The sequence below is a fragment of the Devosia riboflavina genome (assembly GCF_000743575.1).
GTDB classification, from domain to species: domain Bacteria; phylum Pseudomonadota; class Alphaproteobacteria; order Rhizobiales; family Devosiaceae; genus Devosia; species Devosia riboflavina.
In genome coordinates this window covers 106,813-335,640 of record NZ_JQGC01000006.1, presented here as the reverse complement: position 1 = coordinate 335,640, position 228,828 = coordinate 106,813, and the positions used below count along the sequence as shown (strand labels likewise).

Here is a 228,828-nt window from a genome sequence, read left to right as displayed (position 1 = left end):
GCACATTGTGGCTCTCAGCACCCCCACCCTCATTCCCTCCCCACAAGGGGGAGGGAGGCGCTTGCCTCGGCTTTCCGGCTCCTTCGTCTCCCTCCCCCTTGTGGGGAGGGATTAAGGGTGGGGGTGGCTAGAAGCACAAAGTGAGCAGTCCCGATGCAGATCGCTTGCGAGGTACGCTGGCCGGAAAATCGGGATTCCCGCTTTCGCGGGAATGACACCGCGGGAGATGGGGAGGACGGGGGTGTTGGTACCGGACCTGCCCCAACCTCACGCCGGACGGCGGTATTGGTAGATGCCGACGTCGATAGAGCCTTCGGTGAAACCGGCTTCGCAATAGCTCAGATAATAGACCCATTTGCGCTTGAAGGTTTCGTCGTAGCCGAGTGGGGCGATCATGGGCCAGCGTTCGAGGAAACGCTCGCGCCAGAGTTTTAGGGTCTTGGCGTAGGAGAGGCGGAAGGTTTCGACGTTCTCGAGGACGAGGCCGTATTTCTCGCCGAATTCGCGCATCACGGTCTTGGTCAGCAGCATGCCGCCGGGGAAGATGTAGCGCTGGATGAAATCGGGACCGCTGCGATAGCCGTCGAAATCGGCTTCGTTGATGGTGATGGCCTGGATGGCGGCGGTGCCGCCCGGCTTCAGGCGATCATGCACGGTCTGGAAATAGCTCGGCCAATTGTCCTCGCCCACGGCCTCGATCATCTCGATGGAGCCGATATGGTCGAACTGCCCTTCGGTGTGGCGATAGTCTTCGAAGACGAGGGTGGCGAACTTGTCGAGGCCCTGGCGCGCCAAGCGCTCCTGGCCGTATTTGAGCTGTTCGGCGGAGAGGGTGATGCCGCGCAGATTAGCCTCATAATCGCGGGCGACGGTTTCGGCAAAGCCGCCCCAGCCGCAGCCGATTTCCAGCACGGAGGAGCCCGGCGTGACGCCGGCCATGTCGGCGACGCGGCGATATTTTGTGCGCTGGGCTTCTTCGAGGCTTTGATCGCCCGAGGTGAAGACCGCTGAGGAATAGGTCATCGAGGGGTCGAGCCACTGGCCATAGAAGTCGTTGCCGAGGTCGTAATGCTCGGCAATGTTCTTCTTGGAGCCTTCGAGCGTGTTGCGGCGCGACAAGTGATAATGCAGGTCCGTGGCAGCGCGGCGGAAGAAGCCCTTGCCAGCGCTTTCGAACATGTCGCGGTTTTGCAGGAAAAAGCGGAACAGCGCCGTGAGGTCGTCGACCTCGATGTCGCCATTCATATAGGCGGCAGCAAAGCCGACCGTGCCGCGGCGCATGGCCTCGGTGATGACCTTGAAATTATTGAGTCGCAGGACGGCGTGTTCGCCCGTCTTGGTATTGCCCATGGTCCGCGTGCGGCCATTGGGCAGAATGACGGTCACGGCCCCGAACTTGGGGTGACCGATCAGGGCAAAGCCGATCTTGTCGACCAGGAAAGAGGCGAAACGCGTCCATGGCGTTGCGCCGGTATTGGTGTGTTCTACCGCTGTCTTACTCATTGCGCCGCTACATCCAACCATCGCGATGCGGGCCGGTGCGCGCCAGGCAAAGTGCACAGCTTCGGCCGCGGGAACATCCCCTTGAGCCGAAGCAGTAGTGCTTCCCAGTGGATGCCCATCAATAGTTTAACGGGCATTAACGGATATGCAAGCAGCAGTTTGATGCCCGCTGCGAGGCCGGCGGAACACGGGCCAAAGGGAGCGAGATGCTCGCGAGGATCGTTGAAAAAATGATTCCGGGAACCGAGCCAAGCCGATGAAAGGCCTGGGCTCCCGATTTTGGCGAAAGCACTGAATGAAGCACGCACGTCGCTGTTTCCCCCGTAGTCTCATACCGACTACGGGGTGAGTAACGCGTTGGATCAGATAGAGTTTCCTTCTTACCGCGGAATGCGCGCGACATCGGTAAGGCGGAACTGGATCTGTTCGCGGCCCTGATAATGATCGAGCGAGAGGCTGCCGGCGAAATGCAGGGGCTGTTCGCCATCGCGCAGCAGGATGTCGCCGAGGGGCGTGCCGGCGGCGCGGAAGGCGATGGCTTTCAGCTTCGCACCATCGTCGGAGGCGAGGGTGAAGCTGACATGGCCACCCTTGCCGACCACTTGGGCGAAACGCGCCCGGTGAGACGGGAAGGCGAAGACCGGGCCGGGATTGCCGGAACCGAAGGGACCGGCTTTTTCGATGGTATGAAGCAGGTCGACAGTGGCGCCGCGGGCTGTGAGGGCGGCGTCGACCTTTAGGGCCGAGGCGGCGCGGGCGGTGGTGACGCTGTTGCTTAACTGGTCGGAAATGAAGGAGCGGAAGGGGCCGAGATCGCCAGGGCGGAGGGTGACGCCGGCGGCCATGGCGTGGCCACCACCCTTGGGCACGAGGCCGGCTTCGACGGCGGCGATGACGGCGCTGCCGAGATCGACACCGGGCACGGAACGGCCGGAGCCTGTCCCCGTGCCATCGGGGTGGAGGGCGATGGCGAAGGCCGGGCGATCGAAACGCTCCTTGAGGCGCGCGGCGACGAGGCCGACGATGCCGGGATGCCAATTGGCCGAGGCGAGCACGAGAACCGGAGGCCCCTCGCCTGCCCCGATTTCGGCAGCGGCGACAGATGTTGCTTCCTCGACGGCTTCGACTTCGATGCGCTGGCGTTCGGTATTCAGCTCATCGAGCTTTGCGGCGATGACGAGGGCCTGGTGCTCGTCATCGAGCGCGAGGAGCTGGGTGCCGAGGGCGGCGTTGCCGATACGGCCGCCGGCATTGATGCGGGGGCCGATGAGGTAGCCGAGGTGATAGGGATTGAGCGGGCCGCTGACGCGCGAGGCGAGGGCTAGCGCGGCCATGCCCTGATTATCGCCGCGGCGGGCGACTTCGAGGCCGCGCAGCACGAAGGCGCGGTTGAGGCCGACGAGGGGCACGACGTCGCAGACGGTGCCGAGGGCGACGATGTCGAGCAGTTTCAGGAGATCGGGCAGGCCGGTATCGCCGCGCTGGCGCAGGGTGCGGTTTACGGCGACCAGAACCATGAAGGTGACGCCGGCGGCGCAGAGATAGCCGAGGCCGGAAATGTCGTCGGGGCGATTGGGATTGACCAGGGCCGTGGCGGGCGGGAGGTCGCGGTCGGAAAGGTGGTGGTCGATGACCAGGACATCGACGCCGCGGGATCGGGCATGGGCGATGGGACCATCGCTGGTGGTGCCGCAGTCGAGCGTGATGATGAGCGAGGCGCCGGCATCGATCAGCTTGTCCATCGCAGCGATATTGGGGCCATAGCCTTCGAAGATGCGATCGGGGATATGCACCTGCGGGGTGAGGCCGAAATGGGCGAGATACCGGACCATCAGGGCGCAGGAGCTGGCGCCATCGACGTCATAATCGCCGAAAAGGGCGATGGACTCGTTGTCGGCGATGGCGCGGGCGAGGCGGTCGGAGAGGTCATCCATGGCCGTCAGCGTCGAGGGATCGGGCATCAGGTTGCGGATGGTGGGCTCGAGATAGGCTTGCGCGCTATCGATGTCGACGCCCCTGCCCGCGAGGATTCGCGACAGGATATCTGAAACGCCGGCACGCTGGGCGATGGCCGTGGCCATACGCGCGCCCGATGCGTCCAGACGATCGACCCAGGCGCGGCCGAGGACCGACTGGGTGACATCAAGGAAGTTGCGGCGCGTTTCCAGCATGGGCTGGTGTTAGGCGATTTAGCGCAGAGGGGAAAGGGGTTGCCGCGGGTTGTGCGCGCATGCTTGTTGCGCCGGGCAATTGAGGGGCGACCGATGGCGGGCAAAACGAGCATCATTTTCCTGCACGGTGCGTCGAGCAGCGGCAAATCCACACTGGCGCGCATGGTACAGGATCGGATCGAACGGCCGTTCTGGCATATTTCCATCGATCATCTACGCGACTCGGGCGTGTTGCCGCTGGCGCGGGTGAAAGCGGGCGATTTCAAATGGCGCGAGATGCGGGCGCCGTTCTTTGCCGGATACCATGCGTCGCTGGCCGCCTATGCGGCGGCGGGGAACAATCTCATCGTCGAGCATATATTGGATACGCCGGGCTGGCAGGGCGATCTGGCGGAACTGTTTCGGCCATTCGATGTGCTGTTCGTGGCGCTGCATTGTCCGGTGGAGGAACTCAATCGGCGGGAATTGGCGCGGGGGGATCGGCCGGTCGGCAGCGCGGAACAGGATGCGCTGACGATCCATGAGGGTCGCGCGTATGATCTGGAATTACAGACGGGCGACGGGGTCGAGGAGAATGCGGAGAGGGTGATGGCGGCGTGGCGGGGAGCGCGGGTGGGGTCGCGGTTTTTTGAGGTGAGCGAGGGGAAGTAGCGACGGGGACCATCTCGGTCTTCGTGGCTCTCCTCCCCCACCCTCGTTCCCTCCCCACAAGGGGGAGGGAGGCGCAGGCTGAAATGTCTCGGTTCCATCGTCTCCCTCCCCCTTGTGGGGAGGGATTAAGGGTGGGGGCGCCCAAGAGGCCGCCAAACTACCGCGCGTGCCTTGCCTTGATCCAGCGGGTAGTCTGGCTCCAGGAGCGCATGACAACGGTGGAGGTTTCGACCCATTGGCGGCGGAGTTTTACGCCTTCGATAAGGGAGCCATCGGTGATGCCGGTGGCGGAGAAAAGGACGTCGCCGGAGGCGAGGTCGCCGACATTGTAGACGCGGTTGGCATCGGTGATGCCCATTTCGCGGGCGCGGCTGCGCTTGTCGGGTGTGTCGAGGATGAGTTTGCCCTGCATCTGGCCGCCGATGCAGCGGAGGGCCGCGGCGGCGAGGACGCCTTCGGGGGCGCCGCCGGAGCCGAGATAGATATCGACGCCGGTATCTTCGGTGTTGACCGCATGGATGACGCCGGCGATGTCGCCGTCGCTCAGAAGTTTTACCGAGACACCGGCCATGCGGAGTTCTTCGAGGAGGCCGGCATGGCGCGGACGATCGAGGACGATGGCGGTGATTTCGGAGACGGGGACGCCCTTGGTCTTAGCCAGGGCTTTCACGTTCTCCGTGGCGGACCACTCGATGCTTACAGTATCGGCGGGATATTCGGCGCCGATGGCGATCTTGTGCATGTAGACGTTGCGGGCAACGTTCAAGAGGCCGCCGCGCTCGGCCATGGCGAGGACGACGAGCGAGTCTGGCTGGTTCTTGGCGCAGAGGGTGACGCCTTCGAGGGGATCGACGGCGATGTCGACTTCGGGGCCTTCGCCGGTACCGGCGGGTTGGCCGACATAGAGATCATCGCACTCGAATTCCTCGCCCTCGCCGATGACGATGCGGCCGGCGATGGAGACGCGGTCGAGTTCGGCCCGCATGGCTTTTACGGACGCCTCGTCGGCGGCTTTTTCGTCGCCCTTGCCGCGCCATTCAGCGGCCGCGATGGCAGCGCGCTCGGTGACGCGCACCATTTCGAGGGTCAGCGAGCGATGGAGGTGTGCCGGCGATCTGCCGTCATCGGCCTTGCTGAGCTTCATTTTCTCTCCCGGTGCCTGGCACCGGGAGGGTGTCAGAGCTTCTCAATGCGAATGAGTTGCGGTTCGCCGACTATGAAGCCGTCCGCAGCGATTTGCGCAAGCGCTTCGCGCACGGATGATTCCAAAGTCTGTTGGGTAATCATCACAACGGTGCGTGAAGGCGAGCCATCGGGGGCGATGGCCTTGGCAGCGAGGTCGGAGCGCTGAATGACCGAATCGATTGAAATCGACTTCTCGCCCATGCGGGTGGTGATGGCGGCGAGCGCGCCGGGCACATCCTTGGCGGCGAGACGGATATAGAAGCCGCCTTCATGGGCGCGAGCCGGCGCCTCGCGATAGGGCAGAAGCTCGTCGCTCGGAACGCCAAGCGGGGGCACGCGGGTGCCGCGGGCGATGTCGAGGATGTCGGAGAGAACCGAGGAGGCCGTGGGCGGACCACCGGCACCGGGGCCTGCGAGCAGCAGTTCGTGGACGTGGTCGGTTTCGAGCGCCACCGCGTTCATGACGCCATCGACGCCGGCAATGGCCGAGCCCTTGGGCACGAAGGTGGGATGGACGCGCTGCTCGATGCCGTTTTCGGTGCGTTCGGCAATGCCGAGGAGTTTTATCTTGTAGCCGAGATCGGCGGCGACCTGGATGTCGTGCTGGCTGATGCGCGAAATGCCTTCGATGCGCATCTTGTCGGGCGCGATCTCGTAGCCGAAGCAGAGGGTGGCGAGGATCGAGAGCTTGTGGGCGGTATCGAAACCTTCAACGTCGAAGGTCGGGTCGGCTTCGGCATAGCCCAATGCCTGCGCGTCCTTAAGGCAATCGGCGAAGGTGATGCCTTCATTGCCCATGCGCGTCAGGATGTAATTGCAGGTGCCGTTCATGATGCCAAAAACCTTGGCGATGCGGGCGGAGCCGAGGCCTTCACGAAGGGTCTTGATGACGGGAATACCGCCAGCCACGGCCGCTTCGAAGCCTAGCTGGGCACCGGATTCTTCAGCGAGTTTTGCCAGCAGGACGCCGTGCTTGGCGAGGAGCGCCTTGTTGGCGGTGACGACGGGGCGGCCGATTTCGAGGGCGGATTTGACCGCGGCGAAGGCCGGGCCATCTTCGCCGCCGATGAGTTCGACGAAGAGATCGATGCTGTCGGACTTGGCCAAGGCGACCGGATCGTCGAACCACTCGAGCCCAGAAATATCAATGCCGCGGTCGCGGGAACGCGAGCGCGCGGCAACGGCGGTCACCTGCAATTGGCGGCCGAGCTTTTTATTGAGCTCGGCGCCGTCTTTCTGGAGGATGCGCACGAGCGTGGCGCCGACATTGCCCAGGCCTGCAACGCCGATGCGGAGCGGCGTCTGGGTTTCCGTTTCGCCGAATTCGGTCATGGCCTTGAGGATGCGCGCGCGCGTTTCGCTGCGCGGCTCGCGGCCATCGCGCAGGTCGAAGACGAAGAGCGGATCGCCGGCGACAATGCGGCCGAAACGGGTGGGCGTCCAACCGCGGGCGGAGATGAAAGATTCGACGGATTGGCGGAAAGACTGGATATCGCTCATGGTGCGCGACATGTGCATAGGAACTTGCCTAGCCGTCAATAGGCATTTTGACGACCAGGCAGTTGTTAGGCGTGCTTTCGCGAGGGATTACTGCGATTTGGCGGCAGTGGCGGCACGGCCGACTTCGGCTGCGACCTGGGGGAAGCCCCAGCGGAGGGAAACCGGGGTGACGGCGCCGCTGACGGCCATGGTGATCTCGTCGCCGACAAGCTTGGTATAGGCTGCCTTGGCGACAAGCGGAGAGAGCTTGATCAGGTCCATGCCGAAGAACTCGTCGGCCGACTTCTGGTCATTGAAGAAGCTCAGCAGCATGTCGGCGGGGATTTTGTCAAAGTTCTCGTAGCTGACGAAATAGGAAATGCCGGTATCGTTGGGGATGGCTTCGCTCGGCTCGTGGGCGGAGACGAGGCCGATATCGACGAAGAGTTGGACGCGCGGATCGCCTTCGAGGCGCACGGAAACCTGGCCGTCATTGCGGTTGACGACATTGGCGAAGACCGTGCCCTGGGCATCGGGGTATTTGGCGATTTCGGCTTCGAGGAAGGCCTGGGTGTCGGCGACGAGCTTATCGGCCTCGGCGGAAAGGCCGAGCGCCTTGCCGGTGAGCGTGACGACATCCTGCCAGCCGGCAAACCATGGCTTGTCGGGATAGGCGACGACGGGGGCGATATTGCTCAGGAGCGCGTATTCGTCCGGCGTCAGGCCCGAATAGGGCGCGATGATCACGTCGGGCGCGAGAGCCGCGATAGCTTCGATCGGCGGCTCGGTGACGTTTGGCAGGATGGTGGGCGTCGGAAAGCCATGCTCGGCGAGGGCAGCTTCGGTCCACGGAAGGAGGCCATCTTCGCCGCCGGCATAGGCAAAGAAGGGAATGCCGACCGGGGCGACGCCGAGATCGATCACTACGTCCTGGGCCGACCAGCCCCAGGTGACGACGCGTTCGGGCTTGGTTTCGATGGTCGTCGAGCCGAGGGCGTGTTCGATGGTAACCGGGAAAGTGTCGGCGGCGAAGGCCGGTGCGGAAACTGCCATGGTGGCGGCGAGGGTCAGAGCCCAGGTGAGGGAACGCATATAATTTCTCCTTGGCTGCGGCTGTCTCGCCGCCGTTGTCTGATGAGGTCGGCTACTGGCCGGTGACCTTCTCGGCGGCCGAGGCCAGAACATCGAGATAGGTCGGGAAACCCCAATGCAGGGACAGGACGCTCGGCGGGGAAACGGCGGCGACATTCTCGGTGCCGACCAGGGCGGCGAGGCCGCCATTGACGATGGGGGGATAATTGGCCGCATAGGATTTTGCGAGCCATTCGTCGAGCGCGGACTGCTCTTCATAATAGGTGACGAAGATATCGCCCTTCAGATTGTCGAAGAGTTCGTAGCTGAGGGAATAGTAGAAGGCGCCGTCGTCGGGCGCGTTCTCGGCGACGCTGGGATCGAGGGTCATGCCGAGATCGGTGAGGAATTTCATGCGCGCATCGAGCGGCGCGTAGACGGCGATCGAGCCGTCGTAGTCATTGGCGCTGGCGAAGGTGATTTCCTTGAGCGCGGGGTGTTTTGCGACTTCGCTTTCGAGCCAGGTAGTGGTTTCGGCAACGAGAGCCTCGGCTTCGTCGGCCTTGCCCAGTGCCTTGCCGATTGTCGTCGTGACCTCCTGCCACGGCGTGGACCACGCATCGCCGCTATAGGCGATGGTTGGGGCGATGGCGGAGAACAGCGCGTATTGCTCTTCGGTGATGCCGGAGAAGACGGCGAGGATCAGGTCGGGCTCGAGCGCGGCGATCTGTTCGAAGGGGGGCTCGGAGCCGTTTTCGAGCACGGTCGGCTTGTCGCCCTCGACCTTGGCGAGCGCTTCTTCGATCCAGGGCTTGATGCCGTCTTCGCCGCCGCCATAGGCGTGGAAGGGAATGCCGACGGGCGTGACGCCGAGGGCGAGGACGGCGTCTTCATTGCCCCAGCCCCAGGTGACGATCCGCTTGGGCTCGGCGTCGATGGTCGTTTCGCCCCAGGCATGCTCGAGCGTGACGGGGAAGCTTTGGGCCAGCGCCATTGTGGGCGATGTGGCCACAAGAGCGGCGAAAACCAGCGAACGGAGGATCATAGATCACCTTCTGTGTGGAAGTGCTTCTCCATACAAAAGGTGATTTCTGATGTCATGTAATATTTGGTGGTTTGCCTCAGCCTGAAGTCGGGCGACGGGTCAGCAGAACCATGACTTCGTAGTGGTCGGTCTGGGGGAACATGTCGAACAGGCGGACCGACCGTGGCTCATAGGCGGGCATGGCCGCGATGTCGCGGGCAAGGGTGACCGCGTTGCAGCTTGAGTAGATGATGGTCTCCGCGCCCGAGGTTTCGAGCGTCTGGCAAAGCCGGTCGCCGAGGCCGCGGCGCGGCGGGTTGACGATGATGGTGTCGGGCGCTTCGCCGGCGACGAGGGCGGTCGCGTCGCCTGCTGCAAAGGTTACGTCATCGAGGCCGGCTTCGGCGGCGCTGAGGCGGGCGGATTCTACTGCGGGCTCGCTAAGCTCAATGCCGTGGACGCGCCGGCCGGGCGCGGCGACATGGAGGGCGAAGCCCCCTACCCCGCAATAAAGGTCCCAGATCGAGCGGGCGCCGACTTCGTCCGCCCACTCCTGTGCCTGGAGGTAAAGGCCCCGGGCGATTTCGGTGTTGGTCTGGAAAAAGCTGGCGGGACGCAGGTGCAGGACGCGATCGCCGAGACGCATGGGCAAGGTTTCGCTGCCGCTGAGCATGATTTCTTCGTCGCCTTCGAGGACGGCCTTATGCTCAGGCAGGATATTGGCGGTGGCGACGGTGATTTGTGGGAGATCGGCCAGCAGGTCTGGCAGATGCTTTTGCGTGCGGGTGAGGGCTTCGGTGGAGCGCAGTACGAAGCGCAGCATCAGTTCGCCATCGGCGGATTCGGTCAGAAGGACATATTTGAGTTCTCCGCGACGGGCGGGAACGTCATAGGGCGTGATGCGGGCGCGGGAGATGAAGGTCTTGATGGGCTCGAAGGCCGCGCGTAGCCCTGAGGTAAGGATGCCGCAGCCGCTGAGATCGACGCCGTGCTGGGTTGCATCGAGGATGCCGAGGGTGGGTGCTTCGGGCGTCCCGCCGACCACCATCTTGGCCTTGTTGCGGAAGGCTTCGGGGCGGTTGGCCATGGGCGGGAGCCAGACGGCATCCGGCCAAGCGGCGAGCAGGCTTTGGGCGTGCTCCTGCTTGGAGCGAAGCTGGGCGTCATAGGGCGTGCCCATGAAGGTGCACGAGTGGCAGACGCCTCTATCGTAGTAGCCGCATTGCATTGCGGCGCTCAGATTTGCGTCCACGCTTTTATCCCGGAGTTTCGAGGAGGCGGAAGCCGCCCCCTCGAAGCGCAAATTACTTCGTGGCCGAGGCCAGTGGCACGATATTGCTCTGGTCGCCCTTGCCGCCGAGCAGCTTCTTGATGTTGCGGGCGGCCTGACGGATGCGCTGTTCGTTTTCGACGAAGGCGAGGCGGATGTACTGGTCGCCATATTCGCCGAAGCCGACGCCCGGAGCGACGCCGACGCCGGTTTCCTGGATGAGGAGTTTTGCGAATTCGAGCGAGCCGAGATGGGCGAACTGGGCCGGGATCGGAGCCCAGGCGAACATGGTTGCCTGCGGCACGGGAATGTCCCAGCCGGAACGGCCGAAGCTTTCGACCATGACGTCGCGGCGGTGCTTATAGACCTTGCGCACTTCGTCGATGACGTCGTCCGAGCCATTGAGGGCGGCGACGGCTGCGACCTGGATCGGCGTGAAGGCGCCGTAGTCGAGGTAGGATTTTACGCGGGCCAGGGCTGCGATCAGGCGCTCGTTGCCGACGGCGAAGCCGACGCGCCAGCCGGGCATCGAATAGGTTTTGGACATCGAAGTGAATTCCACCGTGATGTCGATGGCGCCCGGAACCTGCAGCACGGAGGGCGGCGGGTTGTTCTCGTCGAAATAGATCTCGGAATAGGCGAGATCGGAAAGAATGAAGATATCATGCTGCTTACAGTATTTGACGACCTCGGTGTAGAAATCGAGATCGGCGGTGTAAGCGGTTGGATTGGCTGGGTAATTCAGTACCAGGGCAATGGGTTTCGGGATCGAATGGCGCACGCCGCGATCGAGCGCGCGCATGAAATCCTCGCCCGGATCGGCCGGCATGGAGCGGACGACGCCGCCCGACATGATGAAGCCGAAGGAATGGATCGGATAAGTCGGATTGGGCACGAGCACCACATCACCTGGGGCGGTGATGGCCGAGGCCATATTGGCAAAGCCTTCCTTCGAACCCAGGGTCGCGACGACCTGGGTATCGGGATTCAGCTTCACGCCAAAGCGGCGGCCATAATAGCTTGCCTGGGCTTTTCGCAGGCCCGGAATGCCGCGGGAGGTCGAATAGCGGTGGGTGCGCGGGTCCTTCACCGTTTCCTGGAGCTTCGCCACGATATGCTCGGGCGTCGGCATATCGGGGTTGCCCATGCCGAGGTCGATAATGTCGACCCCTTCGGCGCGTGCCTTGGCCTTGATCGGATCGATATGGGCAAACACGTAGGGCGGCAGGCGGCGGATGCGATGAAAAACTTCGCTCATTTGATTCCTCGGAAGGTCTCTTTTGAGACCCTGAACTGTCGCGACGCGCGGTGGGCGCTGCGCCATGATGCGGCGCCGATTATCGCGGAATTATGGTTTTGAAGGGGTTAAAAGGACCCTTTTGGGGCCGTAACGATCTATTCGGCTCTTCCCGGCCACGCCGTGGCCACGCGGGAAGAGCTATCGGGCGCTTGCCGCCGCGAAGGCGTCGGCGGCGGCAATAGCAATCACCATGCCGGCGAGCCGTGCTCGAACCAATGCAACAGTGAATGGAGACACCATGTCTCTTGCCCTTCGAAGGTCGTTTTTGTAAGAAATGCAACAATCGACAGGCCGTTCATAATTCCTCCGCAAGGTCTTGTAAATGGCTCGAAGCGGAACAACCTTCGGGCAAGAGCGGCGTATGATGAGGTTCCACACTTGAAGCGCATTGCCCTGGTGACGATCGGCACGCAAGGCGACGTCCAACCCTATATCGGGCTTGCGCTGGCTCTGCAGGAGCGCGGCTATGCCGTGGCCCTGGGCGCCACCGAAGAGTTCGAGGACCTCGTCGGCCTTTATGGGCTTGAGTTTCATTCGCTGGGACCCTCGATCCAGTCCTTCCTCAAGGAATCGCGCTTCGAAAATGCGATGAGCACGTCCATGCTCATCAATGGCCCTTCCCTGCTCCGGCAAGGCCAGCAGATCGTCGATACGGCGGCGCGGGCGGCATGGCGCATGTGCCAGGGTGCCGAGGCCATCGTGGTCAATATGAACACGAGCTTTGGCATCGACATTGCCGAGGCCTTGAAGGTGCCGGCGATCATGACGGCGCTGCAGCCGCTCAACTCGACGACCGAATTTCCGCTTTCAATGTATTACGTGGCCGACGATCTCGGGCCGACGCTGAACAAGCTCTCCTATACCGCCGCGACCATGCAGCAGGCCTATTGGAACCTGCCGCGCAACCGGCTGCGCCGCGAGCTGATGGGGCTCGAAGCGCGGAATATGGGTGGCGTTTTCACCAATACCGACGGTTCGCCGCTGACGACGCTTTATGCCTATTCGACGGCCGTGAGCCCGCGTCCGCGCGATTGGCCGCGCACGGCGCTGGTGACCGGCTATTGGAACCTGCGGGATCGCAGCCACTGGGAGCCGACGCCCGAGTTCGAAGCGTTTCTTTCGGCGGGCGAGGCACCGGTTTATATCGGGTTTGGCTCGATGCCGTTCGGGGCGGAGCGCAATACACGTATCCTCAAGGAAGCCGTGGAGCTTTGGGGCGGACGTGCCGTCGTGGCGCGCGGTTGGGGCGGCATCGACCCGCGCGACCTGCCCGATACGATTTTCCCGATCGAAAAGGCGCCGCATGACCGGCTCTTCCGCTATGTGAGCGCCGTGGTGCACCATGGCGGGGCCGGCACGACCTCGGCGGGTCTGCATCTGGGGCGCCCGAGCTTTGTGGTGCCGCAGGCCATGGACCAGCCCTATTGGGGGCGGCGTGTCTATGAATTGGGGTGTGGGCCCAAGCCCATCCGGCTGCGAAAGCTGACGGCGGAGCTGCTGGCCGAGGCGCTGGCGGACCTCAACAGCAACGAATCCTACCGACGCAATGCCACGCTCGTAGCCGAAAAGCTGCGTAGCGAGGATGGCACGGACAAGGCGATCAAGGTGATCGAGCGGGTCATGACCAATTTCGTGCCCAAGGCCGCCAAGGTCGCACGGAAATCGAAGGCCAAGAAGCTTTCGCTCAAGAAGGCCGTCTAGCGCGCTTTCAGCCGCGAACGCGGAGGCGCGCTATTTCGGCTTCGAGTTGTTCGATACGCTCCACGACACCCGAATTGCGTGCCGACAGGCGATTTTCGAGGGCGCTCAGGCGTCGCTCCAGTTCCGGCACGCCATCCTGCGGGGCATAGGGACGGCTTTCCGCAATCGCGAGAATGACCGAACCCTTGGCGACGAAGACGCCGCCAATGCCGGCAAGGATCAGCGCCCATTGCGTCAGGTCGGAATGATTCATGGTGGTGAGCCAGGCGGCAATCGCCGCACCGGCTGCGGCGAGCGCCCCGATGACATTGGAAACCATGCCCAGGGCAACCACTGTACGCCGACTGTCCCAGGCGTTGCGCGATCGAGTCATTTCGTTCCTACCCAATGGTTTGCTTGCCGACCTAGCGGGCAAAGACGGCGTCAAAGCGGCCGTGTTTCACTCTCGCGCTGGGCGAAGCGGTAGCTGTAGATAATGCCGGCAAGGCTCGGAGCGGCGGTGCATAGCACGATGAGCGCGAGGAGCCAAAGCGGTTCGGCGACGAGCAAGGCCGCGATGGCGAGGACCACGCCGCCGAGCATCATGAGCGTGCCGGTAAAGCGGTTGGTGGCGACCCAAGTGGCCGGGCTTTCGAGTGTCCAGCGCAGGCGGAAGCCGGCATAGCTATTGGGTTGGGACTTTGGCATGACATTGCCGAGGCCGATGAACAACAGGCCCACGCAGAAGGCTATGACGCGGATCATATCGACGGGATAGCCGAGGGCTATGGCGATGGTGGCTAGCTGGATGACCGCCATGAGCATGCCAATGCCGGCGAAGGCGGCGCGAAGCCCCTGGCGGGCGCGGTCAACCTCCCCTCCCCGCTTCAGCACCAAGGCAAAGATCAGCCAGAGCGCTGCCAGGATGACGGGTGGCATGAGGAGGGCCAGATTGCGCGGCAAAAAGCCGTCGGCCGTGCCATCCGGTCCCCAGTGGACCGGCATCAGAGTTTCGGGCGGGACCATGACATAGCCGGCGATGGTCGCGGCAGCGAGGATGGCGGCGGAGACGAGAGCGAAGGGACCGACGAGACGCAACTGGTTCATTTTTCTTCCCGCAGCGAAAGGACATCGGCGAGCGCCTGCTCGAGGACCGATGTGTTGAGGTGATAAATGAGGCTCGTGCCCTGACGCTCGACGGCGACCAGATCGGCCTCTTTCAACTTGGCGAAGTGAACGGACAGCGTGGGGCGGCTGAGCTCAAAATGATCGGCCAGCTCGCCGGCGCTTTTGGGCCCCGATTTCAGCAGCGCCAAAACCTTGCGCCGCACCGGATGCGACAAAGCTTCAAAGACGGCATTGATGCCCACGGCGTCCTCCTTCGATGTTTTTCTAATTAGTGTTTTTGCTAATTAGAGTCAAGACGAAGGATTGGGCACTGCAAAACAAAAGGGGGAGGCAACGCCTCCCCCTTTCGACATTCATGTTGCGACGCTTATTGCGCCGGGACGGCCTGGGCGTCGTCGAGGGCTTCGATGCTCTCGCCACGGTCGTAGGTGGCCTGATCGAGGATACCTTCGCGCTTGGCGACGATGGTGGGGATCAGGGCCTGGCCGGCGACGTTGACGGCGGTGCGGCCCATGTCGAGGATCGGATCGACGGCAAGCAGCAGACCAACACCTTCGAGCGGCAGGCCGAGCGTGGACAGGGTCAGGGTCAGCATGACCGTGGCGCCGGTGAGACCAGCCGTAGCGGCCGAGCCGATGACGGCCACGAAGGCGATGAGCAGGTAGTGCTCGATGCCGAGGGAGATGCCGAAGAACTGCGCGACGAAGATGGCCGAGATTGCCGGATAGATCGAGGCGCAGCCGTCCATCTTGGTGGTGGCGCCGAGCGGCACGGCGAAGGCGGCATATTCACGCGGCACGCCGAGGTTCTGCTCGGTGATGCGTTCGGTGACCGGCAGGGTGCCGATGGAGGAACGCGACACGAAGGCGAGCTGGATAGCCGGCCAAGCGCTCTGGAAATAGCGGATCGGGTTGAGGCCATTGACCTGGAGCAGGACCGGGTAAACCACGAAGAGCACGATGGCGAGGCCGATATAGATGGCGGCAGAGTACCAGCCGAGCTGAGCCAGCGCATCCCAGCCATAGACGGCCACGGCATTGCCGAGGAGGCCAATGGTGCCGATGGGCGTCAGGCGGATCACCCACCACAGGACCTTGTGGATGACCTTCAGGAACGAGCGGGTGAAGGCGATGAATGGGTCGGCGGCGGGGCCGACGCGCAGGGCGGCGATGCCGACGACAATCGAGATCACGAGGATCTGCAGCACGTTGAAGCTGAGGCTGGTCGAGGCGCCGCTATCGCTGACGCGGGTCGAAGCCTGGAGGCCGAGAATGTTGGAGGGGATCAGGCCCTTGAGGAAATCGAGCCAGGAACCAGTCGAAGACGGCGCCTTGGCAGCTTCCGCGGCGACTTCGGTATTGAGGCCGGGCTGAATGATCAGGCCGAGGGCGATGCCGATGACGACGGCAATCAGCGCGGTGATGGCGAACCAGAGAAGGGTCTGCCAGACGAGCTTGGCCGCATTGTTGAGTTCGCGCAGGTTGGCGATAGAGGCAACGATGGCGGTGAAGACCAGTACCGGCACCAGTGCGCGCAGCAGCGACACGAAGGACGAGCCGACCGTGGCGAGGGTCTGGGTCAGCCAATTGGCTTGGCCGGCTGCATCGGGGCCCATATTGCGGGCGATGAAGCCCAGAACGAGGCCGATGACCATGGCCGCGAGGACCTGGAAGCCGAAATTGGCATAAAACGGCTTGGGCGCCTTGGGAGCGCGCGCCGCGGCTACGGAAGTGGGAGACATTAGGTGACCTTTCGGCTGGCGGGTTCGTTGCCCATCGCTTGAGCATTGTGCCTGCAGATTGACCAGACCATACGCCCGCCACAGTTTTGCCGCAGCGCATGTCGTTCCATTTCTCGCCGCATTAGAAGAATTTTCTCATTCTGATTGCGGAAAGAGAGAATAGAAGTTGTCAGGCGCGGTTTAAGGCCAGAGTCACGAGGCCGGCAAAGAGCGGCAAGCCGAGGAGACTCAGGGCAAAAGCCAGTGCCAGAATGCCGGGGCCGGCATCGAGCCAGGAGAGTGCTGCAACAGCCGCGCCGGCAAGCAGCGCGGCAATCCCACTGATGCGATGAACCAGGAGCCAGGATTGATCGGAAGCGATCGGCCAAGGCATGCGCAGGCCGCCATAGCTGTGGCGCTCGGCGTGGAAGAAGACGAGGCCGAGAAGGATGAGGGCTGCGGCGAAGAGGAAGCCGAGACCGCGAATGAGGTCGAGGTCGGAGCCTATGCCCATGAAGAGGAGGCCGAACTGATAGGCGGCGGGCACGGCTAGGGAGAGGCTAAGGGCGGGATCGAGAATGTGCCGGACTTTTGCCATGTGATTGCGCGTCAGGGCGTGGCCGAGGACGAAGAAGGTGAGCAGCAGGACGGCCTGAATGGACGGCGCGATGGCCAGAGCCGTGTCGCGTGGCCAGAGCCAGTCGGCATTGGAGCCGTGCCAGTGGGCGGGGAACATGAAATCGGCTGGTATGCGCAGGATCGCGACGGCCGTGATCGACAGCGTCACGGAAAAGATCAGCAGATGAAAGCGGGTGATGAGGCTGGGCATGATGCTTTGCTGCACGTGTTGTTCAGACATCTTCCCAACCAATGGATGTCACCCCGGCGCAGGCCGGGGCCCAACTTGAGATCTCAGGATGGGCCCCGGCCTGCGCCGGGGTGACAATCGAGAGAGTGAAAGCCTCAATGGCACACCCAGGCCATGTAGGTCGAACCGGGCAAAAGAAAAGGGCCGGTTGCCCGGCCCTTTCCAAGAATTGTGGTGTGAAGCTTAGCGCTTCGAGAACTGGAAGGAGCGGCGGGCCTTGGCCTTGCCGTACTTCTTACGTTCGACGACGCGGCTGTCGCGGGTCAGGAAGCCACCCTTCTTGAGGATCGGGCGCAGGCCCGGCTCGAAGTAGTTCAGCGCCTTGGAGATGCCGTGACGAACGGCACCGGCCTGACCCGAGAGACCACCACCGGCAACGGTGACGTTGACGTCGTACTGGTCGAGACGGTCGGTGGCGACGATCGGCTGCTTGACGATGAGCTGGAGAACCGGGCGAGCGAAATAGGTCGCGAATTCGCGGCCGTTCACGGTCACCTTGCCCTTGCCCGGCTTGATCCAGACGCGAGCGACGGCGTTCTTGCGCTTGCCGGTGGCATAGGCGCGGCCGAGGGAGTCGAGCTTCTGCACATGAACCGGAGCCGAGGAGGCAGCGGGAGCAGCAGCGGAAGTGCCCAGGGCTTCGAGAGAGTTGATGGTTTCAGCCATATTACTTCACCCGGACGTTCTTGGTGTTCATGGCAGCGACGTCGAGCTTGCTCGGGTTCTGCGCTTCGTGGGGGTGCTCGGAACCGGCGTAAACGCGGAGGTTCTTGAGCTGGGCGCGGGTCAGCGGGCCGCCCGGCATCATGCGACGCACGGCGTTTTCGAGGACGCGGCTCGGGAAACGGCCTTCCAGCAGTTCGCGAGCGGTGCGGTCCTTGATGCCGCCGGCAAAGCCGGTGTGCCAGTAGAAGCGGTGCTGGTCGAGCTTGCGGCCGGTCAGCTTCACCTTCTCGGCATTGATGACGACGATGTTGTCACCCATGTCCATATGAGGCGTGAAGGTGGCCTTGTGCTTGCCGCGCAGGCGCGAAGCAATGATCGAAGCGAGACGACCCACGACAAGCCCTTCGGCGTCGATGAGGATCCACTTCTTTTCGATCTCGCTCGGTTTTGCCGAGTAAGTGGTCATTGTTGAAATCCCTAGAAAACTCTGGTTTGTGACCCCATCCAAAGGACGGATCACAGGTTTCGGAGGGGTCTCTAAGGGGGATTCTGGAAGCCGTCAAGCACCTTTAAAAAGCACTGTAATTTCAATGACTTGTGAATGCGGTATTATATTACCGCACTCGACGCATGTCGGCGATATAGGCGGCGGTGGCGCCGGCGAGCATGAAGGCCAAGGACTGGTGGCCGACGGCCAGGGAAATCGGCACGCTGGCGAGGAGGGTAGCGATGCCGAGGCCGACTTGGATTAGCACCAGGGTGCCAAGGCGCGGGAGCCAGCCGTGGACGCCGCCGAAACCGCCATCCTTGGAGCGGCGCCAGATCAGGTAGGCGACGTAAGCCACTATAACATAGGCGATGCCACGGTGGATAAACTGCACCGTCAGGGCGTTTTCGAAGAGGTTGCGCCATGCGGGGTCCATAACGAAGAGGCCCTTGGGGATGATGGCGCCGTCCATGAGCGGCCAGGTGTTGTAGCCCATGCCGGCATCGAGACCGGCGACGAAGGCCCCTGCCCCGATCTGGAAAATCAATAATACGCCCAGGATGATAGCGGTGTTCATCTGCCAGGGATTGACGCGACCGAGGACGCGGCCGGGCTCGATGCTGCGCGCCACATAGATGAGCGCGACGAAGAGCAGCGAGGCAGCGCAGAGGTGAGCCGCAAGTCTATATTGGGAGACGGAGGTCAGTTCGGAAAGACCTGATGAGACCATCCACCAGCCGAGGAAGCCCTGGAAGCCCCCGAGAATGAAAAGGGTGAACAGAGGCAGGGCCAGATTGCGCGAGAGGCGCTTCTGGAAAAGGAAAATGACGAAGGGGACGATGAAGATCAGGCCCAGCGTGCGCGCCAGGAGGCGGTGAAACCACTCCCAGAAGAAGATGTATTTGAAATCGTTGATGTCCATCCAGGAATGGACGATCGAATATTGCGGAATTTGCTTATAGGCTTCGAACTCGGCCTGCCACTGGGCGTCGTTGAGCGGGGGGATAGTGCCGGAAATCGGCTTCCAACTGGTGATGGAAAGACCCGATTCCGTTAGCCGCGTGATACCGCCGACCACGACGATCAGCAGGACAAAGCTAGCAAGGGCATAGAGCCAGATGCGGACCGGACGAAGAAGGTCGCTCGCGTAGCTGATCTGTCCGGGTGCGGCATTGTGCTGGGTGGTCACGACGATATTCCGGTATCGATGGGGCTGGCGGAGTGGTAATGCCACCCTCGTCCAGTCGCAACAGTCCAGATGCCGCACATGACCCAACGCAACCGCAAATTGATCGGCGCGCTTTTGTGCGTGGCCTCCATATTCATCTGGGCGAGCCTGGCGACCTCAATCTATCTGACCTTTCCGCCGGATCTGCCCTGGTATGTGCTGATTGCCTATTTTGTGGTGGCCGGGATGGGTTGGGTGTTTCCGGCGGGGGTGATTATCCGGTGGATGGCGAAGCCGGATGTGAGGGCTTAGGGTCTTTGACCCAGCACTACGGTTTCCGTCACCACCGGGCTTGTCCCGGTGGTCCATGCGGAGGCGAGATGGATTGCCCGGGACGAGCCCGGCAATGACGACGCATTCAAAAATCCAGAGCGTCGAACCTCACCCCGTCAGCTTGCCCAAAACTGTAAAAATGCCGCCGCTGGCGAAGACGTCGACGTAACGTTCGGCCTGGAAGTGGCCGTTGAGCGAGACGCGGGGGAGCGCGGTCAGGCTTTCGAGGTGGTGCGGGTAGAGGCCACCGGGGCGGGTGGTGACGGCGGTTTTGAAGCCCAGGTCTTTTGCCAAAGCGAATTCTCGGGGACCGCAGGAGAGCGGGCCGCCGAGGGGATAGGAAAAATGCTCGGGGCGGATGCCGAACTGGGCCTGGATGACTTCCACCGATTGCAGCATTTCCTGGCGGGCTTCGTCTTCCGGAAGCTTTGCCAATTCATAGTGGTGCACGGTGTGGGCGCCGACGGTGCAAAGCTGCTCGCCGGCGAAGAGGCGTAGTTCCTGCCAGCTCATGATCAGGTCGCGGCACTGCTTTTCGAGGTCGTAGCCGTAGTTGTGGCAGAACTCGGCGAGGAAGGCGCGGCGCTCGGGTTCGGGCAGTTTGCGTAGATGCCAATAGAGCCGGTTGAAGGCGTCCTTTTTCTGGGCGGTGGTTGATGTGTCGACATACTCGACTTCGCCATTGTCGGTGAAGGCAACGGCCTCCTGGCGGGCGATGATGTCTTCGATGGCCTGCCACCAGATTTCGCCCACGCCGTCGACGAGGGCGGTCGGCACATAGAGCGTGAAGGGGGCTTCGTGGCGGAGGAGGATCGGCAGGGCGTATTCGAGATTGTCGCGATAGGCGTCGTCGAAGGTGAGGACGACGAAGGGTCTTGGTTTTTTAGGGGATGCGAGGCGGTCGATGGCTTCATCAAGGGTGACGATGTCTATGCCGAGATCGCGGACGCGCTCGATCGTGTAGTCGAGGAAATCGGGGCGGATTTGCAGGATGGCATTGGGGGAGAAGGCCGGCGGGTCTGCGGGCAGGACGCGGTGGAGGGTGAAGATCACGCCGCGGGAGCGGGAGAGAGCGCGGGACAGGGCCGGCAGGCGGGAAAGCCAGAGCAGTTCGAAGGCAGCGCGGATGGCGGTGTATTTCATTGGGCAATCTCGCGCTTTTTCAAAATTTAGTAGGGTACGGCTAGGGCCCGTTGCCTCCCCAGTCTCCGTGCTGCCCTCGGGCTCGACCCGAGGGCCACTATTTTAGATCCATTGATGTGGTGGCTCCCAAGCTGGCCCTCGGGTCGAGCCCGAGGGCAGCACGGTGGTTTTTGCTAGAACACGCCAAAGGCACGCTTTCTACGCCGCAACCGCGTCTTCCAGGGCGGAAATTTCGACGCGCGGGAGGCCGGCTTGGAGGAGCTGTTTGCGTAGAGTTTCGGCGGTGTCGGCGTCTTCGTCTTCGCTGGTGACGAGAACCACGCGGCCATCGAGATCGGCGAAAACAGGCAGGGTCGAGCGGGCGCCGACGCGGCCGGTGAGGACGATCACGACTTCATAGATGTCGCCGAGGGCTTCGATGAGAATGGAGGGTTTGGCGGAGGTGCGGTCGACCGTATCGCCCTGCCCCCAGGCCACTTCAGCAAAGCTCTGGTCGGCGGACTTTTGCACGACATCGCCAAAGCCGGCCTGGCCCGTGCTGAGATCGGAGAGCCCAGGCGCATCGCCGGGGCGGCCGCTGCCAGCGTCGACGAGCACGACGCTGAGGCCCTTGGCGAGACCATCGGCCGCGAGGGCATCGGCCATGCGGCGGGCGGGTTCGCGATTGCCGTGATCGGCGAGGAGCAGCAGGTGGGTTTTGCCGAGGACAAGGTCGGCGGCGAGGTCGGCATAGCGGACCATGCCGGTGATCTGGCGCGGAGGCTGAGGACGAATGGGTGTGACGGTGACTGGGGTGGCTTCCGGCGCCGATGCCATGGCGACGCGGGCGGCGTCGCGCTGGTTGCGGCGGTCGGCCAGTTCCTGCAGCAGGCGACGGGCGCTGTCCGAGGCGGCCTGTGCCGGATCGGGTTCGACATGGACGAAGGCGGCGGGTCGGGCCGGCTCTTCATAGACGGGATCGGCTTCGACCGCGTCTTCGATCTCAGCAACGGCTTCTTCGTGGACCGCCTCATCTTCGTAGGGCGGCTCGACAGGTTCGGGCTGGGCGGCGACGGCGAGTTCTTCTCGGCGGGGGCGTTCCCAGGCATAGGGCTCGATGGGGCGCAGGGCGCGGCCGGACATCAGCTCGCCGAAGACCACGGCGCCGAACTGCACGGCAAAGGTGACGATGCCGACGCCGGCGAGGATCAGCGCGGTTTTCGGGAAGGCAGGGGTGACCGAGGGCGCGGCTTCGGTGACGACGCGGACGTCGGGCAGCGCAGAGCCTGCATCGGCGCGTGAGGACGCCTCGTTGTAGCGCAAGAGGTAGGATTCGAGTAGGTCGCGCTGGGCCTTGGCCTCGCGCTGGAGGCTATCGAGGGCGACGGTGTCCTGTGTGGCGGTGGAGGCGGTTTGCTTGAAGCGGCCGAGGTCGGCCTGGAGCGAGGCTTCAAGATCGGCTTCGACCTGGGCTTCGGCTTCGAGGGCGGCGGCGACGCGATAGCCCTCTTGGTTGATGCGGTTATCGAGCTCGCCGATCTGGGCGTTGAGGGCGCGGATATTGGGATGGTTCGACAGGAGCGTGGCGGAAAGCTGGGCGAGCTGGCCTTGCAGGCGGGCCTTTTCCTGGCTGAGCTGCTGCACGACGGCGGAATTGCGGGCGTCAGCAACGCTTTCGATGGGCTGCCCGCGTTCGAGGAGACCGCGAATAACGGCGGCGCGCGACTGCGCCGTGTTCTTGCGCTCCTGGGCCGAGGTGATCTGGGTGGTGATGGTGGAAAGCTGCTGATCGAGCAGGCTGGTATTGTTGGCACCGACATAGAGGTCGTTATCGACGCGATATTTGGCGACGGCAGCCTCGGCATCGCTGACGGAGGTACGGAGGCGCTCGATCTCCTGACGGAGCCAATCGGAGGCTTCGGCCGTGTCGGAGAGCGAGAGCTGCGCGCGGCGGGCGACGTGAGCTTCGGCCACGGCGTTGGCGATATCGGCGGCAAGCTGCGGATCGGTCGAACGCACCAGAATGGAGATGATGCGCGAGTCGCGCTGCTGGATGACCGTCATACGGTCATAGAGCGTATTGATGACGCGCTCGTCGATACTGACGGGAGTCGAGCCGCGGCCGAGGAGCTGCATGATGACGCCGAGCGGGGAGAAGCTGGCCTCGCTGCCGTTGAATTCGGGCTTTGAGCGCAGGTCGAGCTTGTCGATGACGCCGAGGAGCGTGTCGCGCGACTTTATGAGTTCGATCTGGCTGGAGACAACGCTGGCATCGCCCGAGGTGCTGGCGGGGGCTTGCTCGTTGGCGGCGCGGACATAAACGTTGGAGCGCGGCTCGACCAGGATCGAGGCCGAGGATTCATAGAGCCGCGGCAGCATGGTGAGGATGAGGAAGGCGGCGGCGAGCACCAGCAGAGTGACGATGATGATCCGTGGCAGGCGCCTGCCGACCGCGGCAAGCACCGCAGTCACGTCAATTCGCGCATCGCGCATTGTCGGGGCATATTCGCTCACGGCAGCTCCTCATCATGCAGCGGCACTATCGGGCTTCGTGGTCAAAATTCAGTTAATCGTGAGGGCATTTTCGGAGCAAGCTTGCCCGGCATAAGGGAAATCTTAACCATGACAGGGAATGCTGAGGGCCACTCAAAACGCGCGGATCGACCATGCGCTGGCTTCCCATTCTCGCCTTCACATTGCTGATACCGCTTGCGGGTTGCGCCACGACGCGGCCGGGAAGCTATTTCGTCGAGCCCAACGGGCCCTATACGCTCGATACGGGCGATGTGGTGCGTGTATCGGTTTATGGCGACACGGAGCTGAGCAATACCTATCGGGTCAGCGATAGCGGGGCGATTGCCTTCCCGCTCGTGGGCCAGGTGCAGGTGCGCGGACAGACGACCAGCGTTGCCGCCTCGCGGCTGGCAGGGGCTCTCGCCAATGGGTATCTCCGCAATCCCAATGTGGCAGTGGAAGTGTCGGAATATCGACCCTTCTTCATTCAGGGCGCGGTGCGGACTTCGGGGCAGTTCTCCTATGTGCCGAACATGACGGTGCGCGCGGCCATCAGCACGGCCGGTGGCTATACGGAGACGGCGGACCGCAACCAGGTGACGGTCTATCGTCGCCAGGGCAATGAAATGGTGCGCGGCCCGGCGGACCTCGACTTCCCCATCTATCCCGGTGACACGATCGTCATTTCCGAACGCTGGTTCTAGGCGGGATGGCACGGCCCCTGCGCATCTTGCAGGTTATGCGCGCGCCCGTGGGCGGGCTGTTCCGGCATGTCGCGGATTTGACGCGTGGGCTCAGGGCGCGTGGGCACAGTGTCGGGCTAATCGTTGATTCCCTTGCGAGCGATGCGCAGACCGAGCGGCGGCTCGATGCCCTCAGGGAATTTGCCGATCTCGGCGTGCATGCCATGCCCATGCCGCGCGTTTTGGGGCGTGGCGATCTCTCGACGCCCTTTGCAGTGCGAAAGCTGGCGCGGGATCTCTCCATAGACATTCTGCATGGTCATGGGGCCAAGGGGGGCTTTTATGCCCGGCTGGCTCATATCGGGCGCAAGCGGCCGGTGGCGCTTTATACGCCGCATGGCGGGGTGCTGCACTTTTCGGCGCGCTCACGGAGCGGCAAGGCGTTTCACTGGCTGGAGCGCCGGCTGCTCGGGCAGACCGGGGCGATCATTTTCGAGAGCGATTTTGCGCGGGAAACCTATGGGCGGCTGATCACGCCGCCGACCTGCCGGACCGAGATCATCTATAACGGGCTCGACGCCGGTGAGTTCGAGCCGGTTGTTATTGCCGAGGACGCAGCAGACTTTGTGTTCGTCGGCGAATTGCGCGAGCTCAAGGGGGTTTTCCCGCTGGTCGAGGCCATGGTTGGGCTGAGGCGGAAGGACGGAACCGCGGCAACGCTGGTCATGGCGGGGGATGGGCCGCAGCGGGCGGAGCTGGAAGAGCGGATTGCGGCGCTGTCGCTTGGGGAGCGCGTGAAGCTGGTTGGGTCGCAACCGGCCCAGACGGTGTTCGCGCAAGGGCGCGTTGCGGTGCTACCCTCCCTAGCGGAATCCCTGCCCTATGTGGTGCTGGAAGCGACCGCGGCGCAATTGCCGGTGGTGACGACCAGCGTTGGCGGTATTCCCGAGATTTTTGCCGGCACGACCGAGACGCTGGTGACGCCGGGCGATGCCGAGGCACTGGCCCGGGCGATGCAGGCGGTGCTCGACCGGCCGGAGGCGGCGCGGGCGGAAATGCAGGTGCGGCTGAGGCGTGTTGCCAGCGAATTTTCGCTCGAGACCATGGTGGGGCGAATCGAGGCGCTCTACCGGGATGTGCAGGAAAAAGGCTAAGGACCCGCTTCACCTGATATAAACGCATTGCGCGCATCATGCCGGCCGGGTGTGAGTGAGTTTTCCGGTAGCGCGTGATGTTTCGTGTCGATCCCAAGCAGGCCATCGAAGACCATGCCGCGCGTCAGCCCGGCGGGGATGGCACTGGATCGACGCTCTCCGCTGCTGCTGCCGAAATCGCCAACCGGCCGGTAGAGCGCACCTATTCAGGCACCATCATTGTCGGCGTGGCGCAGGTGGTGGAAGCCGTGCTGCTGGCCATTCTCGGCTATGGCATTCATGCCGCCTATGTCGAGCGCGGCCAGGAAGGCTTTTACCTGCTCGTGACGCTGGGCGTTTGCCTTGCGACCAATATTGGCCTCAACCTGTTGCGGGCGCACCGCATTACCACCTATCGGCGCGTCGTCGGGCAGTTTGGCCGTGTGCTGGCAGTGTGGCTGACCGTGATGGCGGTCGTGACGGCCGCGATTTTCTTTTTCAAGGCGGGCGACATGGTTTCGCGCGTCTGGCTCTTCAGTTGGTTCCTGTCGGGCGCGGCGCTGCTCATCCTCTATCGGCTGGCGCTGCGCTTTCTGGTGCAGCGCTGGACCGATCTCGGGCGGCTCAAACGCCGTACTGTCATAGTCGGCGGCGGGCGCGATGCGGAAGTTCTCATTGAGCAGATCAAGAACGGTGCGGACAAGGATATCGAGCTGCTGGGCCTGTTCGATGATCGCTATGACGAGCGTTCGCCGGACTCGGTGGCGGGGCTCGCCAAGCTCGGCAAGGTTTCGAGCCTGATCGAATTTGCGCGCGTGACACCGGTCGATCTCGTCATCGTTTCGATGCCGCTTTCGGCGGAAAAGCGCGTGCTCGATATGCTGACGCAGCTCTGGGTGCTGCCGGTGGATATCCGGCTCTCCGCCCATATGAGCAAACTGAAATTCACTGACCGGGCCTATTCCTATGTCGGCGGCGTGCCTGTGCTCGATATGGCCGACAGGCCGATTTCGGACTGGAACCTCGTCTTCAAATGGGTGTTCGACAAGCTGGTGGCGATCACGGCGCTGATCCTGCTTTCGCCGATCATGATTGCCACGGCCATTGCCATCAAGCTCACGAGCAAGGGGCCGGTTTTCTTCGTGCAGAAGCGGCACGGCTTTAACAACCAGCTCATCAGCATCTACAAGTTCCGCTCGATGCGGACCGAGGCGCTCGATGCGGGTGCGGCCAAGCTCGTGACCAAGGGCGATCCGCGCGTGACGCGCGTCGGCAAGTTCATCCGCAAGACGTCCATCGACGAGCTGCCGCAGCTTTTCAATGTGCTGAAGGGTGAGCTTTCGGTGGTGGGGCCCCGTCCCCACGCCTTGCAGGCCAAGGCCGATAACAAGCTCTACTACGAAGCCGTGGAAGGCTATTTTGCGCGGCACCGCGTAAAGCCGGGCATGACCGGTTGGGCACAGATCCATGGCTGGCGCGGCGAGACGGACACGATCGACAAGATCATGCAGCGCGTGAACCACGATCTCTACTACATCGAGAACTGGAGCCTCCTGCTCGATCTCTACATCGTGCTGATGACGCCGGTTTCTCTCGTTGCCAAGAGCGAGAACGCCTATTGACGGTCTCGGGCACATTCGATGCCGCGCTGGGATCGAGATGGGCCGGCGCTGACTTCGTACGCCAGCGGGCGCTAAAACTGCTCGATGGCGTGGTGGCGCTGTGGATCTTTGCCGGCGGCATCGTGCTCATCGAGCCGTCGCCCTATGAGGTGATGTTTCTGGCGGTGCTGCCCGTGGCCATCATGGCGGGGATCGGGCTCTATCGCTCGACCTTCGGGCTCCTCGCGATCATGCTGTGCTTCATCCCCTTTGCGCTGATTGCGGCGATACAGGTGCGCTTCACGCCGGTCAGCGAGGCGCTGATCTTTACGGCGGTGACGATCTTCCTGATGCTGACGAGCTATTTCGTCGCCAATTACCTCGCCGAATCTACCGAGAAGCGCATGCGGGTCATCATGCGCGCCTATACGGTGATTGCGGTGATCCTCGCCATCATCGGAACGCTGGCCTATCTGCGACTGATGCCGGGAGCAGACCTGTTCCTGCGCTATGATCGAGCCAAGGCGACGTTCAAGGACCCGAACGTCTATGCGCCCTTCCTGGTGCTGCCGGCGATGTTTGCGCTGCAACGGGTGCTGCTGGGGCGCGGCTGGCAGTCATTTATCGCGGCGGGCGTCTATTTCGTGCTGTTCGTCGGCGTCTTCGTCAGTTTTTCGCGCGGCGGCTGGGGGCATTTTGCGGCCTCGTCGCTGATTACGCTGGTGCTGGTTTTCCTGCTCGAGGCCGGGGCGCGGGACAAGGTACGCATCCTGCTCATGACGCTCATTGGGGCCGGCATGCTGATCGTGGCGCTGGGCGGATTGCTATCGGTGCCTGCGGTCGCCAATTTCTTTGAATTGCGTGCGTCATCGCAGAACTATGACACGGGCGAGACGGGGCGCTTCGGACGGCAGGGCTATGCGCTGGAACTGGCGCTGGACAATCCCTGGGGCATTGGGCCCGGCGAGTTCCGTAATCTGCGCATCATCGAAGAGCCGCACAACGTCTACATCACCGTGATCCACGTCTATGGCTGGGGCGGCGGGCTGCTCTATTATCTGATGATCATCGCGACGCTCTGGAAAGGCACGGTCATGCTGCTGCGCCCTTCCCCGTATCGACTCATGGCTATTCCGGTGATGGCGACCTTCACGATGGTCGTTGCCGAATCGGCGATCATCGACTCGGACCACTGGCGGCACTTCTTCCTGCTGATCGGGATGATCTGGGGACTGTCTACGGCGATTGCCAACGAGCGGCGAGTTTCGGCGCGTCGTGAGCAGATGTTGATCTAGACCCATCTAGCTGTAAAGGCTGCCCACTGTATTGATCGCAAAGGCCAGGATGCCGAGGTTGAACAGGAAGGCCGCAACACCGTGCGCTAGTGCGATCCGGCGCATATGAGACCCATCGATGGTGACATCCGAGGTCTGGAAGGTCATTCCCAGGGTGAAGCTGAAATAGAGAAAGTCCCAGTAGTCAGGCGTGGCCCCGTCAGGGAAGCGCAGCCCTGCCCAGTCCTTTCCGTCCCGCTGCTGATAGTAGAGATGGGCGTAGTGGAAGGCGAAAATGGTATTGGCGAACACCCAAGCCAAGCCCAGTGACACCAAGATCAGCGGCACCTCGATCCAATTTGCGTCCGGATGCGCAATCAGTGCCCCTACGGCAATGAGCACGATGAGCAGAACCAGCAGCGTGATCGCCAACAAGCCAGCGCGATTGGCATCATTTGCCGCTGAAGTTGAACGCATGGTCACAACGTCGTCGTTCAATAGCGGAAGGGCCGAGACCAAAAAAACAAGCGTAGCGACGTCAAAGCTGGCCAAAACGCCAATCTGCAATTCGATCCCGGCGAAGACAGCCAGAACCAGCAATACCAGCATGGTTGCGGCAAACAGGACGAAGCGCGGCGGCGCCACATGATGTCCGAGTGCTTTCACGAGTCGGGTAGACAAAGCTGACTTCTCTTTCTCGCAGGCACGTGCTTTGAGCCGAAGCTTTGTGATTGGGGGGCGTCACCAAGCTGTGAGCTTCCACATGCAAATTGCCCTTTGTTTCCATTCTCAGAAAAATGAGGGTTGCGCCAAAACACCTGTTTGTCTATGTCTCCGCGCAGTCGGGGCGTAGCGCAGCCTGGTAGCGCATTTGTCTGGGGGACAAAGGGTCGTCGGTTCAAATCCGGCCGCTCCGACCATTTCACCACATGAGTTGGAATTTGTGCCGGCTGCGATCACATCGCGGCCTTTTTGCTTTGCGCGGGCATTTCGGAAAAGAAGGTGGCACGACTTTTCGGCGAGGTTCCACGACGCTAGCGGCGTGGCAGCCGGCGACCGGATGTTTTTAGTAGACGCCCTGCGGTTGCTTTTCCGCATCCACCGACACAGCCCGTGCATCGTGGCCGTGCGGCTTGCCGTAAAGGCCGATATTCGTTTCGCCCCAGGCATGCAGGGCCAAGAGGATCGGCTGCATGGTCTTGCCCAGCGGGGAAAGCGAATATTCGACCTTGGGCGGGACCTGGGCATAGACCTTGCGAATGATGAGGCCATCTTCCTCAAGCTCGCGCAACTGGTTGGTGAGCATGCGCGGGGTCACCTTGAGCAGATGCCGCTGGATGGCGTTGAAGCGCAGGGTACCGTCCTTCATCAGGTGAAAGAGGATCACCGACTTCCATTTGCCGTCGATAAGGCCGATGGCAGCCTCGACCGCGCATCCGGGGCTGCAGTCAAAACGCGAGTGCCGGGCCTTGGCCATTACAGTATCCCTTTTGATAGTATGTGCTGTTTTTGGTCGTATTGCACACATGAGAAGGTAGGCGCATCTCCAGCTCACAGCAAGCATAGAGGAGCTGAATGATGAAAGCCGTTGGCTACAGAACCGCCGGACCGGTGGATCGAGACGATGCACTTGTCGACATCGAGATCGAGCGCCCCCGTGCAGGGGGGCACGATATTCTGGTCGAGGTTGCCGCCGTGTCGGTCAACCCGGTCGACGCCAAGGTGCGCCAGGGCTCAAATCCCCAGGATGGCCAGTGGAAGGTTCTGGGCTGGGACGCGGTCGGACGGGTCGTCGAAATCGGAGACGCGGTTTCCGGCTTCAAGCCGGGTGCCGAGGTCTACTATGCCGGCTCGATTGCAAGGGCCGGCGCCAATAGCCAGTTCCATCTGGTGGATGAGCGCATTGTTGGGCGGAAGCCGCAAAGCCTCTCCAATGCCGAAGCGGCGGCGCTGCCGCTGACGGCGATAACGGCATGGGAAATGCTGTTTGACCGGCTCGACGTGCGCAAGGCGGTGGCCGGGGCGGCCAATGCGATTCTGATCGTCGGTGGTGCTGGTGGCGTTGGCTCGATCGCCATACAGTTGGTACGCGCCCTGACGGACCTGACCGTCATCGCCACTGCCTCGCGTCCGGAAACCAGCCAGTGGGTGCGCGATCTTGGTGCGCATCATGTCATCGACCACAGCAAGCCTTTGGCCGAGCAGGTGGAAGCCCTTGGTATCGGCGAGCCAGCCTTCGTGTTCTCGACGACGGAAACCCAGCGGCACCTTGGCGAAATCGTCAAATTGATCGCTCCTCAGGGCCGGTTCGGGCTCATCGACGATCCGGAAATGCTCGATGTCCTGCCGTTCAAGCGCAAGGCGGTGTCTACACACTGGGAGCTGATGTTCACGCGCCCGCTGTTTGGCACGAGCGACATGGGCGAGCAGGGCAAATTGCTCGACGCGGTGGCAGCCCTGATCGATGAGGGCAGGATTCGCACCACGGTCAGCGAGGTGCTGAGGCCGATCAATGCGGATAATCTCAAGAAGGCTCATGGCCTGATCGAGACCGGCAGGGCCAAGGGCAAGATCGTGCTTGAGGGTTTTTAAGGGGTCGGTCCGACCCGCGAGACTATCGCGGGTCGGGCTCCTTTAGCTGCGCTTGATCTTTTCCATCGCCTTGCCCTTGGCGAGTTCGTCGATGATCTTGTCGAGGTAGCGCAGTTCGCGCATCAGTGGGTCTTCTATGTCTTCCACGCGAATGCCGCAGACGACGCCCTTGATCAGCGATCTGGCGGGGTTCAGTTGCGGGGCCTGGTCGAAGAAGTCGCGGAAGGTGGTTTTCTTTTCCAGTTCCTCGTGAAGGGTCTGCTGGCTGTGTCCGGTCAGCCAGCAGATGAGGTCGTCGACTTCGGCCTTGGTCCGCCCCTTCTTCTCCGCCTTGGTGATGTAGTGCGGATAGACGCTCGCTACGCTGATGGAGAAGACGCGGTGGTTGGCCGAGGTTTTCATGGCTTTCCCTTTCAGTCGAAGAGCGGCGCCAGGGTCATTTCGGGCACCTTTACCAGGCCCTTGTCGGTGATGCGGATTTCCGGGATCACCGAGAGCGGGATGAGGTTGAAGCCCATATAGGGGATGGTGCAACCGACCTGTTGCCAGGCCTTTTTGAGGGCCTGGTTTTCGGCGGCGACCTCGTGAACGCGCTTGTCGGACATGAGGCCAGCGACCGGCAGGGCGACGAAGGCGAGCACCTTGCCATCCTCCACCACGACGATGCCGCCATTGGCGGCTTCGATGGTCTTGAGGGCGAGTTGCATGTCGGATTCGTTAGTTCCAGCGAGGATGATGTTGTGGCTATCGTGGCCGACAGAGGAGCCGACGGCGCCGTTCTTGATGCCGAAATCATGCAAGAGGCCGTAGGCGATGCCGCCATTGGACTTGCCATGGCGCTCGATGACGGTGACGAAGCTGAGATTGTCGCGCTCGAGGATGGTTTCCCAGTCATTGGCGGGGGCGATGTCGATCTTGCGGTGCGGCAGGATGATACCGGGCATTTCGATGCCGATGGCATTAGCGGTGACGGGGCCGCTCGGCAGGTCGGGGACGAGTTTTAGCGACTTGGGCAGGTGGACGGTGTTGTAGGCGGCATCGGGGTAGCGGTAGCGCTGGTTTAGGGCGTCTTCCAGAAGGGGCGTGACCTTGCGGTCTTCGACCATCAGGGCGCCGCCATACCAGGTGTTGATCGGCTTCAGATCGTCATCGAGGAGGACGAGATCGGCACGGCGGCCGCCGCCGAGACCGCCGATTTCATCGCCCATGCCGAAACGGGTGGCGCCGTGGAGCGAGCCCATGGACCATGCCTGTTCGGGCTTTACGCCGCAGCGGATGGCTTCGCGCACGACCCAATCGAGGCCGAAGGTAAGAAGATCGTCGGCGTCGCGGTCGTCGGTGCAGACGCAGTAGCGCTTGTGGCTGGCGCCGAGTTCGGTGATCGGCTTGATGGCTTCGACGATGGAATTCCAGGGCGTTGCCGGATTGCCGCCGCGGAGGAAGACCCAGATGCCGGCATCGACGAAATCGTCGGAAATGTCGCGGTCGATGGCTTCGTGCGTGTCGGTGACGCCGGCTGCGGCGTAGGGCGCGACGAATTCGCGGCCATAGATGTGGCCGGAAACGGGGCGGCCGCGCTTGAGGGCTTCGGCGATGATGGCGTGGCTCCGCGGATCGCCCATGGCGACGGGGACGAAGTCCATTTTTTCGCCGAGGGCCACCGCTTCGGGCCACTTGTCGAAGAGGGCGCCGATCTTTTCGGGGGTTAGGTCGCCGCCGGCGGTTTCGAGTTCGGGCGAGGTGGCGGGGACGGTTGAGGGGACGGTGAGGAAGATCGAGAGCGGGGCGAGGCGTGCGTCTTCGAGCATGGCTTCGACGCCGGCTACGTCCATGACATTGCCGATCTCGTGGCTGTCGCAGAAGATCGTCGTCGTACCGTTCAGCAGGGCCGCCTCGGCATAGGCGCAGGCGGTGACCATCGAGCTTTCGATGTGGATATGGGGATCGACGAGGCCGGGCGCGATGATGCCGCCTCTGGCGTCGTAGACGGTCTTTGGGGTCGGGCCGAGCTTGTAGGAGCCGGCAGGTTTGACTGCGGCGATGCGACCGCCGGAGAGCCAGATTTCCTTATCGCTAGCGATGCGCTCGGAATAAGTCGACAGCATGCGCGCGCCGGTGATGACGAGATCGGCTGGCGCCCTGCCCCCGGCGACGGCGGCGAGCGTGGTGATCTGGCTGTGGAGTGGGCTCACGGAAAAGCGGGTAATCGCCATGGTTCAGGCCTCGGAGAAAGCGTGGAGGATGCGCACCCAGGAGCGAATGCCCTTGTGGAAGCTCGAGAGGTCGTATTTTTCGTTGGGGCTATGGATGCGGTTGTCGAAGCGGGCAAAGCCGATCAGCAGGCTGTCCATGCCGAGGCGCTCCTTGAACTCGCCGAGGATCGGAATGGAGCCGCCAGTGCCCGCGAGTGCGGTTTCGCGTTGCCATTCCTCGGTCAGGGCCTCTTTCGCCTTATTGAGCAGAACGCCATCGAGCGGCATCGATTGGGCGGCGGCGGTGCCATAGGCCTTGAAGGTCACGGAGCAATCGGCCGGGATGCGGGCGCGGACGAAATCGCGGAAAATTTCGCGGATGCGGTTGGGGTCCTGACCGTCGACGAGGCGAAAGGAAATCTTGGCGCCGGCCTTGGCCGGGATGACGGTCTTGAAGCCATCGCCGGAATAGCCGCCCCAGACGCCGTGCACTTCGGCCGTCGGGCGGGCCCAGACCTGTTCGAGGACGGAACGGCCCTGTTCGCCAGCGGGGATGGAGAGGCCGATATCGCCGAGGAATTTCTCGGCGTCGAAGGGGAGACGTTCCCATTCGGCCTTGTTGGCGGCGGGGAGTTCGGCGACGCCATCATAAAAGCCTGGGATGGCGACGCTGCCGTCTTCGCTGCGGAGCTGGCCGAGAATAGTGGAGATGAGCTGGACGGCGTTGCGGGCGGCGGAGCCGAACATGCCGGAATGCAGGTCGCGGTCGGCGGTCGTTACCTCGAATTCTTCGGAGACGAAGCCGCGCCACATGGTGGTGATGGCGGGGGTTTCGCGGTCCCACATGTCGGTGTCACAGACGAGGATGGTATCGGCGCGGAGGTCATCGGCATTGGCGGCAAGGAATGGCCCGAGCGAGGGGGAGCCGGCTTCCTCTTCGCCCTCGAAGAGCATGGAAATGCGGATAGGGAGGCTGCCGGTGACCGCCTTCCAGGCGCGGCAGGCTTCGATGAAGGTGAGCAACTGGCCCTTGTCGTCTGAGGCGCCGCGGCCGGTGATGAAAGTTTCGCCATCGGGCTGGGGCACGAGGGTGGGTTCGAAGGGTGGCGTATTCCAGAGGGCGAGCGGATCGACGGGCTGCACGTCGTAGTGGCCGTAGAAGAGGACGTGGGGGCCGGGTGTCGTGGGACCGTGGCCGACGACCATAGGGTGGCCGGCCGTGTCGCGCACCGTGGTATCGAAGCCGAGGCCGGAGAGTTCGTTCCGCAGCCATTCGGCGGCGCGGCGGCAATCGGCGGCATATTGAGGCTCGGTCGAAACGGAGGGAATGCGGATCAGCTCGAAAAGCCGCTCGAGGCTGGCATCGAGTTGCTGATCGGCTTGGGCAAGAACGGCTTCGATTGTGGTCATCTGAAAGGGTGGTTCAATATTGTTGGGTCTTGGTCGACTGGACGGCAGGCGACATGCCGGGGCAGCTTGGTAGAATGACCAGGCCTTTGCAACGGCAAACGTCCCGTGCGGAAAAGCGCAGGCCTTCAGCCCAGGCGCAGCATGTGATTGTCGAAGAGGAAATCGAACTGCTGCTGGGAGCGTTCGGCCCCGGCAATGCCGATCATTTCGCCCTTGCCGCTGGTGGCGACGAAGCCGGATTGATCGGCGGCGAGGCCGCAGCCATTGCGCAGGGTTTCGACAAGGACCGGGCGCTTGTTTTCGGCATCGATGGCGATGAGGAGATCGCCTTCGGGGGACGAGACGGCGATGGTGTTGCCATCGGCCGAGGCGGCGACGGAGCCGACATAGTTGCGCAGGTCGCGAAGAGTGTCGAGGGGCAGTTCGATGAGGCGGATTTCGCCATCCATGGTGGCGTAGCCGATGAGCTGGGGACTGTCGCTGGGGGCGCCTTTGTATTGGCAGCCGAACCAGACGCGATTTTGCGCATCCACCGCCATGTGGCGGATGGAGAGTTGGTGGAGGCCGGTATCGAGGCGGAGCTGGCCTATAAGCGTTCCATCGCGGCGGTCGATGAAGACCACGGAAGGGTCCATGGTGTCGAGATTGAGTTCGGCGCGGCCGTAATCGGGATGGGTTTCGATGCCGCCATTGGCGACGACGAAGGTCGTGCCATCGGGCATGAGCAGCATTTCGTGTGGGCCGGTGCCATAGGTGGGGAATTCGCCGATGCGGCGGTAGTCGTCGGTGGCGTCGTAGATGCCGATAACGCCCTGGGCGGCTTCGAAATCGCTTTCGGTGGCGTAGAGGAGACGGCCATCGGGAGAGAAGACGCCGTGGCCGAAGAAATGGCGGCCTTCGATGCTGGTGAGGGTCTGCGGCGCTTCGTTGCCGAAGGGGTCGAAGACCAGAGCAAAGGTGCCGGGCTGGCGGGCGAAGACGACGCCCCTCTGCGCTTCGCGGCTGATGGTGATGTCGTGGCCGCGATCGGGGAGATCGATCATGGAAATGACGCCGCCGCGTTCGCCCATGAGGACAGCGCCGTATTTGCCGGCGAAGGTCTGGATGGAGCTGGCGAAGACGAGGTCATTGGCTTCGAGGGCTAGGAGCTGACGCGGGGCGAGGCTCGCGAGGAACCCGGCGCCGGCAGATTTCAAGAAAGCGCGGCGCTGCCACATGGTCAATCTCCGTCCAGCGAGGAGAAGCCGACGCTGAGGCCAAGCGTGGCGGAGAGGTCTTCGCCGATGAGGCGCTGCAGGTCTTGGGTTGATGCGACGAGGTCGTTGAGCGCGGTGGCCTGGGTGGGGTCGGCCACGGCGATTTCGACAGGTGACGTCACGAGCGCGATGGCGGCATCGGCGCGAGCGAAGGCGGCCGTGACTTCTTGGGCAAGGGCGGGGTCAGTGACGACGCTTGACAGCTCGATGAGGCGGCGGAGGCCGTCGAAATTGGCCTTTAGCATGGGCAGGGTCTGGTTGGAGCGCCAGAACAGCGCTTGCTTCGGGTTGGCCTTGCCGTCGGCCTTGGCGATGAAGGGATTTATGCGCGTGTCCCTGACGCCCTCGATACCGTGGGAGACGAGGCCGACAATGGCTTCGAGGGATTCGGTGGTGGTGCGATAGTCGGCGTAGCTGGGGTCGGGCTGGGTCAGGCGCTTCGCAATGCCTTCGGGATCGGCCCAACCGGCGGCGATTTCAGCCGCCATTTCTTCGAGGTTTTTGGCGATTGCCGCGCCGTAGGCGCAGCGGAAAGCGCCTTCGGGTGTGGTGAGGGTTTCAAAGCCGGTGCCGAAAAGGACAAATTCGAGGGCACCAAAGCCTTGGACGGCAACGCTCTTTTGCTGGAGGCCGGGCACGGTGGCAGCGGTGAGGTCGGCTTCGGCGAGGAGTTGCTGGACCTGGCGGAGGCCGATGCCCTTGCGGTCGGGGAAGAAAAGGATGCGGTCGGAGCGGTTATCTTCCATGAGCGGGCCAACGCGGAGGAATTCAATGCGGCCATAGGCTGCGGCGGCTTCGGCGAAGGCATCCTGGGCCCCCGTCAGGTCGCCGTTTTCGCAGAGGGCATGCATGGCCTTGGAGAGATCGGCCGTGCGTGTCGCGAAGGCTTTGGTCTGGGGTCGAATGAAGTTGGTGACGCTGGAGCGGAGCATTTCAGAGGGGGAAATGATCTGCGCTGAGGCCGGCGCGACCAGCAGCAGGGCGGCGAAAATGGCGGCGAAAATGCGCATCAGAGGGACCCCAGGAATTCCAAGAGATCGGCACGTTGTTTTGCGGTCATGGCGGCGAAGGCGTCGCGAGAAGCCTGCGCTTCGCCGCCGTGCCAGAGGATGGCTTCGGTGAGGTTTCGCGCGCGGCCATCATGGAGGAAGAAGGTGTGGCAGGAAACCGTTTGGGTGAGACCGATGCCCCAGAGCGGCGGGGTGCGCCATTCGTAGCCGTCGGCCTGGCCTTCGGGACGGTGATCGGCGAGGCCTTCGCCCATGTCGTGCAGCAGGAAATCGGAATAGGGCCAGATGAGCTGGAAGCGATGGGCCGGATTTTCCGCCGTCTTGCTGGTGACGAATTTGGGCACGTGGCAGGAGGCGCAGCCGGCGGTGTAGAAGGCTTCCTTGCCGGCGAGGATATTGTCGCTCTTGACGTCGCGGCGCTCGGGGACGCCGAGGGTTTGGGCGTAGAAGGTGACGAGATCGAGGACGGGATCGGGGGCTTCGCTGACGCCGAGGCGGGCCTGTTCGCCGGTGGGCATGGCGAGGCACGCGGGCTGGTTTTCGGTGCAATCGCCGTGGGGAAGGTTCACCAGCGGGGTTGAAATGCCGATGTCGCCGGCGAAGGCGGCGGCGGATTGGCTGCGGATGGTGGCCATGCCGGCCTTCCAGCCGAAACGGCCGAGCATGACAGTGTTGGTTTCCGGGGCGACGGTCCAATTGGGACGGCCGGAAATGCCGTCGCCGTTCGCGTCGTCGGGATCGGCATTGGCGAAGATGTCTTCGGCGGGGATGTTTTCCACCAGGCCTAGGCCGATCATGGGATTGGCGAGGCGCGGCGAGAGCATGACGTCGTCGGCAAGCGGGCCATAGGCGAGATCAGCGACGGAATATTTTGGGGCGCGCAGGGTGACGATTGTGCCGTCGCCGAGGGTTACAGGGAGATCGGTGTAATCGATGACCATGCGGCCTTCGGCGGCTAGGCCCGGTACGGCGAAATCCTGGAGTTGGGTGCCGTAGGTGGGGTCGCCCACTTCGCCCGCAACGACCCCATCCATGGCGAGACGCGTGTCGGGCTCGCTTGGTGGAACCGAGAGACGGAGGAACATCGAGACGTTTTCGGCCTGGCCCTCGAAGGGCGGGTGGCCGCGACCGTCCTTGATGTGGCAACTCTGGCAGCCGCGGGCGTTGAACAGGGGGCCAAGGCCGTCCGAGGCCTGGGTGGAGCTGGGGGAACTGACCCAGATTTTGCGGAAGAGGGCGTTGCCGAGTTTGAACTGCTCTTCCTGCTCGAAGGTCAGGTTGTCCTGGAAGTGGCTGAAGGAGTCCTGATTGACGGAAAAGCGCGTGGTGGCCTTGCCCGCGGGGTTTGTCTCGAAACTTTCGGGCTTTGAGAAGTCGGTCGTCGGGGCAGTGACGGCGCGGACGCGGGCCAAGTCGTCGCCGGTCACATCGGTGCGCACGCCATAATCCTGAGCGAAGACCATGCCGCCGGCGAGAAGGGCGATCAGCGCGAGGGTGAGACGGACTTGCATGGAGACCAGATCATATCACGTTTCGCTGACGCAAAAGTAGGCCTCATGGTGAGGTGCGAAGCGTAGCGCAGCCTCGAACCACGAGGACGTGCCATGGATCACTCAGTGCCACGCCCTCGTGGTTCGAGGCTTTGCTCTGCAAAGCACCTCACCATGAGGGCTACTCAGACGGCGCAATTCAGCCCAAAGTTGCCGACCGGGCCAAAGCGGCCCGGATCGGCTCATAGCAGATCGTCTTACTCGAACACAGCGTCCGGGTTGGACAGCGAATCGCTGTCTTCGATGGTCACGTCGGCGAGTTGCAGCAGGGCCACGGCGCGTTCGATGCCGCGGGTCTGGGCGATGAGGCCATCGATGGCGGCTTGGACCACCGCATTGCCCTCGTCATTGCCTTCGCCGATCTGCTGGTCATAGGCTTCGCCGGCTTCGGCGCGGTCGGCCATGATGTGCATCTTGGTCAGGGTATCGGCGAGGAGGCCCTTGATTTCGGTGTCGAGCGCGGCGTCCTTGGCGGCGATGACGTCGGAGAGCGATGGGCCTTCGACGACAGAACCGTCAACGCGGGTATATTTGCCGAGATAGACGTTTTCGATGCCTTGGGCGTCCTGCAGGTGCGAGACGTGGGTATTGTCGGAGAAGCAGTCGTGCTCTTCTTCCGGATCGTGGAGGAGCAGGCCGAGCTTCATGCGTTCGCCGGCCAGTTCGCCGAAGCTCAGCGAGCCCATGCCGGTGAGAATGGCGGAAAGGCCGAGTTCGGGGAGCGCGGCGCGGGCGGCGCCGGTTTCGGTCCAGTTGGCAACCATTTCTTCGAGATCAGAGACCAGCAGGGACGACGCGGCCTTGAGATAGGCGGCGCGACGATCGGCGTGGTCGGCGGTCGAATAATCGGTGAAGGGGCGGTTGCCAGCGCCCGGGCCGGTGCCGTTGAGGTCCTGGCCCCAGAGCAGGAATTCGATGGCGTGATAGCCGGTCGCGACATTGGACTCTACGCCGGCGGCTTCCTGCAGTTCGTTCTGGAGGAGTTCGGGGGTGATGTCGGTAGCGTCGACTTCGGTGCCGTCGATGGTGATCTTGGGATTGGCGATGACATTGGCGACATAGAGGGCGTTGCTGTCGCTTTCGGTGCCGTAGCCGGCATCGACATAGTCGATCAGGCCTTCATCGAGCGGCCAGGCGTTTACGCGGCCTTCCCATTCGTCGACGATCGGGTTGCCGAAGCGGAAAGCTTCGGTCTGCTGATAGGGGAGGCGCGCGGCCTTCCAGGCGGCGCGGGCGGCGTTGAGGGTTTCTTCGCTCGGGGTGGCGATCAGCGCGTCGATGGCGGCATCGAGCGCCCTAGCGGTGGTCAGCGAGTCTTCGTAGCCAGCCAGGGCGATATTGGCGTAGTTCGCCAACACATCGGCGTCACTGGGCGCCTGCGCATAGGCGGCGACGGGCGCAACCGAGAGAGCAAGAGTGAGGGCGAGACCGCGCAAAGTGCGCTTGCCAAACGAATACATCAACCATTCCTCCGGTGAAGGTTCAAAGGTGAGTACGCCCCTCACCTTAGTAAATCAACTGCCAATGGACATCGCGCGGGGTTCAAAATAGACAGGGCGTATCAAGTTTGGAAAAGCGGCCCGGTGCCGCGGTGTGCGATATGACCACAAGATTGCCCGTCGTCCTCGGAGCGCTCTTTGCTCTGGGTCTAGGCCTGCCCGCTCTGGCACAGGAAGGGCCGATCGTGGTCTATAATGCGCAGCACGAAACGCTGGCGCAGGAATGGGCTACGGCCTTTACCGAAGAGACCGGCATTCCGGTGATCATCCGGCAAGGGGCGGATCTTGAGGTTGCCAACCAGATTCTGCAGGAAGGCGCCAATTCGCCGGCAGACGTGTTTCTGACGGAGAATTCGCCGGGGATGGTGCTGGTGGATGGTGCGGGGCTGTTCGAGCCCCTGCCCCAGGATATTCTGGATCAGGTGCCGTCGCAGTTCCGGCCGGAGAACGGCAATTGGACGGGGATTGCGGCGCGTTCGACGGTGTTTGCGTACAACAAGGACGCACTCAGCGAGGGTGATTTGCCCACGACCATGGCGGCGCTGGCGGAGCCCGAATGGCAGGGGCGCTGGGCGGCTTCGCCGAGCGGGGCGGATTTCCAGGCGATCGTGGCGGCTTATCTCGTGCTTGAGGGCGAGGAGGCGACCCTGGATTGGCTGAAAGGCATGCAGACCAATGCGGTGATCGTGCGCGGCAATCGCGCGGCGCTGGCGGCGGCCAATAATGGCGAAGTCGATGGGGCGCTGATCTATCATTATTACTGGTTCGGCGATCAGGCCGGGACCAAGGAGAGCAGCGGCAACACCGCCTTGCACTATTTTGGCAATCAGGACCCCGGCGCTTTCGTGTCGATTTCGGGTGGTGGTGTGCTCAAGTCGAGCCAGCACAAAGATGAGGCTTTGGCCTTCCTGCGCTTCATCACCAGCGCCAAGGGGCAGGATGTGCTGCGTGATGGCCAGTCGTTTGAGTACGCCGTGGGCGTCGATCACGAGTCCAATCCGGCGCTGCCACCGCTTGCCGGGCTTGGTGCGCCGGAGATCGATCCGACGCAGCTCGATACCGTGAAGGCTGCGGAGTTGATGACGGAAGCCGGGCTGCTCTAGTCCCATGGCGGTGTCGGTCGATCTTGGGGCGACGAAGGCGGCGAAGAACGCACGCTCGCTGGGGAGCAGCGGCCATCCCTTGATTTTGGGTGCGGCAGCTCTGACGGGGCTGCTGAGCCTTCTTCCGCTGGGGTTTGTCGTTTACATCGCCGCGACCAGCGGATGGGGCACGATTGCCGATCTGGTGTTTCGGCCTAAGGTTGGCGGGCTACTCGTCAACACGCTGATGCTGCTGGTCCTGGTACTGCCGCTATCGGTGCTGCTGGCGGTGGCGCTGGCCTGGTTGATCGAGCGGACGGATATTCCCTTCGCAAAATTCTGGTCATGGATGGTGATTGCGCCGCTGGCGCTGCCTGCCTTTGTGCATAGCTATGCCTGGAATGCGTTCATGCCGCGGTTTCATGGGCTGGGCGCGGCGGTGCTGGTGTCGATCCTCGCCTATCTGCCGTTTCTCTATCTGCCGGTAGCGGCGCAGTTGCGGCGGCTTGATCCGGCGCAGGAGGAGACGGCGCAATCTATGGGGAAGCGGCCGATTGAGGTTTTCTTCCTCGTGGTGCTGCCGCAATTGCGGCTGGCCATCCTGGGTGGAGCGCTTCTTATTGGGCTGCACCTCTTGGCTGAATATGGGCTCTTCGTGCTGACGCGCTTCGATACGTTCGCGACGGCGATCGTCGATCAGTTTCAGTCGGTCTATAGCGGTCCTTCGGCGAACCTGCTGGGCGGTGTGCTGGTGCTGCTTTGCCTTGGGTTGCTGGGGCTGGAGAACCTGGTGCGCGGGTCGGAGAGGTATGCGCGTGTTGGCGCCGGGGCGGCGCGGAGACGGGGACGCGTGGCGTTGGGTAGGTGGCGCTGCCCTGCCCTGCTCTTGCCGCTGATCTTTGCGGCGCTGTCGCTGGCAGTGCCGGTGCTGACGTTGGGACGCTGGCTCTGGAGTGGCGGGGCCGAAATCTGGCGGTTCGATTTCATTCTGCCGGCGCTTGGGCAGACGGCGGTGTTGGCTTTGGCTGGTGCGGTGCTGACGACGCTGGCCGCCGTGCCGATGGCCTGGCTAGCGGTGCGAGCACCGGGGCGGGTGCAGAGGACGCTTGAGGCTTGCCATTCCTATGTCGGCGCCCTGCCCGGCGTGATCATTGCGCTGGCGCTGGTGACGATCACGGTGCAAGTGGCGCTGCCGCTCTACCAGACGCTGGCAACGCTAATCTTTGCCTATGTGCTGATGTTTTTGCCGCGGGCGCTGGTTGGGCTGAGAACCAGTATCGCGCAGGCTCCGGTTGAGTTGGAGCGGGCGGCGGCTAGTCTGGGGCGGCCGCCGGTTTCGGCTATCTGGCATACGACAATCCGTCTTGCGGCGCCCGGGGCAATGGCGAGTGCGGCATTGGTCGCGCTGGGGATCACGACAGAGCTGACGGGGACGCTGATGCTGGCGCCCAATGGTACGCGGACCCTCGCCATGCGGTTCTGGTCCTATACGAGCGAACTCGACTTCGCTTCGGCGGCGCCCTATGCGCTGCTTATGATCGTTTTATCCATCCCCCTTGTCATCATGCTGCACATGCAGTCCGACCGTGTGGAGCAAGCCTGACCATGCTCGAACTGCGAGGGATCAGCAAAAGCTATGGCGACCACAAGGGGGCGAGCGATGTCAGCCTTGTAGCGCCTTCGGGAAGCCGGACAGTTATCGTCGGTCCTTCGGGGTCGGGTAAGACCACGCTGCTGCGGTTGATCGCGGGATTTGAGGCGCCGGATGCAGGGACGATCAGCTTGGATGGTCGGCAGCTTCATGGCGCGGGTGGCTCGGTGCCGCCGCATAAGCGTAACATTGCCTATGTGGCGCAGGAGGGCGCGCTGTTTCCGCATATGAGCGTGGGGGACAATGTCGGCTTTGCCATGCCACGGCAGGCGGTGGACAGGGCGCGGCGGGTGGACGAACTGCTTGAGCAAGTCGGGCTGCCGGCTGGATTTCGCGCTCGGCGGCCGCATCAGCTTTCGGGCGGGCAGCAGCAGCGGGTGGCGCTGGCCCGGGCGCTGGCGCAGAAGCCGGACTTGATGTTGCTCGATGAGCCGTTTTCGGCGCTGGACACGGGGCTGCGCGAGGCGATGCGCACTATGGTCGGCGATGTGTTGCGAGAGGCAGGGATTGCCAGCGTGCTCGTGACGCATGATCAGGCCGAGGCGCTGGCTTTTGCCGATCACCTCGTGGTCATGCGCGATGGGCTTGTGGCCGATGCCGGGCCGCCGCAGCGGCTCTATGAGCGGCCGGCGGATGTTGAGACGGCGCGGTTTTTGGGCGAGGCGATCGTGCTGCCTTCAGCAATTGTTGGCGGGGTCGCGAGAACTGCGCTGGGCGATGTGCCGGTGCGGCACGAAGATGTCGCGCGGGCAGATGTGCTGGTGCGGCCCGAGCAGGTAGTGGTTGCGGCGCAGTCCGAAAGCAGTATGGGTGCACTTGGGCGCATCCTGCATCGGTCCTATCGGGGCGCGCAATGGCGGCTGGAGATCGACTGCCGGGATGGCGGTGTGGCTGAGCCATTCTGCGTGGATGTGCCGGCAGGGCTTGACCTCAAGCCGGGCGATCTTGTCCGGCTGAGCGTCGCCAACGAAGCGCATGTCTTTCCGGATAGCCCAACCTGACAGTGCCACGACCTCGCCCTTCGACGAGCTCGGGATGAGGTCTACTGGAGATCACAGCGCAATTTGCGCTAGAGCCGATTGGCGCCCTTGGTCATGCCATCCATGAGGGCCTGTTCGAGGTCCATCTGTTCGAGCACTTCGCGCAGCACGTTGTCGTCGAGCTCTCGGGCATCGCGGGCGGCGATCAGGCGCTTGCGGCGGGCGTCGAGCAGGAGTTGGCCGAGCTGGAAGGCTTCCTTGGGATCAAAGCCCCAGCCTCGTTCCTGCGCTTCTTCTTCCTCTTCTTCGGCAGAAGTCCGGTCGGCGCGTTTGGCCATGGCATCGGCGAGGCGCTGGGCGTGGGGCGAGGTGTGGGTGCGGCGGAATTCTGCCAGGGCATCGGCATTGGCCTCGTGCGCCAAGCGGCGCGCGAGCTGGTGCTGCTCCTCGGCATAGGCCTTGTCATCGTCGTCTTCGAGGTCGAGGCGCTCGATGAGCCAGGGCAAGGAGATGCCCTGCACCAGCAGGGTGGCGATGGTGACGAGGAAGGCCAGGGCGATGATGGCCTCGCGATAGGGGAAGGAATCGCCCGATACCGTCATGAAGGGAATACCGGCGGCGGCGGCAAGCGTGACGACGCCGCGCATGCCGGTCCAGGAGAGGACGGCATTTTCCTTCCAGGTGAGCGGTGTTTCCGGTGTCGGAGGGGGGCGGCGCTCGGGGCGCCTGCGCGGTTCGGCCAGCCTTTGCATGACGGCACGGTGGCGACGGCGTGCGAGCACGGCGGTGGCAAAAACCCAGGCAAAGCGCACCGCGACCGTGGTGACGAAAATGGCGACGCCGGCGAGGAGCAGATCGCTGATATCGAGGCCGGCATCGAAAGCGTCGTCGATGACGAAGCGCAATTGCAGGCCGATATAGGCGAAGACGAACGTTTCGAGCAGCGTATCGATGGTGCGCCAGAACTGACGCTCCTGCATGCGCTCTTCGTAGCCGGACTGCGTGCCGTGGTGTCCGAGGGCAAAGCCGGCGGCGACGACGGATAGGACGCCGGAGGCGTGCAGTTCTTCGGCGACGAGATAGGCCGCAAAAGGCACGATGACCGAGAGCACGGTAGCAAGGGATGGATTGGCAAGGCGGCGGCGGGCGAATTGTGCGCCATGGCCGATTATCAGCCCTAGCACCACGCCGACTACCGCAGCGTAGATGAAATAGAACGCCGTGTTGTCGATGAAGGCATGGGTGCCGGCCGTGGTTGCCACGGCGACGGCGAGCAGGGTCAGCGCGGCAGCGTCATTGATGAGGCTTTCGCCTTTCAGCACGGTCATGAGGCCCGAAGGCAAGCCGGCCTTGCTGCCGATGGCGATAGCGGTGACCGCATCGGGCGGCGCTACGATGGCGCCGAGCACGAGGGCGGCCGCGATAGGCATGCCGGGCACTGTCCAGGTCGCGACCACCGCCACGGCCACGGCCGAGGCAAAGACCAGGAAGACGCCGAGATTGACAATGGAGCCGAGGCGCTTGGCAAAGCTCGTGAAGGAAAAATCGGACGCGGCGGAAAAAAGCAGCGGCGGCAACACGATGCCGAGGATGATTTCGGGCTCGAGTTCGAGGCGGTGCAGGCCGGGGATGAACGATGCGCCGAGACCAACTATGGCGACCAGCAGAGCCGGCTGAAAATTGCTGCGCTCGGCAAAGGCGGAGATGCCAATGGCGACGATGATGACGATGAGGATTTCGGCGAACATGATGGCTCCCGGAGGCGACCCCGTCTCTCGCTGCAGCGGGGGTGGTAAGGCCCACTAAAGCAAATAGGCGACGGTTGCATCCAGTCGACAAGAAAATCCTGCAAATTTGGCGGTGCCGGGGCCAGGGCCGGGAATGGGCTGACGCGAGGCGTGGTCTCCAACTAAGGTCGTAGTTTCGCATTCTGTCGGCAGAACTAAGGATGTTGACGCCCAATCTGCAATGTGATGAGGTTTATGGGCAAAATCTGTCGACAGTTTTGAGCGCAACCGGAGGAGACGGCATGAGGCCGCAAAACGGACGCTCGGGAGGATCAGAATGAATTTTACCAAGACGCTTGCGGCTTTGGCCATGACGGCTGCGCTGGGCACTGGCGCTGCCAGCGCCCAGGTCAATGTCATGCTGCCCGCCGCACCGGGCGGTGGCTGGGACGGCACGGGCCGTCAGGCATTCCAGGCGCTCAATGATGCCGGCATCTATACGGGCGGCGTCAATTTCACCAATACCGGCGGCGCCGGTGGTACCGTGGGTCTAGCCGAATTCCTCGGCACCTCCACTGGTCAGCCCGATGCTCTGGCTGTGTTCGGTGCCATCACCGTGGGTGCTATCGCGCTCAACAATTCGCCGATCAACCTTGCGGAATTCCGCCCGGTTGCCCGCCTGACTGCAGAATATCTCGTGGTCGCCGTGGCGGCAGATTCGCCCTACAATACGCTGGCCGACCTCGTGGCCGCCGTGAAGGCCGATCCGGGTGCGCATCCCATCGGTGGCGGTTCGGCTGGCGGCGTGGACCATATTGCGGTCGCCCTGCTCGCTCAGGCCGGTGAAATCCCGGTCGCCGACCTCAACTACATTCCGCAGACTTCGGGCGCCGAAACGGTCACCGCCATTGTCAATGGCACGCTGACCGCCGGTGTTTCGGGTACGTCGGAATTCGCCCAGTTCGCCGAACAGGGCCGCATCAAGCTGCTCGCGGTGACCTCGGCCGAGCGTCGCCCCAACCTGCCTGATGTGCCGACCTTCCACGAGGCCGGCTATGACGTCGAGATCGCCAACTGGCGCGGTATCCTGGCCGCTCCGGGCGCTCCGGACGACAATTATGCAACCTGGGTCGACAACTTCACCAAGCTCTCGCAGAGCGATGCGTGGAAGGCTGTTCTCGCCGCTCAGGGTTGGGAAGACTACTTCCTCGCCGGCGAAGAATTCGGCGCCTTCATTGCCGAAGAAACCGCAACCCAAGGCCAGATCCTGAAGGACGCCGGCCTTGTCAACTGACGAGCGCAACACGACGGAAGGGGGCAGCCAGGCGGCTGCCCCCGCTTCGCCAAAACCCTATTGGATCGGCATCGGCCTGATGGCGATGGGCGCGGTGTGGCTCTACAACGCCTTCGGGCTGCCGCAGGGCGCGCGCTATGCGGCCGTGGGTCCGGGTCTTTTCGTGACCATTGCCGGGGCGGGCCTGCTTATTTTGGGCGCCATTCTGGTGCTGCAAATCTGGCGCGGCGAAAGTTTTGAGGCGCAGGACGCCGAAGACGCCGACGGCTCGAACAAGATGGACAAACGGGCCTTTCTGACCGCCCTCGTTGCCGTCGCCTTGCCGATTGCCACCATGGGACCGCTGGGCATGCCGTTTACCGCGACGCTGTCATTCGTGCTGGTCGCCAATGCTTTTGGCTCGCGCCGCTGGTGGCTCGATCTCATTTGTGGCGCCATCCTGGCTTGCGCCGCCTGGTTCCTCTTCAACCAGCTTGGGCTGCAACTGGGCCGGTTTTTCCCGCCTCTGGGAGTGTAGGACGTGGAAACTTTCGAGCTTCTGCTGCATGGCTTCAGCGTTGCGCTGCAGCCGACAAATCTCATGTGGGCGCTGGTCGGATCGGTGCTTGGCACCGCCATCGGCATTCTGCCCGGTATCGGGCCGGCGTTGACCATTGCGCTGCTGCTGCCGGTAACCACGGCGCTCGCCCCGACCTCCGCCTTCATCATGTTCGCCGGTATTCTCTATGGCGCGATGTATGGCGGGTCGACGACATCCATCCTGCTCAATACGCCGGGTGAGGCGGGGTCGATGATGACCGCGCTGGAGGGCAACAAGATGGCCCGCGCCGGGCGTGGCGCGGCGGCGCTGGCGACGGCGGCGATTGGGTCGTTTGTCGCGGGCACAATCGCGACGCTGGCGCTGACTTTTGCGGCGCCCGCTGTGGCCGAGCTGGCCTTCTATTTCAAGCCGACGGATTATTTTGCGATTACGGCGCTGGCCTTCTGCTCGGTGGCCGTGGTGATGGGCACGTCGCGTACGCGCGGGTTCGTGTCGCTGTTCCTCGGCATTGCCATTGGTGTGATCGGCATCGATACGATGACGGGGCAGCCGCGCCTCACCTTCGGCAATATGCAGCTTTTGCGGGGCATTGCGCTGACGGTGGTGCTGGTCTCGCTCTTTGCGGTCGGTGAAATCCTCTATGTCGCAAGCCGCTATCGAACGACGCCGGGGGTGATGGCGCCGATCAAGGGCCAGCTCTGGATGACCAAGCAGGATTTTGCGCGGTCGTGGAAGCCATGGCTGCGCGGCACGGCGATCGGGTTCCCGATGGGCGCCCTGCCCGGCAGCGGTTCGGAAATTCCTACCATGCTCAGCTATACGCTGGAGCGGAAGCTGACCAAATATCCCGAAGAGTTCGGCAAGGGTGCTATCGAAGGCGTGGCCGGGCCGGAAGCGGCGAACAATGCGGCGGCGGCGGGTATTCTCGTGCCATTGCTGACGCTGGGCCTGCCGACTTCGGCGACTGCGGCGGTGCTGCTGGCGGCGTTCCAGAATTATGGGCTGCAGCCGGGGCCGTTCCTGTTCACGTCCAACCCGGCGCTGATCTGGGGGCTGATTGCCTCGCTCTATGTGGGCAATGTCATGCTGCTGGTGCTCAACCTGCCGCTGGTGGGTATCTGGGTGCAGCTACTGCGCATTCCGCGGCCGCAGCTTTATGCCGGCATTCTGGTCTTTGCGATGATCGGGGTCTGGGGGCTGGCGGGGTCGTGGGTCGATCTGACCATCATGCTGGTCGTCGGTCTCGCGGGCTATGTGATGCGGGTTTATGACTTCCCCATCGCGCCGGTACTGATCGGGCTCATCCTTGGACCGATGGCGGAAACGCAGTTGCGCACGGCGCTGGCCGCCGGACAGGGCAATCCGCTGGTGCTGGTTTCGACGCCGCTCTCGGCCATTTTCATCACTCTGGCCGTGCTGCTGCTGGCACTGCCCATTCTCCTCAAGCGCCTGCGCGCCAACGCCTAAAGCCTGAATAGGGAAATCTTCCGAACATGAAGACCTACGACGTAAAAGTTCATCCATCCGCCGCCAACCTGCCGCGCGAGCAGCAGTTGGCCTGGCACATTGCCGAGTTTGCCGCCAATTGCGGGCCGCTCGATGCCGACGTGATCGAGATGATCGCCTGCCGTATCGTCGACAATGCCAGCGTTGGTCTGGCGGCTATCAACCGGGCGCCGGTTGCCGCGGCGCGGGCCATGGCGCTGGCGCACCCACGAAAAGGTGGCGCGACGGTCTATGGTCTGGGCAGCGGTGTGCGGGTCGATGCGGAATGGGCGGCCTGGGCCAATGCGACAGCCGTGCGCGAGCTGGATTTCCACGACACTTTCCTTGCGGCCGACTATTCGCATCCGGGCGATGCGATCTCGCCACTGATCGCCGTGGCGCAGCAGATGGGCATCGATGGCAGCGCCTTGGCGCGCGGCATTGCGGTCACCTATGAAGTGCATGTAGCGCTGGTGAAGGCCATTTCTCTGCACAAGTACAAGAAGGACCATGTGGCGCATCTGGCGCCGGCGACTACCGCGGCAATCGGCGCCATGCTGGGGCTGCCTACGGAAGTGATCTTCCAGGCCGTCAACCAGGCCGTGCATCTGAGCTTTTCGACGCGCCAGTCTCGCAAGGGTGAGATCAGTTCGTGGAAGGCCTATGTGCCGGGGTTCTCGGGCAAGCTTGCCATTGAATGTATCGACCGCGCCATGCGCGGCGAGGCCGCGCCGTCGCCGATCTATGAAGGCGAAGAATCGGTGCTTGCCTGGATGCTCGGTGGCAAGAACGAGGCCTACAAGGTGTCCTTACCCGCCCCCGGCGAAAGCCCGCGCGGCATCATGGAAACCTATACCAAGGCGCATTCGGCTGAATATCAGGCGCAGGCGCTGATCGATCTTGCCATCGACCTTTCGGGTCAGATCGGCGATCTTTCCAAGGTGAAGGACATACTCCTCGAGACCAGCCATCACACGCACAACGTGATCGGCACCGGCGCAAACGATCCGCAGAAGATGGACCCGGAAGCATCTCGCGAAACGCTCGATCACTCGATCATGTATATCCTCGCGGTCGCGCTCGAAGACCGCAAATGGCACCATGTCGACTCCTATACGCGCGAGCGGGCTCGCACGCCCTCGACGGTGGCGCTGTGGCACAAGATCCGCACGGTGGAAGAGCCGTCCTGGACGGTACGTTATCTCGATCCCGATCCGGACAAGCGCGCTTTTGGCGGCAAGATCATCGTTACGCTGGAAGACGGTCGTGTGATCACCGGCGAGCGTGGCGTGGCCGATGCGCATCCCAATGGCAACCATCCCTGGACCTGGCCGGACTATGCCGGCAAGTTCGAGACGCTGACCAAGGGCGAACTGGCCGATGCCGACCGCAAGGCCTTTCTTGAGGCGGCCAAGGGTTTTGCCGGGCTCGCTGCCGGCAAGCTCGATGTGCTCATTCCTGCCCTGCCGCAGGGCAGCGTGAACCCTTCAAAGCCGACCGGTCAGGGTATTTTCGACCACGGCCTCTAAGGGCTGAACAGCCGGATCGCGCCGCTTTGCGTGGCGCGATCCATGGGCTATGGAAGCCGGCCTTTGGACCGCAACCACGCTGGAGCATGATGGATCAGGACGCCGAGACGATCGAGATATCAGACGATCTGCTGCTGACTGATCAATTGTTCGAGCAGTTGAGTGAGGCCATCGTCATCGGCACACTGGCGCCGGGTACCAAGCTCAGCGAACCGCGCTTGGCCGCGCAATATGGCGTCAGCCGCGGACCCTTGCGCGAGGCTATTCGGCGGCTTGAGGAGCGTAAGCTTGTCACCCGCGCGCCCCGGCAGGGTGCGCGTGTTGTCGTGCCGACGCCGGGCGATGCGCTGGAGCTTTTCACCATCCGGGAAGTGCTGGAGGGGCTGGCGGCGCGGCATGCGGCGGAGAATGCGACCGAGGCGGAAATCGAACAGTTGCGGGCAATGCTCGCGCACCACCGCGATGCGCTCTCGAAGCCCGATGCCATGGTCTATTGGCAGGCCACCGCCAATTCAGACTTTCACTTCATGATCGCGCGGATCGGGCGGAACCAGCACCTATTCGACCTGCTCTGCGGCGAATATTATACGCTGTTCCGGCTCTATCGCATGCAGCACAGAATCGTGCCGGGCCGGGCGCAGCGGGCACTTGCCGAGCATGAACGCATCGTCGAGGCGATTGCCGACCGGGATGCGGAACTATCGGAAATTTTGATGCGCCGTCACATCGCCTCGGCTCGCATCGGCCTCATTGCGCAGGCGAACGCCTGAGGGCATATCCGGCTCGTCAGGCGGAAAGTCGGCAAGGCGGGTGGGCAGAGCTGCGTAGAACTGGACCAGTTCCGGTTCGATCTTTTCGGCCAGAGCTTCGCAGCGTTTTAGCAGGTTTGTGTCGAGCACACCGCGCGTAAGGGCGGAGACCAGTTCGGCGTGGAGCGTTGCCAGCTCTTCGAAGGCTGGGCTCGATTTGAGCGTTTCGTCGCCCACGAGCAGCTTTACCGGTTCGCGGCCGGACATGCCCTTGAGTTCCACCTGCCCCGCATCGAGGAGCGCCAGGCCTGGGGTTTCGGCAGCCATGCCTGATGTCGCCAAAATGCTGTAGCCGACCGATTTGCAGGCGCCTTCGATGCGGCTAGCGACGTTGACTGTGTCGCCGACGCAGGAATAGTCGAACCGTTTTTCAAAACCCATATTGCCCACGAGCGCGGGGCCTGTGGCGATGCCGATGCCGATATGGATGGGATCGTCGCTGCCGCGATTGAGATCGCGCAGGGCAGCGCGCATGGCGAGGGCGGCGCGGCCGGCGAGAAGGGCATGCTCCCTCTCCTCGGCCGGGGCGTTCCAAAAGGCCATTACCGAGTCGCCCATGAATTTGTCGATGGTGCCGCGATGGCGGATGATCGCGCCGCCCAGGGCGGCAAAGAGGCCATTGAGAATGTTGACCAATTGCTCCGGCGTGGTGCGTTCGGCAAGGGCCGAAAAGTTACGGACGTCGGAGAACATCACGGTCAATTCGCGTACATTGCCGCCGAGGCGCAGGAGGCTCTGGTCGGCTTCGATCTGGGTGAGCACCGAGGGTTCGACATAGTAGCCGAAGGCGCGGCGGATGCGGCGGCGGTCGAAATCAGTGACCGTGAAGCGCAGAAAAGCCATGGTGGCGTAGCTGACAAGAGCGGCGAAGAGCGGGTAGCTGGGGTCGATGAGAAGACCCGGACTGGAAAAGCTCCACCAACTGAAGGCGACCGAAGCGGCGGCTACGGCGAGTGATACGCCAAGACCGACCAGGGGACCCGAGACGAGAACGTCCGTGGCCGGGATGTAGGTTTCGGGCGGAAGCTCACGATAGTAGAGCCGCAGATCGCCCGTGGGGCCGGTGGGGATTGAGAAATCCCCGACCCGGACGGCTTCAACGGTTCGTCCGTCCACATTGTCGCCCATGACGACCAACGTGGGCACGCCCATGGCGACGCGCAGGGCTTCGACGGAGAGCGTTGGAATCACGCCGGAATCTATGCGCCAGAGGAGCGGCAAGCGGCGGGCAACCCCTGCCCCCTGACGATCAAGGCTGGCGACGCCGAGACCGCTGGCGGCGGCAGCGAGGATGGGAAGGGGTTGCGCGGCACCGCCAAGGTCGGGCACGGCGGCTAGCGGATCGCTGCCGGTGGTGGCGAGGCCGGCCTTGGCCGGTGTGGTGACAGGGAGAGCGCTGCCGTTTTGGGCGAGGCCCAGAATGGTGGGGCCCGATTTCAGGGAGGTGGCGAAGACCTCGTCCGGGTTCGGGCCGCCCGAGGAGCGCTCAGCTTCGCTGAAGAGAATATCGAAGGCGATGGCGGCGGCGCCGAGTTCGGTGAGGCGTTCGGAAAGGCGCGCGAGAGTTTCGCGCGGCCAGGGCCATTGGCCAATTTCGGCCATGGATATTTCATCGATATCGATGATGCGAACCGGCAGGTCCGGCGGCGCGGTGCGGGGTTTTAGCTGCTGGAAGACATCGAAGCTGGTCTCGCGCGCCACCTGGACCGGGTATGGATCGACCAGTCGGAGCGCAACGAGGCCGAGAATGACGAGAAGGCCCAGAGTCAGCGCCGCAAGCCGCCTGCCCATGGCCCCTGCCCTCAATTATAGGGCGTGCAGGCCGCCACGCGCTGCGGCAGGACCGAACTGGGGCGCGAGCGCAGATCGCGGCGGAAATCGCTGGGCGACATGCCGGCGATCTTGCGGAAGAGCTTGTTGAAGGCGCTGAGCGAACCAAAGCCGCTATCCATGGCAACCTGCAGCACATTAGCATCGTCGCGCATGAGGAGTGCCTGGGCGTAGGAGAGGCGCATGAGGCTGACATAGTCGTTGAGCGTCATGCCGGTGCATTTCTTGAAGACCGTCATGGCGTATTTCGGATGCACATCGGCGGCCACGGCGATGTCGACGGAGTCGATGTCTTCGCGGAAATTGTCGGCGATGTAGTCGCAAATGCGGACGACGATGGGCGAAATGTGCTGGTCGGTCGAGTGGTTGTTCGATCTGGCGTGGTGGCCGGAGAGCAGCTCATAGGGCGCGAAGCGAATGCGCTCGATGCGGAGAAGCAGTTCGTCCACGGCCATGCTGACTTTTAGCGGGTCGTCGGAACGGACATAGTCGTTCCAGCGGGCGAAATTGACGGGGTCGGACGCGTCCGTGGCCTTGGTGACGAGGGCAGCGCCCTGCATAAGGCCGGCCTGCACATCCTGCGGCAAGCGCAGGCGGAAGAAGTGTACGAGCGGCAGATGGCCGCCGGCATAGACGAGGTCTTCGGAGGCGTCGTCGAGTCGATGTGGCTGGCCGCCCCAGAAGAGAGCGAGATCGCCGGCGCCGAAACGGACTTCGTAGCCACTCATGGCATAGTGGGCCCAGCCGCGGATGATGAAATTGACTTCCACTTGAGCATGCCAATGGGCCGCGCGCATGAGCAGCGGCGAGGCATGGAACATGTTGAGTTCGGTGGGAAGGTTCTCCACGCCGTCGAGGGCCGGCTCGTAATAGCCGCGCTCCACCATCTTACTATCCGCCAATTTGAAATACCCGATAAGAGCGACGGCTCATGAGGAGTGGATAGCTTAGGTATCGCTCGGCACAAGAGCAAGGGAGGAGAATGCGCGGGGTTTTGAAACCTGCCGCGCCGCCTGTCTTGGCCGAAGGAAATATTCGAGGAGCATACCATGACCGACAAGAAAATTCGCTGGGGCATTATCGGGCCCGGCAGCATTGCCAAGGCATTCCGCGGCGGGGTCAACGGCTCCAAGCACGGCGTGCTGGCAGCCATTGCCACGCGCGACCCCAGCAAGCCGAACCTGGCTGTGGATTTTCCCGGCGTGCGGGTGGTCAATGGCTATGACGCGCTGCTGGCCGACAAAGACATCGACGCCGTCTATATCGCCGTGCCGCATACCGGCCACGCCGAATGGGCCATCAAGGCCGCGGAAGCCGGCAAGCATGTTCTTATCGAAAAGCCGCTGGCGCTTTCGGCCCACGAAATCGATGCCGTGTTCCATGCACACCAGAAGGCCGGCACCTTTGCCGGTGAAGCCTTCATGTATCGCCTGCATCCGCAGGTGAAGCAGTTGATCGACCTGATCAAATCCGGCGCCATCGGCGAAGTGCGGATGATCCAGTCGAGCTTTGGTTTCTCGATGGGCAAGTTCCAGCCGCAGCACCGGTTGTTTGCTTCGGCGCTGGCCGGCGGCGGCATTCTGGACGTTGGTGGGTATCCGGTTTCGATGGCTCGACTGATTGCCGGCGCGGCGCTCGGCAAGCCGTTTGCCGATCCGGTGAAGGTTCAGGGTACGGCCAAGCTCAACGAGGAAGGCACGGACGACTGGGCGGCAGCCATCCTGACCTTCGAGAATGGCATCGTGGCGCAGGTTTCCTGCGCGGTGATGGCGAACCTCGACAATGTGCTGCGCATCCATGGTTCGGAAGGCCGGATCGAAGTGCCGGAATTCTGGTTTGCCAATGGCAATCGTGACCAGGGTCTTGGCCGCATCGACATCATCAAGGGTGGCAAGACCGAGACGGTCAGCGTCAACGAGACGGCGCATGTCTATTCGTTCGAGGCGGATGCGGCTTCGCTCGCCATTCTCGAGGGGCGCCAGGAATTTACGTCGCCGGGCATGAGCTGGGGCGATAGCCTTGGCAATGCGCGGGTGCTGGATCAGTGGCGCCATGATGCCGGGATCGAGTACTCGGTCGAAAAATATACCAACCGCCTCAACACCTTGGACAATCGCAAGCTTGGGCCGAATACCGGCGTCATTCCGAAGCGCTCCATTCCGGGGCTCAAGAAGCAGGCTTCGGCGGTTGCGCTGGGCTTTGAAGACTTCAAGACCTTCTCGTCCGGTGCGATCCTGCTTGACGCGTTCTGGGAACGCGGCGGCAATATTTTCGATACCGCCTTCATCTATGGCGGCGGCTATACCGAAAAGCTCTTTGGCGAATGGCAGAAGAGCCGCGGCGTGCGTGAAGACGCCGTGGTGATCGGCAAGGGCGCCCACTCGCCGCTGGTCTATCCCGATGTGATCGGCAAGCAGCTCACCCAGTCGCTGGAGCGCCTGCAGACGGACTATGTCGACGTCTATTTCATGCACCGCGACAATGTCGATGTGCCGGTCGGTGAATTTGTCGACGCGATGGATGCGGAAGTGAAGGCCGGCCGTATCCGTGGGCCGTTTGGTGGGTCGAACTGGACCAAGGAGCGCATGGACGAGGCAATTGCCTATGCCGAGCGCACTGGCAAGACCAAGCCGCAGGCGCTGAGCAACAACTTCGCGCTGGCCGAAATGCTTGATCCGATCTGGGGCGGCTGCGTCACCTCGTCGACGCCGGACTTCAAGCAGTGGCTGATCGACCGTCAGGTCACCAACTTCTCCTGGTCGAGCCAGGCGCGCGGGTTCTTCACCGACCTCGCCGGCCGGGACAAGACCGACAATGAGGAACTGGTAAGGGTCTGGTACAACGAGCAGAATTTTGGTCGCCGCGACCGGGCCATCGAGCTCGCCAAGCAAATCGGGCACAATCCGATCCATGTGGCGCTGGCTTATGTGCTGGCCCAGCCCTTCCCCAGCGTGCCGCTGATCGGGCCGCGTCGTCTGGTCGAACTCGAAGACAGCCTCAAGGCTTTCGAGATCAAGCTGACGCCGGAACAGGTGAAGTGGCTGGAAGGCTAAGCTGCCAACTTCAAGTAGATCAGGGGGTCCGGCGACGGGCCCCTTTTTCGTTGGCGCAGAGCAGCGGGCACATACGTTTCGACTGTTCACCTTGGGAAGACAGTTTGTACCCTTTGGTGCAATTGCCAGGGCAACGTCCCTGCCCTATCTTATCCATCGTGAGATTACGATCTCATGCAATTCTCAGGGCGGGGTGAAACTCCCCACCGGCGGTAAGGCGGCAACGCCAAGCCCGCGAGCGCCTTTGGTCTTTTGGCCGGAGGGTCAGCAGATCCGGTGTGATTCCGGAGCCGACGGTCATAGTCCGGATGAAAGAGAATGGGTTGGCCTCAAGCGCCTGACTATGCTTGCGTTTTACGCGGGCAGAGTTCTGCGTCGCCTTCCCGTAACCCTGGGGAAACTGGTTACGGAAAGGACGACATATGAACCAGATTTCCTCTTCTACCCATGCCAGCGCCGCTTCGGGCGCTGCTTTCATGCTGGCTGCAAGCCTGGCTTTTGCCGGCTCCAACACGCTGCAGGCGGTTCTGCCGACTCCGACCGAGTATGGCGGGTTCGGCATGAGTTCGACCGGCATGGCCTTTTGGCAGTATGTGATCGCTTCCATTCTGGCGCTGCCGCTTATTTTCCGCATTGGCATCAATAACTTGCGCACCAGCCATCCGCTGGCGCACGAGGTTCGCGCCTTCACCTCGGCGCTCGGCGTGCATGTTTTTGTCTATGGTTTTGCCTCGGGCGTGCCGATCTGGCAGATGGTGACGCTGCTCGCCACCGGGCCGCTGTTCATCATTCTCGGCTCCACCGTGCTTCTGGGCGAAAGAGCCTCCACGGCCCGCATCGCGGCGGCCCTGCTCGGCTTTGCCGGCGCGATCATCGTCTCGGGTATTGGCGCTGAAGGCTTTACTTGGCAAACCTTTGTGCCAATCGTGGCGGCGGCGCTATGGGCAACGACCGACATTCTCACCAAGTACCTGACGCGTAAGGGTGAAAGCCCGGAAACCCTAACCATCTCGCTGCTGGTACTGATTACCCCGAACCACCTGGCAATCCTGCTTTTGGCCACCGCTTTCTCGTGGATCCTGCCGGCTGGTGCTGCTCCCGGATTTCCGTTTGCCCTGCCTACGGGGACGGGCCTGTTGCTGCTCCTGTTGCTGGGCGCATTGACGGGGGCGGCGCAGTATCTGCTGAGCTTTGCTTATCGCGCGGCCGACGCCACCTTCCTGCAGCCATTTGGCGACCTGAAGGTGCCGCTTGGGGCAATCGTGGGTTGGATCGTGCTTGGCCAGGTACCCTCCATCTGGTTCTGGCCCGGTGCAGCGCTCATTATCCTCGCTTCGCTGTTCCTCTATCTGGTGGAGGGCCGCGAACGCCCCACCAAGCTCGCGACGGCATAGCGTTCTAAACGTAGAATAATTCTTCCAAATACGGCGCCGGCAATGTCATATTGCCGGCGCTGCTATTTTAGGGGACTCGCATGGACCGGGGAGAGATTCAGGGCGCGCCGAAGAATTTCGAAGCGCTGCGGACACTTATCCTGGAACGGCGGCGGGAGCTGCCCAAGCGGCTGGCGCAGGTGGCGGCGTTTGCGCTGGATAATCCCGACGAGATAGCCTTTGGCACTGCGGCGAGCATTGCCATGGATGCAGAAGTGCAGCCTTCGACGCTGGTGCGATTCTCGCAAACCTTTGGATTTGATGGGTTTTCGGCGCTGCAGGCGGTATTTCGGGCGCGGTTGCGGGAGCGCAATTCGAGCTATGAGGATCGGCTGGTGGAGCTCGAGGGTGGGGATGCGGTGGCTGCCGGATCGGCGGCAATCCTCAATTCCTTCATCGGCGCGGCGCATCGCAGCCTTGATAATTTGAGCGCCGCAATCGACCCGCAAAAGTTCGAATCCGCTAGCAGACTGTTAGCATCGGCAGGCACCATTCACCTGATTGCGCGACGGAGAAGCTATCCGATTGCGACCTACATGGCCTATGCCCTCTCCCAGCTCAAAATCCGCTGCCAGATCGCCGGGACGGCGTCGGGGATCGATGACGATCTCCTTGCTTTGGCCGATGAGGGTGACGCGGCTTTTGCGGTGAGCTTTTCGGGCTATGCGCCGGAGACGAGTGCGCAGGCCTCGGCTTTGGCGGCGCGGGGAATACCGGTGGTGTCGCTGACCGACTCGGCGTTTTCGCCGCTGGCGGAATGTTCGACCATCTGGTTCGAACTGGTCGAGGCCGACCATGCCGGGTTCCGCTCGCTCTCCGCCAGCATGGCTTTTGCCATGGCGCTGGCTGTTGCTATCGCAGAAGAGCGTCGGCGGGGCTGATTTTTGTGATGGAACAGAAATTCTATATTTGAACTGATTTGGAAGATGTGTTTCAATTCCTCCCATACAAGCCGCCGCGGGAGGAATTTGGGTGAGCACGAATAAGACGCTCGATGTGATCACCATTGGCCGAGCCTCGGTGGACCTTTATGGCCAGCAGATCGGCACGCGGCTCGAGGATATCGGCAGCTTTGCGAAATCGGTTGGCGGGTGTCCGACGAACATTTCGGTTGGCACGGCGCGGCTGGGATTGAAGTCGGCACTGATTACGCGCGTCGGCAATGAGCAGATGGGCCGCTTCATTCGCGAGCAATTGCAGCGCGAGGGCGTCGAGACCAAGGGGATTGTCACTGACCCCGAGAGGCTGACGGCGCTGGTGCTGCTCTCGGTCGAGAATGACAAGTCGTTTCCGCTGATCTTTTATCGCGACAACTGCGCCGATGCGGCGCTGAATGAAGGCGATATCAACGAGGACTTCGTGCGGTCGGCCAAGGCGGTGCTGGTGACCGGAACGCACTTTGCCAAGCCAAATAGCGATGCGGCGCAGCGCAAGGCGATGCGGATTGCCAAGGCGAATGGCTCAAGGATCGTTTTCGATATCGACTATCGCCCGAACCTTTGGGGCCTCGCGGGGCATGATGCCGGCGACAGCCGCTATATCGCTTCGGATGAGGTGTCGAAGCACCTGCAGACGGTGCTGGCGGATTGCGACCTGATCGTTGGCACTGAGGAGGAGGTGCTCATCGCTTCGGGCGAGAGCGAGCTCACGGCGGCGCTGAAGACCATTCGGAGTTTTTCGAACGGAACCATTGTGCTCAAGCGTGGGCCGATGGGGTGCATCGTTTATGACGGGGCCATTCCGGATGATCTCGAAGACGGGATCGTCGGCAAGGGGTTTCCGATCGAGGTTTATAATGTGCTCGGGGCCGGCGACGCTTTCATGAGCGGGTTCCTGCGTGGCTGGCTGCGCGGGGAACCGCATGCGACGAGCGCGACCTGGGCCAATGCCTGCGGGGCTTTTGCCGTGAGCCGGCTGCTCTGTGCGCCGGAGATTCCGACGTGGACGGAGCTTTCCTATTTCCTTGAGCATGGCAGCAAGGAACGGGCGCTGCGCAAGGATGAGGCGATCAACCACGTGCATTGGGCGACGACGCGGCGGCGCGAGATCCCCAGCATGAAAGCCCTAGCGATCGACCATCGCTCGCAGCTTGAGGATATGGCGGGGGGCGATGCGCAGAAGTTGGCGCGGATACCGGAGCTAAAAGTGCTGGCGGTGAAGGCGGCCGCGCAGGTGGCTGATGGTCGCGATGGCTTTGGCATGCTGCTCGACGACAAATATGGGCGTGATGCGCTTTATGCGGCGAGTGCGATTCCCAATTTCTGGGTGGCGAAGCCGATTGAATTGCCGGGCTCGCGGCCGCTGCAGTTTGAATTTTCGCAGGATCTGGGATCTCGGCTGGTGGATTGGCCGGTGGATCACTGCATCAAGGTGCTGTGCTTCTATCACCCGGACGATGCGGCGGAGCTGCGCGAGGTGCAGATCACCAAGCTGCGGGCGGCTTATGATGCGGCGCGAAAAGTTGGGCGCGAATTGCTGGTGGAGATCATTTCCAGCAAGCATGGCGCGCTGAAGGACGATACGGCGGCGCGGGCATTGAAGGATGTCTATGCGGCCGGGATCAAGCCGGACTGGTGGAAGCTCGAGACGCAGCCAGGGGTTGAGGCCTGGCGGCAGATTGATGCCGTGATTGAGGCTAATGATCCGTTCTGTCGAGGTGTTGTGCTCCTGGGGCTCGATGCGCCACAGTCGGAACTGGTGGCGGGATTTGCAGCAGCGAAGACGTCGAAATCGGTGAAGGGCTTTGCCGTGGGGCGGACGATCTTTGGCGATGCGGCGCGGGCATGGCTTGATGGGCGGATTGGCGATGACGAAGCCGTGGCGATGATGGCGCAGCGGTTCGCGGGATTGGTGGCGGCCTGGGATGGGGCTTAGGGTCGGCTGGCGCCGATACCCCCACCCTTGATCCCTCCCCACAAGGGGGAGGGAGACGAAAGAGCCGAGAGAGTTGGGCATGCGCCTCCCTCCCCCTTGTGGGGAGGGAATGAGGGTGGGGGTAACCCACCAAGAAATGAGGAGTGGCCATGAGCCAGAAAACTGTTCGATTGACCATGGCGCAGGCGGTTGCGCGTTTTCTTACGGCGCAGAAGACTGTGATTGCCGGGGAGACGGTGCCGATCTTTGGTGGCGTCTTTGCCATTTTCGGGCATGGCAATGTGGCCGGGGTGGGCGAGGCGCTTTATGGCGTGAAGGATACGTTGCCGACCTATCGCGGGCAGAACGAACAGGGCATGGCGCATGCGGCCATTGCCTATGCGAAAGCCAGCTTCCGGCGGCGGTTCATGGCGGTGACTTCTTCCATCGGGCCGGGAGCGCTGAACATGGTGACGGCGGCGGCGTTGGCGCATGTGAACCGGTTGCCGGTGCTGCTGTTGCCGGGCGATGTGTTTGCCAATCGGCTGCCTGATCCTGTCTTGCAGCAGGTGGAAGACTGGGGCGATGGCACGGTTTCGGCCAATGACTGCTTTCGGCCGGTCAGCCGCTATTTCGATCGGATCACGCGGCCGGAGCAGATCATTCCGGCGCTGCGGCGGGCTATGCAGGTGCTTACCGATCCGGCCGAATGCGGGCCGGTGACGCTGAGCCTCTGCCAGGATGTGCAGGCGGAAGCCTATGATTATCCCGAGAGCTTCTTTGCCGAGAAGGTTTGGGTGCCGCGGCGGATCATGCCCGACGCCGACGAGTTTGCGACGGCGGCGGCGGCGATCAAGCTGAGCAAGAAGCCTGTCATCATCGCCGGGGGCGGCGTGCTCTATTCGGAGGCGAGCGAGAGTCTGGCCGCCTTCGCCGAGGAGCATGGCATTCCGGTGATGGAGACACAGGCGGGCAAGAGCGCCCTGCCCCATGGGCATGAGCTCAATATGGGTAGCGTTGGGGTTACCGGTTCTTCAGCATCGAATGTGCTGGCGGAAGAGGCCGATGTGGTGATCGCGGTCGGGACGCGGTTGCAGGATTTCACCACGGGGTCGTGGGCGCTGTTCAAGAACGAGGCGGTGAAAATCGTCGGGCTCAATGTCCAGCCGTTTGACGCCGGCAAGCATGAGGCGCTGCCGCTCGTAAGCGATGCTCGCGTAGGACTTGAAGCGCTGGATGCGGCGCTGATGGGTTGGCAGGTTGATTCCGATTGGACCCATAAGGCCATGCGGGAAAAGGACAAATGGCTGCTGGACGCTGATGCCGCGACTGGCCCGACCAATGCGGAGCTGCCTTCGGATGCGCAGGTGATCGGGGCGGTGCAGCGGGCGCGGCAGAAGGCGACGCTGGTCTGCGCCGCGGGCGGTTTGCCGGGCGAATTGCACAAGCTCTGGAAGGCGGATGCGCCGGGCAGCTATCATCTCGAATATGGTTTTTCGACCATGGGGTACGAGATTGCCGGTGGGCTCGGCGTGAAGCTGGCGCGGCCGGAAGACGACGTGGTCGTGATGGTCGGCGATGGCAGCTATATGATGCTGAACTCGGAGATCGTTTCGTCGATCATGCTGGGGGCGAAGCTGACGATCGTGCTGCTGGATAATGCCGGCTATGGCTGCATCAACCGGCTGCAGATGGCGACCGGCGGGGCGAATTTTAACAACCTACTGAAGGATACCCAGCATGTGGCGCTGCCGAATATCGACTTTGCTGCGCATGCGGCGGCGATGGGGGCGGTGAGCCGTAAGGTTGGGTCGATTGCCGAGCTTGAGGCGGCGCTGGCCGAGACGGCGGATGCGGATCGGACGACGGTGATTGTGATTGATACTGATCCGCTTGTTACTACGGATGCCGGTGGGCATTGGTGGGATGTGGCGGTGCCGGAAGTCAGCGAGCGGTCGCAGGTCAATGCGGCGCGCGAGGGGTATTTGAAGGCGCTTCAGGCGCAGCGGATTGGATAGTTACTGACCTAAAGGGGTCGTCACCACCGGGCTTGTTCCGGTGGTCCCCAGCGGAGGCGAGATGGATTGCCCGGACAAGCCGGGCAATGACGACACAATTGAGAATTGAGCGTGGGGATAGAACCCCTCACCCTGACTTTTCGCTGAACGCGAAAAGTCTGTCCCTCTCCCGCAAGGGGCGAGGGGAAGAGCGGTGGACGAGGAGAGACGAAAAGAATGAAAGCCAAACTTGGGATGTCGCCCATTGCGTGGTGGAACGACGATCTGGTGGAGCTGAGCGATGATGTGTCGCTCGAAGAATGCCTCAGGCAATCGCGGTCGGCCGGGTTTACCGGGATGGAGAAGGGACGGCGGTTTCCTGACGATCCCGATGTGATGCTGCCGATCCTCAAGGCGGCGGATGTGACGCTTTGCGGCGGGTGGTTTTCCGGGACGCTGGTCGAGGAAGAGCTGGCGGCCAACAAGGACCGCATTCTGCCGATGATCGAGCTGTTCAAGGCCGTCAACGCGCCCTGCATCGTTTATGGCGAAGTGGGCCGGTCGATCCAGGGGAAGCGCGAGATTCCGCTGGCGCGGAAGCCGAAGCTTTCGAACGACGAGATGAAGGCTTACGGGCGGAAGGTGACCCAGTTTGGCGAATGGTGCGCCGAACAGGGGATGCCGCTGAGCTATCATCATCATATGGCGGCTGTGGTTGAGACCGAGCCGGAGCTGGATGCCTTTATGGCCGCTTCGGGGGAAGGCATTCCACTGCTGCTCGATGCGGGACATCTGGCTTTTGCCGGGGGCGATCCGCTGCGGGCGATTGATAAGCACCATGGGCGGATCAACCATGTGCATGTGAAGGATATTCGCCGCTCGGTGGTCGACGGGCTGGATCGGACGAAGCAGAGTTTTCTCGATGCAGTGGCGCTGGGTGCCTTTACGGTGCCGGGGGATGGGTCGCTCGACTTTGGAGCCATCGTGCAGCGGCTGGCGGATCATGGCTATGAGGGCTGGTTCGTCGTTGAAGCCGAGCAGGACCCGAAGAAGAACCCGCCGCTGAAAATGGCGCAGGTGGGCCACAAGGAACTGATGCGCGTGATGACGGCGGCTGGGTACACAGTCGAGACGCAAGGTTTTCCGAACGGCTAGGGTTTGCTAGAGCTTGCAGCAACTCGGAAGGATTGGTGCATGGCTCTGAAAGAAAACGATCTCAACTGGTTCCGGCCGCTGTGGCGGCGCGTGGCCGTAGTGGTGTTTCTCGCTATCTGGCTCGCCTGGGAGGCGATCTGGACCAAGGAGACGCTCTGGATCGTGCTGGTCGGCGCGGCGTTGGCTTATGCGCTCTATAATTTCTTCTACGCCTTCCCCAAGGAGGAGCCAAAGAATGACGAAGTCCCCCCTGCTGGTGCGACCGACAGCGAAGACCGGTCGGATTCATGATGTAACGCCTGCCTCGGCGGGCTGGACGCATGTCGGCTTTGGACTGCATCGGCTGAAGGCCGGCGAAGCCTATGGCGAGGCCACGGAGGAGCGTGAGGTTTGCCTTGTCATCGTCGGCGGCAAGGGGCGCTTTGCCGTGGACGGGGAGGATTTTGGCGAGCTTGGGGAGCGCATGAGCCCGTTCAAAGGGGCGCCATGGGCGCTCTATGTGCCGGCGGGGCGCAACTGGGCTGTGGATGCCACGACGGACCTGGAACTGGCCGTGTGCTCTGCGCCGGGCGGCGGGGATTTTCATGCGAAAATCATTCCGCCGGGGACGCATCCGCGGATCACGCGCGGCAAGGGAGCCAATGTCCGGCATGTCTACAATATCATGCCCGAGGATGATGGCTCGGCCAATGCGCTGCTGGTGGTGGAGGTGATCACGCCGCAGGGCAATACCTCGTCCTATCCGCCGCACAAGCATGACCAGGACAATCTTCCGCACGAGAGTTTTCTGGAAGAGACGTATTATCACCGCTTCAACCCGCCGCAGGGTTTTGCGTTTCAGCGGGTGTTTACGGACGACCGGAGCCTTGATGAGGCGATGGCGGTTGAGGATGGCGACGTGACGCTGGTGCCGCGGGGATACCATCCGGTGGCGACGACGGCGGGGTACGATCTCTACTATCTCAACGTCATGGCCGGGCCGAAGCGCGTGTGGAAATTCCACAATGCGCCGGAGCATGAGTGGATGCTGAAATAGCCTCCACTCGCTCGACCTCGTGGTTCGAGGCTACGCTCGCGCTTCGCACCTCACCATGAGGTCTTCTGGGGTCAGTCGAGCATGTTTTCCGGGGCGGTGCCGTCGGTGAGCAAGGCGAACTTGTAGGTTTTGCCGGTGTCATCGGTGGTATCGCAGGTGTATTGGGCGGGTCCGGATGTGGGGTCGCCAGCGAGTGTGCATTTGCCTGAGGCGTTTACGTCGACATTGTTGTTGCCACTGCCGTCCTTGCCTTCGGTGATCTGGTCGATGGCGAGGGCAAGGTTGCCGTCCTCGGCGGTGGCTGTGCCGCTGAGGACGAAGAAGCGGCCCGAGGGGTCGTCGGTCCAGATGGACAGGTCCATGCGGCCATCGGTGTAGACGACCTGCATGACTTCGCCGGCGCAGATGCTCGTGAGATCATCAGCGCCGGCAACGAAGGTCTGGCACTCGCCGCGGAGGGTGAAGACCGAGTGCGGGTCGACGCTTTGGGCCGCTGCGGGAGACGCGAGCAGGAGAGCGGGCAGCATGGGGAGGAATTTCATTGGCTCATCGGGGTTTGGACAAACCCAGCCTAAACGAAAAAAGGGCGCCGACGTGGCGCCCTTTGCTTTTTGGGGTTTTATGCGATCAGCGGCCCTGGAAGACCGACTTGTCGGCCATCACGCCGGTGATTTCGCTGACTTTTACCGTGCGGCCTTCCTTGGCCGATTTCAGGGCGGCGTCGGCGAGCGCGAGGGCAATGAGGCCGTCGGTGCCGCTCGGCGAGGCCGGGGATTTTGATTCAACGAAATCGATGAAGCTGCTGATTTCTCTCGCGTAAGCCTCGGTGTAGCGGGTCATGAAGAAGTCGTGCAGCGGTGGGCGGGTGTAGCCGGTGGCGTTGGCGATCTCGATGGAGACCGGGCGCTGGTTTTCGGCGGCGACGGCGCCCTTACTGCCGTGGACTTCGATGCGCTGGTCGTAGCCATAGGTGGCGCGGCGGGAATTGGAGATGGTGGCGTGCTTGCCGGAGGCCGTGGAGAGCATAACCGAGACGCTGTCGAAGTCGCCGGCGGTGCCGATGGCGGGATCGACGAGGACGGAGGCCTGGGCGGTGACGGCGTCGATCTCTTCGCCCAGCAGGAAGCGGGCCATGTCGAAGTCATGGATGGTCATGTCGCGGAAAATGCCGCCGGAGCGCTTGATGTAGTCGACCGGGGGAGCGCCGGGGTCGCGCGAGATGATTGTCACCATCTCGACGTCGCCGATCTGGCCGGTGGCGATCGCTTCCTTGACGGCCTGGAAGTGGGGATCGAAGCGGCGGTTGAAGCCGACCATGAGGGTGGCGGCGGTTTCGTCGACGACGCGGATGCAGGCTTTCACGCGCTCGATGTCGAGGTCGACCGGCTTCTCGCAGAAGATGGCCTTGCCGGCGCGGGCAAAGCGCTCGATGAGGTCGGCATGCGTGTCGGTGGGGGTACAGATGACGACGGCGTCGATATCGGCGGAGGCGAGAATGGTGTCGATGGTGCGGACCTCGGCGCCATATTGGGTGGCGATGGCGTTCACTGCATCGGCCATGGGATCGGCGACGGCGACGAGTTTCGCCTTGGCATTGGAGCCGATGGCCTTAGCGTGAACTTTGCCAATGCGGCCGGCGCCGAGCAGGCCAAAACGAACGGTCATAGTGGGGTTCCTCCACCCGAAGATTGGTGTGGAATGAATAGGCGATTTTTACAGCTGATGGAATAAGAGTTCTGCGTCGAACTCAATCTATCCCCTATAGCGACGACGTGACGATCCGGTCGAGCGTATCGTGGTGCCGTACCAGCCACGCTGCACTGCGGGCGCGCCAGGTGACCGCTTCGAGCAGATCAGAAGCATCGGTACCGTCATCAGTCTCTATGATCTCATTTGCGGCATTGAGCACGGCAAAATCCCGGATACGACTGACGAAACCAGTGCGCATAGCGGAGGGCAATTGATATCCATCGAGCAGCAGCCTGACCTGCCTTCCGCGCGCCTCTACCGGAGCCAAGCCAAGCTTTTCGGCTAGATCGTCATCGAAGAGGAGGGCATTTAGCCAAGCGGCCTGGGCCAGCTCGACTAAGGGATCAATCGGGCCGGCCGCTTCCCAATCGATCAGGGCAATGGGGAGGCGGTTACGCGCAATGATATTCCAGGCGCCGGTGTCGCAATGACCGATGACGTTGGGGTGCCCAAAATCTCGTCCGAACCACGGGCGCCAGACGGCGTCGGTCGGCGGCACGAAGGACGTAGAGGCAAGATGTAGTCGCCTCAGCATATCACCGATGAGCGGCAGGGCATCGTTATCCCAAGGATAGGGATGCGGACTCTCGCCTTCAACAAAGGTGAGCGTCTCCCTCCCCTGCTCGTCAAAGCCGGTGCCCGCGACGCGCGGGGCATTTTCGAACCCCTCGCTCTCCAGATGGCGCAAAAGGGCAATCGTGGTTTCGGACCATGGCGCGGCATGACGGAACACGGTGCCGCCCCGTCGAGTGACCGTGGACCTGCCGCCGACCAGCGACACTTCATTCGCCAGATCGTCCGATCCTGTCATAGTCACCTTTCGGAGTGCCCCGAGACCAGCTGATCAGTGCTCGCGGGCGCGTTCGAGGATGCGTTTGCACTCCAGAAGTTCGCGGAGAACCTCGGAGAGTTTTTCGCGCGATTCTTCGTCGAGGCTCGGGTCGGCCAGCATCACGGCTTCTTCGATTTCAGCCTCGTCGGCTGCGGCCTGTGCTTCTTCGATCAGGGGGATGATTTCATCCAGGCCCTTGCCTTCGCCGACGGCGATAACATAGCGCGGACCCTGGTCCTTGAGGATCTTCTGGACGCCCTTGATCGTAAAGCCTTGATCGTAGAGCAGGTGACGGATGCCCCGGAGCAGCAGGACGTCTTCGGGGCGGTAGTAGCGGCGACCGCCGCCGCGCTTCAGGGGTTTTATGGTGGCGAAGCGGGTTTCCCAGAATCGGAGGACGTGCTGAGGAAGATCGAGCTCTTCCGCGGCCTCTGAGATTGTCCGGAATGCGTCTGGAGACTTGTCCAAACCGCCTGCCCCTCCAGTAAGAAAGCCTTACTTTTCAGAGGCGACCATAGACTTGTTGATTTTGGACTTCAACACGTTGCTGGGTTTGAACACAAGAACCTGGCGGGGAAGGATGGGCACCTCTTCGCCGGTCTTGGGATTGCGGCCGATCCGTTCGTTCTTGGAACGCACCTGGAAGGAGCCGAAAGAGGAGAGCTTCACATTGGCGCCGGTGATCAGCGCGTCGGTGATGAGTTCGAGAACACGTTCGACCAGTTCGGCCGACTCGGTTCGCGACAGGCCGACAGAACCATAAACAGCTTCCGCCAGGTCCGCCCGCGTTACCGTCTTCTGCGTCATTCGCACCCCCAAGGTTCGGGCTGGCTTCCCGGGCCAGCGTGATATTTTTTCTTCCGCTGTCGCCAGTCCGCTTCTGCAGATTGACAGGAAAACCTTCCCTCGATCGACGCGGCCAGTCGGTTTTCGTTTGGCCTTAACGTCAGGTTCCTCCACCCGGCAGGACACTAACGCCTTGAAACGCTTGAGGTCAATCGGCTCAATGCCCGACTACCAGCGAATGAGCGAGGCCCCCCAGGTGAATCCACCGCCCATGGCTTCGAGCATGACGAGGTCGCCTTGCTTGATGCGACCATCGGCCACGGCAACGCTCAGCGCCAGGGGCACGGAGGCAGCGGAGGTATTGGCGTGAACGTCGACGGTCGTGACGACCTTTTCGGGCGGCAGGCCGAGCTTGGCCCCTGCCCCATCGATGATGCGCTTGTTGGCCTGGTGCGGCACGAACCAGTCGAGATCGTCGACCGTGTAGCCCCCCTGCTCCAGTGCCTTGTAGACGACGTCGGTGATCTTGCCGACAGCATGGCGGAAGACTTCCGCCCCTGCCATGTGGACATGGCCGGTGGTGCCGGTGGAGGACGGGCCGCCATCCACGTAGAGCTTTTGCCAGTGGTGACCGTCTGAGCGAAGAGCCGAAGCCAGGACGCCGCGTTCGGGTTCGCCATCGGCGAGTTCGACGCGTTCGAGAATCATGGCGCCGGCGCCATCGCCGAAGAGCACGCAGGTGGTGCGGTCCGTCCAGTCGAGGAGGCGGGTAAAGGTTTCGGCGCCGATGACGAGGACGCGATTGGCGAGGCCGTTCTTGATGTAGCTGTCGGCCGTGGTGACGCCATAGACGAAGCCCGAGCAGACCGCCTGAATGTCGAAGGCGAAGCCGTGATGGATGCCGAGCTTCATCTGCACGAGGGTCGCGGCGGCCGGGAAAGTGTAGTCCGGGGTCGTGGTGGCGACGATGATGAGGTCGATGTCATCCGGCGTCATGCCGGCATTGTCGAGCGCAGCGCGGGCAGCGGCGACGGCGAGGTCGGAGGTGAATTCGCCTTCGGCGGCGACGTGGCGCTCCTTGATGCCGACGCGCTGCTGGATCCACTCATCGGACGTATCGACGGTCTTGGCCAATTCAGCATTGGTCAGGATTTTTTGGGGCAGGTAGCTACCGACCCCGCGGACAATGGAACGAACTCTGGTCACGCCGACTTGGCCTCGGAATCAGAAGGCAGCTCGGAAGCTGCAACATGGACGGGGAAGCGCTTCACGCTGTCGCTGATCTTTTCGATCAGGTTGCTGCGCGCCATTTCATAGGCAAGGCCCAGGGCGCTCTTGTAACCGATCTCGTCGGTACCGCCATGGGATTTGATGACAACGCCATTGAGGCCCATGAACACGCCGCCATTGACGGCGCGCGGGTCCATCTTGCGGCGCAGGGCCGTGAGTGCAGACGAGGCGAAGAAGGCGCCGAGCATACTGACCCAATTGGATTTGAGCGCGGTGCGCAGATAGGTCGCGACCTGGCGGGCGGTGCCTTCGGCGGTTTTCAGGGCGACATTACCGACAAAGCCTTCGGTGACGACGACATCGACCGTGCCCTTGCCGATATCGTCGCCTTCGACGAAGCCATGATAGGTGAAGCCCGCGCCATTAGCCTGGCTCAGGATCTTGCTGGCTTCCTTGATGTAGTCGAGGCCTTTTACTTCCTCGGTGCCGATATTGAGGAGGCCGACGGTGGGCTTTTCGGAATCAAAGAGCGAGCGGGCGAGCGCGGAGCCAAGAATGGCGTAATCGACGAGCTGGCGCGCATCGGCACCGATGGTCGCGCCCATATCGAGCACGATGATATCGGAGCGAACGGTGGGCCAGATGGCGGCGATGCCGGGGCGGGAAATGCCTTCCATGGGGCGGAGGCAGAAGGTGGCCATGGCCATCAGCGCGCCGGTATTGCCGCCTGAGATGGCGACATCGGCCTCGCCGTCCTTGACTGCCTGGATCGCCATCCACATGGAGGAGACGTTGCGGCCTTTTCGCAAGGCCTGGCTCGGCTTTTCGTCCATGGCGATCACTTCTTCGCAGTGACGCACCTGGCACGCGGCCTTGAGTTTGGGGAATTCTTCAAGGAGCGGATCGATCTGCTCCTTGCGGCCATGGAAGATAAAACGGGTGTTCTTGCGCTCGCGCAGGGCGAGGTCGGCGCCGTGAATGACCGCGCGCGGGGCGTGGTCGCCCCCCATGGCATCCACGGAAATCGTTATATTTTCGGTCATTTCAGCCCGTTTTTCGGCCCGCTTGGGCAGGCATTCCAACATATCCCATAGGCAAGTGGGTGCAAGCCCCGCCCCGGCGTGTTCAGCTCTGGTCCTTATCCTTAAGCCCGCGCAGGGCCGCAAAGGGGCCGCTATCGTCTTCGATGGCTTCGACCCCGATCGTTGCGAGATCTTCGCCGTCGCGGCGCGGATAGGGATCGATGGCCAGGGCCAGGGTTTCGATGAGGAGAGCGCTCAGGTCGACCTCCGGGCCGTCGATATGATCGGGAAAATCGTCATCTTCAAGGTCGATGAAAATTTCCGTGCCGGGGGCCGGAGCCTTGGCGGTCTGGCCGACCGGCAGGAAGACGCGATCGACGTCTTCGTCGATATTCTGCGGCACGGGCTCGAAGCTGACGATCGAGGCCTGGACGATGCGCGCCTTGAGCCGGCCCTGTGCTCTCAAACCGCCGCGAAACGGGGCAACGGTGAGATCGGCCACGAAACTCTCGACGGCGAGGAGCTTCATGTCCTCGGCAATGCGGGCGCGGGTCGCTTCATCGGCATTGACGCTGACGGACCGCCCGGCTGTGGGCAATTTGTCGATGCGAACGATCGCGTCGAAGAGGGGCTGGTTCTGGTCTTTCATGCGGCATTTCCGAAAGTCACTGTGCCGCCGGTGATGGTTTCAACCGGCAGGCCTGCCAGGGCCTGGTCCTGCGCCATAAAGTAGTCTGCAAGGGTGCGGGCATGTTCGATGCCGGCGCCATCGTAGATATTGCGCGAGAACACTGATGCCAAGGCTTCCTTGTCGCCGCGATCCATAGCTTCATTGATGGCAGCAAGAAGGCCGAAAAACAGATTGCCCATCTTCTGGATTTTCTTGGGGACAGCGAGGTCCCCTGCCCCCATTTCGCGCAGGGACCGGTCCATATCCTTGAAGAAGAGATCGAAAACCGCCTGGCTGAAGTCCTTGGTGGGCTCGGCACCGCGAAGGCGCCGGAAGAGCAGCGCCATGTGGAGGCTGATCATATCGAAGCGGCCGGTGACCGTGTCGGGCACGCCCCATTGAGCATAGAAGACGGGTTGCCGGGATTGCGCCACAATGGCCCGATAGACGCCATAAACAGCGTCGGTGGCCGTGTTTTTGCGGAACAGAGACAGGATCATGGGATTGCGCTCAGCCTCGGGATGGGTCAAACACATGCAAAGTCAGCCGACCCAATGTCAGCTTGCCAAAAAGCCAGGTTGACAGCTACACATTCCGGCGACCAAAGGGCACGCGCCTTGTTGTCACGCCTATAGTCGAGAGCCATCGGGAAAGTCAAATTCATGCCCATGCGTATTGCTTCCGCTCCCTTCGCACCGATCGCCGCTGCAGCCCTGCTGGCTGTTGCGCTGGCCGCCTGCACGAGCAGCACGTCGCTCGTCACCAAGAGGACGCAGGGCTATGAAATCTCCGAAAGCGCCATGCAGCAGATCCGCGTGGGGCAGAGCCAGGAGCTGGTGACGCTGGTATTGGGCTCGCCGCAGTCGACTAATACCTTTGGCGACCAGACCGCCTGGTATTTCGTGCAGACCAAGGTGGCGCAGACCTCGTTCGGCATGAACACCGCGCTTGAGCGCACCGTGCTCGCGATCTATTTCGACAAGAACAAGAAGGTCGTGGACAAGGCTGTCTACACTGCTGCCGACGGCAAGGTCGTGGCGGTGGAAAGCCGCCGTACGCCGTCTTATGGCGAGGATCGTACGTTTATCGATCAGATTTTGCAGTCGTTCTGAGGAACGGCGCTAAGAAATGCGAAAGCCCCGGTTTTGCCGGGGCTTTTTTGTTTGGGGCTTTGGCGGTCGCCGAGACCCCCACCCTCATTCCCTCCCCACAAGGGGGAGGGAGGCGCCAGCCTCAATGTCCCGGTTCCATCGTCTCCCTCCCCCTTGTGGGGAGGGATTAAGGGTGGGGGCATGGGAGCCATGTATTGAGGGTGTGAACACCCCTCCCCCGCCCTCCCCGTCAAGGGGAGGGTGCCGCACCGAGTGCGCCAAAACTTTGTGAGAAGGCCTGAGGCCAGACCTGTGGTCAGCTCTTCTTTTCCAAATCCACGCCGGCGGTCCGGGCGATGGAATCAAGCGCAGCGTTGACCATGCCGGAGGCGTCTTCTTCGAAGAAGGCGCGGGCGACGTCGACATATTCGGTGATGACCACGCGGGCCGGAATATCTCGACGACGCAGGAGTTCGAAGGCGGCGGCGCGGAGGATGGCACGGAGCGTGGAATCGATGCGATCGATCGGCCAGTCTTCGGCCAGCGCCTTGTCGATTGCCGGGTCGATCTCGAGCTGGTTCTTGGTGACGCCGCGGACGATCTGGCCGAAGAAATCGGCGTCGGCGGGCAGATATTGTTCGCCCTCGACCTCACGGCCGAGATGGAAGGCGCTGAACTGGGCCAGCGTGTCTTCCAGCGTCTGGCGCCCCACATCCATCTGGTAGAGCGCCTGGACAGCCGCGAGGCGGGCGGCGCCGCGCTGGTTGGCTGGACGCGAATTGTTCGGGATGGGGGGCGTATCAGTCATTTATGCGTTCAACTTTGCCTTGAGAGCGGCGAGAGCAAGGGCGGCGCGGGCGGCATCGCCACCACGATCGCCATCGGCGACGCGGGCGCGGGTCCAGGCCTGGCCTTCGTTCTCGACCGTAAGAATGCCGATGCCGAGCGGCAGGGCATCGACCACTGCCAGTTCGGCAAGGGCGCGGATGCTTTCGCTGGCGACGGAAACATAGTGATTGGACTGGCCGCGGATAACGCAGCCGAGGGCGACGAAGCCGTCGTAATTGTCGGTTTCGAGGGCCATGGCAACGCCGACGGGCACTTCCATGGCGCCTGGGACGGCGATGACGTCAAAGGTGGCGCCGGCGGCCTTGAGGGCGGCGCTGGCACCGGCCTTCATCTCGTCGGCAATGCCGGGATAGGCCCTGCCCTCGACGATGAGGAAATGCAGACCCGCAGCCGAATTGGGCTCGATCGAAAAGCGTTCGCCGTAAGAATCCATAGCAGACATCCTTGCCTTTGCTATCCAACCCCATAGTCCGCCCCGCAACGGCGAGCAAGGCGAGACTAGATCAATCGTCTTCGGGAAGGGGCGTATTCGCGTCGGAATCAAGCTCGGCGAGGAAATCGCGGAAATCGTCGGGATCGGCGAAATTCTTGTAGACCGAGGCAAAGCGCACAAAGGCGACGTGGTCGAGGCCCTTGAGGCCCACCATCACATATTCGCCGATCTGGTCGGAGGTGATTTCAACGTCGCCAAGGCTTTCGAGCTGGCGGACGATGCCCGAAATCATGCGCTCGACGCGCTCGGGATCGACTGAGCGCTTGCGCAGCGCCGTGTTGACCGAGCGGGTGAGCTTTTCGCGGTCGAAGGGGACTTTTCGGCCCGTCTTCTTGACCACGGTGAGATCGCGCAATTGCACGCGCTCGAAGGTGGTGAAGCGGCCGCCGCAGGCATTGCACACGCGGCGGCGGCGGATAGCGCCCGAATCTTCGGTCGGGCGGCTATCCTTCACCTGGGTATCGTCATTGCCACAATAGGGGCAGCGCATCCTTATGTGGCCCTTTCAGATCAGCCGTAGATGGGGAAGCGGTCGGTCAGCGTCTTTACCTTGGCGCGGACTTCGGCTTCGACGGCGCCGTTATTGTCATCGCCATTGGTCTTGAGGCCATCGAGCACTTCGATGATGTATTCGCCCACAAGCTTGAACTCTTCGGTGCCGAAGCCGCGCGAGGTGCCGGCCGGGGTGCCGAGACGCACGCCCGAAGTAATCGCGGGCTTTTCCGGATCGAAGGGCACGGCATTCTTGTTGCAGGTGATGTGGGCGCGGCCGAGGGCGGTTTCGGTCGCCTTGCCGGTGAGGCCCTTGGGGCGGAGGTCGACCAGCATCAGGTGGTTGTCCGTGCCGCCCGAGACGATGTCGACGCCACCCTTGACGAGGGTTTCGGCGAGGATCTGGGCATTGGCCACGACCTGCTGGGCGTAGAGCTTGAACTCGGGCTGCAGCGCTTCCTTGAAGGCCACGGCCTTGGCCGCGATGACGTGCATCAGCGGGCCGCCCTGGATGCCCGGGAAAATGGCCGAATTGATCTTCTTGGCGATGTCCTCATCGTTGGTGAGGATCAGGCCGCCGCGCGGGCCGCGCAGGGTTTTGTGCGTCGTCGTCGTGGCGACGTGGGCGTGGGGGAAGGGGCTCGGGTACACACCGCCGGCGACGAGACCGGCAACGTGGGCCATATCGACGAAAAGGATCGCGCCGACTTCATCGGCAATGGCGCGGAACTCGGCCCAGTCCATGATGCGCGAATAGGCCGAGAAACCGGCGACGATCATCTTGGGGCTATGCTCGCGGGCGAGCTGACGGACCTGGTCCATGTCGACGCGGCCGTCCTGCTTGCGCAGGCCGTACTGGATGGCGTTGAACCATTTTCCAGACTGGTTGGGCTTGGCGCCGTGGGTCAGGTGACCACCGGCATCGAGCGACATGCCGAGAATGGTGTCGCCGGGCTGGATCAGGGCTTGATAGACGCCCTGATTGGCCTGGGAACCGGAATTGGGCTGGACGTTGGCAAAGGCCACGCCGAAGAGCTGCTTGGCGCGCTCGATGGCGAGGGATTCAGCAACGTCGACATACTGGCAGCCGCCGTAGTAGCGCTTGCCCGGGTAGCCTTCGGCATACTTGTTGGTCAGCACCGAACCCTGGGCTTCGAGCACGGCCTGGGAAACGATGTTTTCCGAGGCGATCAGCTCGATTTCGCTCTGCTGGCGACCGAGTTCGTCCTGAATTGCCCGTGCGATTTCCGGGTCGGTTTCAGCAACCGCAGCGGAAAAGAAATGGGGAAAGAGCGGGGTAGAAGTGGCAGCGCTCATGCGACGATTTCCTCACAAAGGACCAGGGTGACCGGCATGGCGGTGCCTTTATCACGGCGAGTAGCGCAAATCCAAGTCCGATACATATGTACTGGATCCATGGGGCTCCCCCTGATCGTGGATGGGTTGCCCAGGCGAGCGGCTCTCTGAGGTTCGCGTTTCCCGATGGTTGCCCATCTCTTTCTCGCCAGTCGCGCGAACGGGGTGAATATGGCTCAAAGCGGCAGCCGTGTGAAGGCCCTGCAAGCGGCAAGACAACTTACTATCAACACTCAAAATATTGCATTTTAGCGAGTTCCGGCGCGGTACTTTCACCACGCTGGCGAACCCTTTCTAGAGAAGCTGCATCCATTCTGATGGCCACGGAGTGCGATCATCCAGGAGGGATCAATGAAACCGCTCGTGACCAAATTGACCGCTATTGCCATGACCGGCCTATTGTCAATTTCCACCTTTGTGCCGGCACAGGCCCAGGACAATTCGCTGAGCTTCGACCAGCGCAAGCAGGTTGTCCAAAGCTATTGCCAGCGCTTTCCGCAGGATCCCGACTGCAATGGCTGGTGGTTCTGGAACGCGCGGGACTACGACACCTTCTATTATCGCAACCGCAGCGACCTCGATCCGCTGGTTGCCGGTATTCTGGGTCTGGCGATCGGCGCGATCATCGGCGGCGCCATTGCCAACAGCAACAAGAGCCAGAATACGAGCCCGCCGCCGACCTATACGCGACGCGACAGCGGCCACGTGGCGCGGTGCTATCAGCGCTACAAATCCTATGACGAGCGGACCGATACGTTCATGGGCTATGACGATATCCGCCACCCTTGCACGCTTTGAAATCGCATTTGGCGGGCTAGGGCTTTCGTGGCTCCAGCTCGCCAGGTTGCGCTTGGGCTAAGCGGCGGCGATCGCGACCGAGCGCGAAGACGCGCAACAGGCCGAGCCGTTGCAGCACGGCATAGGCGAGCAGCGGAGGCCCTACGCCCGCCAAAGTCCCCACAATGACATGCAGCCAGACGGCGTCGACGCCGAGCTTGACGAGACCAATGCGCGTCGCGGCCTCGGGGATGACGTGCATGACGTAGATCGCCATGGAAGTGGCGCCGAGATAGGTGGCTATACCCATGATGCCTGCGGGTATCCTCGGGGAGAAGCCATAGACCATGGCGCAGAAGCCGAGCGTGGCGACGAGGCTGAATAGAGTGCCGAGCGGCGCCGGTTGGAGTCCGAAGAGGACGGCGGCAGTTGCGCTAAGCCCGAACACCGCTGAACCCAAAATTCCCGTCCGCGCGTCCTGCTTCAGCCCGAAGATATCTCGACGCGTGATGAGTACGCCAAACAGGAAGAATGGCAGGTTGGCGGCAGCGCCGCCCAGTAGGTCGGCGCCGGCAAGCATGGGCTGGATGGCCGCGGCGGCGAAGGACAGGATCAGGACAGCGACGAAGATCGCTGTCGAAGCCCGGGCCAGCAACATGCAAACGACCTGAATGACAAACAGCGCCCAGAGGAACCAGAAGATGTCCTTGGGTGGGAAAGGAAAGAGCAGCGCGTCCATTGGCGAGATCGCTTCGCGCGTGGTGAACGAGCCGGCCAGCAGCAGGAAGGCGGCAAGGATCCAGGACCAGAGCAGAAGCGGATAGAGCAGAGACTCGCAGCGCTTGAAGATGGAAATGACCGCTCCGTCGCGCAGCACCGACTTTTCGAAGAACATGCCGGAAACGAGGAAAAACAGCGGCATGTGAAAGAGATAAATGGCGGCATCGACGCCGGCATAGAGCGCGGCGTCGGTCAAGATTTCGGCCTGCCACAGCCCGCGCCAGACATGGCCGAAGACGACAAGCACTATGCCAATGCCACGTGCTGCATCGACCCAATCAAGGCGGCCCGCATTCCTCGTCATGATCGATGCGCCATCGACTATCGGTTCCTTCGATCCATCCCGGCTGGTCAAATGCTGGGCTTCGCCGCAACCAGTGGCCCTGTCTGGACATTGACATGTCAATAGCATTGGCGGGCCAAGGCCCGGGAGTAGCGAGATGAATAAACTTACTTATATGCTTAGCGCCGTTGCCCTGACTGCCGTAACCGCGATCGGCAGCGTGGTTCCGGCGCAGGCCCAATCGTTTTCGATGAGCTTTGGCCAGCGGTATCAGGTGATCGAGACCTATTGCGACCGCTATCCGTCAGACCCGGACTGTAACAGTTTCTATCGGGGCAATTGGCGCGATCGGGACTATCAGCGCTTTTACAGCACGCGCCGTGCGCCCATAGACAGCATTTCGACCGGTATCCTGGGCTTCACCTTTGGTGCGGCGCTGGGTTCGATCATCGCCAATGGGGCGAATAATAATGGCGATGTCGTCGTGGGACGCGCAAGCGGCTACGATGCGCATGTGCAGGCCTGCTATGACCGCTATCGGTCCTACGACGAGGAAACCAATACGTTCCTGGGCTTCGATGGCGTTCGCCACGAGTGCCGGCTTTAGGCGTAGCGACCTGACGGGGGCGACTAGGGCTTGCCCCCCCAGCGCCTCCGTTCTCCAATTCATTTCCCCACCAACTGTGAAACCAGCGCATGCCAGTCGCGCTGGTCGATGCTCGATGGTTGGAAAGCAAAATTACCTTGGACGGTCAGATAGTTTGCATAGTTGGTAGTGCCACGCTCCTTTGCACCTGGCAGGCTCAAAATTTCGTGGCCAGCCAGGCGATGCCGCGGGGAGCCAAGCGCTCGAAACCTGAAGGGTAACATCCATTGCCCCTCCCAGATTTCGCTTTCAGTATTGAGTGGATCGGCTTCGGAGCAGGTCACAAACGGCACCGTGAACGCTTTCCAAGGCTCGCAGTACAGTAAACCAAAAGACCCCACAGGCATCTTCGCCGCTTTGGTCTTCTTGCCCTTGTTAGTGGTTTCACTGCCAATCGCGACGGCCCAAGTCTCGGCACCGTAGCCCGCCCAAATGTTTGTAATGTTCTTCGACGAGAAGACGTACACCGATACATCAGGCACTTCCGACCAATCTCCTAAGCATATCGTCCTGGTTTAGGCGGCTCGCGGGTCTCCTCTGGTTCGCCGAGCTTGCGCTTGAGCTTGGCGAGGGCGACGCGCTCCATTTGCAGGCGCGTGGCGCTGACGGGGGTGATGACAAAGACTTCAGTGCCCGTCACCTCGTCTATCGCGGCGACGCGCATGACCTGACCCATTTGCACGAATTCAAAAAGAACCCCGCCCGACAATGGGACCTCCATCATTGTGAGGAGTTTAGCAGGGATTCGTGATGGCAAGGAGTCGGAAATGTGCGGAGGGGAGTTGGGGGACTACCACTCTCCAAACAGAGGTTCCCGCTTTCGCGGGAATGACACCGTGTGAGGGAAAGCCCCCTGCCCTACAAACAAAAATCCCCGCTTTCGCGGGGATTTTGTATTAAGCGTCGAACGAGACCTTGCCCTGTTCGTCGAACTTGTAGACGTCGTCGCGGAAGCTGACGGTGCCTTGGCGGTTGGCCCAGGCGGTGATGTAGGTGGTGTGGATCGGCACGCGGGCCTTGCATTCGACGTCGAGACGCTCGAGCGAGTCGAAGGTGGCGTCCACCTTCTGCTGATCCCAATCGCCATTGTCGCGCAGCAGCCAGTTGACGAGCTGATTGACGCCATCGACGCGGACGCAGCCCGAGGAGTGGAAGCGGGCGTTTTCGCCGAAGAGCGCCTTGGTCGGGGTGTCGTGCAGGTAGCAATCGTAGGGATTGTAGAAGTTGATCTTGCAGTGGCCCATGGAGTTGGCGGCGCCGGGCTCCTGGCGATACATGTAGTTCACTTCGGCATCGGTGATGCTGGCCCAATTGATCGACTGCGGATCGATCTTGTTGCCCGAACCGTCATAGATGAAGATGTTCTGCTCGGTCAGGTAATTGGGGTTCTGCAGCATGTATTTGGTCAGGTCCTGGCGGACCAGCGACTTGGGCACGTGCCAATAGGGGTTGAAGTTGATCTGGCTGATCTTGCTGGCCATGATCGGGGTGGCGCGTTCGACGCGGCCGACAACCGCGGTGTGGCGCTGTTCGACCATGCCGTCATTCACCGCCTCGATGGTGGCGGCGGGAATGTTCACCACGACATAGCGCGGGTTGAGGTTGGCGGCCATGTTCTGGACGCGCGTGTAATTGAGATAGAGCTGCTGCAGGCGCTGCTGGGCCGGGACGGCCATGGCATACCAGGTGGCTTCATCGACCTGGCCATTGACCACCAGGCCGTGGCGGGCCTGGAAGGCGCGGACGCCGGCATCGGTCGGGGCGTCAAAAAGTTCGTTGACGTTTTCGACCATGGCCATGTCGCCCGAGGAAATCAGGCGGCGCTTTAGATTGACAACGTGACGTGCGGACTTGCCGAGGTTGAGGCCATAGGCTTCCTGGGGAATTTCTTCCCAGCCGCCGGCAGCGACGAAGGGCTCGTATTGCGAGATGGCGAGCTGCAGGTTGTAGACCGTGTCATAGGACAGGATCGGCTCATTGGTGGAGATCAGCGCTTCAGCGGCAGCGGTGGCGCCGCCCTGGTCTGCGTCCTTCAGCACGCGATTGCGCGCGAACATATCCCAGATCGACTCGCCTTCCTGTGCCCTTGCCAAGGTGGGCAGCAGCGCTGTGCTGGCACCGGCGATGGCCATGGTCTGCAGAAAGGAACGTCGATTTACCCGCATATCGTCACCCGAAGGAATCTGTCGCCACATAGGCGCGATTATCATTGCCGGCACCTGCTCCACAACGGCTGTCAACGCCTTGTGAACCATGAGGGCAGCCTCATCCATAGTCGAAGAATGGTTTATAAACCACGTAATCGGGTGCCTTTGATTTGCGGCACAAATAAGAAAACGCCGGCCAGGGGCCGGCGTCTCCGCAGAGAGTGTGGCGTGGAGGCAACACAAGCCTACACCCGCATGCTGTTCAATTGGTCGCGGCCGAGCCGCGAGCGCAATCAGAGCTTGTAGAGAATCTGGTCGACCCAGAAGCGTTCCAGACGAGCCAGAGCCTTGTTCAGGTTATCGAACTCTTCGTCGCCGAGGCCGCCGACCTTGTCGATGGATTTCAGGTGACGATCATAGAGTTCGTCGATCACTTCCGCGACTTCCTCGCCCTTCGGGGTGAGGCGGATGCGGACCGAACGACGGTCGGTGCGCGAGCGCTCCTGGAAGATGTAACCGGTCTCGACCAGCTTCTTGAGATTGTAAGAAACGTTCGAGCCGAGATAGTAACCGCGCGAACGCAGCTCGCCGGCGGTCAGTTCGCTGTCGCCGATGTTGAACATCAGCAGCGCCTGGACCGGGTTGATATCGTCCCAACCCATACGATCGAACTCGTCCTTAATCAGGTCGAGAAGACGACGGTGGAGACGTTCCACGCGGGAGACGGCTTCGAGATAGAGGGGCTTGAGACCTTCCGGACGGTTGGGGATCAGAGCCTCGGCTGCGTTCGACTTGGTTGCCATTTATGCCTCACTGTTTTTCTGCGTGCGATTTTTCGCATCTCATGAGGCCAAACTACGACGCCCGAACTAAGATCGCCCTAAACAGCACGCTTAATGGCATCTTACTGGAAAGCAATGAGAATTTGGCTTAACGCTTCGTCACACCGGTGCATAAACTTGTAACCTTTCCGAGGCGTAAACGGGCGGCGACTGGGCCGCCCGTCTCCTTCGGGTCATGCGCAGATCAGCTTGCGGCCGACAAATTTGACGGCGCCGACAGCGGCAACGGCGAGGGCCTGGCCGAGGATCAAGGTTACTCCGATGCCCGTCATTTGAGCCGAATAAAGCACAAGAAGTGCAACACTCGCGATCGCCCAGAGCGCATCGCCTGCGATGTTGAGGGTAAGCGAGAGCCGGTCGGGACCGGTGGCGGCGCCAATGGCCCAATTGAAGAGCGCCCAGGGCAAGAGAAAGACGCCGGCACCGACAAGGATGGTGTGCATCGGCGCCCAGCCGACCAGGGCGGCGAGCGGGCCGGCCAAGACGATGAGGCCGAGGCCCATGGTAAGCGAAAGGACAGCGTCGAAGCGATAGACGAGGCGCGGATCGCGCAGGGTGAGGGCTTGGGCGGTCATGAAGTGTCTCCGGAACCGGTTGTCGATGGCTGCAGGGTGGCTCGCGGGAGGTCATGGCGACAATTACCCCGGAGGTAATGGAATTGCGCGCGCCGGTGCGGCAGGGTGGAGGCAAGGAGAAAACCGATGTTCGAGACGGCCTTGCGCGAATGGCGTAATCAACGCGGAATGAGCCAGATGGCGCTGGCCATGGCGGCGGAAGTATCGCCGCGGCACCTGTCTTTTCTCGAATCCGCGCGGGCGCGGCCGAGTTCGGCCATGGTGTTGCGGCTGGCCGAGGCGCTGGACCTGCCGTTGCGGGAGCGCAATGGCCTGTTGGTGGCGGCGGGCTTTGCGCCGCATTATGGGGATAATGACTGGCTGAGCCCGCAGATGACCGAACTCAGGCAGGCGGCGCAATTGCTGCTGCGGGCGCATGGCCCCTACCCTGCCATAGTGCTCGATGCGGCTTTTGATATTCTGGAAGCCAATGGGGCGGCGATGGCGCTGATCGGGGTGGAGGCCCTGCCGGCGGTACGGCTCAATCTCGCCGATCTCGTCTTTGCGCCGGGCGATGTGCGGCGCTCAATCGTCAACTGGGCCGAGGTCGCGGCCTATATGATGCATCGGTTGCGCGAGGGCGTGCGGCGGCACGGACCGGGCGCCCCCGTGGCGCGGGTCTTGATGCGGGTGCGGCGGCATGAGGGGGTGGAGGGTCTGAGCCTGCGGCCGGAGGGCGCGCTTGGGCAGGTGCTGCTGCCGCTGGAATTCATGGTGGGCGGTCAGGCGACGCGCTGGTTCACGACGGTCACGAGTTTTGGTGCGCCGCAGGATGCACTGGCCGAGGAAATCACCATCGAGCAGTTTCACCCGGCCTAGGCGGAGCCGGGCTCTGTCGTAGATTCGAGTTCGCGCATCGTCGTTTCGACGGCGGGAAGATCGATGGCCGTGGCAATGACGCTATCGAGAAAGCCGGGGAAGCGCTGATCGAGATCATCGCGGCGGAGCGTTACGCGGCGCTTGGTGCCTTCGGGCCGGACATTGATGACGCCGGCCTCGCGCAGCTTGGCCACGTGATAGGTCAGGTTGGTCTTCGAGGTGAGGCCGCTAAACTGCCCGCAGACGAGACCGCCCGAAGCATCGCAGCGCGCCAGACACCCGATGATGGCAAGGCGCGTGTCATCACCAAGCGCGGCAAGCACATTGGGAAGGGTGATCTGATCGGTCTCGGGATGCGGCAGGCTCATGGCTCATATTTATCCCGGAGGGAGCATTAGTTCAATATCCATTGAACAAGATATTGACTCCAGATCGGTTGAGGTTCAATTGTCCAATGAATTTTGGACAAAGGATCCGATCATGGATATCCGTCTCATCTGGCTGGCCGTGGGCACCTTCGCCATCGGCGTCGAGAGTTTTGCCATTTCGAGCCTCCTGCCGCAGATTGCCGATTCGACCGGCGCCACGCTCACCCAGGCCGGTTATCTCGTTCTCGCCTTTGCGCTGGCCAATGCCTTTGGCGCACCCATTCTCGCCGCGTTGAGCGGCACGGCCGACCGCCGCCGCATCCTGACCGGAGCCGCCGTGGTCTTTGCCGGCGGCGCGGTCTGGGCCGGCCTCTCCCAGGGTTATTTCGACCTGATGGCGGCCCGCATCCTGATGGCGTTTTCGGCCGGCCTCTATACGGCTACGGCGCAGGCTACGGGCGTTGCCATTTCGTCCCCGGACCATCGGGCCCGTGCCATTGCCGCCATTGTCGGCGGTACGACTATGGCCGTGGCCTTTGGCGCGCCGCTCGGGGCGCTGGTGGCGGGCCTGATCGGGTGGCGCGGCACCTACGCCATGGTCGCCGTCTTCGCCCTTATCGCTGCGGTTTCAATCTGGGTCATGCTGCCGGCCGGTCTGCGCGGCCAGCAGTTGAGCTTGCGCCAGAGGATAGCGGCCGTCGCCCTGCCCGGCGTTCCCGGCGCATTGCTGACGACGCTGCTCAATCTTGCCGGCGCTTTCACCGTCATCGTCTACCTCGCCATCGTCACCACGCAGTCGATCGGGTTGCCGCGCGACCTGGTGCCGGCGGTGTTGCTGACCTTTGGCGTGGGCGCCGCTTTCGGCAATGCAGCGGGCGGGCAATTGGCCGACCGGATCGGGGCACGGCAGACTGTTATCGGGGCAGCTCTGCTCAATGCCCTGATGCTCCTGGCCATCTCGGCGGCGGCGCATGTTCCCGCGCCCTTTGCCGGACCGGTCTTCTTTGCCATCGTGCTTTTCTGGGGTGCTACCGGCTGGGCCTTTCCGCCGGCGCAATCAAGCCACCTCCTGAGCCTCGCGCCGGCCGCTGCGCCACTGGTTTTGTCGCTCAACGCTTCGGCGCTTTATCTCGGGATTGCCGGCGGCTCCCTGCTGGGTGGCCTCGTGCTGCAATATGGCTCGGCCAGCGATCTCGGCTGGATTGGCGCTATACTGCCTTTCGTCGCCGTGCTCGGGATTCTGTTCAATGGCGCAGCCAAGCGGCGGGCAGAGGCCATGCCGGCGCGGTTGGGGTGAGATCGATCAAAGCTGTGGCGGCGTGACGGCGGCCTTGCCGAGTTCGGTCAGGCCGTAGATGCCACGGCTTTCGCGCGCAAACCAGCCATAGACATTGCTGCGCAGAATTGTCGGCGCTCTCGCAACGAGCGCCTTCAATTGCCTGGGGCTTTGCGGTCCGGCCAGCAATGCGGTTGCACAGAGGATGCAGTCCTGCCGGTAGGCGGTCATGATCGGCTTGCCGCGTCCGCCGCCCTTTTGCGGATCTCCGACGCGCCGCTTATGTTCGTCGAGAAGCCGGGAGCGCCTTTTCGCGTCCTTGCGCGGGGTTGCGGCGAAGGGGGTAACCACGACATCGACGAAGCCGGATTCCGAGACGGCGAGGAGGCCAAAGCCGAGGCGCCGGCAGAGATTGCGGAAGCGGGCGTCGTGCTCGCGGCCCTTTCCGGTCCTGGACGCGCGGGCCGCAAGCCAGACTTCGTCGCAAATGGTGGCGCGATTGACGCCTTGCATGACCAGTTCGAGATTGAAGGCCAGTTTCATCTCGCACACGATGAGCACGGTCGGATCGCCGTCTTTCACGCCAACGAGATCGCAGCCGTTGACCTCGCCTTTGACGGAATAGCCGGCGCCTTCCATGAAGGCCTTGAGTGGAAGATAGAGGTCGGTCTCGGCCATCGCGCTCGTTCAGGTTCAGATGTGCACGAGCCTGATTAACTGAGTCTCGGGCGCGGCGCAGCGTTGGCCAGGCCCCGAATGGCTCAGTCGGCCGCCTGGGCGCGGGAGAAGCGGAAGCTGAGGGCAAAGATGACTGATATGGCGACCAGCAGCACGATGCGGACGGCGAAGCCGAAGGCGGACATGCGGATATCGGGGCTGCCGGCGAGATAGAGCGCCAGTTCGGCCGCGGTGGAGCCGACGAGGAGAACCGCGCCCCAGCTTGCCTTGAGCCACAGGCCGACGCCGGCAAAGAGGCGCGACAGCGAGAAAACACCGAGGAGAACGAAGCCGACCGGGCCGAGGACGGCAACGGGACTGGTGGCGCCGAGGTTGACGCCGAGCAGGCGCCCGGCATCGCTGAGGCCCAGGGCCAGGCTCAGCAAGGCGACGATGCGGATGTATAGGCCGAGCTGGGGTGATTTGAACGACATGGCTCTTTACTAGCGAGCGCGAGGGGCTGCGACAAGCGGCGGCTTGGAGGCGAGGGGCGCTGCTGGTATGAGCGAGGCAGCAGCAACCTCATAGCATTGTGCGCGTGGCCCCACCCCCACCCTTCCTCCCCCATCAGAGGGGGAGGTGTCCGGCCGGTGAACGCGATGCCAATGCGACAAGGAACAAAACAATGACGCAGAACTGGCCCAAGCATGACATGTCCTTTCTCGATGGCCGCAGGCAGCGGCGGTTGCGGCGGACGGCGTGGAGCCGGGATATGGTGCGGGAAACCGAACTGTTGCCGCGCGACCTGATCTGGCCGCTCTTCGTGATCGAGGGGCAGAACGAGCGGACGCAGATCAAGACGATGCCGGGGGTGGAGCGGCTGTCCATCGACCTGATGGTCGAAGCGGCGAAGGCGGCGCGGGATGCGGGGATTCCGGCGCTGGCGATTTTTCCCAATACACCGGACCATTTGCGCTCGGAAAGCGGCGCCGAGGCATACAATCCGGATAACCTGATGTGCCGGGCGCTTGCTGCGATCAAATCGGCGGTGCCGGATATCGGGCTGATCGCCGACGTGGCGCTCGATGAATATTCGAGCGACGGGCAGGACGGGCTCGTGCGCGACGGGGAAATCCTCAACGACGAAACCGTGGCGGCGATGGTGAAATCGGCGCTGGTGCAGGCCAAGGCGGGCGCGGATATCATTGCGCCTTCGGACATGATGGATGGGCGCGTGGCGGCCATTCGCGCGGAGCTCGATGCCGAAGGGTTCGAGCATGTGCAGATCATGTCTTATGCGGCCAAATATGCGTCGTGCTTTTACGGGCCATTCCGCGAGGCGGTCGGTTCGGGCAGCCGGCTCAAGGGCGACAAACGCACCTATCAGATGGACTATGCCAATTCCGATGAGGCGTTGCGCGAGATTGCGCAAGATATCGAGGAAGGCGCCGATAGCGTGATGATCAAGCCGGGCATGCCCTATCTCGACATCATCCGCCGGGCGAAGGACGCGTTCAATGTGCCGATCTACGCCTATCAGGTGAGCGGCGAATACGCGATGATCGAGATGGCGGGCGCAGCCGGAGCGATCAACCGCGATGCAGCGGTGCTCGAAAGCCTATGGGCCTTCAAGCGTGCCGGGGTGAATGGCATTCTCACATATTACGCGCTGGAAATGGCGCGGAAGCTGGGGCGCTAAAGCGCCCTAGCCTGCCCGCTCCGTTGTGCCGTCTTCGGCGGCCATTGGGCGGGGCGCTGGCCACGCCGGGGACGGAAGGCGCTGACGACGCCGGCAAGCGCGACCAGGGCCATGCCGCCCATCGCGATGGGCTCGGGCGCGTGGCCGAAGACCAGCCAGCCGAGGACGCCGGCCCAGACCAGATGCATATAGGTCATCGGGGCGACGAGGGCTGCCGGGGCATAGCGATAGGATTGAGTGAAGAGATAGTGCCCGAGCCAGGCGGAGATGCCGAGGCCAAGGAAGAGCACGAGCTGCAACGGTGTCGGGGCGACGCCGTGCAGGGTCCAGGGCAGGAAAATGCCGAAGCCGATGGCGCCGACGAGGGCGGAATAGAACAGCATGGCCATGGTGCGCTCGGTGCGGGCGAGGACGCGCGAGAGCAGGTTGTAGGTCACCGAGACCACCACGTTGCCGAGCACGAAGAGAACGCCGATCGGGTCGAGCCCGCCGCCGGGGCGAGCGATGAGCAGGACACCGGCAAAGCCTATGACCGCCGCGACCCAGGCCATGGGGCCCACCTTTTCCTTGAGCAGCGGGCCGGAGAACAGCACGATCAGGACCGGGCAGAGATAGACGATGGCCGTGGTTTCGGCGACCGGCATGCGCTGTAGCGCAAAGCTGACGAGGAGCGAGCCCAAGGCCAGGCTGGCGGCGCGGACGAGAACCAGGCCCGTGCGTTGGGTGCGCACCATTTCGCAGCCGTGCAGCGGGGCGACGATGGCCAGCATGAGCAGACAGTGCACGATGTAGCGAATGGCCGCCACCATGGGTACGTTGTACTCGGTGATCAGCAGCTTGTTGGTCGTGTCATTGTAGGCAAACAACATGGTCGCCCCGACAATAAGGGCAAGGCCGCGCAATGGCTGATCGGTCAGCGGCGCGGGGGCGGAAGTCGTCGACATTTGGTGTTCCGAGGGGGCGAGCGCGGGCGATGCGACTCGCGCGAGGGCAGGATTGGAGCAAGGATAGGCCGGGTGTGGACCGAAGCACAGGAAGAATTGCGCTGGAGGTCTTGCATTGCGGCGAGGTCGTGACAATTTCTGCAGCATGACCCAGGAATATGCTGCATCCCGCCCCTACCTGCCCGACCCTGCTACTGCGCCGGAGCTGTTCGACGGCCTGCTGACGCGACGGGTGATCGCCTATTTCATCGATCTCGCTGTGATGGGCGCGCTGGTTCTGGCGCTGACCATTGTTGGCGCCATTCTGGGCGTGCTGACATTCGGGCTGGCCTTTGCCTCGCTGGTCTTCGTCATTCCCGCAGCGATCGTGCTCTATTATGCGGCGACGCTCGGCTCGCCGCGGCGCGCCACGGTGGGCATGCAGATGATGGATATCGTGCTGACGCCGACGCGCGGCCAGCCGCTCGATGGCTGGATGGCCATTCTGCACGCGCTGGTCTTCTGGCTGACCTTCTGGATCTGCTGGCCGATTTCACTGCTCTTCGCGCTGTTCACGCCGCGCCGGCAGATGATCCACGATCTGGTGGTCGGCACGCTGATGGTGCGTCGTTCGCCGATGATCCGCCACTGGCAGAATGCGCGGAGCAGCGCCTTTTACTGAAATATTGCGGGCGGGGGACGGGAGGGATACAATCAGAGGATTGTAGCCATGGGTCGTAGATGACCGACCAGTCGCCAGAGACTACTCAACTCTTTCTTACAGCTGCCATGCCGTGCCCCTATTTGCCGGGCCACATGGAGCGTAAATTGTTCACGCACCTCAGCGGGCGCCGTGCGTCAGCGCTGCATCATGTGCTGAGCGACAATGGGTTTCGCCGCAGTCAGAACTTGATTTATCGCCCGGCCTGCGAGGGCTGCAATGCCTGCCAATCGGTGCGAATCGTGGCGGGGGAATTTGCAGCATCTGGGCGGTTCCGACGGGTATTGCGCTGCAATGCCGACCTTTCCATCACCGTGCGGCCGACGACGGCGACGGTGGAACAATACGAACTGTTCAAGCGCTATCTCGACTCCCGACATGCCGGGGGCGGCATGACGCAGATGTCGTATCAGGACTATGAATATATGGTCGAGGATACGCCGGTTCAGTCGGTGCTGGTGGAGTATCGGCTGCGCGATCATCCCGACCAGACGTTGGTGGCCGTGGCGCTGACCGATGTGATGCCCGATGGGCTGTCTATGGTCTATTCGTTTTACGACCCCGACCTGGCGCAGCGTAGCCTTGGGACGTTTCTCATTCTCGACCATATCGCGCAGGTGCGCTCGGCGCAGTTGAACTATGTGTATCTGGGCTATTGGGTGAAGGACTCGCCCAAGATGGCCTACAAGGCACAGTATCGCCCGCTGGAAGTGCAGCGCGGGCATGCTGGATGGTGCCGGGTCGAGGACTAGGTCCTCTCGCCTCACACCACCATATCAAACACGATCAATCCATCCCTGCCGCCTTCGAGCGAAGCGACAAGCTTTGCGCCTGCCGCCTTGTGGTCGGGATGGATGAGGTAGGCGTCGCGGGCGGCTTCGTCGATGAAATCCATGGTGAAGCCGTCGACGAAGCCCTGGTGGACGCCTTCGGGGGAGACGTTGGGGCCGGCGGACATGGCGAGGAAGCCGGGGACGACTTCACGTAGAGATTCAAGTTCGGCGTAGATCGCGGTGCGATCTTGCTGCGTTACTTCAGGACGGAAACGGACGAGGACGCAGTGGCGGATCATTTTATTGAGTCCTGTGAATCGGTTGGGACGGGAAGCTCATTCGGCAAGGCCCCCCTCACCACGTCACCCTCGGGCCTGACCCGAGGGTTCTTTACTTGTCAGCGGCGTCGCCAGTGCAATCCCCTCGGATCAAGCCCGAGGGTGACGACGTGTGTGCGGCGCACGGCCCTCACCCCACAAACTTATTGTTCTTCGGGAAGCCCGTCGGCGGTTGGCGGCCGGCGGTGGCGCGGTCGGCGAGCCAGTCGGTCAGTTCTTCGGTCGGCTTGGAATAGGTGCGGCCCGAACTGTCAGTCCAGGTGAGGCCGTCGGCGGCGTAGAAGGTCTTGATGTCGGAGATGCCGCCATCCTTGTAGCGCTGCAGGCGGACGCCCTTGCCGCGGCTCATGGTGGCGAGCTGGGCCATGGGGAAGACCAGCAGCTTGCGGTTTTCGCCGATGGTGGCGACGCGGTCGCCGTCGCAGGGGACGATCAGGCGTGCTTCTTCGGGCAGCGAGACATTGAGGATCTGCTTGCCTTTTCGCGTGTTGGCGATCAGGTCGTCCTCGGGGACGATGAAGCCGTAGCCGGCCGAGGAGGCGATGACACGCTTGGAGCCGGGCCTGTAGACGAAGAGCGCGACGATATCCTGCCCCTCTTCCATATCGACCATGATGCGGACGGGTTCGCCCTGGCCGCGGCCGCCGGGGAGCTTGTCGGCGCCGAGGGTGTAAACCTTGCCGCCGGTCGTCAGCATGAGGAGCTTGTCGGTCGTCTCGCAATTGAGCGCGAGCTTCAGGCGGTCGCCTGTTTTAAAACCCTTTTCGTCGACTGGGGCATTGTGGCCCTTGGGCGCGCGGATCCAGCCTTTCTCAGAGAGGATGACGGTGATCGGCTCGCGCTCGATGAAGGCTTCGGTGATTTCGGCGGCGTCGGCGGTCGGGGCGTCGAAATAGATGGTGCGGCGGGCGCCGAGAGCGTGGGGCGTCGTGCCATCGGCTTCGAAGAGCGGGTAGGCTTTCTTCAGCGCTTCGACCTGGCGCGAGATTTCGCCCCACTGCTTCTTGTCGGAGGCGAGGAGCGCTTCGAGCTTGCCCTTTTCGGCCGTCAGGTTCTCGTGCTCCTTGCGGAGTTCGATTTCTTCCAGCTTGCGGAGGGACCGCAGGCGCATGTTGAGGATGGCTTCGGCCTGATTGTCGGTCAGCTCGAAGGTTTCCATCAGGCTTTTCTTGGCATCGTCCTCCTCACGGATGATGCGGATCACCTCGTCGAGATTGAGATAGGCGATGATATAGCCGGCCAGCACTTCGAGGCGGTTGGCGATCTGTTCGAGCCGGTGTTCGCTGCGGCGGACGAGGACGACCTTGCGGTGATCGAGCCAGGCGCGCAGGGCATCGGCGAGACCCATGACGCGCGGGGTGGAGCCGTGGTCGAGAACGTTGAGATTGAGCGGGAAACGGACTTCGAGCTCGGTGAGCTTGAAGAGCTGTTCCATGAGGATGACCGCATCCACCGTGCCGGCGCGCGGCTCGAGCACGAGGCGAATGTCGTCGGCGCTCTCGTCGCGCACGTCTTTGAGAAGCGGCAGTTTCTTGGCGAGAAGCAGTTCGGCGATCTTTTCGACGAGACGCGATTTCTGCACGCCATAGGGGATCTGGGTGACGACGATCTGATAGACGCCCCTGCCCTTTTCTTCCTTGCTCCAGACGGCGCGATGGCGGAAGGCGCCACGGCCTGTTTCATAGGACTGGACGATGGAGGAGCGGGATTCCACAAGGTGCCCGCCGGTCGGGAAATCGGGGCCGCGGACGAGATCGTCCATGCTGGGCGGGGCGGAGAGATCGGCGTGGATCAGCTCTTCCGTCGTCGCTTCGGGATTGTAGATGAGTTTCAGCGCCGCGTTGCAGAGCTCGACGATATTGTGCGGCGGCACCGAGGTCGCCATGCCCACGGCGATGCCGGTGGAGCCATTGGCGAGGAGGTTCGGGAAGTTGGACGGAAGAACGACGGGCTCTTCGTCTTCGCCGTCATAGGTCGGACGAAAATCGATGGCGTTCTCGGTGATGCCCTCAAGCAGACGCATCGAGACTTCGGTCATGCGCGATTCCGTGTATCGCATGGCCGCGGCGCTATCGCCGTCGATGTTACCAAAATTGCCCTGGCCATCGACGAGCGGATAGCGGAGGGCAAAATCCTGCGCGAGGCGGACCAGGGCGTCGTAGATCGACTGGTCGCCATGCGGGTGGAACTTACCGATCACGTCGCCGACGATACGGGCGGATTTCTTGTAGCCCTGGCCGGGGTCCAAACGCAGCAGGCGCATGGCGTGGATGATGCGGCGATGGACCGGTTTCAGGCCGTCGCGGGCGTCCGGCAGGGCGCGCTGGGTGATCGTCGAGAGGGCATAGCTCAGATACCGCTCTTCGAGCGCCTGCTTGAGATCGACGATGCGCTGATCGTCTGGCGGCGGGAGGGTATCGGAGTCGGACATGCGTAACTCAGTTCAGGGGAACGAATCAGGAGCAGAGTATAGCGGCCCCATGGCAAAGCGACAGGAAAGCCGCGGATTTCTTGGGGATTGTAGCTGGGCAACTGAGGGCCACGATCTCACTTCTCCCCTTGCGGGAGAAGGTGCCCCGAAGGGTTACCGAATTCGCAGTTCGCGAATTCGGTTGGGATGAGGGGTATGCGATTTCACAACGCGCTCCTCTGCGGAGGAGAGAGTACCCCTCACCCTGATTTTCTGCTGAACGCAGAAAATCTGTCCCTCTCCCGCAAGGGGCGAGGGAAGGTCAGTGGGTGTCGCGGCTTAAGAGATCCACCAGGGACTCGCGAATGGAAGGCTGATCAATCTGCCTGGCCGACCAGATGTGCCGATCCAGAAAATGACCGGTCAGCTTGAAGGCGTTGCGGATGTCGTCGGGCGAGGCATTGCCGCGTTCGTGGAGGAAGCTGGGGAGCGGCAGGAGGCGGTCGAGATAGGGCGCGGCGGCGGCGCGGGAGACTGCGCGGCCGGTTTTGGGGGAAACGTGGGTCAGGTCGGTGGTAGCGCCGGTGGCGGCGCAGCTCTGGAGGTCGAGGCCGAAGCCGAGTTCGTCGAGGAGAGCCAGTTCGAAGCGGGCCAGCGCGGCGCCATCGGGGGCGTGGTCGATAAGCGAGAGGGCCTGACCGAGGAGGCTATCGTGGGGGTCGCGCTCGGGGAGGAGGCGCAGGTGGTCGCAGACGAGTTGGGTCAGGTAGAGGCGTGTGCGGTCGGCCATGAGGTCGGCGGCGCGGCTTTGCATGAGATCGACGGTGAAGGTGCCGAGATGGTCTTCGAGGCGGGCGCGCCAGGTGAGCTGGATAGTGTTGCCGACTTGCAGGGCGGGCGCGAGCTTTGAAGACCGGCCGCCGCGCACGAGGCCGAGGCAGCGTCCGCGGCCGGCGACCATGGCCTCGGCGATAAGGCTGGTTTCGCCGTGGCGGCGGACGCCAATAAGCAGGGCTTCACCGGTCCATTCCATGGGCGAAACGCTAGCGCGCCAAACGCCGGTCGAGAAGGACCATCAGCCAGCCGGCGGCCAGATAGGCCAGCGTGATGACGATGACGGTCACGGCGACCTGCGGAATGCCTAGATCGATATAGTCGATGAACGGATAGGCGAAATGCCCCTGGGCCGTTCCGCGCACGAGGGCGTAGACGAGATAGACCACGGGATAGATCGCCCAGATCAGGGGATCGCGCATAGTCAGGGCGCCGCGCGGGACGAAAAGGAGCCAGAAAAGCGGCACGACGACAGGGGTCACCATGTGCAAAAGCACGTTGGCTACGGCCGCGCCGGCGGTCAGGTCGACGAGACCGCGCAACAAGAGCGCATAGACAATGCCCACCAGCGCAATGTTGATGGCGACGAAGGCATGGGCCCGCGGCCCCAGTCCATCGCGGCGCAGCGCCTGGATGGTGAAGGCGATGGCGACGAGGAGATTGGTGAGGACGGTGAAATAGCCGGCAAGCACCCAGATGGCGCCGAGCAGAGAACCCGTGAGACGCCACTGGGCTTCGACATGGATGCCGATGCCGACCCAGGCGACGAGCGCTATGACGATAGCAAAAAGTCGCGCAAACCGGGCTGACAGCATTTCTTTCCCCCTACTCGGCGCGCTCATCAAGACCCTGTTCCAATCGGCTACGCAAGGCCCTCAGCACTTCGGCGGCAGCTTCGATCCGGGCGACGTCCATGCCTTCGGCCAGGCCATCGACCCAGGGTCGTTGCAGCTTGTGAATAGAGACGAATGTGGCCTGGCCCTTGTCGCTGAGGCAGACGAGCTTGGCGCGGCGATGGTGCGGATTATCCCGCAGTTCGACCAGCCCGGCATCGGCCAGTTCATTGACGAGGCGCTGCACGCTTTGGCGCGTGAGGCCCATGTCGCGGGCGATATGGGCGACGGGCTGCGGGCTGTTTGCCATGGCGACCGTGCCCAGCACCTGCCATCGGGCGCTGGTGAGGCCGAGAGGCGCGACGAGCTGATCGCCGGCCGCCACCAGCGCGGCGTTAGCGCGGAAAATGTCGAGGAACAGGGCGCTGAGCGCCGTGGATGAATTCATATTGACAGCATCGTACCGTTTTGACAGCATACTGTCAATTCAACAGATCGGTTGAATGACTCAGCATGGAGACCAGAGATGAACACCTCAGCGCAAGCCAAGAATGCTTCCGTTTTTCGTATCGACAGTTTTGCCGTGCCGGCGGAGGCGCGCGAAGCCTTCATGGCGCAGGTGCGGGACACCAAGGATTTCCTCGACCAACAGCAGGGCTGCCTGCAAAATCTGGTGCTTGAGCACCATTCCGGCGCGCAGCGCTTCAATATGGTGACCGTGGTGGAATGGGAAAGCGAGGCGGCCTTTGCCAATGCCAAGACCGCAATGAACGAAAAGCGAGGGATCAGTGGTTTTGACCCCGCCCAGTTCCTCAACACGCTTGGCATCGAGGCGAATATGTCGAACTACGCGGCCGTGCCCTGAGGGGCGCGGCTACTTCTTGTTCTGCGGAAATTCCAGGCCCATTTCCTGATAGCGCTCCGGATCATCCGCCCACTTTTCGCGGACTTTTACGAACAGGAAGAGGTGGATCGGCACCTCGTACATTTCCATCAGTTCCTTGCGCGCTTCCGCGCCAATGGCCTTGATGGTCTGGCCGCCGGCGCCGAGCACGATCTTCTTGTGGCTATCGCGGGTGACGTAGACCACCTGGTCGATCTTGTAGGAGCCGTCCTTCTGGATCTTGAAGGATTCTGTTTCGACCGTGGAATTGTAGGGAATCTCGTCGTGGACGCGGAGGAACAGCTTTTCGCGCGTGATCTCGGCGGCGGTGATGGCCATGGTGAGATCGGTGAGGTGATCTTCCGGGAAATGCCAAGGACCGGGCGGGATGTGTTTTACGCACCAGTCGATGAAGTCCTGCACGCCGTGACCTTTTAGGGCCGAGAGCATGAAGGTGGCTTCGAAGCGCATGCGCTCGTTGAGCGTTTGCGAGAGGGTGAGAAGGCTTTCGTGCTTGACCGTGTCGATCTTGTTGAGGATCAGCACGCGCGGCTGCTTGATGTTTTCGAGACCCTCAAGGAGGATTTCGATATCGGGGGTGATGCCGCGATCGACGTCGATGATGAAGGCGACGAGATCGGCATCCCCTGCCCCGCCCCAGGCGCTTTCGACCATGGCCCGCTCAAGCCGGCGTTTTGGCGCGAAAATGCCGGGCGTGTCGATGAAGACGAGCTGGGCTTGATCGAGCGTCAGCACGCCGCGGACCTGCGAGCGCGTGGTCTGCGCCTTGTGGGTGACGATGGAAACCTTGGTGCCGACGAGGGAATTGAGCAGCGTCGACTTGCCGGCATTGGGGGCGCCGACAAGGGCGATGAAACCGCAGGAGGTGTTGGCGAGTTCGGCGGGTTCGGTCATCAGCGTTCCTTCCAAACCTTCTGGCGCTTGAGGAAGTCCTCGGCGGCCTTGTGTTCGGCAATCTTTTTAGAGGGGCCAGTCGCCGAGATGCGGTCAAAGCCGGCGAGATCGATGGCGATGGTGAATTCGGGGGCGTGATCGGGGCCGGTGCGTTCGACCAGCGCATAGGTCGGCGGTTCGAGGCCACGGGCCTGGGCCCATTCCTGCAGGGTCGTCTTGGCATCGGCGCGATGGGTTTGGCCATCGGCGATAAATTCTTCGAAATGGCGCTCGATGAAGGTGCGCGCTTCTTCGAGGCCGCCATCAAGATAGATGGCGCCGATGATGGCTTCGGTGACGTCGCCTAAAATGGCTTCCTTTTCGGCGCCACCAGTGCGGGCCTCGCTGTCGCCGAGGATGAGTTCGGGGCCGACTTCGAGCTGGCGCGCGATGATGGCGCAGGTTTCCTTGCGCACGAGGGTATTGAGCGTGCGGCTCAATTCGCCCTCATTGGCCTTGGGGAAGCGGCGATAGAGCATGTCGGCGACGACGAGGCCGAGCACGCGATCGCCTAGAAATTCCAGGCGCTGATAGGAGCGCTCGACGCGCTTGCCGGGGGAAACGGCGCTCGAATGGGTCAGCGCACGAGCGAGAAGGTCCGGATCGGCAAAATTGTAGCCGATCCGGACCTGAAGCTTTTCGTGGCTTTTGTCGCGCCGGCTCACGGTACGGGCGTCGTATCATAGGGCGGGTTGCCATAGACGGACTGGAACATGCGGTCCCAGCGGACATTGGCCGGCCACTGCCAGATCTGCCAGGGCGGAATATTGTCGCGGATGGAGAAGAAGCGGGCTTCGGCCTTGGCGATCAGGTTGACGGCCGGGACATAGCCGACCTGGGAGAGGACGCGGCTATCCGCCGAGCGGTCGCGATTGTCGCCCATCATGAAGAAATGGCCGGCGGGCACGACATATTCGGGTGTGTTGTCGAGCGGAGCGTTGTCGGAGATTTCCTGGATGATGTGAGTAGTGCCCTCCGGGAAAGTCTCGCGGTAGACCGTGACTTCGCGTGCATCGCCATTGCTGTCGGTGTCGGTGGCCGTGCCGACCTTTTCGCGTTCGACCATGGTGCCGTTGATATAGAGGCGACCTTCGATCATCTGGATACGGTCGCCCGGCAAGCCGACGATGCGCTTGATATATTCCATGGTCTGCGGAACCGGGCGGAACACGGCGATGTCGCCGCGGTTCGGATCGCGGCCGAGAATGCGGTTGGAAATCGGCAGTTCGAAATCCAAAAGGGCGAAGTCGCCGTAGCGGCCGAGCGAGAAGGAATGCTTGCCATAGCCCCAGACGAACTTGTTGGCGACGAAGTAGTCGCCGATCATCAGCGTCTGTTGCATGGACGCCGTGGGGATGGAGAAGGGCTGATAAAGGAAGAAGCGCAGAACGATGGCGATCAGCAGCGCTTCGACGATGACCACGAACGTATCCCACCACTCGTTGGCGGCGGATTTCTTGATGGGCTTTTGGGCGGATTGGGTCATTGCAATTCCAGGATCAGCGCTGACGAGAGCGTTAGACGCTTGCCCGAGACGGGTCAACCGGCAGCGCTTCGATGATGACGAAAGCCTGCGCCAGGCCCGCGTCGTCGGTAATTGTGATGTGGATATGGGGCTCGTGGCCCGGCGGGACAAGGCGCATTAGGGCGCGCAGGGCGCCGTTGGTGAGTTTCATCGTTGGCTTGCCCGAAGGCATGTTTACGACGCCCATATCGCGCCAATAAACGCCAGAACTAAGGCCGGTGCCGAGGGCCTTTGAGCAGGCCTCCTTGGCGGCGAAGCGCTTGGCATAGGAGGCGGCGCGTTGGGCCCGGCGGTCGGATTTTGCGCGCTCCAGTTCGGTGAAGCAGCGATGGGTAAAGCGCTCGCCGTGGCGCTCGAGCGCATGGGCGATGCGGTGGATTTCGATGAGGTCGGAGCCGAGGCCGATGATCATGTTTTTGGCCTTTCTTCCTTCTCCCCTTGAGGGAGAAGGTGCCCGAAGGGCGGATGAGGGGTCTGCGAGCGCATTACATGCTCCTCTGCGGAGGATGGATACCCCTCACCCTGGATTTTTGCTGAACGCAAAAATCCTGTCCCTCACCCTCAAGGGGCGAGGGAAAGAGAGGGGCTCCCGATCCTATTTCACGCCCTGAATACCGCGGCTGCCGGGCTTGATGGCGGGGATAGCGGCGAGTTCGGGGGGTAGCTGGTCGGCGGGATAGGCCGGCACCTTGAATTCGATGAGCGAGACCAGCGGCACGCCGACATCGGCTTCGCCGGCGGAGCGGTCGACGAGGCAAGCGGCGGCCACCACATTGGCGCCGATACCGCGCAGGGCGGCGACGCATTCGCGGATGGAAAGGCCCGTCGAGACGATGTCTTCGACGACGATCACCTTGTCGTCAGGCGAGATTTCAAAGCCGCGGCGCAGTTCGAACTGACCTTCGACGCGCTCGGTGTAGAGCGCCGGCAGGCTGAGCTGGCGGGCAGTTTCGTAGCCGGGGATGATGCCGCCGATGGCGGGCGAGACGACCTTGGTGACGCCGGGGACTTCGGCCTTGATCTTCTCAGCCAGTGCCTTGCAGAGCTTTTCGGTCTCGGCGGCGTATTGGAAGACTTTTGCCTTCTGCAGGAACAGCGGTGAGCGCAGGCCCGAGGACAGGATGAAGTGGCCTTCGAGCAGCGCGCCGCATTTGCGGAAAATATCCAGCACTTCATCTTTCGTCACGACGGGCACTCCTGTCTATCTTGCCGTCCCATTCCAAGGTCGAGATCATGCTCGCTTCCCTCAGGCCAGCCCGCTGGACGGCGGAAAGGCCGGGACTGCGCTTGAGCGTTGCCAGAACATCGGTCAATTGCGCAAGGTCGCGGACCTCGATTTCGAAAATCATCTGGTGGAAGTCGGGCGAAATCATCCGCATGACCAGATTGTTGATGTTCGCGTCGCACGAGGCGATGGCCGAGGAAATCTGGGCGAGAGAGCCAGGGCGGTTGACTGATTCCATCGAAATGACGGTGGCGTAGAGCTTGTCTTCGGTCGCCGCGACGTCCCAGCGCACATCGACCCAGGCGACGTCGCCGTCGTGTTTTTCGATCAGCGCGTCGGAATGGATCGGGTAGACGGTGAGCGGGGCATTGGGTTCGAGAATGCCGACGAGGCGGTCGCCGGGCACGACGCCCTCCCCCGACATGGTGACGGGGGTATGGAAATCGAGCTGGGCCAAGGCCGCCTTGGCATTGGGGCCGGCATGCTGGCCGCCGGGGACGCGGAACTTGAACTGGTCGGTGGCGCGCAGGGCAAACCAGCCGTCGGCCGTGTCAGCCACGGGCAGATCGAGCTTGCGACGGCGCTTGCGGATGCCCTTGACCTTTGCGAGGGCATTGCCGAGGTCCTCGCTGCCGATCTTGCCTTCGCCCACGGCGATGAGGAATTCGCGCTTGCCGGTCTGGCCGAGTTCTTCGGCGAGGGTCTTGCTCTCGCTTTCGTCGAGCATGACACCTTCGCGTTCGAGCATCATGTTGAGGACGTGTTCGCCAAGAGCGTAGGCGCGCTGCATGGTCGACTGGCGCACGGCGCGGCGAATGGCGGCGCGGGCCTTGCCGGTCGCGGCAATGCCGATCCAGTTGCTGGGCGGACGATGGTTCTGATCGCGTAAAATTTCGACTTCGTCGCCGGAGCGGAGCTGGGTGACGAGCGGCAGGATCAGGCCATTGATCTTGGCGCCGACGCAGGTGTCGCCGATGTCCGTGTGGAGCGCATAGGCGAAATCGATTGGCGTCGCACCGCGCGGCAGGGCGATAAGGCGCCCGCGCGGGGTGAAGCAGAAGACCTGATCCTGGAAGAGTTCGAGCTTGGTGTATTCGAGGAAATCTTCGGCCGAGATGCCCGAGGTCAGGTGACTGATCGACTGGCGTAGCGAGCCATAGGCCTGGGATTCATTCTCGATACGGCTGAGATTGGCCGAAGCGCCGTCCTTGTAGAGCGCATGGGCGGCGATGCCGAATTCGGCTATGCGGTCCATTTCCTCGGTGCGGATCTGCAGCTCGACGCGCTGGCGGCTGGGGCCCACGATTGTCGTGTGGATCGAACGATAGTCATTGTGCTTGGGGACCGAGATATAGTCCTTGAAGCGGCCGGGCACGACTTTCCAGGTAGTGTGGATGAAGCCGACGGTGCGATAGCACTCCTCGGTCGAGCCGACGATGACGCGAAAGCCGATCATGTCGGAGAGCTGTTCGAGGGCGATCGACTTGCGCTGGATTTTCGAAAAGATCGAATAGGGCGACTTCACCCGCGCTTTTACACGCGGGGTGATACCCTCGGCCGAGAGGCGCTCGGTCAGTTCGCGCGTGATCGTGTCGATGGTTTCCTTGTTCTCGGCCTGCAAATGCTCAAGGCGTTCGGTGATGGCCTTGTAGTGATCGGGCTGGAGAATGCGGAAGGAGAGGTCTTCGAGCTCGTTGCGCATATCCTGCATACCCATGCGGCCGGCGAGCGGGGCATAGATATCCATGGTTTCCTGCGCGATGCGCTGCTGCTTGTCGGCGCGCATATATTGCAGGGTGCGCATATTGTGCAGGCGATCGGCAAGCTTCACCAGGAGGACGCGAACGTCCTGGCTGATGGCGAGCAGGAGCTTCCTGAGGTTTTCGGCCTGGGCTTCCTCGCGGCTGACGAGATTGAGGCGTTCGATCTTGGTCAGGCCATCGACGATGGTGGCGATTTCGCCGCCAAAAATCTGGTCGATTTCGGCGCGGGTCGCGTCGGTATCCTCAACCGTGTCGTGCAGCAGGCCAACGGCGATCGAGGCGTCATCGAGCTTCAATTCGGTCAGAATGGCCGCGACTTCGAGCGGATGGTTGAAATAGGGGTCGCCAGAGGCGCGCTTTTGCGAGCCATGCTTCTGCATGGCGTAGACATAGGCCTTATTCAACAACTGCTCGTCGGCGTTCGGGTTATAGGCCTGAACGCGTTCGACGAGCTCATACTGACGCATCATGGAAGTCGCCGCTCTCGGAAGATTCCATACTTAGCGCGTTGATTGAAAATGGGAAGGGCGGGATTGGTGTTTTGCTTCAGAGACCTCATGGTGAGGTGCGAAGCGTAGCGCAGCCTCGAACCACGAGGTCGAGAGAGTGAAGGCCGTGGTGCCACGCCCTCGTGGTTCGAGGGTCGGCTGCGCCTCCCACCTCACCATGAGGGCTACTAGTACCGCCCAATGCAAAACACCCCCGGCGAGGCCGAGGGTGCTTCATCACTTGCTGATGCGTGCCAGAACGACTTAGTCGTCGCGGCGTTCCGGCGGAGCCAGGCTCTCGATGCCGCGCAGCAGTTCTTCTTCGCTGATCGTATCGAAGTTGATCGAGTCGTCGTCGCCGGCGCTTTCGATGAGCGGAGCAGCGTGGCTCTCTGGCTCGTCGACCTCGACATACTTCTGCAGCGAGTGGATCAGGTCTTCATGCAGATCATCGGGCGAAATGGTGCCATCGCCGATTTCACGCAGGGCAACGACGGGGTTCTTGTCGTTGTCTCGCGCGACGGTGATCTGGGCGCCGGAGGAAATCATGCGCGCACGATGAGCGGCCATGAGCACGAGGTCGAAGCGATTGTCGACCTTTTCGATGCAGTCTTCAACGGTGACGCGTGCCACGAACGTCTCCAAATTTGTGGGGAGAAAGTCTCCGCATACACCACGTTAACCGGGATGGCAAGCTTGACGGGCCAAAGCGACTCCCCTTGCGCTGCCGGTTCCGAGAAAATATACGGATAGAGAACTTAAGATAAGCGTCAGGGCGAGATTGCCTCGCCGCGCCCGGGGCAGATGGGCGCATTGTGATTGCAACCCACTCATTTCATTAAGGAAATTTGAAAAGCATGTCCGTAGATCCACGGGAGAAAATTGCGCTCTTCATCGATGGCGCCAATCTTTATGCCACGTCGAAGGCGATTGGCGTCGACATCGACTATCGCAAACTGCTCACCGAATTCAGCAGCAAGGCCTATCTTTTGCGGGCCAATTATTACACCGCCCTGATCGAGGATCAGGAATATTCCTCGATCCGCCCGCTGATCGATTGGCTCGACTACAACGGCTATACGGTCGTCACCAAGCCGGCCAAGGAATTCACCGACGCCCTCGGACGCCGCAAGGTAAAGGGCAATATGGACATCGAGCTCTGCGTCGATGCGCTGGAGCTCTCTCCCTATTTCGACCACCTCATTCTCTTTTCTGGCGATGGCGATTTTACCGCATTGGTCGCGGCGCTGCAGCGCAAGGGCAAGCGGGTGACGGTGGTTTCGACGCTGACCACGTCGACGCCGATGATCTCGGACGATCTCCGTCGGCAGGCGGACTTTTTCCTCGATGTAGCGGAATTGGCGAAGACGGTTGGGCGGCCACAGGTGCAGAGGCCGGTAGAGGCCTAGTCCACAATAATACGTCACCCTCGGGCTCGACCCGAGGGTTTTGTACTTTGTCGCGAAACCGGTAAGTGACGTGTCCTCGGGTCAGGCCCGAGGATGACGATTAGGGGGCGCCTCAGCCGCGCCCGCCTTCTTTCATGATGCGGGCCTTGTCGCGGTTCCAGTCGCGGTCGCGGCTGGTGGCGCGCTTGTCAAAATTCTTCTTGCCCTTGCCGATGCCGATAAGCAGCTTGGCGCGGCCCTGATCGTTGAAATAGAGCTTTAGGGGCACGATCGTGTTGCCGGCGCGGGCGACTTCCTGATCGAGGCGGGCTAGCTGCTTCTTGCTCACCAGCAGTTTGCGCGGACGCTTTTCCTGATGGTTGAAGCGATTGCCCTGCAGATATTCCTGGACGTGGGAATTGATCAGCCAGAGCTCGCCCTTTTCCGGAGAAGCATAGGATTCGGCGATCTGAGCCTTGCCCATGCGCAGCGATTTCACTTCCGTGCCGGTCAGTTCGATGCCGGCCTCGAGCGTGTCGCCGATCTCATAATCGAAGCGCGCGCGACGGTTTTCAGCCACGAGGCCGTGGCTGATCCATCCGTTCTTGTTCTTGTCGTTCTTAGGTGTAGCCATAAAGCTTAGATAAGCCCTGCATGACTCATTGCAAAGTCCATGGCGTCCTGCGTCGGCTTGCTGATCGGGGTCAGCGGCAGGCGCATTTCATTGGCGCAGAGGTTGAGCCGGTTTGCCACATATTTTGCGGGAGCCGGATTTGGCTCCATGAACAGGTCCTTGTGGAGGAAAGCCAGCTTGTCGTTGATCTCGCGCGCGCCGGCGAAATCGCCGGCCAGCGAGAGTTCCTGCATCTCAGAACAGAGACGCGGGGCGACGTTGGCGGTCACCGAAATGCAGCCATGACCGCCATGGGCATTGAAGCCAAGCGCGGTGCTATCATCGCCCGAGAGCAGGATAAAATCCTTGCCGAGCTTGACGCGCTGCATGGTGGCGCGTTCGAGATTGCCGGTCGCATCCTTGACGCCGATGATGTTGGCATGCGCATCGCGCAGGCGTACAATGGTGTCCACGGTCAGGTCGACAACGGTGCGTCCGGGTACAGAATAGAGAATGACCGGGATGCCGATCGCCTTGGCGACAGCCGAGAAATGCTGGAAGAGGCCTTCCTGGTTCGGCTTGTTGTAATAGGGCACGACCGAGAGCACGGCGTCGGCGCCGGTTTCTTCGGCGAACTTGGCCAGCGAAACGGCTTCGGCGGTCGAATTGGAGCCAGCGCCCGCGATGATCGGCACGCGCTTGTTGGTTACTTCGACGCAGATTTCGACGACGCGACGATGCTCTTCGTGGCTCACAGTTGGGCTTTCGCCCGTGGTGCCGACCGGCACCAGGCCGTGCGTGCCTTGGGCAATCTGCCAATCGACAAAGCTGGCGAAGGCTTTCTCATCAACTGCCCCATCGCGCATGGGAGTGATGAGTGCCGTAATCGAACCTCGCAGCATTTTGTCGGTATTCCTCAATTGGCCCGGAGAACCCGGGTTGCGCATGTCTGGGATTGTCCGAAGGGGCCTCCGGAGACGCGCACCATACTTTCAACTTCGATCTGTCACAAGGCGAATGGCGCGATCGCAGCGTTCCACGTAAAAAGCTGCGGCGCAAAAACATCAGGGGCTTGATTGCCGGGCCCTGGGGCAGGCACAACAGGCACAAAGCCCGAGGGCCTGAGGATAATCAATGTTGCGCAAACGGCGCGTCGTTCCGCCCGATCACAAGCCTTTTGCCGGTTTTCCGGTGCAATTCATCGAAACGTGCGACGCAACGGTGCGCGCGGCGGTGCATGTCACGGCGCCTCTCGTCCGGGGAAAAATACCGCTTGTGTGCCTCGCGGGCCTGCAGCGGAACATGAGCGATTTCAGCGATTTCGTCAGCTATTTCAGGCGTTTGGGGACGGGCAACTGGCCGGTGGTGCTGATCGATCTGCCTGGGCGTGGTCGGGCAGACGACCGGCCACAGGTGGGGGACTATAATTCACTGGCCGATGCGCGCGATGTCGCCGATATTCTCGCGGCGCTGGGTATTGGGCGGGCGATTATTCTCGGTCAGGGGCATGGTGGCCAGGTGGCCATGGCCCTGACGGCGGCGCATCCGCTGCTGGTGGCGGGTGCGATCCTGCTTGATGCCGGGCCTATGGTCGATTCCCGCGGCATCGTCCGATTGCGCAATAATCATAGGCATATAGATAGTTTGAGGGGGGCCAAGCGCGTTGCCGCCGGTCTCCGCCGCATGCTGGCGGGGGACTATCCGGAACTCTCGGAAGAGGCGCTCGATGCCCTGGCTCTGCGTAGCCACACGATCGACAAGCGGGGACGGGCGCGACCGCTGTTCGATGAGCGCTTGCTGGCGCCTTTGGAGACCATCAGCTTTGACGACGTGCTGACGCCACAATGGCCGCTCTTCGACGCGCTGAATGGCATTCCGCTCATGATCCTCCGCACACAACTGACCGATCAATTGCGGCGCGAAACCTATGAGGAAATGGTGCGGCGGCGGCCGGATGCCCTCGCGCTGACCATTGCCGGCCAGGGCTCCCCTGCCCTGTTCGACCAGCACGATGAAATCGAAGCCGTTGTCGGCTTCGTGTTCAAGGTTGGTACGCAGGCGCGGAGCAAGGCGGCCTGAGCTTCTGGCCCGATTCAGGCTCCGTCGCGGACTGAGACGACGATGCGACGGTTCTGGGCCTTGCCGGCGGCCGTTGCATTGTCGGCCACAGGCTGGGATTCGCCATAACCGATGGCATAGAGACGTTCGGCACCCACGCCCAGATTGATCAGCGCTGCAATCACGGCCTCGGCGCGCGCAACCGACAGGGCCAGGTTCGCGGCGGCTTCGCCATCGGAATCGGTGTGGCCGGCAACGTCGATCGCCGCATCGGGGCAATGGTTGATGGCGTCAGCGATCGACGCGAGGATTGTTTCGGTACCCTCGGCAAGAACCGCCGCGCCGGAGCGGAAAAGGATGCCATTTTGGGCCGAGAGCGCTGCGAGATTGGTGCGGCACTGTTCGAGGGTTTCAGGCGAAGCGGAAGGTGCTGGAGCCGTCTGCGCTGGCTGCGCGGGTTCCATTGCAGGGGCGGTCACCGGGTTAGGTTCGGCCGGAACCGTCTCTTCGGTTGGAGCGGGCTCCGTCGCAACAGGTTCTGGCGCGACCGTTGCAACCTGCGGCTGTTCCGGCGCAGTTGGGGCACTTGGTGCTGGCGCGGCAAGGGCAAGCCCCCATCCCGCTTCGCTCAGGCGATCACGAGCAAAAGTCGCGCGAATGGATTCCGCGTCGGCCGAAGTCAGCGGCGTACCGGAAAAGAGCCAGACACCGCCATCGAGCTTGACTTCACCCTCCTTGAGCAGGGCGAAGAGCGGGAGAATTTTGTCGAGGCTGGCTTCGAAATTGAGAGGTTCGCCCGAACCGAAGCGCAGGGTGGAACTGGCGCGTACACCGACTGCCAGGAGCGAGCGCTGCTCCAGTTCGGGATTCGGCACATAGCCGGAGAGCAGCACATTGCCATTGGGCTGACGGCGCAGCGAGAAGGCATAGGATTCGACGCGCGGCGCAGAAATTTCGGCCTTGGCGAGAATGAGACCGGCAGGAACCTGCGTGGCGAGTGTCTGGTGGAGGGTGATAAAATCGGCCTGGGTGGCAGCGACACCGCTCACAGACAATACGGAGCCGCGCAAGGCAAAGCGGCCTTCCGAAAGACGATCCAGAACATCAAGACCGAAAGCGGTGGCAGCATCGTAGCCCGCAGGCGCGCCCGAGCCGAGCTTGAGCCAGGAAATGTCGACACCGGCGCGCTGTCCCAGGGCATCTCGCGAGGCAGCACTGGGCGCATAGCCATCAAAAACCAGCGTGCCGCCCGGCTGGCGCGAAATGCTGACCCAGTAGTCGGACACCTGTGGCGGCGGCACGGCAATGACAGAGGATTGCGCCAGGGACGACGGGCCAAAGCTCAAAACCAGGCCAAGCGCTATCACGCCTGATGTCACGAGGTGACTAAGGAGCCTCTTCATATCGATTCCATTAAGTGCCACATTGCCGGGACGTTAGATGATTTGCCGCAAGGGCAAAAGCCGCGCGGTACGATCACGCGCAAGAAGCGCCTTCAAAAAGCAGAAAGGCCCGGCGTGAGCCGGGCCTTTCCGTTCGGAAACCGAAGCTTCGATTATTCGAAGGACTTTTCAGCCTTGAACTGGAAGCGGTAGGCGCTGTTCGAGTAAACTTCGCCCTTGATGGACGACTTGAAGCCGCCGCCGGGAGCCCATGCGAGTTCAGCAGCGCCGTAGTAAACGCTGTCGGTCGTCACGCCAGGAGCATTCGGCAGCGTCACGTTGTTGAAGTAGCCGCCGAGTTCGCCGGTGACCTTGATGGTCTCGGTGACTGCAGCAACGAGCTGAGCCGAAACCTGGGTCGTGCCTTCGTTCGTGACAACACCGTTGAGGTTGCCCAGATTGAAGTAACGAGCGCCGAGGTTGATCGAAACGCCTTCGGTGACGGTGGCGCCAATGGAGCCGCCGATGCCGTAGCCGTCAGTGATGGCACCAGCAACATCCTTACGCTGGTATTCACCCGACAGGGCGAGCGTGAACATGTCAAACGTCGCCTGGCCGGAAACCAGACCGTGGAACTTGTTCAGGCTCTGGGCGCTATCGTTGAAGTAGGCACCAGCAGCGCGAACCTTGAACTGGTCGAACGTACCGGTTGCGCCAGCATGGAGACCCCACGCGTTGACGGTACCATCGAGAACGCCGATCGCCATACCGGTGACGTGGGCAGTGACGCCTTCACCAGCATAGGACAGGACGCCAACGAGAGTGCCGGCATTCTGGCCATTGTTGGCATAGCCGTTGGGAAGATTGTTAGCAGTAGCGGGAGCGAACGCAGTCATGTCGCCACCGATGTTTTCGAGACCAGCAGCAACACTCACGCCATTGCCGAGATCCGAAACAACCTGAATAACATGACCGCCGAGGAAGGCCGGGGTGTCATCGTTGTCGAAGCCAACGCCACTATCGACCTTGCTGTAGCCAAAGAGCTTCAGGTAGTTGAACGGCTCGCTGTCACCAAAGTTAGCGATCGAACCCTTCTTACCAGCCATGATGACCGTGGTGTCACCGACGGAGACATAAGCTTCGTCAATGAAGAAGCCTTCGGGGTTATTGTCGCCCCAAGCGTCAGAAGCGGCGTTACCATTGCTGAAACGGTAGCCGTCGGAGCCCTTCAGCTTGACGACAGCCTTGGCAGGGCCAAAGTCGCTGTCTGCGGTACCGACGAACTTGAGCCAAGCCTGGACGCGCGACTGCCAGTCGTTACGATTGCCCGTAACCGGATCGCTGTTGGGTGCAATCGAGTCAACATTGACAGTACCAAGGGCAAACGGATCATTGCCGAAGGGGATACGACCGATATCTTCGGTTGCGCGGTAGTCACCGAAGCGGAATTCATAGATTGCGCCGCCCGAGATCTGCAGGCAGTTGGTGTCGGACGAGATGGTCAGGCCGGAAAGACCGAGCGCATCGCAAACGTCCAGCGAGGTGAGAACGCCAAGATCGGCAGCAAAGCCGGCGGTCGAGAGACCAGCAGCGGCAACAGAACCGAGGATAAGGCTCTTGAGTTTCATTAGTTGACCTCCAAAGTCAGTCATTTGGTGCCGGTTACCCAGCGGTTTGTCGAAACGCGACCACACTATTCGTGGTGCAGTGTGTTGCCGTCGCGTTGCGACCGACAAACGATCCCATGCATGGATTCGCAAGACCCACTCTACGCATGCAAACATCGGACGCAATCGAACAAAGCTGGATTCACCCCTGCCACAATATGGTTGCGATCCGGATGTTGCAGATTCAGCACACAGATCGAAACCACCTGTTAAGACTTCTGAAGCAGCCCTTAAAAACCGCGGCTTTGCAGGGGTTTTGGCCTTCACAATGAAGCGATGAGGGTCTTTCGAGGCCGGATTTGACACACGTACCCCACTGCCCGACACATGGCGTAAACATGACCACCTTGTGGAGGAGAGACTATGACATCGACCAGATTCGCCCTTGTAACCGGGGGCACATCCGGCATCGGGAAGGCCGTGGCGCTTGGCCTGGCCAAGGCCGGATGGACCGTGACCATCTGTGGCCGGCGCGCGGAGTTGGTCGAGGAGATCAGCCTAGGCGGGTTGGTCGAGGGGCTGGTTTGCGACGTGACCAATTCGGATGACGTCGCGAATCTCTTCTCCAAGATTCGGGAAAAGCATGGTCGCCTTGATCTCGTGTTCAACAATGCGGGCCGCTTTGCGCCGGCAAAACCGTTCGGCGATCTCGACGTGGCGACCTGGCGCGAGATGATCGATACGAATCTTAATGGCGCCTTCTATGTCGCGCGAGAGGCCTTCCGGCTGATGCGCGAACAGAGCCCGCAGGGCGGCCGCATTATCAACAATGGGTCGATCTCGGCCTATGTGCCGCGGCCGCAGGCGGCGTCCTATACGACCTCGAAGCACGCGATTACCGGGCTGACCAAGGCCATCTCGCTCGATGGACGGGCCTACAATATCGCCTGTGGGCAGATCGATATTGGCAATGCGGCAACGGATATGACGAGCCAGATGAACTCAGGCTCGCTGCAGGCTAATGGTACGATGATGCCGGAGCCGACCTTCGATGTGGCCCATGTCGTGGAGGCCGTCACCTATATGGCGGGGCTGCCGCTCAGCGCCAATGTGCAGTTCATGACCGTGATGGCGACGAACATGCCCTATATCGGGCGGGGCTAATCCCCGCCCTCAGGATTGATCAGGCGTGGAAGACTTCCACGCCGTCGATCCATGTGGCCTTGACCTGACGGGTATCGGACAGGTGTGCAAAGCTGCCTACGGCGCCGCGCTGCAGCGTGCCGTAGGTGGCTTCTATGCCCATGGCCTCGGCAGGATAGAGCGAAGCCATGCGGAGGACTTCGTCGAAGTCGAGCCCGATGGTGTCGACCATGAAGTTGACGGCATCGATCATGTCGAGGTCGGCGCCGGCAAGGGTGCCGTCGGCAAGACGCAGGGCGCCATCGGCGCGCGTGATGGTGCGGCCGTTGAGCGTCAGGGTCTGGATGTCGGTGCCCGTCTGCGACATGGCGTCGGTAACGAGGAAGATTTTTCCGGGGCCACGTTTGGCACGCAGGGCAGCTCCGATGCTGGCCGGGTGTACGTGGATGCCGTCGGCGATGAGGCCAGCAAAGGCGGTTGGACTATCGAGCGTGGCGCCGACGACGCCGGGCTCGCGATTGCCCATCTGGCTCATGGCATTGAAAAGATGGGTCGACATGGTGGCACCGGCATTGAAGGCGGCCATGGCGGTCGCGTAGTCGGCGTCGGAATGGCCGATGCTGACGACGGCGCCGGCTTCGGAAAGGATTTTGATCTGCTGCGGTGTCGCCGTCTCGGCGGCAACGGTGCAGATGAGATTGGGCAGGGTTTCCGCGGCGCGCTTGAGACGGGCAAGATCGGAATCGTCCATGGGGCGGATCAGGGCCGGATCGTGCGTACCTTTTCGCGCGAGGGACAGGTGCGGGCCTTCGAGGTGAAGGCCGATAAAGCCCGGCACGCGCGCGGCTTCGGCCGCCAGGCCGGCGGCGATGGCTCTTTCGTTGACCTCGGCCGTGTCGGTGATCAGCGTGGGAAGCAGTGCCGTAGTGCCGAACTGGGCGTGGGCGGCGCAGATGGTGCGGATGGCTTCGAGCGAGGTGTCGTTGTTGAAAAGGATGCCGCCGCCGCCATTGACCTGCAGGTCGATAAAGCCGGGCACGATCATACCGCCGTCGAGCGTGACGCGCTCGGCATTGGCGGGAATATCGCTGGCCGGGACGATGCCGGCGACATAGCCGAACTCGATCAGCAGGGCGGCATTATCATGCCAGGTGGCGCTATCGAAAATGCGGGCGCCAGTGATGGCGAGAAGGTCGCTCATACCGTTTCCGTCACCTTCTTGAGGGCCGGGGGCACGTCGGGATTGAGGCCGCGGTGGCGGGACAACGCCTCGACAAAACCGTAGAAGGACACGATCAGCGCCAGGGGATCGGTGATCGGATGGCCGGTGGTGGCGAAAGGCAGCGGCTTGGCAGCGCCCGGACGATCACTGGTGAGGAAGGCGAGAGCGCCCTGCCCTGCGAGCTTGTGGGCCATGTCGGCAACCGAAGCCTCGGCAGCGTCGCGCGCGGCAAGGCCAAGCACCGGATAGCCCGGTGTGACAATGGCGACGGGGCCGTGCATGACTTCGGCGGCGCTGTAGGATTCGGCCTGGATATTGCAGGTTTCCTTGAATTTCAGCGCCGCTTCATTGGCGATGGCAAAGCCCGGGCCGCGACCGAGGACGTAGAGGGCGTTGTGACCGTCGAACGCGGTGATCAGTTCGGACCAATCGCAGGTGACGGCCTTGGCAAGGCTTTCCGGCAGGGCGGCGACGGCGCGGGCGAGATCGGCGTCGCCGCTCCAGCGCGCCAGCAATGCAAGGCCGGCGACCACGGAGGTCACAAAACTCTTGGTCGCGGCGACGCTCTTTTCGAGGCCGGCGTGGAGATCGATAGTGAAGTCGCTGGCTTCGGCAATGGGCGAGCCGGCGGTATTGGTGATGGCGATGGTAGTTGCGCCGCTGCGACGGGCCGACTGGGCCATGCCAACAATGTCGGGGCTCTTGCCGGATTGGGAAATGGCGATGGCCACGGCGTTCGAAAGGCGCAGATCCTTGCCATAGATCGAGGCAATGGAGGGGCCGATGGAGGCAACCGGCAGGCCGAGGGTCAGTTCGACGGCATACTTCAAATAGGCCGAAGCGTGGTCGGAGGAGCCGCGGGCGACGGTGACGACGACGGAGGGATCGGTTTCGCGCAGACGCGCGGCGGCGGCGTCGAGCGTCGGCGCGGATTCGGTGAGGAAGCGGGACACAACCTGCGGGATTTCATCCACTTCGCGGCGCATGTGCGTTTGGTTGGTCGTCATTTGATCGCTCCATTGACAGGTGCTTCGCCCAACCGGAGCTCGGCGACGAAGTCGTAGGTATCGCCCCGATAGATGGAGCGGGTGAATTCGATAACGCGGCCCGACGCTAGGTAGGATGTGCGTTCGATATGAAGGCCGGCGGACCCGACCGGCACCTGCAGCAGGTGCGCGTCGTCATCGTTGAGATGGGCGGCGCGGATGCGCTGAATGGCGCGGACCGGACGATTGCCCGAGAGATCGAGGTGCTTGTAGAGCGAATCCCCGATTGCTGCCGGATCGGGCAGGATAGAGCCGGAGAGGCTGGCGCGCTCGATGGCCAGCGGCATATCGCCGGTAAGGCGCAGGCGGGAAATCCGCGCGACCTGTTCGCCCGAGGAAAGGCCGAGAATGACCGTTTCTTCCGGCGAGGGAATATAGAGGCCGCGATCCAGCCATTCGGCGCGCACGGCCATGCCGCGACGCGCCATATCTTCGGTGAAGGAGGTGAGCTGGGACAGCGACTGCTCGACGCGCTGCGTAGCCGGGGCGACGAAGGTGCCGGAACCATGGCGCTGCACGAGCACGCCTTCCTGCACGAGCTGCGACACCGCCTTGCGCACGGTGACACGCGACACGTCGACTTTCAGCGCCAGATCGCGCTCGGACGGCAGGGCATCGCCGGGATTGAGGGCGCCGCTCTTTATGGCTTCTTCGACCCAGCGCTTGAGCTGGAGATAGAGCGGACCACCTTGCGGCAGGGTAACAGGGCGATCGGAAAAGAAGGTTTCATATGTCTCGGACATGTTTTTCCTCCTGTTCTCCGCGATAACCAGGTTCAGACTTCAGGCAAGAACTGCCATTGTCCGCGCTCACCCACAATACCAATAAAATACCATTCGCGTGATCTCGTTTCCAGAGTGTCCAGTCCGAAGCGCAGGGGTACCGGACATTTCTCAACAAAAACTTGGCTCAAACGATAAGCGGGTTATGGCCCGAGGCGTCCGGCTGGACAAGTGGTATTTTTTTGGCATTATCCGGCCAAGGAGTTTCTTATGGCCGAAAGACAAACGGAAAAGCGCCACGCCGCCGCCCAGGGACTAGAACTGCGTTCGCCGGTCGAGATTTTGTCGCTTCTGGCGGCAGGCCAGGCGGAGGCAGCCAAGAGCGTTGCTAGCGCCGTCGACGAATTGGCCGATGGCGCGGTGCTGGCCGCAGCGAGCATCGAGGCAGGCGGGCGCCTGGTTTACGTTGCGGCGGGCAGTTCGGGGCTGATGGCGCTGGCCGATGCGCTGGAATTGCCGGGGACTTACGGCATTGCGCGCGAGCAGATAGTGGTGCTGCTGGCCGGTGGGCTCGACTCGCTGGTGAACATGCTCGGTGGGCCGGAGGACGATGGCGAGGCTGGCAGGAAGGCCATCGAGGATCTTTATCTTGATGCCCGGGACTGCGTGATCGCGTTGACGGCGAGTGGGCAGACCCCTTTCCCGGTTTCGGCTGTTCTGGCGGCCAAGGCCGCCGGGGCGAAGACCATTGGCTTTTCGAACAATGCCGGGGCGCAGATCCTCGATATCGCGGATGTCGGCGTATGCCTGCCAACGCCGCCGGAGGTGATTGCCGGCTCGACCCGCATGGGTGCGGGCACGGCGCAGAAGATCGCCCTCAACATGCTGTCGACGCTGATGGCCATTCACCTCGGGCATGTGCATGACGGGTTCATGGTCAATGTCGTGGCAGACAATATCAAGCTGCGCGAACGGGCGCGGGGTATTGTCGCTTCGATCTCCGGGGCCAGCGAAGATCGCGCCGCGGCTGCGCTCGAAACGAGCGAAGGTGCGGTGAAGCCGGCGGTTTTGCTGGCGGCGGGTGCCGATGACCTTGCGGCAGCCGAGGCGATGTTGGCCGAGCACAAGGGACGACTGCGACTGGCCTTGGCGGCGCTGCGGAGCTAACTCCCCTGCAGTTGGTTGGCGCAACGGAAGACGGGCGCGCTCGACAGCGTTTTCGTGTCCAGAGCGACCGGCGACTGCACAGCAAATGTTTTGCTCTGCCCCGGCAACAGGGTCACCAGCATATCGTCTGTAGTCGCATCGGGATGGATGCGGTCGACGAAAAGGCAAAGGTCCTTGATCAGGGTTTTGGCTGCCACCGTCACCTGGTAGCCGTCCGCAGCCTTCTCCACTTTTAGATCGAATTCCGGCTGCGGCAGGTTCAGGTCCACGTCTTCGGCAAAATAGTGGAGGGCCGTACTGTCGTGCATGGTGGCGACGAGCAGTTCGTTGGCCTTGTCACCTACCGCCGCGACGTCCGCGGGAATAGGCAATTCGGCCGCTGACAGGCGATCTGCGCACAGACGCCAGTGGGTCCATTCGGCGAGAACCGTGCCGTCGAAGCGCAGGCGCTTGATGGTGACGGGGCCACGCCAGAACAGGGTGCGCTCGTTGACCGCGACGACGCTGAGGCCCTCGCCGCGCGGCTGGATCGTAAGAAGATGCGGATGATAGACGGCGCGCAGGGCGTACCAGAGCGGCTTCAATCGCCCGTAGCCGTCGACGGCGGCCCATGAGGTAACGGGCCAGCAATCGTTCAATTGCCAGACGATGGTGCCCATGTTGCGGCCGCGATGGCTTCGCATGTGCTCGATGCCGAACTTGATGGCGCGGGCCTGATTGAGCTGGGTGACGAAATGCCAATCGTCCATGGTCTTAGGTTCGGGCAGATGCCCCTTCAGCCCGCGCAGCAGCTTGTCATTGCCGATGGTCGCCTTCTGGTGGTGCCAGACGCCGGGAGAGGTTGGCGTGAGCGGATTGTCGTGCACCGACTGGGTGAGAGTTGCCCAGGTTGGCGGGGCCTGCCAGCCGAATTCGGAACAGAAGCGCGGGACGCTATCGACATAGTGCTCGTAGCCGATTTCATTCCAGACATCCCAGAGGTGGGTGCAGCCGTGGGCAGGGTCGTTGGGGTGAATGTCCATGGAGCCCGAATAGGGACTGCCGGCCCAGTAGGGGCGGGTCGGATCGAGTTCGGCGACGAGGCGCGGCAGCAGATCGAGATAGTAGCCTAGGCCCCAAGTGCGGTTCTTGAGCACATCCTGCCATCCCCAATCGAACCAGCCCCAGATATTTTCGTTGTTGCCGTTCCAGAGCACCAGCGAGGGATGGGGCATGAGCCGAACGATGTTTTCGCGCGCTTCGGCTTCGATCTCGGCGGGCAGATCGCCCTCTTCGGGATAGGCGGCGCAGGCGAAGAGAAAGTCCTGCCAGACCAGCATGCCCTGCCGGTCGCATTCTTCGTAGAAGGCCTCGGTTTCGTAGATGCCGCCGCCCCAGACGCGGAGCATATTGATACTCGCGGCCTTGGCCTGCGCGATACGGGCGGCGTAGCGCTCGGGCGTGACGCGCGGCAGGAAACAGTCGTCGGGAATCCAGTTGGCGCCGCAGATATAGACCGGCACGTCGTTGATAACGAAGGCGAAGGGCGTGCCTTCCTCATCCGGCGTGGTGTCGAGGCGCAGGGAGCGGAAACCGATATTTCGCGACCAGGAATCGAGGACGGTTTCGCCATCGAGCAATTCGACGGTCACAGGATAGAGCGGCTGATTGCCGAGGCCGGCCGGCCACCAGAGTTCGGGATTTGGAACGGTGATTTCGGCGCTGCCGACGGGAGCAGTTACGGTCTGGCCGGCAACGCTGATGCGGAGGCCGAGATTGGTTGCGTCGCCGTCGATTTCCGTGTGAACGTGGACATGGCCATCGGCACCGGCGAGGGTGATTTCGGGGCGGATCGCGCGCAGACGGGCCTTTGACCACGACTGCAATGTAGCGCTCTGCCAGAGGCCTGATGTGACCACGGTCGGGCCCCAATCCCAGCCGAAATTGCAGGCCATCTTTCGCATCAGATTGGCAGGGCCGGGATAGTTGTTGGGCCGCGGCTCATAAATCTTGTCGAGGGCTTCGCCACGCTTCCAGGCGGATTCGAATGTGACCGCGAGGTGGTTTTCGCCGGGGCGCAGATGCTCGCGCACCGGGAAACGGTAGGACCGGTTCATATTGGCGGTTTCGCCAAGTGTGACACCGTTGAGGGTGATGGTCGCGAATGTATCGAGGCCGGCGAAAACGAGATCGGTGTTTTGAGCGCCGTCGTCGGACCAATTGAAGGTGGTCTCGTAGCGCCAGTCGCATTTGCCGACCCAATCGACAGCGATTTCGTTGAGGTCGAGATAGGGATCGGGGATGAGGCCGGCCGCGAGAAGGTCGGTATGGACTGTGCCAGGAACGGTGGCCGGAATGGCTTCGGGAAGGCCGGGGCGAGCGCCCTGCCCGCCGAGACAGGTCAGCCTCCAGTTGCCCTCGAGCGCCTGATTTCTACTCGGCATGCCATACTCCTGCAGCGAAACGGCGCTTCCATACAACAGAAGTTTGGTGCCGCGAGAAATTTTCGTCGCAAAATGTCGAAGGCTCGTTGGGCGCTTCGTCGTTTGGGCATATCAACGCCTATTGCATGGGAGCAAAAGATGAGCACCGACAACACTATCGATAATGAACGCGACCTCGTTCTCACCCGCCTGATCGACGCATCGCCGGCCGCGGTCTACAGCTGCTGGACCGATCCGGAGCTGATGAAGAAGTGGTTCGCGCCAAAGCCGTGGAGCACGCCGCGCGTCACGCTCGACCTGCGCCCCGGCGGGGGCAATGTCGTGGTGATGGCCGACGAGGCGGGCAATGAATATCCCAATCCGGGCCAGTATCTCGAAGTCGTGCCAAACAAGAAGCTGGTCTTCACCGACGCCTTTGTCGGCGACTGGAAGCCCTCGGGAAAACCGTTCTTCACCTGTGTCCTGACCTTCGACGATGAAGGCGGCAAGACCCGCTACACCGCCGTCGCCCGGCACTGGGCCAAGGAAGACAAGGAAGCCCACGAAAAGATGGGTTTTCACGAAGGCTGGGGGCTTTGTGCCGCACAGCTCGAGGAAGTCGCGAAGGGGCTTTGATTGCCTGTTCATTTGGGGGCATCGCACCCCCACCCTTGATCCCTCCCCACAAGGGGGAGGGAGACGAAGGAACCGAGGCGGCTGAGCTTACGCATCCCTCCCCCTTGTGGGGAGCGAATGAGGGTGGGGGTGTGGCGAGCCCGAAGGCCTGTGTTAGCCCCGCACCAGCAAAATCGACGGCTTGTCGTGGTAGGTGACCGTCCCCTCCTCGACATAGCCCATGCGTTTGGCGAGGCGCAGCGAGGGCATGTTTTCAGGGTCGATCAGGCAGCAGGTGCGCGCCATGTCTTGCGCATCTGCCCAGGCGAGCAGCGCCATAAGCGCCTCGGCGGCAAAACCCTTGCCGTGGAAGTCGGGATGCAACACCCAGCCAGCTTCGGGGTCTCTCAGCGGCGGGTCGATGGCTCGGCGAAAATCGGCGAGGCCGAATTCACCGATCAAGGCGCCGGATTGTCTTTCGACGACAGCAAAGTAGCCGTAGCCGAGCAGGTCCCAATGGCCGGCGTAGCGCAGGATGCGCGACCAGACTTCTTCTGAAGTGCTGGGGCGACCACCGATGTAGCGGGTCACCTCTTCACTACCCCAGAGCCGGCAACAGGCTTCGAAATCCGAGACCTGATGACGACGGAGGATGAGGCGCTCTGTTTCCAGAACCGGAGACATCAGCCCGCAGCGACGGCCGTGCGCGGCATTTCCGAGAAGATTTCGGCTTTGCCATTGCGGATGATGACGATCTCTTCGAGGCGCAGGCCGAACTTGCCCTGGAGGTAAATGCCCGGCTCGATGGAGAAGACCATGCCCTCGTCGAGCACGGTTTCGCTGGTGCCGGTGATGTATGGCGCTTCATGCACGTCGATGCCGAGGCCATGGCCGGTGCGGTGCAGGAAGTTGGGGCCATAGCCGGCGGCGGTGATGACGTCGCGCGCGGCCTTGTCGACGTCACTGGCGACGACACCGGGTTTTGCGGCAGCAATGGCGGCTTCCACGGCGCGGTCGATGATCGAGTGGATCTGGCCATAGCCTTCCGGCGCCGACTGGAAATAGCCCATACGGGTCATGTCGGACGGATAGCCATCGAGGCGGCAGCCGGTGTCTATGAGCACGGCGTCGCCGGCCTTGAGCTGGGTCGAGCCGGTGTGGTGATGCGGGAAAGCGCCGTTGGGGCCGAAGCAAACCGAGCAGAATTCAGTGGTCGCGCCATTGGCCTTGTAGAATTCGCCGATGAACTCAGCGACTTCCACCTCGGTCATGCCCGGCTTTAGCGCTGCAAAGGCGGCCGTGACGGCGCGGTCGTTGAGCAGGTGCGCGGCCTTGATGGCCTTGTATTCGGCCTCGTCCTTGCGCGAGCGGAGGTAACCGACCGTGTCCTGGGTGAAGCGGCGCTTGGCGCCCGGCAGCGCATCGAGCAGCAGCAGGGCGAAATCGGCGCGCATGGTTTCGTCGAGCACGACAGAGGGATTTGCGCGCGAAATGCCCGTCGCTTCGATGAGCTGTTCGAGCGCGGCACTCGGGCCTTCGGCATCGGCCCAGGGGAAAAAGGGCAGATCGGTGTGCTGGCGCGAAGAATCAACATTGAGCGCGGGCATGAGGAAACCGGCATAGGTCTGGCTGACCAGCAGCATGACGGGGCGCTCATCGCCATGGGGCGAAAGATCAGCCAGCCAGCGCATGTGGCTCGAAGGGCCGATGGCGACGAGATCGGTTGCAGTCTCGGCCATGCGGCGACGGAGATTGGCCATGCGGGTGGTGAGCGTGGAGTTCATTATCGGTCTCAGAAATTCGTGGGCGCTGTGAGGCCCCTCACCCTAGCCCTCTCCCCAGAGGGGCGAGGGGATCAGATCGGTGCTTAAGGACAAATCTTGCCAAACGCTCGATCTAGTCCCCTCGCCCCTCTGGGGAGAGGGTTAGGGTGAGGGGTCTACGGGTAAAAAGGGCGGAGCCGAGCGGGAGGAGGTGCCCGGCTCCGCAGGCGGCGACCGAGGGACAATCGCCGCCATTGGTGACCGCGGGATTTTGGCCCCGCGGAAAAATTCCCCGTTTGTCGTCATTGCCGGGCTTGTCCCGGCAATCCATCTCGCCTCCGCATGGACCACCGGGACAAGCCCGGTGGTGACGATGGGGGTGAAGTTTCGGCTTACTGCTTCGTCACGAGACGGTAGTAGACAAAGTCCGAGTTGGAGCCGTTGACATAGCCTTCGACATTGTTGGCCATGCCGATCTGCAGTTCGGCCTGGAACATGATGACGATCGGGCTTTCGGCCTGAACCTTCTTCTGCAGGTCGACATAAAGCTCGTTGCGCTTGGTCTGGTCGGCTTCGGCGAGAGCGGCGTTGACTTCGTCGTTCATCTCGGCCGGCACAGCCCAGGCGTTACGCCAGGTCGTGGTCGCGGTGTAGTTGTCGTCCGCATTGTTCGAATTGTAGGCGAAAGCCTTGGCATTCGAGTGCGGGTCCATGAAGTCCGGGCCCCAGTAAAGCAGCATGGCTTCGTGGGTACGTTCACGGTACTTGGTGATCACCTGAGCGCCGGTGCCGGGCAGGATTTCGAAGTTGATGCCGGCTTCGGCAAAGCCAGCCTGCAGCGACTGGGCAATGTCGGTGAACGGGGTCGAGTTGATCACGTCGAGGGTGACGTTGATTGGGGTCTGGATGCCGGCGTCAGCCAGGATCTGCTTGGCCTTTTCGACGTCGTAGGAATACGGCGTTTCGTCATAGGAGCCGGGGAAGCCCTTGGGCCAGAAGGCCTGGTGCTTTTCCATCTGGCCCTTGAGGAAGGTCTCGGTCATCCCGTCATAGTCGACGAGGTAACGTGCGGCTTCCCAGACGGCCGGCGGGGTCAGCGATTCCGTCTTCTGGTTGAACGACAGGAAGTGGACGGCGGCCTGCGGGTAGGACTCGACCTTGACCGTATCTGCCGGAAGAGCGGCGATCTGATCGGGGGTCAGGTTCTTGGCCATGTCGACGTCGCCCGAGGTCAGCAGCAACTGCTGGGTCGCGGCTTCGGCAACGTGACGGATGAGAACCTGCTTCATGGCCGGAGCGCCACCGAAATAGGTTTCGTTGGCGGTGAGGCGAACGAGCTCGGCCGGGCGGTAGTCGGTCAAGACGAACGGGCCGGAACCAGCCGAGTTGGTGTTGAGCCAGGCATTGCCCCAGTCTTCGCCGGTCACATGCTGGGAAACCAGCACTTCGTCGACGATGGCGGCCGGGCGGGCAGCGAGCACGTTCAGCACGAAGGCCGAAGCGAAATCGCCGGTCCACTTCACGGTGACGGTGTTGCCGTCAACGGTGACCATCTCGTCGATGTTTTCCGGAGTCCAGCCGAGCTGGGTCAGGATGAAGGCCGGGGTCAGGTTCAGCGCGATGACGCGCTTGAAGGAATAGTGCACGTCTTCGGCGCGGACCGGGTTGCCCGAGGCGAAGGTGGCGCCTTCGCGCATGGTGAAGGTCAGCGACTTGGCGGCTTCGTCGGCAGTCCATTCCGATGCAAGGCCGGGGGCGAGAACGGTGGTGTCCTCGGCGGCGTACTGCACCAGATGGTCATAGAGATTGGCGTTGATTTCGCCAGCCGAGAATTCATAGGCCTGTGCCGGATCGAGCGCAACGATGTCGTCGATGTTCTGGGCGATCACCAGGGCATCGGCCGGGGTCGCGGCGTAGACGGCGCCCGCTGCCAGCGGCAGGCTGAGCGCAGACGCCAGAAGGGCGGCGCGGAAGAGTTTCATGTGCGTTTCTCCTTTGAAGTGACTTTTTTTCGAACCGGCTTGTTGATGCCGGGTTTTGCTTTCGCCACCACCTGGCGCGACGGACGCGCCGTGGAGCGGAAGAGTGCAAGCGTTCCCGTCCAGAGGAGCTTGGCAGGCTGATCGGTATGGTTTGACCAGGAATGCGGGCGATTGCCGCGGAAATGGAGGCTATCCCCGGCGCTCATCACCATCTCCTCGCCATCGAGGCGCTGGGTGATGGCTCCTTCGAGCACGTAGAGGATTTCCTCGCCTTCATGCGACACCGTTTCCGAACGATAGCCGGGCGGCACGAGCATGATGAAGCTTGAAAGCTGATTGCCGGGGAAGTCGGCGCCGAGGCGCTCATAGATGATGGACGAACCATCGAGCGAGAAGCGGTTGCGGTCGCCTGCCCGCGTCAGCGCATTGTGCGGCGCCGGAGCGGAAACGAAATATTCGATGGAAACACCGAGCGCCCGCGCGATCTGGGCGAGCGTGCCGAGGGAGGGCGTGGCATGGTCGCGCTCGACCTGGCTGAGATAGCCGACGGAAACTTCCGCGGCGGCGCCCAGGTCCATCAGCGTCATATGCTGCTGGCGGCGGCGCGCACGAATGAGCGCACCCACCTTCGGGTGCCCCTGCTCGACCTCTGCAAGTGCAGTTTGCGCCATCCATCCCACCAAAATTTTTTTGATATAAGCAAAGTTTCTTGTATGGTGAAAGCGAAATGTGAAGGTTTTGCAACCTGCAGGTAACGGATCCTGCGGAAGTAAAACCCTGTTATTACAAGAGGATTTCGTGTGACGACTGAACAGCCGGCGCTGACCTCGCCACCGCCAGAAAAACTAACGAGCAAGCGTACGAGACGACAGATCGGTGCCGTCGTGACCTTTCTCGTCACGCTTTTCCTCACTTTTCTGGGCCTATTGGCTATCACCTTCTTCATCGGGCGCGTGATCCCGATCGATCCAGTGCTTGCCGTGGTCGGCGACCGCGCGACGCAGGCGCAGTATGATGCGGCCAAGATCGCCATGGGGCTCGATCAGCCGCTCTACATGCAGTTCATCAGTTACGTCGGCAATGTCTTCACCGGCAATCTGGGCATGTCTGTGTCGACCGGCCGCGCCGTGGCCGACGATCTCAGCCGCTTCTTCCCCGCGACATTCGAAATGGCGACGCTGGGCATTCTCATCGGCGTCGCCATCGGCGTGCCGCTCGGTGTGACCGCCGCGGCGCGACAGGGCTCCTGGCTCGACCAGGCCATCCGCGTCGTGGGCCTCCTCGGCTATTCGGTGCCTGCCTTCTGGCTTGGGCTTGTCGGTCTTGCGCTGTTTTACGCGCGGCTGCGCTGGGTTGGTGGACCGGGCCGTCTGGACATCTTTTATGATGGCCTCGTCACCCCCATCACCGGCATGATCCTGATCGACAGTCTTGTACAGGGCGAGTTCGACATTTTCTGGAACGCGGTCTGGCATATCGTGCTGCCGGCTTCCGTGCTGGGCTTTTTCAGCCTCGCCTATATCGCCCGCATGACGCGCAGCTTCATGCTCGACCAGCTGAGCCAGGAATTCGTCACCACCGCCCGCGTCAAGGGCGTGCCGGAGCGGATCGTTATCTGGCGCCATGCTTTCAATCCGATCCGCGTGCCGCTGATCACGGTTATCGGCCTCTCCTATGCCGGGCTGCTCGAAGGCTCGGTGATGATCGAGACAGTCTTTTCCTGGCCCGGCATCGGTAATTACCTGACGACGGCCCTGCTCAATGCCGACATGAACGCGGTACTCGGCTCGACGCTGGTCATCGGCGCTGTTTTCATCGTCATCAATAAAGTTTCGGACGTGCTCTATCGCGTCCTCGATCCGAGGGCTCGCTAATGGCCTCAATTTTGCAACAACCACAGGTCGTCACCCTCGGGCTTGACCCGAGGGCTCTGCACTTTGCGATGCCCAATCAAGTACAGTCCCCTCGGGTCAAGCCCGAGGGTGACACGCGGAGTGAGAATCTGGAGCCCGCACAATGACGACGCGTGACTGGCTTCTCGCCGACTCCCCCACTTCGCGCTGGCAGGCCAATGCCGGGCGGGCCTATCGGGTATTCACCGCCCTCCTCCGCAATCCGCTTTCCGTGCTGGGCGGAGTGATCATCCTCGTCCTGCTGCTGACGGCCTTGTTTGCGCCTTGGATCGCGCCGTTTTCGCCGACCGGACAGAACCTGAGCCAGCGCCTCCTGCCGCCATCGGGCGTCAACTGGATGGGTACGGATGAGCTTGGCCGCGATATCTTCTCGCGTGTCGTCTGGGGTTCGCAGATCACCCTCACCATCGTCCTGCTGGTGGCACTGATCTCGGCGCCGCTGGGGCTCTTGATCGGTGCCATTTCCGGCTATTTCGGTGGCTGGGTCGATCGCGTGCTGATGGGTTTTACCGACATCTTCCTGTCGCTGCCGAAATTGATCCTGGCGCTGGCTTTCGTCGCGGCGCTCGGGCCTGGCATCAACAATGCCATCATCGCCATCGCCATCACCTCGTGGCCGGCTTATGCGCGTATCGCCCGCGCTGAAACGCTGACCATCCGCAATGCGGAATATATCTCGGCCGTGCAGCTGGCCGGTGGTGGGCCTATCCGGGTGATCGTGCAGCACATCCTGCCGCTTTGCACCTCGTCGATGATCGTGCGCGTGACGCTCGACATGGCTGGCGTCATCCTCACCGCAGCTGGCCTTGGCTTTATCGGCCTTGGCGCACAACCGCCGCTGCCGGAATGGGGCGCGATGATTTCGCGTGGCCGTACCTTCATTCTCGATCAGTGGTGGGTCGCGACCATGCCCGGCTTTGCCATCATCATCGTCTCGCTCGGCTTCTGCTTCCTCGGCGATGGTCTGCGCGATGTGCTCGATCCCAAGAGCGAGGGTAAGTCATGAGCGCCCCCCTCCTCGAAGTCGAAAATCTCCGCGTTTCGTTTCCGACCCATTCCGGTCGCGTCGAGGTTGTGAAGGGCCTGTCCTTCACCCTCGGCCGCGAGCGGCTGGGCATTGTGGGCGAGAGCGGATCGGGCAAGTCGATGACTGGCCGGTCAATTTTAAAACTCATCCGCAAGCCGGGTGAAGTGATCGCCGACAAGCTGCGTTTTGAAGGGATCGATATCCTCGACCAGAACGAAAAGCAGATGCGCGCCATTCGCGGCGCCCGCATTTCCATGGTCATGCAGGACCCGAAATTCTCGCTCAATCCGGTGATGACCGTGGGCGAGCAGATCGCTGAAGCCCTGGTGACGCATCAGAAGCTCGGCCGTAAGGAAGTGCAGCAGCGCATTCTCGATATGCTTGTTGCCGTGCGCATCAACGATCCCGAGCGCGTGGCCAAGCTCTATCCGCACGAAGTGTCGGGCGGCATGGGCCAGCGCATCATGATCGCCATGATGCTGATCCCCGAGCCCGAACTGCTCATCGCCGACGAGCCGACTTCGGCGCTCGACGTTTCGGTGCAGGCGCAGGTGCTCGATATCATCGATGATCTCGTCACGCGAAAAGGCATGGGGCTGATCCTGATCAGCCACGACCTGGCGCTGGTGAGCCGCTATTGCGACCGCATCCTCGTGATGAATGCCGGGCGCGTGGTGGAAGAATGCGCGGCGGGGCAACTCGACAAGGCGCAGCATCCCTATACGCGGGGCCTGCTTGCGGCCATGCCGGTGATTGACGAAACACGCGACGAATTGCCGGTGCTCGACCGGACACAATGGGCGGGCACATGAGCGCACTTACCCTCAAGAATCTCGACATTTCCTACGGCGACACCAAAGTCGTGCATGGGGTGAACCTCGACGTGCCGGAAGGCGAGAGCTTTGCCCTTGTGGGCGAAAGCGGTTCGGGCAAGTCGACGATCCTCCGCGCCATTGCCGGGCTGGCTCCGGAATGGACCGGCGAAATCTCGGTGCTGGGCAAGCCGCGCACCCATGGCGTTGATCGCAATGTGTCGCGCACCGTGCAGATGGTGTTTCAGGACCCCTATGGTTCGCTGCACCCGCGCAAAACTATCGACTCCGCGCTCTCCGAGCCGCTGGCCATCCACGGCATCGGCAATCGCGGCGAGCGGGTCGAAGCGGTGCTGAAGCAAGTCGGGCTCGACCAGCGTTTCCGCTTCCGCTTCCCGCACCAGCTTTCGGGTGGACAACGCCAGCGTGTCGCCATTGCGCGGGCGCTGATGCTTGAGCCCAAGGTGCTGTTGCTCGATGAGCCAACTTCGGCCCTCGACGTGTCGGTGCAGGCGGAAATTCTGAACCTTCTCAAGCGCCTGCGCCGGGAACAGAACCTCACCTTCCTCATGGTGACGCATAACCTGCCCGTCGTGAGCTTCCTCTGCGACCGCCTCGCCGTGATGCGCCACGGCCGGATCGTCGAGATTGCCGACGTCGCCCAGCTCAAGCAGGGCGACCTCAAGGAGCCCTATTCGCGCGAATTGCTCGCCGCGACGGCCGCATAGGTCGAACTCGATCTGCACCCTCCCCCTTGCGGGGAGGGTTGAGGAGGGGGATGAGAGCCCGGATATTGTGGCTTCCGCACCCCCTCCCATCCTCCCCCGTCGAGGGGGGTGCCGGGCCGGTGAATGCCGCCGCGCCCTGCCCCAATTCAATAATTTAAGGACTATTCGAATGACTGACCATTCCGCCGCCCTCGCCGCATTTGATGTGGCTATTGCCGAGGCTAGGGGAGTCGAGGCGGCGTTTGCTGCGCTGCAGACGCTGACCGAAGCGACCGTGGGCGTGAAGCTTTTCACCTATATGACCGTCGACATGACCAACGAGCTGGCTCGTCGCGCCTATACCAGCGATGCCGTCAGCTACCCGACTTCGGGCACCAAGCCGATCCACTATGACGCCTGGTTCGACATCGTACACAAGCAGCACGCCTATTTCGTCGCCAACACCATCGAAGACATTGCCAAGGTGTTTCCGGACTATGAGCTGATCAACTCGCTCGGCTGCCAGTCCGTGGTGAACATGCCCGTCATCCTTGGCGGCGAACTGGTCGGCACGGTCAACATGCTGCACGAGACAGATTTTTACACGTCCGAGCGCGTTGCAGAGATCAAGGCCGTGCTGTCGGTCCCGGCCAAGCTCGCCGCGGCGGTCGCTGCACGCTGATTTTCCACCGAGAATAACATAGAGATTGAGGCCCGCAGCTGATGCTGCGGGCCTTTTCTTTTAGCTCGCCGTAGCGATCAGGGTGGCGTTACCGCCGGCAGCCGTGGTGTCGATGCAGACATGACGTTCATGCTGCAGGCGGGCGACGTCTTCGGTGCTGGTGAGAATCGGCAAGATCGGGCCATCGCGACCGGCGAGGGTTTTGCGGATGATCGACAGCGTCGCGTCGTCGCCGAACCAGGCGACGGCGTCGAAGGTCGTCGCGACGCCAAGCGTGTCCTTGTCGAGCGAGGCGACCAGCGGCACGCAGCCGGCCTGGCCGGCCATGACCTTCTGGGCCGAGATATCGGCTTCGGTCGGGCCGAGGCACAGCAGGGTGCCGCGCGGAGAAACGTGCAACACATTGCTTTCGCCCGTCGGGCCCGGCAGCGTCTCGGCGGCAGCCTGCAGGCCGGAATGGCCTGACGTGAAGCGTGCGACATAGTGAGGGCCGCCGGCCTTGGGGCCAGTGCCGGAGAGGCCTTCGCCACCAAAAGGCTGGGAGCCGACGACGGCGCCGATCTGGTTTCGGTTGACGTAGATATTGCCGGCGTGGACTGCGGCCGAGACTTTCTTCACGCGGCTCGAAATGCGGGTGTGCATGCCGAAGGTGAGGCCATAGCCGGAAGCATTGATGGCGTCGATGACGCTGTCGAGCTCGTCGGCCTTGAAGGTCGCGACGTGCAGCACCGGCCCGAAGATTTCTTCCGGAATTTCGCCGATGCCACCGACCTTTACCACGGTCGGCGCAACGAAGGTGCCAGATGTCGGCGCCTTCATGGCGTGAATCACCTTTGCCTTGTTAACATCCACATAGGACTGGATTTTCTTGCGCGCAGGCTCGTCGATGATCGGACCGATGTCGGTGGCGAGATCCCAGGGATTGCCGAGGGTCAGTTCGTCCATCGCGCCCTTGAGCATTTCGACGGTCCGCTCGGCGGCATCTTCCTGCACGTAGAGAACGCGGAGCGCCGAGCAGCGCTGGCCGGCCGACTGGAAAGCCGAGGCGATGATGTCGCGCACGGCCTGTTCCGGCAGCGCGGTCGAGTCGACGATCATGGCGTTGAGGCCGCCGGTTTCGGCGATCAGCGGCGCCTTGGCGTCGACATGTTCGGCCATGGCGCGGTCGATACGATGGGCGGTCGGTAGCGAGCCGGTGAAGGCAACGCCGGCGATACGCGCATCCGAGGTCAGCGCGGTGCCGACATCGGGGCCGCCTGGCATGAGCTGGATGGCGTCGGTCGGGATGCCGGCTTCATGCATCAACTGTACGGCCCGGAAGGCGATGAGCGGGGTCTGCGGCGCCGGCTTTGCTACTACCGGATTACCGGCGACGAGCGCCGCCGCGATCTGGCCGGAGAAGATGGCGAGCGGGAAATTCCACGGCGAGATAGCGACGAAGGGACCGCGCGCAGCGGCCAGGGGCTTGGTTTCCGCTTCGGCTGCGTAGTAGCGCAGGAAGTCGACGGCTTCGCGGACTTCGGCCACGGCGTCTGCCCAGGACTTGCCAGCTTCGCGGGCCAGCAGCGCAAAAAGCTCGGCGCGGTTGGCTTCGTAGAGATCGGCCGTCTTGCGCAGGACTTCGGCGCGGGTGCCGACGGCGGTCTGCGGCCATTTGCTGGCTACAGCGGCGGAGATCGCCGCAGTGACGCCTGCTGCCGAGGCCGAAACGACATGGCCGACAATGTCGGTGGGGTCGGCAGGGTTGATGACCGGGGTGGTTTCGCTCGAAGCCTCGGCGACCGGCAGCGGCGTTGCCAGCCACTGGGTCTTGCAGAAGGTTTCGCGGGCAGCGTTCACGGCACCGAAGGCCACCGGGTCGGTCAGGTCGAGGCCAGCCGAATTGCGTCGCGCACCGAAAACCGCGTCAGGCAACGGGATGTTGGGGTTGGCAAAGCCATCGAGCGCCAGCAGCTTGGCGATCGGGTCTTCGGCGACCTTGGCGGCCGGAATATCTTCGTCAGCGATCTGGTAGACGAAGGAACCGTTGGCGCCGTTTTCGAGGAGGCGTCGCACGAGATAAGCCAGCAGGTCCTTGTGCGGGCCGACTGGCGCGTAGATGCGCGTGCGGGTGCCATGGTTGGTGCGCAGCACTTCGTGCAGGCGCTCGCCCATGCCGTGGAGGCGCTGGAATTCATAGGTGTCGTTAAGGCGTCCTGCTTCGGCCGCCAGATGCAGAACGGCAGCGGCCGTGTGGGCATTGTGCGAGGCGAACTGGGGATAGACGCGCTTCTTGGAGAAGAGTTTTCGCGCCGCCGCAATATAGCTGACGTCGGTGATCGCCTTGCGGGTATAGACCGGGAAACCCGGTAGGCCGAGCACCTGGGCGCGCTTGATTTCGGCGTCCCAATAGGCGCCCTTCACGAGGCGAACCATGATCTTGCGATTGTACTTTTCGGCAGTCGCTTCGAGCCAGTCGATCAGCGGCAACACGCGCTTGCCATAGGCCTGCACGACGACGCCAAAGCCTTCCCAACCGGCGAGTTCGGGAGTTGCCAGCACTGCCTCGATGATTTCCATCGAGAGATCGAGACGGTCGGCTTCTTCGGCGTCGATGTTGAAGCCCATATTGGCTTCACGGGCGGCGAGGGCCAGTTTCCGAGTCGCATCAACGAGTTCCGTAAGAACGCGCTCGCGCTGCGCGAACTCGTAGCGTGGATGCAGCGCCGAAAGCTTTACTGAAATGCCGGGATTGTCGCGCACAGCCGACGAGGTGCAGTGCGGCGCCAGCGTTGCGATGGCGTCGGAATAGGCCTTGAAATAGCGCTCGGCGTCTTCTGCCGTGCGGGCGGCTTCGCCCAGCATGTCGTAGGAATAGCGATAGCCCAGAGACTCCGGCTTCTTCGCATTGGCGACGGCTTCGTCGATGGTGCGGCCAAAGACGAACTGGCTGCCGAGGAGGCGCATGGCCTGACCGACAGCGGTACGGATGACAGGTTCGCCGAGACGGGCGATGGCGCGGTGCAGCGCGTTCTTGGGGCCGACTTCGGGATCACCGAGCACGTCGGCAGTCAGATTCAGCGCCCAGGACGAGAAGTTGACCAGCGTGTTGGACGAGGAGCCGAAATGGCTGGCCCAGTCGGAGCCGCCGACCTTGTCGTGGATCAGCGCATCCACGGTCTCGGCATCAGGCACGCGCAGCAGCGCTTCGGCGAGCGACATCAGCGCCACGCCTTCGTCGGTCGCCAGACCATATTCGGCGAGGAAGCTTTCCATCAGCCCCAGCTTGTTGCCGGTGCGTACTGATGTCACCAGCTTCTCGGCATGGCCGGAAATGGTTTGGCGCTGCGCCGCGTCAAGGCCGGTGGCCTCAATCAACTGCGGGACGAGGATGTTTTCATCCGCATAAATGCGGGCGCGCATGGTGTCGCGAAAGGCGGTCGTGTCGGTCATGGAAGAGCACTCAAAAGCGTTGCCTTAAAATGCCAGAAGCCGGGAAGTCGTTTCGCCTATTTGTATGGCCGTCTCGCGACGACAGTGGTAATTTTGCCCCTTCAGGCAGGCGAAGAGACCATGAAAACAGTCATTCTCGAAACTTTAGACCAGATAGACAGGAAGATTCTGGACGAGCTGGCGCGCGATGGACGTTTGAGCGTCGCCGAACTGAGCCGCAGGGTCAATCTTTCCAAGACCCCGTGCCAGGCGCGGATCAAGCGTTTGGAGGCCGAAGGCTATATTCTCGGCTATCGCGCCGTCATCGATCCCGAGCGCCTGGGCCTGCCCCATGTTGCCTTCGTGGAAGTGAAGCTTTCGGACACTCGAAAGGCCGCGCTGACAGCCTTCAACAAGGCCGTCCGCGCCCTGCCCGAGGTAGAACAGGCGCATATGATCGCCTCGAGTTTCGACTATCTCCTGAAAGTGCGCACCAAGGACATCGCCGCCTATCGCGAAGTGCTGGGCGAGAAAATCTCCGCCCTGCCCCATGTCGCCCATACGAGTACGCATGTTTCGATGGAGGCCGTGAAGGACGACGCCGAATAGTTCTGCGATTTCATGCGGATTGCGACGGAAAGCCCAGAAATTAGTCTTGTGTTAACTCGGGCGCAAAAATAGGCTGAAATTCCGAGGGAGCACACTTAACGCCAGCGGTCCCAAGCCTGCTGGAACAGGGAACAAGACATGTCACGTATCGTCGCAACCACTCTCGCGCTTGGCCTCGCCGCCACCGCGGCTTTTGCCACGCCCGCTTTCGCCCAGACCAAGACGCTCACCATTTCCTGGTGGGGTTTTAACGGCGAAAAGCTCGAATCCATCATCCTGGCCCCCTTCCGCGAAAAGTGCGGCTGCGAAATCCAGTTTGAAACTGGCAACAATGGCGAGCGCCTGAACAAGCTGCAGATCCGCAATGGTGGCGGCGTCGACGTGGCCTACTTCACCGACGCTTTCAGCCAGCAGGGCATCGAACTGGGCCTCTTCCAGGAACTCGACCGCTCCAAGCTGCCGAACATCGAAGGTCTCTACGACATCGCCAAGGATCCGCAGGGCGGTTATGGCCCGGCCTACTCCATCGGCCGCGTCGGCGTCGTTTATGACAGCGCCAAGGTGACGACCCCGATCACCTCGTGGAACGACCTGTGGCGCGAAGACCTCGCCTCTTCCCTGTCGCTGCCGGGTATCACCACAACGGCTGGCCCGATGGTTGTGGTCAAGGCTGGCGAGCATCAGGGCGTTGACGCCTTCGCAGACGCCGATGGCGCCTTTGCCGGCGTCGAAGCGCTCAAGCCGAATGTCGTGAAAAACTACAATACCGGCTCGGAGATGATTAACCTCTTCTCGACCGGCGAAGTCACCGCTGCCATCGCGCAGGATTTTACCCTCGCGCAGATCCAGGCCGCCGTCCCCACCGTCGTCTGGGCCGACCTTTCGGAAGGTTCGATCGCGACGCTGAACACGATCAATATTCCGAAGGGCGCCGCCGAGCCGGAACTGGCCTATGAGTTCATCAACTTCGTCCTGTCCCCGGAAATCCAGCAGCAGCTTGCCGAGCAGGGCGTTGACGCTCCGGTCAATACCGCCGTCACCCTGACTCCGGAACAGGCTGCGCTCTGGACCTATGGTGCAGACGTGATCGCCGGCCTCCAGAGCATCGACTCGGCCAAGCTCAATGCCGCCAAGGGCGGCTGGGTTGACCGCTGGAACGAAATCTTCGGCATGTAAGATTTTCGGGTGGGGGAAACGCGAGTTTTCCCCACCTCTGCTTTGGGGTCATTCCCGCCACCCCGGGAATCCCGTATTGCACTGAATGAGAGATTCCCGCTTCCACGGGAACAACGCGGTGGTTGAGGGGCTACCAAAGAAAAAGGCCATAGGCGATGAAACGCTTTGCAGGCTGGACGCTGGCTTCGCCGGCAACCCTGCTGGTGCTGCTGGGGCTCGTTGCTCCCGTTGCAGCCACGATCTACACGACGTTCGGAACGCCGGGCGGACCATTTGCCACCTATCAGGCCTTCTTCGGCAGCGGCTTCCGCCGCACCGTGCTTCTCCGCACCATCAATGTCTCGCTGATCGTTACGGTCATCGCGCTGGTGATCGGCTTCATCACTGCCTATGTGGTGTCGCGCGCGCCGGGCTGGCTCAAATCCATCCTGATCATCGCCGCAGTCTTTCCGCTGCTCACCGGCGTCGTCGTGCGCTCGTTCGCCTGGCTCATTATCCTCGGCAAAAACGGCATTCTGAATTCGACCCTGATCAATCTCGGGATCATCGGCGAACCGCTGCAGATGCTCTACACGCAGGGCTCGGTCATCGTCGCCATGGTCTATCTCTTCGTGCCGCTGATGGTTCTCACCCTCGTTGGTGTGCTCGAAGCCATTCCCGATGATCTCATCCAGGCCTCCGCCTCGCTCGGCGCCAATTCCTGGGCAACTTTTACCCAGGTCATCCTGCCGCTCGCCGTGCCCGGCCTGATCGTCGGCGCCGTGCTGGTCTTTACCGGCAGCTTCACCTCTTACGCGACGCCCCAGCTCCTCGGTGGCGAGCAGGTGATGATGATGGGCACGCTGATGTATCAGCAGGCCATGGTCACCTTCGATTGGGTGAGCGCCTCCACCATTGCCGCCATCATGGTGGTGATCACCATTGCCATTGTCATGGCGATGAATGCCGCGGCGCGCCGCCTCAACCCGATGACCGTCTGATGCCGACAAAAATCCATCCAGCCCTGATCGGCTTCACCGCACTGGTCTTCATTTTCCTCGTCGGGCCGCTCATCATCGTGCTCGGCGCGGCGCTGAGCGACACAACCTATCTCACCTTCCCGCCGCAGGGTCTGAGCCTGCGCTGGTTCCAGAACATCTTTGAGATCGACGCGTTCCGTCGCACCATCCTCACGAGCCTCCAGGTCGCTGTCATCTCGACCTTCGTGGCACTGCTGATCGGCATTCCGGCGTCCTACGCCATGAGCCGCTATCGCATCCAGCTTCCGGGCTGGCTGTCGACCCTCTTCGTGCTGCCGGTGCTGGTGCCCGAACTTGTGCTGGGCTTTTCGCTGTTGAAAAACCTCGCCTTCCAGTTCAATGCGCCGATCTTTCTGTCGCTGATCATCGGGCACACGATCCTGATCCTGCCCTATGTGATCCGGGTGATTTCGGCCTCGCTCGCCTCCTTCGATTTCTCCATCGAGGAAGCGGCCATCAGCCTCGGTTCGCCGCCGCTGAAAACCTTCTTCACCGTGCTTTTGCCCAATGTGCGCTCCGGCGTGATCGCGGCCTTCATCCTGGCCTTCATCACCTCGGTCAATGACGTGTCGATCTCGATCTTCCTCACGGGACCGGGCATATCAACGCTTCCCATCCAACTGCTCGCCCATATGGAGCAGTTCTTCGATCCCACCGTCGCTTCGGTCTCGGTGCTGCTCATGGTGCTCACGGTGGCCGTCATGGCCATTGTCGAGCGCACCCTGGGTCTCACCTTCCTTGCCAAATAGAGGTCAGCCGTGACCAAGCCACTTTCCATTCGCAACATCACCGCCCACTACGGCCAAACCAAGGTTCTCGAGGATCTGTCGCTGGACATTGCCGGAGGCGAGCTCGTCTCCCTCCTCGGCGCGTCCGGCTGCGGCAAGACCACGACCCTGCGCCTCGTCGCGGGCTTCCTGCAGCCGACCTCCGGTAGCATCACCCTGGGTGGCAAAGACCTCACCAAACTGCCCGCACATCAGCGCGACATCGGCCTCGTCTTCCAGAACTATGCGCTCTTCCCACACCTGAGCGTCGCCGAGAATGTGGGCTTCGGCCTCAAGCAGCGCGGCATTTCGGGCGAAGCGAAAACCAAGCGCGTCGGCGCCATGCTCGAACGCGTCGGCCTTGCCCATCTCGCCGAGCGCCTTCCCGGCGCCCTGTCGGGTGGCCAGAAGCAGCGTGTGGCGCTCGCCCGCGCCCTCGTCATCGAACCGCCGCTGCTGATGTTCGATGAGCCGCTGTCGAACCTTGACGCAAAACTGCGTGTCGACATGCGAGTCGAAATCCGCCAATTGCAGCGCGCCAATGGCACGACCTCGGTCTATGTGACTCACGACCAGGAAGAAGCCTTCTCGATCTCGGATCGCGTCGCCATCATGCACGCGGGCAAAATCATGCAGCTCGATACGCCGGAAAATCTTTACCAGCGCCCGGCCAATGCCTTCGTCGCCCGCTTCGTTGGCTTCGAAAACCTCGTGCCGATGAAAGTCGTGGCCCGCGATGGCGCAAAGATCACGGCGGAAGCCGCCGGTGGCGTGAAGCTGACGCTGAGCCTCGAGCATTTTGGTGCGATCCCGGACAACTTCGTCCTCGCTTGCCGCGCCGATGGTCTTGCGGTCACCGACAATCCGGGTGCCGAAGGCATTCCGGCGACGCTCGGTCTACGCACCTATCTCGGTCGCGCCTATCAGTACCAGAGCGAGACCGCTGCCGGCACGCTGGTGGCCAATGGTCCGCTCAGCAAGCCGCTGGAACCCGGCTCGAGTGCCAAGCTTGTGCCGGTGCCGGATCAGTGCACCATCCTGGCGGTTGAATGAGCGTTCTCTTCACCAATGCCCTCGTCGTCACCATGGACGACGCCCTGACGGTTCACGAGAATGGTTGGGTGCATGTCGAGGGTACGACTATCGCTGCGCTCGGCTCCGGCACACCGCCTGAGGTGCCGGGTGCGGAGATAGTCGACTGTGGTGGCGACATCGTCATGCCCGGCATGGTCAATGCCCACTGCCATATGGGCATGTCGGTGTTTCGCGGCCTGGGCGAAGATGTCGACGATCGGCTCTATCGCTACATCCTGCCGCTCGAACGCAAGTTCGTTTCGGCCGAGATGGTGCGCGTCGGTTCAGCACTGTCGGCCTTGGAAATGATCCAGGGTGGCATCACCACCGTCGCCGACATGTACTACTTCGAAACCGAAGTCGGCGACGTCTGCGACAAGGCGGGTCTACGCGCCATTGTCGGCCAGACGCTGGCCGATTTCGATCCACCGGATCACAGGAATTTCGACGAGGGTTTTGCGCGAGTAGAAGAGCTAGTCGATCGCTTCGCCGGCCATCCGCTGGTGATGCCGTCCATCGCGCCTCATGCCCCCTATTCCACCGGTCGTGAAACCATGGCGCGTATCGCCCTGTGGTCGGCCGATCACCCGGACGTGCCGGTGCAGATGCACCTCGCCGAGAGTTCGCTTGAGGTAAAATGGGCGCTCGACACCCATGGCAAATCCACGGTCGCCGTCACGGCCGAAGCAGGGCTCCTAAGACCCAATCTCATCTGCGCGCACTGCCTGCAGCTCGATGATGCCGATATCCGCATGATGTCGGAGCATCAGGTCTGCGTGGTGACCAACCCGCGCTCCAACGGCAAAGCCGGTCGCGGCATTGCCCCGGTTGAAAAGATGCGCAATGCGGGACTGCCCGTCGGCATCGGCAGCGATGGCGCTATGAGCGGCAATACACTCGATCTCTTCAGCCAGTTTGCGCCGGTCTCGATGTTCGCAAAACTCTTCGCCGGCTCGCGCAAGCCGCTGCCGGCCGTGGACGTGATCCGCATGGCGACGATTGAAGGCGCGCGGACGCTGAGCCTTAATTTGAAGACCGGCTCGCTGGAAAAGGGTAAGCAGGCAGACCTGATCCGCATCAGCCTCGCCGCCCCGCGCTTCCATCCGATCTACGACCCTTATTCCGCGCTTGTCTTCGCCGCCATGCCGTCCGACGTGACCGACACAATGGTTGCCGGCCGCTGGTTAATGCGCGAGCGCAAGGTGCAAACGCTGGATGTCGGCAAGACCGTTGCCGATGCCAATCAGATCGCCCGTCAGTTCAAGGCGGAAATGGACCGTATCGACCGCCAGGCTGGCGTTGAGGAAGTAAGACCATGAAGAAGCGCGTCATCATCGACACGGATCCGGGCCTCGACGACGCCATCGCCATCCTCTTCGCGCTAGGATCGGGTCATTTCGACGTGCTCGGCGTCACGACCATCGCCGGCAATATCGGGCTTGATCGCACCACAACCAATGCCGGTGGCCTTCTCACCTTCATGGGTCGCGGCGACATTCCGGTCGTCCGGGGCACCGACATTCCGCTGACGCGCGAATTGCAGGACCTTGTCGCCATGGTGCACGGCATGGATGGCCTCAAGGGCATCGAGCTGCCGGAGCCCGCCAAGGCGCCGCTCGACGGCGCCCCGGACTGGATCGCCCGCATGCTCGCCGAGTCCGAGCCCGGCAGCATCGACATCCTGGCGCTTGGGCCGCTGACCAACATCGCCCATGTGGTCACCGAGCACCCCGAGGTCATCGAGCGCATCGGCGAGATCATCGTCATGGGCGGGACCATTCACGCGCCGGGCAATTCCGGCCCCAGTTCCGAGTTTAATTTCGCGTCCGATCCGGAAGCGGCCTCGGTGGTCATTGGCAGCCCGGTCAAGGTCACGATCATTCCGCTCGATGTCACCCGCCTGGTGCGCGCCGATATCGCCTATGTCGCCGCCCTCCCCGACACGCCGCATGGTCGCCTCGCGCGCGAATTGCTCGGTGTTTATCTGCATAATGGCCGCGAGAGCCGGCCCCTGCATGATCCCTGCGTGATGCTGGCCGCGATCGATCCCAGCATTTTCAAGATCGAGAACATGAAGCTCGATATCGACCTCGGCGACGACCCAGATGCCGGCCGTCTGCTGGTCGACCGCCGCGGCAAGCCGGTGGACGTGGCGCTCGGCGTCGATACCGAGCGCGCATTGGCCCTGTTACGGACCGGTTTCGTCTGATCAGGCCGGCAATTCCTGTTCCACCAGCGTCGCCCAGAAGCGCGCGCCGGTGAGAATGGCGTCGTCGTTGAAATCATAGCGCGAATTGTGGTGCAGCGCGCCGTCGACGGCTGGGCCATTGCCCAGCCAGACATAGGCGCCGGGCACTTCGGCGCCGAAATAGGCGAAGTCGTCGCCCGCGGTTGAGGGCGGAAAATCAGTCACGACCGGGCGCCCGGTCGCCACTTGAGCTGCCTTGAGTGCACGCGCTGTTGCATCGCCGTCGTTCACAACAGGCGGAATGCGGCGCAGGAATTCGTAGTCCACCTCGATGCCGAATGTGGCAGCGACACCGCTGGCGATATTGCCAATCTCAAGTTCGAGCTGGTCGCGCACATCAGCGCGATAGGCCCGCGCCGTCCCGCCGATGCGAACCACGTCGGGAATCACATTGAGCGCCTTGAAGTCTCCCGCCTCCAGCGCACAAGCGCTAACGACGGCCGGCTGCAAGGGATCGACCGCGCGGGCGACGATAGTGTGGATCGCCGCCAGAAAGTGCCCCGCCGCCGTCACGGCGTCGCGGCCGAGATGCGGCTTGGCGCCGTGTGTACCGACGCCCCTGAAGGTGACGGTCCAGCTATCCGACGACGCCAATTGCGGCCCGGCGACGACAGCCATTTCGTCAGTGGCGAGGCCGGGCATATTGTGAAGGCCATAGACCGCATCCACTGGGAACTGCTTGAAGAACCCCTCGTCGACCATCGCCTTGGCGCCGCCCCTACCCTCTTCAGCGGGTTGGAAGACGAAGTGCACGGTGCCGGAAAAATTCTTCGTCCGCGCCAGATGGCGCGCGGCGGCGAGCAGCATCACAGTGTGACCATCGTGGCCACAGGCATGCATAGTGTTCGGTGTTTCCGACTTGTATGGCCGATCGGCCAGTTCGGGCATGGCCAAAGCATCCATATCGGCGCGAAGGGCGATGCGTCGGGTTCCCGTACCGATCTTGAGCGTGCCTACAACGCCGGTTTTCCCAAGCCCACGATGCACTTCGATACCCGCCTCTTCTAGTTTTTCGGCGACGATGGCGCTGGTGCGGACTTCTTCAAAGCCCAGTTCTGGATGGGCGTGAAAATCGCGGCGCAGCGCCGTCATGGCTTCGAGTTCGAAGGGATCGTTGCTGCGCGATTGCATTGGCCTGCTCGTCTTGTCATAGGATCGGTGGAGAACCTTTGCTTGCACCGCATCATTGAATCAAGGACTTGGCGTGAGTTTCGAGCCACACGAATTCTGGCAGGCCTTTGCCGCCCCCGGCACGCATGAGCAAAACCCGACCGAGGGGCATCTGGGCTTCTATCCCGCGCCCCTCGCCGATGGACGACAATTGCCCCTGCCGCTTCGCGTGCTGCCGGGCGACGGCAAATCGGCCGTCGCTTCGCTGATCCTCAACCAGGCGAGTTTTGCGGTAGAAGACGGACTCGCGGCTGCACTGGCTGCGCTGCTCAAGACCAGAGATATCGACGTCATAATCGGCGTGCCGACCCTTGGCCTGCCGCTTGCATCCAACGTGGCGCGGCGGCTGGGCCACACCCGCATGGTGCCGTTGGGGACCTCGCGAAAATTCTGGTATCGAGACGATCTATCCGAGCCGATGAAATCCATCACCAGCCCATCGGCGAGCAAGACGCTCTATGTCGATCCGCGCATGCTGCCGCTCCTGCGCGGCAAGCGCGTGGCGGTGATCGACGATGTGATCAGTTCCGGCCAGTCGATGGGCGCTGTGCTGCGCCTGCTGCACAAGGCCGAGATAGAGCCGGCAGTGATTGGCTGCGCCATGTTGCAGGGGACGAACTGGCAGGAGCCGCTGGCCCCATGGCGCGACCGGATCGTCGCGTCTCTCAGTTCGCCGCGCTTCACGCTCAGCGAAAACGAGCGCTGGACGCCGGTTCCTTAGTCCCAGCGCGTGCCGGGCAGCGGCATGGCTTCGATCTCGCGAAGCACCTCGATCATGCCGGCCACATTGGCTTCGGCGATCGTCTTGCCCTTTTCCGCGGTAGCGATGGACGCATCGCCCACCGCGCCCGACGGGTTCACGTCCGAGGCGATCCAGGCATAGGTGTGCCCGAAGGCGCCCGTGGGCCGCAGATATTGAAACTGCTGCTCGTCGCTCGCGGCGATGGAGACAAAATTCTCCGCCTTCGACATATCGACGAGGTGCGGCCTGAAGTGCAGCACCAGCGAGGTTTCTGCATCGCCGCCATGAATGCCGTGGCGACGCTCAAGGTCGCTCAAGACGCCCGACGGCGTGAAGCGCCAGCCGCTCTTGACCGCCAGCATGCCAGCGCGAACGCGCAGTTCGCGGGCGACGATGCCCATGATCTCTTCATTGCCGCCGTGCGAGTTGACGAAGATGATCTTCTTCACCCCGGCGCGGGCCACTTCGAGCCCGATCTGGGTCCAGGCGTCGATCAGGTTCGTGGCCGTGTGGGTGATCGTGCCCTTGGCCCAGATATGCTCGTTGGATTTGCCGATGGCCTGAACCGGCAGGATACGCAGGTCCATATCTGCCGGCGCACGCTCGATCAGCAGTTCGATCATCGAGGTGTTGATGATCGTGTCGGTGCCCACCGGCAGGTGCGGGCCGTGCTGTTCCACCGCCGCGATGGGCAGGATGGCTATGGTCTTGTTGGGGTCGAGACCTTCGAATTCGCGCGCCGCGAAGTCAGTCCACCAGATCTTACGCATGTAAAAAAGTTCCTCAGGCGGGACCTGCCGCGATGACTTCTATTTCGACGACGAATTCGGGCCGGGCAAAGCCGGAGACGATCATCAGCGTCGAGGCTGGGTAAGGCGCTGCAAAGAGCCCGTTGCGCACGCCCATATAGTCGGGGAGGTGCTCACGCCCCGTCACATAGGCATTGATGCGGATGATGTGTTCGAAGCCGAGCCCCGCTTCGCGCAGAATGGCCGCGACATTGTCGAAGCAGAGTTTTGTCTGGCCCGCGCAATCGGGGGGAATGGTCTTGTCCGCCGCTATGCCGAGCTGGCCGGAACAGAAGACCAAACGCTGGCCCGGCGGCACGACCACGCCGTGGCTATACGGCGCGAATGGGGGGTGGATGTCCTTGGGGTCTAGGGCGGTGGTCATGGTTATCCAATGCTTGCGGGGCGAATGCTAAGCCAAAGGTAAAGCGCTTGACCAGCCCTAAAGCGCATTAATTGCACGCATAGCAGGCATTCCTAAGGATTGCCTATTTTTTGGGTTCACACGGGAAGCGCGGTGCGGAATGGTACTGCAAGGGCGAAGGAGATCGCCCGAGAAATTGGCTTCGGCGAAACGATCGGAGCACAGGGGAACGCAGTAAATGCACGCTTCAATCAAGACGACCATTCTGGCTGCCATGGCGCTCGCCGCCACGCCGACCTTTGCGCAGGACCTCGACAAGGTCACCTTCGCTACCAACTGGCTCGCCCAGGCCGAGCACGGCGGCTACTATCAAGCCATCGCCGACGGTACCTATGAAAAGTACGGGCTCGACGTGACCATCATGCAGGGCGGGCCGCAGTCGCCGGGCCGGCCGATGCTGGTTTCGGGACAGGTGCAATTCTACATGGGCGGCGCCACCGGCGCGATCAACGCCGTCAAGGAAGGCATTCCGACGATCACGCTGGCCGCGATCTTCCAAAAGGATCCGCAGATCCTGATGTCGCATCCGGGCAAGTTCGCCACCTTCCCGGAACTGGCTGGTGCTTCCAAGTATATCCTCAGCGCCGACGGTTTTACGTCTTACTTCACCTGGATGAAGACCGAGTGGCCTGATTTCGTCGAAGAAAAGTACGAGCCCTATCAGTTCAACCCGGCCTCGTTCCTTGCCGACGACGCGGCGATCCAGCAGGGTTATCTCACCTCGGAACCCCTCGCCATCGAGCGCGAAGCCGGCTTTGCGCCTGACGTGTGGCTCCTCGCCGACCAGGGCTATCACCCCTATTCGACCACCATCGAAGCGATGAAGCCCTGGGTCGACGAGAACCCGGATATCGCCAAGCGCTTCGTTGAAGCCACGATCGTGGGCTGGTCGAACTACCTCTATGGCGACAATGCCGCGGCCAATGAGCTGATCAAGGCCGACAATCCGGAAATGACCGACGACCAGATCGCCTATGGCATCGAGAAGATGAAGGAATACGGGATCGTCGTTTCCGGCGATGCCGAAACCAAGGGTATCGGCTGCATGACCGATGCCGGCTGGACCGACTTCTACAATTCCATGGTCGAGGTCGGCGTCTTCGAGGCCGGCATCGATGTGAGCCAGGCCTATACGACGGAATATGTCTGCCAGGGCCTCGGCGTCGATCTCTTCAAGTAATCTTTTCACACACCGGCGCGGGCACGCCGCCCGCGCCGCTCCGACCCTAGATTGGGCGCACAATTTTGACTGACCTAGCCACTTCTTCGCCCGCTTTAGCCGGGCAAACCGCTGCGCCACGCGTGGTCGTTTCCATGCGACACGTCAGCAAGCTCTTTTCCAACGGCACGCTCGCGCTAAAGGACATGTCGCTGGACGTGCAGCGCGGCGAGTTCCTGAGCCTTCTCGGCCCCTCCGGTTGCGGCAAATCCACCGCCTTGCGCATCATTGCCGGCTTAGGCGCGCCAAGCACGGGCCAGATCGACTGGCCATCCTCAAAAATCAATTCCAAGGGCCTGCCCGAGGGCGATGTCGGCTTCGTGTTCCAGGAGCCGACGCTGATGCCCTGGCAGACCGTGTGGGGAAATGTCTACCTGCCCTTGCGCCTGCGCGGCGTGTCCAAGCGCGACGCTGATCCCGCGATCATGGAAGTGCTGGCTTCCGTCGGCCTTGCCGATTTCACCAAATCCTACCCCCGCGAACTCTCGGGCGGCATGAAGATGCGCGTCTCGATTGCGCGTGCGCTGGTGACCAAGCCAAAGCTGCTGCTGATGGACGAGCCCTTTGCGGCGCTCGACGAAATCACGCGCCAAAAACTCAATGACGACGTGCTGCGCCTCTGGCGCGAAACGGGCATCACCGTGATCTTCGTCACCCACTCCGTCTTCGAAAGCGCCTTCCTCAGCAATCGCATCGTCGTCATGCGCGCCCGGCCCGGCCAGGTCTATGCCGACCTGCCGCTTATCACCTCAGGCGTGCGCGACGAGAATTACCGCACCTCGGAAGAATATCGCGCCACGACCGACACCGTCTCGCGCGCCCTGCAGGAAGCCATCATGCGTGGAGCCCAGGCGAAATGACCGACGCAGTTCCAATGTCCAAAGCCAGTGCCGAGGCCGGCACCGACAGCCAGGTCGCCGTCGTGGTCAGCCGCTCCAGCGTCGGCGAGCGCGTTCTGTCCATCGTCATTCCCGTCTTTATGGTCATCTTGGCGATTGCCGCCTGGCAGGCGCATATCATGATCAACCAGGTGCCGCGCTACATCATGCCGGCCCCGCTCGACGTGGTCACCGCGCTTTTCACCGATTGGGGCACGCTGTCCCCCTCGCTGCTGGTGACACTGCGCATCACTCTGATGGCGCTTAGTCTGGCGCTCGTTGGCGGTGTGGGTCTCGCCATCATTCTCGTGCAGAGCCGCTGGATCGAATTGGCACTGTTTCCCTTTGCCGTCATCCTGCAGGTGACGCCGATGATTGCCATCGCGCCACTCCTCATCATTTACATGCCGGATACGCAGTCCGCCCTGCTGACCTGTGCTTTCGTCGTCGCCTTCTTCCCGATTCTCTCCAACATGGTGGCGGGCCTCAAAAGCGTCGACCATAATCTGCTCAACCTCTTTGAGCTTTATGGCGCTAGCCGCTGGCAGACATTGATCCACCTGAAACTCCCATCGTCCCTGCCCTATTTCGCGGCTGGTCTGCGTATCGGCGGTGGCCTCTCGCTGATCGCGGCAGTGGTCGCCGAGTTTGCGGCGGGCTCTGCCGGCAAGGGTTCGGGCCTCGCCTTTCGCCTGCTCGAATCCGGCTATCGCCTCAACTATCCGCGTCTCTATGCAGCCCTGGTTCTGCTCATGGTCACCGGCGTCGCCATTTTTGCGCTGACCTCGCTTATCTCGTGGGCGATGCTGCACCGCTGGCACGAAAGTGCCCTCAAGCGGGAGAACTGAGTTGGCGATCACCATTCCTGCCGATGGCCACTATGCCATCACCAATGCCAGCGTGCCGGTCTCGGTGCTTGGCGATGCAAGCTCGGGCGATCTCGCCCGGGTCGACATCACCGTCGCCGACGGCAAGATTGCCGCGATCGGTGCGGCGGGTTCCGCAACCCTGCCGCAGCAGATCGACATGCGGGGCGACATTGTCCTCCCGGCCTTCGTCGATCTCCACACTCATCTCGACAAGGGCCATATCTGGGCGCGAAAAGAGAACCCGGACGGGACCTGGCTCGGCGCGCTGATGGCTGTGCTTGGGGATCGCGAAGCCAATTGGGCGGCCAGCGATGTCGAGCGTCGCATGGATTTCTCGTTGCGCTGTGCCTATGCGCACGGCACGGCCGCCATCCGCACCCATCTCGACATGGCCCCGCCCCAACACGACATCACCTGGGACGTTTTTGAGGCCATGCGCGAGCGCTGGGCCGGACGGATCGAGTTGCAAGCCGCTGGCCTGATGGGGCCGGACACGATCCTCGACGCCGAAAAGCTGCGGGCGGTCGCGACGCGCACCAAGGCATCCGGCGGCATCCTCGGTGGCTCCACCGCCGTGCATCCGGAAAACCCGACGATCATGCACAAGCTGGTCGAAATGGCCGGCGAACTGGGCCTCGACATCGACCTCCACACCGATGAGAGCCCTGATCCGAAAGCCAATGCGCTGGAATGCCTTGCCGACGCAGTGATCGAGAGTGGATTTACCGGCTCGGTTGTCGCAGGCCACTGCTGCTCGCTCGCCGTGCAGGACAGCGAGACTGCCAAGCGCGTCATCGACAAAGTGGCGCAAGCCGGCATCGCCATCGTGTCCCTGCCCATGTGCAACATGTACCTGCAGGATCGCGACAACCAGAATGGCGTTCGCACGCCGCGCTGGCGGGGCGTCACCCTCGTCAATGAACTAAAGGCAGCGGGCGTCAAAGTCGCCATCGCCTCGGACAATACTCGCGACCCCTTCTATGCCTATGGCGATCTCGATGGCTTCGAGGTCTTTCGCGAGGGCGCGCGCATCCTCCACTTCGACCATCCGCAGACCGAGGCCTTTGCCTGGTCGCGCGTGGTCACAGCCGACCCGGCCGAGATTGCCGGATTTGGCTACACAGGTGAGCTGGCCGTCGGGGCGCCAGCCGATCTCGTGCACTTCAAAGGTCGCACCTGGACTGAACTGATGTCGCGCCCGCAAGCCGACCGGACCGTGATCCGGGCGGGGCGGGCGATCGACACCACCCTCCCCGATTACCGTGAACTCGACGACTTGATGGGCCAATCATGAGCATTGCCGCTTTCCGCGCTGACCTCAGCGACATTCCGCAAGAAGACAATCCGCGCATCGTGCAGCAGCGCAGTCGTGACCATTATTGGTATTCACCTGTTCTTAAGGCCAAGCTCGACCATGTCACCGCCGAAGTCGTGGTTTCTCCGCGCTCCAATGAAGAAGTGAAAACCGTCCTCCGCGCCGCCTACAAGCATGGCGTGGCCATCACGCCGCGTGGTGCCGGCACGGGCAATTACGGCCAAGCCATGCCGCTCTCCGGCGGCGCCATGCTCAACCTCATGAACATGGACAAGGTTCTGGAGATCAAGAAAGACCGCGTGCGGGCCCAGGCCGGTGCGGTGCTCGAAAAGCTCGATCACGAAACCAAGGAGGCCGTCGGCGGCGAACTGCGCTTCCACCCCTCCACCTACCGCATGGCCTCGCTCGGTGGTTTTATTGCCGGCGGTTCGGGTGGTGTCGGCTCGATCCGTTGGGGCGGTCTTCGCGCACTGGGCTCGATCCTCGGCCTAAAAATCATCACCTGCGAAGCCGAACCGCGCGAACTCAATCTCGTCGGCGAAGACATCCTCAAGGTCGCCCACGCCTACGGCACCAACGGCATCATCGTCGAAGCCGAAATGCCGCTGACCGAGGCGCATGAGTGGATCGACGTCATGGTCGGCTTCGATGATTTCATCGAGGCCGCCGCCTTCTCCGAAAAACTGGCGCGGCAGGACGGCATCCTTCTCAAGGAACTCTCCCCCTGCGCCGCGCCCATCCCGCAGGCCTATTTCAACCGCCACAAGCCCTATATCAAGGATGGCCAATCGGTCGTGCTGATCATGGTCGCCCCGGTTTCGGTCGAAGCGCTTGATCTCTTCACCAAGCACCACAAGGGCGAAATGCTCTACCGTTCGGACAAGGCGAGCGAAGAGGAACTGAAACGCCTGCCGCCGATCTACGAACTCGCCTGGAACCACACGACCCTGCGCGCACTCAAGATCGATCCGACCATCACCTATCTCCAGACGCGCTATCCGACGCTGGAGCATGTGAAGAAGATCGTCGATATCCTCGGCGACGAATTGCCGATGCATATCGAGATGACCCGGCAGGATGGTCTCGTCACCTATGCCGGCCTCCCCATGGTGCGCTACACCACCGAAGAGCGCCTCGAAGAAATCATCCGCATCCACGAAGACAACGGCTGCGACGTCTTCAATCCACACCGCTTCACCCTCGAAGAAGGCGGCATGAAGCGCACCGACCAGAAGCAGCTCGCCTTCAAGAAGGAAGCTGACCCCAAGGGCATTCTCAACCCCGGAAAAATGATCGCCTGGGAAAACCCCGACTTCGATTTCTCCTCGGGCAAGGCCTGGCTCTTCGACGGTCTCAATCCGGTGCATGCGGCCTGATGCGCGTCCATGTCATCCACGCCCACCCCGTTGAAACCAGTTTCAACCGCACGCTCTTCCGCACAGCCGTCGAGGGCCTGCAAAGTGCTGGCCACGAGGTCGACGCGCTCAATCTCTATGACGAAGGTTTCTCGCCCGTTCTGACGAGAGAAGAGCGCCTCAACTATCACGATGTCCCGGGCAACCTGACGCCCGAGATCAAGCCCTATGTGGATCGGCTACGCGCGGCGGAGGCGCTGGTCGTCGTGCATCCTGTCTGGAACTATGGCTATCCGGCTATGCTGAAAGGCTATTTCGACCGTGTCTTCCTGCCCGGCGTCTCCTTCACCATGGAAGGCGGCGGGGATCGGGGCAAGCTTGTGCCCTGCCTCACCAACATCAAGAAGGTCGCCTTCGTCACCACCTATGGTGGCAATCGCTGGCGGACCTGGGTGATGGGCGATCCGCCGCGGCGGATTGCCATGCGCTGGGGCTGGGTGACCTTCAAGACGCGGCCGAAATACCTGGCGCTCTATGACATGAACAATGTCACGCCCAGCCAACTCAATGGCTTCCTGGGCACGGTGCGGACGACGCTCGGCCAGTTCTGATTGTGACAGTTCAGTGCACAACAAGGCGCTTGTGCTTGCCAAGACCCGGGTTCTTGCTCAGAGAATGAGCAAGGGATTGCCCGGATGAAGTTTTCGACACGAGGGACAAAATGAGCAAATTTTCTACGCTTGGACGCCGTAGCTTTGTGGGCGTGATCGCCGCAGGCATGGCATTGGCCATGAGCGGCGTGAGCATCGCGCAGGAGCTGACCAAGGTTGCGGCCGTATGGACCGTGCCGGTCGAGCAGCAGTGGGCGAGCCGCCTGCACAATGCGCTGATCGCCGCCAAGGATCGCGGCGAGATCGACTACGTCTATTCCGAAAACATCTCCAACACCGACTATGAGCGCGTGATGCGCGAATATGCCGAGCAGGGCGTAAAACTCATCGTCGGCGAAGCCTTTGGCGTCGAGCAGCCGGCCCGCGCCGTCGCTTCGGAGTATCCGGAAATTTCGTTCCTGATGGGTTCGTCGCTGCCGCCGGTGGAACCGAACTTTGCCACCTTCGACAACTTCATCCACGAGCCGAGCTATCTGACGGGCATCGTTGCCGGTCTCAAGACCGAGAGCAACAAGATTGGCATGGTCGGCGGCTACGCCATCCCCGAGGTGAACCGCCTGATGAACGCCTTCAAGGCGGGCGCGCTGTCGGTGAACCCGGACGTGACCTTCTCGGTGAGCTTCATCAACTCCTGGTATGATCCGCCGAAGGCCAAGGAAGCCGCCTTCGCCATGGTCGATGCCGGCGCCGACATTCTCTATGCCGAACGTTTTGGCGTCTCCGACGCTGCCAAGGAGCGCGGCATTCTCGCCATCGGCAACGTGATCGACACCGCCGCCGACTATCCCGGCACCATCCTCGCCAGCGCGCTCTGGCACGGTGAGCCGATGATCGACAAGGCCATCGCCGACGTGAAGGCTGGTTCGTTCACCGCGTCCGATTACGGCATTTATGCCTTCATGGAATATGGCGGCTCGAGCGCTGTCTATGACGAAGCCCTAGCCGGCGCCGATGCGGTTGCTGCCGCAAAGGCCAAGGAAGCCGAGATTCTGGCCAAGACCTTTGTGGTCGAGATCGACGACAGCGAACCGACATCGACGCCGTGATTTTGAAGGAGCCGCAGCCCTTGTGATCGCGGCTCCACCCCACCCTCATTCCCTCCCCATCAAGGGGAGGGAGGCGCAGGCTGAGATGTCTCGGTTCCATCGTCTCCCTCCCCCTTATGGGGAGGGATCAAGGGTGGGGGTATTCTATCAGCGTGCCAGACGCCGATATTCTCCTCCGGAGCACCACCCATGACCGACGCCCCAGTGCTCCTCTCCCTTCAAAACATTACCAAGCGTTTCGGCCCCCTCATCGCCAACAACGCCATCTCGCTCGATCTCCATCGCGGCGAAATCCTTGCGCTCTTGGGCGAGAATGGCGCAGGCAAAACCACCCTGATGAACATCCTCTTCGGCCATTATGTGCAGGACGAAGGCGATGTGCGCGTCCTTGCCGACCACGGTGCCCTCGCCACCCTCCCCCCGGGCTCCCCCGGCGCAGCGCTCAAGGCCGGCCTCGGCATGGTGCACCAGCATTTTACCCTCGCCGAAAACCTCTCCGGCCTCGACAATATCCGCCTCGGCACCGAGCCGCTGCTGTCCTTCGGGCGCGAAGCCACAGCGCGAGCCAAAGTCAAAAAAATCACTGCCGAGAGCGGCCTCGACGTCGATCTCGACCGCCGCGTCGCCGACCTGACGGTGGGCGAAAAGCAGCGTATCGAGATTTTGAAGGCACTCTATCGCGACGCCAAGGTGCTCATCCTAGACGAGCCCACCGCCGTGCTGACCCCGCAGGAGGCCGAAGGCCTGTTCGTGGTCCTGCGCCGCCTCGCCGAAAATGGCCTCGGCGTCATTTTCATCTCCCACAAGCTCGGCGAAGTGCTCGCCGTCTCCCATCGCATTCTCGTGCTGCGCGCCGGGACCAAGGCCGGCGAACTGGTGACGGCCAAGGCCGACCGACGCGCCATTGCCGACCTGATGGTCGGCAAGGCTGTGGCCGAAGTCGTCCGCATCCCGGCCCTGCCCGGCGAAACGCTGATGGAATTCGATGGCGTTTCACTCAACGGCGCGGGCCGCCAAGCCCTGAGCGGCGTGAACCTGAAACTGCGTTCGGGCGAAATCGTCGGTCTCGCGGGCGTTTCCGGCAATGGACAATCCGGCATTGCCGCACTGATCTCGGGCCTAGCCGTACCCAGCAGCGGCACGCTGCGGCTCTATGGCGAGGCGATAACCAAAGCCAGCCCGCGCGATCTCGTCGAGGCCGGCGTTGCCCGCATGCCCGAGGATCGCCAGCATGACGGCGTCGTCGGCACCATGAGCGTCGCCGACAACATCGCCATCGAAGAGGTCCGCAGCCCCGCCTTTTCCAAGATGGGCCTCCTTGACCGCAAGGCCATGCGCGAGCGTGCGACCTCCGCCATTTCCGGCTACGACGTTCGCTGCCCCGGCCCCGATGCCGAAGCGCGCCTGCTGTCGGGCGGCAATGTGCAAAAGCTCATTCTCGCCCGCGTGCTGGAGCGCGAGCCACGCGTCATCCTCGCCAACCAGCCCACCCGGGGCCTCGATGTCGGCGCGCAGGCTGAAGTGCATCGCCGCATCCTTGCCGCGCGCGATCGCGGTGCCGCCGTGCTGGTCATTTCCGAAGACCTCGACGAACTCTTCGCGCTCGCCGACCGCTTCGTCGTGGTTCACGCCGGCGAATTGGCCGATGCCGGATCGAGCGAAAGCCTCGACCGCGGCACGATCGGCCTGATGATGGCCGGCCAGGCCCGCACGCCAGTAGGAATTGCGTCATGAGCCTTCGTCTGGAACCGCGGGATCACGCCTCCGTCAGCCTCAAACTCACCGTTTCGCTCGCAGCCGGCGTCATCGCCCTCCTGCTCGTCGCCGTGCCCGTGATCGCCGCCGGCGGCACGCCGCTGGAAGCCTATTGGCTCATGCTACAAGGCGCCTTTGGCTCGATGTTTGCGCTGAGCGAAACCCTCAACCGCGCCACGCCGCTGATCCTCACCGGCCTCGCCGCCGCCGTCGCCTTCCGCGCAAAGCTCTGGAATATCGGCGCTGAAGGCCAGCTCTATATTGGCGCCCTCGCAGCCGTCTGCGTTGGCAGCGGCCTCATGCAATTGCCCCCGGTCCTGATGATCCCGACCGTGATGGTTGCCGGCTTCCTCGCAGGCGGGCTGATGATGGTCATTCCCACGATCATCAAGCAGCGTTTTGGTGCCGACGAAGTCGTCATCACCCTGCTGCTCAATTTCGTGGTCATTCTCTTCATCCAGATGCTGGTCGAAGGCGTGCTGAAAGACCCGCTCTCGATGGGCTGGCCGCAATCGGTGCCGCTGATCGCCGAAGCAAAGCTGCCAAAACTCCTGCCGCGTCTCCGCATGCATTGGGGGCTGATCACCGGCCTCGTTGCCGCGCTGATCCTGTGGCTGATGGTCCGCAAAACCGTGCTTGGCTTTGAAATCCGCGCCGTCGGCGAGAACAAGGCTGCGGCCCGCTTTGCCGGCATTCCTGTCGATGCAACCATGCTGAAGGTCGCGCTGATCTCCGGCGGCCTCGCGGGCCTTGCCGGCGTCGGCGAAGTGGCCGGTGTAAAGGACTACCTCTCCTCCGACCTGTCACCGGGCTTCGGCTATTCCGGCATTGTCGTCGCCATGCTCGCCGGCCTTTCGCCTGTGGGCACGGTGATCGCCGCCGTCTTCGTCGCCGCCGTCTTCGTGGGTGCTGATTCAATGAGCCGCGCGACCGGGATTTCGAGCTATATCGCCGATCTCGTCGTGGCCCTGTCGCTGCTCTGCGTGCTGGTCGGCAGCTTCTTCCTGCGGTTCAGCGTCAAATTCGAACGCCGGCAAGTGGGGGCCTGAGCATGGACGTCCTCTTCGACATTCTAGGCTCCGCCAATTTCTGGGCCGCCGCCATCCGCATCGCCACGCCGCTGATTTTTGGCGTGTTGGGCGCCCTCATCTGCGAACGCGCCGGCGTGCTCAATCTCGGCATCGAGGGCATTTTCGTCGCCGGCGCCATGGCCGGCTGGCTGGCCGTCTATCTCGGCGCGGGCCTCTGGGGCGGCGTGCTCGTCGCAGCACTTGCGGGCGCTCTCTTCGGCCTGCTCCACGCCTTCCTCACCGTCATTCTCGGCCTCTCGCAGCACGTCTCCGGCATCGGCATAACGCTTCTCGCCACCAGCGTGAGCTATTTCACCTATCGCACCGCCCTGCCCGATGTGACCTCGCCACCACGCATCGCGGCCTTCCAGCCGCTGAATATTCCGGGGCTCTCCGACCTACCTTTCTTCGGCCCTGCACTTTTCCAACAGACACCGCTGACCTTCCTCGCTCTGGTCTTCGTCGTCCTCGTCGCGCTGGTGCTCTATCGCACCCCGCTTGGCCTCGCCATTCGCGCCGTTGGCGACAATCCTGCCTCGGTCGAAGCTCAGGGACTTTCTGTGGTCGGCCTACGTGTTGGCGCCGTCGTCGTCGGCTCGGCGCTGATGGCGCTGGGTGGGGCCTTCCTCACCATGTCGGCCTTCGATGCCTTCTTCTTCGGCATGGTCAATGGCCGCGGCTGGATCTGCATAGCGCTCGTCGTCTTCGCCTCCTGGCAACCCGGCAAGGCGCTGCTTGGCGCCCTGCTCTTCGGCGCCTTCGATGCCTTCCAGATCCGCCTCCAGGCACAGATCGGCCAGGTCGTGCCCGGCCAGGTGTTCCTCATGCTGCCATATCTGCTATCCATCGTGGCACTGATCCTGGTCGCGCGCCGCGCGGATTATCCCCGCGCGCTGTTGCAGCCCTGGACCAAGGGGCAGCGGCACTAGTTTTCCCTGAGACCTCTTGGTGAGGTGGGCGGCAGCGCCGCCCCTCGAACCGCGAGGTCGGGCACGCCGCCGCTTCGGTGCCACGCCCTCGCCCTTCGAGGCTTCGCTTCGCTGTGCACCTCAGGATGAGGGCTACTTTTGACTTGAGGAATGAGCAATGTTCGAGCTGAAAATCACCAATGCCACCCTGCCCGATGGTCGGAAAAACCTCGATATCGGCATCAAGGATGGCAAGATCGCTGCCATTGAAGCCAATCTCGGCGGCGAGACGGGCGAGGTGATCGATGCCGATGGGCAGCTCGTTGCCCCGCCCTTCGTCGATTGCCATTTTCACATGGATGCGACGCTCTCCCTCGGCCAACCGCGTTTCAACGAAAGCGGGCGCTTGTTGGAAGGTATCCAGATCTGGGGCGAGCTAAAACCGCTTCTCACCCATGAAGCCGTCATCGAGCGGGCGCTCAACTATTGCGACCTCGCCGTCGCCCAGGGCCTCCTCGCCATCCGCACCCATGTCGACATCTGCGACGATCGCCTCCTTGGCGTCGAAGCCCTGCTCGAGGTGAAAAAGCGCGTCGCCCCCTATATCGACCTGCAGCTCGTCGCTTTCCCGCAGGATGGCTACTATCGCTATCCCGGCGCCATTGATCTCCTCAACCGCGCGCTCGACATGGGCGTAGACGTTGTCGGCGGCATTCCGCATTTCGAGCGCACCATGTCCGATGGCGCTGCGAGCGTGAAAGCCCTCTGCGAAATCGCCGAAAAGCGCGGCCTCCTGGTCGACCTCCATTGCGACGAAACCGACGACCCGCTGAGCCGCCATATCGAGACGCTGACCTACGAAACCCAGCGCCTCGGCCTAAACGGCCGCGTCAATGGCTCGCACCTGACGTCCATGCACTCCATGGACAATTACTACGTCTCAAAGCTGCTGCCGCTGATGGCCGAGGCCGACGTATCGGCCACCGCCAATCCCAATATCAATATCGGCATCCAGGGCCGCCACGACACCTATCCCAAGCGCCGCGGCATGACCCGGATCCCGGAAATGCTGACCTATGGCATCACCTGTGCCTTCGGCCAGGACTGCATGATGGACCCCTGGTATTCGCTGGGTCAGGCCGACATGCTCGACGTCGCTTCCATGGGCCTCCATGTCGCGCAGATGACCAGCCGCGACGCCATGCGCCAGTGTTTTGACGCCGTCACCACCGGCCCGGCAAAAATCATGCATCTCGATGGCTATGGCGTTGAAGTCGGCAACAAGGCCGACATCGTGCTGCTGCAGGCAACGGACTCCATCGAAGCCATCCGCCTCAAGGCAACCCGCCTCGCGGTCATCAAAGCCGGCCGCGTCATCGCCCGCACCACCCCGCGCCAGACTGCCCTCGCCCTGCCCGATCGCCCGACGCGCCTGGACCCGGCCCGCGTCGGCCCCAGCGCCAACTGATCACTTATCCTGACGAGCCTTTTCATGACCGATACCGTTCTCGACCGCTTCCTGCGCTATGTGCAGATCGACACACAGTCGGACCCAACGTCGCCCACCCAACCCTCGACGGAAAAACAGAAGACGCTGAGCCGCCTCCTGGTGAGCGAGCTGCTCGCCATTGGCTTTGCCGACGCGGAAATGGACAGCAATGGCTATGTCTATGCCACCGTGCCGGCCAATACCGACAAGGACGTGCCGGTCATCTGCTTCTGCTCGCACGTGGATACCGCGCCCGATTTCAGCGGCACAGGCGTCAAGCCGCAGATGATTAAGAATTATGCTGGCGGCGACATCACCCTCGTCGGCGACAAAAGCCGCGTCATCCGTGTTGCCGAGCATCCCGAGCTCAACAACCAGATCGGCAATGATCTCATCACCACCGACGGCACGACCCTCCTTGGCGCCGACGACAAGGCCGGCGTCGCCGAGATCGTGACGGCGGCGGAAATCCTTCTCAAGGACAAGTCCATCCCGCATGGCGTGATCAAGCTCCTGTTAACGCCCGACGAAGAAATCGGCCGCGGCGTCGATAAGGTGGACCTCAAAAAGCTCGGCGCGCGCTTTGCCTATACAATGGATGGCGAAACGGCCGGAACCATCGAGGACGAAACCTTCTCCGCCGACGGGCTCGAAATCTCCATCACCGGCGTCGCCATGCATCCCGGCTTTGCCAAGGGCCGCATGGAAAACGCCATCAAGATCGCCGGCGAGATCATCGCCCGCCTGCCCCATGACGTCTCCCCGGAAGGCACGGAAGGCCGCGAGGGTTTCGTGCATCCCGTCGGCGTCACCGGCTCGATGGAGAAGGCCACGATTGCAATGATCGTGCGCGATTTCACCGTCGCGGGGCTCAAGGAAAAAGAGGCCATGGTCGACGAGATCGCCAAAGCGGTCCTCGCGAACTATCCGGGCTCGAGCTATCGCATTGCGGTCAAGGAGCAGTACCGCAACATGAAGGAGGTTCTCGACAAGAACCCCGAGATCGTCGAGTTCGCCGTAGAGGCCATTCGCCGCGCCGGCATGGAGCCGGTGCGAGGCTCCATTCGCGGCGGCACCGATGGCTCGCGCCTCTCCTTCATGGGCCTGCCCACCGCCAATATTTTTGCCGGCGGCCATGCCTTCCATTCGCCGCTCGAATGGATCAGCCGCCAGGACATGGAAAAGGCCGTGTCCACCATCGTTGAACTGGCGCGCCTCTGGGAAGAGCGCGCCTAAGCTGCATGAGGCTCTCGCCGCGTTTCCTGCGGCGAGAAGCCGAAGCGGCGCTTGTAGCAGGTGGCAAAATATTGGCTAGAGGAAAAGCCGCATTCCAGCGCGACTTCGGTCACGCTGGCATCGGCCTTTTCGCTTAGCCATTTCTTCGCCGCTTCCAGCCGCACCATCTGCAGATAACGCACCGGCGTCATATTGGTCAGCGCCTGGCAGTGCTGGGAAAACTGGGTGCGCGACAGCCTACATTCGGCCGCCATGTTTTCGAGCGTCCAGTCTTCGTCGAGCGCATGCGGCAGGCGATTGAGAAAAATCTGCACCGTGCGCTTGGAGCTGGCGAGATCCTCGTCGAGCATGGGCGCCTGGCTTTCGAGCTGCTTCATGAATTGCAGCAACATCATCGAGATCAGCAAGCGCAGGCGCGTCTCTTCGCCGGCCACATCGTGTTCGGCAACGATGTCGGCAATGTCATGAAAACTCCGCGCCACTTCGCGGCTGGCTGTGAGCACATGCTGCTCATTGCGTGACAGCAGCCGCGTCAGCCGTTCCGTATCGCGCTCCGGCCAGGCCATCCAGTCGGGCCAGAGCCAGTCTTCATGCGGCCGGCGCACGCCCACGTCGAAGAGCACCCAGATGATCTGGCTGGCCGAAACATGCGGGTCACCGAACTGGTGCAATTGCCAGGGGCGCACCACGAACATCTGACCCTCGGTCAGCTCGTGCCGATGCCCGTCGACCTTGAGCACCATGGAGCCGCGCGCCAGATAGGCGATTTTCACGCCCTCGTTGCAATGCTCCTTGAGACCCCAATCCTGCGAGCGCACGGCATCCCAGCCGCCGACGGACAGCACCTGCGGCAGCGCGTCGCCCAGCGGCTTGCCGGGATATTTTCGCCGCGTCCAGGCATTGAGCGTCACCTTGCCGGCCAGCGAAGCCTCATAGAGGTCGGCGCAATTGCCGGCATACATCAGCGCGCCGGGCTCGGTGAATACCGCAGGCCGCGAAATAGCATGCGAACGGGCCTCTGGGTTCATGGCTCCCCCCATGTGCAAATTCTACCAGTGTTACCATTCGAACGCGCGACCCGGCGCAGTGCGCAATGATCACAGCGTTCGCCTCCTGGCCCCAAGGCTAGAGAGTCGGACGCCCGGAAGTCAACTAGAGCAGTCGGAAAGACAGCCAAACTGACATTTCGGGCCATGGAGGAGTTTTGGCCGGAGCCGGTTTTAGCGGCGTTCGAAATTCGCTGATGGGGCGCAATGCAACAATTGTTGCACGTACCTCAAGGCGAAAGCGAGCAGTCGTGCACCGTCTGGCGCGAGGGGAAAACTATGAAGCTCGGCATCAATCTGCTGTGCTTGACCGACTTCGTGACCGAAGCGCATCTGCCGGCAATCCGGCAGATCAAGGCGCTGGGTTATGATGGCGTCGAGGTGCCGGTTCTTTCCGGCCAGCCGTCGCATTATGCGTGGCTGGCCAAGGAGCTGGACGCCATAGGGCTCGAGCGCTGCACGACCTCCATAGTGCCGAGCCCCGATGCCAGCCCGATTTCCGACGATCGGGACAATCGCGCTCGCGGCAGAAAACATCTCGATTGGGCGCTCGATTGCGCCATCGCGCTCGGCGCGCAGAGCGTCGGCGGGCCGATCCACGCGCCCATCGGGCATTTCACCGGCTTCGGCCCGACCGAGAGCGAACTGTCCCATGGCGCAGAGGCGCATCGGGCGCTGGCAACCCGCGCCGAGGCCAATGGCATCTATCTCAGCCTCGAACACCTCAACCGTTTCGAGACCTATTTCCTCAACACCACGACCCAGTGCCGCGACTATGCGCGCCGGGTCGATCATCCGGCCTGCCGGATTATGTACGACACGTTCCACGCCAATATCGAAGACCGCAACCAGGTTGCCGCCTACGAAACCGTCGCGCCGCATGTTGGCGTGGTCCATATCTCAGAAAATGACCGCGGCATTCCAGGTCGTGGGCACATCGATTTTCTCTCGATCATGCAGGCGGTCCGCCGCTCCGGCTACGATGGCTGGGTGACGCTCGAAGCCTTTGGCGCCGGCCTTCCCGCCATTGCCGCCGCGACCCGCGTCTGGCGCCCGCTTTTCCCCGATTACGACACGCTCTTTTCCGAAAGCGCCGCTTTCATCCGCAACACTTGGGACGCGGCCGGGAGGGAAATCGCCGCATGAGTGACGTCCCAACCATCGAGATGCGCGGCATTTCCAAGTCGTTCCCGGCGGTAAAAGCCCTGCGCGGCGTGTCCTTCACCTGTTCCAAAGGCGAAGTGCATGCGCTTTGCGGCGAGAACGGCGCCGGAAAATCGACGCTCATAAAAATCCTCTCCGGCGTCTATCGGCCCGATAGCGGCGAGGTGCTGATCGACGGACAAGAGCAGCATTTCAAGCACCCGCAAGAAGCCCTGCTCGCCGGCATTTCGGTGATCTACCAGGAATTCTCGCTGTTGCCCGAGCGCACGGTCGCGCAAAACCTCTTCCTCGGCCGCGAGCCGACGAAGAATGGTCTGATCGACAACAAGGCAATGGTCGCCGAAACGCAGCGTGTGCTCGGCCTCTTCGGCGTGCGCCACCGCATCGAGCCGGAAACGCTGGTTGCCGATCTCGACGTGGCGAGCCAGCAGATGGTCGAGATCGCCAAGGCGATTTCGCTCAATGCCAAAGTCATCGTCATGGACGAGCCGACCGCCGCGCTCAACGAAGCCGAATGCGAAGTGCTGTTCTCGCTCGTCGACCAGCTCCGCGCCTCGGGCACGGCCATCGTCTACATCACCCACCGCATGCGCGAGGTTACCCGCCTCGCCAACCGCGTCACCGTCATCAAGGATGGCGAAGTCACCGCGAGTTTCGACCACGTCCCCGCGCCCGATGTCATCGTCCGCGCCATGGTCGGCCGCGACATCTCCGAATATTATCCGGAACCCGCGACCGCGTCTGAAATCGGCCCCGTCGTCCTCTCGGTGTCTGGCGGCGGCAATGCCGCGCTACGCGATATCAATCTCGAACTGCGCTCCGGCGAAATCGTCGGCTTTGCAGGCCTCCAAGGCGCCGGCCGTACGCCTCTGGCCATGGCCCTTTTCGGCGCCGCGCCGTTCACTTCGGGCACCATGACCCTCGATGGCAAGGCGGTTCACCTCACATCGCCGCGCGACGCCATCCGGGCCGGCATCGGCATGCTGCCGGGCGACCGCAAGGCACAGGCGTTGTTCCTCATGCAGTCAGTCCGCGACAACGGCATGCTCACCGCCCGCAGCTTTGCCGGCATTTTCGGCGGCCACCGCGCCAATCGCTTCACCGACCTCAACGGTATGAACGCCTTGCTCGACCAGATGAAGGTCCGCGCCCCGTCCTACGAACAGGAAATGCGCTTCCTCTCCGGCGGCAATCAGCAAAAGGCCATCGTCGCCCGCTGGCTCGCCTTGCGCCCAAAAGTGCTGATCTTCATCGAACCCACCCGCGGCATCGATGTCGACGCCAAGGCCAGCATCTACCACCTGATGCGCGACCTCGCCCGCGCCGGTACGGCGGTGATGATGGTCTCGTCCGACCTCCCAGAAATCCTGGGCGCCTCCGACCGTATCGTCGTCATGCGCGAGGGCCGCATTGCCGGAGAATTCGGCCGCTCGGCCACCGAAGCCGAACTCATGCTGGCGGCCACCGGGGAAACGGGAGTGGCCGCATGACCGACACTCCGCTCTCAACGCCCCGCCGTTTCCGCTTCGAGCGCCACGCCTCGACCATTCTGTTGGTATCTGCCGTCGCGCTCTACATCGCCCTGATCATCATCATGGGCCAGACGCGCTTCCTCACGCTCGAAAACCTCGTCGCCATTCTCGGCCGCTCGATCACCCTCGGCATCACCGCCATCGGCCAGACCTTTGCGATCCTTGTCGCATCGATCGACCTCAGCGTCGCCAGCCTGATTTCGGCGTCCGCCGTTGTCACCTCTGTTGTCATGAATGGCGATCCGGCCATGATGCTGCCGGCGGTCCTTGCCGTCCTCGCCCTCGGCGCGGTCGTTGGCCTCGCCAATGGCCTCGTCATCACCAAGCTGGAAGTCAATCCGCTGATTGCGACCCTGGGCATGTCACTGATCATCCAAGGCGTTTTGTCCTATTATTACAATAACTTCGCTGGCAACGTCCCGGTCGAGTTCCAGGTCTTCGCCTATGGCACGGTGGGCATCGTGCCCTTCTCGCTGATGTTCATGTTCGTCCTCGCCGGCTGCGCCTGGTTCGTGCTGCGCTTCTCCCGCTTCGGCTCCGACGTCTATTCCGTCGGCGGCAACAAGGACGCGGCGCGCCTTGCCGGCATCAAGACCGACCGCGTCGTCATCGGCGCCCATGTCATCTGCTCGCTCTGCGCCGCCATTGCCGGCATCTACCTCGCCTCGCGCCTCCGCTCCGGCGCACCATGGATCGGTGCCGAAGGTGTCTATGATCTCGAATCCATCGCCGTCGTCGTTATCGGCGGCACAGTGCTGGCGGGCGGCCGCGGCGGCATCTGGGGCACGATAGCCGGCGTCATCATCTTCTCGCTCATCGACTCGATCTTCAACGTCGCGGGCGTCGATGCCTTCGTGAAGCAGGTGCTGCGCGGTATCATCATCGTCGCCGCCGTTGCCTTCTATGCCGCCCGTTCGAAGAGGCCCGTCGCATGAGCGCGCAATCCCTTCCCCAGCCCACCGCGGCGACACGCCGCCTGCCCCGGATCAACCCGGTCTATGTGCTGGTCGTGGCGCTGATCCTTGCCATCATCGTCATGAACCCGGCTTTTGGCGAACCCACCGGCTACATGAATTTCTTGAAGCGCGTCACCGCCCTCGCCATCCTTTCGGCCGGCGCGCTTTATGTCATCGTCTCCGGCGGTTTCGACCTCAGCGTCGGCTCGATCATGACGCTGACCGTCATCGGCTCGTCCATGCTGGCGAGCAATGATCCCAATTCGACCTACTGGATCATTCCGCTGATGCTCGGCATCGGCGCCGTCATCGGGCTCATCAACGGCCTCGTCGTCAGCTACCTGAAAGTGCCATCGCTGATCGCCACGCTGGGCATGATGATCACGCTCAACGGCGTCGCCTTCATGTGGTCCGGCGGCGCGCCGCGCGGCTACCTGCCCGACACTTTTCGGTTTTTTGGCCGCTACAACATCACCGATATCCCGGTCATTTCGCTGCTGCCAATCGCCGTGATCTGTCTCGTCGTGTTCGGCGTGATCCTCTGGTGGGGCATGCACCGCACCAATTTCGGTCGCATGCTGCATGCCGTGGGCGACAACCAGCAGGCCGCGCGCCTTGCCGGTGTGCCGGTCGAGCGCGTGCGCATCTCGGCCTTCGTCGTCTCGGCGCTGACCGCGGTTCTCGCGGGCGTCATTCTCGGCGGCCGGGCAGGTGTCTCCGTCGATATCGGCTCGGGCTTTGAACTGCAGGCCATCACGGCCGCCGTCATCGGCGGCGCGCAATTGCTCGGCGGTCGCGGCTCCGTCCCGGCGACCATCGCCGGCGCATTGGCGCTCGAAGCCATTTTCACCCTGCTCAACCTTCTCGGACTGGCCCAGCCGGTCCGCTTGGTGGTGCAGGGACTAATCCTCATCGGCGCAGTGGCGTTTGCGACCTACCAGCGCAAGCGCGCCGGCCGATGAGCTGAGACAGATGGCCGACCGGCCGTCTGAGGAAAAAGTGGGAAAACCTCACGAGGGAGGAAGACGTGCAGAAGATTATTTTGGCGGCAGCCGTGTTTGGCATGCTGACCGGAGCCGCATTTTCTCAGGCTCCAAACTTTGACGACCCCGCCGAATTCGCCAAGCAGCGCGACCAACTGACGGCGACCTTCAACGGCCCCGCAGATCAGCCCTATCTGCAATATGCCGGCGACTCCATGGCCGATACCGCCTCGTTCAAGAAGGAAGGTCCGTGGACCGTCTGCTTCTCGAATGCCGGCGTCAACAATCCCTGGCGCGTGGTCGGCTATACCGACATGACCGAGGAAGTGAAACTCCATCCGGAAATCGGCACCTTCACCCATGTCGACGCCGAAGGCTCTGACGACAAGCAGATCGCCGATATCGACGACCTGCTCGCCGGCGGCAATTGCAGCGTGCTGATCGTCTCGCCGAACTCGACTGCCGCCCTGACGCCGGCCGTTGAAAAGGCCTGTGCCGCCGGTCTCCCGGTCATCGTCTTCGACCGCGGCGTCACCACCGATTGCCCGGTTACCTTCGTCCACCCGGTGGGCGGCTACGGTTTTGGTATCCAGGCAGCCGAACATATCATCGCCAATGTGCCGGCCGGCGGCAAAGTGCTGATGCTGCGCATCCTGCCAGGCGTCGACGTGCTCGAAACCCGCGCCTCCGGTGCCCGCAACATGTTCAAGGAAGCGGGCCTTGAAGTCCTCGGTGAAGAATTCACCGATGGCGACAATGCCAAGACCAAGTCCATCGTCGAAGACTACCTGCAGCGCGGCACTATCGACGCCGTGTGGATGGATGCCGGCGCCACTGCCGTCGCCGCCGTCGAAGCCTTTGAAGACCAGGGCGTCGACGTCCCGGTCGTCACCGGCGAAGACCAGCAGGACTATCTGCAGAAGTGGCGCGACCTTGGCTTCAAGGGTATCGCCCCGACCTATCCGACCTATCAGTGGCGCACGGCGATCATCGCCGCGGTGAATACACTGAAGGGCGAACAGGTCCCGAGCCCGGAATGGATCCTGCCGCAGCCGGCCATCACCCAGGACGTGCTCGACCAGTACATCAACGAAAAGATGCCGCCGCTCCACTATGCCATGTGCGGCTGCGAAGACATGCCGAACTATCCCCAGGCCTGGGGCGGTACGGAATAAACCTTCCCAACGATGACTGCGGGGCGCCCAAGGGCGCCCCTTCTTTGTTCCAGAGAGAGAAGGTTCATGAGCATCAAGACGGAACTACACTGGTCCAAGCCCAAGGGCATGCTGCCCAATTCCCGCTTTCCGCTGCTGGTGCATCGCAATGCCGTGCCGGGCGGCGGCAAAGACGCGGTGATCGGGCGGTTGCGGGCCAATGGCTGGTTCAATAACTGGCGTTATCCCGGCATCTATACCTATCCCCATTTCCACTCGACCACGCATGAATGCCTCGGCTGCGCCCGTGGCTGGATGGATGTGGAGTTCTTCGGCGCAGGCGGGGTGAAACTCCGCGTCGAAGCGGGCGACATCGTCGTCCTGCCAGCCGGCGTCTCCCACTGCATGACAGGCAATTCCGATGACGTGCAGATGGTCGGCGGCTATCCCGAAGGCCGCGACTGGGACAATGTGCAGGAAGGTAATCTCACCGAAGAGACCCGCCGCGCTGTCGCCAAGCGCATCATGTCCCTACCCATTCCGGCGCGCGACCCGGCCACGGGCGAGCCCATGCACGAATGGATCGACACGCCCTCCTCGGTCGATGCGGATCTCAACGATTTTCGCGATGGCCTGGGGGATGGTTGAGAGGGCGGCACGAAACCTCCATTCGCCCGCCCTCGTGGTTCGATGCTTTGCTCCGCAAAGCACCTCACCATGAGGGCCACGGCAAGTGTCTACCCCCGACCCGGCCGATAAATCCGTCGTCCGTCGAGTTCGACCACGCCGGCCTTGGGCATTTTTGCGGAGGTCCTGACGACGAGTTCGCCATTGAGGATGCGGTGTTCGGCCTCGATCTCGCCGCTGGCGATCTGGTCCATTAGGATGGCGACCGTGGCTTCCACCATGCGCTTGAGCGGCTGGCTCATCGAGGTGATGCCATAAGAGGTCCAGCGGGCCGGGCCCACATCGTCATAGCCGACAATGGAAAGGTCCTCGGGAATGGAGAGGCCCAGTTCGTGCCGCGCGATGTCCATCACCGCGACAGCCATATGGTCATTGGCCACGAAGATGGCATCGGGACGATCGGGACGGCTCAGCATTTTGCGCGCCGCCGTTTCGGCTTCGGCGCGATCGTAATTGCCGACTTCGATGATGATGTCGGTATGCCCGGCCGCAGCAAGAGCCTCCTGATAGCCGCCAAAACGATCGCGATTGGTCGAGGAGCTTTCAAGACCCGAGATATAACCGAACCGCTTGTGTCCGCCGGCCACCAGGAACTCGGCAATGCGGCGCCCGCCCTCGTGATTGCGCGTCGTCACGCTCGACACCGCATCGCGCTCGGTGGTGCGGTTGAACAAAACCACCGGAATACCGGCGGCAGCACATTCTTCCGAGAGTTCCGAGGACAGCGAGGTCGACGCCAGCACGATGCCATCGACACGATATTGCATGAGCTGGTCAAAGACCGGGTCGCTGTCGCGATCCATAAAGCCGGTGAACAGCAAGAGGCGATAGTCTTCCTTGGCAAGAAGCCGGCCCAGCTCTTCGAGCACATCGGGATAGAAGAGGTTTTCCAGATACGCCATCACCACGGCAATGATGCGCGAGCGATTGGTGATCAGCGAGCGGGCAATGGCATTGGGCCGATAGCCCAGTTCCTTGGCGGCAGCCAGAACCTTGGCCCGGGTCTTTGGGGCAATGGAGGCACCGGGGGTAAAAGTGCGGGAGACAGCCGATTGCGACACGCCGGCGCGGCGCGCCACTTCCGATGAGGTCACCCCCGGCTTTTTTACTCCGCTGTCCATCCGCCATCCACCAAGAGCGCCGTGCCAGTGATCAGCGCCGCCGCGTCCGAGGCCAGGAAAACCACCGGCCCCATAATATCCTCCACCCGGCCCAGGCGCCCCAGCTTGATCTTGGACAGAACCCAGGACCGGAAGTCGGGATCGCTGAGATTGCCGGCCGTCAGTTCGGTCTCGATAAAGGTCGGGCACACCGTGTTGACCCGAATATTGCTGGCCCCCAGCTCGATGGCCATGGCCTTGCTGAGACCTTCAACAGCATGTTTGCTCGCCGCATAAATGGCGCGGTTGGGACCACCGACATGACCCATCTGCGAGGACACATTGATGATCGAGCCGCCCTGCCCCGCCGCCTGCAGCTTTCCGACAACGGCCTGAGATACGAAAACCGTCGCGGCGAGATTGAGCTGCATCACCGCCTGATAATCGGGCTCGGTGATCCCGGCAATGGCACTGTGCCGCGCCGTGCCGGCCGAGTTGACCAGCACATGGAAGGGTTCGCTCTCTTCGATAAAGGCGCGGATGGCAGCAAAGTCGGTGATGTCGATAGCGACACCCTCAGCCATGAGGCCGATATCGGCCATGGCATTGACCACCTTTTCGACATCACCGGCGGTGCGGGCCGCCACCGTCACATGCGCCCCCGCTTCGGCTAGAGCCACCGACGCGCCCAGCCCGATGCCGCGCGTGCCGCCGGTGACCAGGGCGCGCTTGCCATCGAGACGAAAACTGGGCGTGCGGGGAAGCGTCATTCCTTGGCGGCCTCTGCTGTCGGTGCCGCAGCGGTACCATAGGGCACATTGCGGCCGCCATAGCGACGCACGCGGATATTGGCCTGTTCGGCGTGACCGACAAACCCTTCCAGCATCGAGAGGCGCGAGCCATAGGCGCCGATCCGGGCCGATGCCTCGTCCGTGGTCACCGTCTGCCAGGTGCAGGTCTTGAGGAACTTTCCGACCCAGAGACCGCCGGTATAGCGCGCCGCCTTCATGGTGGGCAGGGTGTGATTGGTGCCGATCACCTTGTCGCCAAAAGCCACATTGGTGCGCGGCCCGAGGAAGAGAGCACCAAAATTGGTCATATTGTCCCGGAACCACAGATCGCGATCGGTCATCACCTGCACATGTTCCGAAGCAATGCGGTCGGCTTCGGCCAGCATCTCTTCATAGCTCTCGCAGACGATGACTTCGCCAAAATCGGCCCAGGATTTGCGTGCCATGTCGGCCGTCGGCAGGATGGCGAGAATGCGTTCGATCTCCGCCATGGTGTCGCGTGCCAGCTTCTCCGAATTGGTGAGCAGGATCGCCGGGCTCGTGGGACCATGCTCGGCCTGGCCCAGAAGATCGGTGGCGCAGAGTTCCCCATCGACGGTCTCGTCGGCGATCACCAGCGTCTCGGTCGGGCCGGCGAAGAGGTCGATGCCGACGCGGCCATAAAGCTGGCGCTTGGCTTCGGCGACAAAGGCATTGCCGGGGCCAACCAGCATGTCCACCGGCGAAATGCTTTGCGTGCCAATCGCCATGGCGCCGATCGCCTGGATGCCGCCCAGCACATAGATCTCATCGGCACCGGCCATGGCCTGGGCCGCGACAATCGCCGGGGCCGGCTTGCCATGGAAGGGCGGCGCGCAGGTGATGACGCGCGGGCAGCCGGCCACCTTGGCCGTAAGAACCGACATATGGGCCGAGGCCAGCAGCGGATACTTGCCGCCCGGCACATAGCAGCCCACCGCATTGATCGGCACATGCTTGTGCCCCAGCGTGACCCCCGGCAGGGTCTCGACGCTGAGTTCGAGCATCGTGTCCTTCTGCTTCTGGGCGAAGTTGCGCACCTGGGTCTGGGCAAAGGCGATGTCATCGAGGTCCTGGTCGGTCAATTGCGCGATGCAATCGTCGATCTCTTTCTGGCTCAGCCGGAAATCCGGCCGCTCCCACTTGTCGAACTTCTGCGACAGGTCCCGCACCGCTGCGTCACCGCGCTTTTCGATATCGGCCAGAATCCCCTCGACCGTCGAGCGAACCTGACGATCAGCCTCCGCCCGCTCCTCAACCGCCTTACCTCGCTTCAGCCAGATCGGCATGGATCAATTCTCCAATTATGCATACGTATGCAATAGTCTGCAGGACTCGCGGCAACACTGCAACCGTCAATTTGCCCTGACCGTCCAAAGTATGAGGCAGACGCGCTATCCGCAGGCGCTAAGGCAGGCGCACGGTATGCGCCGGCTCGAACTCGGCCTTGCCGAAGGTCGCGCGGAGATTGTTATCCGTCCATTCGAAGGGATAGCCGAGATTGAGCGGCAGGGCCGCCGTCAGCTCGTTCCGCACCTCGGCAGGCAGATCGATTTCTCCGGCCGCAAGGTTTTCATCCACCTGCTCCGCCGTCCGCACCCCGATAATCGCCGCCGTTACCCGACGATCGCCGAACAGCCAGCTCAATGCCACCTGGCTCGGCGTGTGGCCCAGTCGATCGGCTATCTCCACCACCTTGTCGATCAGCTTCAGCGCATCCTCGAACCAGTAGCGCGGCATGGCTATGGCCGACTGGATACCGATACGCGACTGCGCATCTGGCACCGACTGGTTGCGGTATTTCCCCGATAGCATGCCAGCCGCCAGCGGGCTCCAGCAGATCATACCCACCCCGGCATCCTCGGCCGCGGGCAGGATTTCCCGTTCCACATCGCGGCGGATGAGATTGTAGAGATGCTGCGCCGAAATCAGCCGCTCGTGCCCCCTGGCGTCGGCCAGGGTATTGGCCTTGGCGATTTGCCAGCCATAGAAATTCGAGCAGCCGAGATAGCGCACCTTCCCGGCCCGCACGAGATCATCGGCCGCCCGCAGGCTTTCCTCGATCGGCGTATAGGGATCGGGGCCGTGGAATTGATAGAGATCGATATAGTCAAGCCCCAGCCGCTTCAGGCTTTTGTCGCACGCTTCAATAATATGCTTTCGCGACAATCCTCGCGCCGTCACCGCCGGATCGGACGGAAACCAGCATTTCGTCGCAATCACCAGATTGTCGCGTGCGAAATCCCTGAGCGCGACACCCAGCATGCGTTCGGACTCGCCGCCGCTATAGCCATCCGCCGTATCGATGAAATTGCCGCCACCTTCGACAAAACGCCTGACAATCGCGCTCGCCCCCTCCTGATCGCAGCCCCATTGGCTGTTCCCGAAGGTCATGGTGCCGAGGCACAGCCGCGACACCAACAGGCCCGAGCGGCCCAGATAACGGTATTTCATCCAAAATCCCTTCTAGTCGAAGAAGCCAGCATCCTCTTCAGCCAGATACTTTTTCGCCCCTTCCGGGTCGATGTCGAGCCCCAGCCCCGGCGCTTCCAACAGATCGACGTGACTATTCTTCACGATCTGTTTTGGCAGCCCGATGACGATATCCTCCCACCACGGGTCAGACGCGCTCGGATATTCAAACGCGATATAGTTTGCTGGCAGCGTCGCGCACACATTGATCAGCGCACCGAGCCCCAGCAGCCCATTGGCCGTGCCATGCGGCGCCATCATGATCGAGTGCATATAGGCGTGCTCGGCGACCCACTTCAGCTCCGCAATGCCGCCGATATCCGCGGGATCAGGCCCCACAACCCGCACCGCCTGCGTCTCGATCAACTCCTTGAAATTGTGCCTGAGATAGATCTGCTCGCCCGTATGGATCGGCGTCGATGTCGACACCGTCAGCTCGCGATAGGCCTGCGGATTGACCCAAGGCACATAGTCCCCGGTCAGCATGTCTTCCAACCACATCAGGTTGTACTTTTCCGTCGCCTGCGCAAATCGGATGGCGTCGTTGAGGAACCAGCCCGGCCCGCAATCGAGCGCCAGGCTCACCTTGTCCCCCAACACTTCCTTCATGGCGATGACGCATTCGAGCATATGGTTGAAGCCATGCTCGGAAATCTGCCCCTGATCCATCGCGCCGTGATAGCCGGCCTTGGTCTGGCGCGGGCCATAGTGAAAATCGTCCACCGAATCCTTCATATTAGAGTGGAAGCTGATCCCCTGCTTCACCATGAAGAAGTTTTCCGGCCGCTCCATCATCCACTTCACATCGGCCGCATAATCCTCCGGCCGATCCCCCGTGCGCTTCTTGCGAATGGAGCCATTGTAGACCCGCACCTTGTCGCGCACCTTGCCGCCCAAGAGCTTGTAGACCGGCACATTGGCCGCCTTGCCGGCAATGTCCCAAAGCGCATGCTCGATGGCGCTGACCGCCGCGCCATAGGGCTTGAACGAACCGCGCTGCCGGATTTTCAGCATGCAGCGCTCGACGTCGGTCGGGTCCTCCCCGATCAGCGCATCGCGAAAATGCAACACCCATGGCTTCAGGTACGGCTTGGTGAACTCCACCTCCCCCAGCCCATAGATGCCCTCGTCCGTCACGACACGAACGATCGGGTGGCGCCCTATGACGGCGCAGCGCAAGTCCGTGATTTTCATTGGCTTTCTCCCTAGATTCGCCCTAGGCGGAACCCCTCCTCGGCCCGTTCCGCTTGGCAACGCCCATTTGTTCGATGATGTGCCGGCCCGACCCCTCGACATGCCGCGCCACGACTTCGGCGGCCTTGTCGGCATCCTGCGCCCGGATCGCTTCGATCAACTCCCGGTGCTCGCGCAACACCGCCTGGCGGCGGCTCAGCGACGTCGGAAAGCGCCGGCTGATGGCCCGCAAGATCTCGCGATGCTTCCACCAGAGGTCGGCCGCATGGCGGTTGTAGTGGCGGTCATAGATGAGCTGGTGAAAGCGCGTATCCAGTTCGCCGTGATGTTTTGGATCGGCAAAATTATGCGCCTCGATTTCCGCCTGCGCCGCTTCGAGATCGACAATGTCGGCATCGGTCGCGATCGAGCAAAACCACTTGGTCAGCGCCGGCTCGATCAGCACCTCGATCTCGATGATGTCGCGCACGAAGGCCTCGTCGATCGGCCGCACCCGCGCCCCTCGATTGGGCTCCATGACCACAAAATCCTCGCCGCGCAATTGCTGCAGCGCCTCGCGGATCGGATTTGTCGAGGTGCCATAGCGCGTTGCAAGGTCGGCAACCTTGAGCCGGGCATTGGGCTCCAGGCGCCCGGAAATGATATCCTCCCGGATCAGCTCATAGATCGATAGCGGCTGCTCGGAAGCAGCGAATTCATTGGTGTCGTCGGCGGCAGTCGCGGTCATGAAGCATGGTTTATGCGCCTTCTCATGAGATTCCAAGCGGGATAATGCACATCAAAAATGTGAAATAATGTACGATCCAACAGATATTGACAGATAAGTTTGCGTCTGGAACTGTCCCTGCCGGGAGACACGGGCACAAGCCCGGCCCCGGAGGACCTAGCGGCGGGACGCCGCGGATGCCGTGCGAACACGCCCGCATCCAACCGAGGAGGACTATCGATGACGAACATGCAGGACCGCGTTCGGCGGTCTGGCTCGCCGTATCGTCGGCAAGTCGTTGCCTATGCCTTGGCCGGTTTGACCACCGCCTCTCTGATGTCGACGACCGTTTATGCGCAGTCGGTCGATCTCAGCCAGTGGTCGCCGGAATACATCAAATCCATTGCCGGCACGGCGACCTATGACACCGCCGCAGATTGCGGCGCCGTCGTGCCAAACGACTATGCCGGCAAGGTGAGCTATTGGTACACCGGCCCCTTCGAGGCCGATCCGCAGATCGCCCACGATCAGGACAAGGCCTTCTGGGAAGCCTTCAAGGTGGCCTATCCCAATATCCAGACTGACGTTCAGTCGATCACCTATAATGAACTGCTCGACAAGTTCCGCACCGCCCTGCTCGGCAATGCTGCGCCGATGGTCGTGCGCCTCCAGATTCTCGGCGGCGTGGAGTTTGCGGCAAAGGGCTATCTCAATCCGCTGAAACCCGAAGATGTCGGCTACACCACCGGCGATTTCTGGCCCGGCGCCCTCAAGTCCGTCACCTGGGAAGGCGAAACCTACGGCATCCCGACCAATAACGAGACCATGGGTTTCATCTGGAACGCCAAGATTTTTGCCGATGCCGGGCTCGATCCGGAAAGCCCGCCCAAGACCTGGGACGACGTCGTCACCTATTCCAAGACGATTCACGACAAGCTCGGCATTGCCGGCTATGGGCTCGTTGCCAAGCAGAATGCCGGCAATACGCCTTTCCGCTTCATGCCCCAGCTCTGGGCCTATGGCGGCGGCGCGCTAGACGAAACCTCGGCGGAACCCGCTTATGAAACCGTCGAGCTTAACAATGACGGTTCCAAGGCTGCCCTCCAGGCTGCCTATGACATGTATGTCCGGGACCAGTCCGTGCCGACTTCGGCCCTGACCAATACTCAGGCCGAAAACCAGGCGCCATTCATCGCCGGCCAGCTCGCCATGATGATCGCCCACCCGGCCGAATATGCCAAAATGCTCGACCTCGCCTCCAAGGCAACCGGCGCCGACAAGGCAACGGCTGACGCCGTGGTCGAAAACATGCGCTACGGCCTGCTTCCCGAAGGCCCGGCCCGTCGCGCCGTGGTGTTTGGCGGCTCCAACATCCACGTCGTGAAGCCGGAATATGTCGATGGCGGCGCCATCGACGAACAGGCGGTCAAGGCGCTGATCTGCATGTGGACGAGCCCTGAATGGTCAACCAAGCTCTCCTGGGTCGGCTCCAATCCCGGCCACCTCGGCGGCTTCAAGACCGAATGGATGAAGGAACGTCTGGACACCATCAAGTTCCTGGACGTCACGACCTCCATGCTGCCCAACGGCATCCCGTTCCCGGTCCAGCCCTATGCGCCTGAGATCATGAACATCATCGTGCCCGACATGCTGCAGAATGCTCTTACCGGCACCATGAGCGTCGAAGACGCCGCCAATGATGCAGCGGCCAAGGTCGAAGAACTGATGAGCGGCATGTAGCCATCGGTCGACTGGGGCCGACGAGGTCCCAGTCGACACCGTCATTCGTCCCAACTGCGGTGTAATTCCCGCGAAAGCGGGAACCCCTGTTTAGAAACGGAGGTCCCCGCTTGCGCGGGGATGACACGGTGGGCGCCGAGGGATCGTGCCAGTCCAAGGTTAGCCTCCGCGCAATGGGCAGCACTGCAATTCGCCAAGCGTTTCAGAGCACACAGGAACGATCACCATGAGCGTATCCGGGCCTGCCATCTTCACCGACCGCCCAATGCCGGTGGCCAAGCGCGCCAGCCTGCCCGCCCGCATGTGGAAGCAACGCGCCGACTATCTCTATGTGCTCCCGGCCATCGTGGTGATGCTCATCGTCATCGCCTATCCGGTCTATTACACGATCGAGCTGAGCTTCTTCAAAACGCCCGCCAGCCTGCAATTGCGCGACAAGGTGTTCATCGGGCTCGACAATTACACAACCATCCTCACCAGCGGTTCGTTCTGGAAAGTCACCTGGCAAACCCTGATCTGGACGTTCTTCTCAACCCTCTTCGCCTTCTTCCTGGGTCTCGGCGCCGCCCTATCGCTGCATCGCGAATTCGTCGGCCGCGGCGTGCTGCGCGCCATCCTGCTCATCCCGTGGGTCGTCAGCGCCGTTGCCGCCTCCTATGTCTGGAAGTGGCTCTACCATTCCGATTTCGGCGCCATCGGCGCCTTCATGGTCCAGGTCGGCCTCACAGACGAGCCGATCAATTTCATCGACAACACCTCCACCGCCCTCGCCTCGCTGATCGTGGTCAATGTCTGGAAGGAATTTTCCTTCGCCATGATCATGCTGATGGCGGGCCTGCAAACGGTTCCGGAGCAATTGCTGCGCGCCGCCAAGGTCGATGGCGCCAATGCCTGGCAGCGCTTCTGGCACGTCACCTTCCCGCACCTAGCGGGCGTCTCCACCGTCACGGTGCTGCTGCTGACGGTGCAGAATTTCAACTCCTTCATCATCCCCTTCATCATGACCGGCGGCGGTCCGGCGGGCTCGTCCGATATCTGGATCACCCAGATTTATCAGCTCGCCTTCGGTCGCCAGCGCTGGGGCGCGGCCGCCGCCTATTCGGTGCTTCTCTTCATCATCATGATGACCCTTGGCTACTTCTACGTCCGCGCCCTGACCCGCGGCGACGACAAGAGGGCCGGCGCATGACCACGAGCTTTAGCGCCTTGGCTCCATCGTCTCCCTCCCCCTTGTGGGGAGGGATCAAGGGTGGGGGTGCGACACCCACCGGGCCATCAACCGCGTCTCCCCCCTCCCCATCAAGGGGGAGGGTGCCGGGCCGGTGGCTCTTGCACAGATACCGCCCCACGCTCGATCGGCACCTCCCCCTTGATGGGCTCCGACCCGTGCCGGAGGCCAAATCGCTCCGGTGGAGCGATTTGAGGCGAGGAGGTTGGGAGGGGGTGCCGCCACGCTCAATGGGTGAGGTTCAATCACGTCTAGCAACTTCGCCCCAGCGGAAGGGGATCGAAGGCAAGACCCCGACGCCCCTCGCGCCATCCGTCGGAGGAGAGCTCGCATGACCGACGCCACATCCACCCGCATCCGCCCCGTCACCAAAAAGCCCGTCGACTACTGGCGCTGGTCGGGCCGCGTCTTCCTCGTGCTGCTCTTGATCTTCACCGCCATGCCAATGGCCTGGATGCTGATCACTTCGCTGAAAACCGGCTTCGCCGCCATGCAATATCCACCGCAATGGTGGCCGGCCTCGCCGACGCTCGAGAACTATGCGCGGCTGCTCGATCCGCGAAACAGCATCGGCCAGGATTTCCTGCGCTACTTCTGGAACAGCCTCTGGGTTTCCACCGCCACCACGATCCTCGCCATCATCGTCGCAGTCCCTGCCGCCTATGCCTTCTCGCGCTTCCGTTTTCCCGGCCGCACCTTCCTGTTCTTCTCGGTGCTGCTGCGCAACATGTTCCCGGCCATCGTCTTCCTCGTGCCGCTCTTCATCCTGATGCGCCTTCTGGGCCTTGTGAACACCCACGGCTCGCTGATCCTGACCTATCTCACTTTCGGGCTGCCACTCGCCATCTGGCTGCTCAAGGGCTTTTACGACAACATCCCGATCCAGCTCGAACAGGCCGCGCGCATCGACGGCGCCACCCGCTTCCAGGCTTTCCTCTACATCGTCATGCCGCTTTCGACGCCTGGTATCATCGCCACCGCGATCTACTCGTTCATCGGCGCCTGGAACGAATACATCTACGCCTACACCTTCCTCACCAAGCACGACCAAATGACCCTGCCCGTCGGCATCCAGCGCTTCTTCTCGGAGAACGCCACCGACTGGCCGGGCCTGATGGCGGCGACCTTCATGATGAGCGTGCCGGTCGTCGTGCTCTTCCTCGTTCTCCAGAAATACTTCGTGCAGGCCCTCACCGAAGGCGCCGTCAAACATTAGGAGTTTTGTCGATGGCCGAGGTGGTCCTTGAGCACGTCATGAAGAATTACGGCAGCCTCTACGCCGTCAACGACGTGAGCTTTACCGTCAATGATGGCGAATTCGTCGCGCTGGTCGGCCCTTCCGGCTGCGGCAAGACCACGACGCTCAACCTGATCGCCGGATTGCTGCCCATTTCGGGCGGCGACATCGCCATCGGAAATCGCGTGGTCAACGACCTCGACCCCAAGGACCGGGACATCGCCATGGTGTTCCAGAATTACGCGCTCTATCCCAACAAGACGGTCTTCAGCAATCTCGCCTTCCCGCTGCAGATGCGAAAACTGCCCAAGGCCGAGATCGCCTCAAAAGTCGCCGAAGCCGCTCGCATACTCGACATCACGCACCTCTTGGAGCGAAAACCCCGCGAACTCTCCGGCGGCCAGCAGCAGCGTGTCGCCCTGGGCCGCGCCCTCGTTCGCGACCCGCTGGTTTTCCTGATGGATGAGCCGCTGTCCAATCTCGACGCCAAGCTGCGCGTGCAGATGCGCAGCGAGATCAAGCGCTTCCACCACAACCTCGGCGCCACCATCATCTACGTCACCCACGACCAGCTCGAAGCCGTCACCATGGCCGACAAGATGGCGGTGATGAACGGCGGCTTCCTGCAGCAATACGATACGCCAGCGCAGGTCTTCGCCAATCCGGTGAACATGTTCGTCGCCAGCTTCGTCGGCAGCCCGGCCATGAGCCTGATTTCGCTCCAAGCCGTGTCGCGCGGCACCGAAGTGGTTCTCCAGAGCGCCGAAGGCTGGGAACTCCCCCTTTCCCCCGCCAACGCCCGAAAAGCGTTATCCTCGACGACCAAAAACGTCGTCCTCGGCGCCCGGCACTCGACCCTCAAATTGCACAAGATGCAGGTGTCGGGTTCCGTCCCGGGAAAGATCTACACAGTGGAGCCGACGGGCGATGTCACCTTCGCCCAGGTCTTCATCGCCGAGGCCGTCGTTAACATCAGTGTCGACCCGAGCGTGCATCTCTCCCCCGACGAACCCGTCTGGATCGAGTTCGATCAGGAGCGCGTCCACCTATTCGACGCTGAGACAACCTCAGCGCTAACAGTCCGCTAACCAACTCACCTCCGAAGAGCGTCCCAAATGCATCGTCCCGAGGAAGCCCTAAACCGCGTCAACACCCGCTCAAAACCGTCGAAATTGCGCATCACCGACATGCGCGTCGCCGAAATCGTCGGCGCTCCCTTCACCAGCGCAATCCTGAAAATCTATACCAATCAAGGCCTTGTCGGCCTCGGCGAAGTCCGCGACGGCGCCAGCGCCACTTATGCGCTTATGCTTAAGAGCCGCCTCCTCGGCGAAAACCCCTGCGACGTCGACAGATTGTTCAGGAGAATCAAGCAGTTCGGCGGACACGGCCGCCAAGGCGGCGGCGTCTCTGCCGTCGAGATCGCCCTCTGGGACCTGGCTGGCAAAGCCTACGGCGTCCCGATCTACCAGATGCTCGGCGGCAAATTCCGCGACAAGGTCCGCATGTATTGCGACACCGACGCCACTGTCCCGAGCGGCACCGAAACTGGTAAGCGCTTGAAAGAACGCATGGATTTAGGGTTCACCTTCCTCAAGATGGACCTCGGCCTCATGCAGGTCGTCGACACGCCCGGCTCCGTCGTTGCCCCCGCCGGCTCCTTGGAAGGCTACCGCATCCACCCCAGCCGCGGCGCCGGAAAAACCATGGACGACCGCCGCGCCCGCAACGCGGTCTATGATGTCCACAATGTCCGTCACCCTTTCACCGGCCTCAATTTCACCGAGCAAGGCCTTGAATTGCTTGAAGAATATATCCACCAGGTCCGCGAGGTGATCGGCTACGAAATCCCCCTCGCCATCGACCATGTCGGGCACATTTCCCTCCAAAGCGGCATCCGCCTCGCCAAACGCATCGAGAAATACGCCCCCGCCTGGCTCGAAGATGTCATCCCCTGGCAATATACCGAGCAATATCAACAGCTTCAGCAAGCCACCACGGTTCCGATCTGCACCGGCGAAGACATCTACCTCAAGGAAGGTTTCGAGCCGCTGCTGAAATCCGGCATCTCCATAATCCACCCGGACCTCCTGACTTCCGGCGGCATTCTCGAGACCAAGAAGATCGGCGACATGGCGCAAGACCACGGCGTCGCCATGGCCATCCACATGGCCGAAAGCCCTGTCGCTTGCATGGCCGCCGCCCATGTCGCTGTCGCGACTGAGAATTTCATGGCGCTCGAATATCACTCGGTCGACGTCGACTGGTGGGACGACATCGCCATCGGCCTCCCCAAACCCGTAGTGAAGGACGGTTTCATCACCGTCCCCGACAAGCCGGGCCTCGGCATCGACGACATCAATGACGAGCTGATCGGCCAGCACTTGCAAGAGGGCGTCACCGGCATCTGGCAGCCGACCGACCAGTGGGACCACGAATATAGCTGGGACCGGACCTGGAGCTGACGGGATGAAGATCACCAATATCATCCCCTACCCCACCTGGGTCGGCACGCGTAACCAGCTCATCGTCAAGGTCGAGACCGACGAAGGCATTTATGGCTGGGGCGAAAGCGGCCTCTCCGGCCGCGAGAAGGCGGTCGTCGGCGCGCTCGAGCATTTTCGCGAGTTTCTTATCGGCCGCGACCCGATGGCCATTGGCGCGCTGTGGCAGGAAATGTATCGCAGCCAATATTTCGAAGGCGGCCGCGTCCTCACCGCCGCCATGTCGGCCCTCGATCTCGCCTTCCATGACATCAAGGGTAAGGCGCTCGGCGTGCCGGTCTACGAACTGCTCGGAGGCAAACAGCGTGACCACATCCCTACTTTCGCGACCGTCCGCGGCCCCTGTGGCCCGCAGATGATCGACCAGGCCAAGGAGCTGATGGAGCTCGGCTGGAACGCCATTCGCCTCTTCCCCCACGGCCACGAAAATCCGCAGATCTTCGAGCCACGCGCCAGCATCGCTGAAACCGCAAAGTGGTGCGTCAAAACCCGCGAAGCCCTGGGCGATGAAGTGGTGCTCGGCATCGACTATCACCACCGCCTCAGCGTCGCCGAAGCCGCGAGTTACTGCCAGAAGATGCCCAGCGGCACGCTGGATTTCCTCGAAGAGCCGATCCGTGACGAAACGCCGGAGGCTTACGAAGCCCTCCGCAGAATGACCGACATTCCCTTCGCCATTGGCGAGGAGTTTGCCAGCAAATGGCAGTTCCTCCCCTATATCGAGCGGGACATTCACCAGTTCAATCGCATCGACATCTGCAATGTCGGCGGCCTCACCGAGTCCATGAAAGTCGCGGGCTGGAGCGAAGCCCACTATGTCGACGTGATGCCGCACAATCCGCTGGGGCCGATCTGTACCGCCGCGACCCTCCATTTCAGCGCCGCAGTCCCCAACTTCTCCTGGCTCGAAACCCGCGCCTCGCCCGGTGAGCTTTATAACGGTTTTGGCGATGGCTCGATCTTCCCGGTCCAACCGCAGTTGCGCGGCGCGGTCTATGACGTGCCGACTGCGCCGGGTCTCGGCGTCGAAGTCGATGAAGAGGCGGTCAAACGCCAAACCTTCAAATTCTGGGAAGCCCCGCATCTCCGCCGCAATGACGGCTCGGTCACCAACTGGTAGGCAGCAAGATCATGACGCATACGCCTGATATCGTCCGTCCGTCCAAAGACCTTATCGCCGGCATACTGGCTGTCGGGGCCGCCTCGGCCTCCTCGACGCTGGCACATATGGGCATTCGCAATTGCCACATTCTCGGCCCCGTAGCACAGCAGTTCGGCAAGGCCATAGCCGGCCCGGCGCTGACGCTGCAATTCATGCCCAAGCGCGAGGACCTATACGGCGACGGCGAATATTCGGACCCGGAAAAACAGCTCCACCGCCATGTGCTCTATCATGTGCAGGAGGGCGACATTGTCGTGGTTGACGCACGCGGCGACATGACGGCCGGTGTGCTTGGCGACATGATGTCGACCTATTTCCGCGGCCGCGGCGGCGCGGGAATGGTGATCGACGGCGCCCTGCGCGATCGGCCAAACCTGAGCAAGCTCGACATTCCGATGTGGATCCGTGGCTGGACGCCGAATTTCCACACACAGACCAATCTCATGCCTTTTGCGGTCAATACGCCCATCGCCTGTGGCGGTGTCACGGTCATGCCCGGCGATATCATCGTCGCTGATGATGACGGCGCGGTCTGCGTTCCGGCGGCCCTTGCCGCTGAAGTCATCGAGCGTTCAAGCCAGCACCACGAATGGGAAGACTTTTCCCGCATGAAACTCAAGCAGGGCGCACCGCTCCAGCGCTACTATCCGCTGCATCAGGATGCGCGCGGCGAATATGAGGAATGGCGCAAGACCAATCCGGTTGGATGAGCGACCAGAACGCCGGCTGCGAAACTATCGGCCTGCCTTCAGCAGGTCGGCTGCTTTTTCGGCGATCATGATGACGGGGCTGGCGGTGTTGCCGGAGACAATGTGGGGCATGATGGAGGCGTCGACGATGCGGAGGCCCTCACAGCCATTGAGGCGGAGGTTGGGGGCAACCACGGCTTCGGCATCGACACCCATGCGGCAAGTGCCGACGGGGTGGAAGATGGTGGTGGCGATGTCGCCGATGCTGTGGAGCAGGTCGGCTTCGCTCTCGACCTTTGGGCCCGGCAGGATTTCCTCGGGGCGATAGCGCTGGAGCGCTCTGGCCGTCATGATGCGGCGGGCCTGTTGCACCGAACGAACAGCGACTTGGCGATCGTGATCGGCGGAGAGATAGTTCGGGCGGATATCGGGCTGGATCTGCGGATCGGTGCTGGTGATGTGCACATTGCCGGTGCTGTGCGGCCGCAGATTGCAGACCGAGACGGTGATGGCCGGGAAGTCGTGCAGCGGCTCCCCCAGCCGGTTCGTTGAGAGCGGTTGGACGTGATATTCGAGATCGGGCGTGTCGAGCGACGGATCCGACTTGGTGAACATGCCGAACTGGCTCGGCGCCATGGACATGGGGCCGCTGCGCATCAGGGCGTATTGGAGCCCGATCTGCGCCTTGCCCAGGGGGCTATGGAAGAGCGTGTTGAGGGTGCGCGCGCCGGTGACGCGATAGACGGTGCGGATCTGCAGGTGGTCCTGCAGGTTTTCACCGACGCCGCTCATGGCGTGCCGCACGGGAATGCCGTGCGCCTGCAGGATGTCCGGGCGGCCGATGCCGGAGAGTTCGAGCAGTTTTGGGGAATTGATGGCGCCGGCGGCGAGGAGCACTTCGCGCCCTGCCCTCGCCTCGCGGAGCTGTCCGCCCTGAAGGAAGCGAACACCAACGATGCGGCGACCTTCGAGGATTAGTGACTGGGTCTCGGCCTTGGTGAGGAGGCGCAGATTTGGACGCTTGAGGGCCGGACGCAGGAAACCGCGGGCCGTGTTCCAGCGGCGGCCGCCGGCCTGATTGACCTCGAATAGGCCGGAGCCTTCGTTGTTGCCGTCGTTAAAATCTGCGCGCGGCAGGATGCCGAATTCCTCGGCGCCCTTTTGCACGGCTTCCAGAATGTCCCAGCGGAGGCGCTGCCGCGACACTTTCCATTCGCCTCCGGAGCCATGGAGATCACTTTCGCCGCCATGGTGGTCTTCGGACTTGCGGAAATATGGCAGGACATCGTCCCAGCCCCAGCCGACATTGCCGGCCTGGCGCCAGCGGTCATAATCCGCCGCTTGGCCGCGCATATAGATCATGCCGTTGACCGAGGTGCAGCCGCCCAAAACCTTGCCGCGCGGATAGACCAGCGAGCGGCCATTGAGGCCGGGTTCGGAGGCGGTCTTCATCATCCAGTCGGTGCGCGGATTGCCGATGCAATAGAGGTAGCCCACGGGGATGTTGACCCAGTGGTAGTTGTCGCTGCCACCGGCTTCGAGGAGGAGCACGCGGTTGCGCGGATCCTCCGTCAGGCGGTTGGCGAGCACGCAGCCCGCCGTGCCCGCGCCGACGATAATGTAGTCATATTGGCCGTCAATCTGCATGCGGGGGCTCCGCCAGCGCACGCCAAGCAATTTGGCTCGCCGCGTTAAGTTCGGTCCAGGCATGGTAGCGCCTGTTATAGTGCCGGCCCATATCGGCTTGTGGCTGGTAGGTTCTTACCGGCCGGGTCATTTCGGCAGCGGCGGTGATTTCGTCGGGATAGATGCCGACCCCGATGGCGGCCATCATGGCGGCGCCAAGCGCACCGGTTTCGCGAGCTTCAGCGACGGTTACGGGCACGCCGAGGCCATCGGCGAACATTTGCGGCCAATGGGGCGAGCGAGCGCCGCCGCCCGAGAGCACGGCTTGCGAGAGGCCGACGCCGGCGTCGGCCAGAACGCCGATATGGCGGCGATGCTCGAACATGACCCCCTCGAAGAGCGCGCGCAGCATGTGGCCCTCGCCATGCCAGCCGGCAAGGCCGAAGAAGCCGCCGCGATAGTGGGCACCGAGCCGGCCACCATAGATAAAAGGCTGGAACAGCGGATCATCGGGGGATGGGGTGGTTTCGCCGACGAGCGCGTTGACGACGCCGAACGGGTCGTCGTGATGGTGGCCACGCTCGATTAGGGTGCGGACATACCATTCGAGATTGGCGGCCGACGTGGCGCTATTTTCCATATTGGCATAGCGCGAGGGGCCATAGGCGGCGACCATGAAGACGCGGTCGTCTTGCACCGGGGTATCGGAAAAGACCTGGTTGATCGACCAGCTACCGGCAACGACCGAGGCAGAACCCGGCAGGGCGGCGCCAGAGCCCATGGCGGAGGCGACGACGTCGAAGAGACCGGCGACGACCGGCGTGCTGGCGGCAAGGCCGGTTGCAGCGGCGGCGTCAGAGGTGACGGTGCCGACGATGGCGCTCGGCTGATGCAGGGCGGGGAGGAGATGGCGGGCGTCTTCGAGGCCGTAGAGGCGAAGAAGCTCGTCGTCATATTCGGCCTCGGGCAGCCGCAGGAGGCCGGCGCCGGACATATCGGAAATGTCGGTGGCGAGCGTCCCGGTCAGGTGCCAGGTGATCACGTCCTTGGCATAGAGCAAGGTGCCGGCCTGAGCGTATATTTCGGGGCGGTTCTGCTTGAGCCAGGCGAGCAGCATCGGGGTCTGCGAGGGCCAGGGGCGCTGGAGGCAGACGGCGTGGAGCGCGGCGCCGACGGCCTCGTCGGTGGCAGCGGCCAGCGCAGCGGCACGGCTATCGAGGGATTGGATACCCAGGAGCGGCTGGTTGGCGCGATCGAGAAGATAGAGGCCATTGCCATGGCCCGCCGTGCCGATCGCGGCGATCTCGTTGGGGTCGATCCCAGCGGTTTCGATGCAGCGGGCAATGGCGATCTGGGCATTGGCCCAGAGTTCGCCGACGGAGCGCTCCACCATGCCGGCGGCCGGCTTGTGGGTCGCGCCATCGAGACTGTGGGCGGCGATCTGGCGCCCAGCGAGATCGAAGAGCACGGCCTTGATGACGGTGTTCCCCGCGTCGAGGCCGAGGAGGTAGCGTTGCGGATTAGCCATTGTACACGTCCCAGGCTTGCTCGCCGCTGGCGCCCTGATGAATGATCGCCATCAGGGCGGATACGACCGCGCGCGGATTGGCATGCTGATAGATATTGCGCCCGTAGACCATGCCCTTGGCGCCCTGCCCCATCAAGCGGGCTGATTTCGCGAGCACGGCCTTGAGGTCCTCCTTGCCCCCGCCGCGCACCAGAACCGGCACGCGGGCAGCTTCGACCACGCGGTGGAAATCATCGGGATTGTCGGTTGGGTCGGCCTTGATGATATCGGCGCCCATTTCTGAGGCGAGGCGCACGAGGGTGACGATCTTTTCGGCATCGCCATCGACCTGATAGCCCCCGCGAATATCATTGGGGAGCATGACCAGAGGCTCGATCATCAGGGGCATGCCGTATTTGAGGCAGTCGGCGCGCACGCGACTGATATTGGCGACGCACTGGCGGAAAAGCTCGGGCTCGTCGGGCAGCATGAAGAGATTGACCACCACGCAGGCGGCATCCATTTCGAGCGCGCCGATGATGGGCTCTTCGTGGTTCTGCAGCATGGACCACATGACCCTGTGGCGCTGAGCATTGTAGGGATTGCCCATGTCGATGCGCATCACGAGCGCGGGCTTGTCCTTGCCCGGGCGGGACTGCAGCAGGTCGGCCTGGCCATAGGCCATCTGGATGGCGTCGGGCTTGGCGTCAACGAGGGCATCGACGACGCCGGCCATGTCTTCGAGACCCTGAAGAAAGCTCGGTTCGTTGCAGACGCCGTGGTCGATGGCGACGTCGAGGCAGCCGCCATTGGCAAAGAGTCGGTTCATTCGGGCCTTGCTGCTCACGCGCATGGCTGGTTCCTTTCGTCGGTCCTCAGCGCCAGCATTTCTGCGGTGACGCCGTGATAGGTTGCGAGTTCGTTTGTGAGCCGGGCGATTTGCGCGGCGGTTTCGGTGGCGCTCCAGCCGAGTTCGGCTGCGGCAATAGCGGCGATGGCAGCGATGCGGCTGGCCGAGATCGCCCCAGTGATGGCGAGCGGCAGGCGGCGGAGCACGAGATCGGCGAGATCGGCGACATGTTCATGCCGGGTGAGGAAGACGATCTCGGCTGACGTCAGCGTTGTGCCGGAGTCGAGCGGTTCGTCGTCCGTGCAGGCGCGGCAGAAGACCAGGACGTCTTCGGCGCGGGAACCGTAGAGGTCGACGAGGCGGGTGGCGCGATCTGTCGCGATGCCGTGACGCGAAGTCAGGCGCTGGACGAGATCGGCCGGGCTCTTGGGGAAGTTCTCGCCGCCGCCGATGGGAAGGGCCAGCGTGTCCGCGAGGCGCTCCTGGCCGAGGGCTTCCAGAACCGCGTCGGCGGTCTGTTCGGCGAAGGCGCGGAACGTGGTCCACTTGCCGCCGACCATGCAGAATTGCGGTACGTCGCCGTCGATGCGGTGCACGAAATGACCGCGCGAAATGCGGCCGGTGAATTGCTGGTCGCTGCGCGGTAGCGGGCGAATGCCGCTGAAGCTGAAGACGACCTGTTCGGATGTGATTGTCAGCGCGGGGAAAACGCCGCGCAGGGCGCCGATGATATAGTCGCGTTCTTCATCCGAGCAGGCGACGCGCTCGGCGCTATCGACGCGGATGTCGGTGGCGCCGGCGAGCACGCGGCCCAGATAGGGGAAGACGATGCAGACGCGGCCGTCTTCGTTCTCGAAGAAGATCATGTGCCCGCCCAGCGCTTCGAAGAGCGCGGGATTGTCGAGCACTATGTGGGAGCCCTTGGTGCCGGAGACGAAGTTCTCGTGGTCCTTTTTGGCGGCACCGAGGGCGACAAGGGACTCATCGAGCCAGGCGCCGGTGGCGTTGACCATGGCGCGGGCGGAGACGGGGAAGCGGCGGCCGGTCAGCTTGTCGAGGAGAGCATAGCCGCCGTTTTCGGGCACCAGTTCGGCATAGTTGAGCGCGAGGCTGTTTGGCGCGAGGCGCTTGGTATCGAGCACGAGTTCGAGGGCCAGGCGCTCGGGATAGCTGATCCAAGCGTCGTAGTAGGTGGCGGAATAGGTGAGGCGCGGCGTGAGCTTGGGCCAGGTCTTGAATGTTTCAGCAGCGGTACGAAAACTATGCGGCGGCAAGACGCGGCGGTTGCGGGTGGTCCAATCATAGAGCCAGAGGCCGATCTTGATCGGTACGGCGCCACGTGGGGCGGGCCGGCCGGAAAAACCGAGGAAACTCGCCGCGCCGTTGAGAAGGCCGGAAAAAAGCGAGGTGATGGGGACGGTGGTCGGCAATGGCCGCACCATGTGGGGGGCGTTGGCAAGCAGGGCATCGCGCTCGCGGAGGGATTCGCGGACGAGGGAGAACTCGCCGTTTTCGAGATAGCGAAGGCCGCCGTGGATCATGCGCGAGGGGGCGGCGCTGCAGCCGGAGGCGAAATCGTTGCGCTCGACGAGGAGCACGCGCAGGCCTTGCAGGGCCAGCTCGCGATAAACGCCGATCCCGTTGATGCCACCACCCACGACGATGACGTCGAAGGCGCCATCGGCACCGATCTGTTCGAAACTGTCGCGTCGTTGTTGAGACAATAGAGTACCCCTCGCTGTCTTGCGACAGCGTTGAAAAGTTCGGTGCTTTGGGTTCGGTCAGGCGTCGAGCTGGACGAGTTGCCGGGTGACGGCCTCGCTGATGGTGGTGATTTCGTCCGGGCTCAGGTCAATTTCGGCGGCCCCCGCATTTTCGCGCGCCTGGCTGACATTGCGCGCACCGCAAAGGGCAAAAGTGATGCCCGGTTGCCTGATGGTCCAGGCGATGACGACTTGCGACGGCGTGGCGCCATGAGCCGCAGCGATAGGGGCGATGTCGGCCATTAGCCGGCCGACCTTCTCGCGATTGCCGAGGGAAAAATGCGGGTCGGTGCGGCGCTGGTCGTCGCCCGAAAACTCGCGATCGGCACCGACCTTGCCGGTGAGAAGACCGCGCGAGAGCGAGGAATAGCTGAGGACCGAAACGTTGTTCTCGCGACAGAGCGGGAGCAGCGTACTCTCGATGCCGCGGCGGGCCATGGAATATTCCTCCTGGATCGCATCGAGCGCGTCTGTGGCGATATAGGCCTTGAGGTCGGCTTCCGAGACGTTGCTGGCACCGATGGAGCCGATCTTGCCCTGCTGCTTGAGCTCGACAAGGGCGTCCATGGTTTCGGCGATTGGGGTCGTCGGGTCCTGCCAATGGGTGATGTAGTGATCGATGTGATCGGTGCCGAGGCGGCGGAGGCTCTGTTCCACCTCGTAGAAAATGGCATCGCGGCCGAGATAGCGGTGCACGGGCTTGCCGTCATAATCGAAGAAGTGGTGGCCCTTGGTGGTGTGCCAGACGAGGCCGCATTTGGTGGCAAGCACCACCTTGTCGCGGCGGCCCTTGATGGCGCGGCCGACGAGTTCTTCGGCAAGGCCCTGGCCATAGGCGGGGGCGGTGTCGATCAGGGTTATGCCGGCATCGATGGACGCCTGGATGGCAGCGATGGATTCGGATTCTTCCGTACCGCCCCACATCCAGCCGCCAATGGCCCAGGTGCCAAGGCCGATGGCCGAAGCCTTTATGCCGGAGGCGCCGATCTCTCGCTTGTTCGCATCAGGCGACATTCTGCTTACTTTCCATCTTGTCGAGCACGCCGGCCGCGGTTTCTTCGTCGAGCACAAGCGAATTGAGATAGTGGCCGCGGAGGGCCGCGCGGATCGGCAGGACCTTTTCGGCCCCGGCTGCAACGCCGATGACCTTTGGGCAGCCGGCGAGATCACCGGGCGACAGGGCCACGAGGCGCGAATTGAGGGCGTAGTCGGCGACTTCGCCGTTTTCGCCGATGAGGTGGGCCAGGAATTCGGCGACGACGCCGCTCTTGGTCAGGCGTTCGCGGTCGGCCGTGGAGTCGGGATGAAGGTCGTAGTAGCTCGAACCCGGCGTCTGGATGGAGCCGATACCGACGAGGGCAATGGCGGCCTTGCGGGCAAGCTGGAACGCTTCCTTGACCGAGCCCAGTTCCATCAACATGTCGCGCTGCTCGATGCTTTCGGCAAAAAGCGGGGCATGGACGAGATGGGTGCTGCCGCCCAGCCGTTCGGCGAGACGCGAGGCCAGGTGATTGACGTCGGTATAGTATTTGCCCTGCACGCCGCCGGTGAGCGGCACGACGGTGACATCGAAGGTGCGTTCGGGATCGAGATTGTCGACCACGGCGCTGACCGCCTTGCCGCCGGTGATGGCGATGACGTCGCCGTCGCGCAGCGATTCAAGCAATTGATTGGCGGCGGCACGGCCGACCTGTTTCAGGGTCGTATCGAGATTGCCTGACACCGTGGGCGTGACCACGGCGCTGCCGAGACCGGCGGCCTGGACAAGCAGGCGTTCGATTTCAACGAGCCGCTGGAAAGGCGACTCGATCTCGATCCGCACCATGCCCTGCTTGCGCCCCTGGGCGATCAGCCGGTTGACCTTGGAGGTCGACAGGTTCAGCGCCTCGGCAATGTCAGACTGCTTGTGGCCCTCGAGGAAGTGCATCACGAGCACGGTGTAGATCTGGCGCGTTGCTTCGAAGTCGCTGTTTTCGGTCATCTCGTCACCCAGTCGCCTGAACATGGATCACCTGCGCCGCTTGCTGAGGTAGTGGTCGATGGTCACGGCAGCGAGCAGGATCGATCCTCGGATAATGTCCTGCCAGTAGACCGATACGTCGAGCAAGGCGAGCGAGCTCGAAACCACCGAAAGCAGGATCGTTCCGAGGATGGCGCCAAAAATGGTGCCCGAGCCGCCCGAAAGGCTTGCTCCGCCGATCACCGCCGCGGCGATGACGTTGAGTTCCATGCCGACACCGAAGGTGGGCTGGGCCGAACCGAAGCGGGCCATGTAGATGACCCCGGCAAAGCCGCAGAGGGCAGAGCACAGCGTCGTTGTGAGGAAGATCACCTTCTTGGTGCGGATGCCGGAATAGGCGGCCGCCTTCTCGTTGCTGCCGGTGTAAAAAACCTTCCGGAACATGGTGGTGCGGCGCAGCATGAAGTCGAAGGCGACGACAACAACCACGAAGATCACGATGACGACGGGAATGACGCCGATCGAGCCCTGACCGATGAACTTGAACTCAGGTGGTAGCGTGAAGAGGCCGAGCGGACGTCCACCAGTGCCGAGGAGACAGGCGCCGCGGGCAATCACCATGGCGGCGAGCGACACGATGAAATGGTGCAAACCGACCTTGGTGACGAAGAAGCCCATGAGCGCGCCGATGGCGGTGCAGGCGAGAATGGCGATCAGCGAGGCCGTCCAGGGATCGACACCGTTGAGGAACAGCAGGCCTGCGATGACCATGGCCAACGCAGTGACCGAACCGACCGAAAGGTCAATGCCGCCGGAGATGAGCAGGATGGTCATGCCGACCACCACGATGCCTTCCACGGCGAAGGCCATGGCCATGGCGCGCATGTTTTCCCAGGTGAGGAAATAGGGCGAGGCAAAGGACATCGCGGCGAAGAGCGCCAGGATGATCAGGATCAACCCGATTTCGCGCATGCCGGCGAGGCGTTTCCAGCCGGAACCGGTACTGCCCGGCGACTTGCCCGTCTGTGCTTCGACAATCTGAGTGGTCATGGTCTTGCTCCCCCGGCCCGCGCCTGTTCGGCGTCTATTGAGGCCAGATACATGATGTTCTGTTCGGTCATGGCGTCGCCCGAGACCACGCCATTGATGCGGCCTTCGCGCACCACGAGGACGCGATCGCAGACGCCGATCAATTCGGGCAGTTCGGACGAGATGACCACGATGCCGACCCCGGCATTGGCGAGGTCACGCAGGATGCGGTGAATTTCGAGCTTGGCGCCGACATCGACGCCACGCGTCGGCTCATCGAGGAAGATCACCTTCGGGTTGACCGAGAGCATCTTGGCGATAGCCACCTTCTGCTGATTGCCGCCGGACAGGGCGGATACCGGCTGGCGGACATGGCCGCATTTGAGATTGAGGCGCCGGCCGAGATCGCTGGCCTGCTGGTTTTCGCGGCGCTGATCGATGATGCCGCCCTTGCTGACAAGGCCGAGGCGCAGCGCCGAGACATTGGCGGCAATGGACATGTCGAGGAACAGGCCATCGCCCTTGCGGTCCTCGGATAGATAGACCAGCCCTTCCTTGATGCTCTGCTGATAGCGGCGGGCGTCGAGTGGCTTGCCTTCGAGGCGCACCGTGCCGGTGGCCGTCTCATCGATGCGGCAGATGCCTTTGACGATTTCGCTGCGGCCGGCGCCGATCAGGCCGCCGAACCCGAGGATTTCGCCGCGGCGAAGCGTGAAATTCACATCGGAAAAGAGGCCGGGGCTCGAAAGGTTCTCGACTTCGAGAATGGCTGGCGCCGCGAGGCTGTCGCCCTGGAATTTGGCTGGGTAGCGATTGTCCACCACGCGGCCGACCATGGCATTGACGATGTCGGTGGGCGTGGTTTCGGCCACCTGGTGGGTGACCACATATTGGCCGTCTCGAAACACCGAGACCCGATCACAATGGCCAAAGATTTCGGCCATGCGGTGCGAGATATAGATGATGGCGATGCCCTCGGCTGCCAGCCTATGCATGATGGCGAAAAGGACCGTGGCTTCCTTTTCCGTCAGGGCGGCCGTGGGTTCGTCGAGGATCAGCACACGGCAATCGAGCGTTAGGGCTTTGGCGATCTCGACCAGCTGCTGCTGGGAGATCGAGAGACTGCGGACAAGCGCCGAGGGATCGATGTCGCCGAGGCCGGACAGGATTTCGGCGGCGCGGCGATGGAGCCCGGCATAGTCGACCAGAAGAAAGCGACTCGCATTGGTCGCCGCCATGAAGATGTTTTCTGCAACGGTAATGTCAGGACACAGCGCGATCTCCTGATGCACGAGACCGATGCCGAGGCGCTGGGCGGCGGCGGGCGACGATATGCGCACCGGGCGGCCATCGAGGCTGATCTCGCCGCTATCGGGCTGCAGAATGCCGTCGATGATGTTCATCAGCGTCGATTTGCCGGCGCCGTTCTCGCCTGCCAGCGCATGGATTTCACCGCGCCGCAGCTCGAACTGCACATCGCGCAGGGCCTGGATTGCACCAAAGGCCTTGCTGAGATGGCTCACCTTGAGAATGACATCGGACATGGTCGTCGCTCGCATTGCACCTGGTGCCTGCGCCGAACCCAAATGGTCCGGCGCGAGCGGTTCGTCAGGAAACAAGGGGATCAGGTGGGATCGCGGCCTTCCATGTAGACGCCGAGGTCGAACGAGTCGGCGTTTTCCTTGGTGATCACGGCAAAGCCGTTGTCCACGAAGGGGATCTGCATGGGGTTGTAGCCGGAGACCTTGTAGTCGTTGAACGGGTCGAACATGTCCGAATGGGCTGCCATGAAGGTGGCGACGAAGCCCATGAAACCCTGGATGCCCTGGTTGGGATTGAGCGCCATGTGGATATTGCCGGCCTTGATGTGCTCGAGCGTCGTCGGGGTGACGTCGGCATGCATGATGAGCACGTCGGCCTTGGCTTCGAGAACCGCCGCGACGGCGCCTTCAGCGGAGCCCGCTTCAGGGATCCACATGGCGTCGAGTTCGGGATTGGCCTGGAGAATGGACGCGGTGGCGCGATAGGCCGCGTTGCTATCCTGGTTGGTGGCCTGGCGACCGACCAGTTCCATATTCGGATAGTTCTCTTCCATATAGGAGATGAAGGCGGTCACGCGCAGGTCGTGATTGCTCTGGCCGGGGTTTTCGAGCACAGCATATTGGCCCGCATCGCCCACCTGCTTGACGATCTCCTCGGCCGCAAACTTGGCTTCGGCGACGTTGTCCGAAGTGACATAGGCGGTGCGGTTCGAATTGGGCGAGTCGGCCGCGAAGGTCACGATCTCGACGCCGCCCTCGATGGCGCGGTTGATAGGCTCGATGAACGGGTCCGCCTGCATCGGGTGCAGCAGAATGCCCGCCGGCTTCTTGATCAGGTCCTGTTCGAACGAGGCGATCTGCTTGGCGATGTCATAGTCGGGCGTGCCGGAAAATACCGTTTCGCAGCCCATGGCCTCGGCGGCCTGCTTGAAACCCTGATAGACCGGCACCCAATAGGGGTGGGCCGAAACCATGACGTTCATGACGTAGGTTTCGCCCGGTTCACACTGAAAACCGGCCTGGGCATAGCTCGTCCCTGCCCCGCCAAGGCTGACGCCGACCAGCAAAGCCACGCTCAGCGCGCTCTTGTTCATACGCATTCGATCTCCTCCTCAGGACATCGCTGGCCTCCCGCCAGCAATTTTTCCCATGCGTTGATATTTTTTCCAACACCCCATCGATAGCGGACGATTCTGGTCGCCGTCAAGCGACTTGCGCAATTTTTCTTTACATGAAATTTATTTCAGTAAAGACCGTATTGGAAGGAGGGAAGACGTGGATGGCGAGCGGAGTGAACCGCCCTGCCCGCTGCCGTCAGGTCGCGTCGCGGCGGTTTTTCAGGCCGAGAAGATCGCGCGGTCGCGGGTGACGAGCTCTGTCAGAAAATCCGAGACGATGGCGACGCGGCGAGAGCCGCGCAGGTCCTCGTGCCAGACGGTCCAATAGGAGCGAGTGAGGCTGTGTTGCGGCAGGACCGGGATGAGGTCTGGTGCTCGGCGAGCCATGAAGGCGTGCAGGATGCCAATGCCGGCGCCGGAACGAACCGCCTCGGTCTGGCCCATGGCCGAAGAGACGGCGATGGTGGAGCGCCATTCCTTGTGAAACTCGGCCGTGTAATCGAGGGAAGCGGAAAAGAGCAGGTCTTCCACATAGCCCACGAGACGATGCTGCTTGAGGTCTTCGAGGGATTCGGGGCTGCCATATCGGGCGAGATAGCTTTGTGCAGCATAAAGGCCGAGGGCGTAGTCGGTGAGCTTGCGGGCAATGAGCCGCCCTTCCCGCGGGCGTTCCATGGTCACCGCTATGTCGGCCTCGCGACGGGACAGCGAAAAGGCGCGCGGCACGGGAACGAGTTCGACGCGCAACTGGGGATGGCGCTCGGACAGTTCGTGGAGGCGCGGGGCAAGGAAGGCGACACCGAAGCCATCGGGGGCACCGATACGCACCGTACCTTCGCCGGCGCTATCGGTGCCGGTGAGGCCGTGTGCGGCTAGGCCGGCGCTTTCCATGGCTTCGGCGTGCACGAGAAACTTTTCACCGTAGGGCGTCAGTTCGGCACCCTGGGTGTGGCGACGGAGGAGAACGCTGCCAAGGTCCTCCTCAAGGGCGGTGAGGCGGCGGGCGACTGTGGCGTGGTTGAGGTTGAGAGCCCTGGAGGCAGCCAATATCTGGCCGTGTCGCACGACCGAGAGAAAGATGCGCACGTCGTCCCAGTTCATTGACTACACTTTCCGCACAACGGATTCGATTTTTCTCGTGTTGATGTGCACTGATCATACTGCGAATGCTGCCCGGCACCAAGGAGGTCAGCATGCGCAGGATTGGTCATTTCATCGACGGCGTCGAAACTGAGGGCGTTGCCGCTGGTTTTCAGGACGTCTTCAACCCCGCGACCGGCGAGGTGCAGGCTCAGGTGGCGCTTGCCAGCGCTGCCGACCTTGAAGCCGCAGTGGCCTCGGCCGCAGCGGCGCAGCCGAAATGGGCAGCGACCAATCCGCAGCGACGGGCGCGGGTGTTTTTCAACTTTGTCGGTCTGATCAACCAACAGATGGATGAGCTTGCAGCGCTGCTGTCGAGCGAACATGGCAAGACGGTCGAGGATGCCAAGGGCGACATTCAGCGCGGGCTGGAAGTGGCGGAGTTCGTGGCTGGGGCGCCACATCTCATGAAGGGCGAATTCACCGATGGTGCCGGGCCAGGGATCGACATGTATTCGATGCGCCAGCCGGTGGGCATTGGCGCGGGGATTACGCCGTTCAATTTTCCGGCGATGATTCCGCTCTGGATGCTCTCGCCGGCCATCGCGGCAGGTAATGCCTTTATCCTGAAGCCGTCGGAACGCGATCCCTCGGTGCCGGTGCGGCTGGCGCAGCTCGCCATCGAAGCGGGCCTGCCCAAAGGCATTCTGAATGTCGTGCATGGCGGCAAGGAAGTCGTCGACGGGATTCTCGACCATGAGAAAATCGAGGCGATCAGCTTTGTCGGGTCGACGCCGATTGCCCGCTATGTCTATGGCACAGCGGCAGCGCAGGGCAAGCGCGTGCAGGCCTTCGGCGGGGCTAAGAACCACATGGTCATCATGCCCGACGCCGACATGGAAAAGGCAGCGGATGCGCTGATCGGGGCCGGTTATGGCTCAGCCGGTGAGCGCTGCATGGCGATCTCGGTGGCGGTGCCAGTGGGCGCCGAAACGGCGGATAGGATTGTCGCTGCGCTGAAGCCGCGCGTCGAAAAACTCAAGGTGGGGCCGGCCAGCGACAAGGCGTCGGAAATGGGGCCGGTGATCACCAAGGCGAGCCAGGAGCGCATAAGAAACCTGATTTCGAGCGGGGTGAGCCAGGGAGCCGACCTCGTGCTGGATGGGCGCGACTTTTCCTTGCAGGGCTATGAGAATGGCTACTTCGTCGGCCCGACGCTGTTCGACCGCGTGACGCCGGACATGGACATCTACAAGGAAGAGATCTTTGGGCCGGTGCTGAGCGTCGTGCGTAGCAAGACCTATGACGAGGCCCTGCAACTGGTGATGGACAATCCCTATGGCAACGGCACCGCCATTTTTACCCGCGATGGTGATGCTGCTCGGGATTTTGCGGCGCGGGTTAATGTGGGCATGGTGGGCGTCAATGTGCCGGTGCCGGTCCCCCTCGCCTATCACAGCTTCGGCGGCTGGAAGGCCAGTGCCTTTGGCGACCTCAACCAGCATGGCATGGATTCGATAAAATTCTGGACGCGGACCAAGACCGTTACGGCGCGCTGGCCGAGCGGCATCAAGGACGGTGCGGAACTTCAGATGCCGACCATGGCCTGAAGCGCCGTTCTCACACAAAACAGCGGTAATTGTGTAGCCTTTGAAGGGTTCGATGTGATGGTATAGCGCGGTGCGCCTCAGGCGCGCCGCGATCGCTGACTGCTCGGAAAATAGGAAACAATGCGGTATATCTACTCGACACTGGGCAAGCTCAGTTCTGAACAGTTGGGAATGATCCTCCCGCACGAGCACGTCTTCGTCGATCTCAGGACGCCCGACAAACCCGGCTATGCACAAGCCGAGGCTGCTGATGTCCTGGCCCTGATGGTACCGCAAATCGAGGCGATCAAGGCGCTGGGAGTCACTGCCCTGGTCGAATGCTCGACGGGCGGCGTGGGACGGCGGGCCGATCTGGATTTGGCCGTCAGCCTCGCCACGAATTTTCCCATCGTCGTGCCCACGGGAAATTATCGAGAACCCTGGATACCGGCCTGGGTTTACGACGCCAGCGAAGACGAGTTGTTCGGCTGGATGCTTGCCGAATTGACGACCAACATTGAGCAGACTGGCTTTCGGGCCGGCTGGATCAAACTCAGTGCCGGTGATGACGGAATAACGCCTCTCGAGACGCGCATTCTTCGCGCCGCCACGCGAGCGGCGGTCGAGACCGGCGCTGTGATCGGAAGCCATACCATCCGTGGTTCGGTGGTGATGGACCAGCTCGACATTATCGAGGCGCTGGGCGGCTCGGCAGAGCGCTTCATTTCCATTCACACCCAGGCAGAGCCCGACTTCGAACTCCACCGGGCGGTCGCCGCCCGTGGCGCCTGGATCGAATACGACAATGTCGGCTCGGTTCCGGTCGAGGAAAGCGCTGACCTTGTATTGCGCGCGCTGGACGCCGGCCTCGGCAATCAACTGCTGATCAGCCACGACCGGGGCTGGTACGACCCGGCCCAACCCAATGGCGGCGTGCCCAAACCCTATACCGTGGTCAGCACCGAGCTAATTCCTCTGCTTAGGACGCGCGGTGTATCGGAAGACACCATCATCCAACTCTTCCACCGTAATCCCTTCAACGCCTTTTCCCGTCTCTAGGCGTCGGTAGATCTTTTGTTCCATGCCCAATCGCCGAAAGCAGCTCGCTAGCGCATGAGGTGGCCGCCATCGGCGATTATGGTCTGGCCGGTCATGATCCGCGCATCATCGGAGGCGAGCCAGAGGGCGAGATTGGCGATGTCCTGTGGCTCAACCAGGGTCTTGATCGCCTGGCGCGCCAGCGTTGCCTCGGCAAAGGCGGGATCTAGGCCGCCCTCCATGGTTCGCTCGGTCATGGTGCGGCCCGGGGCAATACACATCACGCGGATGCCGGACGGGCCAAGGTCGCGCGCCAGGCATTGGGTGAAGCCGCCGATGGCTGCCTTGGCCGTGCCATAGGCGAGAAGACCGGCGGCGCCCTGCATCCAGGAAGTCGAGCCGAGATTAATGATCACTCCCCCACCGGCCGCTTCCATGCCCGGGACGACGGCCTGGGCAGCAAAGGCGAGATGGCGCAGGTTGATGGCCATGCGCTCGTCCCAATAGTCCGGGGTGAGCGTCGCAAAATCATGGCGCTGATCGTTGCCAGCATTGTTGATGAGCACGCGGATCGGACCCAATGCCCGCTCGACACTTCCGATGGCCGTCTGCAAACCGGCGATATCGCTCACATCGGCGGCAACTGCCGCAGCCCTGCCCCCAGCCCTGACGATTTCGGCGGCTGTGGCCTCGGCTCCCGCTGCATCGCGATCAATAATGCCGATCGGCGCGCCCTGTGCGGCAAAAGCCAGGGCAATGGCTTTGCCAATACCCGTGGCGGCGCCGGTGACGACCACGGGGCGGTCACGCAGGCTGGCATAAATAGTCGTCGTACTCATCCGGCGAATACCCCACCCTTCTGGCCACGAACGCCTGGCTCGAAGACAAAAAGCCCGCCAGAAAGCGGCGCTTCCACCAACATGCGTTCGGCCAGTCGAATGCGACCGGAGGTAATGTAGAGCTTGTCGAGCTCGGGGCCGCCGAAACAGCAGCTCGATGGCCGCGGCACAGGAACGCCGACGACCCGATCGAGCCGTCCATCGGGCGCATAGCGGCGCACCGACCAGCCATCCCAGACTGCCACCCAGATATAGCCCTCGGCATCGACAGTCAGTCCGTCGGGCTTGCCCTCGATGGCGGGAATCTGGATCAGCGGACGCCGATTGCTCAGCGTGCCGGCGTCGAGGTCGAAGTCATAGGCGAAGACACAGCCCTGGGCGGAGTCGGCAAAATACATCTGCCGATCATCCGGGCTCCAATCCATGCCGTTGGATACGGTAAAGCCGGTGTCGACGCGCCGCCATTTGCCATTGCCCTCGATGCAGTAAAGGCTGCCCGAAGGAGCCGAAGCATCGAGCGCCATGCTGCCCGCCCAGAAGCGGCCGCGGCGATCGCATTTGGCGTCGTTGAAACGATTGGTCTCGATCTCGGCTTCGGGATCAACAACCGGAGTCAAAGTGCCGGTCGCAACATCGAGCAGTTCGAGCCCGTTCTGGGTCATCACGGCATGGCCGCCCCCGGCACGGGTCGCAATAGACGTCACCATGCGCGGCACTTTCAGCGTGCGGTCCTGCCCGCTGGCCGGATCGAAGACGTGAACGGCCGGCGCGAGAATATCGAGCCAGAGCAGACTGTTGTCTACCGCGCTCCAGGTCGGACCTTCGCCGAGATGGGCGGCGACTGGAAGCACACATTCGGCATTGGCGGCCACATTGGTACGCGGCCGCTCGGGGGCATTGATGCTCATGGCGGTCGCTCCGACATTGCCCGAAATGCGCCGGGCGGCCTCCATCAGGTCGCGCCCGATCGTGTGGAGACGGTCTATGGAAATGCGCTCACGCGGACCCGAGACGCCGATGGCGGCGATGGGTTCGTGGCGATGGTCGAGCACAGGCGCTGCTACGGAAACGACGCCGGGCACATGGTCTTCGATGGAGAGCGCGTAGCCGCGCGCTCGTGTCAGGCTGAGATCGGCAAGAAAATCGGCCTCGCTGCCCGGCTTCTTGCCCGGATCTTCCGAAGCCATCAATTCAGCGATGAGGCTGCGCTGCCTATGCGGCGCGAGAAAGCTCATCAGTGCCTTGCCGCCGGCCGTATTATGCAGAGGCGCGCGCCGGCCGACTTCGATGCGGAAGCCGAAAGCATCGCTGGCGAGGCGCCGGTCGATATAGAGAATAGCGCCGCTCTCGATCTCGCAGAGCGACACTGTCTCGTGAGTCAGGTCTGCCAGGCGATCAAGCTCGGGCGCCGCAGCGCCACGCAGGTCGAACTCGTCCCAGACCTTGTGCGCCAGCTCGAATAGCCGTGGTCCGAGCCGATAGGTCTGGTCGGCTTCGTTGAAGCGGATGAGGCGGAATTCCATCAGCGCTTCAAGAATACGGTGCAGCGTTCCCTTGGGAAAGCCCGTCAGCTTGAGCAATTGAGTGAAGCGCTGTGGGCGGTCCACCTCGCCCAGGAGATCGAGCACATAGAGGCCCTTGCCGAGGGCAGAGGTGCCCATCGGCATTTCATGTTCGCCTAGTCGCATGGGTTCGGGCATGGCTGATTCCGCTAGCTGATCGCCTTCTCTGTAGCCGGATCGAACAGATGAACGGAAGAGTTGGCCTTCAAACCCAGCCGAACGGTCTGGCCCGCCTGGGGGCGATCGCCATCGAAAAGCCGCGCGATCAGTGTGCCGCTGCTCGAGGCCTCGTGCTCGTGTTCGCCGGCCACCGCCACGGCAAACTGCCGCCCGGGCATGCGGAAATGCACATAGGCTTCGTTGCCGAGACTCTCGATCAGGCTCGGCACGACTTCCAGGGCCGGTTGCCCTGCGGCGGCCAGTTCCAGCGATTCCGGCCTGATGCCGCAGATGATCTCCTTGCCGACATAGGCCGAAGCGGCGGCGGCAAGATCGACGGAGATTGGTAGCCTGAACCCGCCGGCGTCGACAGCCAGGCTGCCGCGCTCGTCGATCACCGTGCCGCGAATGAAATTCATGGCCGGCGAACCGATGAAGCCGGCAACAAAGATATTGGCCGGGTGGTTGAACAGCTCGTCGGGCGAGCCGATCTGCTGCACCACGCCCTTGCGCATGATGACGATGCGGTCCGCCATGGTCATGGCTTCAGTCTGGTCATGCGTCACGTAGATCGTGGTCGTGCCGATGCGCCGCTGCAGGGCGGTGATTTCGGCACGCATCTGCACGCGCAGAGCCGCGTCGAGATTGGAGAGCGGTTCGTCCATCAGGAAAAGGCGTGGTTCACGCACGATGGCGCGGCCCAGCGCCACGCGTTGGCGCTGCCCGCCCGAAAGGGCGCGTGGGCGGCGCTCGAGGAAATCGGTGATTTCGAGCGCCTGCGCGGCGCGCTCCACCCGCTCGTCGATCTCCTTCTTGGTCGCGCCGCGCATCTTGAGGCCGAAGCCGATATTCTGGCGCACGGTGAGATGGGGATAGAGCGCGTAGTTCTGGAACACCATGGCGATGTCGCGCTTGCCCGGCGCGAGGTCGGTCACATCCTCGCCGCCGATCATGATGCGACCGGTGCTGGCCGCTTCGAGACCGGCGAGAATTTTCAGCGCCGTGGATTTGCCGCAGCCGGAGGGGCCGACAAAGACAACGAATTCGCCATCGGCAATGTGGAGCGACATGTCCTTGAGCGCATGGAAGGCGCCATAGGACTTGTTGAGGTTCTGAATCTGGATTTCGGCCATGGTATTACTTTCCCGCGCCAGCGGTCAGCCCGCCAACGAGGTAGCGTTGGAGGAAAAGGTAAGCGATCATGATGGGCAGGGCTGCCAACAGCGAGGCGGCCATGATGACGTTCCAGTCGGTCTGGTATTCGCCCTTGAAGGTGGCGATGCCGACATTGGCGGTCCAATTGCCGGCAGCATTAGCGAGGAACGTGCGGGCATAAAGATAATCCGCCCAGGACAGAACGAAGCCATAGAGCGCCGTTGCAGCGAGGCCAGGCGCCGATACCGGCAGGATCACTCGGAAGAGCGCCCCCCAGGGCGTGCAGCCATCGACCTGCGCGGCCTGTTCAAGCTCCTGGGGGATGGAGTCGAAATAGCCCTTCAGCATCCAGGTGGCGAAAGGAACGATGGCCGTCGCGTGGGCAATGATCAGCGACCACAGCGAGCCCATGAGCCCCAGATTGCGGAAGATGCCGAAGAGCGGAATGATCAGCATGGTGGCCGGCAGCATCTTGCTCATCAAGATGAAGAGCCCCACCGCCTCGCCGCCCTTCATGGTGTAACGCGAGAGGCTATAGGCAGCGAGCACCGAGACCAGCATGGATATGCCTGTCGCCACCACCGCCACGAGAGCCGAATTCATCAGCCAACGCGGCATGTCGGTGTTGAAGATCAGGTTTGTGTAGGTCTGCCATTGCGGGTTCTGCGGCCAGAACTGCGGGGGGAAGGACCGCAGGGCGTTGGACGGGGCAAGCGAGGTGATCACCATCCAGTAGACGGGAAAGAGCAGGATGCAGATCACGACGACGAGCGTGGTATAGAGCAGGATGGATTGGGGCAGCGTACGGTTCATCTGCGGCCTCCTAGTAGATGGCGTGGCTGGTCTTTTTGACCAGGAAGGCACTGATGACGGCACAGATAATGAGCGTCACCACACCGATGGACGAGGCATAGCCCATGCGGAAGAAGTTGAAGGCTTCCTCATAGGTCATGATGGCGAGCGTTTCGGTCGCTCCCACCGGCCCGCCGCCGGTCAGCACATAGATGATGGAAAAGTCGCGGAAGACCCAGAGCACGGTCAGGATCAGCGTCACGCCCAAGACTGGTGCGATGCAGGGAATGGTTACCCAGAAGAAGCGCTGGAACACGTTGGCGCCGTCGACCTTGGCGGCCTGGTAATATTCCTCGGGAATCGACTGCAAACCGGCGAGGATCATGATGGAGATGAAGGGATAGCCCTTCCACACCATGACCATGGTTACTGCCGAAAAGGCGGTGCCGGGGCTCGAAAACCAGCTTACCGGTCCGCCCACGAGACCGATCTTGATCAGTATCCAGTTGAGCACGCCAAAGGAGGCGTCGAGGATCCAGACCCAGGTGACCACGGCCACGACTTCCGGAATGGCCCAGGGCAGCGCGATCAGCATGCGGGCAAAGCTGCGGCCGCGAAACTGCTGATTGACCAGCAGGGCTGTGCCCATGCCGACGGCCATGCTGATCGTCGTCACGACGAGAAGCAATTGTCCGGTGACACGGATGGCGTTCCAGAAATCGGGCGAGGAAAACAGCTTCTGGTAGTTGGCCAGCGTATATTCGGACGCGCCAAAAGAGAGCGTTGCGAACTTGACGTCGTGGAAGCTGATGTCGATGGCCAGCAGCATCGGGTAGACAAGGATCGCCAGGATCAGCAGTGCCGCTGGCGCGAGCAGAAGATAACCGAGCTTGTTGGCGTGTTTGGGGCTGGCGAGATCAATGCCGAAAAGTCCGGATGATCGGCGCGGGGCCGCAACTGCGGTGCGGGACTGGCTGAGTTCTGACATCGCCATGCTCCTCCTAAAAAGGGGCCGCCGGACCCGGCGGCCCGGTGGTATCATTGCAGCGCCGAAACGCGCTCTTGCAGCACGGCTGCGGTATCCTCGGCCGTGCGGTTTTCGATGATCATGCGCTGGATTTCCTCGCGCACAATGCTGGCCAGCTCATTGTAATGCGTTTCGAGCCCCACCGGCACGCGATCAACCCCGGCCGCAGCGGCCTTTTCCATGGCTTCGACCACGAGGCCATATTCGGGCGTCGAGGCAAGCACGGCTTCGGTCACCGAACCCGGACGAGGCGCCGGAGCGCCGACGATCTCTGAGAACAGCTCCTGCATTTCCGGCGACGTGGCGATGGCGATGAAGTCCCAGACCTTTTGCTTGCGCTCGTCAGGGATTTCGCTGGGAATGCCGATGATGGCGGACGCGCCGCCCACCGGCGGATCGAAGGGCGAGGCGACGAGCGTCAGGTTCGGCTTCATCTCCTCGGAGGCCGAGGTCTCGATGACCCCGGCGAGGCCCGGATTTTCGATACGCATGGCCACCTTGCCTTCGACGAAGAGCTGGCGCGCGTCGCCGCCTGTCGTATCGGCGGGCACCAGGCCCTCGCGGATCAGGGTTGCCCAGTGATCGATGGCAACGACCATTTCCGGCGTATCAAAGGCGGGCTTGCCGTCGGGCGTCGTCCAGCTTCCGCCGGCATCGAGCACGAAGTTGAGCATGTCGTTGATGTAATTGTTGCCCGAGGCCAGATGCAGGCCGGTGCCATAGATGTCTGTGATACCGTCGCCGTCGACATCCTTAGTCAAGGCGCGGGCCGCGGCGATGAACTCGTCCCAGCCCTTGGGCACGTCGAGTCCGGCTTCTTCAAGCAGCGCCGTGTTCACGCCCATGATATAGGCGAAATACTGAAGGTTGATGCAGCGGGTCGTCGCTTCCCACGTGCAGAGGTTCTGCCCGGCCCAGCCATCGAGATCGAGCCCGGCCTTTTCGATCCACGGCCCCAGGTCTTCCAGCCACCCATTGGCGGCAAAAGGCTGATATTCGAACGAGGCCAAGTGCACGATGTCGGGCGGCGAACCGCCGGCAAACTGGGTCATCATCGTATCGGCAAAGTCCTGCCGCGCGATCTGGGTCGCCTCGACCGTGTCGCCGGGATGAGTTTCCTCGAACTTGGCGATCACCGCCTCCCACCACGGACCATAGGTGTCCTCGGTGAGCTGCCAGGTCAGAAATTTCAGCGTTTCCGCCTGGGCCAAACTGGTCGTGGCAAGCAGCAGCGTCAACGCCGCACTTGCAATCATGGTCTTCTGCATTGGATCCCTCCTCCGGATCATGCCTGAAGTGGAACCGCGCCCGGCCAACCGGGCGCGGCCGATTTTACTGCAGCATTTCCGCTTCGGCCTGGATCGCGGCTGCCGTTTCCTCAGTCGGCAGTTTCTCGATCAGCATGCGCTGGAACTCTTCGGCTGCAACCTTGGCGAACTCATTATTCTGGGCTTCGAGGCCGGTCGGGATGCGGTCGACCCCGGCAGCCGATGCGGCATTGGTGGCGTCGATCAGCAATTGCATATGCGGCACTGCGGCGAAGGCGGCTTCATTCACCGCACCGGGGCGCGGTGCGGGCGAAGCGCCGAGTTCGGAATAGAGCTCCTGGAATTTCTGGCTCGTGGCGAGCTGGATGAATTCCCAGGCCAGTTCCTTCTTTTCCTGCGGCGTTTCCGAAGCCAGCGTGATCACGTTGGATGAACCGCCCAGCGGCGGCTGCAGGGGCGAAGCGGCATATTTGAGGTGTTCCTTGATGCCCGGCTCGGCGCGCTGCACGAAGCCGTTGATCCAGGGGCCCTGGATGCGCAGGGCAACCTTGCCTTCCATGAACAACTGGTCGATATCGCCACCCACCATGCCCATGGGGGTCAGCTCTTCCTCGACAATGGTGCGCCAGCGGTTGATGCCCTCGATGGTTTCGGGCGTGTTGATGGTCACCTGGCCGTCCTTATTGGTCCAGCGACCGCCAGCCGAAAGCACGTAGATCAGCACGTCATTGGTATAGCTCGAATTGGCCGTCGCCAGATGCACACCGGTACCATAGACGTCCTTGATGCCGTCGCCATCGCGGTCGAACGTCGTGGCGCGGGCCGCTGCCAGATACTCGTCCCAGGTGGTCGGAACGGCCACACCGCCTTCTTCGAGCAATTGCTCATTATAGGCCATGATGTACCCGAAATAGAGCAGCATGATGCAGTTGGTGGTGCCCTTCCACACGCAGGCGCCCTGCCCGGCCCAGCCATCGAGATCCATGCCGGACTTTTCGATCCAGGGGCCGAGATCTTCGAGCCAGCCATTGTCGGCAAAGGTCTGATATTCGAACGAGGTCAGGTGCACGATATCGGGCGGCGCGCCGGCGGCGAACTGCGTGATCATGGCATCGGTATAGCCATCGCGCGGCACCAGGGTGAAGTCGATCTTCACATCCGGATGGGTCGCTTCGAACTCGGCGATCACGGCGTTCCACCAGTCACCATAGCCTTTTTCGCCCACCTGCCAGGAGACGAAATTCAGGGTCGTTTCGGCCATGGCAGCGCCCGGCAACATCATGGTTCCGGCCAGCAAAAGGCTGGTCAGGGTCTTGGTCAGCTTCATGTTTTCTCCTCCCAAAGCGAACTATTTGACCATTGTCTCAAGGGCCTGGGCCGACGGTTCGGCCCCGATGCCCGGTTTGTCGGGCACGATGTAGTGCCCTTGCTTCACTTCCAGGGCGCTGGCGATATAGGGCTCGTTACGAGCCATCACCGAGTGCTGGAATTCATGTGCGCGCACGTTCTGGAGCGCGGCGCTGACCTGCAGGCTCGCGGCGAGGAAAATCCCGGTGCCGATGGTGGCGTGGGGAATGACGGCGCGATGGTGCGACTGGGCCACGAGCCCCATGCGATAAAAGGCCGTGATACCGGTATGGCCCATTTCCGGCTGGACGATTGCCAGCGGCCCCGCTTCCAGGCGGCGGCGGACGTCAAAGACATTGCGCCATTCTTCGCCCGCCGCGATCGGCACCGGCGAATGCTCGGCAGCACGAGCGATGCCGTCGACATCTTCCGGCTTGCACACTGCTTCGAGGAACCATGGATCGTAGGGCAGGCATTTATGCGCCAGGGCCACCGTCTCGACGTCGGTCAGCGTCCAGTGGAGGTCCGCTGCGATCATGGCCTGGGGTCCCAGGGCCTCGCGCAGCGCCCGGAATTCGGCGACCACACCATCGTCGGCATGGGGAGAGGCGAACTTGAACTGGGTAAATCCCTGGTCGAGCCAAGACTTGGCGAAGGCCGCCCGCGCTTCGAGGCTCGGGCCGGGAATGCCCGAAACGTAGGCCGGGATTTCGGTGTGCCGGACACCGCCGAGAAGCTTAGCGACCGGTGCATTGCGCAGCTTGCCGCAGATGTCCCAGAGCGCGATATCCACCGCTGCCAGCGCATCGTGATAGTAGCCACCATCATGGCCGCGCACGCGCATCAGGTCATAGAGATCTTCGTAGATCACCGTGACGTCGAAGGGGTCTCGGCCGATGACGAAGCCGGCGAGCAGGTCGTCGATAATGGCGCGCACCGCGCCAGGCGCGACGATGCCATAGGTCTCGCCCCAGCCCACCGTGCCATCGACTGTTTCGATGCGGCAGATGACCGTCCGGTCCTTGGTGGGATAGACGGTCCGATTGCCGCCGCGCACGAAATAGCCGGCATCATTGACGCTTTCGCCGGGCTTCGGACCGCCGAGATAGGGTTCATCCTGGCGGGCGATCTGGATGGTAAAGCTCTCTACCGACTTGATCCGGCTGGTCATCGCGCATCTCCTGCAGCACGCTTGGTTTCGTCGTGCCCAACTGTCAGAAGATCGGCCAGTTCTTCCAGCATCATGTCGATCTCGGCGAGGCCAATCGCGTCGAAATTGGGTAGAGGTGCCCGCACCGCGGCCGAGGAAAACACGCCCCGGCGCACCAGCGTCTCCTTGGTCAGGCGCATGCGATAAATCATTTGCACCAGAAGGATCGGCAGCGAGCGGACATAGAGTTCGCGCGCCTCAGCCAAATCGCCGGAGCGATAGGCAGCAAAGAGCGCTGCATGGATGTCGGCGATTTCCACGGCGGGCATCAGCGCCACGGCGCCGCGCTCAAGCTCGTCATAGACATAGCGTGAACCGCCCCCGCCCATGACGCCGTCGAGACTGTCTCCGGCCGCCGCGATCAGCGCGGTGATCTTGGGTCCGGACGGCAAGGTCTCTTCCTTGACGAAGCGAATGGAAGGCACCGCCTGCGCCACGGCGGCAATCGCCTCGACCGTCAGCCCCGAGCCGATCGGCGCAGGCGCGTTCTGGAGGATGATGTCGATCCCCGCGCCTTCGGCCACGGCTGTGAAGAAGGCGATGAGCTTTTCGGTGTCGCCGCCGACGCTGGCTGGCGCCATGACCATGGCCGCCGAAGCGCCCGCCGCCTTGCCCGCCCGGCAGAAGGCAATGACCTCGGCCGGTGTTGCCGCGCTGGCCCCGACCACGAAGGGCTTCCGGCCACCAAGGGTCCGACCGACAACACCAACCAGAAGCTCGCGCTCCGCAGGGTTGAGATGATCGAACTCGCTTGCCACGCCCGGAAACACCACTCCGTCGGCACCGGCTTCCAACGCAAATTCCGTGACACGCGCCATGGCAGCAACATCCACGGACCCTCCCGCGTCAAACGGTGTCGGCAAGACCGGCAGCACTCCGAACAACATAATCGATCGCCCTCCAATCAAGTTCCATATGTTGGAACTATATTCTTTGATATGGAACTATGAACATAGGATGTGATAGGGGTCAAGTGTGCTCAGGACAAAATGCACGGCCCAAGGCGCGCCGTACCGAGCGAAGCGTTTGAAAAGATAGAGAAATTTGGAGGAGCAAAAATGTTGATCGGCGTGGAATGGACGTCGCAGGCCTTCGAGGCGTCCTTGATTGACGAGAGTGGGACGGTCCTCGCCGACCTGAAAAAGGGGATGGGTACCACTGCGGTCCGCGACCGCCGCTTCGCCGAAACCTTCCTGGAGCTGGTTCCTGAGGTCTGGCGGAATGAAGCATCGGCCACCTATTTCTCCGGCATGATCACCGGACGAGGCGGCTGGGTGGAAACCGGATTTGTCGAAACGCCCGCCAGTCTCGGCGACCTTGCCAAAACCGCCGTTGCACGCTCAGAGGGGGTCTTGCCGCTTCTGTTCCTGCCAGGTATCGCGTCGATCGGCGCCCTGCCCGACGTCATGCGCGGCGAAGAAATCCGCGTCTTCGCGGCCGCCTCCGACCATGCCAGCGCGACCGTTATTCTTCCGGGCCTTCACACCAAATATGTGTCGGTTGAGGCCGGACGCATCATGCGGCTCGGGACCTATATGGGTGGCGAGACGGCAAAGCTGCTCAGCCGCGATTCCCTCATCAGCCGGCTGATTCCGGCCGACGCGGTTGTCACCGACGCCGGTTTCGGCCGCGGTCTCGCCGCAGCCTGGGAAGATGCTCTGCCCGGCGGTCCGCTGCGGCGCCTCTTTTCGGCACGCAGCCTGGTCCTTTTCGACCGTATGCCGGCCGAGGACATTGCCGGCTACATCGCCGGGCTTATGGCGGGTGCCGAAATCGCTGAGGCTGAAGCGGAATGGTCGCTACGCACCGGACCGGTACTCGTTCTCGGCGAAAGCCCGGAAGCCAAACACTACCTTGCAGCCCTCAACCAGCGCGGCATCCCGGCCCTTTCAAAGCAAGCTTCGGCCGCTTTTAGCTTTGCGGCGCTCCACCGAGCTTTGTCCCGCCCGGCGCAATTCGCATAGAAAAGCGCCGGCTCCGGCCAGGCTCCAGTCTCTCGATATCGGGTAGATCGGCAAATTGTGTCGGCCTGTCCACAGCGATCGGCAGGTTGGTCCAAGGTTCGAGGCAGAGGAAGGGCGCGGTGTCCCGCCGCCAGATGGCGAGATTGGCAAAGCCTTCATAGGAGAGCGCAACATGCACCGCTTCGGTGCCGAAGGTCACCCTGTCGCTCCGCACCGGCGACAGGGCATGCGTGAGGCCGAAAAAATCCATCTTGGCGGGCTCGGCCACGCGACCATCGAAGCTAAAGGTCCGATCGCCAGCGTCCGCCGCCCCGGCAAGTACCACCATTTGCGATTGCTCTGTTTCGGAAAACCAGAGCCGATGCGCCTCTGCTTCCCCTGCTCCGGGCAAAGGCCAGACAAAGCCGGGATGACCGCCAAGCATGAAAGGAAGCACCGTATCGGCCGAGGGGTTATGTACCTCGATCGTCATATCGAGCCCGTCCGCACCGAGCACGAAATCAACCGTCAATCGAAACGCAAAGGGATAGAGCGCCCGGGTCTCGTCGTCGTCGACCAATTCCATCCGGCAACTGGCTTCGTGCTGTTCTAGAACCGTAAAGGAGCGAACCGGCGCAAAACCATGTGGAGGCAAGGCTAGCGCCGCACTCCCTATGCGAACCAGGCCGTCGGGATATCGGCCTATGGTCGGGAACAACAACGGCGCCTGCCGCCGCCAGCTATCATCACCCGCTTGCCAGATAAATTCACCGGCTTCGTCGTGGCGCAACGACGTCAGCTCTGCGCCAAAAGGCGAAATCAAACTCGACCAGGCGCCAGCGCCAAGCCGAATGTCAGTTGCTACCACGTCCTGTTTTGACCTCACGTCGATAGGCACCATTCGATAACTGTCTCCGCCGCATGGCTGGGCGCAGCCTGAACAGCCTGCCGCTACGCCTTGCCCGACGCCACATGGCGATGATTCTGCAAGGTGGTCCAGCTCAGGACCGTTCCGATCGCGGCGAGGACGGCCGTCGCGTAGCAGATGGCGGCAAAGGCGTGGTCTGTCGCGGAGACACGCGCTGTTTCGATTGCGCCGGGGGTCGCGGCGTCGTCGACGATACCAAAGGCAACGGCCTCCGGCGGGGCGTTGAGCTTGAAGACGGCAAGTGCGAGACCACCCATGGCCGCGATGGCAACGAGGCCTGCAATGCGGGCGACGGCATTATTGATGGCGGACGCCGTTCCGGTTTCTCCATCCTCGACCGATCCCATCACCGCGGTCGAGATCGGCCCGGCTATAGCGCTCATGCCGATGCCGAACAAGGTCATCAGCGGCGCGATGCCCAGCCAGACCTGGTGCAAATGCGCGGTGAGACCCAAGCCGATAAAGCAGAGCATGACCAACAGACCACCTGTCGCGATTACCGGTCCGGGCCCGAACCGGTCCGTCAGCTTGCCAGCCGGCGGCGAGAGCACCGTGAGCGCTATGCCGAATGGCAGCATAGCGATGGCCACTTCGGCCGGCGATATGCGCCATCCGGCAATCATCACCATGGGCAGATAGAAGAGGACCGCGGAGAGACCAAAATAGATGAGAAAGGTAACAGCCTGTGCCCCTGAAAATCGGACATCGGCAAAGAGAGCGAGCGGCAGCATGGGCGCCGTGGCCCTGGCTTCCCAAACGAGGAAGACAGCAAGCATTGCAAGGCCGGCGCCCAGATATGCCCAGAACCAGCTAGATGCATCGATGAAGGCCCAGGAGATAAGCAACAGGGTCACGGTCGCCAGCGCGGCACCGAAGAAATCGAGTGGCTTACGCGCGAGGTTAGCTTGGACCGGCATGCCCAAGAGGAGCGCCAAGGCCAGTGCTCCCAGCGGCAGATTGATAGCGAAGACCCAGCGCCAGCTATCATCACCCAGCCAGGTCAGCAAGGCGCCGCCCAATACCGGTCCCAAAAGCGTGGTGAGCGAGGAGGCCGCGGCCCATGTGCCTATGGCGCCACCGCGTTGGTCCTTTGGATAGGCCTCGGCGATGATGGCGAGACTACCCGGCACCATGAAGGCGGCACCAATGCCCTGAACGGCGCGCGCCGCGATCAGGAAGGCAGCATTTCCTGCAAGGGCCGAAGCCAGCGAGGCGATCACGAAGAGCACAATGCCTGCGGCAAAAACATTGCGCAGCCCGAAGCGATCTCCCGCGGCGCCACCGAGCAGCAGCAGCGAGGACAGCGTGAGGAGATAGGCATTGGAGACCCACTGCACATCGGCAAGGCTCGCACCGAGGCTGGCGCGGATGGCCGGGGTGACGATGGAAATCACCGAGCCATCGATAAAGCCCATGGAAGAAGCCACGATGGCGGCGACGAGAATGCGGCGGCGTTGGGCGGGCGAATAGTTGGTCATCGCTGATCCTGCCGATAGCGGCTGAAATGACGTTCGATGGCAAAAAGAGATGTGTTGACGATGATGGCGAGTGCGCCGACCACCAACGCCCCCTGCGCCACAAAGGCAAGGTTGCTGTTGATGAGGCCGGCGATAATCGTCTCGCCCAGCGTACTGGCCGCAACAGTAGACCCAATGGTCGCCGTCCCCATGGAAATGATGGCCGAGATGCGGATGCCGGCGATGATCGTCGGCAGCGCCAGGGGCAGTTCGACGCGCAGGAGTCTTTGCCCATCGGTCATACCCGTGCCGCGCGCCGCCTCCTGCACATCGGGCGATACCGAAGCCAGCCCGGCCAGAGCATTTTCGAAGATGGGCAGCAGCCCATAGAGAAAGAGCGCGAGGAGGGTCGGAGCAGTACCAAAACCGAGGACCGGCACGGCAAGGGCCAGCACAGCGACCGGCGGAAAGGTTTGACCGGCATTGGCAAGGGTGCGGGACAGCGGCAGAAATTCACGTCCTGCAGGGCGCGTGACGAGAACAGCAAGACCGATGGCGACAATACTCCCGGCCAATGTCGCAGCGGCGACAATGGCAAGATGATTGAGCGTCAGGTTGAGTAGCGAATTCTGCGTATAGATCGCGGCCTGGCCATTGCGGGTGAGTGGCGCGAAGAGCCAGCCAAACCAATCCGGTCGGGCCAGAAAGACGCCGAGCAGGATCAGCACCGCCAGCCGGGAAAGCGCTTTGATTTTCATTGTGGGCGCGCCGCCTGGCGAATGGCGGTCGCCAACGTCACGCGGCCAAGGGTTTTACCGGCGCCGTCGCGGACAGGCACGGCCGCGCGCCCACTCCAGAGCGCTTCTTCCAGCGCATCGCGTAGCGAGGCATCTACGCTGACGGCGGTGCCGGTCGCCTCGCCTTGTTCGATGAACGGGCGCAGGGGTTGCAGCGAGAGCAGGCGGAAGGGTCGCTCGCCACTACCCAATAGTTCGCCGACAAAGTCGGTTGCGGGACGCGTGACGATCTCCTGCGGCGTGTCATATTGCAGGAGTTTCGCGCGATCCATCACCGCGATCCGGTCGCCGAGATGGATTGCCTCGTTCATATCATGGGTCACGAGCACGATGGTTGTGCCCAATCGGCGCTGGATCTGGCGCAGATCCTCTTGAGCCCGAGCACGGATGATGGGATCGAGCGCACCGAAAGGTTCATCCATCAGCAGCAGCTTTGGTGCGGCCGCCAGGGCGCGGGCGACGCCCACGCGCTGTTGCTGGCCGCCGGAAAGCTGGCTCGGATAGCGATCGCGGAATTCGGCGGGATCGAGCTGGAAGAGATCGAGCAGTTCGTCGACCCGTGCATTCACCTTGGTTGCCTCCCAATGGAGCAGGTGCGGCACGGTGGCGATGTTCTGGCCCACGGTGCGATGCGGAAAAAGACCATGGCTTTGAATAGCGTAGCCGATCTGGCGGCGCAGTTCGTGCGGCGGGATGGCGCTGATGTCCTTGCCGTCGATCAGGATACGTCCCGAACTCGGTTCGACCAGTCGATTGATCATGCGCAGCAGCGTCGTCTTGCCCGATCCAGACGTGCCGACGATGACGGCAAGCGCGCCATCGGGGATGGTCATGGACACATCGTCGACGACACAGGTTTCGTCAAAAAACTTCGACAGATGCTCGATCTCGATCATGTTCGGCCTTTCACGGAGACCAGTTCAACTGCGGCGTCGAGAAGGACGGCGGAGGCAAAGGCGAGCGCGACCGTTGGCACGGCGCCGAGGAGCACTAGGTCCATCGCCGTCTGTCCGACGCCCTGGAAGACGAAGACGCCAAAGCCCCCTCCTCCGATCAGAGCAGCCACGGTGGCAAGACCGATATTCTGGACAAGAACAATGCGGATGGCCGCAAGGATCGAGGGAAAGGCCAGCGGCAATTGCACCTGCAGTAAGCGTTCGGCATCAGTCATGCCCATGCCGCGCGCGGCCTCATTGGCAGCAGACGGCACAGCATCGAGCCCAGCCAGCGTGTTGGAGACAACAGGCATCAGCGCATAGAGAAACAAGGCAAGCATGGCGGGAGCGGCGCCGATGCCGGCAATGCCTAGGGCCGCTGCGGCCGGGACAGTGGCAGCAAGCCAGGCGAGCGGCGCAATGAGGAGTCCAAAAAGCGCGATCGAGGGGATGGTTTGCACCGCACTCAGAAGCCCGGTGACCACCGCGCGCAAGCGCCTCGTGGGATGGATGACGATGCCGAGCGGCAGGCCGACCAGTGCGGCGGCCACGAGCGAACCCAGGGCCAGCGTAATATGGGTTGCCGCCTCGCGCCAGAAGACATCGGCGCGATTGGCATATTCGCGCAATACGGAGAGATCGGACCAGATGCCGGAGAGAAGGATGGTCGCGATAGCGAGACCAACTGCCACGAGAAGGGCGATGCGCGACAGCGGTTTCAGCCCCAATCGCACGACACTGTCGGCGGCAAGCAGGCCAAAAGCCAGCAATTCGAGCCAGAAACCAAGGGCCGGCGCCGTGCGTGAAATCTTATCGCCTTCGGGCGTCACGCTATTCACAGCCCAGCCGAGGCCGACGGCGAGTATGGCGAGCGCAGCAAAGCTGACCGCAAGACGCAGACGAGCATCAAGGCGAAGCAAGGCCAGGACAGCGCCGGTGCCGAGTACCGCTAGAAGAAAATAGCCCGGCCAGCCGGGCAAGGCATCGAGCACATAGCGGGCCTCGCCTGCCACGATGCGATTGGCGCGGAACAGCACGAATGGGCAAAAGAGCCCGGCTATCGCGAGAGCAAAGATTACAATCCCCAGCCGGTCAATGACATGCCGCGAGGATGGGGGCGTTGAATTATCTGTCATGACCAAAGAGGGTTGGGGCGGGCCGGAATGACCCACCCCTCAATGAGACTACTACTTCAGGAAACCGCCGGTCTTCAGCCAATCGACGGCCACGGCCTGAGCGGACTCGCCACCGACCTGGATGCGGCCGTTGAGTTCCTGCAGGGTGATGATGTCGAGCTTGGCGAAGACGGGTGCCAGCAGGTCCTTGATCTGCGGATATTCCGCAAGCACGGCTTCGCGAATGATCGGGGCCGGCTCATAGACCGGCTGCACGCCCTTGTCGTCCTCGAGGACGACAAGGCCCGACGGGGCAATGCCGCCGTCCGTGCCGTAGACCATGGCGGCATTGACGCCATCGGTCTGCTGAGCGGCGGCGGCGATGGTCGCCGAGGTGTCGCCGCCCGACAGCGTCACCAATTGTTCGGGCTTGAGGGTGAAGCCGTAGACTTCCTGAAACTTCGGCAGGGCGGCCGGCGAGCTCACGAACTCGGCTGATGCAGTAAGCTTCACGTCACCGCCCTCGGCAACATACTTGCCGAAATCGCTGAAGGTCACGAGGCCATCGGCGTCGGCGATATCCTTGCGGAGCGCGACAGCCCAGGTGTTGTTGGCCGGCGCCGGCTGCAGCCAGACGATCTTGTTGGCCTCAAGATCAAGCTTGGCTGCCTCGGCATAGGCCTTGGCAGCGTCGTTCCAGAGCGGATCGTCGGCTTTGTTGAAGAAGAAAGCGGCATTGCCGGTATATTCGGGATAGATATCGATCTGGCCGGCCACGATAGCTTCGCGCACGACCGAGGTAGCGCCAAGCTGGATCTTTTCAGTCACCGGCACGCCATTGGCCTGCAGCACCTGCGAAATGATGTTGCCGAGGAGGCCACCTTCAGTATCGATCTTCGAGGACACCACGACTTGTGCATTCGCAATGCCGGTGGTCAGAGCCAGGGCGAGGGTTGCCACGGCGAGTTTGGTCAGTAGACGCACGTTGATCTCCTTGGATCGTTGGCCAGTGTGGCCGCTTGTCTTTGGGAAGGTTCAGGCGAGGCGCGGGTAGGATCGGTCGATCGCCCGCTGTTCCATCGCAAGAATGCTGTCATAGGCTTCGTCCGGGAGGACTTCGAAGCCGGCGAAGTGAAATTCGGGATGATCCTTGCGTGCCGCCCCGCCGAAGAAGTCGGCGAGTACGGCCCGCAATTTGACGAGCTCACTGTCAGATATTGTCAGCACGGTGATGAAGGGCAGACCCGGAGCAGCGGCGGTCCAGCCAATGACTTTGATCGCATCCCGCACATCCTGTGGTTGCAGTTGCAGTGTGACGGGATCGATCGCCGCCACATCGGCGCGCCCGCCGATCACCGATTGCAACGACGCCGAATGGCTGCCGGTTGCAAAAGTCTCCGAGAAGAAGCGCCCATTTTCGGCATAGGCGGAAACCGTCTCGCGAAATGCGTTGTAGCCGGACTGAGAATGGACCGCGTTGTAGGCGGCGCGACGACCGCGCAGGTCTTCGAGCCGTTCGGCAGGGTTATCGGCCCTGACAACGATGGCGCTGCTGTAGTTTGGACCGTCTGTCCCCTCTACCGCATAGATCGGTGTGCCCACATAACGGACCCGACCATCAAGCAGATGGCGGAGGGGATAGCCGCAGGTCTGTGCCAGAAGGAGATTACTATCAAGCCAGGTGGCTTCAAGGTCCCCGCTGCCGTCTAGCGTCAAGGGTAGCTCATCGAAACCGGCGACGATCAGGCGCTCCCGCAGATCGACCCACAGCCCATCAACCGCGCCCTCGCCCGGATCGTACATGGCGAGCGAAACTGTCCGTGTCATTCGCGTGCATCCGTGGTGCGGTGATGGGGATGCAACAGCTTGTCATGCGGCCGGACGAAGAAGCGTCCGAAAAGCTCGCCGTAATTGCGATAGACGAGACCGCCATTGTGCTTAACCAAGGTCTCGCGATGCGCCCTATAGAGGGCAGGCAAATCGTACCAAGCGATGGTGGGACGCAGGTGGTGCAGCACATGCAGGTTGTTGTTGAGAAACAGCAGCGCCAGCGGGCCACCGCCTTCGACGATGGCCGTGCGTTCCTCGTGCTTGTCGGCAAAGCGGTGCTCGGCGAAGGAGCGGATGCGGGTCAGCGCGCCGCCGGCATAGACAAAGGCCAGCAGATAGAACCAGAGCGGCATCTGGCAGATAGCGAGCACCCAGACCAAAACCACCGCGACCAGCGCAGCCTGGATGGCCCAGATGCGCCGCCGCTTCCCCTGGTTGGCCAGAATCAGGCCAAACTCGGCATGCAGGAAAAAGCCGATCATGAAAGCCGGCCCAACGATGAGGCGTCCTAGCAGGGTCTGATTGAACCGCAGCAGCGACCGCAGCCATGCCGGCGCGTCACTCCAAGCCTTTTCGGTGATGTAGAAGGATTCCGGATCGTCGAGCGGGTCGGTCAACCGCTCGTCACGGTGATGCTGCAAGTGGCTCAGCTTATAGATCGGATAGGGCAGCCAAAGCGACAGCGGCGGCCAGCCAAGCGCATCATTGAGCGCCCTTATCCGCGTCGGATGACCGTGAATGATTTCATGCTGCAACGAGCCTTGCCAGGCCACGGTCCAAGCCGCGAGCGGAACAAGCAGCCAAAGTGGTATCGACTGCCAGAAAAACGTGAGCGCCAGCCAACCACCATAAATCGCTAGAACCAGCGCAAGCGTAGGCCATTCTAGGGTTCTGGCACGGATATAGGGTATAGTCTGGTCGGCTCGGTGCGTCATGCAGGATTTAGAGCATCGGCCACCGCTTTAAGTCTATAATTTGAATAGACAATATTACCGAACTGACGAAGCCGCGAGGTATTGCCTTCTAGCGGCGTTGGGGCGCAGGCAACTTCTTGCCGCCAGCCCTACGAAACCGCTTTCAAAGCCCAAGCTTCATGCCCTCTCAAGGGGCTCCGACACTGTTCCGAATTGTTACCACGAAGGGGCTGTGACCGAAGGCACCGACGGGACTGGGCGCGGCTGAAAAGGGCTCGATCGACCAATAGAGGTTGCCCCCGGTGAAGGTGCACCTTGGGACCTATGCCGGCTGTGCAATCTGATCTCGTGGGAAGGACGCTGCCGAGGATCAAATGTCAAAATGCGTCGCCATTTCGTCCGATCGAGGCTGCCACGGCGCCGATATGGATTGGTTGTTCGAGCTTGAGTCCGCAGCCATTCACATCCTTGGACCAAAACCGCGGAGCTTTCGCTGAGATGGCGGCCGGATATAGTGCAGCGAGGCTGAGGGTCACTCTAAACTTCCACCGTCCATAGAACTGACCAGGGGCCCAGCCGCCCTTCCTCCGCAAAGCCGTGAAGATAGACCTTTCGGCCGATAATCGGCTGAACGTCATGCTGAGTTTCATCGGTAAGGTTGGCATAGAGGCGCAGGATGGAGCCGTCGCCCATCCTCCAGCTCACGAGAACGGATTTGACGCCCAGTGGTTCGTATCGGCCAGCAAAGCCCTGCTGACCGACCAAGCGGGGTACGATCTCCATTTTGCGCAGATCGATGAGGGAGCGGTAGTGCTTCAACCAATTCGAATGCGGCTGCTTCCGGAGATTGGACCAGTCGAGCTTTGCCGAAGTGAACGTCCTGATGCTCGTCGGATCGACGGCCTCTTCAACCTCGGGTCTATCCTGATCCTCATGCTCCGGGGTGCTTCTGAGGTCATCCTGCCTCCCGTTGCGGACCGCGTCGCGCACTTCGGCAGGCACGTCCGAAAAGAATGGAAATGGCCGCGCGCTGGCCCACTCTTCCCCTTGGAAGAGCATCGGTATTTGCGGACAGAGCAAATAGATCGCGATCAGCGCCTTCACCGCGTCATCATGGGCGACGCGCGTGATCCGATCGCCCTTGATCCGGTTGCCGATCTGGTCGTGGTCCTGCATGTAGACCACAAAAGATGTCGCCGGCAGTCCTCCGCTGGGCTCTCCACGCTTCATAGCCTCGTGCGGCTTTACTTCACCTTGATAGGCAAAGCCTTCGGCGAGCGCGCGACCCAGCCGACCGGAACGTCCGTCGGAGTCGTCAAAGTCAGCATAGTAGCCGGTGTTTTCGCCCGTCGCGGCGGCGTGCAGCAGGTGGTGGACGTCGTCATTCCATTGTGCAGTGTAGTGCACCGGTTCGGAGTCACTATTGCGGCGCAGCCAGACCTCCTGATTGTCCGAATTCTCGATGATGAGATGAGTATGCCGATGGGGGCGCGAGGCCCGAATGCGCGCTGAGAGGAGCTCGAGAATGTGGCTCGAGCTGTCGTCCACCATCGTGTGCACGGAGTCGAACCGCAGTCCGTCCAAATTGAATTCGCTCATCCAGTAGAGCGCGTTTTCGACTACCAGCTCCCGCACCACATTGGCACCCCGGCCATCGAAGTTGAGTGCTTCGCCCCATGGGCTCTGATGCTTTTTGGTGAAGATCGGCGCGATGGCCGGCAGGTAATTTCCGTGCGGTCCGAAATGGTTGTAGACCACATCAAGGAACACCATCATCGAGCGCCGATGCGCCGCATCGATCAACGCTTTCAGGTCGTCCGGGCGCCCATAATTGGATGATGGAGCGAACCACATGGCTCCATCATAACCCCAGTTGAATTTCCCATAAAACTCGCCGACCGGCATGATCTGGATGGCTGTAACGCCGAGCGCCACGAGATGATCCAGCTTCGTGATAGCGGCGGCGAAGGTCCCCTCCTCGGTAAATGTGCCAATGTGGAGTTCGTAAATGATCGCTTCTTCCCACGGACGTCCTCTCCAGCCGCGATCGGTCCAACCGAAGGCCTGGGGATCGATGACCTCGCTGAAACCTGCAATGTCATCAGGCTGGTGTCGCGAGGTTGGATCGGGAATGGCCGACCCATCAGGCAGCACATATTTGTAGAGTGCGCCGGCGCCGACGCCCTCCACGTCCACACGAAACCAGCCGTCGTCTATCGCATCCATTTCGATGAGCGATCGCCGACCCTTCAGTTTGAGCTGCAGCGTCTTGCATTTCGGCGCCCATAGCTTGAAGCGCGTGCTCCCCTTCCGAACCTCGGCGCCAAACCGCATTTTGTGGCTGCGAAAGACAGTATCGGGACTGGGCCGCTTCATCTGCGAACTCTTTTGGTGATCGGGCCCATTTCCAATGGCGGCCGTATCAAAGCGTTCCCTGGCTCAGTGGCCGTAGTAGTCGGCCAACGCCTCGATGGCTTCCGGCTCCAGGCGATGCGGCCCCTCTTCGAGCGCATCCTCGATAACTTTGGCCATGATGTCGGCGTGCTGGCCGCCGCGCTCCGCGCCATATTTCTGGAACAGGTGCAACTGCCGCCGGAGGTAGTCGGCGGATTGACTGGAAAGACGCGGAAAATCTGTTCGAGCGGTCGGACCGTGACACTTTTCGCAGGCGGGAACGTCGCTCGACACGATCCCCTCAAGGGCAATAGTTCTGCCCAGATCGCTACCATCCGGAGTTGGCAGAGAGACAGTGTGGCCGTAAAGATCGGCGAAAACGGCGATCTCTTCGTCCGTCAGTTGTCGCGCCGCCGACATCATCGTGCCACTCGGCCGACTGCCGTCACGAAACGCCAGAAGCGCATCAGCCAGGTATTGTGCGCTTTGGATATCGAGACGTGGGAAAGCGCCACCTCGCCCCTCCCCATCTGGCCCATGACAGGAGGCGCAGGAGCCAGGTTCGGCCCCGCCATGAGCCAGCGTGGCATAGGTTTCCGCGTCCATGGTGGGCAGGCGCCGGAGGAAGGCGACCATGTCCCAGACCTCGTCGTCGCGCATATCGGTCGGCCAGGCGGGCATAGCCGTGTGGCGAATGCCGTATTTGATGGTCTGAAACAGTCGGGCGTCCGGACGCCAGCTGGTAAGTCGGGGCGGTGCCGGCGACAAATCCCGCGCAAATTGCGCCGGCGGCGATTCGGGACTGCCGTGACAGGCGGCGCAAACGAGTTGGAAATGCCCTGCCCCGCGCAAAACCATTTTGGGATCATCGAGATCGGGGACGGCAATCATGGCCGATCGTAGCGCTATGGATTGCCGGGCGGCCAGTTGATTGTACCAATTGACCACCCCCTTGCCAGCGGAATGCACTGCGTGATCGAGCAGGCCGGTAAGGGGTATGGCGAGAAGAAACAGCGCACCCGCAGCGGCACTGGCGAGAAAGGGAGCGAGCCGCTTCATGATGGCACCGGCAGCTTGAGCGCCCGACCGACGAGGCTCAGGCCACCGACGAGATAGATGATGCTGCCGATCGCCAGCATGATCACGCCGCCAACCTGCTGGTCGGCCATTTCGCTCAAACCGAATGGATTGTTGTGCGCGTGCCCCGGATAGATCGGCCGCGGGGCAAGACCGATCAGCGCGCCGAGCAGGGTCATGTGCATGGAGGTGAAAAACAGCGTCAATGCACCGGCCAGCGCTGCGATATCCCTGCGTCCGCGCGGAGCGGCGAGCGCCAGTACCCACACCAGCAACGAGGCAGAGGCAAAGGAGGCTTGTTCATAAACGAGAGCCCAGCCCGACGTGCGCGATGCGTGGTGGAGCGCGGGCGTGTGCCAGCCCCAGACGATGACGAGATCGAGGAGGCTGACGGCAATCGGCAAGGCCAGCTGTGAGCGCAGCCAGGGATGGTCGGCAATCATCGGCGCCAGTCCGATGGCAAGGATGGGGACGGCGATACCAACCACGCCCATATGCAGCGCCATATGCGCTGCAAAGCTTTCGGGCACGAGGCGCGGCAGTGGGCCAGCCCAGGCGAGGAGCAGCAACAAAATCCCAAGCGCTGTGAAAAGGCGCGGGCTCATCGGCAGCTATCGAGATAGAGCATGGGAATGGTGACATAGATGATCGCCACCGCTGACAGCACGCAGAGCATCAAGGCCACATGGCTGAGGAAGCGATGTCGTTCCTCTGGCGTGTTGTGCTCATATTCGAAATCATCGTCGGTCAGACTGCGGTCATGTACGCGCCAGAGCCGGACGCTCGACCAGGAGATGCCGCCAAGGGCGAGAACCGTGACGGCGATGACCAGAACGCGAATATCCGACAGCGGCGCGTCTCGCCCAAGCTTTTGGCAATAGATGGCAGCGGAGACGTAGCAGACGAGGAAATGCAGCGCCCAGATGCTGGGCGAGATGATGACACTCCAGAGATCGGTTCCCGATCCGGTTTCGCGCCTGATTTCTGCTATGACGGGATTGTCCTTGCTCATGTCAGATACGGAAAGCCTCCGATGACAGTCGCGGTCAAAACGCCGCTGAATGCTGCAAAGTGCCAATAGAGCGTGATGTTCCAGAGATCGGCGTCATGGGTCGGTGTCGCCTTGCCATAGAGCAGGCGCGCAAAACCATAACCCTGCATCAACATCCCCGTCGCCAGATGCGCGAGGATCCAGATGACCAGCGCCCAGACGATAGCCGGATAGGCATGCGCAGTCGGGTCGAGCCCCGTCGTCCATGGGCCTGCCATCAGCGCGAGGCCACCGCCGAGCGTTGCGAGCGCGGCGAGCAAGAGGAACAGCCGCGCCAGACCCGATTGCCCACTCGAATTGAGGAGCCTCGCACCGAAGGTCAGCGCCCAGGCAACGAGGATAAGAACCCCCGCGAGGGCTGGCCAGAACCAGCCTGGCCCGAACATATCCGCCGGGGGGAAATCGGGGTGAATGGTCCAAAAGAAAAAATATCCGAACAGCAGCGCCAGAAATGCCGTCAGGTCGCCGGTCATGGTGATGAACATGGCCCACCAGCCGGTCGACTTGTAGCCCGAGACATAGAGGGGGATGCGCTTGCCGCCGCCGATATCCTTGGTTTTCTTCTCCGGGATTTCAGCGGTGCCGGTCCAGAGCCAGCGCAACACAGCGACGAGGAATACTACCCCGCCCAGCCCCATGGGTAGCCACCATTTGAAGGTCATGAAGATGAAGACGGCGCCAAGCCCACCGGCCGCGATCATCGGCAGCCAGCCGGGCCCACCGACCCGCAGCACCTGGATGGGCTGGGCATCGAGCACGCTCGTCACCAGCGTTTCGCGCCGCCCCTCCTTGGCATCCGCAAGGTATCCTTCGCCTTCGTCGATCTTGCGCAGAAAATCCTTGTCGTCCCAGATCGGATAGCGGCTGTTGATCTCGGGTATGGAGCGCATGCCCCACGTGTTGCCAAAGCGCGCCGCCCATTCGAGGGTGCCCGCATTCCAGACATTGCGCGGAACGTCGCGCTGGTGGCGTTTTGGGCGTACGCAATCCCAAGCCAGCAGCAAGAAACCGGCGGCGAAAACGAAAGCGCCGATCGAGGAGATCATGTTGAGTTCGGTCCACCCCCGATCCGCACCATAAGTGAAGACGCGGCGGGGCATGCCCAGCATGCCGGTCAGGTGCATGGGCAGGAAAGCCATGTTGAACCCGATGAGCATCAGCCAGAACGACCAGATGCCATAAGCGCGGGACAGCTCCTTGCCCATGATCAGCGGGTAATAATAGCAGACGCCGGCCATGACCGGAAAAAGCATGCCGCCGATCAGGGTGTAATGCAGGTGTGCGACGATGAAATAGGTGTCGTGGACCTGGAAGTCGAAGGGCGCGACCGCGACCATCACCCCCGTCAGGCCGCCGATGATGAAGACCGCCAGGGCCCCGAGGCAGAAGAGCATGGGCACGCTGCGCACGACGGAACCCAGCATCACCGTGGCGATGAAAGCAAAAATCTGGATGCCGGTGGGAATAGCCACAGCTTCCGAGGCGGCCGAAAAGAACCCCAGCGATACTGACGGCAGGCCGGTGGTGAACATGTGGTGCACCCAGAGACCGAAGCTCAGGAACCCCGTCCCGAGGGCCGAAAGCACGATCCACGAATAGCCGGTGATCTCCCGTTGCGCGAAGGTTGGCACGATCATGGCAAGGAGCGCGATGGCGGGCAGGAAGATGATGTAGACTTCAGGATGCCCGAAAATCCAGAACAGGTGCTGCCAGAGGATCGGATCACCGCCGCGGGTCACATCGAAAAAGGGCCAGTCGAGCAGGCGTTCAAGCTCGAACAGGATGTCACCGGCAATCAGCGGCGGAAAGGCGAAGAGGATCATCCCGCCCACGACCAGTACATACCAGCCATAGAGCGGCGTCAGGTTGATGTGCATCCCCGGCGCCCGGCATTTTAAGACACCCACAATCAGTTCCACCGCCGCGGCGATGGACGCGACCTCTATGAAGGACAGGCCCAGCAACCAGATATCGGCACCGATGCCGCTCTGCTCGGTCGACAGCGGTGGGTACATGAACCAACCGGCATCGGGGGCTGCGTTGAAAAAAATCGAGCCGCAGACGAAAACACCCCCGATGAGATAGCACCAGAAGCCGAAGGCCGAGAGGCGCGGAAACGGCAGGTCGCGCGCGCCCAGCATGCCCGGCAGGATCAGGATCGCCACCGCCTCGAAGATCGGCACGGCAAAGAGAAACATCATCACCGTGCCGTGGAGGGTAAAAGCCTGGCTGTAGAATTCGGCCGTTACCAGTGTGCTGTCAGGCACAAAGAGCTGCATGCGGATGATCAGCGCCAGTGCGCCGCCGAAAAGCATGAAGGCGAAGGCGGCAGCGAAGTACCAAAGGCCGACGATGGAATTGTTGACGTCGGACAGCGCGCGCCAGCCCCGGGGGTTGTCCCAGACTTTTGCGAGCTGCTCGGTTTGGGCGCGCTTGTCGGTCATTCGAGATTCAGAAGGTAGGAAACCAGCGCATCGCGCTCTGTCTCTTCGAGGCTCGCATAGCCGGGCATGCGCACATCGGGCTTGTGGTGACTGGGGTCGACGAGCCAGCCTTGAAGATTTTCCGGGGCAATGGGCAGAGTGCCCGCCGCCATGGTGCGCCGGCTGGCGAAGTGCGTGAGATCGGGCCCCACTGCGCCGTCAGCGCTGGTGCCGCGCACCGCATGGCAGGCGCCGCAACCCGTGGAAACGAAGAGGGCGTGCCCTCGCCTTTCCTCGACGCCAGCAGCTTCGCCTGCAAGCCAGGCTTCGAAACCATCTGGCTCATGCACCACGACCGGAAAAGCCATCAGGGCGTGGGAGGGGCCGCAGAACTCGGCACAGACGCCGCGATAGACACCCGCTTCCGTCGGCTTTAACCGCCAGAGATTGGTGCGCCCGGGAATGACGTCCATCTTGCCGCCGAGATTGGGTATCCAGAACGAATGGATAACATCGGTGGAGTTCAGGACGAATTCCGCCGTCTGCCCTGCGGGCAGGTGCAATTCGTTTGCGGTGTTGGCCAGCGAGCCATCGGGCATTTCGTAAGCCACCCGCCACCAATATTGCTCGGCGGTGATGTGGACACGCAGATCCGGCCGGTCGGAACGCACCCAGTCGGGAAGTAGCGCCAAGCCAAAGATCAGCAAGGCCGCAAGCGTGATGGTAGGGAATGCGACGCCACCGATGAGGATGAATCGGTCGGCAAACCGTTCGGTCTTGGGCCGCTTCCTGCCCAGGACAGCATAGACGGTAATGCCCATGACGATGAGCCAGATCACCACCGTTCCGGCCGCCATAACCCAGAAGAGATCGGCTATGGCCGCAGCGTCCTCGCCGGCTGGATGCAGCGTGCTTTGTTCTGAGACGCAGCCGACGAGAAGAGGCACGCAGGCCAGCGGCGCCAAACGAAAGACGAGAAAGGAACAACGCTGCCCCTGTTGCATGCACCCCCGCAAATCAACTGGGGGTGGAACGCCAATGCCTTAGCTGAGTTCCATGCAAATGGCCGTCAGGGAGAAAAGCATGTCGTCACCAAGCGGATATTCCCGCCTGCAGATCATTTTGCACTGGACCATAGCGGCGCTGATCCTCGTACAACTGACCATCAATTCAGACATGCAGCAAGCCTTCGCTCAACGCCTCACTGGAGACACACTGCCGGAAAATGCCGGAGCGACCTTCCATGCTGCTATCGGCATTGCCGTCCTCTTCCTCGCCACCCTGCGCCTCGGCATCCGCCATGCTCACGGCGTACCTCTCCCGCCCAAGGCAAACCATCGGCTGCTGAACCTGCTCGGCCATGCGACGCATCTGCTGCTTTATGGTTTCCTATTTTTCATGCCCATCAGTGGTGCCCTCGCCTGGTTTGGCGGCATCGAAACGGCAGGTGTGCTGCACGAACTCGGCCGCTTCATTCTGATCCCGGCCATACTCCTCCACATCGGCGGGGCCATTGTGGAGGAGCTGGTGCTGAACAACCGGGTCATCAGGCGAATGATCAGAGCGAAATCGCCTTGATCGTCATCAATCAGGCGTAGTGGCCAGCAACTTGTTGTCAATGGCAAAGCGGAGGGGAACGCTTCCTTTGGTGAGGCTAAGTATGACGACACCAAACTTCCAGATCAGCGGCTGGAAAACGGGCGTCAACGGCGTTCTGTTATGCTAGCGGGCTTGAGACAACACTGGGGGCGCTAGTGGCCGCCACCGAGATAGAAAGCCAAGCACTCGCAAGTCTCGCAGAGCAGACAATTTGAACTACAATTTCTCGTTATTACGGAATCTGTAGAGTATCGGCCAAACACTCCATCGCAAAGCACCGCGATTTCCAAGCGTTACGATGTTCGTGGCAAGATGGCGGAGAGGCCCGCCGACCAACTCCTGTCACCGGAGGCCTAATGAACGACCTAGCGACACGCCCTCCGCGCGCGCCGCCCCAAATCACGGAACTCCTCGTGGGCCAGACCCAAGACATTCAATGCCGACCGCTTTTAGAGTAGTGAGGAATCGAGCGATGTCCGTTCCCTCGTATCCGATGGTGAAAACCGTCGTCATCATCCACTCCATGGAGCTTTGTGCCGCTACCGCTCTTCAACCGACCTACCTTGTGGGGGCACAAAGCGGGGGCATAAACAAAAAAGACCCTCCGGAGAAGGTCTGATTTTTCAACGACTTAAAGACATCAAAAGGGAATGGCGGAGAGGAAGGGATTCGAACCCTCGAGGCCCTTCCGGACCTGCACCCTTAGCAGGGGTGTGCCTTCGACCACTCGGCCACCTCTCCACACAGGGGCTGATACAAGGCAATGATGCAGGAACGCAAGGGCTTTATGGCAATGCTGAGAGATTTCCCCATTGGCAGCACGCCGATGCTACCCTGTAGAACCTTGCAGGAACAGACAGGCAACACGCACCAATGTGCGTACAAATCCCGTACAGTCTGTTCACCAAGAGTTCTCAGGAAAGGTTGCAGTCCTGTCGGGATCGCCATCGACTTTTTCGGCCATTGATTTCGTTGATCAAAACGGCCGTTTTTGTCCCACTTTTTCGACCCTCAAAAAAGTGGGACACTTTTGTTCAGTTGGCGTTCTCCGCCCTGCCCTTCCCGACGCACACGCCCTGATGGCCATCCCAGCCGCAATAGCTCAGCCGGACTTCCCCACGAACACGCCCGAAGCCCGCATGGGGTGCATTGCACTCCTCACAGAAATAGATCGGGAATTTATGCTCAGCAGTCTGGACCGGCGAGATATCGCCTTTGTCGGATTGGTACTTTGTCGGCATGGTCTCAGGTGGAATCGAATTGAACTTGTGCCATTGTCCCCGCGTTGCGCGAGCGCATCAATGTGAAGGGGGATAGCAATGTGTGGACGCTTCACCAATCATAGCCTCGTCGAGGATGGCTTTCGCCAAGTCCCTCACGAATTTCTCTGAGGACGGGCGAGTTGGGTGCAACAAGCCGGCAACATTGAGTTTATCCATAGCGATAGCGGCACTGCGCCGCAGGATGTCTTCGCTCAGGGGCCCCGCTTCTGCACCCTTCGACTGCATGATAGGCCGACAAGGCAACCCGAACCGGTCGAATTCCAGCAGAGCATTCTGGAACGCCTCGTTGAAAGTCGAGCCAAACCCGAACACACAGTCGTCGTCGCCCGAGGATTGTTCCCGGTTCAAGAAGACGTGCACCCGACTGGAATAAACAGACATCGCAATGCAGCGCAGTCCATATGCCTCGCGAAGCTCTTTAAAATGATCGTCAGGTGCATTTGAAAGAGCGGTTTCTGAGCGCCGCCCCGGCAGCACGTAGCCCTCAGAGTTGTCAGGAATGTGGTGCTCAAGAAGTTTTGCGTCTCTATACTTGTCGGTCATGATGCATGCTCCATAGAGGCGCGTTGTTCGTGCCAGTTCGCATCGAAAGCGAGGCAGGCCAATTCGGGAGTAGAGCCAAAACCAGCCACGCCCTCTTGAATATTCACGCCATACAGTGCGCACCACATATCTCCGTCTGGAAAGACGGAGGGTCGCATAAGAACGTGTGGTTGCTGCCGTTTGGCTTCAGTGCCATACGCCATCTCCGCAGCACTGAACTGTGCATTAAGCACAGCCTGATCACTTGCGTAAGTCAATTGCATCACCTCCAATCGTATCTATGATTGAAGATATAGCGTATGTATGATAAACGTCAATACCGTACATACGAAAAGGTGACGCTTGACTCTAAATCATATATACGCTTCAAGTCCTCGTGTGGGACGCAAGAAGGAATATCCAGACAGGATCACTCTCCCGTTGGCCGAAGGCGTGCTGGCGAAGATCGATACCGTCTTGTCTGAAGCAGAGCCGCGTCTCGACATGATCCGCGAGGCGGTCGATCGGGAGATCAAACGGCGTGAGCGGCTAAAGTCGAAGGATACGGACTGATCAACTCGCTTTAGTCGCCCTGCTTGTCCTTCATCCAAGGATATTCCTCGGGAGGCTTGATTTTGGCCGCACGCCTCTTGGCCTCTCGATCTGCCTTGTTCTTGGCCAATTTCTCCTGGTGTTTCCGCTGCTGTTCGGCTTCGAATTCCTTCGCCAAAGCCGTGGCTTTGGTCGGGTCCCACTTATTATCACCCCACATGGCGTCCTCCCTATGATGGATCTCGACGCCGAGTAACCAAATCGGCCTTTAGGTCGGGGCGACTGATCGGGGTCATCAGGTGATATTGTTGCTGCGGGCCCGTTGCCGGCGGCCCGTAGTGCTCATCCACCCATTGCATGATGTACCTGAAGCCATTGGGTCTGCGGATCAGCGTATGGCCAACATCGTCACTGGTGGGATAGCGCTCCTGTTCGATCCATCTAAAGGTCGTCCCACACTTGGGGCACCTACCCCACAATTCTCCCACAACAGCCCGGCCGCCGAAGACGTGCACCAGATCGGAAGCCAGGTAGTGCCTGACCCGCTTGCATGCCTTGCACTCGCATCTGACGAGCATGCCAGCATTCGCCACGGCGTAGAGGAAGGCTTGGTGCGCGAAGCCAGTGCTGGGGGTCTTTGGCATTCGGGAATTGACTCGCTGCGTCGTTTGTTCTCATTATGTTCTCATTCCGAGTGAGCCCAAGAGTCAAGATGGGAGCGATCACGATGCGAGAATTGTGGAAAGACGTTGCCCCTTTTGGCGAGGGAGAGGATCGAGGCTTTGCCTTTGGCGGCCTGGAGCTTTGGGAAGTCGCCGACATGGTGACGGGCGAAGTTGACCCGCTCTATCGCGTGCTTGCCCTAGCCAGCGGCCCTACCCTGCTGATCCTTCTCTGCGACGAAAACCGGGCGTTCCATATCGCCACGGATTTCGCCTCGCGACGGGATTGGACCAGGGTTGGGGACTGGGACGGAGTCGACCTCTTTAGCGAGCAGATCGATGTCATCGCCCTCTATCCGGGCGAGGCAGTTCCTCCTGGCCAGCCATATTTGGGAGAGTTCGACGACATGGAATTCTCGCCAAACGACCGGCACTAGCCTCTATCGGCCGGATCGATCTCGATGGCTTCAACGGTCGCGTGCCGAAGCTTGTCGCTGCCCTTGAGGTGGCGAACCGTGGCGCGCAAGCCTGGGCTGATCCATGTGGCCTTCTTCCGTCCGGTGCCGATGATCGGGGCCTTTGCCACTCCCCTGCCCTCGACATAGCGCCAGAACACGTCGCGGAGCGATGCCGGGAGGGATATGAAGGCCGCGCCTCGATAACCCGCCTCATCGGCCAAGAGCGCGTAGGGAATACCGTCGCTGCCCTTGTCGACACCGATCACGTCAAAGGTGTCCGTGTGCCAGCACTTGGTCTTGAGCCAAGTTTGCGTCGGCCCAGAGGTGTAGGTGCTGCCCTTGCGCTTTGAGACAATGCCCTCAAGGCCCATCTGGTCGGAGAGCTTGAAGAAGTCAGCACCCTCCCCGTCATATTCGTCGGAGATGAGGATGTGCTTGGTGCTGCTGCCTTCCAATATCCAGCGCAGATGGGCGCGACGTTCCTCGAGCGGCTTGCGCCTCATATCGACGCCATTGAGGTGCAGCAGGTCGAAGGCGAAGAACACGAGCCGCCACGGCTCTTTCGTCATGGCGGATTGCAGGAGGCCGAAGTCGGTGACCCCAAGATCATCCTGCACGCAAACTTCGCCATCGATCAGCGCCGACCTGCAGTCGATGCCGGCAGCCGCCTCGACGATACCAAGGTATCGGTTGGTCCAATCGTGGCCATTGCGGGTAAAGGCCCTCACCTGCCCGCCAGCGATCGCCAGTTGCGTTCGATAGCCGTCGTATTTGATCTCATGCAGCCAGGCGCCACCCGCAGGCGGATCGTCCACCAACGTCGGCTGCATGGTCTTAATGAACTTCGGGATGATGAGGGTAGATTCAGAGTCTTTGCGGGATTGCCGCTTATTGCTGGGGGCGGGCGTCAAGGCCGCCATGGCAGGCTCTGGTTCATGGGCGATTCAATGAGGAACCGGGAAATCCGTTCCAACTAATGCGCCATTGCAGACCCGTTGTGGCCACCACCGTTTTTGCCCATCAATAGGCGCGCCAAAGCTGACGCGGACAGGGTGAACGCCGCGATAACCATTAGAAGGGTCGCAAACAACAAGGTGGCGCCGGCACTGTTGCCGAGGACAGCCATAGTCCAACGAATTTGGAAATCGACATAAGTCCTAGCGTACACCCGCGGGTATTCCACCTTGTCGGGGCGCTTGGCCGTACGTGTAAGCAACCCAGCAACGAGCAACGCGCTCCTACCAACCATCCACCAGGCGGTGCGGGTGCTGTAAGCTTGATCCAACGCCGCAGACACGAGCAGTTTGTCTTCCTCCGGGAAGGTCGGCTCGTCACAAAGCGCTTCTGCCAAATCCAGCAAACCTTGGCGAATGGGATCAGTCACCAGAAAAAGCCCGCGCGAGAGCACGGCATATGCCAGCCACGCGACAGCTATTGAGATAACGGCAATCGCAAACGGAAACTGATCCGATGCGATGACGGCGGCGTCAAACACGGCGGTGTCCATAGCGCTCACCTCTTGGCTTTCTTCGCCGGCGAAGCGCGCCGGCTATCGAACGTACGTTTGGAATCGGCTTTTGGTTGCGAAACCATTGCAGTCCACCATATCGCAATCAAAGCACTAACAATCAACCATAGCAACCAATGCTGAACGAGAAGGGCGAAGAAAGCATTAGCGAACTTTGAAAACTGGGTGAACTTTTGAGGATGTTCGAGATGAAACCCGGTTGCCTTGGCACCTTCATGAAGGCCAAACAAAAAGGCCACTGAGGCGGGATAAGACAAAACCACCTTCAGATAGGTCAAGCACAACTGAGGAAACATCAGCACGGGCACCAGTACAGGGACTCGCACTACCTAGCAGATTGATAGAACGACTTGCCATCACTGGATGGCAATTGATCACAAGAATGCGATACCCAAGCCGAGAAGGATCACCAGGCTATTTTCCAGCGTTGCTGATCCACTGCCAGAATCCAGACCCGAAGATTATCAGTGCAACACCAATCAGGGCCGTGAGGACGGCCGTTCCAACCTTCTTGGTTGAGCCATCCCATGTCAGCCGAAGGCGGCGTAGGAAGCGGAAATCTTCGCGCGCTTCATCCTGGTGCCCGGCATCATCCAGGCGTAGGCCAGCGTCAGCCCACTCCTCCCGCATCACCGCCCTAAGTTGAGCGATCTGCTCGGGCGTGAACGTCTTCCCTGCGTTGACGATCTCGGTGAGGACGCGGGACTGCTGAGCGCGATCGCGTTCGAGCAGATCAACGCGCTTGCTCAAGGTGAGCTTGCCGCGGCCAAGTGGATCTTCTTCAGGCGGTGCCGTCATCAGGCTATTTTCCTCTGAACTGCCGCGCCGCGAAGGCGCCAGCGTCGGCAATGACTATGGCCGGGACGAGTACCAGAGCCATGTCGTGAATGCGGGCGGGGACGTCGATCACCACCAGGTCGAGGCCGAACCATGGGTTGATGATCTGGACGAGGTAGATCGCAGCCCACCAGAGGCCGAAGGGAACGACGATCAGCCACCGGCCGACGGACGTTGCTGACCACGCCCTGCCCGCCTCGGCGACGGCGATATCTCGCGCCGCCTCGATGCGGGTGATGGTCTTCTCTGCCTCAATTCGCTGCTCGCTGTTCTGTGCGTCGAGCTTCGCCTGATAGGCCGCCAGCAGCGGCCCGGTGAATTGCTTGATGACGCCGCCACCGAGCCAATCGAGGATGGCCCTAAACATTGACGATGGTCTTCGAATTGCTGGGCGTCTTGACCGTGATGACGGCCGGGCCATCGGCAGCCTTCAGGGTTTCGCGAACCTGCACCTCAGCATCGTCCTTCGTTGCCGCCACACGCGGGCGCATCCAGACGTTGATGATGAAGACTGCCGCGATCACATACGGCAGATACTTCGCCGGGATGACAGCCTGGACTTCGGGGGCGCCCAGCAGAGGGGCGACCAGCACCAGCAGCGCGCCGATGCCGTTGAATAGGCGCGTGCGCCAGCGGACGATGAAGTCCCAGACCTGATTGATGGCAGCTTTCATGGCAGAATCCCTTGGTTCTTGAGGAAGGCGTATATGCCGCCGGCAATGGCGAGCAGGACCGCCACTATTGCGGCAGCCGGCGACTTGCTGGCGCCGCCAGCGGGCGGCGTTGATGGCCTGGGTGAGGGCGAAGGTGCGGGAGAGGCTGAACGCCCGCCAATGAGCGCCGCTTCGAACTTCTCGGCATAGCCGGCGATAAGCGCAGCCTCGTCCTTGCCGTTGACGATCCGGCGAGCCTCGACATAGTCGCACTGGTCGCTGTTGATGTAGTCCTGCAGCTTCTTGCCGGTGAAGGTGCCCTTTGTCATTCCCTCGACGAGGATGCGGGCCGCGATCGACACCTCTTCGGCACGCTGCGGTTCCTTGAGCAGATCGATGCCCAGGCGGCGCGACCAGTCGGTGTAGTTCGCCCGGCCGGTGATGTGCACGAGCCCGCGGCCCATGAACTTCTTGCCGTCGCCGGCGACCGTGTTGCCGAGATCCGCCCTGCCCTCGTAGCGTTTCTGCGCAGCCGTCGGGCCCCAGATTTCCTTGAGCCATTTGAAGCGGCCGGTTTCGTGCCATGCTGTCGCAAGGACATAGGCCAAGCGCATATCGGAATAACCGAAGTCGTCTCCGTACTTGTCCCAAGCCGCCGAGATGGCGTTGAGAACGTCGACCTGGTGCTGGCTGAGCGAGCCGTCGGCCAGCGTCGAGCGAACCGCGTCGAAGAACGCAGCCTTTAGGGCCATATCGGCCTCCTGTGATGGATGGAAAAGAAAAGGCCCCGCAGAAGCGAGGCCAAATTGCTGATGAACCTAATCGCAGCGTGCGCGTTTAGCGGCATCGGTGCCCACGCGCATGTCCCCAGGGCACTGAGTGCTCCACTGAGCCCCGGCCTGCACGCCGGGGCTTTTTTAATGAATGCCGTCTAGCCTAAAATTCCGGCGCGCGGTTTGCCCCACGCTCCCGGGTATGGGAAGGCTTCGGCTGTGAGGGGCGGTCGAAGCCTTCTCTTTTCCAAGACGGAACCAAAACCATGCGGCTCAGTTCATAGAGCCGAGCATCTGGCCCGGTTGTTGACGCTCAACCGAGTGGCTGGATGCTCAACCAAAGCCGCCGCGTGATCCAACAGAGATCACGACAGGCGGCTTTTTCATGCTCGACCTGTCGAACGTTATAGACGGCACCGGCAGGACGCTATTCATAGAGATCGCCCAGGGCCGTCCCATGCCGTAGTCAGCAGGCCTTGGACGCTACCGGCAGGGGAAGGCTCCATTTCGCCGAATGGGGTCTTCCTTGTCCGCCGCGTATCCCAATAGAGCAACGATGTAAGGCTTTCATTCGGACTGTCAGTGGTTAACTCTTTCGCGGGGCGCCTCATTGACTCTCGCTCTTCATTAATATTTCGATAACCTCCTCATTGAGGGGGCTATCATGAACTTGAAGACTATCGCAGCGACTGGACTGGTCGTGGCGTCTCTCGCAGCCTGCGCAAAAGCGCCTGAGAGTATAGCACCGTCGTACGTTTCGGAGGTCCAGTATCAATCCTATTCCTGTACCCAACTTGGTCAGGAGAAGGGCAGGCTCGAACAGGCATACGCAGTGACAGCAAAAGCGCAAAACGATGCTCGCACCGGTGATGCTTGGGGCGTTTTCCTCATTGGCATGCCGACATCCAGCCTTTCGGGCGGGAACGTTGCGGCCGAAGTCGCTAGTCTCAAGGGCCAAATGGTTGCTGTCGACAAGACCATAATTGCCAAGAACTGCGCACCAGGCCCAATGCCCAGCTAGTGCGATACATCCCATCCCCGATGGACGATTATCCATGTCAGTTGCATCGACCGGTTTCGAAGATATAGAATCCTCCAATTGTTCCGGAGGATTCCTTAATGCGGTTTGCTGCTATCTTTGCCTTGGTCGTAATTCTTGCCGGTTGCGCCGCCAGCACGGGGCCGAAATATCTTAACAAAGACGGTAATGCCGCTTCGTGGGGTGAAGGAAAGCGTACGGAAAACCCGTCGCTGTCGAGCCAGTCGAACAAGCCCTGGTAGGACTTGCAACAAAGGCCCCGGCGATCTGGGGCCTTTTTCTTATGCGGCCGCAAACCTCCATAGATCATCCAGTTGATCTACGGTGATACACAGCGCTTCACGCGCGGCTTCCACGAGTGGATGATCACGTTCGAAAAACTTGGCGAAGTCGAGCTTGGCCGACGCGACAGCCCAGGCCATTGGGTCATAATCCGGGCCCTCCGGATCGTTGAGGCTCGCAACCCAGTCGCGAAGCTCCTGCTCGTTTCCGGAGGCCCGAACCACGAACCAGAACTGGTCGGGCTCAAGGTTCGGAAACTCCGCCTTTCGGGCCGCGGCAGCTTCTTCCGCTGTGCGTTGCTCTGCTGTGACGATGATCGACTGATCAGGGCTCCACATTGGCGGGCTCCTCTGGCTGCGGTTCTGGATCACGTGGCACTTCGATCGGCCCATCTTCGGCGACTGTGACGGGCTCAGGAAAAGCAACCGCCTGAGACGGAGTCGGTCCGTGTGGCAGGATCAACGTCAGCCTGACCTCTCCTGCGATCCGCTCGACTGGTCCGACAATCCATGCGCACGGAACGGCGCCGGCCGGGATCATGTCGCCCTCAGCCAGCGGATTAAAGTTGAACAACTCGCCGTTGATCCGGAGACGATCACCGCTGCTTTTTTCTAGCGCCAACGTGTCGTCTCGGCGCTGAGGTGAAAACGAAATGCGCATTAGAACCACCTTCCTACGGCAATATATTCAGGCACGCCCGCTGCACCACTAAGAGCACCCAGCAGGTACAATGATGCTGTTGTCGTTGTAATGGCGGCTCCCGAAACCCACGGGGCGGAAACGGCAGAGAACGCCGCATTATATGTCACGTTGGGGGCGGCACTAAAGGCGACCGGGAACGTGAATGTAGCCAACCCGCTTGCAAAAACTGACCCAGCCGCATTTGTTGCAGAAAATGAGCCGGGTGACTTGTGCCAACAAATCTGGGTTCCGTCTGCAAACCGCACATACTGTCCATTGGCATTGCTTCCGCGCTCGATAATGTAACCGGTCGGTACGCCGCCTGATTGGGAAACCGCGCCGAGAATGTTGTCCCTGGCGTAGGCGCCTGTCGCTTTCAATAGCGCCAGAAGCTGGGTCATGGTAACGTCTTCGGGTACCCCAGCGCCGGCCGTGTTGCGGCCTTTGACTGTAGCATTGGCCATATTTGCGAGCTTGGCGTTCGTCACGCTGCCATCGCCCGGAACAAGTTCAGCGATGGTTTTGCCGCCACGTTTGGTCAGCTTGCCCGTGGTGCCGCTGAAGACCACGATCTCGTCATTCGCGGAATCGGCCGGCCCGACCATGTCACCCGTGCCAGTGCCATCCTGACCCTTCTGAACCAACAACTCCCAATAGGCATTGCTTGTAGTTGGAAGGGTTGGAGGAGCATTGCCAGTGGTGGGTTGAAGAGTTATCCAAGCCGACCCTGCTTCATTGATCACGTAACCTTTGCCGTAGGCGAATTCGTCGTCGTACCCGCCGGGCACATAGACGAAACCTTCGCCTGCTGGGATCACGAAGCTAAGCTCAACGCCATCATCAGTCGGCGTCGGAGTAATTTCAACGTCTGTTCCGGGCAAGCCTGTGGTGACATCACCAACGGTCACATCGGGCAACGGACCAACAGGTCCAGTCACGAACGCAGGATCGGTCCAATCCGCACTAGCATTGCTGGCTTTGGAATAGATGGCGGAACGACCGTCGCCGACATCGGACACAAGCACCGAGAAACCGGCCGCCTGCCCATCGTATGTGGCGCGCGCGGAGAGATCATCAACCTGAACATCATAGTCCGCACCCGAGACAAGCGACAACTTGGGCACAGTGGTCATCGCGCCCGGGCCGGTGAACATAAGTACCTGATCAGCCGATCCCGTCAGCCCAGCAACAGCCTGAATATTCCCATTGCCAAGCTGCTCGCGCAGCATGGCCGACTGCGATGTGGATCGGCTTCCATCCGAGAGGATGCGGATGCGGTATGCCACATCGACGAGGTCAGGCCCCTCCCATGCCCTGTCCAGCTTGCCAGCGACGTTGGAGGTGATCTCAGAAATCACACCCTGATAGGGCGTTCCCGGCAGATAGAAGATCGTGTCGCCTTCGCGGATTTGTGCGAGCTGCCAGCCAGTGCCCGTGCCGGTGAAATCCACCAAGCCATTGGTCAGGCTGATGGTGCCCGACACATAGTCAGAGAGAACGGCCATGTTGGCTCCAATAGAAAAAGCCGCCCCGGAGGCGGCGCAATGTGACCGGGTGTCTGGTAAAGACAGTTAAACTCTAGGCGCCTGGACGACGACGGATGGTGTTCCAACGATTGTCGCGCCGCCGGTAGCCCCTGAGCTAGCAGCTCGTTCAATCAAGCGAATACGATAGACTTGGCCGGTAGTGAGTGTGCGGAACGTCACGATGTCCGTGACACCGACGGCCAGCGCTAAAACAGTTACCGCGCCCGTCGTCAGGTTTTCGAGCTCGATATAGATGTAAAAATCTGGGTTCGACCCTGTGGAGTCCCGGCTAATCTGAGCTTGAATGCCCAGCAAGACGGGGAAGCCATAGGAAGTGAATGTGGCTGACACCCAGTCCTTTCCTGCTGAAACGAAGCTGCCACCGGTTGTGTATTGAGCGATCGCGCCATTCGCGAAGTTGACCGTCTGAATGGTCGCATTGGCAATTTTCGCGTTGGTGATCGCCGCATCACCGATTTGAGCGCTGCCAATAGACGCATTCGCGATCTTGGCGCCTGTGATCGTGGCGTCTTGGATTTTGGCGTTCGTGATTGCCGCATCGGCGATCTTGGCATTGGTGATTGCGGCATCGACAATGGCGGCACTGCCGACCATGGCGTTTGCAACCCGCAGCACCCCCGACTGGAAGATGAACGGCTGGAAAGCCGCCGCTGCCGCGCTCTCGGCGATTACGAATTGCTCGGCAATCTCCATGCGCCGTGTCGGCAAAGAGTTGTTGTTGGGAGTGTCCCAGTAACTACCTGCCAAGCGGAAGTCGCCACTGTCGAGCGGATCAAAGCGGGTCTCGATGCCAACGCGGCTGTAACCCGTGGGTCCAGAAACCGCTGTGAACCGGATGCGAGCCGAATTGACGTCGCCATCGTTGGCCGCTGACAACTCGGTCAACGCATCGGCCATCGCGACCAACTGCCCCTGCATCGGGACAATAGCCACGGTGATGGTCTCTTCGAACGACGCGGACAATTCGCCGGATACGACAGCCAGACTGCGCCGGACCTCATCGAACTGGTAGGCGTTTGCCAGCTCCTGGTCGCCAGTCAATGTAGCTTGAGCCTGGGCCTGCTCGATCAGCTCGCGGATGTTCTGACCCATCCAATCGAAATAGCCCTGAACCTGTTCGCCAAGTTCATCCAGATCGATGTCGCCATAGACGACATCGAGGGGGCCGAGCTTTACATCAGGCGTGGTGACCGGCAGCCACGCAGACCATTCAGTGGCACGGCCGGAGAACGGGACCAGCTTGCCGCGTACCTCGTATTGGACCGCTGGCAGGATTGGGTCGCCAGACCATTGCGCCGATGGTTCGATCTCTTCGGGATCGTATGGAGCCCTGCCATCGATAACCAGCGCGCCTGTCTCGGCAAGCCGAGCCTGAACCCAAACCTCGCTGACGTCGACCAGCCCAGCGCCGAACCCGTAAATGCGGAAGCCCGGACGACGGGCAATCCCATTATTGTCCTCCCCGATATAAGGCTCGACAGCGAAGCCGGTGATCTGCTGCGGAGCCGGCCGAGCAATGACCAGCGGCGCGACGTCATAGGGGAGCTCATTGTCGGTCGACCATGAATAGTCGCTCGGGTCCATCTCCTGCAGGCCAACGAACTGGTTGGCATTCGGCAGGTCGTCCATGGCCGTGATGAGGAAGTCTTTCCCCACATAGCCGTTGCGGGCACTGGTCCACGCAGCTACGTCGAGCGGCTCGTATTCCCACCATTCCGGCGGCATCGTCTGCGTGTGCCGGCGGAAGCGGCGTACCTCCTCGATGGCGGCCCGCATCAGCTCCTGAACCTGCAGGGCGAACGGAACGGCTTTGTATTGCGTAGTGAAGGGCAGACGGCGGTTGTCGTCCAGCACCTCAAGGTCGCTGCGGTACCGCGGCGGCGCTTCCTTAAGCTCCCAGCCCTCAGCAGGCTCCGGATAGGTGGCGCCCATGCCGTTGAATAGGCTTTCGAGGCCGGGGAACGGTTCGTAGGTCTGGCCTTCGGAAATCACAAGGTCTTCATCGGTGAAAGACACGACTGGCGCGTCCGGTTCACCCACCAAGAACTTGTATATCCCGCCAATCTCAGCCACGCGGCCTTCGCAGGCCTTG

216 protein-coding genes, 2 tRNA genes and 2 riboswitches (1 of these 220 only partly in view) are annotated in these 228,828 nt (G+C 62.1%); of the genes, 83 read left to right on the top strand and 135 right to left on the bottom strand.

What is annotated here, in order from left to right; all coding sequences use genetic code 11:
• Positions 1-267: 267 nt before the first annotated feature.
• The gene (locus JP75_RS08930) at positions 268-1,503 is read right to left on the bottom strand and encodes an SAM-dependent methyltransferase (RefSeq protein ID WP_084587558.1); all 1,236 of its coding nucleotides are present in this window, start codon (positions 1,501-1,503) and stop codon (positions 268-270) included.
• Between the two features lie 380 nt (positions 1,504-1,883).
• Positions 1,884-3,674: a single-stranded-DNA-specific exonuclease RecJ gene (gene recJ / locus JP75_RS08925; protein ID WP_035081735.1), complete on the bottom strand. Its 1,791-nt coding sequence runs from the start codon at positions 3,672-3,674 to the stop codon at positions 1,884-1,886.
• 93 nt (positions 3,675-3,767) lie between these two features.
• On the opposite strand from recJ, the gene JP75_RS08920 reads away from it, so the two are divergent.
• A complete protein-coding gene (locus JP75_RS08920; protein WP_035081733.1) occupies positions 3,768-4,325 on the top strand; it encodes a chloramphenicol phosphotransferase CPT family protein in 558 nt (185 codons plus the stop codon).
• 157 nt (positions 4,326-4,482) lie between these two features.
• On the opposite strand, the gene glpX is transcribed toward JP75_RS08920, so the two are convergent.
• From glpX to JP75_RS08890, 6 genes are all read right to left on the bottom strand, one after another.
• Positions 4,483-5,469 (bottom strand): class II fructose-bisphosphatase, encoded by a 987-nt coding sequence (glpX, locus tag JP75_RS08915; RefSeq protein ID WP_035081731.1) that lies wholly within the window; start codon positions 5,467-5,469, stop codon positions 4,483-4,485.
• Positions 5,470-5,501: 32 nt separating this feature from the next.
• Positions 5,502-6,842, bottom strand: coding sequence for a homoserine dehydrogenase (locus tag JP75_RS08910; RefSeq protein WP_051960532.1), 1,341 nt, complete (start codon positions 6,840-6,842; stop codon positions 5,502-5,504).
• Positions 6,843-7,097: 255 nt separating this feature from the next.
• Positions 7,098-8,081, bottom strand: coding sequence for an ABC transporter substrate-binding protein (locus JP75_RS08905; RefSeq protein ID WP_035081729.1), 984 nt, complete (start codon positions 8,079-8,081; stop codon positions 7,098-7,100).
• A gap of 52 nt (positions 8,082-8,133) precedes the next feature.
• The gene (locus JP75_RS08900; RefSeq protein ID WP_051960515.1) at positions 8,134-9,105 is read right to left on the bottom strand and encodes an iron-siderophore ABC transporter substrate-binding protein; all 972 of its coding nucleotides are present in this window, start codon (positions 9,103-9,105) and stop codon (positions 8,134-8,136) included.
• 76 nt (positions 9,106-9,181) lie between these two features.
• On the bottom strand, positions 9,182-10,336 hold the full coding sequence (gene rlmC, locus JP75_RS08895) for a 23S rRNA (uracil(747)-C(5))-methyltransferase RlmC (protein WP_201772916.1): 1,155 nt from the start codon (positions 10,334-10,336) through the stop codon (positions 9,182-9,184).
• Positions 10,337-10,388: 52 nt separating this feature from the next.
• Complete coding sequence (locus tag JP75_RS08890) at positions 10,389-11,612, bottom strand: LL-diaminopimelate aminotransferase (RefSeq protein WP_035081723.1); 1,224 nt, start codon at positions 11,610-11,612, stop codon at positions 10,389-10,391.
• A 420-nt stretch (positions 11,613-12,032) separates the two neighbouring features.
• Here JP75_RS08890 and JP75_RS08885 point away from each other — a divergent pair, with 420 nt between their 5' ends.
• Positions 12,033-13,355, top strand: coding sequence for a glycosyltransferase (locus tag JP75_RS08885; RefSeq protein WP_051960514.1), 1,323 nt, complete (start codon positions 12,033-12,035; stop codon positions 13,353-13,355).
• 7 nt (positions 13,356-13,362) lie between these two features.
• On the opposite strand, the gene JP75_RS08880 is transcribed toward JP75_RS08885, so the two are convergent.
• The 8 genes from JP75_RS08880 to JP75_RS08845 all read right to left on the bottom strand — a co-directional run bounded on the left by JP75_RS08880 (position 13,363) and on the right by JP75_RS08845 (position 19,392).
• Positions 13,363-13,728, bottom strand: coding sequence for a hypothetical protein (locus JP75_RS08880; RefSeq protein WP_152565773.1), 366 nt, complete (start codon positions 13,726-13,728; stop codon positions 13,363-13,365).
• A gap of 50 nt (positions 13,729-13,778) precedes the next feature.
• A complete protein-coding gene (locus tag JP75_RS08875) occupies positions 13,779-14,441 on the bottom strand; it encodes an SdpI family protein (RefSeq protein WP_035081717.1) in 663 nt (220 codons plus the stop codon).
• On the bottom strand, positions 14,438-14,704 hold the full coding sequence (locus JP75_RS08870; RefSeq protein ID WP_201772915.1) for a metalloregulator ArsR/SmtB family transcription factor: 267 nt from the start codon (positions 14,702-14,704) through the stop codon (positions 14,438-14,440). The genes JP75_RS08875 and JP75_RS08870 overlap by 4 nt, the downstream gene beginning before the upstream one ends.
• Before the next feature lie 125 nt (positions 14,705-14,829).
• On the bottom strand, positions 14,830-16,203 hold the full coding sequence (locus JP75_RS08865; protein ID WP_035081715.1) for a dicarboxylate/amino acid:cation symporter: 1,374 nt from the start codon (positions 16,201-16,203) through the stop codon (positions 14,830-14,832).
• Positions 16,204-16,372: 169 nt separating this feature from the next.
• On the bottom strand, positions 16,373-17,041 hold the full coding sequence (locus tag JP75_RS08860; protein ID WP_152565772.1) for an SdpI family protein: 669 nt from the start codon (positions 17,039-17,041) through the stop codon (positions 16,373-16,375).
• Positions 17,042-17,233: 192 nt separating this feature from the next.
• Positions 17,234-17,716 carry a 30S ribosomal protein S9 gene (gene rpsI, locus JP75_RS08855; protein ID WP_035081710.1) on the bottom strand — a complete coding sequence of 161 codons (483 nt, stop codon included), beginning with the start codon at positions 17,714-17,716 and terminating at the stop codon, positions 17,234-17,236.
• 1 nt (position 17,717) lies between these two features.
• The gene (rplM, locus tag JP75_RS08850; RefSeq protein ID WP_035081708.1) at positions 17,718-18,182 is read right to left on the bottom strand and encodes a 50S ribosomal protein L13; all 465 of its coding nucleotides are present in this window, start codon (positions 18,180-18,182) and stop codon (positions 17,718-17,720) included.
• A 148-nt stretch (positions 18,183-18,330) separates the two neighbouring features.
• Positions 18,331-19,392 carry a COX15/CtaA family protein gene (locus JP75_RS08845; protein WP_051960513.1) on the bottom strand — a complete coding sequence of 354 codons (1,062 nt, stop codon included), beginning with the start codon at positions 19,390-19,392 and terminating at the stop codon, positions 18,331-18,333.
• Positions 19,393-19,470: 78 nt separating this feature from the next.
• On the opposite strand from JP75_RS08845, the gene JP75_RS08840 reads away from it, so the two are divergent.
• Positions 19,471-19,683 carry a DUF2842 domain-containing protein gene (locus tag JP75_RS08840; RefSeq protein WP_035082044.1) on the top strand — a complete coding sequence of 71 codons (213 nt, stop codon included), beginning with the start codon at positions 19,471-19,473 and terminating at the stop codon, positions 19,681-19,683.
• 129 nt (positions 19,684-19,812) lie between these two features.
• On the opposite strand, the gene JP75_RS08835 is transcribed toward JP75_RS08840, so the two are convergent.
• Both JP75_RS08835 and JP75_RS08830 read right to left on the bottom strand, forming a co-directional pair.
• Positions 19,813-20,847 carry a polysaccharide deacetylase family protein gene (locus JP75_RS08835; protein WP_035081705.1) on the bottom strand — a complete coding sequence of 345 codons (1,035 nt, stop codon included), beginning with the start codon at positions 20,845-20,847 and terminating at the stop codon, positions 19,813-19,815.
• Between the two features lie 198 nt (positions 20,848-21,045).
• A complete protein-coding gene (locus JP75_RS08830) occupies positions 21,046-23,340 on the bottom strand; it encodes a GumC family protein (RefSeq protein WP_035081702.1) in 2,295 nt (764 codons plus the stop codon).
• Positions 23,341-23,492: 152 nt separating this feature from the next.
• On the opposite strand from JP75_RS08830, the gene JP75_RS08825 reads away from it, so the two are divergent.
• The 4 genes from JP75_RS08825 (at position 23,493) to JP75_RS08810 (ending at position 28,052) form a co-directional block, all read left to right on the top strand.
• On the top strand, positions 23,493-24,044 hold the full coding sequence (locus tag JP75_RS08825) for a polysaccharide biosynthesis/export family protein (protein ID WP_035081699.1): 552 nt from the start codon (positions 23,493-23,495) through the stop codon (positions 24,042-24,044).
• A gap of 5 nt (positions 24,045-24,049) precedes the next feature.
• A complete protein-coding gene (locus JP75_RS08820) occupies positions 24,050-25,177 on the top strand; it encodes a glycosyltransferase (protein WP_035081697.1) in 1,128 nt (375 codons plus the stop codon).
• A 77-nt stretch (positions 25,178-25,254) separates the two neighbouring features.
• On the top strand, positions 25,255-26,778 hold the full coding sequence (locus JP75_RS08815) for an undecaprenyl-phosphate glucose phosphotransferase (RefSeq protein WP_035081695.1): 1,524 nt from the start codon (positions 25,255-25,257) through the stop codon (positions 26,776-26,778).
• Entirely contained in the window at positions 26,775-28,052 is a 1,278-nt protein-coding gene (locus tag JP75_RS08810) for an O-antigen ligase family protein (RefSeq protein WP_035081692.1), read from the top strand. The genes JP75_RS08815 and JP75_RS08810 overlap by 4 nt, the downstream gene beginning before the upstream one ends.
• Before the next feature lie 6 nt (positions 28,053-28,058).
• Here the strand turns inward: JP75_RS08810 and JP75_RS08805 are convergent, their stop codons facing one another.
• Positions 28,059-28,712 carry a DUF1345 domain-containing protein gene (locus JP75_RS08805; RefSeq protein ID WP_035081689.1) on the bottom strand — a complete coding sequence of 218 codons (654 nt, stop codon included), beginning with the start codon at positions 28,710-28,712 and terminating at the stop codon, positions 28,059-28,061.
• Positions 28,713-28,874: 162 nt separating this feature from the next.
• On the opposite strand from JP75_RS08805, the gene JP75_RS08800 reads away from it, so the two are divergent.
• A tRNA-Pro gene (locus tag JP75_RS08800) sits at positions 28,875-28,951 on the top strand.
• Positions 28,952-29,097: 146 nt separating this feature from the next.
• Here JP75_RS08800 and JP75_RS08795 read toward each other — a convergent pair.
• Positions 29,098-29,508, bottom strand: coding sequence for a winged helix-turn-helix transcriptional regulator (locus JP75_RS08795; protein ID WP_035081687.1), 411 nt, complete (start codon positions 29,506-29,508; stop codon positions 29,098-29,100).
• A gap of 101 nt (positions 29,509-29,609) precedes the next feature.
• On the opposite strand from JP75_RS08795, the gene JP75_RS08790 reads away from it, so the two are divergent.
• The gene (locus JP75_RS08790; RefSeq protein ID WP_035081685.1) at positions 29,610-30,623 is read left to right on the top strand and encodes a zinc-binding alcohol dehydrogenase family protein; all 1,014 of its coding nucleotides are present in this window, start codon (positions 29,610-29,612) and stop codon (positions 30,621-30,623) included.
• Positions 30,624-30,665: 42 nt separating this feature from the next.
• On the opposite strand, the gene JP75_RS08785 is transcribed toward JP75_RS08790, so the two are convergent.
• The 7 genes from JP75_RS08785 to JP75_RS08755 all read right to left on the bottom strand — a co-directional run bounded on the left by JP75_RS08785 (position 30,666) and on the right by JP75_RS08755 (position 39,501).
• Complete coding sequence (locus JP75_RS08785) at positions 30,666-31,025, bottom strand: DUF2200 domain-containing protein (protein ID WP_035081683.1); 360 nt, start codon at positions 31,023-31,025, stop codon at positions 30,666-30,668.
• 11 nt (positions 31,026-31,036) lie between these two features.
• On the bottom strand, positions 31,037-32,836 hold the full coding sequence (locus tag JP75_RS08780; protein WP_035081680.1) for an adenine deaminase C-terminal domain-containing protein: 1,800 nt from the start codon (positions 32,834-32,836) through the stop codon (positions 31,037-31,039).
• Positions 32,837-32,839: 3 nt separating this feature from the next.
• A complete protein-coding gene (locus tag JP75_RS08775) occupies positions 32,840-34,225 on the bottom strand; it encodes a M20/M25/M40 family metallo-hydrolase (RefSeq protein ID WP_035081677.1) in 1,386 nt (461 codons plus the stop codon).
• A 125-nt stretch (positions 34,226-34,350) separates the two neighbouring features.
• A complete protein-coding gene (locus JP75_RS08770; RefSeq protein WP_035081675.1) occupies positions 34,351-35,442 on the bottom strand; it encodes a DUF1513 domain-containing protein in 1,092 nt (363 codons plus the stop codon).
• Positions 35,443-35,444: 2 nt separating this feature from the next.
• The gene (locus JP75_RS08765; protein WP_035081672.1) at positions 35,445-36,491 is read right to left on the bottom strand and encodes an imelysin family protein; all 1,047 of its coding nucleotides are present in this window, start codon (positions 36,489-36,491) and stop codon (positions 35,445-35,447) included.
• Positions 36,491-38,002: a di-heme oxidoreductase family protein gene (locus JP75_RS08760; RefSeq protein WP_035081669.1), complete on the bottom strand. Its 1,512-nt coding sequence runs from the start codon at positions 38,000-38,002 to the stop codon at positions 36,491-36,493. The genes JP75_RS08765 and JP75_RS08760 overlap by 1 nt, the downstream gene beginning before the upstream one ends.
• A 236-nt stretch (positions 38,003-38,238) precedes the next feature.
• Entirely contained in the window at positions 38,239-39,501 is a 1,263-nt protein-coding gene (locus tag JP75_RS08755; protein ID WP_035081666.1) for an imelysin family protein, read from the bottom strand.
• Between the two features lie 140 nt (positions 39,502-39,641).
• Here JP75_RS08755 and JP75_RS08750 point away from each other — a divergent pair, with 140 nt between their 5' ends.
• From JP75_RS08750 to JP75_RS08740, 3 genes are read left to right on the top strand one after another with little or no spacing between them, the layout of a single operon-like run.
• Entirely contained in the window at positions 39,642-40,643 is a 1,002-nt protein-coding gene (locus JP75_RS08750; RefSeq protein WP_035081663.1) for an iron ABC transporter substrate-binding protein, read from the top strand.
• A 4-nt stretch (positions 40,644-40,647) separates the two neighbouring features.
• Positions 40,648-42,225, top strand: coding sequence for an ABC transporter permease (locus JP75_RS08745; protein ID WP_084587555.1), 1,578 nt, complete (start codon positions 40,648-40,650; stop codon positions 42,223-42,225).
• Complete coding sequence (locus tag JP75_RS08740) at positions 42,222-43,274, top strand: ABC transporter ATP-binding protein (RefSeq protein ID WP_035081661.1); 1,053 nt, start codon at positions 42,222-42,224, stop codon at positions 43,272-43,274. Before JP75_RS08745 ends, JP75_RS08740 begins: the two co-directional genes overlap by 4 nt.
• Positions 43,275-43,342: 68 nt before the next feature.
• On the opposite strand, the gene JP75_RS08735 is transcribed toward JP75_RS08740, so the two are convergent.
• Entirely contained in the window at positions 43,343-45,001 is a 1,659-nt protein-coding gene (locus JP75_RS08735; protein ID WP_035081658.1) for a Na+/H+ antiporter, read from the bottom strand.
• 316 nt (positions 45,002-45,317) lie between these two features.
• Between JP75_RS08735 and JP75_RS08730 the strand changes: the two genes are divergently transcribed.
• The 5 genes from JP75_RS08730 to JP75_RS08710 all read left to right on the top strand — a co-directional run bounded on the left by JP75_RS08730 (position 45,318) and on the right by JP75_RS08710 (position 50,599).
• Positions 45,318-46,274, top strand: coding sequence for a Bug family tripartite tricarboxylate transporter substrate binding protein (locus JP75_RS08730; RefSeq protein WP_035081655.1), 957 nt, complete (start codon positions 45,318-45,320; stop codon positions 46,272-46,274).
• Positions 46,264-46,791: a tripartite tricarboxylate transporter TctB family protein gene (locus JP75_RS08725; RefSeq protein WP_244446279.1), complete on the top strand. Its 528-nt coding sequence runs from the start codon at positions 46,264-46,266 to the stop codon at positions 46,789-46,791. Before JP75_RS08730 ends, JP75_RS08725 begins: the two co-directional genes overlap by 11 nt.
• Positions 46,792-46,794: 3 nt before the next feature.
• Positions 46,795-48,282 (top strand): tripartite tricarboxylate transporter permease, encoded by a 1,488-nt coding sequence (locus tag JP75_RS08720; RefSeq protein ID WP_035081652.1) that lies wholly within the window; start codon positions 46,795-46,797, stop codon positions 48,280-48,282.
• 26 nt (positions 48,283-48,308) lie between these two features.
• Positions 48,309-49,829, top strand: a complete 1,521-nt coding sequence (locus JP75_RS08715) for an MmgE/PrpD family protein (RefSeq protein ID WP_035081650.1) — start codon at positions 48,309-48,311, stop codon at positions 49,827-49,829.
• A gap of 86 nt (positions 49,830-49,915) precedes the next feature.
• Positions 49,916-50,599, top strand: a complete 684-nt coding sequence (locus JP75_RS08710; RefSeq protein ID WP_035081648.1) for a GntR family transcriptional regulator — start codon at positions 49,916-49,918, stop codon at positions 50,597-50,599.
• Here the strand turns inward: JP75_RS08710 and JP75_RS08705 are convergent.
• Together JP75_RS08705 and JP75_RS08700 are read right to left on the bottom strand one after the other, a co-directional pair.
• Complete coding sequence (locus JP75_RS08705) at positions 50,528-52,429, bottom strand: CHASE2 domain-containing protein (protein ID WP_051960511.1); 1,902 nt, start codon at positions 52,427-52,429, stop codon at positions 50,528-50,530. The genes JP75_RS08710 and JP75_RS08705 overlap by 72 nt on opposite strands.
• Before the next feature lie 11 nt (positions 52,430-52,440).
• Positions 52,441-53,355 (bottom strand): helix-turn-helix domain-containing protein, encoded by a 915-nt coding sequence (locus JP75_RS08700; RefSeq protein WP_051960510.1) that lies wholly within the window; start codon positions 53,353-53,355, stop codon positions 52,441-52,443.
• 162 nt (positions 53,356-53,517) lie between these two features.
• Between JP75_RS08700 and JP75_RS08695 the strand changes: the two genes are divergently transcribed.
• The 8 genes from JP75_RS08695 (at position 53,518) to iolB (ending at position 63,995) form a co-directional block, all read left to right on the top strand.
• Positions 53,518-55,521, top strand: a complete 2,004-nt coding sequence (locus tag JP75_RS08695) for an aldo/keto reductase (RefSeq protein WP_035081645.1) — start codon at positions 53,518-53,520, stop codon at positions 55,519-55,521.
• A gap of 175 nt (positions 55,522-55,696) precedes the next feature.
• Positions 55,697-55,845, top strand: a riboswitch (FMN riboswitch).
• A gap of 98 nt (positions 55,846-55,943) precedes the next feature.
• Positions 55,944-56,915 (top strand): DMT family transporter, encoded by a 972-nt coding sequence (locus JP75_RS08690; RefSeq protein ID WP_035081643.1) that lies wholly within the window; start codon positions 55,944-55,946, stop codon positions 56,913-56,915.
• Between the two features lie 80 nt (positions 56,916-56,995).
• Complete coding sequence (locus tag JP75_RS08685) at positions 56,996-57,835, top strand: MurR/RpiR family transcriptional regulator (RefSeq protein WP_035081641.1); 840 nt, start codon at positions 56,996-56,998, stop codon at positions 57,833-57,835.
• A gap of 91 nt (positions 57,836-57,926) precedes the next feature.
• Positions 57,927-59,828: a bifunctional 5-dehydro-2-deoxygluconokinase/5-dehydro-2-deoxyphosphogluconate aldolase gene (locus tag JP75_RS08680; protein WP_244446278.1), complete on the top strand. Its 1,902-nt coding sequence runs from the start codon at positions 57,927-57,929 to the stop codon at positions 59,826-59,828.
• Positions 59,829-59,977: 149 nt separating this feature from the next.
• A complete protein-coding gene (iolD, locus tag JP75_RS08675; protein WP_035081636.1) occupies positions 59,978-61,825 on the top strand; it encodes a 3D-(3,5/4)-trihydroxycyclohexane-1,2-dione acylhydrolase (decyclizing) in 1,848 nt (615 codons plus the stop codon).
• 216 nt (positions 61,826-62,041) lie between these two features.
• Positions 62,042-62,959 carry a myo-inosose-2 dehydratase gene (iolE, locus tag JP75_RS08670; RefSeq protein ID WP_035081633.1) on the top strand — a complete coding sequence of 306 codons (918 nt, stop codon included), beginning with the start codon at positions 62,042-62,044 and terminating at the stop codon, positions 62,957-62,959.
• A gap of 39 nt (positions 62,960-62,998) precedes the next feature.
• A complete protein-coding gene (locus JP75_RS08665; RefSeq protein ID WP_035081631.1) occupies positions 62,999-63,250 on the top strand; it encodes a hypothetical protein in 252 nt (83 codons plus the stop codon).
• A complete protein-coding gene (gene iolB / locus JP75_RS08660; protein ID WP_035081629.1) occupies positions 63,195-63,995 on the top strand; it encodes a 5-deoxy-glucuronate isomerase in 801 nt (266 codons plus the stop codon). The genes JP75_RS08665 and iolB overlap by 56 nt, the downstream gene beginning before the upstream one ends.
• A 71-nt stretch (positions 63,996-64,066) precedes the next feature.
• On the opposite strand, the gene JP75_RS08655 is transcribed toward iolB, so the two are convergent.
• The 9 genes from JP75_RS08655 to JP75_RS08615 all read right to left on the bottom strand — a co-directional run bounded on the left by JP75_RS08655 (position 64,067) and on the right by JP75_RS08615 (position 70,784).
• Positions 64,067-64,537 (bottom strand): hypothetical protein, encoded by a 471-nt coding sequence (locus JP75_RS08655; RefSeq protein WP_152565769.1) that lies wholly within the window; start codon positions 64,535-64,537, stop codon positions 64,067-64,069.
• An 85-nt stretch (positions 64,538-64,622) separates the two neighbouring features.
• On the bottom strand, positions 64,623-65,660 hold the full coding sequence (gene iolG / locus JP75_RS08650) for an inositol 2-dehydrogenase (protein WP_051960509.1): 1,038 nt from the start codon (positions 65,658-65,660) through the stop codon (positions 64,623-64,625).
• Positions 65,661-65,754: 94 nt separating this feature from the next.
• Positions 65,755-66,555, bottom strand: a complete 801-nt coding sequence (locus tag JP75_RS08645) for a phosphotransferase (RefSeq protein ID WP_035081623.1) — start codon at positions 66,553-66,555, stop codon at positions 65,755-65,757.
• A 33-nt stretch (positions 66,556-66,588) separates the two neighbouring features.
• Positions 66,589-67,044: a MerR family transcriptional regulator gene (locus tag JP75_RS08640; protein WP_035081620.1), complete on the bottom strand. Its 456-nt coding sequence runs from the start codon at positions 67,042-67,044 to the stop codon at positions 66,589-66,591.
• Between the two features lie 27 nt (positions 67,045-67,071).
• Positions 67,072-67,383, bottom strand: a complete 312-nt coding sequence (locus tag JP75_RS08635; RefSeq protein WP_035081618.1) for an integration host factor subunit alpha — start codon at positions 67,381-67,383, stop codon at positions 67,072-67,074.
• Positions 67,384-67,590: 207 nt separating this feature from the next.
• Positions 67,591-68,568: a beta-ketoacyl-ACP synthase III gene (locus JP75_RS08630; protein ID WP_035081615.1), complete on the bottom strand. Its 978-nt coding sequence runs from the start codon at positions 68,566-68,568 to the stop codon at positions 67,591-67,593.
• Positions 68,565-69,635 (bottom strand): phosphate acyltransferase PlsX, encoded by a 1,071-nt coding sequence (plsX, locus tag JP75_RS08625; protein WP_035082025.1) that lies wholly within the window; start codon positions 69,633-69,635, stop codon positions 68,565-68,567. Before plsX ends, JP75_RS08630 begins: the two co-directional genes overlap by 4 nt.
• 82 nt (positions 69,636-69,717) lie before the next feature.
• Positions 69,718-70,263 carry a YceD family protein gene (locus JP75_RS08620; protein ID WP_051960508.1) on the bottom strand — a complete coding sequence of 182 codons (546 nt, stop codon included), beginning with the start codon at positions 70,261-70,263 and terminating at the stop codon, positions 69,718-69,720.
• The gene (locus JP75_RS08615) at positions 70,260-70,784 is read right to left on the bottom strand and encodes a ubiquinol-cytochrome C chaperone family protein (RefSeq protein ID WP_035082017.1); all 525 of its coding nucleotides are present in this window, start codon (positions 70,782-70,784) and stop codon (positions 70,260-70,262) included. The genes JP75_RS08620 and JP75_RS08615 overlap by 4 nt, the downstream gene beginning before the upstream one ends.
• Before the next feature lie 162 nt (positions 70,785-70,946).
• Between JP75_RS08615 and JP75_RS08610 the strand changes: the two genes are divergently transcribed.
• Positions 70,947-71,396, top strand: coding sequence for an outer membrane protein assembly factor BamE (locus JP75_RS08610; RefSeq protein ID WP_051960507.1), 450 nt, complete (start codon positions 70,947-70,949; stop codon positions 71,394-71,396).
• Between the two features lie 295 nt (positions 71,397-71,691).
• Here the strand turns inward: JP75_RS08610 and nusB are convergent, their stop codons facing one another.
• From nusB to glyA, 4 genes are all read right to left on the bottom strand, one after another.
• Positions 71,692-72,183, bottom strand: coding sequence for a transcription antitermination factor NusB (nusB, locus tag JP75_RS08605; protein WP_035081611.1), 492 nt, complete (start codon positions 72,181-72,183; stop codon positions 71,692-71,694).
• Complete coding sequence (gene ribH / locus JP75_RS08600; protein ID WP_051960506.1) at positions 72,184-72,657, bottom strand: 6,7-dimethyl-8-ribityllumazine synthase; 474 nt, start codon at positions 72,655-72,657, stop codon at positions 72,184-72,186.
• A 70-nt stretch (positions 72,658-72,727) separates the two neighbouring features.
• Positions 72,728-73,207, bottom strand: coding sequence for a transcriptional regulator NrdR (nrdR, locus tag JP75_RS08595; protein WP_035081609.1), 480 nt, complete (start codon positions 73,205-73,207; stop codon positions 72,728-72,730).
• A 20-nt stretch (positions 73,208-73,227) separates the two neighbouring features.
• Entirely contained in the window at positions 73,228-74,526 is a 1,299-nt protein-coding gene (gene glyA, locus JP75_RS08590; RefSeq protein ID WP_035081606.1) for a serine hydroxymethyltransferase, read from the bottom strand.
• 121 nt (positions 74,527-74,647) lie between these two features.
• Positions 74,648-74,731: riboswitch (ZMP/ZTP riboswitch) on the bottom strand.
• A 185-nt stretch (positions 74,732-74,916) separates the two neighbouring features.
• Here glyA and JP75_RS25225 point away from each other — a divergent pair.
• A complete protein-coding gene (locus tag JP75_RS25225) occupies positions 74,917-75,363 on the top strand; it encodes a BA14K family protein (RefSeq protein ID WP_051960505.1) in 447 nt (148 codons plus the stop codon).
• A 16-nt stretch (positions 75,364-75,379) separates the two neighbouring features.
• Here the strand turns inward: JP75_RS25225 and JP75_RS08580 are convergent, their stop codons facing one another.
• On the bottom strand, positions 75,380-76,426 hold the full coding sequence (locus JP75_RS08580; protein ID WP_035081604.1) for an acyltransferase family protein: 1,047 nt from the start codon (positions 76,424-76,426) through the stop codon (positions 75,380-75,382).
• A 136-nt stretch (positions 76,427-76,562) separates the two neighbouring features.
• On the opposite strand from JP75_RS08580, the gene JP75_RS08575 reads away from it, so the two are divergent.
• Positions 76,563-77,012 (top strand): BA14K family protein, encoded by a 450-nt coding sequence (locus JP75_RS08575; RefSeq protein WP_244446277.1) that lies wholly within the window; start codon positions 76,563-76,565, stop codon positions 77,010-77,012.
• 59 nt (positions 77,013-77,071) lie between these two features.
• Here the strand turns inward: JP75_RS08575 and JP75_RS08570 are convergent, their stop codons facing one another.
• The 5 genes from JP75_RS08570 to JP75_RS08550 all read right to left on the bottom strand — a co-directional run bounded on the left by JP75_RS08570 (position 77,072) and on the right by JP75_RS08550 (position 80,615).
• Positions 77,072-77,533 (bottom strand): hypothetical protein, encoded by a 462-nt coding sequence (locus tag JP75_RS08570; protein ID WP_035081599.1) that lies wholly within the window; start codon positions 77,531-77,533, stop codon positions 77,072-77,074.
• Positions 77,534-77,547: 14 nt separating this feature from the next.
• A complete protein-coding gene (locus tag JP75_RS08565; RefSeq protein ID WP_035081596.1) occupies positions 77,548-77,760 on the bottom strand; it encodes a DUF6898 family protein in 213 nt (70 codons plus the stop codon).
• Positions 77,761-77,947: 187 nt separating this feature from the next.
• Positions 77,948-79,216 carry a L,D-transpeptidase family protein gene (locus tag JP75_RS08560; protein ID WP_160194661.1) on the bottom strand — a complete coding sequence of 423 codons (1,269 nt, stop codon included), beginning with the start codon at positions 79,214-79,216 and terminating at the stop codon, positions 77,948-77,950.
• A gap of 275 nt (positions 79,217-79,491) precedes the next feature.
• Positions 79,492-80,001 (bottom strand): transcriptional regulator LdtR, encoded by a 510-nt coding sequence (gene ldtR / locus JP75_RS08555; protein WP_035081594.1) that lies wholly within the window; start codon positions 79,999-80,001, stop codon positions 79,492-79,494.
• Between the two features lie 212 nt (positions 80,002-80,213).
• Positions 80,214-80,615, bottom strand: coding sequence for a hypothetical protein (locus tag JP75_RS08550; protein WP_035081592.1), 402 nt, complete (start codon positions 80,613-80,615; stop codon positions 80,214-80,216).
• Positions 80,616-80,741: 126 nt separating this feature from the next.
• Between JP75_RS08550 and JP75_RS08545 the strand changes: the two genes are divergently transcribed.
• A complete protein-coding gene (locus JP75_RS08545) occupies positions 80,742-81,473 on the top strand; it encodes a helix-turn-helix domain-containing protein (RefSeq protein ID WP_035081590.1) in 732 nt (243 codons plus the stop codon).
• Here JP75_RS08545 and JP75_RS08540 read toward each other — a convergent pair.
• Positions 81,470-81,841 (bottom strand): ArsR/SmtB family transcription factor, encoded by a 372-nt coding sequence (locus JP75_RS08540; RefSeq protein ID WP_035081588.1) that lies wholly within the window; start codon positions 81,839-81,841, stop codon positions 81,470-81,472. The genes JP75_RS08545 and JP75_RS08540 overlap by 4 nt on opposite strands.
• Before the next feature lie 112 nt (positions 81,842-81,953).
• On the opposite strand from JP75_RS08540, the gene JP75_RS08535 reads away from it, so the two are divergent.
• Positions 81,954-83,138 (top strand): MFS transporter, encoded by a 1,185-nt coding sequence (locus tag JP75_RS08535; RefSeq protein WP_035082001.1) that lies wholly within the window; start codon positions 81,954-81,956, stop codon positions 83,136-83,138.
• 6 nt (positions 83,139-83,144) lie between these two features.
• Here the strand turns inward: JP75_RS08535 and JP75_RS08530 are convergent, their stop codons facing one another.
• Together JP75_RS08530 and JP75_RS08525 are read right to left on the bottom strand one after the other, a co-directional pair.
• Entirely contained in the window at positions 83,145-83,795 is a 651-nt protein-coding gene (locus tag JP75_RS08530; RefSeq protein ID WP_035081586.1) for a DUF2161 domain-containing phosphodiesterase, read from the bottom strand.
• An 83-nt stretch (positions 83,796-83,878) separates the two neighbouring features.
• Complete coding sequence (locus JP75_RS08525; RefSeq protein ID WP_035081583.1) at positions 83,879-84,268, bottom strand: DUF6163 family protein; 390 nt, start codon at positions 84,266-84,268, stop codon at positions 83,879-83,881.
• Between the two features lie 191 nt (positions 84,269-84,459).
• Between JP75_RS08525 and hemB the strand changes: the two genes are divergently transcribed.
• The gene (hemB, locus tag JP75_RS08520) at positions 84,460-85,473 is read left to right on the top strand and encodes a porphobilinogen synthase (RefSeq protein WP_035081581.1); all 1,014 of its coding nucleotides are present in this window, start codon (positions 84,460-84,462) and stop codon (positions 85,471-85,473) included.
• Here hemB and JP75_RS08515 read toward each other — a convergent pair.
• On the bottom strand, positions 85,470-86,417 hold the full coding sequence (locus JP75_RS08515; protein WP_051960503.1) for a DMT family transporter: 948 nt from the start codon (positions 86,415-86,417) through the stop codon (positions 85,470-85,472). The two genes, hemB and JP75_RS08515, sit on opposite strands and share 4 nt — an antisense overlap.
• Before the next feature lie 145 nt (positions 86,418-86,562).
• Between JP75_RS08515 and JP75_RS08510 the strand changes: the two genes are divergently transcribed.
• On the top strand, positions 86,563-87,078 hold the full coding sequence (locus tag JP75_RS08510) for an RDD family protein (protein ID WP_035081580.1): 516 nt from the start codon (positions 86,563-86,565) through the stop codon (positions 87,076-87,078).
• A 59-nt stretch (positions 87,079-87,137) separates the two neighbouring features.
• Positions 87,138-87,869, top strand: coding sequence for an arginyltransferase (locus JP75_RS08505; protein ID WP_035081577.1), 732 nt, complete (start codon positions 87,138-87,140; stop codon positions 87,867-87,869).
• 11 nt (positions 87,870-87,880) lie between these two features.
• On the opposite strand, the gene JP75_RS08500 is transcribed toward JP75_RS08505, so the two are convergent.
• The 5 genes from JP75_RS08500 to JP75_RS08480 form a co-directional block, all read right to left on the bottom strand.
• Positions 87,881-88,189 carry a Dabb family protein gene (locus JP75_RS08500; RefSeq protein WP_035081575.1) on the bottom strand — a complete coding sequence of 103 codons (309 nt, stop codon included), beginning with the start codon at positions 88,187-88,189 and terminating at the stop codon, positions 87,881-87,883.
• 169 nt (positions 88,190-88,358) lie between these two features.
• Positions 88,359-90,659, bottom strand: coding sequence for a DNA topoisomerase IV subunit A (gene parC, locus JP75_RS08495; RefSeq protein WP_035081573.1), 2,301 nt, complete (start codon positions 90,657-90,659; stop codon positions 88,359-88,361).
• A 301-nt stretch (positions 90,660-90,960) separates the two neighbouring features.
• Positions 90,961-91,671 (bottom strand): DNA repair protein RecO, encoded by a 711-nt coding sequence (gene recO, locus JP75_RS08490; protein WP_035081571.1) that lies wholly within the window; start codon positions 91,669-91,671, stop codon positions 90,961-90,963.
• A gap of 10 nt (positions 91,672-91,681) precedes the next feature.
• Positions 91,682-92,287: a Pr6Pr family membrane protein gene (locus JP75_RS08485; protein ID WP_084587551.1), complete on the bottom strand. Its 606-nt coding sequence runs from the start codon at positions 92,285-92,287 to the stop codon at positions 91,682-91,684.
• A gap of 10 nt (positions 92,288-92,297) precedes the next feature.
• Positions 92,298-92,753, bottom strand: coding sequence for a MarR family winged helix-turn-helix transcriptional regulator (locus tag JP75_RS08480; RefSeq protein WP_035081993.1), 456 nt, complete (start codon positions 92,751-92,753; stop codon positions 92,298-92,300).
• Positions 92,754-92,831: 78 nt separating this feature from the next.
• On the opposite strand from JP75_RS08480, the gene JP75_RS08475 reads away from it, so the two are divergent.
• Positions 92,832-93,170, top strand: a complete 339-nt coding sequence (locus JP75_RS08475; RefSeq protein WP_035081569.1) for an antibiotic biosynthesis monooxygenase family protein — start codon at positions 92,832-92,834, stop codon at positions 93,168-93,170.
• A 9-nt stretch (positions 93,171-93,179) separates the two neighbouring features.
• Here the strand turns inward: JP75_RS08475 and era are convergent, their stop codons facing one another.
• The 7 genes from era to rpoZ form a co-directional block, all read right to left on the bottom strand.
• The gene (era, locus tag JP75_RS08470; RefSeq protein ID WP_035081567.1) at positions 93,180-94,103 is read right to left on the bottom strand and encodes a GTPase Era; all 924 of its coding nucleotides are present in this window, start codon (positions 94,101-94,103) and stop codon (positions 93,180-93,182) included.
• Positions 94,103-94,807 carry a ribonuclease III gene (gene rnc, locus JP75_RS08465; protein ID WP_035081565.1) on the bottom strand — a complete coding sequence of 235 codons (705 nt, stop codon included), beginning with the start codon at positions 94,805-94,807 and terminating at the stop codon, positions 94,103-94,105. The genes era and rnc overlap by 1 nt, the downstream gene beginning before the upstream one ends.
• Positions 94,804-95,628, bottom strand: a complete 825-nt coding sequence (gene lepB / locus JP75_RS08460) for a signal peptidase I (RefSeq protein ID WP_051960502.1) — start codon at positions 95,626-95,628, stop codon at positions 94,804-94,806. Before lepB ends, rnc begins: the two co-directional genes overlap by 4 nt.
• A gap of 31 nt (positions 95,629-95,659) precedes the next feature.
• The gene (acpS, locus tag JP75_RS08455) at positions 95,660-96,079 is read right to left on the bottom strand and encodes a holo-ACP synthase (RefSeq protein ID WP_035081562.1); all 420 of its coding nucleotides are present in this window, start codon (positions 96,077-96,079) and stop codon (positions 95,660-95,662) included.
• Positions 96,080-96,262: 183 nt separating this feature from the next.
• Positions 96,263-96,853 (bottom strand): orotate phosphoribosyltransferase, encoded by a 591-nt coding sequence (pyrE, locus tag JP75_RS08450; RefSeq protein WP_035081560.1) that lies wholly within the window; start codon positions 96,851-96,853, stop codon positions 96,263-96,265.
• Positions 96,840-99,125: a RelA/SpoT family protein gene (locus JP75_RS08445; protein ID WP_035081558.1), complete on the bottom strand. Its 2,286-nt coding sequence runs from the start codon at positions 99,123-99,125 to the stop codon at positions 96,840-96,842. The genes pyrE and JP75_RS08445 overlap by 14 nt, the downstream gene beginning before the upstream one ends.
• A 282-nt stretch (positions 99,126-99,407) precedes the next feature.
• Entirely contained in the window at positions 99,408-99,776 is a 369-nt protein-coding gene (rpoZ, locus tag JP75_RS08440) for a DNA-directed RNA polymerase subunit omega (RefSeq protein WP_035081556.1), read from the bottom strand.
• A 224-nt stretch (positions 99,777-100,000) separates the two neighbouring features.
• Here rpoZ and JP75_RS08435 point away from each other — a divergent pair, with 224 nt between their 5' ends.
• Positions 100,001-100,552 (top strand): LabA-like NYN domain-containing protein, encoded by a 552-nt coding sequence (locus tag JP75_RS08435; RefSeq protein ID WP_035081554.1) that lies wholly within the window; start codon positions 100,001-100,003, stop codon positions 100,550-100,552.
• Positions 100,553-100,664: 112 nt separating this feature from the next.
• Here JP75_RS08435 and smpB read toward each other — a convergent pair whose 3' ends face one another.
• On the bottom strand, positions 100,665-101,165 hold the full coding sequence (gene smpB / locus JP75_RS08430) for an SsrA-binding protein SmpB (RefSeq protein ID WP_051960501.1): 501 nt from the start codon (positions 101,163-101,165) through the stop codon (positions 100,665-100,667).
• Between the two features lie 5 nt (positions 101,166-101,170).
• Complete coding sequence (dapA, locus tag JP75_RS08425; protein ID WP_035081553.1) at positions 101,171-102,046, bottom strand: 4-hydroxy-tetrahydrodipicolinate synthase; 876 nt, start codon at positions 102,044-102,046, stop codon at positions 101,171-101,173.
• Positions 102,047-102,278: 232 nt separating this feature from the next.
• Between dapA and JP75_RS08420 the strand changes: the two genes are divergently transcribed.
• Positions 102,279-103,223 (top strand): alpha/beta fold hydrolase, encoded by a 945-nt coding sequence (locus tag JP75_RS08420; RefSeq protein ID WP_035081551.1) that lies wholly within the window; start codon positions 102,279-102,281, stop codon positions 103,221-103,223.
• 14 nt (positions 103,224-103,237) lie between these two features.
• On the opposite strand, the gene JP75_RS25220 is transcribed toward JP75_RS08420, so the two are convergent.
• Entirely contained in the window at positions 103,238-104,605 is a 1,368-nt protein-coding gene (locus tag JP75_RS25220) for an OmpA family protein (RefSeq protein ID WP_084587550.1), read from the bottom strand.
• 152 nt (positions 104,606-104,757) lie between these two features.
• On the bottom strand, positions 104,758-106,212 hold the full coding sequence (locus JP75_RS08410) for a hypothetical protein (RefSeq protein WP_035081549.1): 1,455 nt from the start codon (positions 106,210-106,212) through the stop codon (positions 104,758-104,760).
• Between the two features lie 402 nt (positions 106,213-106,614).
• Here JP75_RS08410 and JP75_RS08405 point away from each other — a divergent pair, with 402 nt between their 5' ends.
• Positions 106,615-107,355 carry an SDR family oxidoreductase gene (locus JP75_RS08405; RefSeq protein ID WP_035081547.1) on the top strand — a complete coding sequence of 247 codons (741 nt, stop codon included), beginning with the start codon at positions 106,615-106,617 and terminating at the stop codon, positions 107,353-107,355.
• Between the two features lie 19 nt (positions 107,356-107,374).
• Here JP75_RS08405 and nagA read toward each other — a convergent pair whose 3' ends face one another.
• From nagA to JP75_RS08390, 3 genes are read right to left on the bottom strand one after another with little or no spacing between them, the layout of a single operon-like run.
• Complete coding sequence (gene nagA, locus JP75_RS08400) at positions 107,375-108,535, bottom strand: N-acetylglucosamine-6-phosphate deacetylase (RefSeq protein WP_035081545.1); 1,161 nt, start codon at positions 108,533-108,535, stop codon at positions 107,375-107,377.
• Positions 108,532-109,563, bottom strand: coding sequence for an SIS domain-containing protein (locus tag JP75_RS08395; protein ID WP_035081542.1), 1,032 nt, complete (start codon positions 109,561-109,563; stop codon positions 108,532-108,534). The genes nagA and JP75_RS08395 overlap by 4 nt, the downstream gene beginning before the upstream one ends.
• Positions 109,560-110,345, bottom strand: coding sequence for a GntR family transcriptional regulator (locus JP75_RS08390; protein ID WP_035081539.1), 786 nt, complete (start codon positions 110,343-110,345; stop codon positions 109,560-109,562). Before JP75_RS08390 ends, JP75_RS08395 begins: the two co-directional genes overlap by 4 nt.
• A gap of 249 nt (positions 110,346-110,594) precedes the next feature.
• Here JP75_RS08390 and JP75_RS08385 point away from each other — a divergent pair, with 249 nt between their 5' ends.
• Entirely contained in the window at positions 110,595-111,491 is an 897-nt protein-coding gene (locus JP75_RS08385; RefSeq protein WP_035081536.1) for an N-acetylmuramic acid 6-phosphate etherase, read from the top strand.
• On the opposite strand, the gene JP75_RS08380 is transcribed toward JP75_RS08385, so the two are convergent.
• Positions 111,488-113,914: a glycoside hydrolase family 2 protein gene (locus tag JP75_RS08380; RefSeq protein ID WP_035081534.1), complete on the bottom strand. Its 2,427-nt coding sequence runs from the start codon at positions 113,912-113,914 to the stop codon at positions 111,488-111,490. The two genes, JP75_RS08385 and JP75_RS08380, sit on opposite strands and share 4 nt — an antisense overlap.
• A gap of 138 nt (positions 113,915-114,052) precedes the next feature.
• Here JP75_RS08380 and JP75_RS08375 point away from each other — a divergent pair, with 138 nt between their 5' ends.
• On the top strand, positions 114,053-114,529 hold the full coding sequence (locus JP75_RS08375) for an SRPBCC family protein (RefSeq protein WP_035081531.1): 477 nt from the start codon (positions 114,053-114,055) through the stop codon (positions 114,527-114,529).
• 153 nt (positions 114,530-114,682) lie between these two features.
• On the opposite strand, the gene JP75_RS08370 is transcribed toward JP75_RS08375, so the two are convergent.
• From JP75_RS08370 to JP75_RS08355, 4 genes are all read right to left on the bottom strand, one after another.
• Positions 114,683-115,192 (bottom strand): GNAT family N-acetyltransferase, encoded by a 510-nt coding sequence (locus JP75_RS08370; protein ID WP_035081528.1) that lies wholly within the window; start codon positions 115,190-115,192, stop codon positions 114,683-114,685.
• Positions 115,192-116,292 carry a M24 family metallopeptidase gene (locus tag JP75_RS08365; protein ID WP_035081525.1) on the bottom strand — a complete coding sequence of 367 codons (1,101 nt, stop codon included), beginning with the start codon at positions 116,290-116,292 and terminating at the stop codon, positions 115,192-115,194. Before JP75_RS08365 ends, JP75_RS08370 begins: the two co-directional genes overlap by 1 nt.
• 371 nt (positions 116,293-116,663) lie before the next feature.
• On the bottom strand, positions 116,664-118,253 hold the full coding sequence (locus JP75_RS08360; protein ID WP_035081523.1) for an ABC transporter substrate-binding protein: 1,590 nt from the start codon (positions 118,251-118,253) through the stop codon (positions 116,664-116,666).
• Positions 118,250-118,924, bottom strand: coding sequence for a helix-turn-helix domain-containing protein (locus JP75_RS08355; protein ID WP_035081521.1), 675 nt, complete (start codon positions 118,922-118,924; stop codon positions 118,250-118,252). Before JP75_RS08355 ends, JP75_RS08360 begins: the two co-directional genes overlap by 4 nt.
• 201 nt (positions 118,925-119,125) lie before the next feature.
• On the opposite strand from JP75_RS08355, the gene JP75_RS08350 reads away from it, so the two are divergent.
• From JP75_RS08350 to JP75_RS08330, 5 genes are all read left to right on the top strand, one after another.
• Entirely contained in the window at positions 119,126-120,127 is a 1,002-nt protein-coding gene (locus JP75_RS08350; RefSeq protein WP_244446281.1) for an ABC transporter permease, read from the top strand.
• A gap of 142 nt (positions 120,128-120,269) precedes the next feature.
• On the top strand, positions 120,270-121,172 hold the full coding sequence (locus JP75_RS08345; RefSeq protein WP_035081519.1) for an ABC transporter permease: 903 nt from the start codon (positions 120,270-120,272) through the stop codon (positions 121,170-121,172).
• Positions 121,169-122,005, top strand: coding sequence for an ABC transporter ATP-binding protein (locus JP75_RS08340; protein ID WP_035081518.1), 837 nt, complete (start codon positions 121,169-121,171; stop codon positions 122,003-122,005). Before JP75_RS08345 ends, JP75_RS08340 begins: the two co-directional genes overlap by 4 nt.
• Positions 122,002-122,733 carry an ABC transporter ATP-binding protein gene (locus JP75_RS08335; RefSeq protein ID WP_035081976.1) on the top strand — a complete coding sequence of 244 codons (732 nt, stop codon included), beginning with the start codon at positions 122,002-122,004 and terminating at the stop codon, positions 122,731-122,733. The genes JP75_RS08340 and JP75_RS08335 overlap by 4 nt, the downstream gene beginning before the upstream one ends.
• 169 nt (positions 122,734-122,902) lie before the next feature.
• Positions 122,903-123,394, top strand: a complete 492-nt coding sequence (locus tag JP75_RS08330; RefSeq protein WP_035081515.1) for a hypothetical protein — start codon at positions 122,903-122,905, stop codon at positions 123,392-123,394.
• 60 nt (positions 123,395-123,454) lie between these two features.
• On the opposite strand, the gene putA is transcribed toward JP75_RS08330, so the two are convergent.
• Positions 123,455-126,826, bottom strand: coding sequence for a bifunctional proline dehydrogenase/L-glutamate gamma-semialdehyde dehydrogenase PutA (gene putA, locus JP75_RS08325; RefSeq protein ID WP_035081513.1), 3,372 nt, complete (start codon positions 126,824-126,826; stop codon positions 123,455-123,457).
• A gap of 120 nt (positions 126,827-126,946) precedes the next feature.
• Here putA and JP75_RS08320 point away from each other — a divergent pair, with 120 nt between their 5' ends.
• The 7 genes from JP75_RS08320 (at position 126,947) to JP75_RS08290 (ending at position 133,659) form a co-directional block, all read left to right on the top strand.
• Complete coding sequence (locus JP75_RS08320; RefSeq protein WP_035081510.1) at positions 126,947-127,414, top strand: Lrp/AsnC family transcriptional regulator; 468 nt, start codon at positions 126,947-126,949, stop codon at positions 127,412-127,414.
• 138 nt (positions 127,415-127,552) lie between these two features.
• Positions 127,553-128,590 carry an ABC transporter substrate-binding protein gene (locus JP75_RS08315; RefSeq protein WP_035081508.1) on the top strand — a complete coding sequence of 346 codons (1,038 nt, stop codon included), beginning with the start codon at positions 127,553-127,555 and terminating at the stop codon, positions 128,588-128,590.
• Between the two features lie 155 nt (positions 128,591-128,745).
• Positions 128,746-129,570 carry an ABC transporter permease gene (locus JP75_RS08310; RefSeq protein ID WP_035081506.1) on the top strand — a complete coding sequence of 275 codons (825 nt, stop codon included), beginning with the start codon at positions 128,746-128,748 and terminating at the stop codon, positions 129,568-129,570.
• The gene (locus JP75_RS08305; RefSeq protein ID WP_201772914.1) at positions 129,570-130,358 is read left to right on the top strand and encodes an ABC transporter permease; all 789 of its coding nucleotides are present in this window, start codon (positions 129,570-129,572) and stop codon (positions 130,356-130,358) included. The genes JP75_RS08310 and JP75_RS08305 overlap by 1 nt, the downstream gene beginning before the upstream one ends.
• A gap of 9 nt (positions 130,359-130,367) precedes the next feature.
• Positions 130,368-131,429, top strand: coding sequence for an ABC transporter ATP-binding protein (locus tag JP75_RS08300; protein ID WP_035081504.1), 1,062 nt, complete (start codon positions 130,368-130,370; stop codon positions 131,427-131,429).
• Positions 131,426-132,769: an amidohydrolase family protein gene (locus tag JP75_RS08295; RefSeq protein ID WP_035081501.1), complete on the top strand. Its 1,344-nt coding sequence runs from the start codon at positions 131,426-131,428 to the stop codon at positions 132,767-132,769. The genes JP75_RS08300 and JP75_RS08295 overlap by 4 nt, the downstream gene beginning before the upstream one ends.
• Positions 132,766-133,659, top strand: coding sequence for a nucleoside hydrolase (locus tag JP75_RS08290; protein ID WP_035081499.1), 894 nt, complete (start codon positions 132,766-132,768; stop codon positions 133,657-133,659). Before JP75_RS08295 ends, JP75_RS08290 begins: the two co-directional genes overlap by 4 nt.
• Here JP75_RS08290 and JP75_RS08285 read toward each other — a convergent pair whose 3' ends face one another.
• On the bottom strand, positions 133,660-134,829 hold the full coding sequence (locus JP75_RS08285) for a M20 aminoacylase family protein (RefSeq protein WP_035081498.1): 1,170 nt from the start codon (positions 134,827-134,829) through the stop codon (positions 133,660-133,662).
• Between the two features lie 73 nt (positions 134,830-134,902).
• Between JP75_RS08285 and JP75_RS08280 the strand changes: the two genes are divergently transcribed.
• Positions 134,903-135,589, top strand: coding sequence for a phosphoribosyltransferase (locus JP75_RS08280; RefSeq protein ID WP_035081970.1), 687 nt, complete (start codon positions 134,903-134,905; stop codon positions 135,587-135,589).
• Here JP75_RS08280 and JP75_RS08275 read toward each other — a convergent pair.
• Both JP75_RS08275 and JP75_RS08270 read right to left on the bottom strand, forming a co-directional pair.
• Positions 135,586-136,380, bottom strand: coding sequence for a creatininase family protein (locus JP75_RS08275; protein ID WP_035081496.1), 795 nt, complete (start codon positions 136,378-136,380; stop codon positions 135,586-135,588). The two genes, JP75_RS08280 and JP75_RS08275, sit on opposite strands and share 4 nt — an antisense overlap.
• 13 nt (positions 136,381-136,393) lie before the next feature.
• Positions 136,394-136,783 (bottom strand): RidA family protein, encoded by a 390-nt coding sequence (locus tag JP75_RS08270; RefSeq protein ID WP_035081493.1) that lies wholly within the window; start codon positions 136,781-136,783, stop codon positions 136,394-136,396.
• 217 nt (positions 136,784-137,000) lie between these two features.
• Here JP75_RS08270 and JP75_RS08265 point away from each other — a divergent pair, with 217 nt between their 5' ends.
• From JP75_RS08265 to pepT, 12 genes are all read left to right on the top strand, one after another.
• Entirely contained in the window at positions 137,001-138,002 is a 1,002-nt protein-coding gene (locus tag JP75_RS08265; protein WP_035081490.1) for an ABC transporter substrate-binding protein, read from the top strand.
• 134 nt (positions 138,003-138,136) lie between these two features.
• On the top strand, positions 138,137-138,901 hold the full coding sequence (locus JP75_RS08260) for an ABC transporter ATP-binding protein (protein ID WP_084587548.1): 765 nt from the start codon (positions 138,137-138,139) through the stop codon (positions 138,899-138,901).
• A 14-nt stretch (positions 138,902-138,915) separates the two neighbouring features.
• On the top strand, positions 138,916-139,767 hold the full coding sequence (locus JP75_RS08255) for an ABC transporter permease (RefSeq protein WP_035081967.1): 852 nt from the start codon (positions 138,916-138,918) through the stop codon (positions 139,765-139,767).
• Between the two features lies 1 nt (position 139,768).
• Entirely contained in the window at positions 139,769-141,082 is a 1,314-nt protein-coding gene (locus JP75_RS08250) for a cytosine deaminase (RefSeq protein ID WP_035081485.1), read from the top strand.
• Positions 141,076-142,479 (top strand): FAD-binding oxidoreductase, encoded by a 1,404-nt coding sequence (locus JP75_RS08245; RefSeq protein WP_425277271.1) that lies wholly within the window; start codon positions 141,076-141,078, stop codon positions 142,477-142,479. The genes JP75_RS08250 and JP75_RS08245 overlap by 7 nt, the downstream gene beginning before the upstream one ends.
• Positions 142,479-143,069, top strand: a complete 591-nt coding sequence (locus JP75_RS08240) for an NAD(P)H-dependent oxidoreductase (RefSeq protein WP_035081480.1) — start codon at positions 142,479-142,481, stop codon at positions 143,067-143,069. Before JP75_RS08245 ends, JP75_RS08240 begins: the two co-directional genes overlap by 1 nt.
• 110 nt (positions 143,070-143,179) lie before the next feature.
• Positions 143,180-144,175, top strand: a complete 996-nt coding sequence (locus JP75_RS08235; protein WP_035081479.1) for a BMP family protein — start codon at positions 143,180-143,182, stop codon at positions 144,173-144,175.
• Between the two features lie 189 nt (positions 144,176-144,364).
• The gene (locus JP75_RS08230; protein WP_035081477.1) at positions 144,365-145,909 is read left to right on the top strand and encodes an ABC transporter ATP-binding protein; all 1,545 of its coding nucleotides are present in this window, start codon (positions 144,365-144,367) and stop codon (positions 145,907-145,909) included.
• A complete protein-coding gene (locus JP75_RS08225) occupies positions 145,906-146,979 on the top strand; it encodes an ABC transporter permease (RefSeq protein WP_035081475.1) in 1,074 nt (357 codons plus the stop codon). The genes JP75_RS08230 and JP75_RS08225 overlap by 4 nt, the downstream gene beginning before the upstream one ends.
• Positions 146,980-146,981: 2 nt before the next feature.
• Positions 146,982-147,929, top strand: a complete 948-nt coding sequence (locus tag JP75_RS08220) for an ABC transporter permease (RefSeq protein ID WP_035081473.1) — start codon at positions 146,982-146,984, stop codon at positions 147,927-147,929.
• Between the two features lie 157 nt (positions 147,930-148,086).
• The gene (locus JP75_RS08215; protein ID WP_035081471.1) at positions 148,087-149,376 is read left to right on the top strand and encodes an amidohydrolase family protein; all 1,290 of its coding nucleotides are present in this window, start codon (positions 148,087-148,089) and stop codon (positions 149,374-149,376) included.
• Positions 149,377-149,400: 24 nt separating this feature from the next.
• Positions 149,401-150,633, top strand: a complete 1,233-nt coding sequence (gene pepT / locus JP75_RS08210; protein WP_035081468.1) for a peptidase T — start codon at positions 149,401-149,403, stop codon at positions 150,631-150,633.
• On the opposite strand, the gene JP75_RS08205 is transcribed toward pepT, so the two are convergent.
• On the bottom strand, positions 150,630-151,661 hold the full coding sequence (locus JP75_RS08205) for a helix-turn-helix transcriptional regulator (RefSeq protein WP_051960499.1): 1,032 nt from the start codon (positions 151,659-151,661) through the stop codon (positions 150,630-150,632). The two genes, pepT and JP75_RS08205, sit on opposite strands and share 4 nt — an antisense overlap.
• Before the next feature lie 297 nt (positions 151,662-151,958).
• Between JP75_RS08205 and JP75_RS08200 the strand changes: the two genes are divergently transcribed.
• The 6 genes from JP75_RS08200 (at position 151,959) to JP75_RS08175 (ending at position 158,116) form a co-directional block, all read left to right on the top strand.
• Positions 151,959-152,825, top strand: a complete 867-nt coding sequence (locus tag JP75_RS08200) for a sugar phosphate isomerase/epimerase family protein (RefSeq protein ID WP_035081465.1) — start codon at positions 151,959-151,961, stop codon at positions 152,823-152,825.
• Positions 152,822-154,333, top strand: a complete 1,512-nt coding sequence (locus tag JP75_RS08195; RefSeq protein WP_035081463.1) for a sugar ABC transporter ATP-binding protein — start codon at positions 152,822-152,824, stop codon at positions 154,331-154,333. Before JP75_RS08200 ends, JP75_RS08195 begins: the two co-directional genes overlap by 4 nt.
• A complete protein-coding gene (locus JP75_RS08190; RefSeq protein ID WP_035081461.1) occupies positions 154,330-155,310 on the top strand; it encodes an ABC transporter permease in 981 nt (326 codons plus the stop codon). The genes JP75_RS08195 and JP75_RS08190 overlap by 4 nt, the downstream gene beginning before the upstream one ends.
• A complete protein-coding gene (locus tag JP75_RS08185; RefSeq protein WP_035081458.1) occupies positions 155,307-156,293 on the top strand; it encodes an ABC transporter permease in 987 nt (328 codons plus the stop codon). Before JP75_RS08190 ends, JP75_RS08185 begins: the two co-directional genes overlap by 4 nt.
• Before the next feature lie 65 nt (positions 156,294-156,358).
• The gene (locus JP75_RS08180) at positions 156,359-157,489 is read left to right on the top strand and encodes a substrate-binding domain-containing protein (protein WP_244446276.1); all 1,131 of its coding nucleotides are present in this window, start codon (positions 156,359-156,361) and stop codon (positions 157,487-157,489) included.
• Positions 157,490-157,555: 66 nt separating this feature from the next.
• Positions 157,556-158,116 (top strand): cupin domain-containing protein, encoded by a 561-nt coding sequence (locus JP75_RS08175; protein WP_035081455.1) that lies wholly within the window; start codon positions 157,556-157,558, stop codon positions 158,114-158,116.
• Between the two features lie 89 nt (positions 158,117-158,205).
• Here the strand turns inward: JP75_RS08175 and JP75_RS08170 are convergent, their stop codons facing one another.
• The 6 genes from JP75_RS08170 to JP75_RS08145 form a co-directional block, all read right to left on the bottom strand.
• A complete protein-coding gene (locus JP75_RS08170; RefSeq protein ID WP_035081453.1) occupies positions 158,206-159,276 on the bottom strand; it encodes a LacI family DNA-binding transcriptional regulator in 1,071 nt (356 codons plus the stop codon).
• A complete protein-coding gene (locus JP75_RS08165) occupies positions 159,261-160,025 on the bottom strand; it encodes an SDR family NAD(P)-dependent oxidoreductase (RefSeq protein ID WP_035081451.1) in 765 nt (254 codons plus the stop codon). Before JP75_RS08165 ends, JP75_RS08170 begins: the two co-directional genes overlap by 16 nt.
• Positions 160,022-161,353, bottom strand: a complete 1,332-nt coding sequence (gene hisD / locus JP75_RS08160) for a histidinol dehydrogenase (RefSeq protein WP_035081448.1) — start codon at positions 161,351-161,353, stop codon at positions 160,022-160,024. The genes JP75_RS08165 and hisD overlap by 4 nt, the downstream gene beginning before the upstream one ends.
• A 118-nt stretch (positions 161,354-161,471) precedes the next feature.
• On the bottom strand, positions 161,472-162,518 hold the full coding sequence (locus JP75_RS08155) for an aldo/keto reductase (RefSeq protein WP_051960498.1): 1,047 nt from the start codon (positions 162,516-162,518) through the stop codon (positions 161,472-161,474).
• 12 nt (positions 162,519-162,530) lie between these two features.
• Entirely contained in the window at positions 162,531-163,730 is a 1,200-nt protein-coding gene (locus JP75_RS08150; protein ID WP_035081445.1) for a mandelate racemase/muconate lactonizing enzyme family protein, read from the bottom strand.
• 22 nt (positions 163,731-163,752) lie between these two features.
• On the bottom strand, positions 163,753-164,457 hold the full coding sequence (locus JP75_RS08145; RefSeq protein ID WP_035081442.1) for a GntR family transcriptional regulator: 705 nt from the start codon (positions 164,455-164,457) through the stop codon (positions 163,753-163,755).
• 219 nt (positions 164,458-164,676) lie between these two features.
• Here JP75_RS08145 and JP75_RS08140 point away from each other — a divergent pair, with 219 nt between their 5' ends.
• The 7 genes from JP75_RS08140 (at position 164,677) to JP75_RS08110 (ending at position 173,017) form a co-directional block, all read left to right on the top strand.
• Positions 164,677-166,176, top strand: coding sequence for an extracellular solute-binding protein (locus tag JP75_RS08140; protein WP_035081440.1), 1,500 nt, complete (start codon positions 164,677-164,679; stop codon positions 166,174-166,176).
• A 265-nt stretch (positions 166,177-166,441) separates the two neighbouring features.
• The gene (locus JP75_RS08135) at positions 166,442-167,365 is read left to right on the top strand and encodes a carbohydrate ABC transporter permease (protein ID WP_425277270.1); all 924 of its coding nucleotides are present in this window, start codon (positions 166,442-166,444) and stop codon (positions 167,363-167,365) included.
• 370 nt (positions 167,366-167,735) lie between these two features.
• Positions 167,736-168,620 (top strand): carbohydrate ABC transporter permease, encoded by an 885-nt coding sequence (locus JP75_RS08130; protein ID WP_035081435.1) that lies wholly within the window; start codon positions 167,736-167,738, stop codon positions 168,618-168,620.
• 11 nt (positions 168,621-168,631) lie between these two features.
• Positions 168,632-169,729, top strand: coding sequence for an ABC transporter ATP-binding protein (locus JP75_RS08125; protein ID WP_035081432.1), 1,098 nt, complete (start codon positions 168,632-168,634; stop codon positions 169,727-169,729).
• 27 nt (positions 169,730-169,756) lie between these two features.
• Positions 169,757-171,106: a mandelate racemase/muconate lactonizing enzyme family protein gene (locus tag JP75_RS08120; RefSeq protein WP_035081429.1), complete on the top strand. Its 1,350-nt coding sequence runs from the start codon at positions 169,757-169,759 to the stop codon at positions 171,104-171,106.
• A gap of 4 nt (positions 171,107-171,110) precedes the next feature.
• Positions 171,111-172,265, top strand: a complete 1,155-nt coding sequence (locus JP75_RS08115) for a mandelate racemase/muconate lactonizing enzyme family protein (RefSeq protein WP_035081426.1) — start codon at positions 171,111-171,113, stop codon at positions 172,263-172,265.
• Positions 172,266-172,276: 11 nt separating this feature from the next.
• On the top strand, positions 172,277-173,017 hold the full coding sequence (locus JP75_RS08110) for a ribonuclease activity regulator RraA (protein WP_035081423.1): 741 nt from the start codon (positions 172,277-172,279) through the stop codon (positions 173,015-173,017).
• Positions 173,018-173,041: 24 nt separating this feature from the next.
• Here JP75_RS08110 and JP75_RS08105 read toward each other — a convergent pair whose 3' ends face one another.
• From JP75_RS08105 to JP75_RS08060, 10 genes are all read right to left on the bottom strand, one after another.
• The gene (locus JP75_RS08105) at positions 173,042-174,643 is read right to left on the bottom strand and encodes a GMC family oxidoreductase (RefSeq protein WP_035081420.1); all 1,602 of its coding nucleotides are present in this window, start codon (positions 174,641-174,643) and stop codon (positions 173,042-173,044) included.
• On the bottom strand, positions 174,633-176,150 hold the full coding sequence (locus JP75_RS08100) for an FGGY-family carbohydrate kinase (protein WP_035081417.1): 1,518 nt from the start codon (positions 176,148-176,150) through the stop codon (positions 174,633-174,635). The genes JP75_RS08105 and JP75_RS08100 overlap by 11 nt, the downstream gene beginning before the upstream one ends.
• Positions 176,143-176,982, bottom strand: coding sequence for a class I fructose-bisphosphate aldolase (locus tag JP75_RS08095; RefSeq protein WP_035081415.1), 840 nt, complete (start codon positions 176,980-176,982; stop codon positions 176,143-176,145). Before JP75_RS08095 ends, JP75_RS08100 begins: the two co-directional genes overlap by 8 nt.
• A complete protein-coding gene (locus JP75_RS08090) occupies positions 176,973-178,703 on the bottom strand; it encodes a glycerol-3-phosphate dehydrogenase/oxidase (protein ID WP_035081412.1) in 1,731 nt (576 codons plus the stop codon). Before JP75_RS08090 ends, JP75_RS08095 begins: the two co-directional genes overlap by 10 nt.
• Positions 178,704-178,760: 57 nt before the next feature.
• Entirely contained in the window at positions 178,761-179,756 is a 996-nt protein-coding gene (locus JP75_RS08085) for an aldo/keto reductase (RefSeq protein ID WP_035081410.1), read from the bottom strand.
• Entirely contained in the window at positions 179,746-180,723 is a 978-nt protein-coding gene (locus JP75_RS08080) for a sugar-binding transcriptional regulator (protein ID WP_035081407.1), read from the bottom strand. The genes JP75_RS08085 and JP75_RS08080 overlap by 11 nt, the downstream gene beginning before the upstream one ends.
• A gap of 27 nt (positions 180,724-180,750) precedes the next feature.
• The gene (locus tag JP75_RS08075; RefSeq protein ID WP_035081953.1) at positions 180,751-181,674 is read right to left on the bottom strand and encodes an ABC transporter permease; all 924 of its coding nucleotides are present in this window, start codon (positions 181,672-181,674) and stop codon (positions 180,751-180,753) included.
• Between the two features lie 74 nt (positions 181,675-181,748).
• Positions 181,749-183,275 (bottom strand): sugar ABC transporter ATP-binding protein, encoded by a 1,527-nt coding sequence (locus JP75_RS08070; RefSeq protein WP_035081404.1) that lies wholly within the window; start codon positions 183,273-183,275, stop codon positions 181,749-181,751.
• Positions 183,276-183,355: 80 nt separating this feature from the next.
• A complete protein-coding gene (locus JP75_RS08065) occupies positions 183,356-184,372 on the bottom strand; it encodes a substrate-binding domain-containing protein (protein WP_035081401.1) in 1,017 nt (338 codons plus the stop codon).
• Positions 184,373-184,609: 237 nt separating this feature from the next.
• Positions 184,610-185,491 carry a LysR family transcriptional regulator gene (locus tag JP75_RS08060; protein WP_035081398.1) on the bottom strand — a complete coding sequence of 294 codons (882 nt, stop codon included), beginning with the start codon at positions 185,489-185,491 and terminating at the stop codon, positions 184,610-184,612.
• Positions 185,492-185,583: 92 nt separating this feature from the next.
• Between JP75_RS08060 and JP75_RS08055 the strand changes: the two genes are divergently transcribed.
• Both JP75_RS08055 and JP75_RS08050 read left to right on the top strand, forming a co-directional pair.
• On the top strand, positions 185,584-187,080 hold the full coding sequence (locus tag JP75_RS08055) for a CoA-acylating methylmalonate-semialdehyde dehydrogenase (RefSeq protein WP_035081951.1): 1,497 nt from the start codon (positions 185,584-185,586) through the stop codon (positions 187,078-187,080).
• Positions 187,081-187,200: 120 nt separating this feature from the next.
• Positions 187,201-188,118 (top strand): phosphotriesterase family protein, encoded by a 918-nt coding sequence (locus JP75_RS08050; RefSeq protein ID WP_035081394.1) that lies wholly within the window; start codon positions 187,201-187,203, stop codon positions 188,116-188,118.
• Positions 188,119-188,165: 47 nt separating this feature from the next.
• Here the strand turns inward: JP75_RS08050 and JP75_RS08045 are convergent, their stop codons facing one another.
• From JP75_RS08045 to JP75_RS08005, 9 genes are all read right to left on the bottom strand, one after another.
• Positions 188,166-188,936, bottom strand: a complete 771-nt coding sequence (locus JP75_RS08045; RefSeq protein ID WP_035081391.1) for an SDR family NAD(P)-dependent oxidoreductase — start codon at positions 188,934-188,936, stop codon at positions 188,166-188,168.
• Positions 188,933-190,636 carry an SMP-30/gluconolactonase/LRE family protein gene (locus JP75_RS08040; protein WP_035081389.1) on the bottom strand — a complete coding sequence of 568 codons (1,704 nt, stop codon included), beginning with the start codon at positions 190,634-190,636 and terminating at the stop codon, positions 188,933-188,935. The genes JP75_RS08045 and JP75_RS08040 overlap by 4 nt, the downstream gene beginning before the upstream one ends.
• An 11-nt stretch (positions 190,637-190,647) precedes the next feature.
• Entirely contained in the window at positions 190,648-191,790 is a 1,143-nt protein-coding gene (locus JP75_RS08035) for an ABC transporter ATP-binding protein (RefSeq protein WP_035081387.1), read from the bottom strand.
• Positions 191,791-191,794: 4 nt separating this feature from the next.
• Positions 191,795-192,625, bottom strand: a complete 831-nt coding sequence (locus JP75_RS08030; RefSeq protein ID WP_035081382.1) for a carbohydrate ABC transporter permease — start codon at positions 192,623-192,625, stop codon at positions 191,795-191,797.
• A gap of 10 nt (positions 192,626-192,635) precedes the next feature.
• Entirely contained in the window at positions 192,636-193,592 is a 957-nt protein-coding gene (locus JP75_RS08025) for a carbohydrate ABC transporter permease (protein ID WP_084587545.1), read from the bottom strand.
• 50 nt (positions 193,593-193,642) lie between these two features.
• Positions 193,643-194,899 carry an ABC transporter substrate-binding protein gene (locus JP75_RS08020; protein ID WP_035081380.1) on the bottom strand — a complete coding sequence of 419 codons (1,257 nt, stop codon included), beginning with the start codon at positions 194,897-194,899 and terminating at the stop codon, positions 193,643-193,645.
• A 64-nt stretch (positions 194,900-194,963) separates the two neighbouring features.
• Complete coding sequence (locus tag JP75_RS08015; RefSeq protein WP_035081378.1) at positions 194,964-196,226, bottom strand: ABC transporter substrate-binding protein; 1,263 nt, start codon at positions 196,224-196,226, stop codon at positions 194,964-194,966.
• Between the two features lie 21 nt (positions 196,227-196,247).
• A complete protein-coding gene (locus JP75_RS08010; protein ID WP_035081375.1) occupies positions 196,248-197,417 on the bottom strand; it encodes a mandelate racemase/muconate lactonizing enzyme family protein in 1,170 nt (389 codons plus the stop codon).
• Complete coding sequence (locus tag JP75_RS08005) at positions 197,414-198,343, bottom strand: dihydrodipicolinate synthase family protein (RefSeq protein ID WP_035081373.1); 930 nt, start codon at positions 198,341-198,343, stop codon at positions 197,414-197,416. The genes JP75_RS08010 and JP75_RS08005 overlap by 4 nt, the downstream gene beginning before the upstream one ends.
• A gap of 171 nt (positions 198,344-198,514) precedes the next feature.
• On the opposite strand from JP75_RS08005, the gene JP75_RS08000 reads away from it, so the two are divergent.
• On the top strand, positions 198,515-199,420 hold the full coding sequence (locus tag JP75_RS08000) for a 2-dehydro-3-deoxygalactonokinase (protein ID WP_035081370.1): 906 nt from the start codon (positions 198,515-198,517) through the stop codon (positions 199,418-199,420).
• Here the strand turns inward: JP75_RS08000 and JP75_RS07995 are convergent.
• From JP75_RS07995 to coxB, 14 genes are all read right to left on the bottom strand, one after another.
• Complete coding sequence (locus JP75_RS07995; RefSeq protein ID WP_084587543.1) at positions 199,368-200,300, bottom strand: aldose epimerase family protein; 933 nt, start codon at positions 200,298-200,300, stop codon at positions 199,368-199,370. The genes JP75_RS08000 and JP75_RS07995 overlap by 53 nt on opposite strands.
• Positions 200,301-200,350: 50 nt before the next feature.
• Entirely contained in the window at positions 200,351-201,805 is a 1,455-nt protein-coding gene (locus JP75_RS07990) for an MFS transporter (protein ID WP_051960495.1), read from the bottom strand.
• On the bottom strand, positions 201,802-202,542 hold the full coding sequence (locus JP75_RS07985; RefSeq protein ID WP_035081367.1) for an ABC transporter permease: 741 nt from the start codon (positions 202,540-202,542) through the stop codon (positions 201,802-201,804). The genes JP75_RS07990 and JP75_RS07985 overlap by 4 nt, the downstream gene beginning before the upstream one ends.
• Positions 202,539-203,477, bottom strand: coding sequence for an ABC transporter ATP-binding protein (locus JP75_RS07980; RefSeq protein WP_035081364.1), 939 nt, complete (start codon positions 203,475-203,477; stop codon positions 202,539-202,541). The genes JP75_RS07985 and JP75_RS07980 overlap by 4 nt, the downstream gene beginning before the upstream one ends.
• A complete protein-coding gene (locus JP75_RS07975; protein ID WP_051960528.1) occupies positions 203,474-204,652 on the bottom strand; it encodes an ABC transporter permease in 1,179 nt (392 codons plus the stop codon). The genes JP75_RS07980 and JP75_RS07975 overlap by 4 nt, the downstream gene beginning before the upstream one ends.
• 51 nt (positions 204,653-204,703) lie before the next feature.
• Complete coding sequence (gene osmF / locus JP75_RS07970; RefSeq protein WP_051960494.1) at positions 204,704-205,615, bottom strand: glycine betaine ABC transporter substrate-binding protein OsmF; 912 nt, start codon at positions 205,613-205,615, stop codon at positions 204,704-204,706.
• 51 nt (positions 205,616-205,666) lie between these two features.
• Positions 205,667-206,458: a phosphate/phosphite/phosphonate ABC transporter substrate-binding protein gene (locus tag JP75_RS07965; protein WP_084587542.1), complete on the bottom strand. Its 792-nt coding sequence runs from the start codon at positions 206,456-206,458 to the stop codon at positions 205,667-205,669.
• Positions 206,455-207,396 carry a fatty acid desaturase gene (locus JP75_RS07960; RefSeq protein WP_035081357.1) on the bottom strand — a complete coding sequence of 314 codons (942 nt, stop codon included), beginning with the start codon at positions 207,394-207,396 and terminating at the stop codon, positions 206,455-206,457. Before JP75_RS07960 ends, JP75_RS07965 begins: the two co-directional genes overlap by 4 nt.
• Before the next feature lie 516 nt (positions 207,397-207,912).
• Complete coding sequence (gene treZ / locus JP75_RS07955) at positions 207,913-209,751, bottom strand: malto-oligosyltrehalose trehalohydrolase (protein ID WP_244446275.1); 1,839 nt, start codon at positions 209,749-209,751, stop codon at positions 207,913-207,915.
• A gap of 63 nt (positions 209,752-209,814) precedes the next feature.
• A complete protein-coding gene (locus JP75_RS07950) occupies positions 209,815-210,828 on the bottom strand; it encodes a c-type cytochrome (RefSeq protein ID WP_051960493.1) in 1,014 nt (337 codons plus the stop codon).
• Positions 210,825-211,451, bottom strand: coding sequence for a cytochrome c oxidase assembly protein (locus JP75_RS07945; RefSeq protein WP_035081355.1), 627 nt, complete (start codon positions 211,449-211,451; stop codon positions 210,825-210,827). Before JP75_RS07945 ends, JP75_RS07950 begins: the two co-directional genes overlap by 4 nt.
• Positions 211,448-211,858 (bottom strand): hypothetical protein, encoded by a 411-nt coding sequence (locus JP75_RS07940; protein WP_051960491.1) that lies wholly within the window; start codon positions 211,856-211,858, stop codon positions 211,448-211,450. The genes JP75_RS07945 and JP75_RS07940 overlap by 4 nt, the downstream gene beginning before the upstream one ends.
• Entirely contained in the window at positions 211,855-214,341 is a 2,487-nt protein-coding gene (locus JP75_RS07935; protein WP_035081352.1) for a cbb3-type cytochrome c oxidase subunit I, read from the bottom strand. The genes JP75_RS07940 and JP75_RS07935 overlap by 4 nt, the downstream gene beginning before the upstream one ends.
• Entirely contained in the window at positions 214,338-215,267 is a 930-nt protein-coding gene (gene coxB, locus JP75_RS07930; RefSeq protein ID WP_035081930.1) for a cytochrome c oxidase subunit II, read from the bottom strand. The genes JP75_RS07935 and coxB overlap by 4 nt, the downstream gene beginning before the upstream one ends.
• A gap of 109 nt (positions 215,268-215,376) precedes the next feature.
• Between coxB and JP75_RS07925 the strand changes: the two genes are divergently transcribed.
• Positions 215,377-215,898 (top strand): cytochrome b, encoded by a 522-nt coding sequence (locus JP75_RS07925; protein ID WP_084587540.1) that lies wholly within the window; start codon positions 215,377-215,379, stop codon positions 215,896-215,898.
• Between the two features lie 672 nt (positions 215,899-216,570).
• Here the strand turns inward: JP75_RS07925 and JP75_RS07920 are convergent.
• A tRNA-Ser gene (locus JP75_RS07920) sits at positions 216,571-216,660 on the bottom strand.
• A 557-nt stretch (positions 216,661-217,217) separates the two neighbouring features.
• On the bottom strand, positions 217,218-217,745 hold the full coding sequence (locus tag JP75_RS07910; RefSeq protein WP_035081345.1) for a hypothetical protein: 528 nt from the start codon (positions 217,743-217,745) through the stop codon (positions 217,218-217,220).
• Between the two features lie 420 nt (positions 217,746-218,165).
• Here JP75_RS07910 and JP75_RS27200 point away from each other — a divergent pair, with 420 nt between their 5' ends.
• Positions 218,166-218,297, top strand: coding sequence for a hypothetical protein (locus JP75_RS27200; protein ID WP_280113988.1), 132 nt, complete (start codon positions 218,166-218,168; stop codon positions 218,295-218,297).
• A 10-nt stretch (positions 218,298-218,307) separates the two neighbouring features.
• Here the strand turns inward: JP75_RS27200 and JP75_RS07900 are convergent, their stop codons facing one another.
• Positions 218,308-218,496 carry a hypothetical protein gene (locus tag JP75_RS07900; protein WP_035081341.1) on the bottom strand — a complete coding sequence of 63 codons (189 nt, stop codon included), beginning with the start codon at positions 218,494-218,496 and terminating at the stop codon, positions 218,308-218,310.
• Positions 218,497-218,988: 492 nt separating this feature from the next.
• Between JP75_RS07900 and JP75_RS07890 the strand changes: the two genes are divergently transcribed.
• Complete coding sequence (locus JP75_RS07890) at positions 218,989-219,375, top strand: hypothetical protein (RefSeq protein WP_035081323.1); 387 nt, start codon at positions 218,989-218,991, stop codon at positions 219,373-219,375.
• Here the strand turns inward: JP75_RS07890 and JP75_RS07885 are convergent.
• The 11 genes from JP75_RS07885 to JP75_RS07830 all read right to left on the bottom strand — a co-directional run.
• Positions 219,372-220,316 (bottom strand): ATP-dependent DNA ligase, encoded by a 945-nt coding sequence (locus JP75_RS07885; protein ID WP_051960489.1) that lies wholly within the window; start codon positions 220,314-220,316, stop codon positions 219,372-219,374. The genes JP75_RS07890 and JP75_RS07885 overlap by 4 nt on opposite strands.
• A 53-nt stretch (positions 220,317-220,369) precedes the next feature.
• Entirely contained in the window at positions 220,370-220,903 is a 534-nt protein-coding gene (locus tag JP75_RS07880; RefSeq protein ID WP_035081321.1) for a hypothetical protein, read from the bottom strand.
• A 5-nt stretch (positions 220,904-220,908) separates the two neighbouring features.
• On the bottom strand, positions 220,909-221,202 hold the full coding sequence (locus tag JP75_RS07875; protein WP_152565766.1) for a hypothetical protein: 294 nt from the start codon (positions 221,200-221,202) through the stop codon (positions 220,909-220,911).
• Between the two features lie 136 nt (positions 221,203-221,338).
• On the bottom strand, positions 221,339-221,722 hold the full coding sequence (locus tag JP75_RS07870; protein ID WP_035081317.1) for a hypothetical protein: 384 nt from the start codon (positions 221,720-221,722) through the stop codon (positions 221,339-221,341).
• Between the two features lie 4 nt (positions 221,723-221,726).
• The gene (locus JP75_RS07865; RefSeq protein WP_035081313.1) at positions 221,727-222,128 is read right to left on the bottom strand and encodes a hypothetical protein; all 402 of its coding nucleotides are present in this window, start codon (positions 222,126-222,128) and stop codon (positions 221,727-221,729) included.
• A complete protein-coding gene (locus tag JP75_RS07860) occupies positions 222,121-222,435 on the bottom strand; it encodes a hypothetical protein (RefSeq protein ID WP_035081311.1) in 315 nt (104 codons plus the stop codon). The genes JP75_RS07865 and JP75_RS07860 overlap by 8 nt, the downstream gene beginning before the upstream one ends.
• Positions 222,432-223,166, bottom strand: coding sequence for a glycoside hydrolase family 19 protein (locus tag JP75_RS07855; protein ID WP_051960488.1), 735 nt, complete (start codon positions 223,164-223,166; stop codon positions 222,432-222,434). The genes JP75_RS07860 and JP75_RS07855 overlap by 4 nt, the downstream gene beginning before the upstream one ends.
• Positions 223,167-224,507: 1,341 nt before the next feature.
• Positions 224,508-224,846, bottom strand: coding sequence for a hypothetical protein (locus tag JP75_RS07845; RefSeq protein ID WP_035081305.1), 339 nt, complete (start codon positions 224,844-224,846; stop codon positions 224,508-224,510).
• Positions 224,833-225,168, bottom strand: coding sequence for a hypothetical protein (locus JP75_RS07840; protein ID WP_035081303.1), 336 nt, complete (start codon positions 225,166-225,168; stop codon positions 224,833-224,835). The genes JP75_RS07845 and JP75_RS07840 overlap by 14 nt, the downstream gene beginning before the upstream one ends.
• Complete coding sequence (locus JP75_RS25215; RefSeq protein WP_051960487.1) at positions 225,168-226,694, bottom strand: hypothetical protein; 1,527 nt, start codon at positions 226,692-226,694, stop codon at positions 225,168-225,170. Before JP75_RS25215 ends, JP75_RS07840 begins: the two co-directional genes overlap by 1 nt.
• Before the next feature lie 66 nt (positions 226,695-226,760).
• Positions 226,761-228,828: the 3' portion of a phage tail protein gene (locus JP75_RS07830; protein WP_035081300.1), read on the bottom strand. It continues 830 nt past the right edge of the window; 2,068 of the gene's 2,898 nt are visible here — the last part of the coding sequence; the start codon falls outside the window, past its right edge; the stop codon is at positions 226,761-226,763.

Bases quoted from the DNA above. Each gene is read 5' to 3' on its own strand.
- JP75_RS08370 (WP_035081528.1), bottom strand. From the start codon at position 115,192: ATGTCTCCGGTTCTGGAAACAGAGCGCCTCATCCTCCGTCGTCATCAG.
- JP75_RS08695 (WP_035081645.1), top strand. From the start codon at position 53,518: ATGACCGACAAGAAAATTCGCTGGGGCATTATCGGGCCCGGCAGCATT.
- JP75_RS08710 (WP_035081648.1), top strand. From the start codon at position 49,916: ATGATGGATCAGGACGCCGAGACGATCGAGATATCAGACGATCTGCTG.
- JP75_RS08005 (WP_035081373.1), bottom strand. From the start codon at position 198,343: ATGTTGTTCGGAGTGCTGCCGGTCTTGCCGACACCGTTTGACGCGGGA.
- JP75_RS08530 (WP_035081586.1), bottom strand. From the start codon at position 83,795: ATGGCCGAGACCGACCTCTATCTTCCACTCAAGGCCTTCATGGAAGGC.
- JP75_RS08265 (WP_035081490.1), top strand. From the start codon at position 137,001: ATGCACGCTTCAATCAAGACGACCATTCTGGCTGCCATGGCGCTCGCC.
- ldtR (WP_035081594.1), bottom strand. From the start codon at position 80,001: ATGGCAACCAAGTCGAACGCAGCCGAGGCTCTGATCCCCAACCGTCCG.
- JP75_RS08065 (WP_035081401.1), bottom strand. From the start codon at position 184,372: ATGCGTATGAACAAGAGCGCGCTGAGCGTGGCTTTGCTGGTCGGCGTC.
- JP75_RS07845 (WP_035081305.1), bottom strand. From the start codon at position 224,846: ATGTGGAGCCCTGATCAGTCGATCATCGTCACAGCAGAGCAACGCACA.
- JP75_RS08475 (WP_035081569.1), top strand. From the start codon at position 92,832: ATGAACACCTCAGCGCAAGCCAAGAATGCTTCCGTTTTTCGTATCGAC.
- JP75_RS08330 (WP_035081515.1), top strand. From the start codon at position 122,903: ATGACTGACCATTCCGCCGCCCTCGCCGCATTTGATGTGGCTATTGCC.
- JP75_RS08345 (WP_035081519.1), top strand. From the start codon at position 120,270: ATGACGACGCGTGACTGGCTTCTCGCCGACTCCCCCACTTCGCGCTGG.
- JP75_RS08685 (WP_035081641.1), top strand. From the start codon at position 56,996: ATGGACCGGGGAGAGATTCAGGGCGCGCCGAAGAATTTCGAAGCGCTG.
- JP75_RS07935 (WP_035081352.1), bottom strand. From the start codon at position 214,341: ATGACCGACAAGCGCGCCCAAACCGAGCAGCTCGCAAAAGTCTGGGAC.
- JP75_RS08505 (WP_035081577.1), top strand. From the start codon at position 87,138: ATGACCGACCAGTCGCCAGAGACTACTCAACTCTTTCTTACAGCTGCC.
- smpB (WP_051960501.1), bottom strand. From the start codon at position 101,165: ATGGCTACACCTAAGAACGACAAGAACAAGAACGGATGGATCAGCCAC.
- JP75_RS08750 (WP_035081663.1), top strand. From the start codon at position 39,642: ATGACCACAAGATTGCCCGTCGTCCTCGGAGCGCTCTTTGCTCTGGGT.
- recO (WP_035081571.1), bottom strand. From the start codon at position 91,671: ATGGAATGGACCGGTGAAGCCCTGCTTATTGGCGTCCGCCGCCACGGC.
- JP75_RS07855 (WP_051960488.1), bottom strand. From the start codon at position 223,166: ATGGCCCTAAAGGCTGCGTTCTTCGACGCGGTTCGCTCGACGCTGGCC.
- JP75_RS08510 (WP_035081580.1), top strand. From the start codon at position 86,563: ATGACCCAGGAATATGCTGCATCCCGCCCCTACCTGCCCGACCCTGCT.
- nusB (WP_035081611.1), bottom strand. From the start codon at position 72,183: ATGACTGATACGCCCCCCATCCCGAACAATTCGCGTCCAGCCAACCAG.
- JP75_RS07925 (WP_084587540.1), top strand. From the start codon at position 215,377: ATGCAAATGGCCGTCAGGGAGAAAAGCATGTCGTCACCAAGCGGATAT.
- JP75_RS08815 (WP_035081695.1), top strand. From the start codon at position 25,255: ATGTTTCGTGTCGATCCCAAGCAGGCCATCGAAGACCATGCCGCGCGT.
- JP75_RS08025 (WP_084587545.1), bottom strand. From the start codon at position 193,592: ATGTCAGAACTCAGCCAGTCCCGCACCGCAGTTGCGGCCCCGCGCCGA.
- JP75_RS08760 (WP_035081669.1), bottom strand. From the start codon at position 38,002: ATGCAAGTCCGTCTCACCCTCGCGCTGATCGCCCTTCTCGCCGGCGGC.
- JP75_RS08545 (WP_035081590.1), top strand. From the start codon at position 80,742: ATGTTCGAGACGGCCTTGCGCGAATGGCGTAATCAACGCGGAATGAGC.
- plsX (WP_035082025.1), bottom strand. From the start codon at position 69,635: ATGACCGAAAATATAACGATTTCCGTGGATGCCATGGGGGGCGACCAC.
- JP75_RS08820 (WP_035081697.1), top strand. From the start codon at position 24,050: ATGGCACGGCCCCTGCGCATCTTGCAGGTTATGCGCGCGCCCGTGGGC.
- JP75_RS08045 (WP_035081391.1), bottom strand. From the start codon at position 188,936: ATGAGTACGACGACTATTTATGCCAGCCTGCGTGACCGCCCCGTGGTC.
- JP75_RS08055 (WP_035081951.1), top strand. From the start codon at position 185,584: ATGCGCAGGATTGGTCATTTCATCGACGGCGTCGAAACTGAGGGCGTT.
- JP75_RS08910 (WP_051960532.1), bottom strand. From the start codon at position 6,842: ATGACCGAATTCGGCGAAACGGAAACCCAGACGCCGCTCCGCATCGGC.
- JP75_RS25215 (WP_051960487.1), bottom strand. From the start codon at position 226,694: ATGGCCGTTCTCTCTGACTATGTGTCGGGCACCATCAGCCTGACCAAT.
- lepB (WP_051960502.1), bottom strand. From the start codon at position 95,628: ATGACCCAATCCGCCCAAAAGCCCATCAAGAAATCCGCCGCCAACGAG.
- JP75_RS25220 (WP_084587550.1), bottom strand. From the start codon at position 104,605: ATGAAGAGGCTCCTTAGTCACCTCGTGACATCAGGCGTGATAGCGCTT.
- JP75_RS08905 (WP_035081729.1), bottom strand. From the start codon at position 8,081: ATGCGTTCCCTCACCTGGGCTCTGACCCTCGCCGCCACCATGGCAGTT.
- JP75_RS08340 (WP_035081518.1), top strand. From the start codon at position 121,169: ATGAGCGCCCCCCTCCTCGAAGTCGAAAATCTCCGCGTTTCGTTTCCG.
- JP75_RS08105 (WP_035081420.1), bottom strand. From the start codon at position 174,643: ATGCAGATTGACGGCCAATATGACTACATTATCGTCGGCGCGGGCACG.
- JP75_RS08275 (WP_035081496.1), bottom strand. From the start codon at position 136,380: ATGCGTAAGATCTGGTGGACTGACTTCGCGGCGCGCGAATTCGAAGGT.
- JP75_RS08365 (WP_035081525.1), bottom strand. From the start codon at position 116,292: ATGAACTCCACGCTCACCACCCGCATGGCCAATCTCCGTCGCCGCATG.
- JP75_RS07840 (WP_035081303.1), bottom strand. From the start codon at position 225,168: ATGCGCATTTCGTTTTCACCTCAGCGCCGAGACGACACGTTGGCGCTA.
- JP75_RS08580 (WP_035081604.1), bottom strand. From the start codon at position 76,426: ATGACGAGGAATGCGGGCCGCCTTGATTGGGTCGATGCAGCACGTGGC.
- parC (WP_035081573.1), bottom strand. From the start codon at position 90,659: ATGTCCGACTCCGATACCCTCCCGCCGCCAGACGATCAGCGCATCGTC.
- JP75_RS08420 (WP_035081551.1), top strand. From the start codon at position 102,279: ATGTTGCGCAAACGGCGCGTCGTTCCGCCCGATCACAAGCCTTTTGCC.
- JP75_RS07975 (WP_051960528.1), bottom strand. From the start codon at position 204,652: ATGACAGATAATTCAACGCCCCCATCCTCGCGGCATGTCATTGACCGG.
- hemB (WP_035081581.1), top strand. From the start codon at position 84,460: ATGACGCAGAACTGGCCCAAGCATGACATGTCCTTTCTCGATGGCCGC.
- JP75_RS08765 (WP_035081672.1), bottom strand. From the start codon at position 36,491: ATGCGCATTTTCGCCGCCATTTTCGCCGCCCTGCTGCTGGTCGCGCCG.
- JP75_RS08610 (WP_051960507.1), top strand. From the start codon at position 70,947: ATGCCCATGCGTATTGCTTCCGCTCCCTTCGCACCGATCGCCGCTGCA.
- JP75_RS08175 (WP_035081455.1), top strand. From the start codon at position 157,556: ATGAGCATCAAGACGGAACTACACTGGTCCAAGCCCAAGGGCATGCTG.
- JP75_RS08700 (WP_051960510.1), bottom strand. From the start codon at position 53,355: ATGGTGGAGCGCGGCTATTACGAGCCGGCCCTCGACGGCGTGGAGAAC.
- rpsI (WP_035081710.1), bottom strand. From the start codon at position 17,716: ATGGCTGAAACCATCAACTCTCTCGAAGCCCTGGGCACTTCCGCTGCT.
- JP75_RS08515 (WP_051960503.1), bottom strand. From the start codon at position 86,417: ATGTCGACGACTTCCGCCCCCGCGCCGCTGACCGATCAGCCATTGCGC.
- JP75_RS08835 (WP_035081705.1), bottom strand. From the start codon at position 20,847: ATGAAATACACCGCCATCCGCGCTGCCTTCGAACTGCTCTGGCTTTCC.
- JP75_RS08100 (WP_035081417.1), bottom strand. From the start codon at position 176,150: ATGGCTAATCCGCAACGCTACCTCCTCGGCCTCGACGCGGGGAACACC.
- JP75_RS08665 (WP_035081631.1), top strand. From the start codon at position 62,999: ATGGCTCTGAAAGAAAACGATCTCAACTGGTTCCGGCCGCTGTGGCGG.
- JP75_RS08840 (WP_035082044.1), top strand. From the start codon at position 19,471: ATGACCCAACGCAACCGCAAATTGATCGGCGCGCTTTTGTGCGTGGCC.
- JP75_RS08575 (WP_244446277.1), top strand. From the start codon at position 76,563: ATGAATAAACTTACTTATATGCTTAGCGCCGTTGCCCTGACTGCCGTA.
- JP75_RS08255 (WP_035081967.1), top strand. From the start codon at position 138,916: ATGTCCAAAGCCAGTGCCGAGGCCGGCACCGACAGCCAGGTCGCCGTC.
- recJ (WP_035081735.1), bottom strand. From the start codon at position 3,674: ATGCTGGAAACGCGCCGCAACTTCCTTGATGTCACCCAGTCGGTCCTC.
- JP75_RS08620 (WP_051960508.1), bottom strand. From the start codon at position 70,263: ATGAAAGACCAGAACCAGCCCCTCTTCGACGCGATCGTTCGCATCGAC.
- JP75_RS08235 (WP_035081479.1), top strand. From the start codon at position 143,180: ATGAGCAAATTTTCTACGCTTGGACGCCGTAGCTTTGTGGGCGTGATC.
- JP75_RS08075 (WP_035081953.1), bottom strand. From the start codon at position 181,674: ATGCGCGAAATCGGGTTGATCCTGATCATCCTGGCGCTCTTCGCCGCG.
- JP75_RS08535 (WP_035082001.1), top strand. From the start codon at position 81,954: ATGGATATCCGTCTCATCTGGCTGGCCGTGGGCACCTTCGCCATCGGC.
- JP75_RS08375 (WP_035081531.1), top strand. From the start codon at position 114,053: ATGAGCACCGACAACACTATCGATAATGAACGCGACCTCGTTCTCACC.
- JP75_RS08295 (WP_035081501.1), top strand. From the start codon at position 131,426: ATGAGCGTTCTCTTCACCAATGCCCTCGTCGTCACCATGGACGACGCC.
- JP75_RS08880 (WP_152565773.1), bottom strand. From the start codon at position 13,728: ATGACTCGATCGCGCAACGCCTGGGACAGTCGGCGTACAGTGGTTGCC.
- JP75_RS08335 (WP_035081976.1), top strand. From the start codon at position 122,002: ATGAGCGCACTTACCCTCAAGAATCTCGACATTTCCTACGGCGACACC.
- JP75_RS07985 (WP_035081367.1), bottom strand. From the start codon at position 202,542: ATGAAAATCAAAGCGCTTTCCCGGCTGGCGGTGCTGATCCTGCTCGGC.
- JP75_RS08615 (WP_035082017.1), bottom strand. From the start codon at position 70,784: ATGATCCTGTCTCTGTTCCGCAAAAACACGGCCACCGACGCTGTTTAT.
- JP75_RS08030 (WP_035081382.1), bottom strand. From the start codon at position 192,625: ATGAACCGTACGCTGCCCCAATCCATCCTGCTCTATACCACGCTCGTC.
- glpX (WP_035081731.1), bottom strand. From the start codon at position 5,469: ATGAAGCTCAGCAAGGCCGATGACGGCAGATCGCCGGCACACCTCCAT.
- JP75_RS08405 (WP_035081547.1), top strand. From the start codon at position 106,615: ATGACATCGACCAGATTCGCCCTTGTAACCGGGGGCACATCCGGCATC.
- JP75_RS08410 (WP_035081549.1), bottom strand. From the start codon at position 106,212: ATGAAACTCAAGAGCCTTATCCTCGGTTCTGTTGCCGCTGCTGGTCTC.
- JP75_RS08560 (WP_160194661.1), bottom strand. From the start codon at position 79,216: ATGCGGGTAAATCGACGTTCCTTTCTGCAGACCATGGCCATCGCCGGT.
- JP75_RS07950 (WP_051960493.1), bottom strand. From the start codon at position 210,828: ATGAAGCGGCTCGCTCCCTTTCTCGCCAGTGCCGCTGCGGGTGCGCTG.
- JP75_RS08015 (WP_035081378.1), bottom strand. From the start codon at position 196,226: ATGAAGCTGACCAAGACCCTGACCAGCCTTTTGCTGGCCGGAACCATG.
- pepT (WP_035081468.1), top strand. From the start codon at position 149,401: ATGACCGATACCGTTCTCGACCGCTTCCTGCGCTATGTGCAGATCGAC.
- acpS (WP_035081562.1), bottom strand. From the start codon at position 96,079: ATGATCATCGGCCTCGGCTCCGACCTCATCGAAATCCACCGCATCGCC.
- JP75_RS08500 (WP_035081575.1), bottom strand. From the start codon at position 88,189: ATGATCCGCCACTGCGTCCTCGTCCGTTTCCGTCCTGAAGTAACGCAG.
- JP75_RS08730 (WP_035081655.1), top strand. From the start codon at position 45,318: ATGAATTTTACCAAGACGCTTGCGGCTTTGGCCATGACGGCTGCGCTG.
- JP75_RS08150 (WP_035081445.1), bottom strand. From the start codon at position 163,730: ATGAAAATCACGGACTTGCGCTGCGCCGTCATAGGGCGCCACCCGATC.
- iolE (WP_035081633.1), top strand. From the start codon at position 62,042: ATGAAAGCCAAACTTGGGATGTCGCCCATTGCGTGGTGGAACGACGAT.
- JP75_RS07885 (WP_051960489.1), bottom strand. From the start codon at position 220,316: ATGGCGGCCTTGACGCCCGCCCCCAGCAATAAGCGGCAATCCCGCAAA.
- JP75_RS08165 (WP_035081451.1), bottom strand. From the start codon at position 160,025: ATGACGCTTCCCCGCACGCCCAGTTTTCGTCTCGATGGCAAGCGCGCC.
- JP75_RS08040 (WP_035081389.1), bottom strand. From the start codon at position 190,636: ATGCCCGAACCCATGCGACTAGGCGAACATGAAATGCCGATGGGCACC.
- JP75_RS08020 (WP_035081380.1), bottom strand. From the start codon at position 194,899: ATGCAGAAGACCATGATTGCAAGTGCGGCGTTGACGCTGCTGCTTGCC.
- dapA (WP_035081553.1), bottom strand. From the start codon at position 102,046: ATGCTGCGAGGTTCGATTACGGCACTCATCACTCCCATGCGCGATGGG.
- JP75_RS08000 (WP_035081370.1), top strand. From the start codon at position 198,515: ATGTTGATCGGCGTGGAATGGACGTCGCAGGCCTTCGAGGCGTCCTTG.
- JP75_RS07860 (WP_035081311.1), bottom strand. From the start codon at position 222,435: ATGAAAGCTGCCATCAATCAGGTCTGGGACTTCATCGTCCGCTGGCGC.
- JP75_RS08380 (WP_035081534.1), bottom strand. From the start codon at position 113,914: ATGCCGAGTAGAAATCAGGCGCTCGAGGGCAACTGGAGGCTGACCTGT.
- JP75_RS08315 (WP_035081508.1), top strand. From the start codon at position 127,553: ATGTCACGTATCGTCGCAACCACTCTCGCGCTTGGCCTCGCCGCCACC.
- JP75_RS08095 (WP_035081415.1), bottom strand. From the start codon at position 176,982: ATGCGCGTGAGCAGCAAGGCCCGAATGAACCGACTCTTTGCCAATGGC.
- JP75_RS08795 (WP_035081687.1), bottom strand. From the start codon at position 29,508: ATGGCCAAGGCCCGGCACTCGCGTTTTGACTGCAGCCCCGGATGCGCG.
- JP75_RS08285 (WP_035081498.1), bottom strand. From the start codon at position 134,829: ATGCAATCGCGCAGCAACGATCCCTTCGAACTCGAAGCCATGACGGCG.
- JP75_RS07945 (WP_035081355.1), bottom strand. From the start codon at position 211,451: ATGAGCCCGCGCCTTTTCACAGCGCTTGGGATTTTGTTGCTGCTCCTC.
- JP75_RS08395 (WP_035081542.1), bottom strand. From the start codon at position 109,563: ATGACGACCAACCAAACGCACATGCGCCGCGAAGTGGATGAAATCCCG.
- JP75_RS08120 (WP_035081429.1), top strand. From the start codon at position 169,757: ATGCATCGTCCCGAGGAAGCCCTAAACCGCGTCAACACCCGCTCAAAA.
- JP75_RS08525 (WP_035081583.1), bottom strand. From the start codon at position 84,268: ATGTCGTTCAAATCACCCCAGCTCGGCCTATACATCCGCATCGTCGCC.
- JP75_RS08770 (WP_035081675.1), bottom strand. From the start codon at position 35,442: ATGTGGCAGCGCCGCGCTTTCTTGAAATCTGCCGGCGCCGGGTTCCTC.
- JP75_RS07965 (WP_084587542.1), bottom strand. From the start codon at position 206,458: ATGACACGGACAGTTTCGCTCGCCATGTACGATCCGGGCGAGGGCGCG.
- JP75_RS08310 (WP_035081506.1), top strand. From the start codon at position 128,746: ATGAAACGCTTTGCAGGCTGGACGCTGGCTTCGCCGGCAACCCTGCTG.
- JP75_RS08435 (WP_035081554.1), top strand. From the start codon at position 100,001: ATGTCCGTAGATCCACGGGAGAAAATTGCGCTCTTCATCGATGGCGCC.
- JP75_RS08050 (WP_035081394.1), top strand. From the start codon at position 187,201: ATGCGGTATATCTACTCGACACTGGGCAAGCTCAGTTCTGAACAGTTG.
- JP75_RS08115 (WP_035081426.1), top strand. From the start codon at position 171,111: ATGAAGATCACCAATATCATCCCCTACCCCACCTGGGTCGGCACGCGT.
- JP75_RS08060 (WP_035081398.1), bottom strand. From the start codon at position 185,491: ATGAACTGGGACGACGTGCGCATCTTTCTCTCGGTCGTGCGACACGGC.
- nagA (WP_035081545.1), bottom strand. From the start codon at position 108,535: ATGAGCGACCTTCTCGCCATCACTGGCGCCCGCATTTTCGATAGCGCC.
- JP75_RS08355 (WP_035081521.1), bottom strand. From the start codon at position 118,924: ATGGCGCAAACTGCACTTGCAGAGGTCGAGCAGGGGCACCCGAAGGTG.
- JP75_RS08540 (WP_035081588.1), bottom strand. From the start codon at position 81,841: ATGAGCCTGCCGCATCCCGAGACCGATCAGATCACCCTTCCCAATGTG.
- JP75_RS08635 (WP_035081618.1), bottom strand. From the start codon at position 67,383: ATGACGCAGAAGACGGTAACGCGGGCGGACCTGGCGGAAGCTGTTTAT.
- JP75_RS08390 (WP_035081539.1), bottom strand. From the start codon at position 110,345: ATGTCCGAGACATATGAAACCTTCTTTTCCGATCGCCCTGTTACCCTG.
- JP75_RS08240 (WP_035081480.1), top strand. From the start codon at position 142,479: ATGCGCGTCCATGTCATCCACGCCCACCCCGTTGAAACCAGTTTCAAC.
- JP75_RS08875 (WP_035081717.1), bottom strand. From the start codon at position 14,441: ATGAACCAGTTGCGTCTCGTCGGTCCCTTCGCTCTCGTCTCCGCCGCC.
- JP75_RS07940 (WP_051960491.1), bottom strand. From the start codon at position 211,858: ATGAGCAAGGACAATCCCGTCATAGCAGAAATCAGGCGCGAAACCGGA.
- JP75_RS08480 (WP_035081993.1), bottom strand. From the start codon at position 92,753: ATGAATTCATCCACGGCGCTCAGCGCCCTGTTCCTCGACATTTTCCGC.
- JP75_RS07960 (WP_035081357.1), bottom strand. From the start codon at position 207,396: ATGACGCACCGAGCCGACCAGACTATACCCTATATCCGTGCCAGAACC.
- JP75_RS08900 (WP_051960515.1), bottom strand. From the start codon at position 9,105: ATGATCCTCCGTTCGCTGGTTTTCGCCGCTCTTGTGGCCACATCGCCC.
- JP75_RS08715 (WP_035081650.1), top strand. From the start codon at position 48,309: ATGAAGACCTACGACGTAAAAGTTCATCCATCCGCCGCCAACCTGCCG.
- JP75_RS08230 (WP_035081477.1), top strand. From the start codon at position 144,365: ATGACCGACGCCCCAGTGCTCCTCTCCCTTCAAAACATTACCAAGCGT.
- JP75_RS08155 (WP_051960498.1), bottom strand. From the start codon at position 162,518: ATGAAATACCGTTATCTGGGCCGCTCGGGCCTGTTGGTGTCGCGGCTG.
- JP75_RS08305 (WP_201772914.1), top strand. From the start codon at position 129,570: ATGCCGACAAAAATCCATCCAGCCCTGATCGGCTTCACCGCACTGGTC.
- glyA (WP_035081606.1), bottom strand. From the start codon at position 74,526: ATGAGCGCTGCCACTTCTACCCCGCTCTTTCCCCATTTCTTTTCCGCT.
- JP75_RS08140 (WP_035081440.1), top strand. From the start codon at position 164,677: ATGACGAACATGCAGGACCGCGTTCGGCGGTCTGGCTCGCCGTATCGT.
- JP75_RS08010 (WP_035081375.1), bottom strand. From the start codon at position 197,417: ATGACCAGCCGGATCAAGTCGGTAGAGAGCTTTACCATCCAGATCGCC.
- JP75_RS08225 (WP_035081475.1), top strand. From the start codon at position 145,906: ATGAGCCTTCGTCTGGAACCGCGGGATCACGCCTCCGTCAGCCTCAAA.
- JP75_RS08785 (WP_035081683.1), bottom strand. From the start codon at position 31,025: ATGAAAACCTCGGCCAACCACCGCGTCTTCTCCATCAGCGTAGCGAGC.
- JP75_RS08145 (WP_035081442.1), bottom strand. From the start codon at position 164,457: ATGACCGCGACTGCCGCCGACGACACCAATGAATTCGCTGCTTCCGAG.
- ribH (WP_051960506.1), bottom strand. From the start codon at position 72,657: ATGGATTCTTACGGCGAACGCTTTTCGATCGAGCCCAATTCGGCTGCG.
- nrdR (WP_035081609.1), bottom strand. From the start codon at position 73,207: ATGCGCTGCCCCTATTGTGGCAATGACGATACCCAGGTGAAGGATAGC.
- JP75_RS08215 (WP_035081471.1), top strand. From the start codon at position 148,087: ATGTTCGAGCTGAAAATCACCAATGCCACCCTGCCCGATGGTCGGAAA.
- treZ (WP_244446275.1), bottom strand. From the start codon at position 209,751: ATGAAGCGGCCCAGTCCCGATACTGTCTTTCGCAGCCACAAAATGCGG.
- JP75_RS08080 (WP_035081407.1), bottom strand. From the start codon at position 180,723: ATGACCGAAAACAGCGACTTCGAAGCAACGCGCCAGATCTACACCGTG.
- JP75_RS08360 (WP_035081523.1), bottom strand. From the start codon at position 118,253: ATGAAACTCTTCCGCGCCGCCCTTCTGGCGTCTGCGCTCAGCCTGCCG.
- JP75_RS08825 (WP_035081699.1), top strand. From the start codon at position 23,493: ATGCGCTGGCTTCCCATTCTCGCCTTCACATTGCTGATACCGCTTGCG.
- JP75_RS08170 (WP_035081453.1), bottom strand. From the start codon at position 159,276: ATGGACAGCGGAGTAAAAAAGCCGGGGGTGACCTCATCGGAAGTGGCG.
- JP75_RS08385 (WP_035081536.1), top strand. From the start codon at position 110,595: ATGGCCGAAAGACAAACGGAAAAGCGCCACGCCGCCGCCCAGGGACTA.
- JP75_RS07870 (WP_035081317.1), bottom strand. From the start codon at position 221,722: ATGACGGCACCGCCTGAAGAAGATCCACTTGGCCGCGGCAAGCTCACC.
- JP75_RS07880 (WP_035081321.1), bottom strand. From the start codon at position 220,903: ATGGACACCGCCGTGTTTGACGCCGCCGTCATCGCATCGGATCAGTTT.
- JP75_RS08070 (WP_035081404.1), bottom strand. From the start codon at position 183,275: ATGTCCGATGTCATTCTCAAGGTGAGCCATCTCAGCAAGGCCTTTGGT.
- JP75_RS08200 (WP_035081465.1), top strand. From the start codon at position 151,959: ATGAAGCTCGGCATCAATCTGCTGTGCTTGACCGACTTCGTGACCGAA.
- hisD (WP_035081448.1), bottom strand. From the start codon at position 161,353: ATGCCGATCTGGCTGAAGCGAGGTAAGGCGGTTGAGGAGCGGGCGGAG.
- JP75_RS08290 (WP_035081499.1), top strand. From the start codon at position 132,766: ATGAAGAAGCGCGTCATCATCGACACGGATCCGGGCCTCGACGACGCC.
- JP75_RS08655 (WP_152565769.1), bottom strand. From the start codon at position 64,537: ATGAAATTCCTCCCCATGCTGCCCGCTCTCCTGCTCGCGTCTCCCGCA.
- JP75_RS07980 (WP_035081364.1), bottom strand. From the start codon at position 203,477: ATGATCGAGATCGAGCATCTGTCGAAGTTTTTTGACGAAACCTGTGTC.
- JP75_RS08485 (WP_084587551.1), bottom strand. From the start codon at position 92,287: ATGCTGTCAGCCCGGTTTGCGCGACTTTTTGCTATCGTCATAGCGCTC.
- JP75_RS08745 (WP_084587555.1), top strand. From the start codon at position 40,648: ATGGCGGTGTCGGTCGATCTTGGGGCGACGAAGGCGGCGAAGAACGCA.
- JP75_RS08035 (WP_035081387.1), bottom strand. From the start codon at position 191,790: ATGGCCGAAATCCAGATTCAGAACCTCAACAAGTCCTATGGCGCCTTC.
- JP75_RS07990 (WP_051960495.1), bottom strand. From the start codon at position 201,805: ATGACCAACTATTCGCCCGCCCAACGCCGCCGCATTCTCGTCGCCGCC.
- JP75_RS08690 (WP_035081643.1), top strand. From the start codon at position 55,944: ATGAACCAGATTTCCTCTTCTACCCATGCCAGCGCCGCTTCGGGCGCT.
- JP75_RS08790 (WP_035081685.1), top strand. From the start codon at position 29,610: ATGAAAGCCGTTGGCTACAGAACCGCCGGACCGGTGGATCGAGACGAT.
- JP75_RS08270 (WP_035081493.1), bottom strand. From the start codon at position 136,783: ATGACCACCGCCCTAGACCCCAAGGACATCCACCCCCCATTCGCGCCG.
- JP75_RS08755 (WP_035081666.1), bottom strand. From the start codon at position 39,501: ATGTATTCGTTTGGCAAGCGCACTTTGCGCGGTCTCGCCCTCACTCTT.
- JP75_RS08125 (WP_035081432.1), top strand. From the start codon at position 168,632: ATGGCCGAGGTGGTCCTTGAGCACGTCATGAAGAATTACGGCAGCCTC.
- JP75_RS08320 (WP_035081510.1), top strand. From the start codon at position 126,947: ATGAAAACAGTCATTCTCGAAACTTTAGACCAGATAGACAGGAAGATT.
- JP75_RS07890 (WP_035081323.1), top strand. From the start codon at position 218,989: ATGGGAGCGATCACGATGCGAGAATTGTGGAAAGACGTTGCCCCTTTT.
- JP75_RS07995 (WP_084587543.1), bottom strand. From the start codon at position 200,300: ATGGTGCCTATCGACGTGAGGTCAAAACAGGACGTGGTAGCAACTGAC.
- JP75_RS08775 (WP_035081677.1), bottom strand. From the start codon at position 34,225: ATGACCACAATCGAAGCCGTTCTTGCCCAAGCCGATCAGCAACTCGAT.
- JP75_RS08085 (WP_035081410.1), bottom strand. From the start codon at position 179,756: ATGTCGCCTGATGCGAACAAGCGAGAGATCGGCGCCTCCGGCATAAAG.
- JP75_RS08260 (WP_084587548.1), top strand. From the start codon at position 138,137: ATGCGACACGTCAGCAAGCTCTTTTCCAACGGCACGCTCGCGCTAAAG.
- iolG (WP_051960509.1), bottom strand. From the start codon at position 65,660: ATGACCGTTCGTTTTGGCCTGCTCGGCGCCGGCCGCATTGGCAAAGTT.
- JP75_RS07910 (WP_035081345.1), bottom strand. From the start codon at position 217,745: ATGACCGACAAGTATAGAGACGCAAAACTTCTTGAGCACCACATTCCT.
- JP75_RS08445 (WP_035081558.1), bottom strand. From the start codon at position 99,125: ATGATGCGTCAGTATGAGCTCGTCGAACGCGTTCAGGCCTATAACCCG.
- JP75_RS08890 (WP_035081723.1), bottom strand. From the start codon at position 11,612: ATGAGCGAAGTTTTTCATCGCATCCGCCGCCTGCCGCCCTACGTGTTT.
- iolB (WP_035081629.1), top strand. From the start codon at position 63,195: ATGACGAAGTCCCCCCTGCTGGTGCGACCGACAGCGAAGACCGGTCGG.
- putA (WP_035081513.1), bottom strand. From the start codon at position 126,826: ATGACCGACACGACCGCCTTTCGCGACACCATGCGCGCCCGCATTTAT.
- JP75_RS08550 (WP_035081592.1), bottom strand. From the start codon at position 80,615: ATGACCGCCCAAGCCCTCACCCTGCGCGATCCGCGCCTCGTCTATCGC.
- JP75_RS08865 (WP_035081715.1), bottom strand. From the start codon at position 16,203: ATGTCTCCCACTTCCGTAGCCGCGGCGCGCGCTCCCAAGGCGCCCAAG.
- JP75_RS08780 (WP_035081680.1), bottom strand. From the start codon at position 32,836: ATGGCGATTACCCGCTTTTCCGTGAGCCCACTCCACAGCCAGATCACC.
- JP75_RS08735 (WP_035081658.1), bottom strand. From the start codon at position 45,001: ATGTTCGCCGAAATCCTCATCGTCATCATCGTCGCCATTGGCATCTCC.
- JP75_RS08110 (WP_035081423.1), top strand. From the start codon at position 172,277: ATGACGCATACGCCTGATATCGTCCGTCCGTCCAAAGACCTTATCGCC.
- JP75_RS08205 (WP_051960499.1), bottom strand. From the start codon at position 151,661: ATGAACCCAGAGGCCCGTTCGCATGCTATTTCGCGGCCTGCGGTATTC.
- JP75_RS07900 (WP_035081341.1), bottom strand. From the start codon at position 218,496: ATGTGGGGTGATAATAAGTGGGACCCGACCAAAGCCACGGCTTTGGCG.
- JP75_RS08705 (WP_051960511.1), bottom strand. From the start codon at position 52,429: ATGGGCAGGCGGCTTGCGGCGCTGACTCTGGGCCTTCTCGTCATTCTC.
- iolD (WP_035081636.1), top strand. From the start codon at position 59,978: ATGAGCCAGAAAACTGTTCGATTGACCATGGCGCAGGCGGTTGCGCGT.
- rplM (WP_035081708.1), bottom strand. From the start codon at position 18,182: ATGACCACTTACTCGGCAAAACCGAGCGAGATCGAAAAGAAGTGGATC.
- JP75_RS25225 (WP_051960505.1), top strand. From the start codon at position 74,917: ATGAAACCGCTCGTGACCAAATTGACCGCTATTGCCATGACCGGCCTA.
- JP75_RS08185 (WP_035081458.1), top strand. From the start codon at position 155,307: ATGAGCGCGCAATCCCTTCCCCAGCCCACCGCGGCGACACGCCGCCTG.
- JP75_RS08130 (WP_035081435.1), top strand. From the start codon at position 167,736: ATGACCGACGCCACATCCACCCGCATCCGCCCCGTCACCAAAAAGCCC.
- era (WP_035081567.1), bottom strand. From the start codon at position 94,103: ATGACCGAACCCGCCGAACTCGCCAACACCTCCTGCGGTTTCATCGCC.
- JP75_RS07865 (WP_035081313.1), bottom strand. From the start codon at position 222,128: ATGTTTAGGGCCATCCTCGATTGGCTCGGTGGCGGCGTCATCAAGCAA.
- JP75_RS08195 (WP_035081463.1), top strand. From the start codon at position 152,822: ATGAGTGACGTCCCAACCATCGAGATGCGCGGCATTTCCAAGTCGTTC.
- JP75_RS08860 (WP_152565772.1), bottom strand. From the start codon at position 17,041: ATGTCTGAACAACACGTGCAGCAAAGCATCATGCCCAGCCTCATCACC.
- JP75_RS08930 (WP_084587558.1), bottom strand. From the start codon at position 1,503: ATGAGTAAGACAGCGGTAGAACACACCAATACCGGCGCAACGCCATGG.
- JP75_RS08135 (WP_425277270.1), top strand. From the start codon at position 166,442: ATGCCGGTGGCCAAGCGCGCCAGCCTGCCCGCCCGCATGTGGAAGCAA.
- JP75_RS08920 (WP_035081733.1), top strand. From the start codon at position 3,768: ATGGCGGGCAAAACGAGCATCATTTTCCTGCACGGTGCGTCGAGCAGC.
- JP75_RS08220 (WP_035081473.1), top strand. From the start codon at position 146,982: ATGGACGTCCTCTTCGACATTCTAGGCTCCGCCAATTTCTGGGCCGCC.
- JP75_RS08645 (WP_035081623.1), bottom strand. From the start codon at position 66,555: ATGACAGGATCGGACGATCTGGCGAATGAAGTGTCGCTGGTCGGCGGC.
- JP75_RS08190 (WP_035081461.1), top strand. From the start codon at position 154,330: ATGACCGACACTCCGCTCTCAACGCCCCGCCGTTTCCGCTTCGAGCGC.